The organism is Psychrobacillus psychrotolerans (assembly GCF_900115805.1).
Taxonomy (GTDB): Bacteria; Bacillota; Bacilli; order Bacillales_A; family Planococcaceae; genus Psychrobacillus; species Psychrobacillus psychrotolerans.
In genome coordinates this window covers 1-230,686 of sequence record NZ_FOXU01000001.1, presented here as the reverse complement: position 1 = coordinate 230,686, position 230,686 = coordinate 1, and the positions used below count along the sequence as shown (strand labels likewise).

Below are 230,686 nucleotides of genomic sequence, written 5' to 3'. Positions count from 1 at the left end.
CACAATAACTTAGAACAGCATAAGCGCTCGAGCTAGTTCAGCGAGTATTAGCGCAAACTTACTAATTCTCAAACAAGGCAAAGGCATGTTTCCTTTAAGGGGTCATATGCCTTTGCTTCTCTATTATGTATGAGTGTCAATGTTGTAAGGAAATCCATGTGAAAATAGGAGAGTATTCTCTTTCATAGGAAAGAAGGAGGCGACAACTACAATGAACAGTAATGTCACAACCAAACATAGAAAAAATGCTGGGTTACTATCCATCATCCCAGGTTTTGGACAATTTTATAATAAACAGTTTGTCAAAGGAATTATCTTTTTAGTATTAACAGTCGCATTCTTTAGTAGTTTTTCTCAAACGCTAAACTGGGGATTCTGGGGTCTTATTACGCTTGGAGAAATTCCAAAGCTTGATCATTCCATATTCTTATTAATCGATGGAATTATCGCCTTGTTGGTAGCAATCATAGGTCTTGGAATTTATGCTTTCAATATATATGATGCTTACCACAATGGAAAAAAACGAGATGAGGGTTTCCTATTAAATAGCGTGAGGGAGCAGTATCACAATCTTTTGGATAACGGTTTTCCTTATCTAATGATTTCCCCAGGATTTTTATTATTAATCTTCGTAGTTATTTTCCCAATAATCTTTGTAATTCTTCTCTCATTTACAAACTATGATTTATACCATTCACCACCAGCAAAACTGGTAGATTGGGTAGGAATTCAAAACTATATTGATATATTCAAATTAGACCTTTGGAGGTCTACATTCTTTGGTGTACTCGGTTGGACAATTGTTTGGACATTTGGAGCAACCACTTTGCAGGTTGTGATCGGGGTCTTTTTAGCCGTTGTTATCAATCAAAAGGATTTAAAAGGGAAAGCTTTTTTCCGCACAATATTAATCTTGCCGTGGGCAGTACCAGCATTTGTATCGATCCTAATTTTTTCAGGGATGTTCAACGAATCGTTCGGCGTTATTAATACGCAAATACTGAGTATGTTAGGAATTGATGCAATTCCATGGATGACCGAAGAATTATGGACTCGATTTGCACTGATTTTAATACAATCATGGCTTGGTTTCCCATTCATCTTCGCAATGACAACTGGGGTGCTGCAATCTATTCCAAATGAGTTATATGAGGCCGCAAATGTAGATGGAGCTTCTATCTTCCAGAAATTCAGAGGTATTACTTTACCAATGGTACTGTATGCAACCGCGCCAATTCTGATCACGCAATATACATTTAACTTTAATAATTTCAATGTCATCTTCCTATTTAACGGTGGTGGTCCGGCTTTACCAGGTCAAAATGCCGGTGGATCAGATATCTTAATCTCTTGGATTTATCAATTGACGATGACTTCTGGACAATATGGGAAAGCAGCTGCAATAACGATGCTACTATCACTTATTGTTATTACGGTAGCGTTATGGCAATTCAAACGAACTAATTCATTCAAAGAGGAGGATATGATGTAATGACTAATAAAACTGAGAAAATAATCAGATTGTCAGTTTCTTATCTTATTCTTCTAGTTGCTGTAGTCATTGTTGTTTACCCTTTATTATGGGTACTGGGATCTTCCTTTAACCCGGGACAAAGTCTATCAGGTTCAACAATGTTTCCAGAAAATCCTACACTTAAGCACTATAAGAGCTTATTTGACATAGAAAACTCTAATTACGTTTTATGGTATTTAAACTCGATGAAGATAAGTTTAATAACGATGGTATTTGCGGTATTAAGTGTCGCTTTTACTGGATATGCTTTCTCACGCTACAGATTTATCGGAAGAAAAAATGGACTTCTTACCTTTTTAGTCCTACAGATGATTCCAAACTTCGCGGCACTTATTGCCATCTTTGTACTTGCTCAGCGAACTGGACTGCTAGATACGCATGTTGGTTTAATACTTATTTATGTTGGTGGTCAAATACCAATGAATACTTGGTTAATGAAAGGCTATTTGGATACGATTCCAAAAGAACTGGATGAATCTGCACGTATGGATGGAGCGGGTCATTTACGCATTTTTTGGCAAATTATCATGCCTTTATCAAAACCAATTTTAGCAGTAGTAGCATTATTTTCATTCATCGCTCCATTTGGTGATTTCATACTTGCTCGTATTATGTTACGTAGTGAAGAGAAGTTCACAATGGGTGTAGGCCTATACGAACTAGTTTCCAAACAGTTTGGGAATGAGTTTACTACATTTGCAGCGGGGTCTGTTTTAATCGCAATCCCAATTACAATACTTTTCCTATCATTCCAAAAGTATTTTATCTCTGGTTTAACTGCTGGTGGTACGAAGGGTTAATGACTTCAAAGGAAAGAAGTTGCTTACGATGACCATGACTAAAGGTAGAGTGCTATTCATTTTATTATTTCTTGTAATTTCCGTATCAAATCCGCAGCAATCTCTAGCAAGTGAGGAGAAACGGATGCAGGATGAGGTTATATACATGATTATGGTGGACCGATTTAACAATGGAAATACGAGTAATGACAAAGACGCTAACATTAACGATCCACTTGCTTATCATGGTGGGGATTTTCAAGGAATTACCGACAAGCTAGATTATATAAAAGAAATGGGTTATACAGCAATTTGGTTAACTCCCATATTTGAAAATATGAATAACGGTTATCATGGATACTGGATTAAGGATTTCTATCAAACGAATCCCTATTTTGGTTCCATGGAAGAGTTTAAAACACTTGTAACCGAAGCGCACAAACGCGATATAAAAGTCATTTTAGATTTTGTCGTTAACCATGTTGGACCAAATCATGAGTGGCTTAATGATTCTACCAAAAATGATTGGTTTCATGAAAAAAAGTCTATTTCTAATTGGAATGATCAAGAAGAAGTTGAAAACGGTTGGTTATATGATTTACCCGATTTAGATCAAGAAAATCCAGAGGTAAGTAAGTACCTAATAGATGCAGCAAAATGGTGGATTCAAGAAACAGATATCGATGGTTACAGACTCGACACAGTTAAACATGTTCCAAAGGAGTTTTGGAAGGACTTCTCTGCTGAACTTAAAACGGTGAAAGAATCATTCTTTCTTATAGGAGAGGTTTGGCATGATAACCCTAATATAGTAGCTGGATATGAGGAAACTGGGATTGATGGTTTCATGGATTTTTCGCAAAATGAAAGTCTCCGTGCAGCTTTTGAAAAACCAAATCAGTCTCTAGGATGGTTATTTTCAAATAATGAGCGAAATAACAAATTGTTTGATCGACCAGAACTGCTAGGACAATTTATAGATAATCATGATATGCAAAGGTTCGCTAATTTAGCAATCCAAAATAACCAAGACCCGGTTACTCAGTTAAAGCTAGCGCTAACTTATATGTATACTGCTCCTGGCATTCCTATCTTCTACTATGGGACAGAAATAGCATTAGACGGAGGAAACGATCCAGACAATCGTCGAATGATGAATTTTGGAGCAGATGAAGAATTGACAACGTTTGTAAAAAAACTCGGTGCTGTTAGACAGCAGCAGTTATCTCTTACAAGGGGAGAAATGAAACTTTTAGTGGATGATGCAGGACTTACTCTTTATAAGAGAACTTACGGGGATGAAACCGTAATAGTAGCCATCAATAATACGTCAGAAGGTAAAAAGATTGCTTTAGATGAGGGTATAGAAAAAGGGAAACAGCTAAAAGGGTTATTAGCTGGTGAATTAGTTAACTCAGGTAATAATGAGGATGGGTACACGTTCAAGTTGGAAAGTGGACAGTCCGAAATATATGAGTTCGTCAATGAAAAGTCAGATAATCGTTTAGTTTTGAGCATTGTGATAGGAATAATAGTAATATTATTAGTTTTTTTGGTCCTTCGCTTCAAACGGACAAAACAATAATTTGTTATTAAATTTAATCCAAAGGTAGTCATAACTTACGAAAGAATGTGCAGCACGAAAGGAGTACTATAGACATGAACGAAAAATGGTGGAAAGAGGCAGTAAGTTATCAGGTGTATCCTAGAAGTTTCATGGATAGCAATGGTGACGGAATAGGTGATTTACGTGGAATCATTACCAAATTAGATTACTTGAAGGACTTAGGAGTAGACGTTATTTGGGTCAGTCCCTTCTATAAGTCACCTAATGCAGATAATGGATATGATATTAGCGATTATCAGGGTATTTCAAAGCAGTATGGCAATATGGATGATTTCGATGAGTTATTAGAAGAAATTCATGCAAGAGGGATGAAACTAATTCTTGATCTAGTAATCAATCATACAAGTGATGAACATCCTTGGTTTATTGAATCTCGTTCTTCTAAAGATAACCCTAAAAGGGATTGGTATATTTGGAAGGATGGTAAGGGTGATCAAGAACCGAATAACTGGGAAAGTATTTTCTCTGGAAGCGCATGGCAGCATGATGAACTTACGAACCAATATTATCTCCATCTGTTTGCCACGAAACAGCCTGACTTAAATTGGGAAAATACAGAGATGCGTCATGAACTATTTAATATGGTGAATTGGTGGCTCGACAAAGGTATCGATGGTTACCGTGTAGATGCGATCAGTCATATTAAGAAACGTGATGAGTTACCAGATATGCCAAATCCCAATGCTGAAAAATATGTTTCCTCTTTTGATATGCATACGAACCAACCAGGTATTCAAGAGTATTTAAAAGAGTTGAAAGAAGAAACTTTTGCTAAATACGATATTATGACTGTTGGTGAAGCAAATGGAGTAGGAATCGATGAGGCAGACGAGTGGGTTGGAGAAGTAAATGGAAAGTTTAATATGATCTTTCAATTTGAACATCTCGGACTATGGAATAAGGACCTAAATAACTCAGTAGATGTTATTGCTTTAAAGCAAGTTCTAACTAAATGGCAAAAAGGATTACACTCAAAAGGATGGAATGCTCTATTCCTTGAAAATCACGATCAGACACGTAGTGTTTCGAGCTGGGGAAATGACAAAGAGTACTGGAATGAAAGTGCCAAAATGCTAGCTGCCTGCTACTTCTTGATGCAAGGAACTCCATTTATCTATCAAGGCCAGGAAATTGGCATGACAAACGTTCAGTTTCCATCTATTCATGACTATGATGATATTGGCATGAAGAATTTTTATGATTTAGAAATAGCGAACGGTAAGTCGCATGAAGAGGTAATGGAGGTTATTTGGCGAAATGGCCGTGATAACTCAAGAACTCCGATGCAGTGGGATAGTACTTTAAATAGCGGATTTTCAGTAGGTGAGCCGTGGATGAAAGTCAATCCGAATTATTTAACGATTAATGTTGCAAATCAATTAGGAGATGAGAATTCTATTTATCATTTCTATAAGAAAATGATTCAAGTAAGGAAAGAAAATCCTCTATTTGTGTATGGAGAATATGATGTGATACAAGAAGAGCATCCCGATGTATACGTCTACTCACGAACAATAGGAGATCAGTTTGCGTTTGTGTTATGTAATTTTAGACAACAAATTACGGAACTTAAGTTAAAACATTTACCGAAACGTCACACAGATCTTATACTATATAATTATGAGAATGCACCGGAGCAGCTATCCGAGACTATAACTCTTAATCCATTTGAAGTAAGGGTATACTTATACAAGTAATATAACCGATGTAAGGTTAGCGAAAGAGAGAGAGGAATTTCTAATGGCGATTACAATTAAAGATGTGGCGAAGCTGGCTAAAGTTGCTCCTTCGACTGTTTCCCGGGTGATTGCTAATAGTCCCCGGATAAGCGAAGACACGAAGACACGAGTAAGGGACGCGATGGATGAACTTAAATATCATCCGAATTTTATTGCCCGTAGCCTAGCCAGTCAGTCGACTAAAGTGATAGGTCTTGTTTTACCTCACTCATCTGGCGTGTTTTTTCAAAATCCATTCTTTTCAGAGGTTATACAGGGATTAAGCGAAGGTGTACATGATAATCACTATGCATTGCAAATGACCAGTGGTAAAACAGAATTCGATTCTTATGAAGGGGTCGTACAAATGGTTCAAGGTGGCAGAGTAGATGGAATAATCCTTCTGTATTCGATGATTGACGATAAAATTATGGAGTATTTAACTAAAAGGAAATTTCCGTTTGTCGTCATTGGAAAACCTTACGACCTCGTTGATAAGATTACTCATGTGGATAACGACAATTATATGGCTGCAAAAGAGGCTACCGATTATATAATAGGGCTCGGTCATCATAAAATTGGCTTTATAGGTGGAAGTCCGAGTTTAACAGTTACATTAGATCGTCTAAATGGCTATAAAGAGGCACTTAGGGCATCTGACATAGATATAAATGAGGATTATATTATTCATGGGGACTTTCTTCGTGAAGGTGGGCAGGAAGCTGTAAAAGCACTGCTTAGAAGAACTATTCCACCAACAGCTTTACTTGTAACAGACGATTTAATGGCAGTAGGGGTAGTGAATACACTTACTGAAATGCAAATAGAAATCCCTACTGAAGTTTCTATTGTTAGCTTTAATAATGCGTTGTTTGCGGAGATGTCTAGGCCACCACTTACTTCTATTGATATTAATATAAAAGAACTTGGTTACCAGGCAGCAAGTAATTTAATCCAACTTTTAAAAAATGAAAATGACCCTGTAAAGCGAATTATAATTCCGCATACACTTGTTATCAGGCAGTCATGTGATGTTGCCCCGGATGTAGAATAATCCATTTATATACAGTACATATTCAAAAGACACTTTATAATAATATTATGTAAACTAATTATGACTAAAGGCAATATATGAAGGCTCTTCACATTTATTTGAATAACTTTTTGAAAGCCCCGAATATACTACACTATAAACATACGGACTTAGTGGTATAAAAGGGGGTATATACACCATGAAGATATCAGAAATTTATAAAAGGTATTTAAAGGGAGAAAAATTTAAGAGCATTAGTGAGTTAAATCTAAGAAGCTTGCCGATAAAACAAGCAGCGGATTTAGTAGGATCTTCGCCAATTATGCAAGAAATAGCAAAAAAACACTCGAAAAGTTTAAAACATAAAAAAAATTACCCGCTTTAAATAAAGTGGGTAATCATTAATTATTTCTTTGATAACATGTCATTCGTTTAACCAATGGCTCTGATTTACTAATGTGTATTGGTTTTACTATATCACCGGTTATAGCTTTAATATTTTTATTTTTTTGTCTTGCGCTAAATCGGCTTAAATTTCTTGTTGCACGTTTTTTAACTTCTTCGGTATTGATCGGAGTATTTACACTTACGATATTTATCAGTCCTTTCTCGATGATACATAATTTTGATCAAGAGTTTTCTAAGCTCGTATCCTCATCATTATTTGTTAAGGCGACCATATACTCAATATTTTCTAGGTTTTTACTAATAGTTTTATGGAGCAGTTCAAATAAATATTTGTCTAAAATATCAAATGAATAGGAATAACTTTCTATTACAGTAATGTACTCAGTATGATTATAAGGGAAATACAAAACAAGATAGCTTTTCTTCCATAAATTATCCTCATCGATTTTGTTGTAAACCGCAGATTCCCCAGATTCTTTCGATTCTTCTACTAACACATGCAATTTTTCAGGTGCTGGACCATTGTATATTTTATACGTAAAGACACCATTAATCGGATGATTTTTGTATCCTAATTGAGTTTCAGCTAGGAAATATTCTAGTACTTCCTTAAAATCTATAGTAGATTGAGATAAAAAATCTAGGGTCCGTCCTGATGCATCATCTCCAGTGAAGTACGCCATAAGTCTTGCTTTAGTACCGCTGATTTCAACTGTTTCTATAGCAGCCTGTTCAATATTATCTACCTCAAATTCAAGATTTAAGAACTTAAATCTTTTTAAACGCTTAAAAGCAACGGGTATAGTGAGAAATAAAAGCAACCAAATGAAAAGAAGAAAGATTCCCCGAAAAATGATTTGATTAAAATTGGATTCCACAAAGGGCTGGACAATAATCGAAAACGCCGTTCCACTTGCATTTGTTGGGCTAGTATTTTCATTTTGAAGAAAAAAAGCTTTTGGATTTTCATTCAATATATTAAAACCAATCAGTATGGATGCAATAACCATCCACGATATTATAAGCGTAATTCCCGCTGTATAAAAGTATGGAATCAAAAAGTTAAGCCATTGAAAAAATGTCCTCTTTTCCTTATTTGTATTTAGATGATTTATTTTTCTCACCTCATTGTCTCTATTAATATTAAATTATATGCAATTACATACAAAATAATAATTATATTTCAATAATAATTTAATATGAGACCATTCAGCAAAACGAAAACAGAGATGTAGTTCAATAGGAAATCTTGTTAGAAAAAATTCTATGGTTTTGTTTGAAGAGAATATGTTATATTACAAACTAGATCTATATTTAGACAGAATATTTAGTGACTTGCAAAAAACACGTTTAAATGTTTACATAATAATATTATGTAAACTAAAAGATGTGAAAAAGGAGGAAATTCATGTTTTCATACGAAATTAATGACCAAACTTGCTTAAAAATGCTCGATTTACGGGACACTGAACATTTGTTCGCATTAACTGTTCAATCGAAGGATACGTTAAGAGAATGGTTACCATTTATTGATTTTACTCGTACTTCTGAAGACACGAAGATGTTCATCCAATCGACTATGAAGCAGTTTAGTGAGAATAACGGCTTTCAAGCGGGTATTTGGTATGACGGCAATCTTGCTGGAGTAATTGGTTTCCATAAAATTGATTGGAATAACAAATCAACGAGTATTGGGTATTGGTTAGGAAATGATTATGTGGGATTAGGGTTAATGACAAAATCAGTAGAGGCTTTTGTGGATTATGCATTAGTAGAATTACAATTAAATCGTGTAGAAATTCGCGCAGCTGTAGAAAACAAAAAAAGTAGGGCTATTCCAGACAGATTAGGTTTTCAGGAAGAAGGCTGTGTAAGGCAGGCAGAGTGGCTATATGACCATTATGTGGATCATGTGGTTTATGGAATGCTCGCAAACGATTGGAAAAAGTAAAATATAACCCTGATGTAACTAAGTTAACGTTATATCAGGGTTTGAATTATTTGTATATGTAGTAATCTTGTGCGTGGACTATTTGAAATCCAATAGATTCATATAAACTTAACGCATGCATATTTTCCGTTTCGACTTCTAAGTGGAGAGAATTACCTTGAGATGCATATTTCTTAACGATAGATTGTAATACTTTTCGTCCAATTCCTTTGCCACGGAAGTGGGGAAGTATACTAAAACCGTATATCCAAGCTTCCTCGTCTTCAACCTTAACTCTTATTTTACCTACAGATTGTTCATGTGTATCGATGATATACACGCTGTTATCCATTTCTAAGTCAACTCGGTTTTCTATTTCTAAGGAACTTTCGTCATCTAATCCAAATGATTCAATATTTAACTGAACACGTAAGGGAAGGTCCTTTTGCTCAGCTTTCCGTAAGGTGAATCCAGATACTTCTTCCAGTTCTCTTGGTTCCCATTTCATTTGATGTTCTGAAAAGGAATACACTGCTTTATAGTGTTTCAAAAATGCTTTTGCCTCGTCAGAACCAGCAGGAGCGTTCAACAATATTTTATGAAAGCCCTGTATTTTTGCAACAGCCATAGCTTCTTCAAATAAATTGGAGAAATGATGTTTTCTGCGGTCCGTCGGTTTTACCATTCCGCAAACCTCAACTGTCGTACCAAAAGGATATAAACCTAAAAAAGCTATCAGTACATCGTTGTCATATAGGAAGAAGTCATAATGATTATCCGTACGTGTTTTCAGCATATCCCAATTTAACTTCAGCTGTAGTTTATCATGTAGTTCACATTCTTTTTGCAGTGCCTCGATATCTTCTAATTGTTTAGTAGTTAGCATAAGTGCTCCTTTTGTATCCATAGTATATTCTTGTCGATATAAGTGCTGTCCAAGGGCCGTGGAAAGCGAAAATCAACTTAATCCAGATATTATTACTACTGTGAAATTAACTCACTTTATTAATATATAACGAATCAGCTTAAAATAATATGTTTTTTCTGAAAAATAAGAACCGTTCATTAGAAAATTATTCTAATGAACGGTTCTTTTATCGATAAATCGTAGCGCATCACTGGGGCAATTTTGAACGACTCTTTTCCCATCTTCTCTAAGTGCTCCGTTTGGATAAATCCATGGCTTATTGTTTACATCAAAAACAGAAGGGAGGTATTTAATGCAGTTTGCAGCATGTGTACATTTTATGGGATGAAAGTATATATCTAATTCATCTCCGTAATATTTTTTATAACCTAGTTTGATTAAATCTTCTTCTGTATCTGCCATCGGGTTACCTCCAATTTGTTTACAATTCGATAATTATAGGAAGTATCATAGGTTTTCTTTTAGTTCGACTATATAATAGCTTTTCTAGAGATTTTTTTATGTTTTGTTTTAGAACACGTTGGTTTTTGTTTGTATCCCTTGTTTTCGAAATAGTAGATCGTACATTTTGGTTCACATCTTTTATAAGCTCTTCGGACTCAGGACCATAGACAAATCCGCGAGAAATTGTATCCGGTCCTGAAATAATCTTGTTATTTGCTTTGCTTAGAGTGGTAACAATAACTAACATCCCATCCTCTGAAAGCAATTTTCGATCTCGTAATATAATTTCCCCGACGTCTCCAATACCAAACCCATCGACAAATACATTTCCAGCTTCTATATTTCTCGTTTGAACAGCTTTTTCATCTACAATGTCCACGACATCCCCGTTTTGAACGATAAATATATTATTTCGTTCCACACCAACAGATTCTGCTAACAGCTGATGGTGATGGAGCATACGATATTCGCCATGAATAGGAATAAAGTATTTTGGTTTCATCAAAGTAAGCATCAGTTTGAGCTCTTCTTGGCAAGCATGACCTGATACATGCATGCCAGTAACATTACCGGAGCCGTATATAACATGAGCACCTAAAGTATATAAGTTGTCTATAATTCTTGTAATACTCTTTTCATTGCCAGGAATAGGTCCAGCTGCGAAAATAATCGTGTCCTCCGGAAGTACCTCTACATTACGGTAGCTTGAACTTGCTAAGCGAGACAAGGCCGCCATCGGTTCTCCTTGGCTCCCTGTGCATAAGATCACAACATTCTCAGGATTCATCGTATTAATTTCGTTTTGATCGATTAGCATGTCTTCGGGAATAGTTAAATACCCTCGTTCCATTGCAACAGCTACTACATTAACCATACTTCTGCCTAATAATGCAATCTTCCTATTGGTCTTAATAGCAGCATTTACTATTGTCTGTACCCTGTGCACATTGGAGGCAAAGGTAGAGATGAAAATCTTCCGTGGTGCATTTCGAAACGCTTCTTCGACTTGTGCAGCAATCTTTTGTTCGGAAGCAGTAAATCCTGGTCTTTCGGCATTCGTACTTTCTGATAGGAGCAGTAACACGCCTTTGTTACCAAGCTCGGCCATCTTATGAATATCCGGATATTGTTCATCTACAGGTGTTAAATCAAATTTAAAATCTCCAGTATGTACAATTGTTCCTTGTGAAGTATGAAATGCTACACCTAGGCAATCAGGTATACTGTGACTAACACGAAAGAAGGATGTCTTAATGGTTCCTAGTCTCAGTTTGGAGTCGGAGTCTATTAAAAATAGTTGTGTATTTCTTAATAACCCATGCTCCTTCAATTTAATTTCGATTAGACCTACCGTTAAATTGGTTGCATAAATCGGTACATTAAGTTGTTTCAGAAAGTAGGGGATACCACCAATATGATCTTCATGACCATGTGTAATGATTAACCCTCTTACTTTATCCTCATTCTCCAATAAGTAGGAAATATCCTGAATGATTAAATCTATACCTAGCAGGGTTTCATCGGGAAACTTGGAACCACAGTCGATGACCACTATATCGTCATCGGATTGAATGACATACATATTTTTCCCTATTTCATTTACTCCACCTAATGCAAAAATAGATACTTTACTGTTAGTAGTATTCATCCTTATCCTCCATTCAAAAATGCTCTTCTAAGTATTGCCTCATATCCCACTTTTATAAGGGGTTTTTTAATTTACTTAAGGCAAAGGGAAGAAGTACATAAATGGCACTGATAACAAAAAGAATGGTTGGTCGTGAACTAAAGTCACGATCAACCATTCTTTTTTAGCTCTGAACTCCGGAGGTAGGACTCGAACCTACGACCAATCGGTTAACAGCCGATTGCTCTACCACTGAGCTACTACGGAATTATAATTATCTTACAAAACTTATTATGAACAAACTTTGTTTATTATATACAACTAATTTTTTAAAAAAATATAGTTAAATAATTATTATTTAACTATTAATGCAGGGCAGTGGACTCGCTTCATCACTTTATGGCTGACGCTACCTAACACCATTTCTTGTAAAGTGTTTAAACCTCGACTGCCAAGAACTACAAGATCAACTTTTTGTTCCTTTGCATATCGAACAATTTCTGGACCAGGGGATCCTTTTAAAAAAGTAATTTTATAATTCACTTGTTCATCTTTTAGTAACTGTTCTACATTGGAAATTTTACGTTTGCGCTCTAGCAGCAAAGATTCTGCTGATTGTGCATGTAGAATATCTTGCTTTGATTTGTCAAAATCTGTGACCATCACTACTTCGACTTTAGAATTGGCTGAACACTTTGCCAGTTTAATCGCTTCTTTTGCGGCACGAACGGAGTTTTCAGAACCATCTGTTGCTAAAAGAATGTGTGGATACATAACTAGTCCTCCTTAGTGTGAAGTTGTAATTCCTAATAGTTTTTGATATAGCAGTTCACTAGCTGGATTCATCCCAATTACTGATACTGATTTTCCTTGTTCTTCTAATTTTGAAACAACTTTAACAATTGCTCCAACGGATGATTCATCCCACAAATGGCTACTCGATAAATCTATTGTAATAGTTTTTGCTGTTGTTTTTTCAATTGTTTGAACAAAATGTTGAGTAGAAGCAAAGAAAAGGGGACCTTCAATAATATATATGCCATCATGTTCCGTTATTTTCACCCTCGAGATCGAAGCAACAAAGAATAAGGCACTTAATATAACACCTACTACCACACCGATAGCTAAGTTATCCGTGTAGACAACGATTGCAACAGTCGTAATCATCACAACTGCATCTGCACGTGGTGCTTTCACGATATATTTAAATGAAGACCAATCAAATGTACCAATACATACCATAATCATTATTCCAACTAACACGGGCATTGGAATATCAATTACTAAATCTCCTAAAACTATGATTAAAAAGATTAAGAAAACCCCAGCAACCAATGTAGATAGACGACCACGTCCGCCAGACTTCACATTAATCATCGATTGACCAATCATCGCACAACCAGCCATACCACCGAAAAATCCTGTGATAAAGTTAGCGATTCCTTGTCCACGTGCTTCCCGGTTTTTATCTGATTTTGTATCCGTCATATCATCAACTATTTGTGAAGTTAACAACGATTCAAGTAAACCAACAATAGCTAGTGCTAAAGAGTAAGGCAGTATTATTTGAAGAGTTTCTAAAGAGAATGGTACGTCCGGTAAGAAAAAGCTTGGTAGACTTTGCGTTATCGTACCTAAATCTCCAATCGTTTTTAATTCAATACCAAATATAAATGTTATTGCAGTTAAAATAACGATCGCAATTAGTGGGGCAGGGACCCCTTTTATAAAGCGTGGTACTGTATAGACAATTATTAATGTAACAGCGACAAATACATATGTTAATATGCCTTCCCCTAAAATATGAGGGACCTGTGCCATAAAGATTAAAATAGCCAATGCATTAACAAAGCCAATCATGACTGAATTAGGGATAAAACGCATTAGTTTTGCTATTTTGAAAACCCCTAAGAAAATTTGAATGACTCCAGTCAAAATTGTTGCAGCCAATAAATAATTCAACCCATGATCAGCAACTAAATTAACCATAACAAGTGCCATGGCACCAGTAGCAGCAGAAATCATACCCGGTCTGCCACCGACAAAAGCGATAATGACAGCTATACTAAAGGAAGCGTAAAGACCAACCATAGGGTCCACACCAGCGATAATTGAAAAAGCAATGGCTTCTGGAATGAGTGCAAGTGCGACGACAATCCCTGATAATATGTCGCCTCGAATATTTCCAAACCACTGTTGTTGAATAGTTTGCATATAGGTTCTCCTTCGGATATAGTCAATTTATAATGTCCCAAAAACCTGTGTTTTAGGACAATCTGTCATATCATAACATGTCTTTTCCTAAATAGGAATGCTTTTGGGAATTTGGAGGAGTAAAATGAGATTCGGATACAAAAGACCATTAATAAATGATGAAGATGTTAAGTTACAGCTAGTGGATATAAAACGTGCAGAAGTCTATATAGAGCAACATCCCTATATGAAAAAAAGACATGAACTAGAAGACTTAGTCATGCAGCTCTCAAAGGGGGATCAATTGTATGTACAAAATTTCGTAGTACTTGCGGATTCTCTTACACAATTCCAAGATTTATTGAGAGTATTTGAAAGAGACGAAGTAACTGTCACATTTATCGATGAAAATCTAAATAATACAGATATTTTATCAATGAGGCTCCTAGAGTTATTAGAGTTATTGACGAATTTACAAACGAAAATTAAACGTCACCAATCCATTTTTGGGGTCCGTGAAGCCCAAAAGCAAGGGAAAATCATTGGGCGACCGAAAAAGTCAGATGATAATTTAAATAGAGCTTTTGCTATGTATGACAGCAAAGCATATACACTGCAGCAAATTAAAGAGGAAACTGGCATTAGTAAATCTACTTTATATCGCTATTTAGACCAGTTTAAATAGAAGGGTAGGGGTAAACCTATTATTTAGACTTAAAATAGTTTAAAAGGCCTTTATGAAAGAAATAGAGCATAATACGATACAAACTTTGAAAAGGTGTGAAAGATATGTGGAAAATAGTAAATGGAAAGTTAATACAAACAGTCGATGAAACGAGAACTGAATATAAAACGCGTATAAGTGCCAGTTTAATAAAAAAGCTCAAAGTAATGGCAAAAGAGTCAAATTCGCATATTGGTTATTTATTAGAAAACGGGTTTGAAAATATATTAAACGAAAGTGCATTAATGTACGACAAGAAAAACAGACCGAAAGATCGCATAGAATTTCGTACAACCTGTGATAAGGAAACACTGGAGAGTTTGCGATTGTTTGCTAAGAGTAATAAGTTAAATTTAAATGATGTAATCGAGGCAAGCGAAAGCTACATAAATATAGAGGATGTAAAAAATGCAAATTGGCGATATAGAATAGAAAAAGAGTAAAGAAGAGACATAAATGAAATTATAAAATAGGGATGTGGTCATAATATATATTATACTAAGTTACGTTTCATTATTGAAGTATACTAGTAATAGTGAGATATCAGAGAAAAATTGTTTACGACACAAATAATTTTAATACTCAACAATAACTCACTGTATAGCTTGTAGTGAATTATTAAAGATTTTTTAAGGATAATCAAAATTTGTTTTTATAATTTTCTTTCCCCGGATCTCTCCGAATTAGGTAGTATTCTTACTTCAATATTTCTGTTAATTAGGTTTTCAAATAAATCGTCAACCTCATTCAATTCTTATTGATTGATTACTTAACACACTTTACTTTTCTTGTGAAAGAAAAGTTTTTTATCTTTCCTTGTGATTCTGTTCAAACAATGATATTTTACATAAACTAATATTTCCTCCTTTAACCCTTCCCTCTTATGGGTTAGGGTATAGTAATACTGGGCTTTGTCTATGTTTTGTAGCCTGTTCAAACGCATATGCAAGTTTAATTAATGTACCTTCGCTAAATTCAGTCCCTGCGAATGTTATACCAAAAGGTTTGCCATTTTTCATATAGCCAGCTGGTATGGCAATTGATGGGTATCCCGCTTTTGCACAAATAGTTGAACCTACATAAGATGGAAAAAGGATCGCATCAAGATCGTATTTTTTTAATGCAAGGTCAATTCCCTGTTCCTGTGAATAATATAAATCTTCTATTTTCGCGACTAAATACTCCGGGTTTCTTAATGTGTTTGGGAATGATTCTCTTTGCTCCAATTTGTTCTGTCCATATTTTAGAGTCTTTTCTTCCAGACCTTTATTAAACTCTATTAACTCAGTAATTGAGTGTACTGGTACATTAGACGGGAGTTTAGAAAGGTAATTATTTAAACTGTGCTTTAGCTCGTACAAAGTTACCCCCCACTTCCAATCTCTATGGACGGAAGGGATCTCAATATCTTTACATATGGCTCCTAAGCTACTTATCAAATCAACGGAATCATTAAACAACTTGTCATCGTACTCATCCGAGTTAAGAAAATCACTAGATGCGTTATTAAAGACTCCTATTTTAGCTCCTTTTAATCCATCAGAATCTAAATGAATGGAATAGTCCTCTTCAATTTTACCCTTACTTTTAAATGTTGCCGGATCAAACCTATCTAGTCCAGTTAAAGCATTAAGTAAAATTGTAGCATCCGTAACCGTCCTTGCAAATGGGCCAGCTGTGTCTTGAGAGTATGTAAAAGGAATTATCCCTCTTCGACTAATTAAACCTACAGTCGGTTTAATACCCACCACAGAATTTTGAATCGCCGGACTTAGAATGGATGCATCTGTTTCTGTACCGACAGATAAAACAGTGAAGTTAGCAGCAACTGCAACAGCAGAACCAGAACTAGAACCACCAACAAAAAGTTCGAGATTCCCATAAGGATTTAATACTTGTCCACCCCTGGAACTATAACCGGCCCACATTTCAGTGGACATACCATTAGCCAACTCTGTCATATTTGTCTTACCTAAAATTACTGCTCCTGCATTACGCAGTTTTTCAACAAGAAATGCATCTTTGCTTGCAATATTATTCTCTAATGCAAGAGTTCCTGCACTAGTATGCATAAAATCACACGTATCAATATTATCCTTTAAAAATACCGGAATGCCGTGGAGAGGTCCTCGAGTACCTTTTCTTTTTCTTTCCTGATCTAATGCTTCAGCTATAAAAATGGCGTCTGGATTTATCTCTAGTACAGAGTTTAAGTTTGGTTCATCTTGGTCGAACTTAGCAATTCTATCTAAATAATAGATTACCAATTCCTTTGATGTTAAATCTTCGTTCTCCATGGCATTTTGAATATCTTTAATTGTTAACTCTTCTGTGCAAAACTTATTAAAAACCATAGTCACTAATACTTCCCCCGATATGTTAAAAATATTTATAAAAACTGAATATTAAGATATTAAAGAATAATACAACACATTAACTTATGTCCCACTTCAGAATAGCATAAAACCTCTACTGCAGTGTGATAGCAATGGAGGTTTTTAATTTAATTATTTTGATCTAGATATGGATAAATCTCCATCATTTCTAACCTTCCATAACCAAACTTCCAAAGGCCCTCTCTTTCCTTTGCCAAGTGTTATCCATTTAAGTTAAACCTCTCCCTCCTTACTTCAAATACAATACTCTATATGTGATGTAGTATGTGAGAAGTCCAATTATCGGTAATGCAGCAATAGTGAAAACAGAATATGGCAAAGGGTTATCCAAATATGGAATGACTAACGCAAAAAATGCTAGCACTATGAATGTGGCTATAATGATTACGGAGAATGCTGCTTTAGCAGATTTCCCTGTAATCTCAGCTTCTCTTTCATCGTCATTCAGGTTCATTTCGGGAATAACTATTTCCCTCATAAGAATTCTCCCGTTATTTCGTTTTTTCGATAGATAGTTTGTATACCAGGAATTTATCAAGGTTAAAATGACAAAAATGAAACCATACACACTAGTATTAATCTCATTTTCCTTATAATATTCGAAACTAATCTCATCATTTAAAAACATATCAGAAAGCTGAGTGTCTTTTACCTGCATAAAAGCGACCAGAGCGAATGAAATAATAAGTAATATACGTAAAACAATGGATATCGACAAGATTCTCATTATATAACCCCTTTCTTTTTACAAGCATGAAAATATATAAATGTACTAAAACAATTAGGACTTGTTCTCCTCTTTGTAGAAAATTTGTTCGATCGGTTCTTTAAATACCTCTGCAATATTCATAGCAAGCAGTAACGAAGGGGTGTAACTTCCTTTTTCTAAAGAAACAATGGTTTGTCTAGTTACGCCAGTCTTTTCCGCCAGGTCTCCTTGCGTCAAATTAAATCTGGCCCTTAATTCCTTCACCCGATTTTTTAACAAATGGCTCCCCCTCCTAACATTTAAAATTATTGTATAGTTTATTTGTCATTTTGTATAGTTTATTTTACTTTATGTTTAATTAACTTTACTTTTTTTGTTTCTCCATATGTATGGTATAGTTGCACATCGCTATATGATTACCGCTAGCAAACAAATAAAAAAAGACACCAAGATTTTTCTCGATGCCTTTCGTTGGTACTATATTCTACCTGCTTAATGAACTATTTACTTGCGGATCTTCGTCATTGCTTCTGTATTCCAATAAATCTCCTGGCTGACATTCTAACGCTTTGCAAATAGCTTCTAATGTGGATAATCGCACTGCTTTTGCTTTCCCATTTTTCAATATTGAAAGGTTGGCCATTGTGATTCCAACTCTTTCTGAGAGTTCCGTTACACTCATTTTTCTTTTTGCGAGCATCACGTCAATATTGATAATTATTGCCATATTATTCACCTCAGATTTAGACTATTAAATCATTTTCTTCTTTTATATCTATCGCTTCTTTCAAAAGTCTTTGAAGGACAGCAGCAAAAACGGCAATTACTAAGGATGCAAAAACAGGTACCATCCCGACTATTACTAAACCTGGTGCATCATCCACCTCTGCCATGATAAAAACAAATGGTAAAGCTACAGCATATAAGCCACTTATAATAATCGCATAGGTTTTAATTTTCTTTAGAGCTCTAACAGAAAAGTCCGAAAAAGCTAAGTTTTTATCAATGTAATTTAATAGTTTAAAAGATTGGTACAAAGCAAAGTAAAAAGGAATTGCGGAAATATACATTACTGTTAAAAGTCCGTACACCACATACGCTAATTCCGACCCTTTTTCTATTGCCTCCTTGGCTTCCCCAGCTATTTGGGGCAATAAAAAAATACACATTGCGAGAACGGGGATTCCCATAAGAATAACAGCTAACTTTAGAAAAATTGTTGATCCTCGTTTCATAAAAGTACCTCCTACATTTAATATACATTCATACTAGCATTAAATTTATCGTTTATCAATATATAATTATTAAAATACGTTATAAAATTATTGTAAAATAGATTTTTAGTAATTAAATTCCACTAAGCTACTTATTGTTTATTAAAAGTAAATGTAAAAAGTATAGTTTTGCCTGTTAAAGCCTATTCTATAAAGTAAGTTTAGAAATGGAAGGAGCCTTGTTTCAAAATGAAATTTCCCCTACCTTTCAGTAAAAGCAAGCACAACAAAGAGAAAGCACCCGAAGAAACAGCTGCTCCGAGAAAAGATATAGGCATGATGACACCGCTTAAGATGGATTTTGTTCAATTGATCAAAGATGCAACTCAGGATCCTTCTGATTTAATCGTGAAAGACATTCCACCTAATATTACTCTCATATATATAGACAATTTAGTAAATGATCAAGTGTTAACCGATCATGTTATCTCCAATCTCCAAAAAAAATCAGTTGATACGCCAGATTCTATAAAGGCTGCACTTTCCATACCAGAGATAAATGCATCCACTCGTTTGGACGTGATCGTAAAATCAATTGTTACTGGTTCAGTGCTTATCCATATGGAAGGGCACTCTCAAGTAATAATGGCTAATATTCCGAAACTGGAATCTCGTAGTTTGTCTACACCTGAAAACGAATCACAAGTAATTGGTGCTCAGGTCGGGTTCAATGAAAGTCTATCTACTAACATTTCCTTGATACGTCGCTATATTGTGAGTCCAGATCTTTGTAATGAAAAGTTCATAGTAGGAAGAAGGACAAATATTTCCGTTGCTCTTCTGTATATTAATGGGATTGCAAATGAACAGATGGTTAACACGTTGCGCCAAAGAATTACTGATCTCGATGTTGATTCACTACTAGATAGTGCCGTTTTATCAGAAATGATTGACGACAATTCTATGTCAGCTTTCCCACAAATGCTTCTGACGGAAAGACCAGACCGGTTTTGTGATGGTCTAATAAACGGCAAATTAGGGATAGTTGTGGACGGTAGTTCCATGGCAATTGTATGCCCACAGTCATTTATAGAATTTTTTCAAAGTCGAGAAGACCAAAACCTTAGATGGCAAATTGCTACTTTTTCACGACTTTTAAGATTTACGGCTATTCTTTTATCAGTATTTTTGACACCTATATATGTAGGGGCATTAACTTTTCATTATGAAGTAATTCCGCAGGCTTTTTTGGTTCCTCTAAGTGAATCGAGAGCACTGGTTCCTTTTCCACCTGTATTCGAGGCATTGTTACTTGAATTTATTATTGAATTGCTTAGAGAGGCTGGAGCGAGATTACCAACGAAAATTGGACAAACTATTGGTATTGTTGGTGGTATTGTAATTGGAACAGCAGCTGTTCAAGCAGGAATCACAAGTAATATTTTACTCATATTTGTTGCTTTAAGCGCTTTGGCTTCTTTTACTACTCCAAGTTATATGATGGGTAATGTTATTAGGCTAATCCGATTTCCTATTATTATACTTGCTGGCTTTTGGGGTTTTTATGGAATTATGCTAGCATTTTGTTTTATCCTCATACATCTTCTGCGCCAAACTAGTCTAGGTGCACCTTACCTATCGCCATTTTATCCTCCTAGGCTGAAAGGATTGGCAAATAGTATTATCCGATTACCTTACCCCTTAACGTCTAAGAGGCCTGAGGTAGCAAGACCCGTTGATAAAGAAAAATATAAACCTGAACCTATTAAACCTGAAAACAGCTGAACTGAAGGTGAAAAGAATGAATAATACAATTCAACTTAGCCCAAAAGATATGATTAATGCTTATTTGCTGTTTTTTGTCGTTCACAGTACTCAAATTGGCGTTGGTGTACATGGTTTTCAACGTATTGTGTATCAAGATGCCAAACATGATGCATGGATTTCGGTTCTCCTTGCAGGACTTGCCACACATATAGTCGCTTTTTGTATGATTAAGACTTTAGAAGTTTATGGCTCTAATGACCTCTATGGAATCCAGCAAGATGTTTATGGAAAATGGATTGGGAATTTTTTGAATTCCATTTATATATTGTATTGTTTTGTAGCGTTTTTTTCTGTATTGAGAAATTATATTGAAGTAATTCAAGCATGGATATTTCCTGGAATTAGTACATGGTTTCTTTCGATTACCCTACTATTAATAATAATATATGCATTTACCGGTGGACTGCGTGTGATGGTTGGTATCTCTTTTTTTAGTGTCATACTCGCTATCTGGGTTATTCCAATGTTAGTGTTTCCCCTGAAGTTCTCAACGATGGATAGTTTATTTCCTATTTTAGAAGTAAATATTATCTCCTTACTTAAAGGAGCACATTCCATGACCTTTACGATTATAGGGTTCGAAATATTAAACATAATTTATCCTTTTATTAAAGATAAGAAAAAAACGAGCAAATATACGCACTTAGCTTTGTTGTCTACCACATTTATTTATCTTTCAATCATGTTGGTATCTATTATGTACTACACGGAAGGCAAGCTCCTTAAAACTGTCTGGGCAACATTAACATTGTTTAGTTTTATCAGTTTTCCTTTTATGGAGCGATTTGAGTTTGTAGCGGTTTGTTTTTGGATGTTAATCATTTTGCCAAATCTTTGTTTATATCTATGGGCTGCATATCGCGGGATGATTCGGTTAGTAAAAGTAAGTAGCACAAAATTCGTTTGGATCTTTTCAACCCTTGCTTTCTTTGGCACTTTGATGGTGCAAACTAGACCACAGATAAATACGATGAACACTTATCTAGGTAAAGCCGCCTTTTATATTGTATTTGTTTATCCCGTTTTGTTATACCTGATTACGATGCTAAAAAAGAAATTCACATCACAAAAGGAGCAAAACAATGAAAAAATATAGATTTTATTTCATTATCCTTTTTCTTCCCAGTCTCCTTATTGGGTGTGTGGAGACAAATATATTAGATAGAGTTGGGTTGGTAACCTTAGTTGGCTATGATGTCGGAAAAGAAGAAAGGATGGCCACTACCTCCGCTGTTCGTGAAGTGAATCCAGAATTTCAAAGTAACGTAGAAGTTGTCACAACGGAGAATTCAACTAGCAAGGGCAATCGAGTAAAAACCAACCGTAAATTATCTAAAAAAGTAGTAGTAGGTCAAATGAGAGTTGTCTTATTTGGAGAAGAGTTAGCAAAGGACGATATTCATCGCTATATTGATGCACACCTTGAAAACCCAACTGTCAGTAATAGTCTTTATATGGCTGTAGCGGAGGGTGAAGTGGCACCTTTGTTGGAATATGAATATCAAAACATTGACGATATAGGACAACATATTTTTAGGCTATTGGAACAAAACATTGAACAAGAAAATATGATTTCCTCTACTCTCCATGAAGTGGGCCGAGATCTTTATTCGGAAGGAGAAGATATATTTATGCCTATCATAAAAAGAGAGGAAGAATTAGTGGAATTATCGGGAATTGCTATTTTTAAGAACGGCAAAATGGTAAGTTCATTACGACCAGAAGATACTTTTTATGTGAAACTAATTGGAGGTAATTATAAATCTGGAACATTTGAAACTATTTTGACAAAAGAGGAAATTCCAGATGATTTGATGAAAAACAAACCTGATGAAATTCCTATAGCATTCGATGCTCTTACTTCTGAGAAAGAGCTGAAATTAATTAACAAAAATACGCCAGAATTTGATTTGAATATCACAATAAAAACGCGACTAACAGAAATTTATCCTGATGTAAATATTGGAGATCCCAAAACTGTCAAGAAACTCGAAGAAGCGATTAGTAAAAACCTGTCAAGAGAGATATCTAGGGTTATTGCATACTGTCAGAGTGTGGAATCAGACATTTTTGCTTTCGGAGATAAGTATCGAAGCTCGGTAAGAAACTCTAAACTAACAAAGGAAAAATGGCATGAATTATACAAAAATATGAAAGTAAATGTTAAAGTAGACCTTACCATACTGAGAAGTGGCGTTTTTGAATGAGTGAGGACTTAATAACCTCATCTTAGTCAAACTTATAAATTAGTATTCCGATTTGTTTGCTGACCAGTCATAACAGACAAGAAATGATAAAAGAATTTTTCGTAATCTATATTAAATGCTATACGATGAGTCTTTTCCCCATTATTGTTTGAATACGGCCGAGTATCAGCGATACTTTGACCTCTTGAAGGTCCACCCAGGTCATCTACAATAATAACTGGATAAGATCCAAACATGAAAATCTCTGGATAGATCGTTGCTATTAGGGTGAGAGCATCATGGACCGGGCTCCCTTGTAGGGACGGGTCCCTTTCTTGATAGAAGCGTGTATAGTATTCCATTAATGGTTTGAAAATTTTAGTTTGCCCGAATTGTTCTATATAATCTACCATCTCAGGTGTGACAATTGCCTGCTGTGTGGCGTTTAATGGAATAATCGTTACATTATTTGCGTACGTCAGCACAATATTCACAGCCACAGGGTCTCCGTGAAAATTAGCTTCTGCAACAGTTGTGACATTTCCCGGAATCCAAAAAGCCCCACCCATAATATAAAATTCTTTCACATTTGTCATAAGGTCTCTGTAGAGTATGAACATCGTGGCAAGTGAAGTAAGTCGACCAATATTCACAATTATTAACTCATCCTTATAATTTTCAATTATTTGTACGATTTCAAGGAAGTTTTCGATAATTACAGTTTGTTCATCATCCGGAATGATTGGACCAAGTCCATGTTCTCCATGTATTTCTGGATAGAAAGTGGGCTCTTCCCCTGTTAACGGTACCTCCGCCCCGCGGATAACAGGAATTCCCCTTGGAAAATCAAATAATTTCATTAAATAATATATATTCGATACAGCATCTTCTCTAGACACATTGCCGTAATCTGCTACGATGCCTACAATTTCTATATCTTTGTTTAAACTTGCATAGATTAATGCAACCGTATCGTCGATGCCAATATCACCGAATAGAAGTACTTTTTTACTCAGGTATGTCCCTCCTTTGTTTTTCTTATTTAAGTACCTTATGTTATGGCTAATGGTACAAATGAGTCCCTATTATTTACCAATATTTATGGAAGCTAAGCAAAGGGCTAACCTGTTCTTTTCAAATGAGTAACAAATGAAATGGGATACTAAAATTTGTAAACAATAAAAAAACCACTTAGATGCAATCACTTCTAAGTGGAAGAATAGACCAGTTCCTTTCAAGGGGGATGGCCCTTTTTTCGTATGCAATTCTAAGCTGCTATTTAACACCGACACCGACCATATTACTTCTACGCTCAAGTAATACGACATCGCGCCAGATTCCATTTAATCTTCCAATTTGTTTTCTCGTACCTACTTCTTCAAAACCAAACTTTTTATGTAAATTAAGGCTAGCAATATTTTCAGGGAAGATCATGGCTTGGATTGTCCAAATTTGCTGTTGCTCACTAGAGTCAATTATATGTTGAAGCAATTTACTACCAACCCCTATTCCAGCTGCAGTTGAAGCAATATATATACTTACTTCTACAACTCCTGAAAATGCACGCATCGTAGAAATAGAGGTAAATGCTACCCACCCCACTACTGCACCATTCTGTTTGGCAACAAATCGGCAATTCGTTAGGTGATCATCATTCCATTCGTCCCATGATGGTGCTTCTGTTCTAAAGGTGGCATTCGCAGTTCTAATCCCTTCTATAAATATCTCTCTGACCGAATTCCAATCAGCGAAGGACATTTCAGTTATCACTATATCTTGGTTCATCTGTATTCCCCATTCTCCTATAAATAAAAGCACTTCCAAGATGGATTATACACCGTTGGAAATGCTTTTAAAAGAACCCGATTATACAATTTGAATACTTAGTAATAAGCCCAAATAAGCCGCTATGACGACGAATAGACTCATGATAAAGGAAAATATGGCCGGCATCTTTTTAACGAATGAGAATAGGCTCATTACAAGAAAAAGGACCGCTATACATAGTAGGAGTACTCCGTCTATACTAAATACCAATTGAACAGCTATGTCCGAAAATACAACTTCATCATGAAAGAGTATAAATAACGAAGAAAAACCTTCATTACTTATTGTTTCGTACATATTATGTGGTGGTGATTGTTGACTCATAGCCCCCGTTGCTGCAAAAATTAGGAGAAGTATGAAGAATTCTACTCTTGCCCAAGGACGAGGATCGAAATTCTCCTTTTTTAGTAATCGTTTTTTCATGAGAATTCCATTTATACAAGCATACGCAATTAGTGGAATAATAAATAGATGCTTAATCAGTAGGCTTTGACCATAGGAAACCATCCAAGTATCAGGATATGCCTCTAATGGTGTAGAGAAGCTCATCAACGATAAACCAGTTATTATTATAATACCAAAACAGTACAACGCCATGATATGAAACCACTTTAAAAAGGAAAGCCAGTTCTTCGTATTTTTGGAGAACCAAGCTACTATAAGCAATATCCCTACCCAAATGACAACAGAGGCAAAGTGAAGGAAATGCGTGATGAATCCTTTTAAGCTTTCAATAGAGTTTGCATGACTTGACCAACTTACACCCAAGATAAGTAGAAAAACGAGTATAATCCCTATAATTGAATAATATGGTGCTTTCTTTTCGTGAAAGAATTGGATATACACTCCTAAAAACACCGTTATAACGAACATGAATAACCAAGATTTCCCTACCTCGAAGGTCAATAAAATGGACTGTAAAGATTGAAATAATCCATAGTCTTCGGATAAGTAGATGACTAAGCTAATAAGCGGGACAAAAGAAAAGATCGCTATACCTAGTACAGCAAATAGTTTTACTTTTCTAGAAACAACAATAGTAGGTATTAAATCATCTGGGAATAAAGCAAGAATATAGCTCCCCATTAATATAGCGAAGCACACATATAGAAGTGCCTCGCTTATAGTGGTTAAAACAAACATCATTTTTTATTTCTCCGAGTCATCCACCAAGCAGCTAGTGCAACGATAATGACTAAGACGATAATAATTCCTACTGTTGAAATAGAGCTTTTCTCTTCTTGTTCTGTTTCCACTGTCGTATCTATTTCTTCCGTATTAGATTCTACTGGTTCTACTTCATCAAGGGGTTCAGTTGTTGGTTCAACTGCTTCAACCTCTTCAGGAGCATCTAAAACAAAATCAATAACCCCCTCTATCGGGTGACCATCTGCTCCAATTATTTTCCAATTGATTTGGTAAGCTCCGTTAGCCAAGCTTTCCGTAACATTCCCAGTTAGTAAATGGTCATTTACAGTAATGTCTTCTACTTCTATTTCTTCATCAGAGGAATTAGTTAGTGTAAAGGAGCTAGTTTCTTCAATTTTTGTTAAAAATGAAAGTGTAATGTCATTTAACTTTTCTGTAACAGTACTCCCTTGTGCCGGAGTGGAGCTTTCTAAGCCAGTGTGTGCTAGCGCGTTATTACTAAACAAAAGTACACAAGCAATTGTCATCCATAATATTTTTTTCATAATAAGCCTCCAAAATTTTGTGCATAAATATTAATGCCACTATACTTATACCATAAAGCCATGAAGAATGTGTGAAGTTTGTATTTTTCGTAATTTTGAGATATTCTATATGGGTCAAATATAATATATAGGAGAGATTTTAATGGCAAAATCCACTGCAAGACGTAAAAGAGACCACCTAATACGTAATTTAGGCAAAGATGTATCATTAGCTAGAAATGAGGTTAACTTTAGTACCCATGTGCGAATGACTAAATCAAAAAAAGAAAAATTACAGCAACAATATACAAAATATAAAAAGCATTTCACAGAAGGTATAACACCTAATGGAAATGCTTTTTATTATGACTATTTTTAGTTTGAAAAATTAACGCTTAAGCTTTAGTTATCTTCTTTTGGTTGCTTCCAAACGCGAACTAAATCGCCATCTTTTTCTGTATCAATTACAAACGAACCATTTGAATATCTATCGGATGGTCGGTATGCATTTACTAGTATCGTTTCCTGACCTTTTTCTGTTTCTATAATCAGTTGGTCATTTTTTTCCACTAATAGTACATCGAATACACGATGAGGATTCGTTTTTAACTCTCTTAACGTAAGTATACCTCGCTTAGCTCTTACACCAGCTTCGATTTCATTTAAAGCCATCTTTTTAATAGCACCTCTAGTGGTGATTAACAAGATATCTTCTTTGTTTTGTGTAGAAATCGGGTTGACACTAACAACATAATCTTCGTCTTTTAGATTAATCGCTTTAACTCCACCAGTTTTCACACCAGTGATGGGCACTTCGTCTAGAGAGAAGCGAACAGAATAACTAGCATACGTCGTGATTAACACATCGTCAGAAGGAGCAACGAGTTCTGCCATGATTAGTTCATCATTTTTCTTTAAGTTGATCGTCTTGATCGGTCTTGCGTATCGTTGTACAACATAATCGGAAAGTAATGAACGTTTAATTTGTCCATCTTTCGTGGCTGTTAAAACGCTCAAATCCAGGTCGAATGATTCGATTCCCATTACTTTGATAATTCTTTCCTGTGAATCCAGTGGTACAATACTCGAAATATGCTGACCTAGATCTTTCCAACGTATATCCGGCAATTCATGTACTGGTTGGTAAATATAGTTCCCTTTAGAAGTAAATATTAGTAGATGATTTTGCATATTGATAGGTGCTTTATACAGTAAATAATCCGAATCCTTAATCGCAAAATCCTGTCCATTGGAGGCTGTGTAGGAACGTGTACTTGTCCGTTTAATATAGCCGTCCTTCGTTACAGTTACATATACTTCCTCACTAGGAATAAGAACATCTAACGTTACCTTAATCTCTTCAATCTCATCTTCTAATACTGATTTGCGGGGCTCTGCAAATTGTTTTCTCACTGCTAAAAGTTCTTTTTTAATCACTTTTAATAGTGCAGTTTCCTTTGCCAAAATATTCTCTAACTCTTTTACTAATTTATTGAGTGTTTCTTCTTCATTTTGAAGCTCCGTAATATCTGTATTAGTTAAACGATATAGTTGCAACGAAACAATTGCTTCTGCTTGTGCTTCGGAAAATTCAAACAAAGAAATTAAATTGTTTTTCGCATCCCTTTTATCTTTTGAAGCTCTGATTGCTTTGATCACTTCATCAAGAATAGAGAGAGCTTTCATAAGGCCGGCTACTATATGTAATCGATCTTGTGCTTTTTTCAAATCAAAAATCGTTCTTCGAGTGACAACTTCTTTCTGATGGCCAATGTACGAATCTAAAAGTAATGGAAGAGTCATCATCGTCGGTCTACGATTATGAATAGCAATCATATTAAAATTATAAGCCACTTGTAGATCCGTGTTTTTTAATAAATATTGTAGAATACCATGAGCATCTACTTCTTTTTTCATTTCAATGACAATACGTAGACCTGTACGGTCAGATTCGTCTCGAACTTCTGCAATTCCTTCAAGACGTCGATCATGTCTTTGTTCATCAATTTTCTTGACTAGATTTGCTTTGTTCACTTCAAAAGGAATCTCGGTAATGACAATTTGTTGCTTTCCACCTTTTATCGTTTCAATTTCCGTCTTGGAACGAATGATAATTTTTCCTTTTCCGGTTTCATACGCTTTTTTTATACCTTCTACACCTTGAATAATCCCACCAGTCGGGAAGTCAGGACCTTTGATAACGGTCATTAACTCGTCCACAGTGGCAGCTGGATTTTCCATTCTCATCAGTACGGCATCTAGTGCTTCATGGAGTGCATGAGGTGGGATATCAGTGGCATAGCCTGCTGAAATACCTGTAGATCCATTGACGATTAAATTTGGAAATCTAGCTGGTAATACTACTGGCTCTGAATCTGAATCATCAAAGTTTGGAATATAGTCTACTGTGTTTTTATTGATATCGCGTAGAAGTTCATGGGAAATAGCAGAAAGTCGAGCTTCTGTATAACGCATTGCAGCTGGCGGATCTCCGTCCACCGAACCGTTGTTACCATGCATTTCAACGGTCATATGGCGCAGCTTCCAATCTTGACTCATACGCACCATTGCCTCATAAACGGAACTATCACCATGCGGATGATAGTTACCAATTACATTACCAACAGTTTTAGCTGATTTTCGGAATGGTTTATCGTTTGTATTGCCTTCTTGGAACATGGCAAATAGGATACGGCGTTGAACTGGTTTAAGACCATCTCTAGCATCAGGTAGTGCACGATCTTGGATGATGTATTTGCTATAACGACCAAACCTATCACCGATCACCTCTTCTAATGGCAAATTTTGATAACGTTCGGTTTGTGTCATGCTAAGTCATCCTCCGTGTGTAATCTGTCGTTTTCTAATATATTTGAGTCCTCTTCTAAGCCGAAGTTTACGTTGGCTTCTATCCATTTACGACGTGGTTCTACTTTGTCTCCCATAAGTGTGGTCACATGTCTTTCTGCACGTGCACCATCTTCTATAGTCACTCTAATAAGTGTTCTAGTTTCAGGATTCATAGTAGTATCCCATAATTGGTCAGCATTCATTTCCCCAAGACCTTTATAGCGTTGGAGTATGTACCCTTTTCCAATTCGTCCGGAAGCAGCTTCTAATTCCTTTTCTGTCCATGCATATTCAGAAACTTCTTTTTTTCCTACACCTTTATAAATTTTATAAAGCGGAGGTAAAGCGATATATATATTACCATTTTCAATTAAAGGTTTCATATAGCGATAGAAGAATGTTAATAATAGTACTTGAATATGTGCACCGTCCGTATCAGCATCCGTCATGATAACGATTTTGTCGTATGCAATATCCGCTATTTGGAATTCTGCTCCTACCCCACCACCAATAGCATGTATAATCGTTGCAATTTCAACATTTTTCATAATATCCGCGAGGTTTGCTTTTTCTGTATTTATAACTTTACCACGTAGTGGAAGGATTGCTTGGAACGTGCGATCTCTACCTTGTTTAGCAGATCCTCCTGCTGAATCTCCTTCGACTAAATATAGTTCATTTCTCGCAGCATTTCTCGATTGAGCTGGAGTTAGCTTCCCAGATAACAATTCAGATGGTTTACGTTTTTTCCCGTTACGAGCATCTTCACGAGCTTTTCTCGCGGCTTCACGAGCTTGCTGCGCACGAAGTGCTTTTCTTATTAGAGAAGAAGCTAACTCTGAGTTTTCTTCTAAAGTATATTGCAATTTCTCAGAAATAACCGAATCTACAGCGCTTCTAGCCTCGCTTGTACCCAGTTTTCCTTTCGTTTGTCCTTCGAATTGTAATATATTCTCTGGAATTCGAATAGAAATAATGGCAGATATACCTTCTCTAATATCGGAGCCTTCTAAGTTTTTGGCTTTTTCTTTTAAAAGATTGGTTTTACGAGCATATTCGTTAAAGACACGTGTTAAAGCGGCTTTAGCTCCGGTTTCATGCGTACCACCATCACGTGTACGAACGTTATTTACGAAAGACAGAATCGTTTCCGAATATCCGTCGTTAAACTGAAAAGCAAATTCAACTTCAATTTCATCTTGTATGCCTTCCATGTAAAACACAGGGTGCAAGACGTCTTTTTCCTCATTAAGATAAGAAACGAATGCTTCTATACCTGTTTCATAGAAGAATATGTCGTGTGCTTCTGTCCGCTCATCTTTTAATTCAATTTTTAATCCTTTCAACAGAAAGGCAGATTCTCTCAATCTCTCACATAAAGTTTCGTAATTGTATTTAACTACGGAGAAGATAGATTCATCCGGTAAAAAACGAACAGAAGTCCCGGTTTCTTTTGTTGTTCCAATTTGTTTTAACGATTGAACAACTTTTCCGCCATCTTCAAATCTCTGGTGGAATTTTTTACCGTCGCGATGAATTTCCACATCCACATAGCTAGATAGCGCATTTACAACAGATGCACCTACACCATGAAGACCACCACTTGTTTTATAACCACCTTGTCCAAATTTACCACCAGCATGTAAAACAGTAAAAATAACTTCGGCAGTTGGTATTCCTGTTTTATGTGTACCAGTAGGCATCCCCCGACCAAAATCACGGACAGTAATACTTTGATCCGCATGAATAGTCACGAGGATATGATTACCAAAACCGGCAAGGCTTTCATCTACTGCATTATCTACGATTTCATATACTAAATGATGCAAACCTCTTGCATCTGTTGAACCAATATACATACCCGGTCTTTTACGAACGGCTTCTAAGCCTTCTAAGACCTGAATATCATCATCACTATAACTATTTACTGCTCCAACTTTACTCAAATACTTTCCCTCCAAAACAAAACATCTGTTCTTTACTCTTCCTTTAGCCTACAAATGGATACTCATTATGTCAATTTTTTCAGTAGTTAATGCCAGAATTTAATTGTAAGGAAAGATGTATTAGATTGCAAACTCCCTTTTAAAGCATTCTAGATATTGTTACTGTATTCCTTCTTGACTTAAAGAAATGGAGAATAAAAAACTGGAGTTAGCACATCGGCTACTCCATTTGCTCCTCTTTTGACAAAGTGAAACTTCCATTGATTATAACCTAATAATACTAGTAAAACGGATTTTATGTAAGTTTAGTTCTTTTATCTTCTCAATTGTATCACGACTAAATAAAATATTTGAAAAACCTTTCTCTCAAGAGCATTGAATACTTATAAATATACATGGTACACTTAAAAAAGATAAATATAATTTTAGATTCATAACAAAGGAGTATACTATGATCATAATTCTTTTACTCTTACTCGCTTATCTAATAGGTTCACTTCCCTCTGGACTATGGGTTGGAAAGCTATTCTATAATATCGATATACGAGAGCATGGTAGTGGAAATTTAGGCGGTACAAACACATTTAGAACACTGGGAAAAAAAGCGGGCTTAGTTGTTACGATTTTGGATATTCTAAAAGGGACTGCAGCAACTCTGCTAGGTTCTTTGGCTATATTTGAAACGGTAAATGTTCATCCGTTAATCCTAGGGGTTATAGCAGTAGTAGGTCATATGTTCCCGATCTTTGCAGGATTTAAAGGTGGAAAAGCAGTAGCAACTTCTGGTGGGCTATTGCTAGGGTATAATTGGCCAATCTTTGTCATATTAGTAATAGGATTTTTTATCATTTTAAAAATGACAAAAATGGTATCTCTCACTTCCATGATTTTAGCGATAATTGCTGTAGTGTACAGTGTCATTTATTACTTTACGGTAGATAAGGACTGGCCACTTGTAGTAATTGTCCTATTGTTGGCAACATTCATATTTTATCGTCACCGTACAAATATTAAACGCATTAAAGCTGGTACCGAACCAAAAGTGTCTTGGATCTAATCTGATGAAAGTATGGTGGTACGTATGAAAATACTTATTTCTTCCGATGCAATGCATTGGTTTCACATGGAAATGGAAGCTGTAAAAGGCGATAATATTCGCTTTTTTGCACGTTACGGAGGATCAAGTCCTATTCATGAAGGCTTTTCTTTAGGAGTTACGAAGGACACGCCATTCGAGCCTGCTGTAACCTATAAAAAAGAGGATATCTTATTTTTTATAGAAGAAACGGATGAATGGTATTTTGATGGACATGATTTGTACGTAGAGCTAGATTCTACTAGGGATGAATTATCCTATGTATACAAAAAAGCGTAATCCACTTAGGATGCGCTTTTTTTTTGGAGAATTATTTAGTATTTTGTATAATCTGCATTCTATCGGAGATGATAAGGTTGATATTTAAAGACTACTTAGGGAGTTGATATAAATGACAGACCAAAATAAAAGCGCTAAGTCAGACAAAAAAGATCCTTCTACCTTTACTGCTTATGGGGACCCTATCAATGATACGCATCCTTCTCTAAATGATCAGCATACTAAAGCCACTTCTCCTATTGCAAAGAGTACTCAAAATGTTAGCAGCGGAAGGATTAATCCGGACACCAAAAAAGATGATACTTCTGCATATGGTGATCCTATAATAGATAACTCCACTTCCACCTTGGATGAGGATAAGCTAGCCAATTCCACAATTGCTAAATCGACTCAAACTAAAAACGGATTTACTTATTTAGAGTAATCCAATTATCTATATTTTTCTCTTCTTTCTAGCAACAAATAGTCCTTTGACTTGGTAATAGAGATATTGTTGTTAATAGCAAACTTTTCTAATTGGGCTGTTACATTATTGGGGGTAAACTGTACAATCCTTATATTAAATCCTTTATGCAGTTTAAGTGTTGCTCCTTTAGTCGCCCACCCATAGCGTTTAAAGACAACTTTATTTATATCGGTTGGAGACAAATTCCTTTGAAAAACTGTAAAACGAAAAATCATGGTCTGATAATTCAAGTTATCTTGGTTAATAATGAATTCAGTCTTTATAAAGAAGCTAATAACACCAAAAAGCAGGAGAAAAATAGACCAGAATATAGATACTCCAGATTCACCAATACTTAAGAAAAAAAAGAACATTCCATAGGCTAAAACCAGGAATATTGGGCTTTTTGCTGTTACTAACTTGTAAACCATTTATTACTCCTCCCCCTAATATCCAGACTTTTCATTTAATTATAACTGAATTACAAATAAAAACAGCTAGAGATTTCAATAATCTCTAGCTGTTTTTACGAATTCCTATTAAATCTCTCTAACTGCTCCAACAATCCCTCTTTTACCATGATATCCATCTCGTGTTTACCAAATAAATCAAAGTGAGGAAAAGCTTCTTTATAGTCGATCCATTCGGCCTTTAAGCCGTATTTCTTACCCCATTCAATTAGCCTGGGCACATCACTGCAGCCGACTTTGGTGACCGTGTTACAACCAGGAAATCGTTCATCAATCCAATAATGCGTTAAGAAAGCTATATTCCCCTCCAGGACATCTCGTTTCCATTCATTTAACTCATGACGTTTAATACCAAATGCCATTAAGCATTCTCCTTGGCTATTTCTACATATTTTGCATCCCATGCCGCATGAACTCGTTTCAGAGATACGGGTCGGAAGTTGTCTTTCTTCACTATTACATGCTCAGATGTTGCGTTTGAAGCAACTGTACCGTCTTCATGTATAATTTCATAACCATAGGTTGTTCGTAGCTTACTATGTTTTTCAATCCAGGTTCTAATCACTACAGTCTCCCCGTACTTCACAGGAGTTTTATAGTTTACATTCACATTTGTTACCGGCGAAAGGTATCCATCTTGCTCTAGTCCCGCATAGGAGAATCCTAAGTCTTTGATTAGTTGGGTTCTTCCTATTTCTAACCAAATAACATAATTCGCATGATATACTACACCCATTTGATCGGTTTCAGCATATCGTACTTCAATTTCTTTTTCACTTAAAAACATTTAAAGTCACCTCAGTGGTAATTATACTAAATAGCTGATAAAAATACTGTTACGCACTACTTTGTAGATAAAAATCATTACTTTCCTAATTTAATTGTATCTAATATTTTAGCTAAATCATTAATTGGCAAGAGGTTATCTGCTATATAAAACTTATTAAATTCGATTTCTGTAATTTCTGTACCAAGCACATATTCCCCTATGACTAACTCAAGCAAATCAAAAGTTACTTGGTAATAATCATCATTTTCTTCCTCAAACCCTTTAATATATAACTTTAAATAGAACGCTGTATATTCCTGATCATATGTATAGTTGAAAAAGACATCATCACGAGTGAGCATAATATCATTTACTGTTGTTCCATCTTCCCCATCATTTCGTTGCTCAAATGCGATGATTGTAAACTTTTCCATTGTGGGAGCAGCATCTACTAGCCGAATTACATCAGGAAAGTTTTTTCCAATAGATGAAGCTTTAATAGTAAATTCTCTTTTCCCATTGATCAATGCGACAGGGGTAGAAAAAGTTAGTTGATTGTTTACTTTATTTATTAATCTATATAAATCTCCGTATATTTTCTCTATGTCGTCCTCCCTTAAATTATAAAGTTTTTTCTCATGATCGATAAAGTACTGCCAAAACTTCTCAATTGGATCTTTCTTTTTAAACAAATTACCAAACATTCATAACCCCTCCTTCAGTTCTTTAAGTATAAACTAAATTTCTTACCTTGTTTAATGTGTAAAAGCACAATCGGTTGTAAGGTATTGCGTTAGATGTGAGATGAAGAATTCCCTATAAAAAGAAAAAGAGACTATATCCTAAGAAGGAATAGTCTCTTTTAAGGTAATTCTTATGCTTCTAACATTTTGTTACGTAATACCATTTGTAGGATACCACCATGACGGTAGTAGTCTACTTCTACTTCTGAATCGAAACGAGCAAGTACGTTGAATACTTTTTCAGTTCCGTCTTCAGCTTTAGCTGTAACTTGTAAAATATCACGAGGTTTAACACCTTCTGCAATATTAATACTGATTTCTTCTTTACCAGTTAAGCCTAATGACTCAACGTTTTCTCCTGGTAAGAAGTTAAGTGGTAATACACCCATCATAACTAGGTTAGAACGGTGAATACGCTCAAAGCTTTCTGTAATAACAGCTTTAATGCCTAATAGGTTTGTTCCTTTAGCAGCCCAGTCACGAGAAGATCCCATACCGTAATCTTTTCCACCAAGAACTACTAAACCAGTATTCGTTTCTTGATACTTCATAGCTGCATCATAGATAGGCATAATTTCGCCTGTTGGCCAGTAAGTTGTATATCCACCTTCTGTACCTGGAGCTACTTGGTTACGAATACGTATGTTTGCAAATGTACCACGCATCATTACTTCATGGTTACCACGACGTGAACCGTATGAGTTAAAGTCGCGTATTTCAACCCCATTTTCGCGCAAGTATTTACCTGCTGGAGTATCTTTACCAATTGCACCAGCTGGTGAAATATGGTCTGTTGTAATCGAATCCCCAAATTTAGCTACTACGCGCATTTTATCTAGTGATTGGATAGCACCAGGCTCTTTAGATAACCCTTGGAAGAATGGTGGGTTTTGAATGTATGTTGACTTGTCATTAAATGAATATAAAGATTCAGTTGACGTTTCAATAGCATTCCAAGCTTCGTTCTCATCAAATACACGTGCATATTCTTTTTGGAATAATTCACGAGTAACAACCGTTGAAAGTACTTCATTTACTTCTTCTGTTGACGGCCAGATATCAGCAAAGAATACTTCGTTGCCATCTTTGTCCGTACCGAATGAATCTTTTTCTAGATCGATATCTACAGTTCCAGCAAGTGCATAAGCAACTACCAATGGTGGTGAAGCTAAATAGTTTGCTTTCACAAGTGGATGTACACGACCTTCAAAGTTACGGTTACCAGAAAGAACAGACGTTACGAAAAGATCTTCGTCAATAATTGCTTTTTCAATTTCAGGTAATAATGGTCCTGAGTTACCGATACAAGTTGTACAACCGTATCCAACTGTATTGAATCCGATTTTGTCAAGGAACACGTTTAGACCAGAATCCTCTAAATAACCAGTTACTACTTTAGATCCTGGAGCTAGAGAAGTTTTAACGTAAGCTGGAACTGTAAGTCCTTTTTCTACTGCTTTTTTAGCAACTAAACCAGCAGCTAACATTACATATGGGTTAGATGTATTTGTACAAGAAGTGATTGCAGCAATTGCTACAGCCCCTGTTGGAATTTCTACATCACCTTCTGCAAATTTAGCAGTAGCTGTTTTGTCAAATTCTTTTTCAGATAGACCGAAACCTTGTGTACCTTGTGGAGCAACAACTGATTCACGGTAACGAACTTTCATATCTGTAAGTGGAATTAAATCTTGTGGACGTTTTGGTCCAGAAAGGTTTGCTACGATATCTCCAAGATCGATCTCTACAACGTCAGTATAAACAGGTTCTAGAGTTGGGTCAAAGAACATATCATTTGCTTTTAAGTAAGCTTCTACTACAGCAATATGCTCTTCATCACGTCCCGTTAAACGTAAATAGTTGATAGATTCTTCATCAATTGCAAAGTAACCACATGTAGCACCATATTCAGGAGCCATGTTCGCAATTGTTGCACGGTCAGCTAAAGGTAATTTAGATACACCTGGTCCAAAGAACTCAACAAATTTACCTACAACACCTTTTTGACGTAATACTTGCGTCACTTTAAGTGCTAAGTCAGTTGCAGTAGTTCCGTTTGGAAGGTCTCCAACTAATTTAACGCCGATTACTTCGGGAATTGGGAAGTATGAAGGTTGACCAAGCATTCCTGCTTCCGCTTCAATACCACCTACACCCCATCCAAGTACTCCAAGACCATTGATCATTGTTGTATGGGAGTCAGTACCTACTACTGAATCTGGGAAGGTTTCCAAAGTGCCATCAGTACCTTCGTTAACATGTACGATTGGTGCTAAGTACTCTAAGTTAACTTGGTGAACGATACCAGTTGCTGGAGGTACAGCACGGAAATTATCATATGAAGTTTGAGCCCATTTCAAGAAGTTGTAACGCTCTGCATTACGCTCAAATTCAAGATCCATATTAGCTTGTAAAGCTGATGCAGTACCGTATTTATCAACTTGTACCGAGTGATCGATTACAAGATCTACTGGAATAGCAGGGTTGATTTTGTCTGGATTTCCACCCATTTCATTCATCGCTGAACGAAGTGATGCTAAATCTACAACTACTGGTACTCCTGTGAAATCTTGAAGTACAACGCGTGAAGGTTTAAAAGGTACTTCTGCTTCTGTATTAGCATCTTTACCCCATTTTGCTAATTGGTTTACATGATCTTCTTTAATAACATAGCCATCATATTGACGTAAAACAGATTCTAATAATACTTTGATTGAATAAGGAAGGCGTGAAACTTTTGCGATGCCAGCTTCTTCTAGTGCTGCTAAACGATAGTAGTTATACTCTTTACCATTTAGAGAAAACGAAGTACGGCTATTGTGTAAATTACTTTTTGCCATTTGTATTCCTCCTAAGATCTATTGAAAAGTGTTTGTTAAGTGACTTTTCTCCACTACTAATCATACAAGAATATACTTGATAAGTAAATTAGATTAAAATTATTATAAGTCATAACTATTATTAATGACCTTTTATTTTTTCAATAGTCTTTTCTAATTGCTTTGCATGTCTTTTTTCATGTAAACCGGTAAATTCAAACCACTGTATGAGTGGAACTTGTCCAAAAATAGGGTGTTTTAATGATTTTTCTTCTAATACAGTAGAATTGTTCGATTTATAGAGAGCTAGTAGTTCCATTCTCACTTGATGTAGCTGCGATTTCATTTCTTCTGTCCTTTTATAGTCACTAGACGGAACTGTATAGGATGGAGCCTTTACTTTAACTATTCTTAATGTAGATAGCTTTATTGGTTTTTTCTTTGCTTTAGGACTTATAGGGTTTGCAAGCTCTTGTTGTATGCCTGTAATGATGGTTTTTTCCATTTTCACTAAATGATCGACGATTTCTTTAGGAGACCATGAGTCTTTATCCGGTTTTTCGTTAAATTGCTCGTTTGTTAGTGAATCGATTTGTTTGAATAAGTTCTTTCTAATTTCATTAATTTTTTCTATAAACATATAATTCCTCCACTCCCTGCGTTGTACTTTCTTTATACCCATTATAAGTGACAAACAAGCAACAATCGTCCGTTATTTTCTTTTTCCTTAAAATATGCGACAATACACTATTGAAAGGAAGTTTAAATAATGATTGAAATGAAAACCAAGAAAACAATGAATCCAATGAATGATCCATGGGAAGCATATCGAGACATGGAGCAGTTTGGAAAGCTAACTTTAAGTAATATTGAATTTACTACAACTACTTTATGTAATATGCGCTGTGCCCATTGCGCAGTAGGATATACATTACAAACGAAAGATCCCGAAGCAATTCCAATAGAACGAATCCTCCAACGTTTAGAAGAAATCCCCCACTTAAAAACGATAAGCATCACTGGTGGAGAACCTATGCTGTCTAAAAAGTCCATTAATAATTATGTCCTTCCTCTATTAAAGTATGCTCATAGTAGAGGCGTTCGAACGCAGATGAATTCAAATCTTACGCTGGAGCCTGAACGTTACTTAATGATTGCGCCTTTCTTAGATGTATTACATATTTCTCATAACTGGGGAACCGTAGATGAATTTGTCGAAACGGGATTTGCCATGATGGAGAGAAAACCTTCCTATGAACAGCGAGCTAAACTTTTTCAACGAATGATTGACAATAGTCGTATGCTTTCAGAAGCGGGAGTGATGGTTTCAGCAGAAACGATGTTGAACAAAAAAACTCTTCCCTATCTAGAGCATATACATAAACAAGTAGTAGAAGAGATGAAATGTGCACGGCACGAAATACATCCTATGTACCCATCCGACTTCGCCAGTGCGTTAACTACCTTAACTTTAGAAGAAACGCATGAAGCAATCGAACAGATTTTAGATTTCCGTGATGACAATGTGTGGATGTTATTTGGAACCTTACCATTTTATCCATGTAGCCAAAATGATAAAAGTATTCAGCTTTTAGAGAGACTGCGTCATTCAAAAAATGTTTCCACTAGAAATGATCCTGATGGTCGTTCACGGTTGAATGTAAGCATATTTACTGGCGAGGTGATTGTCACTGATTTTGGAGACGCACCAGCTTTAGGGAATATTCAAACGGATACGCTTCCTGATATTTTTGAGAAATGGCTTGCTTCGCCTCTTTCTAAATCACTTAATTGCCATTGTCCAGCTGTAAAATGCTTAGGGCCAAATATTTTAGTGAAGAATATGTATTATAAAGATGAACAGTTTATGAGTGGATCTGTTAAATAAGAAAATGCCTTGCATGTTTTTCAACATGCAAGGCATTTTTTGATAAATTTAGTTCAAACTACTATAGAGTACATTGTAAAGGGCAGCTGCAAACTGCCCTTTACATAAGTTTAATGGATGAAGAAAAAGTCAATTGTTAAGTTTAAAATTATGATTGTATGGAGAATTGCAATGACTACCCCTTGCTTGTTTAATCTTTTGTTTAATCGAATATCCATGATCTCCACTCCTTTTTTACATTATAATGCAAAACGCTGGAGAACGCAAAACATTTTGAAAATTTAAATTACTTTTTTAAAGGACTTAATTTGTAAAAATGTTGAATTTGTAACAGCGTTACATTCATCTGGATATCTTGATATCACTGACTTTTAAGGTACTTCTAACATCCAGATGCAGTATTATAAATAAAAATAATAAACTTAGGTTTATTAGTTGTGTAGGATGGATATATAAAGAGTGTGAAGCAATAATACATTCATAAGGAGATGGAAAAGATGGGATTCATTTTATACTTAATAATCGGTGGTATCATCGGTTGGTTAGCAGGACTTATTTTAGGTAAAGATATTCCAGGAGGAATTATTGGTAACATCATCGCAGGTATCATTGGTGCATGGATCGGTGGATTAATATTCCCTGACATGGGTCCAGTTATCTGGGATATGGCAATTATTCCAGCATTAATCGGTGCAATTATTTTAGTACTGATCTTAAGCTTTATTTTAAAAGCTATGCGTAAAGCGTAATAATCCAAAAAAGGAAGTACTCAATTGAGTGCTTCCTTTTTTACTGCGAAGAATATGCTGCTGCTTGGAGATTTTTTACCTGACTCTCGTACAAATGATAAAAGTGAAGAACGTCTTCCACATATTTCTCACTGTGATTATAGTTGAAAACGGCTTTTTCTATTTCCCCATCCGCCGCCCCACTTGCTGCGAGATAATTGGCAGCACTAAATATAGCATCCTCTAGATCATATGGATCTGCTTTCCCATCGTTATTAGCATCTACCCCGTACCCACCGTATTGTTCGATAATCGCTGGACTGATTTTATCTTTTTCCGGGATATCCCCCTTGCCTAGTCCCCCACAACTTGGGTGTGACCAACCAACAAACGTACATGGCATAAATTGCAAATGCCCTTCAGCGCCGGCTGGAGAAAGTAACGGATCCATTGTAGAAAATCTAGTTTCAATCCGATGATGAGCGGCTAATAAAGTCCATGGCACCCCATAATTGTCTTCTGCTTTTTTATACAACTCAATATATTCGGTAGGCACATCCAATTTTGCAGTGCTACTATTAATAATTTCCGCCCATTCTTGTACGACAGGTATTTTCACCAATTGTTGCCATCCTATAATTGCTAGTATATAGATAGTTATCGTAATAGGCAGAAGTAATACGATCATCCAACCCTTTGTTTTATAAGATATTCCTTTTTGTTTCTTCATCTATTTATTCACCTATTCTACTTATATTGCTGTAAAAGACTACTACTAACCATTTTGAAATCAACATTACTTAAAGAGCACATTCATCCAGTATTCCCAACTAACTGATTATTATATAGATTATAACAATAGCACAATATCCCTACAAACAATAGTAAAAATGCGAAGTTTGTCGATATATACAAATAAGAGATTCTTTTGTAGTATGACAATACGGAGGTGAAAAATATGTGGAAAGACTTCAAAGAGTTTGCTTTTAAAGGAAATGTACTAGATTTAGCAATTGCTGTTGTTATTGGAGCAGCATTTGGTAAGATCGTAACATCATTAGTAGAACATATAATTATGCCTACTATTGGTTTATTACTTCCTAGTGGTAAGTTTTCTTCTTTACATTATAAAGAAATTTTATACGGGAATTTCATACAATCCGTTTTTGATTTTATAGTAATTGCTTTTGCTATTTTCATGTTTATTCGATTAATATCTAAATTTAAACGTAAAGAAGATGCTGTAGCTATTACAGAAGAAGCTCCTCCCGTTGACTCGAAAGAGGTATTGTTGGAAGAGATTAGAGATTTGTTAAAAAAGCAAAATAATGCCTAAATAAAAATCAGCCTCTCCATTTGGAAAGGCTGATTTTTATTTTCCATCTTCAATTAATGTTTCCACATCAATGACAATTTCTTCTTTTGGCACATCTGTATTACCACTATAATTTTTTACGACTATCCCGTTTTGGTCGACTAAATAGAAAGAAGTTCCATGAATAACTTGGTTTGTATTCGGATCATCTCGAACTAAGGTCTTAAAAGAATCTGCTGCAAAGCCACTAATATGCTCTTGCGTATAGCCAGTTAAAAGTTCCCATTTACTTTCATCTATTACATCATAATTTGCGATATATTCTTGGAGCTTTTCGGGTGTATCCACTTCTGGGTCCACACTAAATGCTACAATTTTGTAATCCTCAATACCCTTTTCACTCAACATCGCTTGAATATCGCTCATATTGTATGTCATTGGAGGACATACAGTTTCACAATCTGTGAAAATAAATGTGGATAACCAGACTGTGCCTTTTAAATCCTCTAAAGAAACAGTTTCCCCACGCTGATTATCATAATCGAACTCGGAAACTTCCCAGTTAGTCTGTGCTTCAAAATTGCCGCTGCTACCGCAGCCAACAAGAACAATTGCCGAAATACATAATAATATAAATAACTTCTTCATTCCTGAGACCTCGCTTTTCTCTTCATACCCTCATCTTAACGAAACAATTTTATACCTTCAACTACATTGTCTTATTTATTCCAACATTTCTGTGAATAAATGCACTAATTTAACGATAACAGGACGTTTTTAATCTCCTCTAGTTTTGTTTCCACTCTATGCATCAAATAAAATGATACAAAGATGGGAAAGCCAACATCTTGAATTACACTTAGCCACTGCTCCATATTATTCACACCCATCCATTTTATTCTTTTAAAAAGACTCTCCATTTCTGGAGAGTCTTCAAAAGTTAAATAATTTCGGTTACTGTTCGGTCCACAATCTTGGCACTTTTAATAACCGCCAAAGGAGAACCATCCGATTGAAAAGCATTACTTGAAATAATTGTTTCCATACCTGTTTGCATTTCTGCTTCTGTTAGATTACTTCTCGGTTCATCTACTGTTAATGTAACATTTTTTCCGCGCGCTGTTTCGAACTGTAGTTGTAGTGTTTTACTCATTTTCTCCAGTCTCCTCTCTCATTATTAGATTACCTGCATAGTTTCTACTTTCTCAGCTCCGATGTATGGTCTTTCGGAAAAGGAACTAAGTGTTAATGCAACAGTATCCAGTTGGTCTGCTGTTACATTTGCTCGAACATTACGATAGGTTTTTGACTTTAAAATCATCTTACCTTCTTCAGTTATTCCTCCTTCAAAAATGAGTCTTAATACTGCATGTTTATACTCTAGGTTTGCCATGTCTATCCCCTCCTTTCAATTAGTAGATAGAACTTTTTTAACAGAAAGGATACATGGAGGATGAAATATTTTACGGAACAACTTATACTGAGTATTAGAGAATGAGGTGAATAGTTTGCTAGAAGGTTGGTTTTTATGGTTTATTCTTTTTTGGGTTGTCCTATTAGTGGTACTTATGGGAATTGGCGGCTTCTTTATGTTCCGCAAGTTTGGTAAGTCACTGCCTAAGCAAGACGGGAAATCAGATTTGGATTGGGAAGAATATTATGTAGATCAAACAATCCATCTTTGGAATGATGAGCAAAAGCATCTGCTCAACGAATTAGTTACACCAGTTCCAGATCTATTCAGACCTGTTGCGAAACAAAAAATAGCAGGGAAAATAGGACAGTTGGCTTTAGAAGAAAAAGCTAAATCCATTACGCAAGAGTTATTAATACGCGGATATATCATTGCAACTCCAAAGAGAGATCATAAATTTCTACGTAAAAAGCTTGCCGAGATGGATATTGATGTAACTCCTTATAACAAGTACTTTGAATTGTCTGCAGAAAAGCCTACACAATCAATTAAGAGATAACAAACCTGTAAGTGTTCTTAATGTATAGACATTACTCATATCATTAAATTAGTAGAGAAGAATACGCTCCCAATTAAGGTAGTAATAACCTAGTAAAGTTAGAGCACAAGAAAAGAAACTATTTTGAACAGTATTGTTCAAGATAGTTTCTTTTTATTAACAATAGGTTTAGGACCATTTCTTTGAGCGCTATTTCCCCACCTTCTCCTGGAGATTCAGTACGTGTTGTAGATTCAAGGAATTTTCCTGTGTCTGAATTGATTTCAGCAGCACTTGTAGAAATTTTGCCAGGAGCTATAAGGGAAATGCATTGGTACCCAAATAATGATGAGTACCAATAGTTTTTAACCGGTCAGGGACGTATGAGAGGTTATGCAGCGGATGGTACTGCTAGGACATTCGATGTAAGAGAAGGAAGCGTTGGATACATGCCCTTCTGTTTCGTCCATTATATTCAAAATACAGGAGATACACCTTATTGATAATTAGAGGTTTTTAAAGCGCCAATCTACAAAGATATTTCTCTGACACAGTGGATGGCATTAACTCCTAAAAACATCATGGAAAGTAATTTAAACATAGGGGAAGAGGTTATGAACTCTCTTCGAAAACGAAAGTGGGAAGTAGTAAGGTTTCCAGGCTATGAGTATAAAGATGATTAAGTAGTTCTTAACATCGAATCCTTCTTTGATATAGAGGGGAAACTAGCTTTATATTCTATATACTCAAAAAAGCGAGCATTCCTAAATTACAGGGTGCTCACTTTTTCGGTTTGATTTTGTATTTTTTTAAATTGCAGGTACATGGCAAGTCTCCATGGAACAATCATACCAAAAGCTAATATCCAAAACATACCACTAAGAGCACCAATTTCAATAGTTGAGCTTAATAATACTTTACTAATGATGCGTACGATCAACAAACCAAACAAAATGAATATAAATGCTTTGGATTGTTTTAAATATATTTCTCCGTCTCTTCTTTCAAATTTCGATGTCCAAATTAGAAAAATGGAGAAAAGTAATCCTGCCGCAATTGCTTCCAAAAATTCCATTAAGTTAACACGGAAATAAGGAAACACGAACATCAATGCACCAGTGGACATGAACATTGGCGGTAATAATATCTTTTTCACGCTTGCTGGTTGTTTAGCAGATTTTGCACGAACTGTTGTAACAAGAATTCCCATGCCAATGGCTACTACGGTGGAAGCAATAAGCATCATATTTGGAGATATTTTATCTAACATTTGTAATTCCCCATATCTTTTAGTTGTTTAAAGTGATTCACCCATCAGGGGTACTTCACTTTACAAGGACGGATGTGTAGAACATAAGGGTTTACCCAGGCAGTTCTCCCCTGACTCTCGATATGTGTTTTCTTTTTGTCGGGGTATTACAGCCTGTTAAACCGGCATGATGTTACTATATATCCGAAGTAACATTATGTAACACATTCACAATTCGATCTGGATCGAAAGGTTTCGTAATGAAGTCTTTTGCTCCAAGTTCCAAAGCATCAACGATTAGTTTTTGTTGTCCTAACGCGGTTACCATTACTATTTTGGCTGCAGGAAATTCCGCAATAATTTCTTTTACAGCTTCTATACCATTCATACCAGGCATTGTGACATCCATCGTTACGACATCTGGCAGAAGCTGCTTATACAGATTTACAGCTTCCTCTCCATTAGCTGCTTCGCCAACAACCTCAAACTGATGATTTTCTAGCATTCTCTTAATCGTTGTGCGCATAAATACCGCATCATCTACTACTAATACTGTTGGCATTGCATAATTCCTCCTGTTAAAATCCAGTGAAGTCTCCGAAAATTGGACTTAATATACGAATAATATACGTTAATCCATCAAAAAATAAAATCAATCCAAGTGCAATCATAATATAACCGCCAACTTTAACGATTAAATTACTATTTTTACGTATCCAGTTAAGTCGCGTTACAAAGAATGACAATACGAAAAATGGAATTGCGAACCCAAATACATAAGCAAGCATATACCACATACCAGCATCAGGATTGGATCCTGCCATTACGATAACGGCAGCTAATATGGGGCCAGTACATGGTGTCCATCCTGCAGCAAATGCCATTCCGATTAAAATAGTACCTATATAACCAGCCGGACGATTTTTAAAATGAACTTTTTTTTCTTTCATTAAAAACTCTGGCTTAAATACGCCTACAATGATTAATCCGAAGATAACAATGAATATTGCTCCAATTTGACGAAGTAAATCATCATATTGGATGAAAAATGTACCTACCAGAGATGTTGCGAACCCTATCGCAACAAAGATGATAGAAAAACCTAATAAGAAGAATAACGTATGAAGCATTCCTCTTTTTTGCATTAATTTTTTATCTGTTTTTATTTCTTCTAATGACATTCCTGTAATGTATGATAAAAATGCAGGATACAATGGTAGCGTACAAGGAGATATGAAGCTTAAAAACCCTGCACCAAATGCCAATAGAAGGTTTACGTCTGTACTCACGGCAGTCAACCTTTCCGATTTACTGTACCTATCGTATCAAATTTCCTCCTATTTGACCTCATAATTGCTTGTGACAGCTTTTTGACTCTTTTAAACAGAGAAGCTACAGTTCCTTCATAGTGACGAAAATCCATATATAATATATGGTTTTAAAGAATAGATTATAAGACTTTTTAAGTTTAGCAAATATTCCATCTTTTCGAAAGGCAGGAAAAGTAAATAATTCATAATAAGAAAAATGAGAAAAAAACTTGGTCATTAAAAGCCACCTCATTTCAATTTTTAAATGAGGTGGCTAATTTTTATATTTAAATGATGTATTCTTATTCTATAGAATTATTATGATTGAATAATATGGTCATTAACAAATGCTTTTATGAAAAATAATTCATTATTATTAGGGTCCCTTTTATTTTCTACTATAAAGCACTCTAAAGCATCTTCTAGTGAGGACGATTTTACAACTTGACTTGATCTTGTTAACTCTCTCCAATATATATCCATTTCAGTAGAATCACAGATCGATTCATGACCAAGTAAAAACATTTCAGCATTATATTTTAGAATATCTTTAATCATTGGTAATAACAATGATTGCTTGAAATGAAATAAAGAATTTGTCGTTGTACCATATGCACAATCACCTAAAAAGACAACTTTTTCATCAGGGATGTAAATGACCGTAGAGTCCTCCGAATGAGTACTTTTGATTTTTTCAAGTATGCAAACTTTATTACCCAAATCAATAGTTAATGTTTTTTCAAAGATTACATCTGGAGATTTTAGCTTAAAACTATTCCTGTTTGGCATATCAGTTTGTATAATATTCATACACATAGCACTCATTTGATTAGTATTCACATAGCTCTTGAGAGAACGATCGTCATAGGAAAAACTTTGCCATTCTTTTATGATTTCGTTTGTTTGACTATTAACAATAACAGTTGCATCAAATTCATTCATTCCTAGAAAGTGATCCCAATGTGCATGGGTAATAACAACATATTTAACTGGTGGTACATTTAGCTTCTCGATTTCTAGTAAAAAGTCTTTAGCATGCTGAGGTGAATTACCTGAATCGATTATTAAACTATAACTATCACCACATACCAATCCTAATGTTGGTCTTTCGTTATTATCTTGATTAGATAAATAATAAATAGTATTACTTAATTTATTTAACATGTTATGTCTCCTCTATTCTAGATATTAATTCCATGAAAGAGAAAATCTACACGTTTATACTAAGGTTAATAAAACATTTTAAGATTTTCTCATTTTATTTTTTTACCATTGGACCTGTACCTCCTTTTACACTACGGAAAATTATAACACAATAAAAACTGTTCTTTATGAAAATTCTGAAATTATTAGTGTGAATTGTTTTTTAGTTCTATGTTCGACGGTAATTTACAATAAAATTGACAATGTATTACCTGGAAAGATTGTGGAATCAAAAGTGCAAACACTTTTATTTTAATGAGTGGTCAACTAACCGTATCGAGCTTCTTTCAATTCTCTTAGCAATAATCCAAGCAATCAAAGCCCCACTTAGACTAGAGGCAAAAAATGCTGGAACAAAAAACAATGCGCCGAATTCTGATCCCATAAAAACTTTTGCGTAGGGAACTGCAACTAAAGACGCTAACAATCCTGTGCCAACAATTTCACCAACTACCGCCATTCCTACTCTACCTGTGATTTTATACAGAACACCTGCAAGCAGGGCTCCAATGATTCCACCAGGAATAGCTAGAAGTGAACCAGTACCTGTGAAAATCCGTATGACTGCAGTCATCAGTGCAACACCAACGGCTCCTATAGGTCCCAAAAAAACCGCAGACAACACATTTATTGCGTGTTGAATAGGATACGCTTTTGCTATGCCAGCAGGAAACCAAATAAATGCAGACCCTAATACTCCTATGGACACAAACATCGCCATTAGTACCAACTTTTGTGATTTCATCGTGCCCGCCTCTCTATTTTAAGCGGAGGTGAAAGTTTTGATATCACTTCTCTTCGCTCACTCGTTTTACAAATACAAGAAATAACCGCTACGCCTGTCGCACCTGCTTCCCAGACAACATGAACATTTGACGGTTCAATTCCGCCTATACCTATAACTGGAATGTTCGGAAAGCGCTCATGGAGTTCCCGAATAAGGGAAGTGGAAGCACCCACCTCATGTTCAGCATCTGGCTTTGTAAGAGTAGGGAACACCGAGCCTACTCCTAAATAATCTGCACCTGAGCGAATAGCATCTTTCGCTTCGTGCATGGTATGTACTGAGCGACCAAGAACCATCCCTTTGCTTGTGATGACTTCTTTCACCCCTTCCTTCCAATCTCCTTGCCCGAGGTGGATTCCGTCAGCTTGGACGGATAGTGCAAGTTCAACATCATCATTCACAATAAATGGTACACCATAGATTTTACATAGTCTTTTACACGCTTGAGCAAATGCAACTAATTCGCTACCAACTAGTGCACCTTTCCCTTTTTCGCGTAATTGGAAGTGCGTGATTCCTGCCTGTAATGCGTCCTCTAGAACCGTCAACGGTTCCTCATCCTTCACATTAGCTGTCCCCATTATGAAATAAATCGATGGTTTCTTGAACACTAATAATCCTCTCCTTTATGCCTTTTTTTCTATAGGCTCCGTGGTTAGTAGGACCATGCCCATGTCCGAGTGAGATAACGTTTTCGATTGCAGATTGAATGTATCTTTTGGAGGTCATCAATGCTTCATCAATATTATTTCTCTTACCCAATTCAGCTGTGAGGACTGCACTGAAGGTACAGCCTGTTCCGTGGGTATTTTTTGTATCGATTCGCTTTGAACTGAAACGGATACATACGCCTTTTTCGTCAACATATACGTCTTCTACATATTCGTCTTTTTTATGACCACCCTTGATAAGCACCGATTTGACACCCATCGATAAAATTCTTTCTGCAGCCTTTAAAATATCAATATCTTTTTCAATTTTTAATCCTGTTAGATGCTCAGCTTCTGGTATGTTTGGTGTGACGATACGTGCTAAAGGGAAGAGTTTCGTTTTCAAGGTATCAATCGCTTCCTCCTCTAACAAGATATGTCCACTGGTTGAAACCATCACGGGATCGACGACGATATTTTTCCACCTGTACTCTGATATTGCATTCGCGACAAGAGCGATTGTATCTGTGTTAAAGAGCATCCCAGTTTTAACTGCTGAAATAAAGAAATCCTCTCCAACAGATTGGAGCTGTTGTTGGACAGCTTTTGCTTCTACGGGATAGACACCTTGCACCCCGCAAGTGTTTTGAGCAGTGATTGCTGTAATAACACTCGTTCCAAATACATCTCGTTCTTGAAAAGATTTTATATCTGCTTGTATCCCGGCTCCTCCACCTGAGTCAGAACCTGCAATCGTTAAAACACATGGCATTGAATCAGACATCGTATCTCCATCCTCTTGCACTTAATCGATCAAGAAAAGCTTGTTGAAATGCCCCGGAAAATTCTGTTTTCTCTGCAGCCTCTTCTCCTGATGCTCCATATTCGTACAAAGCACTACTCAAAAGTTCTACATGGTTTTTTGATGTCAAGGCAAGGTGAGCTCCTAAAATACTACTCAGTAAGCAGCCTGTTCCAGTTACTGTTGTCATTCGAACGTGCCCTGCTCTTACTGTCTTCAAACAACTTCCATCCGTCACAATGTCTTCTTCTCCTGTCACAACGACTATGCACTCTTTTTGTCTAGCTAAAGCCATAGCCTCTTCTTTTCGATCAAGTTGTCCGTTCCCTGAATCTACTCCCTTGGAAGCCCATTCTTTTTTCATAAGTGACGCCAGTTCACCAGTATTACATCGTATTAAATTTATTTTGACTTCATCTAGAAGTCTATCCACCGCTTGAAGACGATATCGAGTAGCTCCCACTCCGACGGGGTCAAGCACTACAGGGATTCCTATTTGATTTGCAACTCTTCCAGCCACTAGCATACTGCTGTACGTTCGTTCATTTAAAGTGCCAATATTCAATGAGAGAATATTGGAGAGTGTGACTAGTTCTTCCACTTCTCTTTCTTCATCTCCCATAATCGGTGATGCTCCAATAGCAAGCAATCCATTGGCTTGAAAATTCGCCACGACTTTGTTTGTCATACAATGTACGATTGGTGATTTTTCACGTATAGATACATTCATCAACAACTTCCCCTTCCACATCCTAAGATTGTCTTTCTCAATCTTGATGCCGTAAATAGTGATTCCTGGTGGATCATGGACCAACTTAACTAATTCCTATTGGTAACCCCAAATGCTCACGGAGGGTATGCCCCTCATATTGCTTTCTGAAAATATTCCTTTTTTGCATTTCAGGAACAATGAGTTCAACAAAGTCCTCTAAACTACCAGGCAATGTAGGTGGCATAAGATTAAATCCGTCCGCTACACCCGCCTCAATCCAAACCTCCATCTGATCCACAATTTTCTCAGGAGTACCAATCAGCGTGAAATGTCCGCCACCTGCATTAAGGTATCCTAAGAGTTCTTTTACTGTAGGTTGAGTATCTTTAATAATTTCTAATATTGTTTCGTATCGTCCAACCGGACCCATAAATTCTTCTGCCGGAGGTAATGGAGGTACTTTTAGTTCAATGTCCCATTTAGAACAATCTTGCTGGAGAAAGAAGCTCAACTGTTTTAAAGCCGTTTCTACAGGTAATTTCTCATCTAACGCTGATTTTTTGGCAAAAGCTTCTTCATGAGTACGCCCTACATAAGTGACTAAGCCTGGGAATACTTTAATATGTCGATTACAGTCTTCGTATTGCTTAACCTGTTCATCCAACTTCTTGCGGTACTTTTTCGCTTGGTTTAAGTTCCATGACACTGAATAGACGGCATCTGCATATTTCGCAGCTAATGCAATCCCTTGTTTAGATGCCCCTGCTTGCATGGCTACTGGTTTGCCTTGAGGGCTTTTTGGCGTCGTGGATGGGCCCTTCACTTTAAAATAGGTCCCATTGTGGTCAACAGGTTGTATATTAACAGGATTGATTAACTGTTTTTCTGCTCGATTATATAGAATCTCCTTGCTGTCCCATGATAGAAATAGTTTATTCATTAAAGAAGCAAATTCTTCGGCCTTTTCATACCGTTTATCATGAGAAGGCAGTTCCGACATACTATGATTTAATGCTTCCTCGTCCCTCATTGAGGTAACGAGATTCCACCCGACACGTCCGTTTGTAATGTGATCTAGGCTTAACAGTTGTCGCGAAGCAGTGTAAGGATTCGAAAAGGTACTTGAGATTGTTGAAACTAATCCCACATAATTTGTCACTTGAGAAATAGCAGTTAAATTGACCACTGGATCTAACCAAAATGCTGGCATTTCATTTGAGGCGTTGGCAGGGAATGATTGATTGTCGGCAAAGAACACCGCATCAAAGCAACCCGTTTCAGCTAACTGTGCTAAGGATTGGTAATAAGAAATGTTCCCGATGCATTCAATGCTTGAATCAGGCATTAACCAAGCAGCCTGATGATGTCCACATCCATACAGCAATACGCCTAAGTGGATTTGTTTTCTTTGATTTCCTTTCATTAGCTACTCCTCTACCTATGTCATGAGTGACTGCTTAAATCGTCTATTTTTGTAAGACTATCTATTATAAATTAAGTTACTAGTTCATTGTCAAACCGCCATCTACTGTTAAATTCTGACCTGTAATACCATCAGCATTTTCTGAAGATAAATAAGCGACCATATTGGCTACATCTTCAGGGCTAGTTACTTTCTTCAAAGGCGTTGATTGAGCAATTAAATCGAATACTTCAGGAGTTGTAAAAGCACTGGCGTCAGTCGTTTTTAATAATCCACCTGAAACTACATTTGCTCTTATGCCGAATTGTCCCAGTTCAGCGGCGATATTTCGCGTAAAACCAATTAGTCCAGCCTTTGCTGTTGTATATTCATGATAAGGAACAACAGGGTTTTGATACAAATTGGTACCAATGCTTATAATACTTCCATTTCGTCGTTCAATAAATTGAGGTATAACACTTTGGACTACATTAAATGCGGCTTTTAAAGTGCCGTCTAGTTGTTTTTGATAATCCTCCCAAGTAAGTTCTGTAAAGGATTTCTGTTTGTTTGGATCAAATTTGAAACCTACCAATGCATTGTTGACTACAACATCTATTTGACCAAAATATTCGGTTGCTTTCTTTACCAAGGCATCGACTTCTGCCCGATTTGTGACATCTGCACAAATTGCAATTGCATTCTCTTTACCTAGTATAGAAACAAGCTCTTCAGCGGCATCTTTACTTTTATAGTAGTTAATAACCACTTTAAATCCTTGATGTGCCAATTCTTTTACAATAGCCGATCCCAAACCTCTACTACTGCCCGTTACCAATACTGTTCTTTTCATCATAACCACTCCCATACTGTTAGTTTTGCTGAAACTTAAATGATAAAGTGATAGATATAATAAAAAAACGCAACCTTCCTTTAGGAAAGTTGCGCAAATACAAATAATTGCATAGTAAAAATTAGGCATCATCAGCCTGCTATTATGTATTAGAATCTACACTTTCCTCCGCTAGTATTAACTAGTTCAGGTTCAAAGGGTTTGAGTAAATACTCATCTCAGTTAAATAACACCCCTAGTGATTATATTTAAGTTACTTTCAATGTATAGTTTTTAGAATTTTATGTCAAGTCTTGTTTGTTAGGTGTTAAGGCATCGCTAAAATAATCAAGCCATTTTTCTCACAATAACTGGGCTTGAATCTGTATAGCATATATAAAATTACTTATGAAGCTTTCGCTATTTTATATATTTAAGTACAATCTCTTCTTCTCGACTAGTCAAAAAGAAAAAATAAATTATTAAATGTAAATTTTGTTGAAATTGGAACTCATTTTATTTTCAAACGTATTTAAGTAAATAGGCATTTTGTAAAAGAAGTGTTAAAGATGGCAATACAAAGTAGGTGAATATTTGATTACAATTTACAGCAGGTAATTACTTATATTCAGTATAAATTTAAATGAACGGAGGTGGGGAAAATGGTGAAGAAGATTGCGATGGGATTCTTGTTCATGCTACTCGCTGGTTGTGCTGTAATTGGTGTTAGCACGTTGCACTTTGAAGGAGAAAGTGACCATTGGTTAGTAAAATATAAAGCAGTGGATGATGGGAAGTCACAAACAGCCAGCTACATTATTGACTTTATCGGTGAAGGGGATCCTCCGGAAACATTTGATTACATAGTTTCCACTAGCATAGCTAAGAGCGAGCAAAAAGTTACGGATGCGAGTTTTAAAGGAAAGGGCAGGCTCGAAGAAGGGAACATTCAACATGAAGTAAGGGTAGCGGAAGATGAAGTTATTGTGGCGGAATTTTCTTGGGATGGTAAAACGGAAAAAGTCGTATTAGAACTTAAATAAACGGATTACTCAATAAACGGTTGCTTTACTTCAACAAGGAGTAAAGATTTTTTCTTATTGAGCTAAAGCAGCCGTTAGTTTAAGGAAACTCTTCACAATGTTATAATTCAACGGTCTCTTTGTTCTTGAAATTTCTTAAGCCCACGAACATTGCAACAGCTATACTAATTAGTCCACTTACTAAAGCAATCCAGAATAAAATCCTTACGCCAATGGTTGGTGAATTAAAAATAAAACCACTAAGTAATAACATAATACAACTTAATAATCCCCAAAATCCTGTAGTCCATTTAGACTTACTTTTTATAAGAAGATAACCAACTACACTCAAAATATAGAATGCACTAACTATCATAATAGCGGGAAATAGTGGGTGAAATTTAGCTGCATAAACAAAATAATCAAGTTGACTAATATCACGACCATTCGTAATCTCAATGTTAAATAATTTAGTAAATGGTGTTGAATACCCCCATTCCAAAGAATTATTGGTTATTGTACTTCCTTCATACCAAGCTATAAATGTTGATACCACTAAAGTAAAGATTCCAACGATAAATTGCAACACATACTTAAACATTTTTCGTCCTCCTAGTAACCTCCATTTATTACCAAGATGCCTTACATTACTTTCTGCATTAGTTGCATAACAAATCAGACTGTTTCTCGTTAGTTTTATTTTGCTAAAGCACCTCGTTAGTTGAAGAAGGATTTTTAGATATATTTGAATCAATTGTTTTTCTAGGTTGATTTAACTGTTCATGAGGAATGAAGTACATCTTTCTTTTTCATATTAATTTGGGTCTTTTCCGATGTTTTGTGGCTTGTTCAAAGGCATAAGCAAGTTTGATTAATATACCTTCACTAAAAGCAGTACCAGCAAAAGTTATACCAAAAGGTCTTCCACTTTCCTTGTATCCAGCAGGTAGAGCAATAGATGGATATCCAGCTTTAGCAAAGATTGTCGACCCTATATATGAAGGGAAAAGAATTGCATCAAGGTCATACTTTTTCAAAGCAAAATCAATCCCAGACTGAGAAAAATATAAATCATCAAGTTTTGCATTCAAATATTCAGGATTTCTTAACGTATTAGGTAATCCCACAATTTCCTCCAACTTATTCTGTCCGTATTTCAATGCCCTATCTGCATTACTCTTGTTAAACTGAATCAGATCGGTTATAGAATGTACCGGTAAATACGAAGGGAGTTTGGAAAGATAATTTTCTAGGCTATGTTTCAACTCTGATACTAGTACCACCCTTTTCCACTCTCTATGAAAAGAAGGAATCTCGATATCTTCAGTGACCATAGCACCTTCTTGATTTAAGGTCTGTATGGCATCCTCAAATAATCCCGCATCATATTCTTCAGATCCATAAAACGCTTTAGAAGCACCTTTGAATACACCAATTTTCGCTCCCCTTAAGCCCATAGAATCCAAAAAAGTTGAATAATCCCGTTGAAGCCTTCCTATGTTTTTATGGGTAGCGGCATCAAGATTATCAACACCAACTAAAGCTCCCAATAAAATAGAAGCGTCCGTAACGGTTCTTGCCATTGGACCAGCCGTATCTTGAGAATATGTGAAAGGAATTATACCTGTTCGGCTTATCAAGCCAACCGTAGGTTTTATACCTACCACAGCGTTTGTAACCGCTGGACTTAGAATAGAAGCATCTGTTTCAGTGCCAACAGCCAATACTGTAAAATTTGCAGCAACTGCCACGGCTGAACCTGAACTGGATCCACCAACAAAAAGGTTAGCATCGCCATATGGATTTAATACTTGCCCACCTCTGGAACTATAGCCTGCCCACATTGTATTTGACATCCCATTAGCTAATTCTGTCATATTAGCCTTTCCTAAGAGTACTGCACCTGAGTTACGGAGCTTTTCAACAATGAATGCATCATGACTACTAATATGATTCTCTAATGCAAGTGTTCCTGCACTGGTATGCATTGAATCATTTGTTTCAATACTGTCTTTCAGAACAACGGGAATACCGTGCAAAGGCCCTCTAACACCAGTTGTTTTTCTTTCATAATCTAATGCTTCCGCAATGAAGATTGCGTCAGGATTTATTTCAAGAATAGAATTTATTTTCGGTCCATCTTGGTCATACTTTGCAATTCTGTAAAGATAATACATAACTAACTCTTTTGAAGTTATCTCTTCATTTTCCATAGCTACTTGAATTTCATTAATTGTTAATTCTTCTCTAAAAAAGTTATTAAACCTTATTTCCAATTTAATGCCCCTTTATTGCTCCATTTTTTATTCATAAGTAATTATTCTATATTAATTGAAATATCCCTTTTTTAACTAAACATCCTCTTCTGGTGATATAGAAAAAAGAGCTGCCTAGGCAGCTCAATGATCTTCAACTAAGCACCCGTTAATGCAATAAGGAAATTGCTACTAGTAGCTGATGTAGTGAAATTTTATTTATATTTGTTTACTATAATTTTCAAGTAAACAAATATTTAAACGCTGCTTGATTTATATGCTTCAACATATTCCTCTAAATCCAATACTTCAATAACCTTAGACCAATGTAAAGCTGTCCCTACGAAATCCCTTACATCCAATCCTTTCATTTCATATGTAGCTTCGTCATTAACAGTACCTGTAGCATCTTCAATAAAAGTGACCTGATAGCCCCTGTCATAGGCTGCTATTGCAGTAAACTGGCAACAAAACTCAGTGTTAAATCCTGTTATAAAAAGATGTTCTACACCCAGTTGCTCTAACTTTTCACTAAGTTCTGTATGAAAGAAAGCACTAGGTGTCTTCTTTTCAATTACAATGTCTGCATATTCCTTTAGAGAATGATGAAGTTCTGAGCTTGGTAATTTTTTATTGAAAGGGCTTTTTTCATCATCATCTAAATTTCTTATAAATATTACAGGTTCTTCATTTACTTTAAAGTCTTGAATAATACTTTCAATACTGTTCAGTTCTTGCTGAAAATCTTTAAATTCCACAATTACATTTTGTACATCAATTACTAATAGTGCTTTCATATCTCCACCACCTGTTTAATTTGATTCTCTTATAATAGCCAATTCAACATCAATTCCTAAATACCTGCTTATTCAACTAAACTGCGGCGTTGGTTCTATAAGAAAGACATATCAAAATAGAAATTGAACATAAAAGTCTCCTTCACTCAAACATACACTTCACTGTTTCAAGTGACGATGATTGGATATTGAGTTTTAACAATGTCTCTTTCTTTCAATTTTTGCATTTGAATTATGAGAATGATAAACCTATTTACAATCGTGAAATAGATGACTGGTTGTATGAAGAGTTTCTATCAATTAACGAATCAACATTATCATTTGAAGTCGTTTTGTCCTCAGGAGGAAATATACTTTTACACTTTCCAGATAAGTCGGTATCGATGAAAAAGTTAAAAAAAGCCTCTCAAATATCAAGAGGCTATCTATTTTAGTTAAGATTATTCAATGCTGTTTCAATTGAATGTTCCCCGTTTACTACATTAAAGGAACGATGATATGTTTGTTTATTCTCTAAGGCTGCAATAAGTGTATGTGCTACGTCTTCCCGAGTAATGGTGCTCGGCTTGGCTTCCGCCCCTACCGTAATTTTGCAAATTGCAGGTTCATTCACAAGTCCACCTGGTCGAACTATCGTGTAGTTTAAACCGCTTGCTTCGAGCATTCGGTCAGCATAGTGTTTCGCTACATAATAAGGACGCATTCCTTCGTTCCAATTTTGGCGTTTATCAGCATCATATGCACTTACCATAATATAACGCTCCACTCCTGCTTGTTTAGCAGCTTCCATCGTTTTTACTGCACCATCTAAATCGATTAATAATGTTTTATCTGGTCCTGTATGTCCACCCGAACCTGCAATAAAGATGATGGCATCTGCTCCAGTAATTACTTTTTCAAGATCTTCCACAGTGCCTTCTAAGTCCGCTACTATTGCTTGGATATTGCGATTCATAAGCTTTTCCGCTTGCTCTTTTTTTCGGACCACTGCGGTCACCGTATGAGTGTTACTTTGATGCAATTCATTTACTACATGTTGCCCAATTTGTCCGTTTGCTCCAATAACTATTACGTTCATTAGAAACGTCTCCCTTCAAAATTGTTCTCCCTCTATCCTTTCACAAGTGGAAAGTCATTACAATTAATCAGCTTTTTCCCAAACAAGAAATAAACCAGCCAAGAGTTATTACTCTTGGCTGGTTTATGTTGACGTATGAATTAGGCGATATCCTCCACTACATTATTTTGTAGTAGATACATCTTATGATACAAACCTTTTTGGTTTAGGAGCTCCTGATGGGTCCCTCGTTCAACTATTTCCCCATGATGAAGTACAAGAATTAGTTCTGCATCCTGTATAGTACTTAAACGATGGGCAATCGCAATGGTCGTCCGTCCTTTTCTCATTTTTTCTAAACTACTTTGAATTGCAACTTCCGTTTCTGTATCAATGTTCGCAGTTGCTTCATCTAGCACTAAAATCTTAGGATTAGTAGCTATCGTACGAGCAAATGCTACGAGTTGTCTTTGACCGCTTGAAAAAGTAGAGCCTCGTTCCGTTACTTTTTGTTTATAAGCATTCGGTAGTTTCTCTATAAAATTATTTGCCTGTACAAACTCCGCCGCTTCCTGTACTGCCGAATCCTTCATATCTGATGCATGAAGGCGAATATTACTTTCGATATCCCCGTAAAACAGGAACGGATCCTGCAAAACGAGCCCAACCTTATCACGCATCTCTGCTGATTTGAAGTCTTTCACAGAATGTCCATCTATTTTAATATCACCCTGCTCGAATTCATAAAAACGCATCAGTAAGTTAATAATCGAACTTTTCCCACTACCGGTATGTCCGACTAAAGCAACCGTTTGACCAGGTTCAGCCGTAAACGAAATATTCTTTAGCACATCTGTTTTTCCATCATAGGAAAAAGTAATATTTTGGAATTCAATTTTCCCTTGTTCGATTTTCGCCGTTTCTACGTTTTGTTGTTTAGGTGCTAAGTCTGTCTCATCCAATAACTTGAAAACCCTGGATGCTGCGACAATTGCCTGTTGAAAAATAGAAAGCCGCTGCATTACTTGATTGATTGGCTCGAAGAACCGATCGATATAGGTAACAAAAGCATATATAACACCGACTTCTACGATATTATTCATAGAGGTAATCCCGAAGTAGCTAAGTACCATAATAATCGCTAAGGCATAGACCAAATCAATGGCTGGACGAAGTAATAAGCTATCCAGTTTAATATTTCGTCTACCAGCTTTCCAGTGTGAATCATTGATTTCGTTAAATTCATCCTGTAGACGATCTTCCTGTCTAAATGCTTGAATCATCGTCATTCCTTGTAAGGACTCAGCTAGCTTGGCATTTAACTGACTTAATCGCTCTCTAAGATCTTGATAAACTACCGAACTATATTTTCGATAAGTTAGGATAATTATAGCTAATATTGGCAATAGAATCGTCGTAACTAGTGCTAGTTTCACATTTAATATAAACATGGCGATATATACACCAATTACTAAAAAACCACTTTGTACAAATCCAACCAACACACTAACGAACATATCCTTAATAGCTTCAGTATCATTAGTAACGCGAGATACAATACTACCCGCTGGTGTTTTGTCAAAATAGCGCATTCCTAATTTGTGAACTTTTGAAAATACATCAATTCGCATCTGCTGAATAATTTTCAGCGCTAGCTTTTGGAAAGTTAGTAGCTGAAAATAGCTGACAATTACGTTCCCAACTTGTATAAAAATATATCCAAGTGCAAGGCCTAAGAGGGGTCCAGTTGGGAAATATCTAGGGGTCAAAAAGTCATCCATATACGTCTTGATCAAATAAGGCCCAAGAATATCACCTGTCACGGTTAGTATTAGTAATAGCAATGCGATGGCTATTACTTTTTTATGTGGTTTCAAGTAGCCCAGCAAACGTTTGAAAACTACCCACTGGTCTTTACCTGTTAGCTGTGGTTGTTTGTCATTCATTATGCTTCACCCCCCTGTTCCACTAATGACTCTAACTGCTGTAGTTGGTACATTTCATAATAGATTCCTTGCAGTTCCATTAACTCTTCATGCGATCCTTTTTCTACAATTGTCCCATCATTCATCACAATGATCTGATGTGCGTGTTGAATTGCACTCAGTCGATGAGAAGTAATAATAGTAGTTTCATCGCTGCGTTTAGCCTTTAATGCTTCTAAAATCGCTTCCTCGGTTTTAGCATCGACTGCCGATAAAGAGTCATCTAAAATGAGTAACTCGGGTTCCATCATCAGTGCACGCGCAATAGATATACGTTGTTTTTGCCCGCCAGATAATGATACTCCGCGTTCACCAACAATTGTATTATAGCCATTTGTAAAATGTAAAATGTCCTCATGAATATAAGCTAATCTTGCAGCTTCCTGCACTTCTTCTATCGTGGCATTTGCATTGGCAAAAGCTATATTACCAGCAACTGTAGTAGAGAATAGGAAATGATCCTGTGGTACATAACCAATCGCTTCACGTAAACTGCGTTTTTTGTATGTGTCAATTGAAAAGTCACCATACAAAATATTCCCTGTATATCCTTCAAATTCTCGCATTAATAGCTTTAATATAGCTGTTTTCCCCGATCCCGTTTTACCGACAATACCGAGTGTCTCGCCTCGTTTAAGTGTAAAGTCTACATTATGTAATGCGCTTCGATCGTCACCTGGAAATTTGAAGTCCTCAATATGGAAATGTATATCTCCTTCGGGCTTTACATTCACTGCATCTGGAATATCATCTATTTCAATCTTTTCGTCCATTAGATTTTTAATACGGTCATAAGATGCGCGTCCTCGCTCCACAATATTGAACAGCCAACCGAACGCTAGCATTGGCCAAACGAGCAAACCAAGATAAGAAGTAAAAGCAAATAAATCCCCAATCGACATTTCATCGGCAAGTATGTATCTAGTACCAAATACTATAGATAAGAAGAAACACATCCCTACGACTAAAGAAATGGTCGGATCAAATAATGCGTCTACTTTTGCGACGCGTATATTTTTGTCTACTACTTCTTCTGATAATCGAACAAAATCCTTCGTATCTTCTTTCTCCTGCCCAAATGTTTTAATGACTTTTACACCAGAAATACTTTCCTGTGATTTGTCATTTAAGTTGGAAAAAGCTTCTTGTGCGTATCGAAACCGTTGATGTAATAGTTTACCATAATAGCTTGTTAGTATAGCCAATAGAGGCAGTGGTAACAATGCTATCAATGTTAGCTTCCAGTTTATCGTAATCGCCATTGCTGCTATTACGAACCCCCCTGTTGCTAGCGAATCTACAAGTGTCAGCACGCCTGCTCCAGCTGTCTGTTGAACTGCTGATAAGTCATTTGTAGCATGGGCCATTAAATCTCCAACACGCTTTTTCTGATAAAAGGATGGAGACATTTTCGTAAAATGACGAAACAAATTTTCTCTTAGCTGTCTTGCTAAATATATGGACGAACCGAAAATCATAATTCGCCAATAATATCGCAAAACATACATCCCAATCGACGCCAGTGCTAAAACAACTAACCATTTCACCAAAAACTCCGTAGTTAGTGTTTTTTGACTGATTTCATCTACTACATACCCTATTATTTTCGGTGGCAGCAGCTGTAGAAATGCAACGAATAGTAACATTAGAATCCCAATCAAATACTGCTTTTTTCTCTGTTTAAAAAACCATCCTAAATCTAAGAATACTTTCACTTTTCTTCCCCCACTATATGTATTAAGACTTTACCATTTTAGCAAATATTAGAACATTCCGATAGATGAATTAAAGAAATAATTCGGTTTCTGAAATATTCTTATTCGGTAACAAAAATTGAACGTTAACAATTTATTCACTTTTCTAAATTTATCGCAAAATATTTAATGTTTTCACTTAAAAACCGTATATAATAGATAAATATATTGAATTCACTAGAATAGGAGAGTTTATATTGAGCCAATCAAACCAACGTGCGTATAATTTCAATGCAGGTCCATCTGCACTTCCAGTAGAAGTGTTAGAAAAGGCACAACAAGAATTAGTCAATTTCCATGGGACAGGCATGTCTATTATGGAAATGAGTCACCGTAGTTCCACGTTTGAAGAAGTACATAATGAAGCAATTTCTCGTTTACGTAAACTTTTTGCTATTCCTGACGATTATGAAGTTCTATTCCTCCAAGGTGGAGCAAGCCTTCAATTTACTATGATTCCGATGAACTTCCTACAGCTTGAAAAAAAGGCAAGCTATGTGATGACAGGAGTTTGGTCTGAAAAAGCTTATAAAGAAGCTACACTTTTTGGTGAACCTGTTCAAACTGCCAGTACTAAAGAAGATAAATATCGGAATATCCCTTCTTTAGAAGAAATTGATTTCGGGTCAGATGACGCATATGTTCATCTAACATCCAATAATACAATCTATGGAACACAATGGTCGGAGTTCCCTGATACAGGCGAGGTTCCTTTAATAGCAGATATGTCTAGTGATATCATGTCAAAACCTATAGATATTAGTAGATTTGATCTGATTTATGCAGGAGCACAAAAGAACTTAGGCCCGTCTGGAGTAACTGTTGTTATTGCGCGTAGGGATTTTCTTGCAAAAGCCAATAAAGAAATACCAACAATTCTAAAGTACAGCACACATGTAGAAAGTAATTCCTTATATAACACACCACCAACTTTCGGCATTTATATGCTTGGCGAAGTATTAAAATGGATAGAAAAACAAGGCGGATTAGCTGCTATTGCTAAACAAAATGAGGAAAAAGCTAAACTGATTTATGATGTAATTGATAACAGTAATGGCTTCTATACAGGACATGCTTCAAAAGAAAGCCGTTCTCTCATGAACATTACATTCCGCGTAGCAGACGAGGAATTAGAAAAACAATTTTTAACTGAAGCAAAAGATGCAGGATTTGTGGGCTTAAATGGCCATCGTTCTGTAGGTGGTTGCCGTGCTTCCACTTATAACTCGGTTCCACTTGAAACATGTAAAGCTTTACAAGATTTCATGATTGCATTTCAAAATAAACATAAATAACTTTTTAAAACCCAAGGTTAATTTACCTTGGGTTTTATATGAATTACTCTTCTTTTTCTTTTCATTGATGACATTTAAGAGGGATATTTTTAACATAACTACTGAGGTTCTTCGGACGAATCTATAGACTTAAGAACGATAATTTCATTTATATCCTTTATTTCCTTTGTTTACCGCTTAGGGTGTATTAATAATTTCTATTTGAGTAAATCCAACTTAATGTAACAGACTCGGCTAATGTAAAAAAGAGCTGTATAAACAGCTCACAGTTTGACGACAAAGGTATTTTTATAAACGGTTATGAATAATAATAAATGGGTTTATTCATCCTATTAAAAGTAAGATATTGAATACTCTATTGGAACTGTTTATAAGGCAAGGTCCACCACGAAGACTCCAGTGGGAAAAGCTTGAGCTGAAGACCCCGCAGGAACGTAGTGACGAGGAGGCTGAAGCCAAGACCACGGAAAGCGAAGTGGTGGGCCTTGCCGAGTTTAATATTCAACTCTATACACCTAAGATTGAGTTTGTCTACAGTCTGAGAGCTGTATAAATAGCTCATTATGTAAAGCACTATATTATTTTCATTTTTCGATCGCCATCCTCAAGTTCGAGATGACTCCTAGTAACAATATTAATGAACAAATCATTTTCTCAAAAGGTGTTCCTAGCAATTGTTGTACAAAACCAACTGACCAGAGTACTACAAAAAGCCAACATATAACGGTAATTCCTCTTTGGTACTTCTTTAATACATTTTTACTTATAAAAAGCGTAAATCCTATTCCAATAATAGAAATAAAAATATTGATTATAGATACTGGTAACTGAGTAGTGAAGGATTCAGAACGTCCGCCATTAATCCATGTTAACGGAATAATTCCGCTTAGAATAAGAAGATGTAGTAAGATAGTCAAAGAGTAAAAAACAATCCCTAGTATTACAGCAGTTTTCAGATTAATTTCCCTCAGTTTTTCTAACGTATAATCATCTCATTTCTCCCCATTTTATAATAGGTTCTAGTTATGTACTTATTCCTATCCTTTTTGAAGTATGACACTTAACGGCTAAAATATTTTCCTGTTAACTTTCCTGCTAAGTAGTGCATTGCTCTTCAAGTTAAACATCTTCGTACACTTCTCCCACTTTAATCAGTAACTTTAAAATATGTTCTAAACAGCTCTTGTCCCTAAAATAGTATATAAAAAAGGAAAGTATCCTGTATAAGACAGAACACTTTCCTAAGATAGCTTACTTTATTTAATTATTAAAGTTAGTGCTCTATCATTTCGTGTGCAATATCATGTCCGTCCAATTCTGACGAGTAGTAAGTTGGCCAATTTGTTACTTCTTCTAGTAGAGCCGTACGGTCGTCACCCCAATATAAATGGAAGTGGTCAGATTCATTCGGACTAATGCTATGATCACTAAATTGAATATATTGAGGCAGTCCATCACTCTTTCCTACTAATTTAAATATGTATCGGACCCCTCTGTTTCCAGCTTCATATGTTAGTATTTCATATCCATCATTGATATATTGCCCGGAATACTCTGTTTCTCCTTTGTAGAAAGTAACTTTCTCCCTTTGAATTATAATTCGCTCCACATTCGTATTATAACCTTTGTCATAATATCCCTTAATCTCTTCGGTTGTCTTAGAATCGTCCAGCTCAGCTTTATATTCGAATACTTCGTCAAGTGTACCGTCTTGAAGATAGGGATAAACGGACTGCCAATCGCCTTCCCAATCCGAAAGGGAGCGATTACTTACCTGGCTATCATCGAAAAACCCATCGTAAATTTTTGTCTTTTCATCATGACCATGACCATGACTATGTTCATGATCATGGTCATGCTCTTGCTCACTAAAATCTGTTTGACTTTCTGCACTATTTACTTCTTTTTCAGTGGTGGCCCCATCTGGTTCTGAATTCTGACAACCTACCAATATTGAACTTATGACTACTACACTTAAGCCTGTTGCTAATGAAATCTTCATCTCTAAATCTCCTTTACGTAAATCGTAATGATTACTATTTAGAAGTATATACATGTCTTTTTTAAACGTCAAGTAAAAATTAACATATGGAGAATAGGACAAAATAGGTTGGGAGACTAATGTTATCTAACTAAAGCTCAGGTGGTTAAACAATATGTCATTATGTATAATAAGTTCATCAAGAAATGTCGAGAATTCCTAAGGTATTTTCAACTGCTATTAATAACAGTTGAAGAGTCTGCGAAATACGAACACTTTCACCGATTTGGAGGAGCAAACGATGAAATCTAAAATTCAGTTCTTATTATCAATGATAATCTTTGGCACAATCGGTGTGTTTGTTCGATACATTGATTTGTCTTCTAGTGAAATAGCTTTACTACGTGGTTTAATCGGCAGTTTGTTTTTAACAACTGTGATGTTCCTGATGAAAAAGAAAATTTCGTGGGCAATAGTTAAAGTAAATGCGCTTATTTTATTACTATCTAGTATTGCTTTGGGTGGAAATTGGATTTTCCTGTTCCAAGCATTCAAGCATACGACTCTTTCTAATGCGACTTTAAGTTATTATTTTGCACCAGTTATTGTTCTAATTGTTTCGCCACTTGTACTCAAGGAAAAATTATCCGTGAAGAAAATAATTTGTATTGCTGTAGCTATGCTCGGTATGTTGTTCATTGTTGGTAATGGTGGTGTGAATACATCTGGATTGAATGACTTAATTGGCATTGGTTATGGTTTAATGGCAGCTGTGTTATATGCTTCTTTAATGTTGCTAAATAAGTTTATTAAAAACATGGATGGGTTAGAAACTACTGTCCTTCAACTGGGAACAGCCACAATACTTCTCATGCCATATGTTTTCTTTACGGAGGGATTTGGAATTTTAGAAGTATCTAGTTCTTCCATTCCTTTTATATTAATCTTAGGGGTTATACACACGGGTATTGGATTCTTGTTATTCTTCTCGGGTATGCAAAAACTAAAAGGACAAAGCATCGCTGCACTAAGCTATGCAGATCCAATCACCTCATTAGTAATATCTGCGCTTATCTTGCAAGAGCAAATGGCTTTTGTGCAAATACTTGGTGGTGCATTACTTTTAGGTGCAACATTTGTTAGTGAAAATAATTCTATTAATCTCCCAAACAGATTAAAAACAACAACTAAATGATTTAACAAAACAGTAGGAATATGAGATTCCTACTGTTTATCATTTAAAACTAAGATACTACGTATATAAATTGTATTTCTATTCGTATCTTAGCCATACTAATGTATCCTTACTAAAATGGAGAATAGATGTATGAATAAGTTACAATATGTTTTAGCCGTTTGTGCTTTCGTTGTATTTTGTGTTATATGGATAACTTATGAAACACCATTCATCCAAGCTTTTGATGAGGTTGCTTTTAATACGTTATATGGCAACAGTTTTATTGCAATATTTCATTATTTAGGTGAAACCAAGTTTATTTTTGCGATTATGATACTTGTTCTAATCCTCCTTTGGATTCGAAAACAAGACTACAGGTTAATGGTTTTTGTCCTACTATCCATCGGGGTGGGATATGGTTTATATCAATTTTTAAAACGAATTATCGAACGTCCTCGACCTGAAATTGTAGATCAGTTTTCTACTTATAGTTTTCCATCCGGACATGCTTTTCATGGCTTAGTTTATTTATTAACAATCTCTTATCTAATTACGCTCATATTAATTCGAAGAAAATATCGCTCATCGTTTGAATTTCAGCCATTATATTAGCAGTGCTCATGGGATTTTCTCGAATAACAGAAGGACGTCACTTTGCTTCGGATATTGTAGCCGGGTGGCTGCTTGGCTATAGTTGGTTCATCCTTTGCGTATGGTGGTTAAACAGAGAACATCGGAATTTAAGCGAACAAACAAACAAAAAGACTTAAGTCCACTAGAACTTAAGTCTTTTTGGTATTCCTATAAAATGTTCATTAGCTAGTCTTCTTCGGCGTAAACCAAGTAATGATAAACGCTATTATAGAAATTACAAACATATAGAAATACGTGTTACTTGCCGCATTAATATAAGCAGTATTAGACTCTAACGAGACATTCACTAATTGAATCGTATAGATTGTCATTATAACAGCTGTCCCTATTGCTCCCGCGAGCTGACGAACCGTATTATTAATAGCTGATCCGTGAGAAGCTAATTCTTTTGGTAAGGCATTTAAAGCAGCGGTATTTAAAGGCATTGTGATAAATGCTAAACCAATACGCAATAAAATTGTACGAACTAAAATATATATTGTGGTTGTTTCGGGTGATAAATCAATAACCGCAAGCATCGATATCGCGATTAATCCTGTTCCTAAGATAAACAAAGGTTTTGCCCCAAATTTATCGAATAACTTCCCAGTTACTGGAGAAAGTATGGCATTAATAATTGCCCCAGGTAATAATAACAATCCTGCACCGAGTGCAGTAAACCCCCGCCCGTCCTGCAAATAAATCGGCAGCAATATTAAATCGGCATACATTAAAATGGTAATAACAATATTCACAACTGTCGTCATCGTAAACACTTTAAATTTAAAAACACTTAGATTCAATAGAGGCTCCGCAGACTTTATCTGTCGGTAACAGAACAAGATTGTTACGAGCAAACCTCCAACAATGGAAGTAAGGACGACTAAATCATCCCATCCTCGGCTACCTGCACTACTAAAGCCAAAAAGAACAAATCCAAACCCTAAAGTGGAATATATCACACTTACTATGTCGAGTTTTGCTTTGGACGTTTCCGCAACATTCACTAAATATTTACTTGCTAGAATGATGATTACTGCTACAAATGGAATCATCATGATAAATAACCATCGCCATGATAAATATTCTAAAATAACCCCTGCTAAAGTTGGTGCAATTGCTGGTGCAAAAATAATGGCAAAACCAATCTTGCCCATAACCGCGCCACGTTTTTCCGCTGGGTATAAGTATACAATTACAGTCATCATTAATGGAATGATAATCCCTGCACCTACTGCTTGAATCATTCTACCTGTTAATAGTACGCCGAAATTATTGGCACATGCTGCAACAATCGAGCCAATCAGTAAGAATAACAAAGAACTAATAAACAACTGACGAGTTGAAAATCGTTTCATTAAGTATGCTGTAATGGGCACTAACACTCCGTTTACAAGCATAAAGCCAGTTGCTAGCCATTGAATCGTCGAGGTATTTACATTAAAAACAATCATTAAATCACTAAGTGCAACATTTAAGAGTGTTTGATTTAAGGTAGAAAAGAAGGTTCCTGTAATCATAATGATAAGTAGTATTTTTTTGGTAGTACTTGAGATCTCGTTTGGCATATAAAATTCCTTCCCATATAATAAATATTATCGACAAAGTGTCTATAAAATATATTAGCAAAAACAAATTAACATCCGTATACATTCAGATCATTTCTGTCGATTAGTAGATAACTTTATACGAAAAAGGACCGATTCAAATGACTTATAAAGAAGATCCTCGTGCTATACGTACACAGGAAATGCTCAAAGAAGCCCTCTTAACACTATTACAAGAAGGTCATTCTCTACACCAAATTTCGATTCAAAAATTGACACAGCGGGCAAACTTGAACCGGACCACCTTCTATTTACATTATCAGAATATTAATGAGCTAAAAGAACATTTAACAAACGACATTTTCCAAGTACTAACAGACAAAATTGAAAATTTAACTTCCACCTTTGACCGAAATCGACAACAGCATTTACTACAGTTATTAGATTATCTTCTGGAACAAAGAAATCATATATTGGCTTTAGTACAGTTTGAACAAATTGAGAAACACTTACTTTTACTGATGAAAGATTTAATAGTTGTTAGAAGGAGTAATTCTAAGAGTATAGGTAGAAAAGTCGTTGTAGATCCAGATGTCAAAACTGCTTCTATTGTAGGTATCATTATGTGGTGGTTAAAAGATGGCCTACATTTAGATTCAACCTATATTGCCGAGCAAATTAATCTTATGTATCGCTCCTAGTTCACTACAAAAATATGCCAACACATCAATTATTCAATGTGTTGGCATTAATTATTTTTCAATTATTGAACTGTCATATTATCAAATGGAATTGATTCTCCATTTACTAGAACATCTATCATTTCGTGTTCTGGACCTGTTGTTACATAATACGTATTTTGCTTTATGACTTCATCTTTTAGATTGGTTTCATTAAACATAATATTTAACTTATCTCCTTGTGTTTCTAAATATGCTTCTACCTCTCCAGTTGAATGAAATATAATATAATAACCTTTTTCCCCATCATTAATTGATTGAAGCCTTAAACTGGAATTCACATATTCTTGTAAATCTTTAGGAACATTTTCAATTTCTTTAATACTCATTGTGGAAGAATTACATGCTGATAAAATGAAAAGCATTAAAATTCCTAAAACAACTATTTTCTTTAACATTGCTACCTCTCCCTATTAATTGGTTCCTATTTAATGTAGTCAATTAAAGTCCAGTCATATGTATGGATAAACCCTTTGTCTTTTTATTTTACTGACATTTCTAACCGGGTCTATATTTTAAGACTTGATGCAATATAAAATTCCCTCTTTTTCCTCTTTCCATTAATCATCCGAGTTATTTATATTTGCATAACTACATAGTTCGATCAAAGTCCCATCAGTTGATGCTGGATTTATATATATGAGTCTTCTTCCACGAATGTTGGTACGTAGTGTGTCCTCTAAAAAACGGACTCCCTTTTTTCTAGCGTCGAGTATGGCTTTGTCCAAATCGTTCACTCGATAAGCGATATGATGTACACCTTTTCCTCGTTGCTTTATAAATCGAGCCATTGGCGAGTTCTTGTTGGTCGGCGCAAGTAATTCAATCATTTTATCACTAGTTCTGACAACTGCGACATGGACTTCTACTCCAGGGGCATCACTCGTATATTGGTCCTCCAGTGTTCCATTTAACACATTCAGGTAAAAGGCAAGTGCGTCATCAATACTTCTTACTGCAATTCCGACATGGTCTAAAACATGTTCCAATTTAGTTCCTCCTTCATTTTAGTTTTTAATGGCACGATAAATCCTTTTGATCGTTTCCATATGCAGGGCCTCATGATAGAAACTGAATAGAAAAGTTTCTCCAAGTGTATGAAATGTAATTCCAGCTTTGTTAGTGAAAGGCTTAGGCAATCTATTCTGTAGTTTTCCGGGTAAGTAATCTTCTATTCGTTGTTTTTGTGCAATTAGTTCCTCCGAAATATGTGCTAGAGATGGTGGAGTTCCAATCCAATCAGCGGGTTTCGTACCCGCACTAAAAAATACTTCATATGCTTCCGGAAGATTCATCTTTTCGCTAGAAACACCAAATACAAGCTTTTCCTGTATGTATGCAATATGACCAAAGTTCCAACGAATATTATTCGTAAATCCTGGTGCAATAATATCTGCCAGTTCCTCGGGTATTTGTAGGATAGATTTTTCTGTTATTCCCCTTACTACTTGCATATGCTGAAAAATTGTTTGTTCCAATATTAATCCCCCTCTTTTCTCTTAACACTCCTGCTCTTAAATGTATTCTCTTTGACCACACTAAATCCCTTCCCTTTCTCCTATTAAAAGAGATTCCTCAAGTTTTTTAGAACTCTTTATTGTATTATGTATTCTTTTTTCCTATTTTCTTCTATGTAATGGTTGTGAAGCGTTTGGCTAATCGCTAACTTACATCATTCTAGGGGGAAAATAAAATGACGATTTATCTAAAGGAATATCAAACTTTTGAAAGTGTTACTGAAATGGATGGACATATTAGATCGCATCTAACGGAGCATTATTACAATTTGAATGATACGGATCGTAGAGTGTTATCCTTCCTTGCACAATATGCTTGTAAGTATCCTGGTGCTGCTCATTTAAAAGTAAAAACAGTTACACAAGTGATTAATAAATCGGATTCAACGGTTCGAAGATCGTTACGTAAGTTAGAAAGTCTTCGTATTATTGAAAGAATCTCTACCATTCGACGTGTGGCAAAAGGTTATGGCGCTAATATTTTAGTCATTTTGCCTTACGTTGACCAATCGGAAATGATCAGTCGTGAGGTATCTCAAACTCTATTAATATCAAGCACTGAAGAGCATTTCACGGAGAAAGAAACCGATTATTCTTTAAGCTCTAAAAAAGAATTATTACATAATACGTATTTTAAAGATACTGCGGATAATTCTTTACATAAAAACTCAAATACATTCTACCAACAGTTTAAATCAACTATTTTCTCCATGCTTGGAAAAGACCAAAGGACAGTAAGTCAATTGTATGGTGTCTACAGAAGTTTAACTCACCGTGTCATTAATTGCTTCCCTCAGTACAAAGATTTCTATGAAAACGTTGGATACCAGGCACTATCAATCTCCTTACATGCTTCTAAAAAGAAGAAAATTCATAATCTTGCAGGTTATTACGCAGGTATTTTTGAAAAGATCTGCCAACGAGACTTATTTGAATTCTATGAGGAATTGGAGGAATGATCTCTTGTGAAGCAAATGAAGTTACTGTTTACCACTTTAACATTGGTTTTTAATAGACATTGTTTATTACCTGTCTTATTTCTGTTTTTTTCTCTAAGAAGTGTTGAATTTGAAATTAAAAACAGCGAGTTTGCAAACGATTTATCGTTCACTTACTCGCTGTGAAATAGCTCCGAGGACTTTACAGTGCTCTTAAAATTACTCAAAAAGATTCTATTCTATTTAAGAGGGCATTCCCATAATCGCTTTAGGCTCCAGGAATTCTTCAATTCCATAATCTCCCCATTCGCGACCAATGCCGGATTGCTTAAAGCCACCAAATGGGGCCGATATGTCTGATTTACTATTATTGATTCTTATTTGTCCTGCTCGAATATTTAAAGCCACTTTTTTCAGTTCTTCTTTATCATTTCCGAATACGTAACCAGCAAGGCCATATACGGTATCGTTGGCGATTTTAATAGCTTCGTCAATATTCTTATACGTAATAACGGACATAACGGGGCCAAAAATTTCCTCCTGCGCAATAGTCATATCATTTTGCACATTCGTGAAAACAGTTATTTTGGAAAAGAAACCTCGCTCCATTCCATCGGGTTTGCCAGGTCCCCCGATAGCGATAGTGGCTCCCTCTTCCTGTCCTTTTTGGATATAGGATTGAACGGTTTCCCATTGTTCTTTGGAAACCTGCGGCCCCATAAATGTACTTTCTTCCTGTGGATCGCCAACAGGAAACTCCGTTACTAATTCTTTCATTGCTTCTATAAAATCGTCATGCATTTCATCATGTACTATCACTCGTGTTGCTGCGGAGCATACCTGTCCTGTATTTGTAGCAATTTGAGTTAATGCGGTTTTTGCTGCTTCTTTTACATCAGCATCCTTTAAAATGACTAATGGAGATTTCCCTCCAAGTTCCAATGATACATTTTTAATACCATCTGCAGCATTTTTCATCAAACTACTTCCGACTTCTCCCGAGCCAGTAAAAGATACCAAATCGACATCCGGATGAGAGGAAATTGCCTCCCCTACTATTGAACCGGAACCATTCACTAGGTTAAATACTCCTTTAGGAACACCAACTTTATCAAAAATCTCCGCTAGAATAATAGATGCAAAGGGAGTTTTAGATGCAGGCTTCACTACTAAGGTGCTCCCTGCTGCCAATGCACTAGCGAGTTTTGTAGAAATTTGATTGGTTGGAAAATTCCATGGGGTGATCAGTCCAGCTACACCAATCGCTTCCTTTTGAATATAAGAATTTTCTCTTTCCTCTATGAATTCGAAGGTTTTCAACTCTTCTGCAGCCTGCCTAAAATGTTGAAGGCCCATTTGATAATGGATTTTCTCTGATTTGGTGATTGGAGCACCAAGTTCTTCGGTTATTATTTTTATCAAATCATCTTTCCGATTTTCGTATTCGTTTGCAATATCCTCTAAAAGTTTTATCCGGTCATCCACTGATGTTTTTGAAAAGGTTGGAAACGCGTCTTTTGCAGCCTCCACAGCTCGATCTACGTCATCTTTCGTGCCGCTGCTAATCTTACCAATTACTTTCTCTGTCGCAGGGTTTACTACTTCAATTGTTTCTGAACCAGTAGAGTCCACCCATTCCCCATTGATGTATTGTTTTGTATGATTAAGCATAATAAAACTCCTTTATAAAATTGACTTATTTTATTTGTTCCCTTTTTGGCTGTTCGTAAACAAGTGGATACCAAGGATGGGGGTGACTTCTTTGGTGGAGCAGTAATTCCTATAACAAAAAATGACTCCCGAGTTGAAGTCGGAAGTCATTTTAAAGTTTTCCTTATTGTGCGGTATATCCGCCATCCACCGTTAGAACATTTCCAGTCATAAAGGAAGAATCATCTGAAGCCAAGAATAGTACTGCTTTAGCCATTTCTTCTGACTGCCCTAGACGCTGCATTGGGGTCATTGTTTTTAATACTTCTTTGCTTTCTTCCGGAATAATCGGTGTATCGATGAAACCTGGTGCCAGTGCATTTACACGAATATTTTTGGTTGCATATTCTAATGCCAGTGAGCGAGTTAAGTTAATAACTCCGCCTTTTGCCGCATTATAAGCAGCAGATCCAGGAGAACCTACCCACCCATACATAGATGCAGTGTTGACAATTGTGCCACCACCAGATTTAAGCATTTCACGAATTGCATCACGCGCAACTAAGAATACGCCGTCTAAATCGACATTCACTGTATTCCGCCATTCTGCATACTCTAACTCTTCTGTAGGAGTAACGCGACCAATTCCAGCATTATTGAAAACTATATCTACTTTACCAAAAGCGGCGATGGTTTCTTTATATATATTTTGAACTTCTTCTTCACTTGTAATATTTGCTTTAACAAATAGTGCATCGGCATTTTGAGCCTTTAGCTCTGCTTCAAACGCTTTGCCTTTTTCTTCATTTAAATCTACTAACACAACTTTTGCGCCTTCTTCAACAAAAAGTCTTGCTGTTGCAGCACCAATTCCCGATGCACCACCTGTTATAATAGCTACTTTTCCTTGTAATTTCATTAGAAAATCTCTCCCTATCTAAATAAAATTTAAATATCTAAACTTTATATCTTGAATTGAAGATATTTATATTCTAAATATAGTCTTCTTACTTCCTAAAGTCAAAGTATTAAACTACCTAAGTTTCACTTTTTATGTCCACCGAGTAATCCTGCACGTTTTCTTGCAGTTCCTGCTTCTGTATATGAAACTGCACGTAAAACGGAAGTAGAACCGTATTTACTACGTAAGGCATCCATTGTTTTTCCAAGCTTCCGTTCCTTCCATTTACTTTCTTCGAACAAGCTTAGTTGCATGGAGTATTCTGGTTCTAAATTGGTAATCGAGATGGATAATTTTCGAACAGGACGGCGATCATAAAATTCATCAAAAATTTGCTCACATACTTTATAAATCGTCATGGTGGCATTTGTCGGCTCATCAATAGAACGGGAACGATTAAATCCACCGCCAAATTCCTCTTTACTATACCCAACAGATAGATGTATGGTTCTCCCAACCATTTCCGCTTCACGTGCTCGTCTAGCTACGTCCTCACACATTTCCAAAACGACTGCCATCACTTCTTTTTTACTACGATAATCTCTAAATAATATTTGTCCCTTACCATAACTAATCTGCCCTTCAGCAAGAGGTGCTCCGAGCTCGGATAGATCTACTCCCCAAGCATGATAATACAGTTGGTTGCCCATTACACCAAACTTTTCCTCGAGTAAGGATAATGGGGTATTCGCCAATTGACCCACTTTAAAAATCCCCATATTGTTTAATGTTTTTTGAAGACGTGATCCTATCCCCCACATTTCAGTTAAAGGTGTTACTGGCCACAACTTTTTCTGAATATCTTCATATGCCCATTTAGCAAAGCCACTTTTTTTCGCCTCCAGGTCGAGTGCCAACTTAGCCATAAGCATGTTTGGTCCCATACCCACTGCACATGGCAACTGAAATTGAGCATATAATTCGTCTTGTATACGTTTTATCGTGTTTTCAATAGGTCCCCAAAGCTTTTCTGTTCCGCCAAGATCTACAAAACACTCATCGACACTATACACATGAATGGACTCATGTGGGACAAACTGATGTAAATAGCGTGTAATTTCCATCGATACTCGAACGAAAAACTCCATTTTAGGTTCAATAAGATGTATGGAAGGGTGATCTGGTATTTCAAACAAGCGAGTTCCAGTCTTCACACCAAACTGTTTTTTCATAGGTGGAGATGCAGCAAGCACGATACTTCCTTTTTGCTCCAAATTTCCGATGACTGCAATCGGTGTAGTCGTAACATCCAGGCCAGCATCTGCTGCTGCACAGCTCGCAAAAAAACTTCGTATATCAATACATATAATTTTCCGGTTTTTTAGTCCTTCATACATAATATTCACCACTCTCTTTCGGAACGTATGTTCTTTATAGTATATTACAAACAAACGTTCTTATTCAATGGTAAAAAATTGGGTAGATAGGCAAAAAAACGTTGTACTATTCGCTTTCTCCTTTTATTTCCTCGTTTAGCTCATTGATTTTTTGAATGGCATCACTGACAGTCTGAACTCCGATAACTTCTATTGGAAGATTTAATGATTCCACTACTTCATTGGCTTCTTCCAAATTTCCAAGAGGGAGAATAATATACGGGAGATTTATTTTATTTGCACTTAGAACTTTTTCTTTTACTTGACCAATTTCTATTACTTCCCCAGTTTTACTGATAGCACCTGTCACACCAATTGTTTTTGCATTTTTAACTTCCTCTTGTTCTATTAGACTGGATAATACGAGAGCCAAACCCGCACTGTTCCCATTTACATTATTTCTAGATAAAAATTCATCAATTGCTATATTACCTGTACTTAAATACGCATTTACATTCATGGACATCTGATGCACATAATCTACTTCTAAATTGATACCAATCAATTGAATAAGTGCTATAGTTTTATTCGCATAGCGATGGATATTAGTAACTTGGTTTATATCAAAAATCATGGAGTGACTGTTAAGCTCTAAAAAATCTTGTTCTTCTAAGCCTTCCTCCAGTAGTACCTCGGTCGTATTTACACCCAACACGTAGATTCCAGAGCTTTTTACTAGTTCTTCTGGTGGATGATAAGATGATACGACATACCGGTTCCCTTCCATTGAAATCAGTGGTACTTCATATATCAATAAAAGAAACGAAGCGATAAAGGAAAATAGGAAGATATGTTTTAACATGTTTGTTTTCCTAATTCCCAATAAATAAAATGGCCACAATATAACGAGCAATGCCAAAATGTTGCAAAAGAAAAAACTAGAAATATAATCGAGGAGAAACAAATAGAGCTCCGCATAGTAAACAAAAATTGTCATTATAAACGGAAGCATTTGATGCTTGTTTGTTGATTCAATTATCTTGATCACCGATCCTTCCGATACATACTCTTATACTAATTCGATTAGCTACTAAAAAAACCTTCCTATTGAATCTAAAATTTCTAGGAGTCTTACCAAAGTTAAGTGCGATGCTTACGAAACAATAGAAACCTGAAAGCTATTGCTGATTCGTTCATCGGAAATTTACATCAAATATCCAGATAACAAAGAAAAGCAAACGCCTATTTAGCTCGTTTGCTTTTTTTTTCACATCAAACGGAGTTTTCCATGCCTACCCTTAAAAGCAAAAACTAGCGTTCTATAGTTCATGCTTGTCGTTGTAGAGGACTGTATACAGTTGCTGAATATTATATCCGTACTTATTCCAACCTTGCATTACATCTTTTGAGGAGCTGGCATACCTAATAAACTTAGGCATTCCTTTAAAACTATAGATACCGAAAACGCTAATGTTAACTTAGAAGAAGTGGTTTCATCCTTAGCTAAAATTTTGGTATTCGCATAATATTTATTGAACTGGCGTGATAGTAGTAAACAAAACTTTGCTATTTGAGATGGATCAGCATAAGCAAACGCTTTTTCTACAACTCGAGGAAAATCCTCGAGTAGTTGGATAATTGGCCATGTTTCATCTCCAAGTGGTGAAAAGTTGAATTCTTCAGCCTTAAAGTTGCCTTTTTGGAGCAACGAACAGATTCTAGCATTAGTATATTGTACATAAGGTCCAGTTTCCCCTTCAAAGTGAAGCATCTGTTCTAACGAAAACTCAATATCATTCATGCGATCATTTTTTAAATCATTGAAAATAACTGCTCCTATACCAACTTGCTTGGCAATTTCCTCTTTATCCTCTAAGGTTGGATTTTTCTCATTAATATTATGCTTTGCTGTGTGAATGGCATCCGCTATTACGTCAGCCAGCAAGATGATTTTACCTTTACGGGTAGACATTTTTTTGCCGTCTTTCAGCATCATTCCAAATGGAACATGCTCTAGCTGTTTAGCCCATTCATAGCCCATTTTCTCAAGTACCAAAAATAGTTGCTTAAAGTGAAGTGTTTGTTCATTTCCTACAACATAAAACGTCTTAGTCGCTTGATATGTTTGTTGACGATAGATAGCTGCTGCTAGATCACGGGTCGCATAAAGGGTAGCCCCATCTTTCTTTGTAATCAGACTAGGGGGCATATCTTCGAGTTCTACTACAAACGCCCCGTTAGATTCCGTTAACAATCCCTTTTCTTTTAAACCGTCTACTACACTAGTCATCTTATCGTTATAAAAAGCTTCTCCAGCATAAGAATCAAAGCGAACACCCAAAAGTTCATAGATTTGTTGGAACTCCTTTAAAGATGCATCTTTGAACCAATTCCATAAGTTTAGAGCTTCTTCATCCCCTTCTTCGAGCGATTTAAAGGCTGCACGAGCTTGATCGTTTAACGAGTCATCTTTTTCTGCCATGTCATGAAAATGCACGTAAATCTTCAATAGCTCTGCAATCGGTGCTGCAAGAATTTTGTCTTGGTTTCCCCATAATTTATAAGCGACAATAAGCTTGCCAAACTGCGTGCCCCAATCTCCTAGGTGGTTAATACGAACAGCTTCGTACCCATTTTTCTCTGTAATATTCGCTAACGAGTTGCCTATTACAGTTGAACGCAAGTGCCCCATTGAAAAAGGCTTTGCTATATTTGGTGAGGAAAAATCAATGATAATTTTTTCATGCTCTTTCTTTTTACTTCCGTACTGTTGTAAATCGGTCGTAATAGCTTGTAAAACTTGGTTAGTAACCAGATCTTGATGGAGGAAAAGATTTACGTATCCTCCAGCTACACGTACGCTAGTTATTAAAGAATCCTCTAACTTCTTACTTAACTCTAACGCTATTTGCTGCGGAGCTTTACGCATTTTAGGTGCTAATGTAAAACAAGGAAATGCCATATCGCCGTGTTTTGTCTGCTTTGGTTTTTCTAATAATTGTTCCACTTGCTTCACAGTCCATTCATTTTCTAAAGCATTCGAAATGATAGTTGCAATTTGATATGTCAGGCTCATATTTTCTCCTCCAATATAAAAAGCCCTCATCTCTATATAAGAGACGAGAGCTATATTCCCGTGGTACCACTCTAGTTGCCACAAATGTGACCGCTTTTACGTTCGTAACGAGGTGTCTTCCCCGATTTTCCCTACTCGATTTCAGGACATTTCTCCGAAGTGCGCTTCATCGATCTTCTGTATTAGGCTCCCACCGTCCCTAACTCGCTTCCGCTGTTGTGCATCGATTACTCTCTTCATCAACGAATTTAACTTTATGATTTTACATATAGTACAGTATTTTCAAAATTGCGTCAACACGATCGTTCAAATTTTATAAATACTTATCATTGGTCCCGTCGATTGAATCACTCCACTCGCTTATCCAACTTACACAAATTCCTCATAAGCAACTGAAAAATTTTCACCAAAAACCAGACTATGAATATAATGAGCACAAAAGGTAAGTGTAAATTATTGGAGGTTAGCGACTTGGATAAAAATAAAAACTTTTTATTCCATGAAAATCAAAATGGTCAAAACCACCAAACAGATAGCCAAAGCGCTAAACTCGCTGTCATCGCAGGGGCAATCACTACACTTGGCGATGTTCTTGCTACGATGGCATCCGTATTAGCTATTGAAGAGGCACGGCAGGAACAAAGTGAAAATGGCAACAATGGAAATAGTAAAAATATGCAGAAACAGCTTGATTATTTAACATCTGAAATGGAAAAAATAAAAAAACATCTAAATCTGCCTAGGAGATAAAATTTAACTTAGTATTTTTAACTAGCATCTCTGCGGGTATTTTTTTGAGGGAATGGTGATCAGCTAATACAATCTATATAGTTAAACTGATCATTTCCTTTTTATTGTAAGGGATTTAGCAAATACATAACCTGTCAGTCCTAAAGATGCACTAATAACGTAGCATTTATAACTGTTTTCTTGAAAATAGTGTTCGAGTTCATTGGTTTCCTCGTATTCCCAAATCGGCCAAGCATATAATTTATAAGTGTCAAATAGTTTTCTATTCTCTACAAAAAACGATTTCAATTCTACTTCTTCTATATCGAATATAATACTTCCTGCCATTACATAACTGAAATTATGTGCTAAATAATTCCGAAAAGTAACAGTTACAGTTTCATCTACAACCGTTTGTATATCTAAAAGTAATTCATTTTCTAGAAAACTAACTGAGTAAGCAATTAAAACACCATCGTGAATAGATACCGTCATTCAAATCCCCCTATAAATGGCAACAATATCGTAAATTGTAGTGAGAGAAATACCTGTTAGCTTATGATATTTTCTATTAATTTGTTTACTGTGAAGAATTCTGTTTTTTAAATTTAAAGGTATATTTAAATAAATATACTAGCAACCGAATTAGTAAGATATAAATAAAGGTCTCGCAAAAACTTATACATAACACAAATACATAGCGTCCAAAATCTTCGGCTTCATTTACACTGAAGTCCTGCAATTGCCAATCAAAAAAAATATTGTAGTAACTCACCCAAAGAAAAATGGGTATCCATAAGCACCAATAATTCTTAGGCATACTGATCATATGACCTTTAACTAACATTGATTCACATCCATTTCTTTAGTAAATTCCCCTTTAACTCAATATAGCTAAGCTTTAAATATAGATTATTTTAGGTCTAATGCACATTCAAGAATTTCTTGATAAAGTTCATTCCAATCATGATAATATTCTATTACTTCTCTAGTATTAATCAGTATTCTTTCAGCAGACTCAAACTGTGCTTGAAAAGCATGCATTAGCTCAATGTCTATCCGGTAAAACACTTGATATCCTACCTTTGGATAGATACTACTTGTATCCCATTTTAGGTTTTCATGATGGTCCACAATAATATGACCTAAAAGAGTGGTACTTCCTGTTATATAGGCCTCTTCGTATGTCTCGCGCTTTAGACATTCTTCGGGACTCTCTTCAAGCTCAATATGGCCACCTGGAAAATCCCAGCCTCTATGATTTAACTTAACCAAAAGAAGCTTTTCTCCTTTAAAGCAGAAGCCATGAACGCTTGTTATCAAACTTCTTGGAGGAAGTTGTGAATCACGCTTCCAGGTTAATTTTACTTTTGAATCTCCCCAGCTCACATATTTAGATGTCAATTCTTCACTATCCTTTCAAAATAGTAGGGTAGCTAGCATCATTCTTTTTTATTTTTGGTATGTAACCTATCTAGGGCATGGAGTGAATGGGATTGTACTTAATACTTCCATAGCATGCGTATCGGTGGTATCGAATTCATATGTGATTCAGCTCCACACCACCTCAAAATGCCATTCCCTATCAAATGGGTTTGTTTGACCATTTCTCCAATACCTTTATAAATTCTCCTTGTCTCTTCTCCAAAACACACTATTCCACCTCTTCTGTCCCTAAAATATTCGTTACGGACTATCGTTTCACCTTCATTTTTGTTGTTAATATTTAGTAACCCGAATTACAATAAATAATTCTTTTTCTTAAAAATCCCCTTATATTATTACATTATCACTTTCTTTTTTTCATATTCTATATACATGGATGTCCTGGGGAGAGATGCATTTGATAAAAAAAAGCTTGGTTATATTAGTTGGAAGTGTTTTTATAGCATTAGGTATTAATCTATTTTTAATCCCATATAAAGTGCTAGATGGTGGAATTATCGGGATCGCACTCATTTTAAATTATCTCTGGGGTTTAAAGCCTGGATTAATGATTATATTATTTAGTATTCCGGTTTTTATTATTGCGTGGTTTAATTATCGGGAATATTTCTATAATAGTTTGCATGGGATGATTATCTCTTCTTTTTTGATAGATATTCTACAACCATTGGTAGGGTTTATATATATCGAGGCAATTTATAGCTCCATATTAGGTGGAGTTTTTGTTGGAGCAGGAATAGGTTTAATGCTACGGTTTAAGACCAGCACGGGGGGCACCGATTTAGTAGCTCAACTACTCAGTGTGAAAACGGGTGTGAATGTAGGTATACTGATTTTTATTATCGATTCGATTGTGGTGTTATGCGGTGGGCTATTATTATCTGTTGATACATTGCTTCTATCGATAATTACGATATTTTTTGTTGGTGTAACAACGAGTTTTATTACGAGGAAAGTTTCAACGATTTCATAATAAGAGCCGCTAAGGATATAATTCCTTTAGCGGCTTAATGTTATTTTATACGTAGTTCTGTTTCTTTATCAAAGAAATGTGCTTTACTCAGGTCAAATGCTAAGTCGATTGTGTCCCCTGCTGTAATATTGAAACGAGAGTCAATACGAGCGACAAAGCTTTGATTGTTCACTTGTGAATATAGAATGATTTCCGCACCCATTAGTTCCGCAACCTCCACAGATGCATTCACTTTTGTTTCCGGAGAGAAGTCTAGGAATACTTGCTCATCATTAATATCCTCTGGGCGTATACCAAGAATGATATCTTTCCCGTCATACCCACGCTCTTTAAGGATTTTCAGTCTGCCGTCAGGAACTAATAACTTTACATCATCCATGATGAAATAATTACCGATCAATTTACCATTCAAGAAGTTCATCGCTGGGGAACCGATAAATCCACCGACAAATACATTGTCTGGCTCATCATACACTTCTTTTGGCGCTCCCACTTGTTGAATGATCCCGTCCTTCATAACTACTAATCTTGTAGCCATTGTCATTGCTTCTGTTTGGTCATGGGTTACATAGATCGTAGTCGTTTGTAGACGGCTATGTAGTTTTTGGATTTCTGCACGCATTTGCACACGAAGCTTTGCATCTAAGTTAGATAACGGCTCATCCATTAAGAAAACTTCTGCATCACGAACGATTGCTCTACCAAGTGCTACACGCTGACGCTGACCACCAGAAAGAGCTTTTGGCTTACGATTCAATAGATTTTCTAATCCTAAAATCTTTGCAGCATTATCCACACGTTTTTTAATCTCATCTTTTTTAAATTTGCGAAGCTTCAACCCAAAAGCCATATTATTGTATACATCCATATGAGGGTAAAGTGCGTAGTTTTGGAATACCATTGCAATATTACGATCTTTCGGTGGCACATCATTTACGCGTTTGTCTCCAATATATAAATCACCAGAAGAAATTTCCTCTAATCCAGCAATCATACGTAATGTCGTTGATTTCCCACAACCAGATGGTCCAACTAGTACTAAGAATTCTTTATCTCTTATTTCTAAGTTGAAGTCTTCTACAGAAACTACTTTATTGTCGTATACCTTTTTAACATTTACTAATTTAAGTTCAGCCATTCTATTTCCCCCTTGAAATTGTAAGTGCTTTCATTAATAATAGAATACTATATTTCTAATTTTCAAGAAATGGGAATAGTGCACAAAGATGAACCAGATCTTTGTGTATATTTACTAACTATCATTTTCTTGCTAGCAATGCCAAGGATACAGTCATTGCATTATGAAATTGACGAATATCGATTCCCGTCTTATCAACGAAGCGATCTAATCGATATTGCAGGCTATTTCGGTGTAAATGGAGTACTTTTGCTGTTTCGGAAAGGTTCAAGTTACATTCGAAAAAAGTCTCGATCATTTTAATCGTTTCTTCATCATATATGTACTCATGTAATATAGTTTTAGAAATATCCAGTCTTAATCCTTCATCGGTCTGCTTTGTTAAGATAAAAGGTATAGCATCGACATAAGTCACTACCGATTTGTTCGTATACTGGAATACTTGGTTGGCCACATTGGTCAAGGATTTATAGTGAAGGGAAAGATCATTAACATCCTTTTTGTATGGTCCCACAAAGAAGTTAATTTTCACATAAAGGTCACTCATTAAAATATCGATTATCTGATCGTATGAAATGCTATCCTCATCCACCATTTGCTGCTCGATGATAAAACCTTCGTGTTCATTGTGCCAAAGAATGGAAACTTGCTTGTCAAAGAGCGCTTCTATGGCATCTTTAAACAAGATAGGTTCTACCTGATCTTTATTAAACGAAAAATATACGAAACGAAAAGGATTACTAGGTTTCCATTCCTTCTCTCCCTCTATTGGTTCGGTAGAGAAAATAAGTTTCCTCCACTTTCCCTCTACATCCGTTGGATTAGGGAATTTCACATTATAGGGGGATAGAAAAGCAGTTAATAATGAGATATCTTTGGAGGTTAGTTCGTCGTTACGGATACCAATTACTTCATGGTTGTCTGTTGTAAACCATTTGTAATCTATGCCTAATTCGTCGGAACTGTCCTTATATACTTGTAGTGTAGAGTAAATTTTTCTTAATTGATCGATCATTATATAAACCTTCTTTCGAAAGAATTACCTTTTTGGCAATCTACAGAAAAGTTTTGACTATTCTACTATTATTGTAGCTTATCATAAACCAACATGCTTTTAATTCTTAGGAAATACAATAAAACCTGTAGACAACTCATTTTTAGAGTGTCTACAGGTTTAGTTATGCTAGTCGTTTCTTTGCCTCTTCAATTTGTACTTTCACTTGCTCGAAACCAGTACCACCTAAAGAATTTCTTCTTCTAACAGCTGCTAGTGGTGATAGTACATCATAAATATCTGACTCTATCAAGCTACTTGCCTGTTGAAGATCTTCTAGCGGTAAATCGAGTAAGAAGTATCCACGTTGAATACATAGGAAAACTAGTTTTCCAGTTATTTCATGTGCTTCGCGGAATGGAAGTCCTTTTGCAGCTAAATAATCCGCTAGTTCCGTTGCATTGGAGAAATCCTTGTGAACAGTATCATGCAGTCGTTCTGTGTGAACTACCATTGTACGTACCATGCCTTCAAAAATTTTCAATGAACCAACGATTGTATGTACAGTATCGAACATGCCCTCTTTGTCTTCTTGCATATCTTTGTTGTATGCAAGTGGAAGACCCTTAATGACAGTTAATAACCCCATAAGATTGCCGTAAACTCTACCAGTTTTCCCACGGATTAACTCGGCCATATCTGGATTTTTCTTTTGAGGCATAATACTAGAGCCAGTTGAAAAAGAATCATCTAATTCGATAAAATTGAATTCAGCACTAGACCATAATATAATTTCTTCCGCAAAACGAGACAAATGGGCCATTAACATAGAAGAATTACTTAGAAATTCTAGGATAAAATCACGGTCACTCACAGCATCCATACTATTTTCATAAACATTTGCAAAACCAAGATATTCAGCAGCTACCTTACGATCAATTGGAAAAGTCGTCCCCGCAAGTGCACCTGCTCCAAGTGGTGAAATATCGATGCGCTTCACAGAATCTTTGAAACGATCCTTATCGCGTTCTAGCATCCAAAAATAAGCCATCAAATGGTGAGCAAATGAAATAGGTTGCGCACGCTGTAAATGCGTATATCCTGGTGCAAGGGTTTCTACATGTGTTTCTGCTTGTGTAACAAGTGTTTGTTGGAAAGTCTCGATTAACTCGATTATTTCAATTACTCTATTCTTCAAGAATAAATGCATATCAGTTGCCACTTGATCGTTACGGCTACGCCCAGTATGCAGTTTTCCACCTACTGGCCCGATTAAATCGATTAGCATTTTTTCTAAATTCAAGTGAATATCTTCATTGGCAACAGAAAACTCTAATTTGTTTTCAACTGCCAGTTTTTTGAGTTGGACGAGACCTCCTAAAATACTTTGGACATCATCACATGGTAGTATATTGCAGTCTCCTAACATTTGAACGTGTGCAATACTGCCATCTAAATCTTCATTCACTAATGTTTGATCGAATCCGATTGATGCTCCAAATTCATCGACCCATTGTTCGGCAGATTTTTGAAATCTGCCGCCCCATAGTTTAGTCATGCCTTCACCTTCTCTGCTCCCTTGTTCACCATAGCGTGAACTTTTGTTGGTAGTCCCCATAGCTCGATAAATCCTACAGCTGATGCATGATTAAACTCATCATCTTTTGTATATGTTGCTAACTTCTCATTGTATAGAGAATTTGGAGATTTACGTCCTTCTACAATTGCATGCCCTTTAAATAATTTAACACGCACTGTTCCGTTTACATATTGTTGCGTTTCTTTTAAGAATGCCTCTAAAGCAGTTCTAAGTGGTGAGAACCAAAGTCCTTCATAAATAAGTTCCGTCAACTTTTTCTCCATTACTGGTTTAAAATGAGCTAATTCTTTTACTAGAGTAATATCTTCTAATTCTTTATGCGCTAGAAGTAAGGTATGTGCGCCAGGAATTTCGTATACTTCACGTGACTTTATACCAACTAAACGGTTTTCTACATGATCTATACGACCGACACCATGTTTTCCAGCTATGTCATTTAGTTTTAAGATGAGTTCGTGTAATGGATATGCTTTTCCATCTATGGAAGTAGGAACTCCTTGTAAAAATTCAATTTCAATGACATCCGCAGTATCCGGTGCATTTTCTAGAGAAACAGTTAAATCATAGGCCTCTTCTGGTGGAGCAGCCCACGGATCTTCCAAAATGCCACATTCGTTTGCGCGACCCCATAGGTTTTGATCGATAGAAAATGGGCTGTCTAGGTTAATAGGAATTGGAATATTCTTTTCTTTTGCGTATGCAATTTCTTCTTCACGGCTCCAGCTCCACTCACGTACTGGCGCAATTACTTCTAAATCTGGATTCAATGCTTTAATAGAAACCTCGAAACGCACTTGGTCGTTTCCTTTACCTGTGCAACCATGTGCCACTGCTGTTGCTCCCGTTTGTTCCGCAATTTCTACTAATTTTTTAGAAATCAGTGGACGTGATAAAGCGGAAACTAATGGATATTTGTTTTCATACCATGTATGTGCTTGTAATGAAATTAATGCATATTCATTAGCAAATTCTTCTTTTGCATCGATCATATAACTTTCTATAGCCCCAACTTCTAATGCTTTATTTTTCACAAATGTCAGGTCTTTCCCTTCGCCAACATCCAAACAAACCGCTATAACGTCGTATCCTTCATCTTTTAACCATGTAATTGCGACTGATGTATCTAACCCGCCTGAATATGCTAAAACCACTTTTTTGTTCATTTTTATATTCCTCCATTGCATTTATATACATTGTTTTAGTATTAATATACATAATGTAACATGGAATTTGTATGAATACAACTAATAATTAATAAATATAAGTAATTATTCTTATTTTTGTATATTTATCGATTCTTCCTTTTTTTGTTTTTCTAGTTCAGAAATGAGTGTAAATTCAATCCCTCTTATAGCAAACTGGTTCTCTATCTCTCGAATAATATTTTGCAGTACGTTTAAGCGAGCATATAATTTGTCATCACCATGGACTATAAACCAAGGTGCATCTGTACAATTCGACTTATCAAACATATCTTCAGCTGCTTCTATATACTGATCAGATTTTTCCCGATTACGCCAGTCCTCGTCTGTTAGCTTCCACATTTTATAAGGATCGGTCTTGCGTTCTGTAAAACGTTTCAATTGCTCTTCCTCAGAGACATGTATCCAATGCTTAATAATAATGTAGTTATCATGCGTTAAGGTTTCTTCAAAATGATTTATTTCTTTATAAGCACGTTTCCATTCTTCTTTAGTTGCCAGTTCTTCTACTCGTTCAACTAATACTCTCCCATACCAGGAGCGATCGAAAATCCCTATTTGTCCATACTGTGGGAGTTTTCTCCAAAAGCGTTGCAAATAGTGATAACGGAGTTCATGTGGTTGAGGGGCGGAAATAGGATGAACGATGTATCCTCTAGGATCAAGACGCTGTGTTAAACGCTTAATAGCTCCCCCTTTCCCAGCAGCATCCATTCCTTCAAAAACAAGTATGAGACCAATCTTTTTCTCGAGAAGTGTCTTCTGTAAACTTAGCAAATGATATTGTAGCTTCTTTAGTTTCTTTTTGTAGTCCTTTTTAGAATGCTCAAATTGTGTCGCTTCTAAATTACTTAATGATTTTGGCAATAATATCCCTCCTTATTTACTTTTTGTATACCCAACTTTCTATTACATCCCTAAAAACTTAACTTTGTGTTTTTCAAAAATATTCCCCCTCGGTCTATATACGAAAGTCAGCATGAATAAATTCCACATAAGTATTTCCTTCTTAAAGGTAAAGCGCCCGTAGTTGAAGAAGAAAAGTGGCACTTCTTCAACAATAGCGTCCGATTGTTGTATAAAGGGTTTAAATTTTGTTAATAAGCTGTAGCTATAAACAAAAATTTAATGAAAATTATCGGATAGACGATAATAGTGATTAAAGCCAACCCCTTCCAACACCACTCTAGAGTATTTAGTAACTAATATACGAATTGAATTCCTTATTTGTTTCAATATTTATCCAATTACTATTCTCTGACTCGCGATTATTGAATAAGAGTTAAAGACGATTCTTCTACTAACCTGCCGCTTTAGTTCAATAAGAAAAATGAGCACCTAAGCACCTCGATGCTCTTCAAGTAAAGCACCCGTAGTTGAACAAGATGAAAAAGCCCTTGGGCTGATTGGTCACATAGCAAAATAAACAAAACAATGCTATGAATCTTAACCAGCCCAAAAGCTTTTATTATTCGTCACCGTATAATCAATCCATTGTAATGAAGAGCCCTATTCGGGGTTCAATTCACTTAATAATAAATCGGTATTTTTTATTTGTCTTTAAATTTCAGCGTATACAAAATAGAAACTTTATTCTACGATAAAATTCTAGGTAGTTTTATTTGAGAAATATTATTTCCTTTGTGTAGGGATTAAAAACTAACTGGATTTTTTTTGAACCTTTCATTGCAGTCATACGGTAGATTTCTTTACCAGTTTCTACTTGAGTAGAAGTTGTAGAATGACTGTCTATAACATCTACTTCCTCGTATCTTTGCTCTACTATTGCTTTTGCTTCTGCATAAGTATAACTCGGTTTGACAAATTCATATAACAAAGTGGTACACCCGATTCCAATAATGAACCAAATGATCATTTTAAAGAGTATCTCTTTATCTTTTTTTTCACCAAAAGCTAAAATCAAAATATAGCCACACGTTACTAAAAATAATGTTAGTATTGTTGGTAAAAAGTAGGAAAGGGAATTAATACGTTCGTATTCTTTCGTATCATAAAAAAAGTAGAACAGGCAGATACATGTCACTATGAAATAAAAGATAAATGCGATTAAGCTTTTCTTCTCGATTACATTTTCCCCTTTCCTTATTTTATCTTACTGTCATGGTTTCGGAACCATGGATTACCTCTTAATCCTTCAATATATCGATATTGTCGATAAGCTATATCCGCTACTGGAGAAACTCTACGACCATTATACAAATAAGCGTTTTGACAATAGAACTTAAATAACCTTTCCTTATTCAACTAAACTGTCGCGTTAGTTCAAAAAAAGCTTTACTCCTACTTGAAGTAAAGCAACCGTAAGTTTAATTGTTCAGATGTGCAGTGCCATATTCTACTAACCACTTATCAATAGCATCTTTTGAATAATAAACTTTATCAACAATTTTTATATAGGGAAGTACACTCGTGCTAGTAGGTGGTCCCCCAACAGGACCTAATTTTTTACTTTCCTCAACACTTAAACCTAAATACGATGCTAATTCTTCTTGTGTTAGTAATTTCTTTACCTCTTCTTTAACATCATTTTCTTCCTGAACAGTTTGACTTGGATAGACATCTTTGTTGGCATTAGCTACTAACCAACTGCCTATTACAATAGATATTGCTAAACTAAAAATAGAAATTGATATTAAATTATTTTTCACTTATATCCCCTCATATTTCCTTGAACATTCTGAATTCTATTTACACAAACCTACCACATTAGTTATAAAAAAGCACCACTTGAAAACTTGAAGTAAAGCACCCCTTGTGTTGAATAATTACATATATTAACTTATTCAACACAAGCGCAAAAAAACCTTTTTATTGAACTAACCTATGTACGTTACTTCAATCAGAAAACAGCTTTACTCCTTCCTGAAGTAAAGCACCCGTAGTTTAAGTGAAACACTTCACAATATTACAATTTAATAGGTGTTAACAGTCTTCGTGTGCTTGAAAATTATTAAGCACACGAAGACTGAGCGACATGTTTTATTAGTATCTTCCTTGTTGATAATATTCGGCGCCTTGGTTATCCACTAAAATACGCTCGCCTTTTCTCGTAAAGACGATGTCAAATCCATCTGCCGATAACCATAAAACTTTTCCATTATCTTTGTAGATAAGTCGAGGTTGTTGGAAATGTTTAAACACATTTTCCTTGCCAATCTCTTTTAAGTATAACTCGACGGCTGACTCTACTTTATTACGTGAACGAGAGCCACTCACAAGCAATTCTCCACCATCTATTGCCACAAACTGATTGTTATTATGACTATATCCACCGAAACCAAAAATTGCTTGCGCCTGCGCTATTTCAATATCAAAACGCTCGTATATATAAAAGGGTTGATTATAAACTGATTCATATATTTTGCCATCAACAATTTGGTAATACGTAACAACTTCGTTCCATTTTTCTCCTTCTTTATTCATCACCATAAATTTCATCCAAATGATACCGTCAAGCTCCAGTAGAAATTCTGCTGTCGAAAAATCCATACTTTCATACTTTTCAGATAACTCATCTACAGTACCTCCATATGCAGGGGATGCTACTAAATGTAGCGTTTCTGAATCCAGTGCATCAATTGCCTCGAAATACGTGTTAAAAAGTTCACCATGGTCCCCAAGTGCATTTTTTGTGGTAGCACTTAAAATCTCTGATTGGTTTGACCATAATGTAATTGCAAGAAGCAATGCAACGATTGAAACGATGCCTACCATTGCAAATATCGGAGTAGGCGTCCACTTTTTTCTCGGTTTAGCCATTTTCTGTGCAAGGTCCTTCGTCATCCAGGACTCTTCGCCAATCACTTCGTCAATACCCGTTTTCAATCGTTCCATCAAAGCCGTCCTCCTTAAGCACCAATTTAAGTTTTTTTCGCCCACGGGCAAGCCTTGTACGCACCGTAGCCGATGAACAATTTAGTAGCATACCAATTTCCTCTGACGAATAGTCTAAGTAATACGTAAGTACAATGACTTCACGATATTTCAGCGGTAATGAAAGAACGGCTTGTGCTAGTAAACGATTTTCTGATTTCGTCACGATATCTTGCTCAGGCGTTCGGCCAAATAAATGCTGAATTTTTTCGCCCATAGTCGTATTTTTATAATGCCAACTTCGCAAATAGTCGTAACTGCGATTGATCGTCATCCGATACAAATATGTACGATACGTGGCCTCTTCACGGAACAACGATTGCTTTTCAAATGCTTTTAGTAGCACATCTTGGACAATGTCTTCCGCAGCTTGCTTATTTTTCACATATGTATAAGCAAGTCTCAACAACTCATCACCATGATCATATATAAATTTTTCGAGTCGGGTCATATGGCAACTCCTTTTATTATTAAATGTTAGACGGAGCAAGAGGAATTTCTGCTTCAAAAATAAGTGAAAAGATCAAATGGGGTATACTTCGGAGATGTGGCGATATGTGAGTATTACTAAATGTGGAAGATGTATCGTAATATATGCAGTTTGATTCGAAATCTGCAATTCTACCTGTGATTCAATAACAGCTCATGTCATTTTAAATTATCTATTGGAGAATAACGTTATTTTATCAATCCTTCTGACAAGTAATTATTTGAAATTCTCATAGAACTATTATTATTAGATATTTAATTTTTTTCTCTTTCACTGATTTTTCCAATTGAACAAAACTTCCTTGTTAGTTTAAGTGAGCACTTTCACAAGCCTATATTTTTAACATAAATATCCAATAAAAATTTATATAGGGAAACCTCTTCTTCGCAGTCATTAACAATTATCAACCTCTTTCTTTAACAGAGCCTAAAAATAAAGGGATCGCAACTGCAATCCCTTTCTCACTATTCAATATTCTTATTGAAGTAAAATATTTAAGGTATTTGTACGTGCTCAAAGTGTTCGACTATAGGAAATGGCTCATAGTAAGGATGAAGTAATTTTCGCCACACTTGATATTCGGTTGATCCTCTAAAGTCTACAGTATGACTTTCTAAGGTTTCCCACCTTACTAGCAACAGATATTTCCCTTTCACCTCCATACAACGCTGTAATTCATGATTTATATACCCCTGCATAGTAGATATAATTTGAGATGCTTTGCGAAAGTCATCCTCATAGTTTTCTTCTTGTCCTGGTTTAACGTGAATCATTACAGCTTCTAATATCATGTGATCCCACCTTTTTTAATCTCATGTAATGCGTTCTATTTTCTTTAATAAACTACTTAAAGAAATTTGTGACATCGATTCTATTCGCTCATCAAAGTCCTCAAATTTCAAATTTTTCGTAACTGCATTTGGAACAATGATACAACGAATTCCTGCTTGCTTAGCCGCACTTAATCCATTTAAGGAATCTTCAAATACAACTGTTTCCTTTGAAGTTAAATCTAAATCTCTAAGTGTTTTGATGTATAATTCTGGATCTGGTTTAATATTTTTTACATCATCTTTAGTATTGATCACTTCAAAGTAATCTATTATGTTAAGTTGTTCCAAGTAGCTTTGAACCCACTGCTTTGAGGAGCTTGAAGCTAATGCTATCTTCAAGTTATATTGTTTGGCCTCCTCTAAATATTCTTTTACACCTTCTCTGAGCACTGGAGCTCTCATCATGCTTGTGTATCTTGCTGCTGCAAGCTCTTCTAACAATTCACATTCAACTGCATCACCTGCAATTTTTCGAAAGTAACTGTATAAAACATCATTTCCAGTGCCTATACATTCGGAATATCCTGCTAAATCTAAGTCTACTTGATAGCGCTCATAAAAAACCTCTCTGAATGCTTCATACCATATAGTTTCCGTATCCACTAGTAACCCATCAAAATCAAATATAACTGCTTTAATCATTTCCAATACTCCTATTCAATCAATTATTTTTTAAAAAAACTCGTAAAGTCCCCCATCAAAATAATCAAATTCTTCTTTTGATAATCTCAATAATGTATAACCTTTATAGAATGCATTTAACAATGACTTATCATATATAAAGGAGCGAATGGCAAGTGCCACATCATATCTGGGGTCGCCATAAGCTACTCCGGACAAATCTATAAACGTTTCGACAGAATTGTCTACGACTAAAACATTATCTATTGTACAATCTCCATGAATAAGCGTTTGAGGTATAGCTCTAGGTTTTTGTTCTAGGAGACTATCTAATAATTGCGGGTTTCCATCCACCTCATAGTGTTGTAAATTGTATGCAGCCTTTTTCAGTTGTATATCTAACCAACTTATCTGATGCTCCCATTCAGGTGGTAGAGAAGTTTCATGCAATTTTTTTAACTTTTCACCAAAGCTTTGAATGAGTTTCACTTGTTCCTCATTTGTTTTAACAGCTAACAATGCCTCTCTTAAAGGAACCCCTTCTTCCATACTCATGAGCAGGTAACTATTATCCTCTTCTTCCATATAATCGTAAAAAGTTGGTATAGGTAAGGAAGTATCAGTATTCAGTTCTTTCATAGCTTTCGCTTCCTCTAATAACCATGTCTTATACTGTGGTAAAGAGGAGCGTTTACAAACATATTTCCCTTGATCGGTATGAAGAAAAACTACTTCAGAAGTTGCTCCCTGCCTTGCTGGATAAGAAACATTTTGAATATTGCCGATGATTGTCTCAAATTGCTTGGGCAATGCTTTATGTATATACTCTTTCAATTTTTGCACCTCTTTTAAACTATTTCTTTTATATGGATATTCTTCATCCGCACCACATAATCCTTTTATATACAAATATTATGTAATAATTAGTTGTACATACAACTTAAAATGTCTACCCAAAAAGTTGAATTGCGACAATAATCATGTTAAAAGTTATATAAATTGTGACATTATTGTGAAATGTATGTTACATTCCGTGTTCCGACAATATTTGCAAATTCTATATTATACAATAAGCAGGTTGCTACATTACCTACTAGATATACACTCATGAAATGAAGCTAAATATACATTACGGAGGAAGAATTATTGTGAACAGTCATTTGCAACAAAAATTATTATTGCTACGAATTGAACAAAAGAAACAGGATATGTATAGAAAGGCAAAGAGTCTTGGATTTACTCATCCTATTGTTGTTACTTGCAGTCAAGAACTTGATGAACTACTAAATAGATACCAACGTAAAGTTTCTTGAATTGTATTATTTAGGTACCTAACTTAGTTATTTTTGATGCGATGAAACACACCGCAGCACGAAATGAAAAACCGATTTCTCCTTTTTAAGTGGGAAATCGGTTTTTTTTTGTTATTTTTTGGTGAAATATTTTTTCCCTACTGTTTCGACAATGGACGGTGCTAAAGCGTACAGTTTACTGGTGAAACTCATGTAAGAGGGAAGATCCACCTCTCTTACAGGTTTTTCAATTACTCGTTCAATAGAAGATACTACCTTGTCCGGAGCTAGAAGGTGTTTTCTCATGCTATTTCTATAATTACCCGTTTTATCTGCTAAATCGAGAAAGGGCGTATCTATAGGTCCAGGATTAATAGTCGTAACTACCACACCAAATTCCTTCAGTTCCATGCGGATAGCATTTGCAAATCCGATTATAGCATGTTTAGATGCCGCATACACAGATGCTTTAGGAGTTGCTACTTTACCTGCTTGAGATGCAACAAATATAAAGTGTCCACTCCCTCGAAGTTTCATCTTTTCTGCAAAGTATTTTGTTAACTTCATAGGAGCCAATACATTTACCTGCAACATTTTTTCCATTTCTCGTTCATCCATATCCAATAAATATGAAAAAGTACCAATACCAGCACAGTGAATTATGGTGTCGGGGGTCCCCACATCTTGAAAGAGCGAGTCAAATGATTGGTCAACCGTTAAGTCCGCTTCAATTGTATGAATTCCATTTTCAGCTAGATTTTTTAACACGCTGGAATTTCTTCCAGTAGCCCATACTTCATGTCCAGCTTCGTGTAGATTATTAGCTAGCATTAGTCCAACTCCACTTGTAGCACCAGTTATTAAGATTTTTTTAGCTTTGTTCATATAGCAAAATTCCTTTATCGTTTCGGTTAACAGTTATAAGTTTTTCCTCGATTAAATAATCTATTTGTCCAATCGTCTCGGAAAGCGTTAAACCCAGTTCTTTTTCATATACCTTAGGAAAAAGTTGTTTCGTCAATTCAAAAATGGTTTTTTCACCAGCACTCATCATATCTAGTACTTTAAGTGCTCGTTCTTTTTGTTTTTCGAGTCTATATGCTACAAGCTCCTGAATATTATATACTTCGTTACCATGACCGCTATATACCTTTTCGATTGGTAGCTGTTGAATTTTTTTCAGCGAGGCATTATATTGTAACATCGATTTTGGACGCTCATCATTTGCATTTAATGGTGGCTCAATTAAAGGATTAGACGAAATTTTCTCGAGAATAAGATCTCCACCTATAAGCACTTTTGTACGTTCAGACCAAAATGCTAAATGACTCTGAGCATGGCCTAACGTTTCCAGCACTTCAATATCTGGATGTCCGGGCAAAATATCTCCCTCATACAAATATGTATCAATTGAACGGCTTCCTAAGAGATTTAATGGCCTCCTCATCTTCTCGACCCATTTAAAATATTCCTCTGGAACTCCTTCTTCTTTTAAGCATTGTAGATAAAAATGATCATGATATTGTAAAAATTCTTCATCTCTCGTCATCCATACTTGGTTGTATTCATGACCTAAAATAGTTGCTTTTTCAAAAGCATCTGTCCATCCCGCATGATCCGGGTGATGATGTGTTAAAACAACCTGTTCAATATCGGCCAGTTCATAGCCTGCCTCTTTAATCCCATGTGTTAATGCTATTAATGCTTCTTCTGTTTTTGGTCCAGCGTCAATTAGGGTTAAAACATCCCCTTTAACTAAATATGCGTTTACATCCCCTACCGCAAAAGGTGTAGGAATTATTATTTTATGTATCATCAGAATTCTCCTTAATGAATAGTCATTCATTACATTGTACCTTTATTTGTACAAGTCGTCACGAAAATATGGTTGACTTTGTAAGAGAAGATGCATATAATTTCATTAATTCAGAATATAAAAGCTAAGATGAAGATTAGTACATATATGATGGAGTTAAGAGAGTGAAATGTCTGCTGAAAATTTCACCTCCCGCTCGTATATAGAACCTACTTCGGAGCTACTATGTAAACATGGTCGTACCTTCTCGATACGAAGGATTAAGTTGTGCTGAGTATTTTACAGCAAATTTAGGTGGTACCGCGGAAAACAAGTGTTTTCGTCCTTATTATATATGGGACGAGAGCGCTTTTTTATTTTGCCTATTGCGTAACATTCAAAGGAAAACAGGTTCTACAAAAGGGAGGAAATTATATGACGAAGATTGTATTTGTTGGTGCGGGGGCAATGGCAGAAGCCATTATAAATGGTTTAACAAAAAGTAATAAAATTTCACCGACATCCATTCACGTCACGAATAAATCAGATGTAAACCAACTTAACTATTTAAAACAGACGTACAATGTACAGATCTTATGTGAACAGAAAGAAGCGTTAACTAAAGCTAATATTGTTTTTTTAGCGATGAAACCAAAAGATGCCCAGGAGGCATTAACTAGTCTGGCGCCATATCTCAACAAAGATGCAACGATTATTTCAGTTATTGCTGGGATTAATATTCAAACCATTATAAATGCTTTAGGTAATAGACCAGTTGCACGAGTTATGCCTAATACTTCAGCAGCAGTTGGAATGAGTGCATCTGCTTTATGCTGGAACGAGCTTATAACGGATGAATCTAAATTACTAATAATCGATTTGTTAGAGTCTATTGGTTCGGTAAAAGTCGTAGAAGAGGACGATTTACATGTTGTCACTGCACTTTCTGGTAGTGGTCCAGCTTACTTCTATTACTTTGCTGAACAGTTTGAGTCTGCTGCTGTTCAGCATGGCTTAGATTCAGGCGATGCTCGTCAATTATTTATACAAACAATGGAAGGTGCTGCACAAATGCTCAAAAAAGGTGATGTAGAACCAAGTGAACTACGCAGAAGAGTGACAAGTCCAGGTGGAACGACAGAAGCTGGTCTGGAACAGCTAATGGAGCACAAAGTGAGTGAAGCTATATTTGCTTGTATCCATGCTGCAGAAAACAGATCTCGAGAGATCGGGAAAATATTCGAAACGTAATATACAGGTATAAAGGATGTCGATAACATGGATAATTCATATTTTGTTGGTTGGGGTACTTTAGCTTTTATCAATGCAGGTATTGCCCAAGGTAAAAATAGAAGTGGACTAAACTGGTTCATCTTGTCCTTAATAATTGGACCTATCGCTACAGTAAGTTTAGTTATAATAGAGAAAAAAAGAGATCCTAGTGAATAATTCACATTCGGATTCTCTTTTATTATTTGCATTTAGTTAATAAACCATTTACGAAACTATATTCAGCAAGGTCTTCAGCAATATAGATTGGAAAAGGATAATGTTTCACTTGAGTAAGCATATTGCTTAAGTCAGAGGACAGGAATCTTGCACTAATATGATTTACGACTAAATTTTTAGCGTACGCATTCTGACAAACCTCTGCAGCATCAACTATCGTGGAATGACCATAAAGCCTTGCAAGCTCAGCGGTTTCAATGTCGAAAGTTCCTTCATGAACGACAATGTCTGCTTTCTCACTTAACTGTATCGAGTTTTCACAATACTTTGTGTCTCCTAATATTGTGACTTTAAAACCTTCTCTTACTTCTCCTGTTACTTCCTCACTTTTGACTATAGTCCCATTGGAAAGTACTACATCATTTCCCTCTTTTAATTGTCTTAACAATGGACCTCTTGGAACTCCCAAAGCATCTGTTTTCTCTATATAAAGCTCTGGAGCAAGCGCTTTTTGTTTAACAGAATACCCATAGCAAGGCATTACATGTTCGAGTAGTTTAGCTTCTACAATAAATTGCTCGTCTTCGAAAACAGTACCCTCTTCTATTTCAATTATGGTAAGCGGATACTTTACATGCGTTTTAGATACAGCAAGCGTTACGTCAATCCAATTCTTTAACCCTGTAGGTCCATAGATTGTAAGTGGCTCGTCGCCACCCAAAAAAGAACGAGATCCAAGCAAACCAGGAAGCCCATATATATGATCTCCATGTAAATGTGTAATAAATAATTTTTCGAGTTTACGAGGTTTTAGTGTCGTATGCAAAATTTGGTGCTGAGTGGCTTCTCCACAATCGAACATCCAAAAAGTACCTCTCTCCTCTAGTAGTTTCAAAACAGTAGATGTCGTATTACGCTGTTTTGACGGCATTCCTGCTCCAGTTCCTAAAAATAATAATTGCATATTTGCTCACTTCCTTAACTATTTTGGACATATTCTAAATTATAGATTATAGATTTATTTTGTTGTGAAAACATCTTAAAATTGACCATTTTTAAGTTTTACTTGTCTACTATAAATGATTAGATTTACTTACGACTAATATTAGATGTACAGGATCATTAAGTAATTTATATAGTTAGTCTACCTCTAAATTGCATGTATGTAAAAAGCAAAACTGCAAACAATAACTAAACAACTAAAAGGGGCGTCCAAAGCTTATGAAATTAGAGACATTGATAAAGCCATTAGGCATTCACATAAGTCAAGAAGACGAGTCCGTTGAAATACAAGGCTTGGCTTTTAATTCTTCTGAAGTAGAGAAAAATTTTATATTTGTTGCGATACCGGGAGCTCAGACAGATGGACATATGTATATCGAAGATGCAATTTTAAATGGGGCATGTGTAGTCATTGGCGAAGAAAATCTTACCTCAGTTGGAGTTCCCTATATTCGAGTGCCCGATGCACGGAAAACACTCGGATTAGTAGCTCAAATCTTTTATGGTAATCCAACTCAACATAAAATTATGATTGGAATTACTGGTACAAATGGAAAAACAACTACATCCTTTATGCTTAAACATATTTTGGAATCAGTAGGAATATCATGTGCATTATTCGGTAGTGTTTCGACAATTATAAATGGAGTTGAACAGGAGTCCTACCACACAACTACGGATGCAGTTACCCTAAACAAGCTATTAGCTACTTGTCATGACCGAGTTGTCATTATGGAAGTTTCCTCCCACGGTTTGGTCCAATCTCGCGTCGAGGGTCTTCGATTTGATGTTTGTATTTTTACGAATTTAGAACATGAGCATTTAGACTATCATAAAACAATGGAATCCTATTTCGAAGCGAAGCAATCTCTATTTGAATATTTAAAACCAAACGGAATTGCTGTTATTAATTCTAATACTTCCTGGGGTGAACGTCTTTGTGCTTTCGTAAACACTTTAAACAAAGAAGTTATCAAAATAAATGGGACAAATCCCACATACATGGTGAATGACGAAGAACTGATATCCCTTGACGCTCCAATACAGTCATATTCGCTTAAGAGTCGGATGAAAGGTAAACATAACTTAGAAAATGCTTCGCTTGCTTTTTCAACTGCAATCTCGCTAAATATAGACCCGTTAAATATTGAGCGTGCGTTAGAAAGTTTTGGTGGAGTACCTGGTAGATTTGAGCTATTTGAACATCCAGCTGGGGCAACATGCATTGTAGATTATGCCCACACAACAAATGCCTTTTCTCATATCTTAGAAGCTGCTCGTTTATATAACCCCCAAAGAATTATACATATTTTTGGGTTTAGGGGAGATAGAGACGTACAAAAAAGAAAAAGTATGGTAGAAGTCTCTTTGGAGAAATCTGAAACATGTATTTTAACTTTTGATGATTTGAATGGAGTACCTTCAGAACAGATGATTCGAGATTTGAACGAATTAGATCCGATGAATAGATGTATTATTATTCCCGATCGTACTTTAGCAATACAGTATGCTTGGGAAAAAGCTCAAAATAATGACCTTATCGTAATTACCGGGAAAGGCATTGAAAATTATCAGAATAGCTTCAGCTTACCTACTGCTTCAGACATTCACACCTTGCATTATTTGAACGATTCATTGGCTATTCAAAATGAGCATTATCAATCATTATGATCATCTAAGAAGTCTTTGCTGAAACTTGTTTTAGATTCCAGTGAAGGCTTCTTTTTTACTTTCATTCCACGCTTAATACTATCTTCCCCAAACTTACCTTGCAGTTGCTCCACAAGTTTTAAAATTGGCTCTTCTTTAGCATGTTCTTCAAAGTTAAAAATAGAAAGCTGCTCTACAGATTCTCCCTTATCGTATACATTGTTTACAGTAACTCCTAGTAGACGAATAGGATCTCCATTCCAAGAAGCATTGAATAGTTCTAATGCCAATTGGTATATTTCTTGTTCCTTGTATAAGCGACTAGTTAATGTCTTACTTTTCGTTTTGTTTTTCCAATTAGCATCCCGTATATGTATTGTAATAGAACGTCCAGCTAGATTTTTGGCATCAAGTCTCGCAGCCACTTTTTTCGATAATCGTACAAATACCTTCTCCAGTTCTTCTATATTCGATTCATCATAAGGTAATGTTGTTGAATTCCCTACACTCTTCGTATCATATATAGATTCAGGATCTACTGCCCTGTTATCAATACCATTTGCACGATTTAGTAGTCGAACACCATTTTTTCCGAGTTTTTCTTTTAGTAAATTAGGATTTGCATTAGCTAAATCTCCGATCGATTTAATACCAATCGATTCTAATTTTCTAGCAGTACTCTCCCCTATTCCATGCATATCTATTACCGGTAGGGGCCATAGGATTTCATTTACCTGTCTTTTTCGCAAAACAGTTATACCCATCGGTTTTTTTATATTGGATGCAGTTTTAGCAAGAAATTTGTTAGGAGCAATTCCGATTGAACTAGGTAAATCCAGTTCACGTAATATGCGATCCTGAATAGATTTGGCAAAGCCGATTGCATCATTGTTCATATCCAATTCTGTTACATCCATATACCCTTCATCGATTGATACTGGTTCTACTAAGTGTGTGTAGGATCTTAATATCTCGAACATGGCTTTTGAAGCGATTCGGTAAATTTCAAAATTAGGAGGTAACAAAATTAGTTCTGGACATTTTCGTTTTGCCTCCCAAACGGACATTGTAGTATATACACCTTTTGCCCTTGCCTCATAGGAGCATGTAACAAGTATGCCACGTCTTTCTTTAGGATTACCAGCTATAGCAATAGCCTTTCCTTTTAAAGAGGGGTCATGTGCTTGCTCAACAGAAGCATAAAAGCTATTCATATCTAGGTGAAAGATAATTCTATGTTTTCCGGACAAGTTAGCACCCCTCCTTCCTTTTTTCTTGCATTAATGAATAAATTTCATTGCTGAACTTTAAATAAATTCTTCATTTGCTCTACACACCAGATTTAAGTATAGAAACTAATATACTCTTTAAGGAATGAAGTGTAGAGCGCCGACTTCGGCGGGAAAGCGTCCGTCCGAAACGAAAATTAGAAGTTAGAGGACTCTTCAATCCTCAAAACCCTTAAAACACTGGATTAAATTTTACACTTATACTCTCAAAAAAGGTAGCTATATAAGCTACCTCCCCGAATACAGCATGAAATTATTTAGTAACTGTTACTTCTTTTTTTACTTCTTCTACATACGTTTGAATATCATTAAAACCTTCTAAGGAGCTTACCAAAATAGAAGCATCCACGATTGTAATCATTCGATTCTCTAAGTTAGCAACTGCTGTGAAATAACGTGTTTTCGTATAATTCACCAAACCAATTTGCTTTAGATTTTCTTGCTCAATATCTAAAATCTCTTTCGCTTCTTTCACAAGAAGTCCAACCGTCATATTTTCAGTATGCATCGTAACTACTCTTGCTAGTTCCTGATCGACACCACTGCGATTATACAAAATTTGTTCAAAATCAATAATCGGCACTAGCTCTCCACGAATCTTCATCAAACCTATTAAATAATTTGGTAAGTGTGGAATCGGGTTTACCTGTTCTAACTTTTCAATGGAAACTACATGTTCTATGGATACTGCATAATCTTCATTTCCACATTGAAATACTACTACCTTTTCATTGCTCAACGAAGTCACCTCCTATTTCATTCTGCCGCTACTAGAACGATCTCTACTATTAAATCGGCTAATTTCTCTAATTCTTCAATAGGCATGCGTTCATTTGTTGTATGAATTTCTTCATAACCCACAGACAAGATAACTGTAGGAATCCCAAATCCAGCAATTACATTGGCATCACTACCGCCACCACTAGTTTTAATCTCTGCAGTTCTTCCAATTCGTTCTACTGCACGTTTAGCAACCTGTACAACTGCATGTTCTTCTTCAAAATGAAATCCTGGATACATTAATTGCGTTTCTGTCACTGCTTTACCACCAAATTTTTCAGCAGTTTCAACGAATGTTGCTACCATATGTGCAACTTGGGCATCTAGTTTTTCTTTATTGATCGAGCGAGCCTCAGAAAGTATATGCACTTCATCACAGACGATATTAGTTGCTTGTCCACCTTCAAATCGACCAATATTAGCCGTAGTTTCGGCATCTAATCTACCTAATTTCATCGCAGAAATCGCCTTAGCAGCTAAAGTAATCGCAGAAATACCTTTTTCGGGAGCGACTCCTGCATGCGCAGTTTTTCCAGTAATGGTTGTCCATAGCTTAGATTGGAATGGAGCAGCCGTTACAATTCCACCAACCGTTCCATCGCTATCTATCGCATAGCCATATTTTGCAGTTAGTAAAGAAGCATCTAATTCTTTGGCTCCTACTAATCCACTTTCTTCTCCAGCCGTAATAACGACTTGAATATCGCCGTGTTTAATAGATTGTTCTTTCAAGCGGCGAATAGCTTCAAAAAGAGCAGCGATTCCAGCTTTGTCATCAGCACCTAAAATTGTTGTGCCATCAGAATATATATAACCATCTTCTTTAATAATGGGTTTAATGCCTTTTCCAGGTACAACAGTATCCATATGGACTGTAAAGTATATTGGATCTACATTTGCATTTGAACCCTTTAATGTTGCGATTAAATTGCCAGCTCCGTGTCCTGTTTTAGAAGCAGAATCGTCTTCCACAACAGTAAATCCAAGCTGCTCTAATTTGTCTTTTAAAATTGGTGCAATTACTTCTTCATGCTTTGTTTCTGAATCTATTTGAACTAATTCTAAAAATTCCTCAACTAATCGACTCATTGAAAAGTCTCCTTTTTATAATGGAATATTACCATGTTTTTTGTTTGGTCTAGTTTCTTTTTTATTACGCATCATCTCTAAAGATTGAATAAGTTTAATACGAGTTTCTCTTGGATCAATTACGTCATCTACCATTCCCATTGAAGCGGCTACGTATGGATTCGCAAATTTCTCACGGTACTCTTCAATTTTTTCTGCACGAACTGCTTCTGGATCTTCACTTTGGGCAATTTCACGGGCGAAAATGATATTAGCAGCGCCGTTTGGTCCCATTACAGCTATCTCTGCATTTGGCCATGCGAATACCACATCTGCTCCAATTGACTTGGAATTCAACGCAACATAAGCGCCGCCGTATGCTTTTCGTAAAATAACGGTTATTTTAGGAACGGTTGCTTCAGAATAAGCAAATAAGATTTTGGCACCGTGGCGAATAATTCCACCATGTTCTTGTTTAATACCTGGGAAGAATCCAGTAACATCTTCAAATGTAATGATTGGAATATTGAAGGCATCACAAAAACGTATAAATCGAGCTGCTTTGTCCGAAGAATCTATATCTAAACCTCCAGCCATTACTTTTGGTTGGTTACAAACTAAACCAACTACCTCTCCTTTAATACGTGCAAGACCAATCACGATATTTTTAGCGAATTCTTTTTGTACTTCTAAGAAAGAACCTGTATCCACTACTTGATCAATAACTTTTCGGATATCGTATGGGCGAATAGCTTCATAAGGTACGACATCTGCTAAGTCAGGACGATTATCATCCTCTTCTGGTACATCAGCAATAGTAGGTTTTTCTTCAAAGCTTTGTGGTAAATAACTTAAAAGTAATCGAACGCTTTCTAATACTTCCTCTTCAGTTTTCCCACGGAAATGTGCATTTCCACTAATTGTGTTATGTACTTTTGAACCACCAAGATCTTCTGCAGAAATCTTCTCCCCGGTAACAGTTTCAATTACCTTCGGACCTGTGATAAACATTTGGCTCGTTTCATCCGTCATAAACACAAAGTCAGTTATAGCTGGCGAATACACTGCGCCACCAGCACATGGTCCTAAAATGACAGAGATTTGAGGAATAACTCCCGAGTAAATAGCATTACGATAAAAAATTTGACCATATCCATCCAGTGATACAACACCTTCTTGAATACGAGCACCACCAGAGTCATTTAACCCTATGAAAGGTGCTCCGTTTTTAGCTGCTAAATCCATGACGTTTGCAATTTTGAGTGCATGCATTTCTCCTAAAGCTCCGCCAAAGACAGTGAAATCTTGTGAAAACAGATAAATGGGACGACCATTTACTTTCCCATACCCAGTAACTACTCCATCACCTGGGCCCTCTTGCTTATCCATACCAAAGTCTACTGTACGATGTTTGATAAAAGGACTTAACTCTACAAATGAATCTTTATCTACTAATAATTCAATTCGTTCCCGGGCAGTCAGCTTCCCTTTTTCATGCTGTTTCTCAATACGTTCATCTCCGCCACCAAGTTCGATTTTACGTTTGCGATCATATAAATCATTGATTTTTTCATAAATATCCATATTATTTCTCTCCCCCGGTTTTATCGACTAATTCGTAAAGCACTCCACGAGATGCTTTTGGATGTATAAATGCTACCTGAGCACCATGAGCACCTGCTTTTGGAGTTTCCTGTATAAGTCGGACGCCCTTTTCTTTCAGCTCGTCCAAACGCTGTTGTATACTAGTAACTCCAAAAGCTATATGATGAATACCTTCACCCTTTTTTTCAATATACGAATGAATCGTACTTGTTTCATCGATTGGTTGAAGTAATTCTAAATGGACATTCCCGCTATCGATAAACGCTACACGAACTTTTTCTGATGGAACATCTTCAATATGTAATAGTTTTAATCCCAATGTATCTATGTAATAAGGAAGAGAGTCTTCAATACTTTTAACAGCAATCCCGATATGATCAATTTTCTCCATTTTTACACCCCTCTATTAAATAACTATAAAATAATACTATTGATATTCGTTGCAGTCCGAAGTCGAGCCCGTGTCATTATGACCCTTTTCTCGAATTGACTGCATACGGCAGAAAGTATTCCTACTTTTTAAAGTATACTCCTTTGGGGTCCCGACTTTCTCACTAGACCCACCGAAGTTGCCAACCTTCACTTCTATCAAAAAATGTGTAGTAATAAACTGATAGATTTTGCAAAATTATATTGTCACATTCCGCATGCAGATAATAACAACATTAGAACGTATTTCTATGCAAAGATTCTATCTATGAAAAAGGCTATCTACAATGAGCTGATGGAATCTCTCATGATAATGACTGTCCCTAATATTCCAATATCAAGTGATTACAGAAAATTTAAAATAACCCTTTTTCTATTGTACCTATTTCAAAAAAAAATCTCTACCTCTTGTGCATTTTTATGTTTTTGTTAAAATAAAGGTACAAGCTAAAGGAGAGAAATTATGCGCAACCAAACTTTTCGTAAAATTATTGTGTATTTAATGATTTTTGTAATGGTAATGTCTACATTACTATTCGGTCTAAGCTTCATCCTTTAATGTCAAAACCTGTTTCTATCGTGTCCAAAGGACTTTGAACAGGCGTTTGCCATTCTATTACCAAGTGAATTTTAGGGATGCTGGTTGGTTGTGACGATGTCATAACCAACCAGCATCTCTTTTTCTTGCAAAATCTTATGATGTTTACCTGTTCATCGCCATAATATATTAAAAAAGTTCAATTTATGGATCTTTGAGAAATGATAAAAACCAGCGAATGCATTTAGATGCTTCCGCTGGTTTTTATTATTTAAACTTCTTCGCAGTATTCTTCAAATAATTCTTGAAGATGTGTAATGACAGAAGTAGGTGCATGACCTTCTATTTCGTGACGACCGATTTCTGCTACAGGTTGTCCGTCTTTTAACAGAACAAATGATGGAGAAGAAGGCAAGTGATCATCTCCGAATAGATTACGCGCTTGTTGAGTAGCCAATTTGTCTTGACCAGCAAAAACAGTTACTAAATGGTCTGGACGTTTATCATAATGTACAGAGTTTGCCGCAGCAGGGCGTGCAATTCCTCCAGCACATCCACATACAGAGTTTACCATTACTAAAGTTGTTCCTTGACGAGCAAATGCTGCATCTACTGCTTCAGGTGTTTCAAGTTGCTCATAACCTGCTGCGTCCATTTCTCCACGAGCTTGTACTAGTATATCATTCATATATAAATTGAAATCCATATTCATTTATGCCACTCTCCTTTTTTTACTATGTTAATCTTATCAGATTATCCGTTTGGATTCGAGGAAAATAGATCGTCAACCGCTTGGGAAACTGTTATTTTTTCATCTCGCACTAAACTTTCTAAAGTTGCCATAGATTGCTTTTTAACAGTGGATGAAAAAAAGTCGTCGTATAATCGATCCACAATCATCGTTTTAAACCATTCAATTGTTTGTTCTTTTCTTCTATGTTGCCAAACCGACTTTTCTTTCATCACTTGCTGGAAGTGTAGTATATTTTCCCATACTACATCTAATCCAATTTTATATAGCGAAGATACTGCAAGTGCTGGAGTTTGCCAATAAGGTGAAGACGGTGCTAAAAAATGGAGAATTTGTTTGTACTCCGCAACCGTTTTTTTAGCTAGCTTTTCATTGGATCCATCTGCTTTGTGGACAATAATAGCATCCGCAAGCTCCATGATTCCTTTTTTCATCCCCTGCAATTCATCTCCGGCACCTGTAAGCGCTAATAACAAAAAGAAATCAACCATACCCCTTACTATTGTCTCACTTTGACCGACTCCAACCGTTTCCACTAAAATGACATCGTATCCAGCAGCCTCGCAGAGAAGCATTGTCTCTCGAGATTTTTTATGCACGCCACCAAGTGTCCCAGCAGTAGGCGAAGGTCTGATAAACGCATTCGGATGCTTAGCAAGCTCTTCCATTCTCGTTTTATCTCCGAGAATACTGCCTCCAGTCAAAGATGAACTAGGATCGATGGCTAATACCGCAACTTTATATCCTTGATCACAAAGCATTTTACCAAATGCCTCGATAAATGTACTTTTTCCTACTCCAGGCACCCCTGTTATTCCAATACGTATACTATTGCCAGTATACGGAAGTAAGTTTTTTAGTAATTGCTGTCCAATTTGCTGTTGATCATTTACTGTACTCTCAATATACGTTATAGCTTTAGCTAAATGCAGCCTGGAGCCACTTTGAATTTGTCGGATATATTCCTCTTCATTAATTTGAAGAGGCTTTCTTTTAGAAAACTTTTTAATAGAAGCTTTCCCCACCCCATCATGTTGCGATTTAATGCCATTCATCACATGCATAGAAGATTCGTTATTATTATCCGTTTTTGACATTAACCTTCCACTTCCTCGTAGCCAAGACGCTTGTATATCTCTTCGATCACTTTTTGTGCAGCAACCGGAATAACTGTTCCTGGTCCGAAAATAGCGGAGGCACCATTTTCACGTAGAAAAGCATAATCCTGAGCTGGAATTACACCACCAACAACAATTAGTATATCCTCTCTACCAAGCTTAGCCAATTCCTCTTTCAATGAAGGAACTAATGTCATATGACCAGCAGCTAAAGAACTTACACCAACAACGTGGACATCATTTTCGACTGCTTGCAGTGCAGTTTCTGCAGGTGTTTGAAATAGCGGGCTAATATCTACGTCAAATCCTAAATCAGCAAATGCAGTTGCAATAACCTTAGCTCCACGATCATGTCCGTCTTGACCCATTTTGGCGATTAAAATACGTGGACGACGGCCTTCATTTTCACGGAAGTCTTCTGCCATTTGTTTTACTGCATTAATCTCTTCTGCATCATTAAAGTTAGCGCTATATATACCACTCACTGAACGGATCACCGCCTTATGTCTTCCAGCCACTACTTCAATAGCATCGGATATTTCTCCAATAGTAGCACGTTCTCTAGCCGCTATAACAGCAGCTTCTAACAGATTGGTTTCCCCATTTTTTGCGGCTTCTGTTAAATCTGCTAATGCTTTTTGAACTGCTTTTTCATTACGGTTTGCTTTGACTTTGTCTAAGCGCTCCATTTGTTTTTGACGAACGACTGTATTATCTATATTTAAAATATCTATTGCATCTTCTTGTTCCAAACGATATTTGTTAACCCCAATGATTATTTCTTTCGAAGAGTCGATTTGCGCTTGTTTTTTGGCTGCTGCTTCTTCTATTTTCATCTTAGGCAAGCCTGTTTCAATCGCTTTTGCCATACCGCCTAACTCTTCAATTTCTTCTATCAAAGTCCAAGCTTTTTCCATTAATTCATTTGTTAATGTTTCAACGTAATAGGACCCGCCCCATGGATCGATTACTTTCGTCATATTCGTTTCTTCCTGGAGGAATAATTGAGTATTTCGAGCAATTCGGGCAGAGAAATCCGTTGGCAATGCTATCGCTTCATCTAGAGCATTTGTATGAAGTGACTGCGTGTGACCCATTGCAGCAGCATTAGCTTCTACTAAAGTTCTTGTCACATTATTGAATGGATCTTGTTCTGTTAAGCTCCAACCAGATGTTTGTGAGTGCGTACGAAGAGCAAGAGATTTAGGGTTTTTTGGATCAAAGCTTTGCATCATTTGTGCCCATATTCTACGAGCTGCACGCATTTTCGCTATTTCCATGAAATAATTCATGCCGATTGCCCAGAAGAACGAAAGTCTAGGTGCAAAGGCATCAATATCTATTCCAGCTTCTAGACCTGTTCGCACATATTCTAATCCATCGGCCAATGTATAGGCTAATTCTATATCCGCAGTAGCCCCAGCTTCTTGCATATGGTAGCCAGATATAGAGATAGAGTTAAACTTAGGCATTCTTTTAGCAGTATAAGCAAATATGTCCGCGATAATTTTCATCGACATTTCTGGAGTATATATATACGTATTACGCACCATATATTCTTTTAATATGTCATTTTGTATCGTCCCGGCTAACTGATCCGGAGTTACTCCTTGTTCTTCTGCAGTCACAATATAGAAAGCTAAAATTGGGAGAACTGCTCCGTTCATCGTCATCGACACAGACATTTTATCCAACGGAATCCCATCAAATAAAATTTTCATATCTTCCACCGAATCTATGGCTACTCCTGCTTTCCCAACATCCCCTGTAACACGTTCATGATCGGAGTCATAGCCGCGATGCGTTGCTAAATCGAATGCAACGGACAGGCCTTTTTGACCCATAGCCAAGTTTCTTCTATAGAAAGCGTTACTTTCTTCTGCTGTTGAAAATCCAGCATATTGGCGGACCGTCCAAGGCTTTGTCACATACATCGTCGGATAAGGTCCTCTAGTGTTTGGAGCAATCCCAGGTAAGTCATTTACATGCGGTAAGGTAGATGAATCTTCTCGATTGTATAAGGACTTTAAATGAATTCCTTCATTCGTTAAAAAGGATTCAGTTGCACTAGGTGTTGCGTTACTTTCTTTTTGTAACACCTGTTCAATAGATACTTTATCGTAATTAGGCATGGTCATTTGAATCCTCCTTTTTTGCAAGTGCTAACAGTTCAAAGCCTTTTTCAAAAAGAGATTGCCCTGCAAAAATTCTACCGTTTAATCCAGCTTCCAGCCAATCAACATACTCTTCAAACTGACCTGCAACATCTAGTGGAATCGATATATTTTCATTTAGGATAGCTGGAACTAATCCAGCTGACTGCTCATCGTTTCCAACAAAGACCCCGTAGTCTATTTCATTTTCGTCAATCCATTTTTGCATCTCAAACGGCTTTAAGTTCTCGGGTGCAACTATTGATTTCAAACCAATAGAAGTTAAATACCCACTTACGAAATCCATACGAGCTTTGTACTCTTTTAAAAGGCCATATGGAAAAATAGCAGTTTTTAAGGGATTGCTCAAAAATGCTTGTCTCAATTGTTCAAATGGTTCTGCTAATCGTTTATAGCCTGTATCATTCAGCTTGAATATTAAAGAATCATCTGGGTTAGCGTACACATTAGTCCCGATTAAAGATTTTTTGCGAGTAGCAAGTGCTTCCAACTGTTCTTCCCATTTGGACTCTGCTCTTTCTTGCAGTTTAACCGTTGCTAATTCGAATGACTTTTCTTTTATCAACTCCAAGAATAATGCCCATGCTTTTTCAACTAATTGTTTCGTCAGTGTCTCAATATAATAAGAGCCACCTGAAGCGTCCATCACTCGTTGAATATGTGTCTCTTCCTTTAATACTAACTGCATATTCCGTGCAATTCTCTTAGATGTTGGATTTGCACTTGTTAATATGTCATGTGGAAAGCTTGTTACACTGTCCGCTCCTCCAAGTACTGCCGCAAGCGTACTATTTGCTGCTCGTAAAATATTCACAGTTGCATCAAGAGCTGAGAATGATCTCAAGGAAGTTTCAGCATGGACAGGTATAGCATTAATATTCTCCTGTCCATGTGCTTCTCCAAATGCTTTCCAAAGTACTCTAAATGAACGGATTTTCGCAATTTCCATAAAGAAATTAGTGTCCACAGAAAATTGAGCGAATGCTTTTTCTGCGATTTTCTCTATACTATTTTTTTGAGTCATATAATCTGCCTGTAGTAAGACACTCACTAACTCACTAACAGCGTCTCCTCCTGCTTGGTGAATAGCTGTCCCATCCAAGTAAACTGTTCTTGTATGAGGCATATCCGTATCTCTAGATCCTTTAACAGCACCTTTGATTGTTTTGAAACTATGTATGAATGTTGGATCATGAGATATATCAAGCAGTACTGGATGTAGCTCAACCAAAGCAGATAATTCTTCCAATTGGGATTTAGTCCACTGATGATGAGCCTCTAGCTTGTAATGTATTATGTTATTTCCTTTTGCTAAGGAATCTTGTAAATCTATTAATATCTCTTCACTGGTATTCCCCGTCGCCTGCTGTGCAATGAGCCAATCAGCAGTTTGTTTAGCGCTTCGTATAGAATTTGTTTGTTGTATAGACATATTTTCCATATCGGCTAATGAATAAAGCGGTTTCAAAATAATTTCCTCTAAAGTCTTGGTAGAAAGAGATTCTAATGATTTACCCTTAAGTGATTTAACGGCAACTTGCTCCCACTCGGAAAGTGTTGCTTCTTTAAATTCCGTTTGTTTCATATCTTGTATAGTCATAAAATCGCTTTCGCTTCCCCCTCTGGTATTACTTTAACCTAATGATATTTTACCTCAGAAGAGTGTTGGATGAAAGAGCTATTGTATATCAACATTAAATACATTGTTTAAAATGCGCTAATGCTTAAATTTTTTAGACTATATTCATTATTTCGTGAATTTAAATTTAAATCACTATTTTATATGGTAAAATGGAAAAATCTTAATAGAATTGGGGAATGAGAATGGTCACATTTGATAAGCCAGAAGTAGAACAATTTTTTCAGACTTTAGCGGTGGAAAACTTCACTGTCAGTCCTGATGAAAAGCAATTAGTAATTAGTTCAAATCTGAATGGTCACTTTAATATTTGGGGAATGGATTTACCAAGCCAATTCCCGTATCCACTCACATTTAATAATCAGAGTGTAGATTTCTTAACATACGCTAAAACTGGTGAATTTATGGTGGCTGGTTTTGATACAGATGGAGATGAGAATACACAAATTTACGCCCTTTCGCCTCAAGGTGGAAAACTTATTTCACTTCGTAGTAATGAAGGCGAACGACATTTCTTCAACTACTTGACGACAGATGGAAAACGTCTTTATTATTCAACAACAACAGGAAATGCTTCCTTCCTTAATAGTCATCTATACGATATAGAAACCGGAGAAGATAAAGTTTTATTGGAGGGAACAATTGCTCCTACTTCTATAGAGGCTGTTTCTCCAGCTGAAAAAACTTTTGTTTCAAGTAAACAATTTGGAAATACATACTCTCTAGCCTATGTTCATATTGGTAATGAGACTTTCCTTATGACGCCTGAGACGAAAGAGCAGCACACAGTATCAGAAGCACTTTACACTTCAGAAACAGAAATCTACTTTTTAACAAATTATAATTCTGATTTAACCTATTTAGCGAAGTTCGACTTAGAAGCGAAGGAATTCAAGAAAGTCTTAGAAATAGAGAAAGAGGATTTTTCTAGTATCCATTTTTCTAAGAAAACAGCGAGCCTCTATCTAGTTGGATCTTATGGAGTAGAAGACCGGCTTTATGAATTCCATTTAACAAATGAGACACTTAAAGAAGTCAAAGCACCGACTAGTGTCGTAGAAAAAGTAGTCATTATGCCATCAGGTAATCTATATATCCAAGGAAGAACTTCCACAAGACCAAACAATGTCTTTGTATCGAAAGATAACGGCGAATCATGGGAAGAGTTAACTCGTTTTCGAATTCCAGGGGTTCCAGAGGAGATACTAGTAGAACCTACTATTTTAACTTACCCTTCTTTTGATGGTCTAGAAATCGAGGCCCTACTTTTCCAAGCAAAAGAAGAGTATTCCAATGGCCATGTTATTCTGTGGCCACATGGGGGTCCTCAATCCCTGGAGAGAAAATGGTTTCGTTCCATGTTCCAATTCCTTCTAAACAGAGGGTATTCCATTTTCGCACCAAACTTTCGTGGCTCTTCTAACTACGGCTTGAAGTTCATGAAAATGGTAGAAGGTGATTGGGGACATGGACCCCGCCTGGATAATTTGGAAGGATTAGAATGGTTAATAAAAGAAGGATATGTGGATAGAGATAAGATTCTCCTACTTGGTGGAAGTTATGGTGGTTATATGTCTCTTTTACTACACGGACGCCATGCCGAGTATTTCAAGGCAGTTGTAGATATATTCGGTCCTAGTAATCTATTCTCATTTGTAGATTCCGTACCTGAGTTTTGGAAATCATTTATGATTCAATGGGTAGGTGACCCAGTAAAAGACAAGGAGAAGTTCATAGAGGATTCTCCAATTACTTATTTAGATGGGATGACAAAACCTATGCTAGTTATCCAAGGAGCTAATGATCCTCGTGTTGTCCAAAAAGAATCCGACCAGATTGTCGCTGCATTGAAGGAAAAAGGCAGAGATGTGGAATATATTGTTCTACCGGATGAAGGTCATGGTTTCTCCAAAAAACAAAATGAAATATTTGTGTATAGTAAAATGTTGGAATTCTTAGATCGGTTTATTTAATCTAAATCTTCCTAAACTACGTAATACTAAAAAGCAGGATAACCATAATAATGGTTATCCTGCTTTTCTTTTGTATTCATTAACCTCGTTGTTGTTCTTTCGTTGGTCCCATAACACCCGGTACAGGAAGTCCTGCTTGACGTAGAAGGACCGTCATTTGACCACGATGATGTGTTTGATGATCAAGAAGTTTGTGTAGCAAAACTCCTCTAGTTGTTTCTCCTGCAAAGCTTTGAATCTTCTCGATCAATCTGTCATCTGTAAGATTAGTTTTCGCTTCCGTTTTAACTGCCTCGACGATTTTTTTATATGTTTCGACAATGTCTTTAACCGTTATTGCTTCTTTGTTTTTATCAACGGCTGCTTCCACATTTAATCCTACTAATCCTGCGAAAAATACGGGACTTGTCGCAAGATGCCACCCTAACCAACCAAGAGTACTATGTCCTTCAACAATCGCTTGATCTAATTTTTCATCAGTTAATGACTGGAGCACGCTTAATGTCCCCTCTGCTGCATCAGACCAATCCGTTATAAAATCATTTACCGTTCTATACAATTATATCGACTCCTATTCGTTCATACTTTCTTTTCCATTGTAAGTAGTCTTCAAGGTTAATTCAACTATAGTTATCCTCGACTATAGAAGTTATAGACATAACTTCGTTTCTAGTATGCATATGATACTTGACGGGTTCCTCTAGCGAAAGGAGTTTTACTTTGGCCGACACTACAAAAAAACATTTATACTGGTGGTTTATATTGATAATCTTCCTCTTAGGAATAGTAACTTTTGCAAATATAATAGACCATACAGAAAAGGAACAAACAGTTAAAGAAGATATTTCTGCCTTGCCATTTTATAAAAAAATGGCCAAAGAAGAGCTAAAAGAAAAAATGGTAGAAAGTCATAAAACACCAGAAGTAATTGCAGCAGCATTAATTATGCGAGATTTCGGAATAACCCCGCAAGAAAAGGAAGATGCCGTGATTTCTTCTAGATTTGAAAGTGGTGTAGTCGAAGCGATTGCATTAGAGCAAAACTTTAAGTCTGCTGAATCCTTAAAGCTGTCCATATTAAACCGTACAGTAGACTTTATGAAGGCGATGAACGCACTTGATGATGTTAGCCAAGCCACATTAATAGTACAAGCGCCCCTAACAGATCGTTACGGCAATGTGGAAAATGGTGATGTAATGGTAGTTCTAATGAGCAAAGAAACGTTAAATAAAATTAACTTTGAAAACTTTAATCCAGAGAATCTCTCTTTCGTGGCAGATAGCTACTGGGAACACCCCGCTTTATCATTACCATAATAAAAATGCCCGTACTCTGACTCAAAAAACCCATTTCAAATAGAAATGGGTTTTTTGAGTACTATAGAGTTACCGGTCACTTTTCATCAATCGTATAGCCTGTATCGATAGTCTAACGAGTAATACCGCACATAAGAACAGTCCCACATATGCTGCTGTATTCAAGTAGACTGCAAATTCTGCCTCTATAAACTGACCAATTGCAAGGAGGGCAACGGATATAATACCGAAAGTAATGCCTACCATAAGCAAGATGAAGCGAGAAAATAATTGCGTAACAAACATAGAATTACTTTTATCTGAAAAGATATCATGATGTAACGTAATTTTGCCACTTTCCACTCGCTGAATGAGATGATCTACTCTTCTTGGTATTTTACGTAAGGTAGGTAATAGTAATGCGAATTCCTCTTCCAACCGTTCTATTGTCTGCTTTGGTTGTTTAAATGGCTTTTTCCATAACGAAGCCATATATTCAGTAGAATATTCTTTCGCTTCATTAAAAATGTCAAAGTCCCTTTTTATCATGTGTAATGTTCCGTCAAGTGTGATCAGTGCTCTAAGTGCAATTCCTACCGATGGGTAGAAAGATAATCCGAATTTATGGACTACTTCAAAGAAGGCTTGTATCAATTCCTCCGTTGGAATATGAGAAATATAGGAAATCCGCAACAATAATTGCGCCATTGCATGTTCTAACTTCTCTCGCTCAACATGATCTACATCTTCCACTAGTAGTGACAGTGCATCAAAGAGAATATCCGCATCATTGTGTTGAATGCCTAATAAGAATAACTTCATGCCTTCTTGCTGAGGTTGTGCCAATCGACCCACAGCTCCAAAGTCTAAGAAAATAGGAGTTCCGTCTACATCATCTATAAAGATATTGCCTGGATGTGGATCTGCATGAAAGATTCCAGAATACAGTAATTGATCAAAAAATGAATATAAGACAGTCCTTGCAAACTGTTCTCTGTCCGCTCCAAGTGATCGAAATAACGTAACTCCATTTGCTACACTCTGTCCATGAATGTATTCAAAAACAATTAAATGATTATTGCTTAGTTCCGTGTATATATGAGGTATTCTCACTTTATACGAACTATCTTGTAAGGCAGTAGTGACTTGTATAGCATTTCGCATTTCAATCTCAAAATTAACTTCTTCTCTTAAATTCTCTGCAAATCCAATTGCAAGCTCGCGAAACCCAAGCTTTTCAGCCCATGTAGATTTGTCAGAGAACCATGAAGCAAAGTCTACTAATATATTTAAATCATCACGCATCATATCTTTTATATCAGGCCGCAAAATTTTCACTACTACTTCTTTATTGTTTTCACGAAGAATAGCTTTATGTACTTGCCCTATAGATGCTGATGCAAGAGGTGTCAAATCGAATTCAACAAACATATCCTCCATATTATATGGTAGATGAGCTGCTAAAATGGAATTGACCTGTTCATTGGTTAAAGGTTTTACATGCTGCTGAAGTAATTCGAGTTCCTTTATGAAAGCAACAGGCAATATATCTCCTCTTGTAGAAAGTACTTGCCCAAACTTCACAAAAATTCCACCAGATTGCTCCAATGTTTGTCTAAAAGCTTTTGCTAGTTCACGTTCGCTTTCTTTAAACTTCGAATATTTTATGGTCCGTGAAATACCATTTTTCATAGCAATTTGGACAACTTGTCTCATTCGCCTCTGACCACGCCACTGTTTTCGTAAACGAATCCAAATGGATTTATTACCCGATACTCTTTGCCCTTTCTCTCCAATGGCCATTGGATCAAATAATTCAAAGAAAAGATAAAGTAACATAGAGATGAGCAACATACTTCCAATCCATATGATTGTGCTGACATCCATGTATGTATAAACAAAACTCTCAGACATGAAATCTGTTCCGCGTAAATAAGCATACCAATATACAAAGGAAGTAAAGAAAACGCTTATTACTACTGCCAAAATACGTTTGATGAAATTAATCTGTGAGCCCATTAAACGTCCACTTACAAAAAAGATGAAGCTTGAGATTACTAAAACTTGAAATAATATCTTCACATAAATCACGAACAGCACATCCTTTCATTCACTTATTATCTCTTCCCTTTCTTTCATTCTATTAATCTTCAATCGCTTTCACAAATAAATTCCATATTAAATTTAAATGTATAAAGACAATAATGCTTCTAATACTACATGAATAACACTGAAATTAGGATGAGGCATGTATTATTACAAAGAAGAATTGATAAACCAAATTGTTCCAGACCAGCCAGATCCATCTGCAGCAAAGGTTTTACAAGAAATATTAGGCGGTCATTATGGTGAAATGCGAATGATGATGCAGTACTTTTTCCAAAGTTCCAACTTTAGAGGGAAAGATACGCAATTCCGCGATTTATTGCGCGGCATATTTCTAGAGGAAATTGCACATGTAGAACTTGTACAAAAAACGATCAACCAATTATTAAATGATTCCGGTGAATCGGCTGTTCCTGGCAACGCGGGTGTAGATGGGGCACCACTAAATGATGCCGTCAAACACGCCAATCCACACCACTTTATAATTGGTGCTCAAGCTTCATTGCCAGTAGATGCAGCAGGGAATCCTTGGAACGGATCATGGGTTTACAGTCACGGGAATTTAATCGGAGATTTACTCAACAATCTTGTGCTAGAATCTACGGGTGTGCTACAAAAAACGAGGATATATGAAATGAGTTCTAACAAGGCATTCCGAGAAACGCTTGCGTTCCTTATAGTACGGATAATTCCCATCAGAATGCATTTGCAAAAGCATTAGAAACGTTAGGGGTACAATGGGGCAAACTCTTCCCTGTCCCGAATTATGATATTAAAAAATACCCAGAATGCCGAAAGTATATAGATATGGGTTATCACAATTCCGCATTTAACTTCCGACTAGATCCAAATAGATTGGCTGAAATAATTCAGGGAACTACTCCTAGTCGTAATGGGGGTACTATGATGGTTACTGATCCACCTGCTGGTTTTCCAGTACCATTGATGCCCGAAATTCCAAATGAACATAGTCCGGGTCTAAGTGATATGCAAAATTAACGACGAAAAACTCAAGTAGAATTTTCACTTGAGTTTTTCGTCGTTTATAAATGGCTGCTACTCCTCTTGTATGAACTTTACTACATTATACTCACAAGTTGGACAGACCATTAAATGTGGACATATTTGATCTTTGGCTGTGTTTGGATAGCCATCCCCCATTTTTACGGTCTCCTCGTCATTATAATGACCATACGGATCTAAAAAATCAGATACTTTTCCTGAGTTCTCTAGCGGAGAATTGCATGTAGGGCAATCGATATTTAATACTTTTAATGAGTTACATAGAGGACAAACAGCCATTGTATCTCTCCTTTTTGTTTTCTTACTTAGTATCAATCTGTACAAAGAGTTTATACAGATTCATCGAGTAATAATCGAAAGGCGTAAAAGTTTAGTGCTGCAGTAATTATGGTAAAAGATTTAATACCGGTGGTAATAACAGTAAAAATATGGCACTTAAAATAAGGTATTTTGATAGTTTCTTCGGGAGTTTTTGTCTCCCTTTCCCTTTATACCAACCACTAAATTGCCACTTATTTCTATAAAGAACAAAAAATAAAACAAAAGCAGCAATAAAACCGAAACCAGCATATTTTTCTGCAGTAATTCCTATTTTCAAGTAAATTGAATTTATTACAAAGGTGATTATGCCAACTACAATAAAAAACAGAAAAATAATTCGGATTAACTCCAGTAATGTTCTCATCTTTATCTCCTGTCGTTGCTGATGATTCTTATTACACGTTAAATCTCATATCCTATTTTTTTCGTCCAATTGGTAAAACCAATTTTCAATAACTTCTCAGCCGCTTCAGCTGGACTCATTTGAAAAGAATTTTTTACCCAAATTGTTAAGTATCCAATCGTTCCATAACTGGCAAATATGGCATAATCCTGATCATCGAATACAAGTAGTAAATGAGCCGCCAATCTATTGGACAGTTTTTGAATAGCGTTCGTATCAGAGAATTCTAATTCATAAAACGAACGATATTCAAAAATATGTTCGCATAAGTGAAGAGTCATTGGTTTACCCCATTGGTTGAATTCCATTTCATAAAATGATAGAAAATGGCCATTCAAGGTGCGTCTTACATCCTCCATCAGCTCATATTTATCTGCAAAATGCAGATAAAAAGTAGAGCGAGAAAACCCAGCCTTTTGAATAATTTCTTTTACTGACAACTCTTCAAAGCTTTTCTTGTGTAACAACTGTAAAAATGCTTCAATGATCGTTTCTTTGCCTACTTTCAATTGTGACACCCCTCTGGACATTTTGAGTGAAACTGTCTTGTTACTTCATGGACGAATGCGTTTACAATAATGGTATAACAAGCATAGGAGGAAGTAAACATGACAAAAAACGTTTATGTAATTACAGGTGGTTCAGGTGGAATGGGTAAAGCAACTGCTGAACTAGTCGGTAATAAAGGAACTCTATTATTAGCAGATGTGTCGGAAGAACGATTGATCCTAACGAAAGAAGAACTGGCAGCTAAAGGTATTACTGATGTACACTATCAAACAGTTGATATCACCTCAAAAGAAAATGTTGCTCTCTTAGCCAAAAAAGCTTCCCAGTTAGGTACGTTGAAAGGTCTTGTTCACACTGCTGGTCTATCACCTACAATGGCAGATTCTAAACGCATTACAGAGGTGAATTTAGTAGGTACAGGAATTATATTAGATGCATTTCTTCCACTAGCAACTTTAGGTACTTCAGTTGTTTGTATCTCCTCTATGAGTGGACACATGGCTCCTCGACAAGGACCTTATACAGAAATCTTAAAAAATCCGTTGGCTGATAATGTAATTGAAACAATGGAACAGTTTTCCCAAGGCGACTCAGGTGCATCATATAGTCTTTCTAAATTAGGAGTGCTTCTAATTGTAGAAGACCAAGCCTGGGCTTGGGGGGAGAAAGGTGCTCGAATTACATCCATTTCACCTGGTACGATAAATACGCCTATGGGTCGCCAAGAAGCTTCCCAACAAGAGCAGATGAAAATGATGCTGGAGATTACGCCTTTACGACGTGAAGGTGAAGCATCTGAAATTGCTACAGCTGTTGAGTTCTTACTTAGCGATGCCGCTTCATACATTACAGGTATTGACTTACGCGTTGATGGTGGCACTATCGCTAATTTAAATCGCGTTCAAGGGTTAAAAAACCAAGAATAATCACAAAAATTATATTTGAAAGTAGATAGAGACTGATTTATTCTATCTACTTTTTTTGTTGTTAGAAAACTCATAAGTTTAAATCTAGTAAATAGAGGTACATATAAACTAAGCCTACAAATCTTAAATTTATACTGGAGGAAGAAAACATGAAAAGAAAAATGATTGCTTTACCATTAGCTTTATCATCTTTATTAATACTTGGTGCTTGTGGAGATGACGAGGATACGGAAATAAAGGATATTGAAGTAAATGACCCAATGTTAGAGGATGATGGAGAAAATGATACAGGCATTGAAAACGAAGCAAATAATGAGGAAGAAAAAATAGAGGACGTAGAAGAAAATGAAGAGCCAGAAACGCAGGATGAAGGGTCTGTAAACGATTCAGTTGATGATGCGAACGACTAAACATTAGCTCAACCGCCTGATGTTGTCACCAATAAAAGCACTATTCACTTTTAGTGAATAGTGCTTTTTTTAATGCTTCCAGTACCCGCCATAGACAAAAAAGAGAAACGTTTGAGCAACGTTCCCCTTCTTATTTTTTAAATAAAGCTCATAGGAAAACTACGTAAAATCTCTTAAACTTTTAATGTATTCCCATATGGTTCAAAAATCAATGTTTACATACTTTCTAATTCATTGTTCCTTTTTCAGGAATCCAAATATTCTTCTTTTAAGATAGAATAATGTACACTATCTACTAGTTGCCCTTTGATCATTTGGTTTTTACGAAGGATACCCTCACATTTCATACCTAAACGATCCAATACTTTTCCAGAAGCACTATTCTTAACCTCATGTGCTGAAAATACACGCTCTAGCCCCATTACATTAAAAGCTAAACTTAGTATTAGTTTCCCCGCTTCTGTCATGTAGCCTTTACCCCAGTAATGCCTATTTAATGTAAAGCCTAGGTCTCCACTTTTGTTCCAATCATCCACCCTAAACTCGATAGCGCCTACCATTTTGTTGCTTTCTCTCAGTACAATAGCATATTTACCGATAGGCTCTTTCACAAAATAATTTGCAATTAAATTTTTAGTTTGCTCCAAATCTTTATGGTGTTCATAAATAAAACGTGTAGTTTCTTCATCAGATGTATATTCAAACATATCTTCAGCATCATTGAGCGTAATTGGACGTAATAAGAGACGTTCACTTTCCATCTGATTGTGCTTAACTAGTAATAGGTTTAAATTATTCATGTGCTCTCTCCACTTCATTTCTCTGTTTTTCTGCTGTTATTTCTACTGGCATTTTTAATTACTTACTTCCGATTAGTCCTCATAAAAGTGACTCCCTCGTTTTATAAAGTACGGATATAGTAATCAAAAGTTTCGTTATTGATAGGGACTTTTCACGTTACCTTTTCAGTTCCTAAATTTCTTTATCGCAGTTACTAAAATGGCAATAAGAAAAACAATAATACTGTTTACTATTAGATATTGACCTAGTTGGAAACCATAAAATATTGCAAAAGCATCACGAATAATAAATACTGCTAATGCCCCACCGATTGTCCCAAACAAAACTGCTAATAACAATATTATAAAGGCAGCAAAATATAGACTTTTCTTTTTTCTGTAATATATAAACCCAATAACATTTGCAATAATGATAAAAAAGTACATAAGTATTATAAGAAAGATATCCATAGAATGCCCCTTTGACAAACAAATTTTACCGATAAAAACTAGAAATCTCTAGGAGTAAAGCACTCGAAAGACAAAGAAACAGTTAATTAATCTATTAGATAGTACATCAGTACATTCAAAAATGATAGCAGTTTCTAAGGATACAATTTACTCTTTAAAATCAATTATGATGCCATTCTCACTTGTTATATGATCTTGAAATGCCTCTGCATTATAATATTCATCTAACTCGTGTAGAATCATATGCAAGTCATCTAAAATTGGATCTCCTTTTTCTACCTCATTGTCAATAGCTTGCTCAGCTAATTGAACAGCCATTTGAAATTCCTCTATTTTTTCTTCGCCAGGCACAATTTCATTTAAATAAAATAATATACTATCTAAATATCTCTTATAGGTAGAATAATCCATACGACCTGGTAGAAATATAGCATTATCTGTAATAAGTGCAGCTCTTAGGTGAGCGACATAGAGATTGTAGTTTGAGTCGGAATAATCATAATCCTCATGCGTATTAAGTTTCTCAGGATACCAAAAATAATCAAAGTATGCACCAACTTCTAATTCTTCTTTTTCCTTCTCGTCATCTTCAGTTGCTATAACCTCCGTTGGTTCTTCTCCATTTTGATTCAAAATTAATTCACTTTCTGTATTAGAATCAGCAGCATTTTCTTTTGTACCTTCTATATTATTAGAGACAAAATTAAATCCGAAGATTAATAGTCCAACCGAAAATGCTAATGTAAGACCGTTCGCAAAATAGCTGTTTTTCTTTTTGCGTTTCTTTTCTATTTCATCGATTTTTCCTAATACTCTTTTTTTATTTTCTTCTGTAAATGTAGTGTTTATTTTTTCTTCAAAATTAAATTCTTTTAAATGTTTATCCAAGAATGATACCCCCTTCATTTATTAATTCTCTTAATTTACTTCTTGATCGAGACAAACGTGATTGTAATGTCGGTTCCTTCTCGTTTAATATGAAGCTAATCTCTTTGATAGATAATTCTTTGAAGTAATAAAGAATAACGACTTCTCTATATTTAATAGGCAATTCCATTACTTTCTCAAAGAGTCCTTCCTTGATAGTGCTTTGTAGGTACTCTTCTGGTACTTCATTTAATTTTGAGGATATTGAATTCCTAGTAATTCTCTCGATTAATTTACTTTGACGTAAACGATGACCTCTCAAATGATCTTTACACTTATTCGCAGCAATTGAGTAAATCCAGCTTTTAAGTGATGATTTACCTTTATATGTACTTAGTTTCAAATATACAGTCACAAAGACTTCTTGCGTTACATCATCTGTATCCGCTTCATTATGTAAGTAGGTATAAACAAATTTTTTAACATCGTTACCGTATGTATTCATGATAATTTCTACAGCCTTAATCGGATTAGCCTTTAGCACATCTAGGCCATCTAGTCCGTAAGAATTGAAATGAATCGGTAATATTTCCTTACTATCCAACAAAATCTCCCCTTTCCATCTCTCTATATATAAGACGATAGTAATCATGAATATATTGCGTTTTTTCAATAATTAATTAAATTCAGGAAACTAAAATATATATTCGATTAAGCGGAAGGTTGGGGAAACGAATAACCAGAAATACTTTAAAATGTAAGGCTATGCTAAAGATGAAGGTTGATTTTAATATAAATAAAAAAATGAGCTGAGTATGTTCAAAAAGCTCATTTATTTGACTAAAGCACCCATTAGTTATATAAAAACTACATCCTGAGTTCTATAATTATAAATCGAAGAAATGGAAAGAACCTAATAAACAGACAAAAGCTATTATCCATAAAGTCAAATACGTAGGTTTTTTTAGTTCTCTATCTAATGTTGGTATGGATTGAATAGCTTTGACAACAACCCCTGAAAAAATAGCTACCATAAATGCTCCTAACAACGTAGTAATGTCGATTACATATTTATCAATTAGTCTAAACAGAATAACCGCAAACGCTACTGAAGCACCAGAAAGAAAATGCTTTAAATTCATTTGAATCCCCTTTTCTCATTACAATTTACTCTTATTAATCTTCTTAAATAATTCCCCTTACAATAACTGCTTCTACAACCTTCTAAAAATACCTGCTTATTCAATTAACCTGCCGCTTTAGTTCAATAAGAAAAAGACTTTACTCCTTCTTGAAGTAAAGCACCCGTTAGTTGTCTAATAACCCGTTCAGTTCAATGGTACAAACATTCAAAATAACATTAGAATTAGCAGTATATTTATATGTAAATTATCATCGAAATTAACATATCAATTAGCTTTATTTTTGACGCATAAAATGGCTAAGTTCTCCTTGAGTGAGAACTAAGCCATAACTATTTCGATATCCGAATCTTCCATTAACGCACCCGTTAGTTTAAGTACACCCCTTCACAATCAATTGAATTTAATCTCATTACTCGGATAAACATCTGCAAACCAATTTAAGGCACTATTATGATGATTTATTATTTGTTGTGCGGTTAACTCATTAGAATCCCAGGTACTATGTGTATCTTCAACTAAAGTCACCTTATATCCCATACTAAATGCCCTTCTACACGTTGTATCTACACAAAGTTCCGTTTGAATCCCAGTAATGTAAATATGTTCAATGCACTTTTTTTTCAACTCTTCATCTAAAGATGTATTAAAAAATGAATCTGGAGTTGCTTTTTGTATTATTATATCTTCATGTTCGGGGGCAATAACAGAATGAATTTTCCACCCCTCTGTTCCCAATTCTAATGGTTTTCCAGCAGGTGCATTATGCTGGATATAAAAAACTGGTGTCTTTGTTAATCGTGCTTCTTTTAATAAATCATTTACTTTTTTTAATAATCTATCACCATTAAAGACAATATTTCCTTCTTGAAACATTCCATTTTGAACATCAATAATAAGTAACGCTTTTTTTGTCATGTTCCTCCCCCTAATACAGAACATACGTTAAGGTTTTACTCCTTCTTGAAGTAAAGCACCCGTTACTTGAATAAGCAAGTTACAAATCGCAACTGTCATCCGTATTATTCCTCTTCTTTTTATCACCAAAATACTTCCAAAGATGGTATGTCGACCAGAATAAAACTATAAATATAAGCATTGAAAATGGTACAAAGTTAGTTTTTTCAAGAATATAATCAGGGGTAAAAACAGCGAACAAGACCAAGATAATTATAGCTGTAATCAAAAGTATCCAGTAACGTTTGTCTTTATAAGTGCTAAAACTCCACATACAATCCTCCCTGTACCAACATGTGATTTTCAAACTAAAGATATCCATTTATTATACAACACACTTAAACTAACCTGCCGCTTTAGTTCAATAAGAAAAAAAGCTCTACACCTTCTTGAAGTAAAGCACTCACCCTCGATCTTAAACAATTCATATACAGCTTCGCGGTCCGTAGGTGGTTCATCTATCCAATTTAGCAGGGTTCGAATAATAGATTCTTTATCCGGGAAGTGGTGGATAAAGACTTCAGATTGCTCGTGAAGTCGTGTCGACCAAATCTGAGAACGCACCATCACCATTGAATAGTATGTTCGAATGAGTTTGCGAGCGAAACCTTGTGAAAACTTTTTAAAATCTTCGTCAGAAGCTGTTTCTAACCTTTTTAACGTCCGAGTAAGAGCCTCACAAATATCACCATTGAAGCGAATGGCTATCTCGGATGTAAGTTTATACGGACCAAATCGGTCTCTTAAATCCTCTCCGTAGACACAAACACAGAGTTCTTTAAGAAAGGCATTTTCGTAATAATTTGAGGGGGAAACCGTATAGTCGTAATATGCAACAACTATTCCAACTTCACGAACCAGAGATCGATACTTTTGAGACAGTTCTCCAGCAAGTTTCTTTAAATTCGCTAACTTAACGGAACTCAGTTTGCCATCAAACATAGCAATGAGGTCTAAATCTGATTTTAAAACAACCGCTTCACCTCTGGCTACGCTGCCGTACAAATAAACACTGTGCAATTGATCTTGAAATGAATTTCTAAGACTTTCGACAGAATCTCGAATGCAAGGCACGTAATCATTATCAATATTATCTATGCTTACATCGCTTTCAATAAATCCAGTATGGTCTAGACCATACCCAGCTCTTAAAATCGCCGTATTAATCTCCTACCTTTCCTGCATTCCTCTAATTATATAACTATGATAATGTGGACAAACAATATCTTATTGAACTAACCTGCCGCGTTAATTTAATAAGAAAAGGCTACCGTTACAGGCAGCCTCTTGTTTAACTAAAGCACCCGTTAGTTGAAGAAGAAAGATTGAGTTGTAAATGAATTACAATAGAAACATCAACAACCAAGTTATACTAAATATGATATAAGTAGCTGAAATAGTCATCCAAAATGTATTTTTAGAGGTACCAGCATTACTATCACTACTAACTTTTTTGATTAATGCTACTAAATTTAAGCAAAATACTATTGCTAAAATTGGATTTAAAAAAAATCCTGCTTGAACTAATAATTCCATATTGTCACCCCTCATTTGTAAAAGGAAATACTCAAAAACTACACTAATATTGACAAATTCGTCATTCTTCAAATAATATCCTCTAATTGAACTAAACTGCCCCTTTAGTTGAATAAGAAAATGGCTTTACTCCTTCTTGAAGTAAAGCACCCGTTAGTGAAACAAAGGGTCTTATTTATTTTCTGTTTCTAATTCCGATATTAACTTACAGAGATAGCCAACGATGTAATCTCTTGGTGTACTTTCTTCAATATCATTATTTTCCACAAGGTCATCTATCCCATTATTTATAACTGCCCATAAAGGTGTATTTTCAAATTCTTTATATGGATGCAACATAGAAAAATTACCTCCTTAATCATAGGTTTACACTCAAATTTAATTTATAATATATTTTCTTTGTTCTGCTAAAGCACCACGTCGTTAGTTGAAGAAGATAATTACTAGTCATTAAGAATCCATACATTAAAATCCTCATTTTGTTCTTGTAAATACCATCCTGATTTATCATAATAATCATTTAAATAGGAATCAGTCGGACATAATGAAATGATAGGTAAATCATTTATCGTTTTTAACATCTTTTTTAATAACCCTTGACCGCGATAAATTTCGCTAATCGCAAATTGGTATAAAGATATTTTGTTTTGAGTTTTTTTTCGGTAAAACCGAAAAGCCCCTACCACTTGCCCTTCTACTGTTGCCACTACCATTTGCTTTCTTCTTATGGATGCTTTAATTCCAAGAGGACATAAAAATTCTTCAGAATAAACCGCACTGTTATTGCTGTCTAAATTTTCGTTGAAGAACGATAAAACTTCAAGTATATGAGTTGGATTTGCTAAGGCTATCTGCATATTTCTCCCCCCTTAACGCTTTTTAAGACAAAAGAGATTTATATATTTCCCCTATAATCCCTTCCAATTGATGAACACCCAATTCTGCATTCGTCATTATAACCGCACCTTTCTCTAAATAGGGAAACGCCACCATCATACATTGAAAACCCACTCCCCAACCAAGTGAGCTAATTTCTAGTTCTTTTTCAGAGCTTTCAAGAAACACACCTAATCCAGTCCAACTTTTACCTCTTTGTGGAGTTATCATTTCTTTTGCTAAACTTTCCGAAATGCCAACCTTGCTTTCTCCTTTTACAGCATTCATTAACTCAAGAACTAATTCAGCTAAATTCAAAGAAGTTGTCCATAATCCAGAAGCCGCTGGATAAGGATATATAGGATATTTCCCATCTACTATTTCCCCGTTTTTGTTGTGACCAGAAGAAAAATTTTGTCTATCCACTTCCAACATTGTTGTATTGAAATGGCTATTTGCCATTCCTAATGGTTCAAATATTTGCTCATTTATAACTTGATAAAAAGGTTTTTCAGTAACATCTTCTATCAATTGTTGAATGATACAAAAACCTGCATCCGAATAATGGAATTCACTTACTGGTTCACACTTGACGTCAATAGGAGTTTTACAATATAGAGTTTTTCCCTCTAATAATTCAACCATCGAAGGGACACCTATTTTTGAGTTCAGTTCAGGAAAACTACCTTCAGGGTCTTTAATTCCAGATTGATGACTTAGTAAGTTCCTCAATGTCACTTTTTTATTTTTAGTAAAATCATTTTCTGGTACTTTCCACGATTTAAGATTTTCATTCACATCATCATCTAAATCAAGAAGTCCTTCCTCTACTAGCTTCATTACAAGTATTCCTGTTAAGAACTTACTAATTGAACACGCACTAAAAATAGAACCTTCATTTGCTTTTCTACTGCTTTCCACTTCTAATAAGCCGTAATTATCTGTTCCACTAATTTCACCGCCCTCAAGCAATGTAATACTTAAACCTTGCACATTGTAATGTTTCATTCGTTCATGAATGTTAATGTTTTTTAATTTCACAATTATCCCCCTTGTTAGTATTATCAAATAAATTATAACACGAATGTATGTTCTTTATATTTGTTTATAAAATAAATTTTTCTTCAACTAAAATTCAAATTTATATAAAAAACCCGTAGACAATTTTCAATTTCTAGGTAAAAATAAACCTCGTATCTTGAGCATATATTTGCTCAGAATTCGAGGTTTTACCTGTTTATCGCTATTAATTTTAAAATTAAAGATTGATTATTCCGGAAAGCGAATCTTCAACTAAACTGCCGCGTTAGTTGAATATTCGACAACCGAAATTTATTTATCACGTTATATAATCATACTTTTATTTTTTAAAAATTCGAGTATACAAAAATTTAGGAATGTATTTATTGGAATGAAAAACATCAATACACCTAAACCTAAACTACTAAATAATCCTTCTGTCTGTTTATGAAATGTTTGAACGTCTAACTTGTAAAGTAGGATTGTTGCTATTGACAGAATAAGTGTATTTATACTAAATGCAACTAACCTTGCTTGCCATTTCTTGTTCTTCATTTTCAATAACCAAATAGAAGTTAGCATAGAAGCGAGTAAAGAAAACACTAAAATAATGATAAACACTATATTCAAAACCATCCCCCTAATTTAAGTAATTGCGTACGTTAAAAGGGTATTTAATTCAGTGAAAAACGCTATATATCAATGAAAAATGGACTGTTAATTATATGTCAATTAACAGCCCACTTATGTGTTTAATCTGAGTTTTGTACCACTCAACTGAACGGGTTAGTTTTCTAAGCACAGTCTCTTTTATTACACATTATCTGCGTGATATAATTTTATAGGTAAGTTCCTACATACAGAAAGGAAGGTTAGATGTCCAAAAATAATAATGTATATATACGACCTCTTATACTCTCAGATGCTGTCGAATTACTAAGTTTAGAAAAGAGAAATCAAGCATTTTTTGAAAACTATTCTATAAATCACCCAGAAAATTACTGGACTTTAGCAACTCAGAAAGAATTAATCGAAAAATGGGAACAAAATACAAAAAAAGAAATAGAATATAGGTTCGGAATTTTTAAAATTAATGATGATATTCTTATAGGTACTATTGGTTTGTTTCAAGTTCTCCGTGGACCTCGTGAAAGTGCACTTTTAGGCTATTCCTTAGACCAAGAACATAATGGCAAAGGTTATACTACGGAAGCTACTAATTTAGTTGTTAACTATGCTTTCGAAATTCTAAAATTACATCGAATTGAAGCTGGAGTTATGCCAGATAACATTGGTTCCATTCGAGTATTAGAAAAGGCTGGTTTCCATAAAGAAGGAATAGCTAAGAAAAATGTCAAGATTAATGGTTCTTGGGAAGATCATCAGATGCTAGCTATATTAAATCCGAATGACTAACCTTGTAATTCATTCTAATTATTAGACATTCTCTATCTCCACTCATTTAAATTATGAGTGGAAGTGTTATTATTTATTACGTGAAGTCCTGCTTCAACACAGAATGTGGAAGAAAATTACGTCCTACCATGGAAGCATGCTGCGTTACTTCAATAAGAAAAAAGGCTTCACTCCTTCTTGAAGTAAAGCATCCGCTAGTTTAAGTACATTTGAAACCGACAGTTATCCAAAATAATTATTAAACCACCAAACAACAAGAAATATACCCCCTACTCCCCAAGCAGTGGTACTCCTTATCCACCAAATTACGGATTTAGCTTTTGAGGAATTTTCCTCCTTGTCCATATTTGCTTTTATAAAAGCGACCTTACTTTCCATACCTTTTTTCATAGTAACGAGAACAACTAATCCGATTAGCATGAAACCAGTAGTTATCCAGAGTAATAAGTCCACCTTCTACCCCCCCTTTTTTTATGAATTACTTTCCTTTCAATCTTCTTTATTCAACTTTTTAGATAGAAGTTTCATTTTAAATTGAATATTGTGTATAAGTTAATAAATAGAAGAATAGAAGTCATTCAGTTGTCAGCCCCCATATCTAGCTCCTGATTTTTATTTTTTCAATTATCGATAAGTTCCTTCTTCAACTAAACTGCCGCATTAGTTTAAGTGAACACTTTCACAAGCCCATATTTATTTTAACATAAATTTCCAATGCGAATTTAAATAGGGAAACCTATTCTTCGCAGTCATTAACGATTATCAACTTCTTTCTTTAACAGAGCCAATAAAAATTATAAGGTAGAAAATATATTGAAGAACTAAACTTTGATCACTGATTATTATTTCTCTTTTTGTTACTTCTATTTCCAGCTAGAAGAGTTCCATTTACAATTTTTTAAAAAAATAAATGACGGTGTAAAGAAGATAATTGTAACGTTTACAGCGATTGCGGTATCAGATACAGTTAACAGATTATTTTTTATTAATAAAAAATACACCAGGTAGCTTTTTAAACTAATGAAGGGTATGTGGAGGTACCTGGTTTTTGAAAATAAATAATTAACAAAGTAATATAAGTAATCTGTTAGTTAAAACATATTATTATAAGTTCCAAACGACAAGTTTCGTTTCAGTCATTTCATGGATTGCATATTTTAATCCTTCTTTACCCGTTCCGCTATCTTTCACACCCCCATATGGCATTTGGTCTACACGGTAAGTTGGAATATCGTTAATCATGACGCCGCCTACTTCAAACTCTCTTGAAGCTTTGAATGCTGTTTGAATATCATTTGTGAAAATCCCTGCTTGTAGACCATAATTTGAATCATTTATTGCTGCAATTCCTTCTTCTACAGAAGAAATACTGTTCACAACTACAATTGGTGCAAAAACTTCCTGGCAAGATACCTTTAGAGTAGAGTGAACATTCGTTAAAATGGTTGGCATGAAGACTCCATTTTCAATATTACCACCTGTTACGATTTTAGCACCGTCCTCCACGGCTTCTTGTATCCACCTAAGTGCACGTTCTGATTCATTGGGATTAATCATTGCAGAAATATCCGTTGTTTCTGCAAGTGGGCTTCCAATGATTAACTGCTTAGTAGCATTTGTAAATTGTTGAATAAATTCATTGAATAATTCATCCATTACATAGGTGCGTTGTAATGAAATACAAACTTGACCTTGGTTTGAAAATGCACCAATAACACATTTCGGTACAATTTGGGATAAATCTACATTTTTGTCGATAATTAAACCGGCGTTCGATCCTAGTTCAAGAGCAACTTTTTTCAAGCCGGCTTTGTTGCGAATACCAATTCCAACAGCAGGGCTACCAGTGAATGTAATCATTTTTACTTTTTCACTTGTAACCAATGTATCACCAACGGTTTTACCACTACCTGTAATAACGTTAAATGCACCTTTAGGTAAAGCTGTTTGATCAATTAATTCAGCTAAAAACAATGCTGAAAGAGGCGTTTGTGATGCAGGCTTAAGAACGATTGTATTTCCGGCTGCAATTGCAGGTCCCACTTTATGTGCTACTAAGTTTTGCGGGAAGTTAAATGGTGTAATGGCACCAATAACACCAAGTGGTTGCTCGATTGTGTAACCGAAGCGATTTGCTCCATTTTTCGCAGCATCCATCGGAATTATTTCTCCAGTTAAACGTTTTGCTTCTTCTGCCGCGAATTTATAGGTTTCAATCGTTCGATCTATTTCACCTAAAGAGAACTTTATTGGCTTTGCTGATTCTAAGGAAATAATTTCAGCTGCTTTTAATCTATTTTCAAATAACAAACTGACTAGATTTTCTAATATATCAGCTTTTTCATATGCTGTAAGACTTGCCATTACTTCTCGATTATTATAAGCAGCATCAATAGCGGATTCTACATCTTCATTGGATGCTTGAGGAATCTCAGCAATTTTCTCTTCTGAATAAGGTGAATATAAATCTTTATATAGTAAAGATTCATGCCATTCACCATTAATATATAATTTTTTTTTCACTATATCTCACACCTCTTTTATATTCACCTACGAAATAATCGTATATTTACCGAATTAGCTTACTTTTATTAAATAAAACAGGTCTTTTTATGAGCTCTTTTGTTACTAAAATAACAACATAATTCCAATTATAAATATCATTGAATGAACAATCTGAAAGAATGACTTTTCTGGTATTTTAGTATGAACCCGTTTACCAACTAATGCTCCAATATAGATAAATGGAATATATAAAGCAACTAATAGGAAATTTTGTATTGTGAGTATACCCAAGAACATGTAAAAAATAATTTTTATTGTGTCCATTATGGCTAACATGACAACAATATTTGCGGTGAACGCATTTTTACTTAATGTTCTATCGTTCATGAAGAGCACTATCAATGGAAGCCCTCCGGAATTTGCAGTGGCTCCTACAAATCCAGATGCAAATGCTCCTAAATGATATATGATTCCCCTTTTATTATGTTGACCTGCCATATTTTCTTTCTCTTTGTCATCTTCTTTTACTTTCTTTCGTGATATAAAGAGCAAGATTCCCATAGTTATAGCGATAATCCCAATACTGGGCCTTAATATTTGATCATTTACATGAGATAGTATAAAACTACCCAGCAATGTACCTGTAAGTGCCATCGGTAATAACTTTTTTATTAAATTCCACTCTATCGATTTTCTATGAGTTCTTGCTCCAGTAAAATTACTAAACCAAAGAATTGGAGCTAGTAAGGTAACAGCAGTTGAGGAAGAAACAAATAATGTTAAGATAGGGTTTAATATTATTCCGGCTCCAAATCCAAAGCCTACTTTTGCAATTCCGCTAAGTATGGCAAATAGTATCATGACCCCCACTAAGATGTCCATTTTATATTTGCTCCTTTAGCTTGTTAGTTTACATTGATCGCACATATATGGTTTTCCATTCAGTATAAAACTTAATTGCATGGTTCCCTAATTCACGGAAGCCACCAATTCCAGTAGATTTTATTCCACCAAAAGGCATTTGTGTTTCACTATAAGTAGAAGGTAAGTTAATATGGACAAGGCCTGAATCAACTTCCTCCACATACTTCATAGCTGCAGATATATCTTTTGTATACAGTGTTGAGGATAATCCGTATTCTATATCATTTGCCTGTTTTAAACACTCATCAAAGTCTGAAAACTGAATTAACGCCAAAACAGGTCCGAATATTTCCTCCTTTGCAATAGTCATATTCTGTGTTACGTTATCGAATAATTTTGGACTAATAAAATAACCATTTTTCGCCCATTCTTCCTCTAGTTCATTACCACCATAAATTAGGGTTGCGCCTTCTAACTTAGCTTGATTGATATAAGACCAAATATTTTCAAATTGTCTTTTATCAACAACCGGACCAATAATGGTTGTTTCCTCAGTTGGCGGGCCTAACTTTACGGTATCTAAAACTTCCAACATCTTTTCCCGGAAAGTAGTGTATATCGAATTATGAACAAAAATTCTACTAGTAGCTGTACATCGTTGTCCCGCATCTAATAAGCCGCCTGTAACGATGTCCTTACATGCCTGTTCAATATCAGCATCTTCCATTATGATAAATGGGTTTTTCCCTCCCATTTCTGCCTGAAAACGAATTCCTCTTGTAGATAAAAGTTTATTAATAACTTTTCCCGTTTTATTAGACCCAGTAAAAGTAACAGCTTTAATGTTCTCATTTTCAGCGAAAATATCACCCACTAATGGACCTTCTGCCTGAACCATGGATACCAGGTTTTTAGGTAACCCAGCCTCTTCAAATATGGAGACAAGCTTTTGGGAGATTAGTAAGGATTGATTTGCAGGTTTCCAAACAACACTGTTGCCTGCTATTATTGCAGGAGCAATTTTCCAAACTGGAATTGCTAGTGGAACGTTCCAAGGAGTTATAACTCCAACTGTCCCTAGTGGTTGTTGCTTCGTATAAGCTAAGATTCCTTCTTGTCTAGAGGGAATTGTTTCTCCCGTCATACGGTAACCTTCTCCAGAAAAAAAACGTAATATCGAAACAGTTCGGTGGACTTCAGCAATTCCATCTCTTAAACATTTACCTACTTCAGTTGTCAGTAATTTACCCCATTCGTCAGCTCGCATCTCCAAGAGACCAGCAATTTTTAATAATGATTCTCCTCTTACTGGTGCTGGTATTTTCTTCCACTCTTTTTGAGCCTCAACTGCTGCTAATATTTTTTCTTCGACTTCTAGTTTTTCTATCATAGTAAACTCTGCTAAGATTTCTTCAGTTGCTGGATTTAATGAGAGATAGCTCTGCTTTTCCACTATATTATTCACTTTTCTTCCTCCAAGTATTATAGATAGTTTCTTTAAAGCATTGGACTGACCCATTTAGAAAATATAAGCGACCTTTATATTCTAAGAAGAATATCAAAGATCGCTTAATTAACCGTTTTCGCATTTATGTTTTAATATCTTGCCGTCACCATTTTCTTTCTAGTATAGAACTCCACTCCGTCCATACCATTCGCATGAAGATCACCGTAGAAAGAATCTTTCCATCCAGAGAATGGGAAGAATGCCATTGGCGCTGGTACTCCAATATTAACTCCAAGCATTCCAGCGTGGATGGTTTCACGAAACTTACGCACGCTTCTAGCATCGTTTGTATAAATGCAAGCCCCGTTTGCAAATCTAGAATTATTTGCAACTTCAATAGCCTCTTCTAGTGATTTCACACGTATTACGGATAAAACAGGTGCGAAAATCTCATCTTGCCAAATTTTCATTTCTTGTGTGACATTATCAAAGATAGTCGGCCCTAGAAAGTAACCATCACCATTTGCTGCCTTATCTTCTCTTCCATCACGAATTAAACTGGCTCCATCTCGAATACCTGATTCAATATAGTCCAACGTACGCTTCTTATGTTCATCACGTATCACCGGCCCTAGGAATACGGTTTCTTCCAGCCCATTTCCGATTATCATGTTCTTTGTTGCTTCTACTAATCTTTGAATTAGTGTATCTGCAACATCTTCCTGTACCGTTACAACAGAGGCAGCCATACAGCGTTCACCTGCAGATCCAAAGGCAGCATTAGTGATTTGCGTTACGGTATCTTCAAGATCGGCATCATTTAACACGATGGAGTGATTTTTTGCACCTGCTAATGCTTGAACACGCTTCAAATTTTCCGTTCCCTTTTTGTACACGTATTCTGCCACTGGTTGTGAGCCTACGAATGAGATTGCTTTGACGAGTTTATGCACAAGTAACCCATTTACTACATCATGTGCACCATGAACAATGTTCAAAACACCTTTTGGTAATCCTGCGTCATTAAATAACTCCGCAAGACGGTTGGCTAAAAGTGGAGTGCGCTCTGATGGTTTTAAGACAAATGTGTTGCCGCATGCAATTGCAAGTGGAAACATCCAACATGGAACCATCATTGGAAAATTAAACGGGGTAATGCCGGCCGCAACTCCGATTGGATAACGATACATACCAGATTCAATATTAGTTGCTATATCTGGAAGTTGTCTCCCCATCATTAATGTTGGTGCACCAGCTGCAAATTCTACACACTCGATTCCTCGTAATACTTCGCCATGGGCTTCTTTGAAATTTTTCCCGTTTTCAATGGTAATTAATTTAGCAAGTTCATCCCAGTTGTCTACTAACAATTGTTGATATTTAAATAGAATACGAGCGCGTTTTGGTACAGCGACTTGTGACCATGTTTGAAAGGCTTCGTTTGCCACTAGTACGGCTTTGTCTACATCTTCTTTTGTAGAAATAGGTACTTCTGCGACTATTTCACCTGTTGCAGGGTTATAAACAGGCTGTGTTTTAGTTGTAGAACTTTCTACCCAATCTCCCCCGATATAGTTAGATAATACTTTAGATTTTATTAACATACTAATTCCTCTCCTTTAGATAATATTATGAAAAAAAACCAATATTTAAATGAAAGATAGGTCTAGTATGCTGCTTGACTACCTACTGTTCCTTGTTTTGCCTTATTCATGGCCTCACGATAAGGCAAAGTTGGAGCTTGCCACTCATCTGTATACACATTAATTACACTTGGACGGTTTGCTGCAAGTTCACGTTTCAAGATTGGTCCTAAATCTTCTATGTTTCTCACATTTTCTCCAACAATTCCATAACTTTCAGCAATCGTTCCAAACTCGTAACTTCCTAACTCAACAGATAGATTATTTCTATCGAAATTAAGTTGTTGTGTCCATTTAGACCATGATAAAACTGCATTATTAAAAACTACATTGATAATTGGTAAATTCAGTTGTTTTAGAGTTGCTAGTTCACCAACATTGTAACTAAATGCACCATCACCACTAATAGCCACGATACGCGATCCTGGGCGAGCCATAGCTACTCCAAGAGCAAATGGCAGAGAAGAACCTAATCCCGCAGCCCCACGCGGAAGAATGATTTGACGACCTTGTCTTTTTAATTCTAGGAAACATCCCGCCCAGCCACTTGAAAAACCAGCATCACAAGTAACAAAATCATTTTCTCCCAATTGGTCCACTATAGCTTGAACAGCTGCTTGAGGCCAAATAGGATTATTTTTACTGGAGCACTCTTCGGTGCGAGTTTGTAACCACTTTTCTTTTTCTACTTTGACTACATTTAACCATTCAGTAGAAGTTTCGAAGTTTGAACCATTCAACTCCGCTAAGATTTGTTTTAGTACTTCGCGCGCATCTCCCCATAATGCAATATCTGCTGTAATCACTCGTCCAAATTCTGCTGGGTCAATATCGATGTGAATTAAATCCTGATCTACTCTTGGCCAAGTCCAACGATAAGAGCTGTTTTGAGAGTGCTTATACCCAATTGCAAGAATTACATCTGCTTGGTCAGCGACTATTTTGGCACATGGACTTCCTAACTCTCCTAGTACTCCAAGGCATAAGTCATTAGTTTCAGCTATACTTCCTTTACCAGTCAATGTCGTAACGACTGGAATCTTATAGTTATCTGATAGTTCGGAAATTTCATTATAAGCTTGAGAAAGTTGAACACCACCGCCTGCAAGAATAATAGGTCTCTTAGCAGATCTAAGGAGACGTACTGCTTTAGCGATTTCAGATTCAGGTGCAGAACATCTGAATTTAGGGTGATTACTAGTTCCAAATAACGGTTCCAATTTTGTTGTCGCTTGGAAAACATCTTGAGGTATCTGAACAACAACTGGGCCGGGACGGCCTGAAACTGCCGTATGAATAGCAGCACTTACTACTTTAGAAAGCATTTCTATACTTGGAACATTAAATGTTTCTTTAGTAAAAGGCTTTAACATTTCAAGTTGATTTCCACCTTGGCTAATACGTCCATATTGTTGCAATAGTACAGAATTTTGTGGGTGATCACTTACAATTACTAGAATAGGCACTGAACTATTAAAAGCTTCCATTAGTCCGGATGGGAATTTAGTAGCTCCTGGACCTACAGTAGCATCACAAACACCAATTCGATTTGTTACTCGCGAAAACGAATCTGCTGCGAAACCTGCTGTAGTTTCATCCCGAATTAGAATATGAGTGATATCTTCTTTACGTTGAGATAAGGCATCATAAAATGCATTTGCCTGGCCCCCAGGCATTCCAAAAACATGAGTTACTCCATGTCTAATAAGTGTATCAACTAGAACATATCCTCCGTGACGTTGCATAACTATTCCTCCTATTATTTCGTGTTATTTTGAACAAAAATCCATTTATTTTAAATTATTATTTATATAAAACGAACGAATTAGACATTTACTAGAAATAAGCTTATAGCTTAAATAGTACTTTTGTCTGTCCCTTATTTTTAAAAGCATCAAATGCCTCTTTCCATTGATCAAGGTTATAGAAATCTTGAATAAGAGGTGAAAAATCTACTTTTCCGCTTTGTAAAATACGGATTGAATTCTCCCAATCTAGTTTCGAGTGACCGATACCTCCAGTCACTTTAATTTCCTTATAAGCAATCTTCATAAAATCAACAGTTATAGGTGTGCTTCGAGTACCAATTTGAACATACTGACCTCCTCTTCTGCACAACTGCAACCCTTGATTTACACCTCCTGCAGTACCAGAGCATTCTAGAACAATGTTCGCCCCTTGACCGTCGGTTAAGGCAAGTAACTTAGAATCGCTGTTATCCAGATCAGAAACTAAAACCAAATCAGCTCCCATTTTTTGAGCTAACTTAAGTCTCTTTTGATCTTGTTCAAGACCGACTACAACAACTGTAGCACCATAAGCTTTACAAAGAAGGACTGCCATAAGTCCAATAGGACCAGGACCAATAACAAGGACTACATCTGAAGGCTTAATAGTAATCGGGTTCAAAGCATGAACCACTACCGTAAAAGGCTCTATTAATGCTGCGGATACCAAATCAATTTCCTTAGGTAGAACATGAATTTGGTCTTTATGAACTTTTACATACTCAGCAAAAACTCCATCATGATCAAAACCTATTCTTTTTTTCCATGTACATAGACTTTCTCTTCCCATAATACATAATTCACATTTCCCACAAGACGAGACGATAGTACGAGCAACAACATTCGTTCCAATAGCTAAATCTTCTACTCCAGCACCTACAGCCTCAACTTGACCACTAAATTCATGTCCTAGGACCAATGGTTGTTTATATGAAGGATAATCACCATCATAAATCTTCATATCCGTCCCACAAATTCCTGCAAAGTGTACTTTAATAATCACTTCATTAGGGCAAGGTTCCGGTTTTAAGACTTCATGTACCAACACATCTTCAGCCTCAAGACTTTGTTTAAGTAATGCTTTCACCAATAATTCCCCCAATATATTTCCGGTAAATACCAACACAACCAATTATTAAATCATCAATCTTCCTCCATTTATGTCTATAACTACCCCAGTAAGATAACTTGATTGAGGCGTAACTAGAAATTCAACAGTATTTGCTACTTCTTCAGGCGTACCTAATCGTCTCAATGGAATATTATTTACTATTTGTTGGTTGACTTCTTTTGGAACGTCTTTGATCATAGGTGTTTCAATACGACCAGGAGCAACTGCGTTAACATAAATTCCACTTGGACCTAGTTCTCCAGCCATTTGACGTGTAAGAGAAATCAGTCCTGCTTTACTAACGGCATAATGTGCTCCAGTGATGGCACTATAGGATCTTCCTGCTTGAGAAGCAATATTTACTATATGACCACTGTTATTTTCCTTCATCAATCTTGCTGCAATCTGCGAGCAATAAAACGCTCCGTGTAAATTAATGTTTATTACCCTAAGCCATTCTTCCACATTTATATCTTCTACTGGTACTCGTCCATTTTCTCCTTTTGGAGAAATGCCTGCTCCATTTACAAGAATATCCAATCGACCAAATTTTTCTTTAATAACCTTTCCAACACTTTCAACAGCTTTTTTATCAGAGACATCCAGTTGTAATGGCAAAACTCCAAAACCTAAATCGTTTAATTGTATAGAAAGATTTTTAGCACGATCAAAATCAACATCAGTAACAACAACATTACTCCCTGATTTTGCTAAAAGGGTGCTTATTGCACTTCCAATACTCCCGGTAGCTCCAGTTATCCAGCTGACAGTATTGTTTAAATTCCCCATAAAGACTCTCCTCTTGATAACGCTAATATTTTAACGTAAACTAAAATTAAATTATCAATTTATTAGATCCATAGATTCTTTGTTGAAATCTACATAAAAAAATTAAAACAATAAATGGTCCATTAGGATATCCCCCCAGCATTATATTGTGAATATTGAAATATTGATTGACTTAAGTGTAAAAAATAGTTATCGATATGTAAAATACCAAAAAAATATGGTATCCATACAAAATACATATGTTTTATGTATCAAAATTCATCATGACCGAATGAATATAAACAGCAAAAAATCCATCCCCGAAAAGGAGATGAATTAATATTTTTTCTGAATTAAACCCAACTTTTATGGGTTTTAATAAGAAAAGTTACTTAATAACGCAATATTTAATTATTAAGTTCTTTAATTTTAGTACCATAGAATTTGCCTCGTTTTTCCTCCAAATTACAGCGGTCGGTATATAAATATCTGACTCTCCAAATTGCACAACCTTTAAACCATCAGTTAATTGGTAACAACCAGATTGGGGAGCCAATCCAATTCCTGGACCTTGTTTCACTATTTTTAAAAGTGTAGAGGCTGTTTCTGTATGACCAATAATATTAGGTTTTATATTAGCTTCCTCTAGCATCTGGATAATTTGTGCGAAGGCACTATGAGTAGTACTGCCTTGAATCAATACTAAAGGCCTTCCTTTTAAATCTTTTGGTAAAACTTTTTCTTTAATCACTAATGGATCGTCGTTACGAAGAATTACTCGAATAGGATCATTTCCTAGTATAGAATAATTAAGTTCTGAATTTTGAATAGGTAACCGTGTAATGCCCAAATGCGCTTCTCCACTCTGTACTAAAGAGATTATTGAATTAGAATGCCCTTCTTTGATTGAAAAGTGAATATTTAAGTTTTCCTCCCATATACGGGCCAGAGCTTCACTTAAAGTTGAAGAAAAAGCGGGTAAAATGGCAACTGTTATGTTCCCAATACCTAAGTTTTGTGAATCTGACAAATAGTCAATTAGTTCGTTATATTGACGAAGTAAAGGGCTAACTTTTTGCAAAAGGAGTTTTCCTTCTTCAGTAAGAAGAACTCCTTTTTTATGACGCTCAAACAGCTTTACTCCCAATTCAATCTCCATACTCTGAATTTGTTGACTAAGAGGAGGCTGAGATATATTTAATTCTGTTGCAGCCTTTGTGATGTTACCAACCCTCGCCACAGCTTCAAAATATTTAAAATTTCTAAAATCCACAAGTGTTCACCAACCCTCTATTTAATAATATCAATCTATTAATATATCAATGTATAGAAGTATGAACACACGTGAGTTATTTCTCTATCCTTAAAAATAGAGAAGGACGCGGCTCAAATGAAACTGAAACGATATAACTAAGAATTTAAAGAACCGATTGTCGAGCTATACAGATATGGTGCACCTGTAAGGGATCTTCATCGCGAATATGGAATATCTGAAGTAACTATATTTAACTGGATTAAAGCACTGGTACTTGGTTAAAGTCGTGATAGCTTAAAACCTAACAGATAATGCCGACATGCAAAATGAAAATCTCTGTTTCAAAGATATTGATATAGGTCCAATATTTTAAAATCACCATATGCGGAAGATATGGTACTAATATTAGAAATATATTGTACAAATGTAAAGGGTATGGTTAGAATAAAGCTTAAGATTCTGAATAGCGTGTATATTCATAAATTATAAAAAATATTTTCACAATGAGCAAGTTAAGTGACTAATTTGAATAGGGAAAAGTAATAGACTATTCATATTAACTCTTCGGTCGTCAACTATGATGAGGTGAAGTAGAGAATCCAACTTTATTTTAACATATTCTGTAATCGCTTATATTTAAAAAATTAAGCGCTTACATTATTGAAAAAATATTTTTAAGGGGGGGTGCTTAGACAAATTTTTAAACAAGGTACACCATATTTACAATTGCATAATCACATTTTAATTAGGAAACTTCAGTAAATTAGTATTAGTATCTGTTTGAAATATAAATATATGAGGAGATGGAATTAATGAAGAAAATGAAATGGAAACATCTACTTTTAGCAACTGGGTTGCTCTCTACTATTCTAGTAGGATGTAGTTCGAATCAAATCTCAGAAGCTAATCCAGAAGCTTCTGCTGAAAATAAACTAGATTTCCCTACAAAATCACTTAACTTAATTGTTCCTTTTGCTGCCGGTGGAAGTACCGACACAGTAGGAAGAGGGGTGGCAGAAGCAACTCAAAAGTACCTTGGGGAAACAATGATTGTTGTAAACCGTCCGGGTGCAAGTGGTACTATCGGCGTAACTGAAACATCAAAAGCACAAGCAGATGGACACACTCTAGGACTAGTAACTGGTACAACCCTTGCGATGCAACCACTTTTAAAAGAATTAGACTACACTATAGAAGATTTCGAATTTATTTCAAGTGTTGTTTATAATCCTTTACTATTGGTAGTTGATGGTAAGAGTGATATTAATTCCATTCAGGATCTAATTAGTGATTCAAAAGGCAAAACGCTTAAAGTTGGTCATCCAGGCGTGGGTACGGTAAATGATATTGCTCATGCTGCCCTCTTTAAAACAGCTGGAATTAAAGTTTCCAATGTCCCATTTAAAGCAAATAATGAGTCGATTGCTTCTATTATGGGTGGACACATTGATATTGCAGCAGTTCATCCTATGGAATCAGCAGAATATATTCAAAATGGACAGTTAAAGGTTTTAGGGATCTTTACACCTGAAAGAATTGATCTATTTCCAGAGGTTCCAACAATTGCCGAAGAATTAGATAAAGCTGGAATCGACTTTGAATTTAAAGATTATGACTTCTCTGCTTGGTATTACTTGGCTGTTCCTAAAGATACACCTGATGAGGTTGTGACATATCTAAGAGACAATATGAAAAAGGTTATAGAAGATCCTGGTTTCAAGAAAAATGCTGAAACATTAAAAATGTCAGTTCGTTCAATAGTAGGTGAAGAAATTCAGACCCAATTAAATGCTATGAAAGAAGCAAATCAAATAATGATTGATAAGTTTGATATCGGAAAAGAATAAGAAAGGGTTTGAATCAATTAATCTATTGATTCAAACTGTCATATGAAAATTAGAGCCTTTTGGATCAGTAGGTGGTGATACTTTGAGTAAAAAATTGATAACGAATATATCTAATGTCGGATTATTTTTGTTTTGTTTATTGTATTTAATTTTTTCATTCAAAATGTCTTTTGGAAGACCTGGGATGCCGGGCCCAGGGTTTGTACCTGTTACGCTTGGCGTACTAGGTACCCTTTTATCTTTAGGGGTATTGATAAAAGAGTTAATGAGTATAAAGATAGTAGAGAAATTAGAAGATTTCACGAAACAAGGAGTTTTCCGATTTGCTGGCTATGTTCTCAGTATTGTCCTATTTTTACTATTCTATAAAACTATTGGAGTTCCAATGTTATTTATATTAGTTTTTAGTCTTGCTAAGACCTCCGGTTATCGCGGTTGGGTTTATCCTATTCTATTTGCAGGTATTTTCACAACGGTTGTTTACTTCTTATTTACTTTTCTTCAAGTTCCATTCCCTTCTGGGGATTTTTAAGGGAGGGTACAGATAAAAAATGGATGCAATTACTAATTTAACAAACGGGTTTGCTTCTGCTCTCTCATTAGAAATGTTATTGGTATGCTTTATAGGGGTATTGGTCGGACAAGTTACGGGTGTTTTGCCAGGAATTGGGCCAACTGGTGCTATGGCGATTCTATTACCGTTGAGTTTCGGAATGGATCCAGGGGCAGGTCTCATTATGCTTGCAGGGATTTATTATGGATCGATGTATGGCGGTTCCATTACTTCTATCCTCGTTAATTTACCAGGTGAAGCCGCCTCTTTAGTCACAACACTGGATGGGTATCAAATGGCAAGAAAAGGTCGGGGCGGTGCAGCTTTGTCTATTGCCGCGATTGGTTCTTGGATAGCTGGTACACTCGCTATCGTAGGACTGATGTTTTTTGCACCGGTTTTAGCTAATGCAGCACTTGCGTTTGGACCACCAGAATTCTTTGGACTAGGGTTATTTGGATTGATCGTCTTAAGTAATTTAACGGGTGGCTCCTTTGGAAAATCAGTTTTAATGGTGATTATCGGATTAATGCTCAGTACGGTAGGGGTAGATTTGGTAACAGGTGATGACCGCCTTACGTTTGGAGTATTGGAACTGTCAAAAGGAATCGATTTAGTACCAGTCGTTATGGGACTATTTGGTCTGGCTGAAATTTTTTCCGTTGCTATGGCACCTTATCAAAACTCCAAAATGATTAAAGTCAAACTAAAAGAGATGTATCCGAATAAACAAGAAGCGAAAAGATCAGTATGGCCTATAATCAGAGGGACACTTGTTGGGTTTCCGATGGGATTATTGCCAGGTCCGGCTGGGTTTATGTCTACATTAATTTCCTATAAACTAGAAAAGCAACTTTCCCGTCAACCCGATGAATTTGGGAAAGGGGCAATTGAAGGAGTTGCTGGGCCAGAATCCGCCAATAATGCAGCTTCAACTAGTGCAATGATTCCATTTCTAGCATTAGGGTTTCCGTTTTCTCCTCCAACTGCATTATTACTTGGGGGATTACTAGTTCATGGAATTACCCCTGGCCCAATGTTTATTTCTCAACATGGTGATTTATTTTGGTTAGTAGTAGCAAGTATGTATATAGGTAATGTAATGCTGCTCGTTTTAAATCTTCCTCTTGTAGGAGTCTTTGCTTCTTTAACGAGAGTCCCTGTTAAAATCCTTATGCCAATTATTACAGGCATTATGTTTATCGGAGCCTACAGTATTAATAACAGCATTTTTGATTTATGGATAATGCTGGCCTTCGGAATAGCCGGGTTTATCATAAAGTATTGTGGTTATAACCCCGCACCCTTAGTGGTAGGATTGGTATTAGGAACAGTTTTTGAAGAAGGTCTTCGTCAAGGATTAATGATGACAGAAGGAAATTTCCTAATGTTCTTTGAAAGACCGATTACAGCAACTTTATTAGGTATTTCTATTGTCATTGTGATATTGAACGTTCTTAAAATAGCATTACCGTTAAAAAAGTCCTCTGCAAGCAATAAACAATAAGAGGAAGACATTACTATCAAAATAACCATAATAAAACATTTACTTGCTTGTGGTGAAACTGATTATAGAGTCTCAAGGATCTCGCTTACTACTAGGTAGTATGAGTAGGATTCAAGGGACTCTTATCTATTTATCCAATTGTAGAATTAATATTAAAGTAACCCAAGATACGAAAAGGTGGGGATTGATATGTTTGGTCGTTTCACGCTATTTGCAGATTACGAACAGATATTAGAGCGATTTGATGTAGATGTTGCCTTTGATGAGGAAAACTACTCCCCTAACTTTAGTGTAGCTCCTTCTCAATCCGTTATTTCTATTTTCAAACCACTTTAGTAATTAGTAACCTACGTAATAAAACCACATTTCTTATTGAAATAAAGCACCCGTTAGTGAAAAGTACAACTCCGCAAAAAATTCTCTATATTATACAGTCCCAATTGTTTTATCATCATTTGTTATACAGGCAAAATTGAGAATTAGTATATAGAACGGATAAACTATCAATCCTCCCGTTGCTAAAAGACCAGTAACAGGATTGGGGGTATCTCCACCATTAGTTATTGGAAATAAAGATGCGATTACATAAATTAGAAGAACAAAATAGGGTACCCAAAGAATTACTGTGAAAAAGTTCGCCTTTCGTCCACGCAACCACTTTTTTGTTAAGATAAGGATTAGTATTGTACCACCTATAATCTTAATAATAAGCGTTATGCCCGCTAGAATATTAACCGTCCTAATTTCCCAATTTGTCAGTCTACTAATTCTATACACATTTAACATAAGTTCAAGAGGAACAAATACCATAAGAGCGTACAGAATACTAACAACATTTAACTTCAAGAAATATTTCATATAATAAGCCCCCAATAATAATTAGCTCTTATTCAACTAAACTAACCTGCCGCGTTACTTCAATAAGAAAAAAGGCTTTCCTCCTTCTTGAAGTAATGCATCCGCTAGTTTAAGTACATATGAAACCGACTGTTATCCAAAATAATTATTAAACCACCAAACAACAAGAAATATACCCCCTACTCCCCAAGCAGTGCTACTCCTTATCCACCAAATTACGGATTTAGCTTTTGAGGAATTTTCCTCCTTGTCCATATTTGCTTTTATAAAAGCGACCTTACTTTCCATACCTTTTTTCATAGTAACGAGAACAACTAATCCGATTAGCATGAAACCAGTAGTTATCCAGAGTAATAAGTCCACCTTCTACCCCCCCTTTTTTTATGAATTACTTTCCTTTCAATCTTCTTTATTCAACTAACTTGCTGCTTTACTTTAATACGTTTGAAACCAATAGATGTTCCAATTTTATATAAATTTTCCATTTATAATCAGAAATAAGCTTTATCCCTTGTTGAAGTAAAGCACTCGTTAGTTGAAGAAGCATTTTTTATCCTTCAAGTAAGACTACGTAAACAATTTCTTCCTCTTCCAATTCAATAATCAAATTATAGGTATCATCATCATTGGACTCATATATTTTCGTCCCTACTGGTAATTCAGTAGCTGCACCATCTTTAAATAACCACTTATTACTGGTTTGTCTAGTGATTTCGCCGAGTTCTTCGCCTTTTATAAGTTCTAATTCTTGAACCCTCTCTATGTTGGAAGCATTCAAATAAACTAAACCATTCCATTGAAAGATATCTGCATCTTCATTTTCATTTTCATTTATTATATCGCTTGCTGTTGGATTACCCACACTTTGTGAACATCCAGTAAGAAAAAATAAGAATATTAGACTAATAGTGATAGTTCTCATAACTAACCCCTATCTGTTGTTCCGTCCTTTGATTTAACTAAACTACTATTTTAGTTCATTAATTTACTCCTTCTTGAAGTAAAGCACTAGTTAGCCCTCTATACAGTAAACAACGCAGAAATACAGAGGTTGAGAAGCGTTTTAGCAATTATGAGCTGATACATCTGTAATTAAAGCCTATTATAAACACGACTAAAATCATGTGGCAAAGTTGCTTTTTCAGTCAAATTTTCTGACTTTTCATTGACCATTAATGACTTTCTTTTTTGTTTCTTTTTTAAAATTTTTTTCGAATCTTTGGTAGCGATCCCTTCTGCTAACTTATTAAAACAATAAATTAGTAACATAAATACTAAAATAGGAGGAATAATCATCCAATATTGCTTTGTCGTAAATACTTCTCTTGAAATAGAAATCATTCCGGATAGCTCATATATTTCGGGAACTAAACGCCCAGGAGAGTCCGGATAACTTCTTGCACCCCCAACAAAAAGAGATAATATACCTAAATGAACAAACATTTGTAGAACTTGAACCACATGCTGCGTCCAGTACAATATAAGCTTATTCCATAATTGAGGGTTCAAATGCTTGATGATAATCCAAATGAGGGAGCCCCCCATCACCACCGAGCTTTGTACATATTCTTTTTTCAGTGCATCATTCATTTCATTTCCAATGAGACTAGTTGTTACCGGTAATACAATAAGGGACATGATCATTATTTGAATAAACAATCTCTCCCCAAGAGTTGTTTCCCAAGCTCCTGTAGAAGTGGTCAAGACTGGTACAAGTAAAATAAACACTAATAATGTCAAAGGTAAAAAGTGCATACCATCAGCTATAGAGTTGATTATTTTTCTGCCTTTTCTGTTTAAAAAGAAAACATAAATAACCCCAAAGATATATCCAATTACTACACGAATGGTGGCAATAATCAATGTTACGAGAATTGTATAATTAATACCAACTAGTAGCTGTTGGAATATAGAATAGCCATATGGATCTGTACCGAATATCATGCTTGAAGATGGTGGGTGTGGAGCTCTACTCACAATTTTTCCGGCTTCATTATAGACAAAATTAATCTGTTCAATATGATCATCATAAAAAAAGAAATAGCCAAAGCTAATTGCTAACAAGGATAGTAAAATGAACAGCGGAATCTTAAAGATAAAATTATTAAAAGGATTAAGCTTTACCTTGAAACTCTTTATACTTTTCATCAGGAAGATAGATTTCCATTGTTCTTTATCAAATAAAGGCACATGCATTTTTTCAAAAAGAACATTTCGCTCCGTTTCTCCCTTATTTACCATTCTTTCTCCTATTTGATAAAAAATATAAAATGGCGTGAAAATGGAAATTAATATAAAGGTTATGCCCTGTGGACTAAAATCATTGCGTAAATAGTAGAGAATACCTTGAATACCAAAAAGATATTCAATGATTAATAAGGAAGACAATGTGAGCCAGACAATTGATTTTGATTGATGGAAGATACTTTTTAATACATTCGACGTACAATGTTTAATCAAAATTTGCATTTTCGATAACCCTTTAGATTTTGCAAGATCTACATAAGGCTGCTCCATCTCATCCGCGAACAGGACTACGAAAAGTTTAAAAAATAAAATAGTCGGCACAACAGCTAAGCAGAGAATAGGTGCTGCGTAAACCTTCTCCCCACCTAAACTATAAAAAGATAAAAAACGATAGCCAGTAATTAAATAAACTTGTACAACTGCAATTTGAAAAATATATATGTATGTGATATCAGGAATGGCCGTTAAAAGTTCAGAAACACGTGACATAAGCTTTTTAAAATTTCCTTTGCTACTTGCTGTCATTACAGCAAATAGAAAGGATACGAATAGAGAAAATAATAATGCAAGAACAAGTATTGTCATAGAATAAAGATATGGCCCCTCAAAGTAACTACTTAGAGAAAATGGAATGGTTTCTATTGTTGTTAATGATAAGTTGAATGATTTGTAATTGAGATGCCATTCAGATGGGGTTATCAAAGCTGTACATACACTAATAAACTCTTTAAAAAACAGTTTAAAATTGAAAAGACTTCCTTGAGTAAAGAGAATAGGTACACAACTTAATAAAATAATCCCAAATACACCCAGGATATACTTTTGTATGGACAAAATTAAATTTTTCATAATTCCCCCTTAATTCTTTGTATAAATTTCTTTGTTTATTTTTTTACGTTAGATTTAGAGAGAAGTTTCATTTTAAATTGAATATTGTGTATTTTAATTAATTTTGAAGTTAATAAAAAGAAGCAATATTAGTCATTCAGTTGTCAGTCCCCATATCTAATTATAGAACAGATCTATTCACGCATTGATGAAGCCTCATTAACTCGATGTGAACAAACTAAATGAATTAAGAATGGAAGATGTGAATTTGGTGGGGTTATTATTGGAGAATATATTTTTAAAAAGCTAGTAAAAAAAGAAGTGTTAATAATTTGTAGTAAGCCAAAGCTCAAAGATACCGTCGAACCTTACTTAGTATACCTAGAAGAAAAGCATGATGAAAAAGAAAATAGCCACCTAACGGTGACTACTTCTTCATTAGCAAGGCTAATTTTGCTTTAGATGGTGTTTCATATTTATGAACTTTTTCTGGATTCAAGTAGTTCTGCTGTGGCACATATAATCCACCACCTAAACCATAGATAGGCGTTTGTCCTTGCTTGTGCTTGGCTGTATAAACTCGATACTCTCCACCTTTAGGCAAATCATACAGTGCAACAAGTTCTTGCCTCGTTCCTGATTCCGTTTTAACATTTACTAGTTTGAATACCGTAACATCGTTTCTCATAGTTGTAATCTTACCAATCTGACCTACTTTTAATTCTGTCTTGCCCCACATAACTTTCGGCGATGCAGCATCAGCAGTAGCAGAGTTATACATATTTTCATCGTGCTAGTAATAATCTTTGTACTTCTAATCAACCCTTACGGTACATTGATTAAAGTGGTAGGAATCTCTATTTGGTCAGTAATTATTTTATTTGATATATACAAAATTAATAAAATCAAGAAAACGAGAGCTGATTAAATTTGAACGTTTTTTTATTATGCTTTATGTGTCATTTGCAACATAAAAACTCCCATTTCCCTTCTTCAACTAACCTGCCGCGTTAGTTAAAGTATATTCTTTCACAAACTTTTAGAAGTAGGTAAAATTCATAATGCTTTTACTAAAAATCAACTTTTACCTTTAACATAGCCAAATGTAAAAAGCATGTTTGTAACATACAGATTATCCAACATTTTTAGGAATCTCCCCATTAGAAATAATAAAGACAAAAAAGAAGATAAACAGGATCGATTACCAATACCTCCTATTCTTATCTTCAATTCCTGAAATACATGTACTTTTAAGTTTCAATTTCCTCTCTCATTTTATCCAACCCTTAATTTAATAGGGAACGAGTAATTTAAATTCAAAAACAACTATTACTGCTATTAAAATTAGAAACATTTCCGATATAGTCAAAATAGATTGTTTCGGATGTTCTGTATATTTCCATTCAAAAAACGCTCTTACTATATAATCCAGTACCATAAAAACAATTAAGGGAATTAATAAAAGGGATATTAATTCTTCATAATAAAACAACAGCACAAAAGAGAGAGTGATTAAAGTAACTGCAGAAAAAATTCTTAAACCTTTATCAATTTTTCGATGTGACTTGTTTATGTAATTAAATGAAAAAAACTCCTTTTTCACTTTCTCAATTTGGAGTAGGTTCCTCAGAAAAAGCTTAACTATTGAAATAAGGACAAAAACAATTATTAAAATTAAACATAATTTTATCCAGGACACTAAAATCCTCCTATTCTATTTATCTGAGGCTTTTTTGAGGAGAGAAAGTCTTTACTCCTGCTTGAAGAAAAGGCTCCCGTAGAAAAACACGACTCACTTAATATAGGAATGCTCGCCTCTCGAGGTTAACAAGGAATAGGTAGTACAATTCCAATTTTTTACACCAGTTGTTCTTGTGCCTTTCCAACCCATTTTCCGCAATTCCTTTGCGATTAACATATTAAAAAAACCATGACCAACTAAAACTATTGATTCATGTTCATTGGCGTAATTTATTAGTTGTTGTGAAGCCATGGTTGCTCTCAATTTCGCCTTACTATAAGATTCGCATTCCTTAGAATAGCCACAAAACCATAATATCCTTAAAATTACCGCCCAGTTATTTGGCTTTAATTTCAGATTAAATAATATTGTTGGATGAGCAGGTAATTCTGTTTCTCGAAATAAAGGATCCGAAATTGTTTTGGATACTGGATTTAATAAGCATGCTGAGTCAATAGACCTTTTTAAATCACTGGTCACTACAACCTTTGCAACTGCTACTTTTTCAATAGTGATTTGAGGGAATGTTGATACTTCAGTTACACCGTTAAAGTCATACTTTTCAACCCAATTCTTAAATTCTGCAAAAGTGATTCTATCATTTTCTGTCCATAGTGATTTACCATGCCTAATTAATGAAATCTCCATAACAAACTCCTTTAATTAAACTCGTTTTCTAAACCATAACTTTTTAAAATTCTGTTCGATTACGCATTAAATATATTATGCAGTCTCCAAATATTCATTTGCTAAAAATCTTTGAATAGAACTAATCCGCTACTATTTCTTCTTCAATCAATTCCACTTCATACGTCCTTAATCTACTATAGAACCTCGATTTCGCTCTTGTATCTAGCACGCCATTTTCAGCTAAACTCCATTTATCTCCATTTATCGCGGTAAAATAATAAGTTCCATTAGCACCATATACATATACATACTCTACTTTCTCCACGTCTTCCCAAGGATAGATATGTGTCTTGTTAAACTTCTGGAGCACCATTTGATCTTCTTGAATAGCTGTGTAACTGAGCGAAGAAGCATATAAAGAAATAAGTGATACAACCAATAGGGACCCAAAAACCCCGTACATATTCTTGTTTCGTTTCCATGCGAGCAACAATAGACCCGTTAAGAGTAGTGCCAATCCAAATGCAGTGACCCAAAAATTTACCGCTGGAATGAATAGAGCAATGTTTTGCTCTTGCTCATACAAAACAGTAGATATCACCAGTGGCAAGAAAAACACCACAAACGGAGTGCAAAGTCCCACAAGCATTGCCCAAATAATAAAGATGGTGCGTGGGGGTTGTTTTTCTGTCATACTATCGCTTCCTTCCGTCTTTAATATCTATATTATTCGGTAGAAGGATGAAAAAACTAAGGGTGTTATTATTTGTCCCACGTCTCCCGACCACCCTATACAAGTAAACAATTAAACATATCAGTCAAAAGATGATTCCTTCATATCAAAGCCTTTTTGACTGCAAGGAAATGCGACATTAAAGGAATGCCCCTTCTATGAAAAAAACAACTTGATTATCCACTTACCCAACAAAACAAATGGATAAAATAGTATATCTGTTAAGTCAGCAAAGAAATCAACTCTATCCGCCTTCTTATGTCTCATTTCGTATCGGGTTGCTTCATCCTCATTTGTGAATTTCTTATCCCCTACAATAAATACTTCATTCGCTTTCTGCTCATTTTCCATTTGATTATCCCCTTATGAATGTGTATTAACTAATCTACAATAAAAGTAACTAATCTTGTTTTTGCTACATTAATTTATTCATCCCAAGTACATCCAATGTTTTCTGTTGCTGAATGTCTTTGATCAGTACAGATAGCACAAATAGCATCCCAATAATTACCGAAAAAAAGACGCTGTTAACAATGAATAATTTGGTATCAAACATTGTTTTAGCAATGGCTTCCTAAATAACAGATGAAACCAATAAATAGAGCTAAACAAAATAATACGTAAAGCGTTTCATCCCATTTACTCCTTACATCCGTTACGTTTTATACGAATCAGAAAATTTAAAGTTTCAATTTTCTGATTATTTTTCGTATTCTTTATTGAAGTTAAGTACCGGTTTTGTTGAATTAGAAATTCAAACCTTTATTATTTCGTTTTATAAAGTTCCACTAATTTTTTCCCATCGCTAGTTCCGATGATTGTAGTAAGAGGAACGAGATTAATAACCACGTTAAAATAAGAAACAAAAATAAAACTATCTAAGTAGTTTCGAAAAACCCCAAATTCATATCCCATTAACAAATCTAATACAAATGCAGATAGAAAATTAAAGATTACCCCACCCAAGAAAAAGAGTGCTTTCTGTGTTTTACTAAATTCCTCCATATTCTTAGCAACAACTCTTCCACCTACGAAATAAGCTTTCTTAATAACAAAGAACTTCTTCTTCCATAATACTTCTCCATTTCCAATCGCAAATTCACTAATTTCTCCACCAAATAACTTAACAAAAAAAGCGTGCCCTGATTCGTGTATTAGTGCAATAAAAGGAAAAATAAACAAAGCAATAATTACGAAATTTATTAAAAAGCCCATCTTTCATCTCCCTTAATAATATCTACGAAAATGGGGGTAGAACGTTTCATATTTATAACTAGCTTTTGTGAAATCATAATTTAGACTTACAATTCAGTAGCATTCTTTAAAATCTCAAAGAATTCACTATCATTTTCGATTGTATAGTATTCGTATCCATCAATTAAATTTACTAATTTTTTATCCGTATCCACCCACATTGCATATCCTGTATTAAATGTAATATTTACTCTGTAATCTATATCTAGTGAAACATCTGTTACTCTTTTAAATTTTGCGTTTTTAAAAGACTCTATTAGTTCCAGTTGCGTTTCTTCTGGAATTTCAATTGGTGTAAATAGATCCTCTTTTTCTAAATCGTAACTTTGAATATCTACAAATGGTTTTTCTGCATTTAAATCTGCATAATCTCCTAATACGTCTGATGCAGAATAAGTCCTATTAGCGTTAGCAAAGACGGTAACCCACACCATCACGAGCAATAAAACTACAATTCCAATACCAATGCTTTTGATATTGTGCGATATTAACTCCACATTGCCACCGTCCTATTTTTATTCTTGGACCAAAATTAACTTAGTCATCCAAACACAAAAATCCTTCTATTTATTTACCTAACCAAAATCCAGAAGATAAGATATTAAGGGGTAAACGCGGGTTACACGCTAAACTTTATTAGAAGGAATTACAACAGCGTTACATGCTTTTTCATAAAACTCTATCGGACCTGCCTGTCCAATAATTGCATACTCATAACCAATATCACTCATGTCTTTTAAGCAGTGATGTAGTAAAGAAAATCCTATCCCCTTAACTCTGTTTGATAATGCCACGCCCATCGGACCGAAATAACATTTTTTATTCTTATATATATCATAAGCAGCAAACCCTACAATATCTCCGTTATCATCAAAAGCAACATATACCGGTAGCTTATTTAACGAGAATGCTTCACTTATAGTTTGAGACCACTCATTCGAAAAAATTTTTCCAATAAAATGAACTAGTTCATTAATTTCCTTTTTATTCACTTTACGGATATGATGGGTGTTAATAATTGGGACTTTATAATTTGCAATATGAGTAATCATATCTCTTGAGGTAGTGCCGAGGGATAAAATTGTTTTTCTGTTATCATCTGATAGAAAACGGTCTACTGCATTAGTTGTTATTAATGCTTTAAGCAAATTACCTTCATTTACATAGATTTGGTTATATTTTTTCATATAATTTATAGCAACTTCCAATATACTTTTTACTTCTTCCGTAACTTGGACGTTGAAAAAAACACTACATGTCTGATGTTGAATAGAAGTATCCTCCATCACATCTTTCAATAAGCTCTTGTCTAAAGTGATTTTTAGAGATATCTCTCCAAGTACTCCTGTTTTCTCATCTAAACAAGCAGTAAGGAGATGAAGAGGTTGTAACACCTTTACTCTTGATGATTCGGCATAGTTTTCTGCTTTCTTCCATATCCTTAGCATTCTATTCGTAAAATTTATATTAGAATTGCTCAGTTATACCCCTCCTAACAAAATTTTTGATAATTAGACCCTTAATAATAAGTACTTCTACCTCTTTGTTAAAAAGCCTGCTTCATTACAATAAATGAAAAAGTAAAATGAAATCTATTCTACTACAATCTAGGTTTTCATAAACAAAAGCTCTCTTGCTAATCTATTTACTAAAAAGAGGGGATACAGCATATTCCTAAGCTGTATCCCCTCTTCTTATTATATTCTAAATAACTTTTCACTTTAAATTCAACACTAAATAATGAAGTAATAATTGGACCTAAGCTAGTGGTGTAAATGTTCGATTAGCAAGTTCTGCATCAAGCATAAAAATGGCATTTGAATCGTTCTTAATACGAGATATTTTGGCGATCAACGTATCGAAAGTTGCCTCTTCTTGTACTTGTTCATCGATAAACCATTTTAAGAAAGCCATGGTTGCGTGCTCACGTTCCTCGAAAGCAATATCGCTTAACTCATAAATACGACGTGTTACTTCTTTTTCGTGTTGTAATGCTTTCTCGAATGTTTCTAAAACCGAGACAAGATCATTCCCAGGATTTGAAAAGCCTTCGATTGTCGCACGGTAACCCATATCACTTAAGTAATTATAAAATTTCATAGCATGGAAGCGTTCTTCTTCTGCTTGTACTAGGAAAAAGTTAGCAAATCCATCATATGATTCGTCTGTACAGTACGCTGCCATTGCAAGATATGCATGAGCAGAATAAAATTCATAGTTCATTTGCGCATTTAATGATTTGTGCAATTTTTCAGATAACATAAAAATCCTCCTTTAAATGTACTGTCAGCTTAATAGATGCTTTCATAGCATTTATTCTGTCCTTAAACTGCTGAGACATTCATATGAAAATTATTTTTATTAGCTAATTGCTTTTAATATGAATTTTAGCACCGTATTATGTCTAGAAAATAAAGTGCTTGATGGCAACTCTTTCGTGAAACACTTCAATCTAGAAAACTCAAATTACATAAAAAATCTGTCGCTTCCTTATATGCATCGTTTCCACAAAGGGATAAGGTTAATTTTCAAAAATTTGTTATTGTAATATATCTACCCAAATTTTAATCGCAGTCCCAGCAATCAGTAATGCTAATAACCATTGTAAAATCTTAACATTCATCTTTTGACCAATTTTTGCTCCAAGTGGTGCCGCTATGAGACTAGCAATAATCATAATAAATGCTGGCCAATAATCAATTTGACCCGTGATGATTTTGCCGACGCTCCCACCAATCGCCGAGATAAAGGTGATTGCTAAACTAGTTGCAATTGTCATTCGAGTTGGTATTTTTAAAACGGTTAACATAATCGGTACAAGTAAAAATCCACCGGCTGCGCCAACAATACCCGAGCCAATACCGACAATAAGCGCCAGACTACTAGCCACTACTTTGTTAAACGAAATGACCGTTGTATCTTCAACTGTTTTACGCGGTATAAACATCATCACTGCTGCAATCACAGCAAGTATGCCATAAACGACATTGACGGCTTCTTCTGATAAAAACCCTGATCCATAACTACCAATAAAACTTCCGAGTAAAATTGCTCCACCCATGTAAATTATAATTTCTTTATGGAGCAACCCACTTTTTCGGTATGCCCAAACACCGGCAAGTGATGCAAATAATACTTGAATAGCACTAATCCCTGATACCTCGTGTGCGGTGAATGCGGCAAGTCCAAGTAGTGGTGGGATGTAAAGTAGCATGGGGTATTTAATAATCGATCCCCCAACCCCTAACATTCCTGATATAAATGAACCTACAAATCCGATTGCAAATATAACAACGATAAATGTAATGGATAAATCCATAATAACCCTCCTTTTGAAGAATGAAAACGAGTAGAAATAGCTCTACTCGTTCTAGATGCTCGCTCTTATGCTTTTTGGATGTAGAAGAATAATACTCCATCTTCTTCTTTTTGTTCAACGATTGTATGACCGCCCGATGCAGCCCATGCTGTAAAGTCATTTAATGCGCCTTTATCGGTCACAAGTACTTCTAGCACTTCACCTGAGTTAATCGTATCTATTGTTTTTTTAGTTCGAACAATTGGCATTGGACAAGCTAAGCCTTTTGCGTCTAAAGTTTTTGTTATATTCATGAGTATTTCCTCTTCTCGTAGTTTGTATTTTGTAAGATTTTTTTTACTTAGCGTACTGCACAACGGTTTGGTCCAATTTCCATTTCTGTTTGTTCTTCGTTACTTGGCGTAACTTTCCCCATATTAACGTGGCGAATTTCTTCGTACGAATTTGGCTGAGGCGGTAAGTTATCTGTCACCATTGAGCGGAATACTTCCTCATCTTCTACATTTAAGCCATGATTTTCTACGAATAGATCTCCTAAACGCTTGCCCACTGTCCCGTCTTCATTTAGCTCTTCAATAATCATGAAGTGAGCAGGTAGTACGATTAAATCCTCTGCTAATGAGCGGTAACGACTATATAACGTCTGACGTAAATCTCTTACCCAGTCATCTGCAAGACCAGCTAAGTCAGGACGCCCGATGGAATCAATGAATAAAATATCCCCTGTTAATAGGTACTTTTTGTCGATTACAAATGATGTTGATCCAATGGTATGACCAGGAGAGTAAAGCGCACCTACTTCAATTTCCGAATTGCCAAGTTTTACTGTTAAGTCATCAGTTAAAGGTGTGAAATCGAATACAACCTCTTCTGCATCCTTTGACGGTAAGTAATACGCGGCACCCGTTTGACTAGCAATATGACGACCTCCTGAAATGTGGTCAGCGTGTAGATGCGTGTCAAATACGTGCTTAATTTGGACACCCTTTTCTTCTGCGAATTTTATAAAAACATCTGTAAAACGTACAGCGTCAATAATTGCTGCTTCACCTTCGTTAACTGCCATGTAGGAAAGACAGCCTTTTCCTAAACGGACGAATTGATAAAGCTCACCGCCACCGGAAAGTTCGCCTACTTTAACTGGCTCTATATACATCGACCAAGACTTCATCCCGCCTTCTAAATAGGCCACTTCAAGACCAGCTTCTGCTAGCAGTTCTGCTACCATGATAGATGAGCCTTCCTTTGCACAAACAACCAATATCTCTATGTCTGTTGGAATTTGTGGTAAGATTTCTTCTACCCCATCTAAAAGTTCGAAATATGGAATGTTTAAGTAATTAAATTTGTGGCCTTCAATTTTCCAATCAGCAAATGCATCTGCATTTCGCACATCTAAAATAAATAATTCTTTGTTATCAATGACTTTGCGTGCTACATCAGCCGCTGTCCAAATGTTTACTGTCATTATTTTACCCCCATAGGTATATTTTTGTTATTTTTTTTGGTTCTGGAAGCGAAGAGCTACCGGAACCAATAGTTAAGAATTAGATATATGGATAGCAGCAGCAACCCGTTAAAATGTTAATGTTGGTGCTGCATCTTTTGCAAATTCCAAGAAAGTAACTGCGCCACCCACTTCGATATCTTCTACAAAATCTGCTTTTGTTAAGCCCATCACGTCCATCGTCATTTGACAAGCGATGAATTTCACACCCAACTCCTGCGCCATTTCTACTAATTGTGGGATTGCGGGAACTCCAGAATTAGCGAATCCTTCTGCAAAGTGCTCCTTGCCTGCTGGCATTTCAAGTCCGTGCATACCTTGCTTATGAATAAGGTTTAACCCTTCAAATGTGAAGAAGATCGCTACCTCTTTTTCAGAAGCTGCTGCCGCTGTTGCAATATTAAATACTTTATAGGCATCAAATAATCCACCATTTGATGCAATAATTGCTACTTTATTGGACATATTATTCTACCTCTTTCTGTAATTCGCCTTCGTACCCTGTCATCCCAGGTAAGACGTTATAAATATTGTTAAAACCTTCTTCAGCTAATTGCTTCGCTGCTAAATCGGAGCGAGTACCTGTCCGGCAAATCACATAGATTGTTTCATCTTTGTTCAATTCAGTTAAGCGTTCAGCTAATTCGCCCATTGGGATTGACTTTGCACCTGGAATATGACCAAATGTATATTCCGCAGCCTCGCGAACATCTAAGATTAATCCTTTACCATTTAAAGCCTCTTCATTTGAAATTGTATGTTCAAATGTTTTTTCAACAGCTTCGTTTACTTCAGGATTGCATTTACGAATATAGTGATAGAACACTCCATTCTCTTCATGTGAACCAATATATTGATGACCAACTGTTTTTGACCAAGCCGCTAAGTCAGCCACTGAGCCTTTATCTGTCGCTTGAATTTCTAATACTTGGCCTTCAGCTACTTCGTTCATTGCCTTTTTAGTTTTTACTATTGGCATTGGACAAGCTAAGCCTTTTGCATCTAACTGTACATCCGATTTAACCATATGAACTCTCCATCCATACCTACTAGGGTATTAATATTTTTAAAAAAATTTATCTTTACTTTACTTCGCCATTCCAAGCGAGCATTCCGCCATCCATGTTCGTTACATCAAAACCATGCGATTGTAAAAGAGCTGTTGCCTTACCACTACGTCCACCCGAACGACATACCATAATATAACCTTCTGATTTATCAAGCTCGTTCATTTTAAACTCCAACAATCCTAGCGGAATATGAATGACACCTGGAATATGTCCTGTTTCCACTTCATCCACTTCACGCACATCTATTAACTTCACCGCTTCTCCAGCCTCTATTTTCGCTTGTACTTCTTCTGGTTGAATTGTTTTCATATTTTTCTCCTCCTAATATGCACTCATGCCACCACGGATATTCGTTACTTTTGTATAGCCTAATTTTTTTAACTGTTTACAAGCCTGATTTGAACGCATACCACTTTGACAAATGACAAGAATTTCTTTATCCTTTGGTAGTTTCGAAAAGTCTGATCCAAGGGGGATATTTTTAAATTGGCGAATGTTGCGTGCTTTATATTCACCGGGTGTTCGTACATCAACAAATACTTTATCATTATCATTAATAATTGTTTTAAGCTCTGCAGTCGATATAGAGGTTACCCCTTTTGTGGGCATTATACGCCAAACAAAAAATGCGACCACAATTGCAATTAAAATAGCTATCTTCATATATGTCACCTCTTATATAAATAAATTCACGGTACCATCTTCTGCATCTGCTAAATATGCTGCAACACCTGCGTACTGAATACCATCTAATAACTCTTCTTTTTGAAGACCCAGTAAATCCATCGTCATCGTGCATGTCACAAGTTTAATATCTTGCTCTTGTGCCAATTCAACAAGCTGTGTAAGCGTTAGAGCATTATGTTTTTTCATTACATGCTTAATCACTTTTGGTCCCATGCCTAGCATCTGCATGTTTGATAAGCCTAACTTTTCCGCACCTCTTGGCATCATTTTTGCAAACATTTTTTCTAAAAATCCTTTTTGAACCGCTACTGGTTCTTGTTTACGTAGTGCATTGATACCCCAGAATGTATGGAAGATTGTCACTTCATGATCATACGCAGCTGCTCCATTTGCAATAATGTACGCTGCCATTGCCTTGTCATAATCTCCACTAAATAAAACGATAGTTGTTCTTTTCTTCTCCATATTATCCCCTTACCTGTATAGGTATTTTTTATTTGAAAAATAAAAAGTCTTATCGACTTTTTACTAGTAGATCCACTGCTTGCTTAACTATTGCATTTTTGTCTAAAGTATCTGCATTCTCTTTTGATAAACATTCCACTAAATTATCCGTGACAATGACACCTATTGTACGATCCACTGCAGAACGGACTGCACTTAGTTGTGTAATCACATCTTTACAATCTTTCTCTTCTTCCATCATACGTAATATCCCTCTAAGCTGACCTTCCATCTTTTTCATTCTTGCTGTAACCTTTGCATCGTATTCCAATATCTCACCTCATTTTAATTTATTTCTTCATCTATCTCGCATTTTACTACCCCTTAGGGTATTTGTAAATATTTTAACTTAAGTGCTTTCAAACAATACTTTTAGTTACGAGCGAAATAGATGATTGAAGCAACTGAAATCAATACTACTACCCCTATAGGTATATGTCAACGTATAAATTTTTTCAATTATTCTCTTTCAACTTCATCTTCCCTTACCATTTTATTTCTCAGGCAATAAATGGAGTTCCGGAAACTGCAACCAAATTTCATAAGAAAAGCTACCCATAAAGGTAGCTAATTGTTTCAATAAAGAACCCCCGACACCAAGTTATTGAGTATAACTTATAGGAGATAGGGACCGTTTTTTAACTTTTTTAGAGGTGAACAAGATACCTCAATAAGTAAGTTTCTTTGACAGATAATACTGTTGATTATCTTTATTAGGATGTTCTTCTATTACGCCAACTACTTCATAACCATATCTTTGATAGAAATTTGGGGCCTGAAAGCTAAATGTATCTAATTGAATGAGATTGCATCTGTTCTCTCTAGCGATTTCCTCTATATTATGTAATAACTGTCTACCATATCCTTTACCTCTAAGAGATTCATCTACCCATAAAAAATCAATATGTAAGTGATACCAAAAAATCGTTCCTGTAATGCCTCCCAAAATTTTCTCTCTTTCATCTCTAAGGATAAAGCTAATGTTTTTAACTGGGTGTTTTACTTCATCTGGTAGCTTAGAAAGATTGTGTTCAATTACCTTTTTACGAATATAATCACTGTCTTCCTGATTCCACTGCTGAGTTATTTTCATAATTTTCCTCCATATAAGTTTGTGAATCATTATTTTACAAAAACAAATATTTTGTTTGTATCATTTCATTTCATTATAATTCTTTTGAATTGTTTTAAACGTTGACGGACTAACGTTTATTGTTTATTTGCCTACAAAGTAAATAATAAAAATAAACCCATTTATTACTAATGCTGATAAAGGAATTATGACAAAAATTACGGAGATAACTAATTCTCTTCTGATTCTATTTGAATTGGCTTTAACACTACTAAATAACGAAAATACTATTAAAGCGAATATAGTTAAAGTGCTAACTAACAAGATGCTTTGATTTATTTCACCAGTTAGCCTTGCCACCAAAAAAACTGCCAATAACGCAACAATCCCCAATATAAAGGATGCCATGAACCATTTAAGGAATGTATTTATATTGCCCACCTCTACAATAATTTTCATAGATTATCTTATTTAACACAATTGCAAAAATCTGCTGCATAAGTTGAATTAATATTAAAGGCACATCAATAGTCACACTCGATTACAATAGGCGTTGAAGAAGTGAATACAGTTAAACCTAATCACGCAGTACAACTAGAGTGTCTCATCCAATTTCTGAATCTTTGAATATGAAATTAAATAAACATTGCCTAAAACGTCTATTTTGTCTTCCTTTACACGAACTGCGCAATCTTTGTTCGACGCATAAATGTTTAGTTCTTCCGAAAGGAGAGATAGTTCTTTTTGAACCAGTGCAATGTTATTTTCAAGATCAAAATGAGAAAGTATGGAGAAATTGTCAAGACCGATCCCATCGTAAACAGAGCTTGCTTCCACTTTATATCCAAAGTTTTTCGAGCATAACCATTTAGCGGACATGTTTATTGCACCAGCGCTTGCCCCCATCACAACAGCGCTGCTTTTTTTAATCGAATCTGATAAATCATATTCCATCAAAAAACCATTCTGTTTAAGAGTATCCCCACCTAACAAAAAGATGACCGATGCATTTTTAATTATCGTTTTGGCCTCTTCCTTCTGTACCCGATAATTAATTAAATGATATTCATCAAACATAATGCCAGCCTGCTCAAGCCACGAGCGTTCCGTAGAACCATCATCTTCATAAATAGATGGATTCGAGCTAATCATAGCCAATGATTTTCTATCAGTTATATCCTCCAGTAGCACCCTACTCAGATTCTCTGGAAAGAAATTGTTAAACCACCCTAAATAATAGTGAGTTTTCATAAGTACCTCCGTAGCAAGTGTAAATAATGCATATTCATTGCGTCACTTACTGTATTTTCTTATTGATTCAAATCCCCTTGATTATAAGAAGAAAAATTACTGGTAATTAGGTATGTCGTACCCCATAACTTAATAAGTTTCACTTATACTCCATTTTACTTTAAAGTTGCCTTTTACATCATCGCCTGTTACAACCATTCTATAAACTCCAGCTTTTTGAACCTCCAATTTCAACACTTCCTCACTAACCTCAGTCAATCCTACTAACTTATTTTTTCCGTTTAGCATATAAAACCCATGCCCTCCATCGTTAGTTGGGTTGAAATCATAGGACAAGGTAATAGTTTGATCTGTCTTTGCTAGAATAGGTATTTCATGTTTCCCATTAAAGTGGTCAAAAGTTGCTGTATATGAAGTTTCACTTTTCACTTCAATCCATTGTTCCTTTTCCGTAAAGTCCACATCCATTAGAATGATAATAATTAATGGCACAACGATAGAAAACACATATTTAAAGGACTGGAAACGGAAAGATAATAATGTTCCAACATAAAATATTAAAGAACATAACGCTCCGATTGTACCAGCAAATAACATAAAAGAAACATCCAGCGTTATGATAAAAAAACCATAACCTGCTAGAATATATAGTAGGATTTTCACTGTTAAACTGGTGTTTGGAACTTTAAATACCCACAAGTCAATCAATAGCGAACACAAAATGCCATAACCAAAAACGATTATCCAAAGGAACCCGCTAGAAATTCCTTCTACAAATTCGTACATATCTTTTCCAAACGAAAGTAACAGATAAATAGATATAACAAACAATAAGAACCCTGCACCAGCTAATTTTGTAATTAAATAAGAAATTGCTTTAATTAAGTTTATTTTTAGCGTCATCCCAAAATACTCCTCTAAAAACACAAGTTAAAATGACCATGAGCCCTTTAAATTAACCTGCCACGTTCGTTTAAGTGTAACTTCCCAAATTAACATAAAATAGATCACGTTACCTTCCCTTAAATGCGGACTGAATTGCCCCTATTCATTTTCTATTTTGACAACGTAGCAATTACGTTAGATTCTAACTTTTTTTAGTTTTGAAAAATCTAACTATTATTAAGACTATCCCAGTTATGAAGAAAATTAAAGCATTAGCCAAAAGGACCATTGCGATAAATGCAGCTGCGAATGCTGAACCTTCGTGTGTATCAGTGGGATCAACCACTCTGGAAATTTTTAAAAATATTGCCCCTACTGTAAACCCAATAATTGGAACAAGTAAGACCATAATGATCCCAGAAATCCATAAAGACAATTTATTGTTCTTGTGTAAATGGATAGCTGTTCCATCAAAAAGTAATATCAATAACAAAAGAATTAACCAAACTAAACCATCTCCACTCAACTTACCCCACCACTCTCCATACTACTTCAATAAAAGACTAAATTTACAACCCTTTTTGCTTTATGAATCTACCGGACTTGTTCTCCTAAACCACCATCGTCTCGTATTTCAAACTTCCCAATTTTTCCTGGTTCAGCTAGAATTGCGGTACCTTTTACTTCGTGTTGGGAAACTGCTCCAGTATTATTCGTATATTCTACCTGAGCGGTAAAGTCATAAAACTTAGGAGTGTTAATGTTCTCACTTTTTGTTACTTGTATATTACTAACTTTCATCTTGTATCTAAGATTTTCGTCAAAGCCTAAATATCCATAATGATATTTAAAAGCTATAACATTCGAAATAAGGGAATCATAAGCATTATCCGTAAAGTAAGGTCCATAAGTTTTTTTCACTAAGTCCTCGTAGGCACGCCATTCGTCTGATACCCCCGACTCTTCGACTCCATTTACTTCATTTGCTTCAGGTGTGTTGCTACCTATTTCGGTCATTTTTTTATCGATATTTTTGACAATAACCAAATATTCTTCGTTCGGAACTGTAAATTCCGATTCAAGAACAGCTTGGACTGCTATTATATTTTTGTCTTCTGAGGAAACAACCGCTTCTACTTGGGGTTCAATATTTTCTTTCAGACAGCCCGCAAACAGAAAACACATGCTTATCAAGAATAAGATGCCTCCAACTTTTTTTATTTGTTTAATAGACATATAACTCCCACCACGATTCTTCCAAAGTTAAATTTATATTCTGATGTTAAATGAAATACGTTATAGAATTAGAAAAGTTCCATTTTTCTGTCTTATTATATTTAGATAATACAGAGGCTTAAAACTAGCATTGGTATCTCAACCAATGATTTGAAATATAAAAACACCTCTTATTTCAAATCTATGCCAGATTTTCAATAAAGAGGTGCTTAAGTTGTACATTTAATTAGTATTTCCCATTTTTATACTTCATTACAGATCCCATTATCAATTAATTTCCTTTTGAGTGTCGTTAAACGCTATAAAAAAACAAGAAAAAATGCTTACTCCTACTCGAAGTAAAGCACTCATCAATGAAAATGTATTATAAAAATAACTTCACATTTTGAATAAACTCATAAATAAAATATCCTGCAAAACCAATTAATAAAGTCCCTGATACTATTGTTAACCATTTTATCATGTTTCGATTTAGTGCTTTTCGAGTGATGGATATAATGCTGAGTAATCCAATATCATGTAGCAAAATTCCACTTAAAATCCCTAACGCAACAATGAAAAAGTGACTTTCATCGTTTGCATAATTTTTTGCAAGTACTACTCCAAATACATTCACCCAAAAAACTAGATTACCTGGGGATATAGCCACAAGAAGACCATTCTTGTATGAGCTAAAAAAAGATTTTGTTACTCTCTCACCCGATAAAGTGATATCTTTATCTGCGTTTTTTATTGAATCATAACCCAAGTATAACAAAAACACAGCTCCAATAAGCCACATGGGAATTTGAATGATAGGTAGCGCCAAGATAGAAGCAAGACCTGTTGATAGCAAAATGATTAGTGTAATATCAATTGTCATACCGCCTAATCCAACTGCCCATCCGTGTATAAATCCATTTTTCAACCCTTGTTTTGTCATTTCGACAGTGATTGCACCTACAGGCATTGCGATGGCAAGCCCTACCATTACATAAGCAAAATACAAGCTCAAATAACCACAACTCTCATAAGTAAATATAGCCTCTTCTGTCCGTTTATAAGAATTATTATACAGATGAATATATATTTAATTCAAGCCCTCATTCAACTAAACTGTAAGGTTAGTTTTAAAAAATTCTAAGTAAGCTATTCATATACATTAACTATACTTTGAGAAATAATGCTTACAATTTCAGATATCGATAAAGTCCCGTCAACAATAATATCGGAATTCGGTTTTATGGTATTAAGCATCTCAAGATAACCCTGTCTGCCTTGTGAAATATAGCTATTCATATCCAGTAAAATATTCTCAACTGAACTATTCTTAAAATCTCTTGTTACTCTACGTGCCATAGCAATATCCAAAGGAGTATCAATAAACACCGTAAAATCAATTAATTTACTTGTTTTAAAGTGTTTATAGGCAAACGGAAAGTCCATTATTATATAATCTAAGGGTTCGGTAAGCAATGACTCTAAATCTGTAATTAGAGGAGCCAAGTTCCAATCATCATAATTAGATCCATTGGCCACCCATTCTATAATGCTATTAGGACCTTCGAAATTGTAATCATCAAAATAAAGCGTTTTAGAGTTTTGCAAGATTTCGTTTAAATGTGTTGTTATTGTTGTTTTTCCACCACCAGAAACCGCAGTAACAGCAATGACAAGTGGATGCTTTGCTTTCTTCATAAACTCCCCCATTTTCTAAATTTTACTATTAAACTACCTTGCTGCTTTGTTTAAGAAGAAAAAATGCTTTACTCCTTTTGGAAGTAAAGCACCAGTTTGAGCAACAAGAAATCCTACTAATCTAAACATCCGCAACCCCATGTAGTCCACAACTCTCTAGTTTTGTTATCCGTTAGAATGGACTATATAATCCTTCTGAATTTAAAAATAGCTTCTGTAATGAAAAAGCAATGCTGCAGTTGTTATAATGGTGTAAGTCACAGACGTAAGGAAAACAATATTCGGAGAAAACTCAAACTTTTTCTCTTCCATTCTTATACCTGTGGAACCTTGTATACTCATATCCAAACGTCTAGTACTAAAACCATCACCTTTAGAAGTAAAAAACCAAATTACAGCGGTAGCGGCTAAACCAATAAAACATGAATAGTCAATGAATTTTGTATGCGTAAAATATGTAATACCAAAACTCAAACCTATTAAAAATAGAATAGTAATAACACTAGTTAGTAGTTTTCGGATCAAAACGACTTATCTCCTTATATAAAATTTTATATATCTAAATATTCTTTTAATATATACGATTAAATAATTACTTGGTTTCGTAAATTTTTAGACCATCTATACTCCTTCGTGAAGTTAAGCACCCATTAGTAAAGAATCATTTATATATTAACGAAAAATCTTCGCTATTTCCGTTCCATTCTACTTTTATTACTAACTCATCGTCTACACTTATAGATGGGCTATTCGATATCGGTAAATCTTTTTGATATATTCCTTCTTTACTTAGAGAAGTATTAATCTCACTAAAATCAAATACACTGTTATCTTTTGTTTTAACAGAGTAACTAAAAGCTTCTATATTCTGCATGCCATGCCCTTTATAGTTTATTTGAATATAATATGTTTCGTCACTAGCAGTCTGATTAACAGTTACTTTGGAGGACCAATTCTCATCTTCTCCAACAAACATTATGTTATTCTTATTTGATTGGCACGCAAACAATAATAAGGTTACTAAAAATATAGCTACTAAAGTTAATTTTTTGACAAAAATCATCCCCCTCAATCACTAAGTTTTTAGCACAGTTCCCCTAGTTAGTTTGTAAGAAAAAAGGCTTTACTCCTTCTTGAAGTAAAGCCTCCCTTAGGTTATACAGAAATAACAACACAATAATTGGCATATAATTGAAGTGACAATAAGTAATTATTTCTTACCTTTTCCTTCTAAAAGTATAGGTGCTATATTTAGTAAGATAGAAACAATTGTCAAAAACCATAATGCCCTTTCCATACTAGGTACTACATCCAATAAAGCTGCCCAATCTTCCACATTTACCCACTGGGATACAAGACTGTATTCTGAACAAAGTGTTAAGGCTGTAAATGATAAGCCTATCGCCATAGCGAGCTTATAATCCTTTCCTACTGTATACATATAAAGATTTATAAGAGTTGCTACTACTGCAATAGCCCCAAATATTATCCACATAGCTTTGCTTCCCCCTTTAATTCTCTTATTTTCTACGATAAGTATTCCATCTTTAACTAAACTGCTTCGTTGGTTCAATAAGAAAAAGCTCTCCAACAGACCGCCACTCGTTCAACTAATATACTTTATAGTTGAACAAATGCTTACTTCATAGAAATTCTTACTTTTCACGATTCATCACTACGCCAGTTTGTAAATTTACAAGTAAAAAGGTAGACACAACTTCATGTTCTTCTCGATACATCCACCTATACCAATAACACCTTTCTATTGTTAGGAATAATTAAAATAAAAGCTATAATTCTATCTCCCATTTTTACCGTCTACATCAATAGACGGTTAAATTTTCTATTGGTTTCAGAACATTCCATTATTACTTAGAAATATTCCTACATAGCCATGCGGTATTCACTTGCTTATTCAACTAATCTGCCACTTTGATTCAATAAGAAGTTACGTAAAATACTATATAAATAACACCGTTCTAGTTATGAACGGTGTTATTTTTTACACTATTGATTTAATTAGCTGAGAACTCTATTACTTGATACTTCTATACCTTTAAAACATTAGTACCCGCTTCCCTAACCATTTTTGGTAGCAATTAAAATAATCTTTAGCTAAATTAGCACCGTTATTTACAGTCACTTAAATTCACCTCTAACAATTGGATACCTCAGTTCCACAACATGATTGTGCAGAATTTTGTGTTACCAAACTAACACTACATACACCAGTTTCCGGTAAATCTAGTTCTACCTTTTTAGCCGATTCAAAATCTCCAGTCAAATGGGCCACAATAGATCTAACTTGTTCATAACCAGTTGCCATCAAGAATGTTGGAGCTCGACCATAACTTTTCATTCCTACTATATAGAAGTCTTTTTCGGGTTGTCTTAATATCTCTTCCCCATGAGGTCGAACAGTACCGCAACTGTGAAGGTTTGGATCAATTAATGGAGCAAGTGCTTCGACGCTTTCTGTAGCAGTATCTATGTTTAGTCTGATTTCTCTTTCAAATGAGAAGTCTGGGCGGCTACCTGTGTTTGCAATGATTTCATCAAAGGTAGAAAGTGTTTGTTCAACACCTTCTGATTCTCCAGTGATTGCGATTCCATCTTTTGTTTTATTTAATTGATGAATAAAAAATGAGGTATAGATCTTTACTTGACCAGCATCAACTAATTGGTGAATACGACTTCCCAACTCCCCTCTTGCTTCCAGAGCATCTTTATCTTCTCCACCATAAGCATCTTCTACTGTTTTCTTTCGCATAATCCACGAAATTTCTACATCATCATCTAACTGTGATAATTCTAAAATCGTGTTTATGGCTGAATGACCTCCACCAACAACAGCAACTCTTTTACCTTTATATTTTCCCTTTTGCTCTCCTTTAATATCTGGAATACCATAATATATATGTTGTTTTAATTCCTTCTCTTCTTTAGTCCAAACATTATCAGCATTTATCGGATTTGGATGTGACCAAGTTCCCGTAGCATCTATAACTGCCCTTGCTTCCATTCTTTTTGATACTCCATTTTGTTCCAGGTATAAAACAAAGGACGATTTTTCACGATTAGCAGATTTCATTTTATCTAACCCTTTTTTACTGATGAAATCAACTTTTGTATTTAGTAATAGAAAAGGTTTTATTTCAGGTAAATTTGCTAAAGGTATCAAATAATCGTTAACTAATTCACTTCCCAATGGAAGGTCATCTAAAACAGGTGCTTTCCAAGCATGATCTTCTAGAACTTTTTTAGCTATCTTATCAATATTGTATTGCCATGGCGAGAATAACCGTACATGTCCCCAGTTCAGGATATTACTCCCAACACTATCACCTGACTCGATTAATATAAAACGTTCACCGATGTTAGCTAAATGAGCAGCCGCTGCTAAACCTACAGGACCAGCACCTATAATCGCTATTGGTAATTCCTTGTTTAAAGTTGATGCTACATCTAAATAATTTTTTGTAGCAGGTCCGCAGCATCCACCAGAGGTTACTTGTTTCAGTTCAATGTTTTTCATTCTCCATACCTCCATTAAGTTTTATTTACATGTTCTCATTAATTGTATTTTGCAAGTAATATATATTTTTAAAAGCAATACTTAAATTGCTTATATTAAAGGTGTACAACAAACACTTGATTTGGACATGGCTTGATTAAGTAATTTAATAGAACGAATAACTGTTTCTTTCTCAAATTCATTCATATGCGAAAATACTTCCTCTAAGTATTCATTCATTGATACATCAATGGTTGTAGCGACAAATTTACCTTGTACTGTAAGGGATAAAAGATATACCCTTTTGTCTGCAGCAGATGGTGTTTTCTTTACTAAATCCATTTTAATAAGTGTCTGAATTTGCCGACTAAAAGTAGTTATATCCATAGCTATCGTTTCTGCAATTTGTTGCATCGATGGTGTAATTTGCTTATCTATTTCATAAAGAATGTGACTTTGTACCAGTGATATATCCACGGTTCCAACTGAACAACAATTTTTATTAAGAAGTCCAAATCTGCGAGTAAGTACTTGAAATAGTTCACGTTTGTTTTCCATGTTTTCACCTCTATATAATATATACACCGTTTACTTGCAAAGTGCAAGAATTGACTTTAAGATTTATTAAATACTCAACTGCTTCATCTTCTCTTGCATGGTTGGCTAGAACCTACCTAGCCCCAAAAAAAATGATTCCCATCATCAGTATGATCGGAACCATTTTTATTCGAATTATTTCTACTGTCTACTAGTGAATTCCGTTCCCTCAACGAAGCAGCATGATCAGAAGGAACACTCTATCTTCCCGATTTAGCTGGTAAGAAATAGTATATTTCACTCGCCGTATTCTTTTATCATGTGGCAATCACCGGATTTTGTTTTTTGATCTCTTTTATGGATAAATGTACAGTATAATTCCCATACTCGAGAATTGTATCCAGAAAAAGATTTAATTGCTCTTGTGAGTTAACTTTTATCTTTACATGATAACAGGCTTCTCCAGATACGCGGTGAGCTTCAACTACCTCATTGCGTTCATTCATTAATTGTATAAACGAATCATGGTTTGCTGTTTTCCATTAGTTAACAAGAAAAAAAACTTTACCCCTTCTTGAAGTAAAGCTCCCGTGATTTCTAGACGGATAAAAAATCATTTATACACTTTCCATTCTTTATAACACTCAGCATAATAATTAATAATAAGAATGATAGAACATCTATGCAGCTTTTATATCTCTTTAACTAAAGCACTCCGTTTTCCTAATATGTGTTGTATAATAGTGGTAAATATACACCCGGAGGTTTTTATTTGAAAAAGTTATTAGTATTTTTCGCAACAGTATTTATACTAGCTGGATGTGGTGACGTAAGTCATGAACCTACCGCTATTGAATCTACTATTGGATCAATTATCAAAGATGAATATAAAGTATATGAAGATAAAGGTATCTTCTTAGTTAAAATATACGACAAAGATATTAATGAGGGTTCAAAAAATGCTTTGTTAAAGAAAACTAAGGAAATGTTAGCAGGCTTATCGAAATTAGATCAAGTGAAAACTGTGGAAATTAAATGGTATTCACCACCCTTTACTGACCAATCCGATAAGGAACCTTTTGAAGAAATATTAGCAGTAAGGTTTGAAGCTGATACGTTTGCAAAGGTGAATTGGGGAAATTATAAGAAGTTAGATTTAGAATCAATTGCAAACAAATATAAACAGAATGATACATTAAAAGATTAATAAAAAGGCATTGGTAAAGATAAAGGTTGGTTTAAAAATGTTCATAAAAAATGAGCTGGGAATTGTCTTACAACCATAAACGAGAACCAAGATTTAAACTCTCCAACAATTACTAATTGGTGAAGTTCGACTGTTTCCCCTTCATTTAAAGTTGCAAGATTTTTACCATTATCTAGCGCCTTTGCAAAAGAAAAATCCTCGTAAACTCTCGCAATTTTCTATTCAATAATTCCCACTAAAATCCCTCGTTCAACTAACCTGCGTACTTTTGTTCAAAAAAGTGAAGTTTATTCAACTATCGCCCCGACTGTCGATTTAATCACTATCTTTTCTAAGCATCTTGTAAACACCTACAAAAACCGGCAAACCCATTAATAATGGTAAAAGAATATTAAACCATAAAGGAGGTTTGAAAGTTATAATACTATAAATAACTATAAGACCTATAATCCAAAAAGTAATGTCAGCAATTAAATTGTGCTTTTCAGATTTAAACATTGGAACCACTACTGTATATTCTTTCTCTCACAGTATCACCCTTTCCATCTCCTGAAACATTGTTCAACAAATCGCCCACTGTTGAACCCAAGTTAAACAACACTCTTCAACTAACCTGCGTTAAATCAAGAAAAAAGTGCCACCCCAGACTTGAAGTAAAACACCCATTTTGTTCAGAAATTTACATATATTAACTTATTCAACACAATCGTTAAAATTCCTCTTCAACTAAACTGCTTCTTTTCAATCACTTACTTTAGTTCAATAAGACAAAAAGCTTTACTCCTAATATCTTTAAGTGACACATTACTCGTCCTCCTTAAACAAATCTTGAATTTTTTAAGTTTGGCTCAGTGGAATGTGACTTTCGCCCAACTTTCTGTTCTCTCACAGAGTTCACTTATTTGTTTAAAAGAAAGTTCTCCAAATACTCTTAACGTAAAAACTTTCTTATAAGGCTCTTCTAAGCGAAGTAACAATTAGGAAAATGGAAAGTCTCGCCCATTAGAATGAGTAAATCTGATGAAAATATATTTCCAAAGAAGGATGATTGTTAAGGAGTATAGAATATATATAATAATACCAAAAATGGGGGGATTAATATGAAAAGTGAAGTTTGTGTTATAAGCATTTATGTGCCCAATTTAAACAAAGCAATCGACTTTTATACCAATATTTTAGGTTTTGAATTAAGCAAACAATATAACCCTAAGCTTGCGTCACTTGTTCACGGAGAGTTACCACTTATTTTAGAAGAGAACGATAATGCAACCTATACTCAAGATATATCAGGAGTTGTATTAGGATTGCGAACTGAAGATATTTATGAAAAAGTTAAATTCTTAAAAGAGAGAGAAGTGAATTTTGTTATAGACGAACCAACTAATTGTCCTCCAGGAAAATATATTAGTTTTAGAGACCCTTTCGGAAATGTTTTAGAATATCTCCAATTTGAAAATTTGTAACAAGTATGAAAGTGTTACGGTTGTCGGGGATTTTGTAAAATTAATTTCCCCGTTACTAATTTGTGCATTATAAGAGAATTCTATAGTTTGTATTAAAAATAACTCTTCTAAAAAACCTTTATATTTTTAATTGGAGGTAACTAATATACCAAGTTTAGATAGTTACAAAAAGGAGGCTATCCTAATGAGTAAAAAAGAAATCTTGCAAAATGGAGTCAACCAAGTTTTTTACGAAGAAGAATGGTACCCACCAATATCAGAAGCGTTAAAGAATCTTACCGCTGCACAAGCATGTTGGAAACCTGATGGAATGGCCACTAATACGATTTGGGAAAATGTAAACCATTTACTAATCTTTAAAGAGCGTTTACTTTCCCGCTTACTTCAAGATGACACATTTGTTGTTCCACAAAATAATGATGACACATTTGTCCAAGGTGGACTTAATGAGGAAGAGGCTTGGCAAGAAACAATGAGTCGAACGTTTCACGTCCATGATGCCTTACAATCTTCATTAACATCCCTTCAGGAAGCACAATTAGATCAACAATGTCCTTCTCTCCCAGCTAGGCGCTCATATTTATAAAAGATACTGCTAGAATTGCTTGATTTCGCACGCAACAAAACGATTGTACATCAAATAAAACCCTGATTCCTCAGTATTAAATTGAGAAATTGGGCTTTTTATTAATCCATAATACCGTCCTTTTATTCATTTCAGTCATTGCTTCCATCGTTCCTTAATAGATTATTTATGTTTTATAGTTATCAATAGTTTCGCTCGTCAGTATTATTGACTTACCAGCGACTTTCATTCAATAAGAAAAGCTGTCTTATTCCCTTTCGATAACGTTCGTTAAACAAGATGATACAACCTCTCTAAATTCTTAAGTTCCCAATCTTTTTACATAACTCTTTAGCTCTTTCAGACAAAAAAACCTTCTGATACAAGTATTTGGCAAATTTTGACCTAAGAAATTCATCACTACAGTAGAACAAAAAAGAAGATAAAAGAGAAATAATGAAGTAAAAGTTGAATATTTCGCTACCAGAAAGTAAAGCTGGAGTTACAACAAACAAAGCAGCTAAGAATAAGTGCATAATTAATGCCAAAATTACTCTAGGAAAAGACTTTAGTTTTTTTGTAACGAAATCAGAGAAAACAGATGCTGGTACTCCATAAATTAAAAGAATTGGAAATAGATAAATACCAACTATGATTGCAAGACCTGTCTGTCCTGAGAATGAAAAACTTACCATAACCAAGACACAAGCTATTACCACGGAGATAAGCTTTCGAATAATTATGTTACTCACCCCAATCAAAATAATTAACTTTTGAATATACTGATTAGTTATTTCACCAATCGTCCTCAGAATTCCTTCTTAAACTAAACTGCTTACGTTAGCCCATTAAAAAACGGCTTTACCTCTTCTTGAAGTAAAGCCTGTTCGTTTAATAAGAAATATTTGCTTCAAGTGTAAAGTTTACACTTGCCCACTCCCCTTCACTTTTAAACAACTCATATACAGCTTTACGGTCCGTAGGCGGTTCATCTATCCAATTTAGCAGGGTTCGAATAATAGATACTTTATCTGGAAAGTTCGCGATATACACTACGTTCTCCCTTTCACAAAATAATATCAGAGTATTTTGGTCATGATCAAGTCCACTTGCTCATCATCGCCCATATAAAAAGAGTGAGCACCCGTTTGCAAAAACCCTTTTTTCTTATAGAACGCAATGGCATTTTCATTTTCTTCCCATACGCCAAGCCAGATTTTCTCTTTCTTCTGTACTTTCGCGATTTCCACTGCTTTATTGAGTAGATGCTTCCCTAACCCATGTTTTTGGAATTTCTTCTTCACATAAATACGCTCGACTTCAAGTGAGTCATCACCCATTGCTTCCGATTGGGCATCACCAGTATTAGTTTTGAGGTATCCAGCGACTTCCTGATTATAATAAACAAAAAAGAATTGTGAAGACTGATTAGTTAATTCTTGTTTTAGTTGGTTCACGTTGTATGCCCTTTCCAAATAGGCATTTAGGTGTTCAGGGGAATTATGGTCCTTAAAAGTCTCAGTAAAGGTTTCCACACTGATGGCTTGGAGGTTAAGTGAATCTTCAAGAGTACATTTCTTTATCGTCATTAAACAAGGCAACTCCTTTAGTATATTAATAGTTTCTTTTGTTTCCCTTTTTAACTAATTCCCAGTCTTTTTCGATATTTTTTCTGATTCGGTGCAAAAAATCGAATGTGGTTTCTGCTTCTTTTTCAGAAAATCCTTCTAATGCAACATGGTTGGAGTATTCATTTTCTCTTTTAATGAATGGGTAGACCGTATTCCCTTTCTTCGTTGAATATAGTTTTTTGATCTTTTTATTGTTCGCGGCACCTTTTTTCTCAATAAAGCCGTTCAACTCTAGTTTTTGGATAGCACGAGTTGCCGTAGACCGGTCCACTTTAATCATCTCTACTAACTGTTCCTGGATAATTCCAGGGTTCTCACAAATCCTCACCAGGTACAAGTACTGACCTTTTGTTAGTTCAAACTCTTTGAATTCTATGTTGCTGATGGAATCCAATGCCCTAGCAATCATGCCAATTTCACGCAAAATTTCTTTCATAAATAGCTCCTCCGTAAATATCTTTGTTGTAAATGCAATAATAAAATCTACATTCATCTTAAACTAATATTGTTGCATTTGCAATAAAGATAATGATGTAGAGCTTGATTAATGTGAAGTATATTTATTATATAATAGGGATTTTAATGTTAACTCCCAATTTCATTGACGGCACATTAGAATTTTGGAACGTCGCCATTTGATGCACTTCTAGTAGACTAACTCTAAATACGGAACTTATACTAATACACCAACTAGATGCCATACATAAACAAAAGAGCAAAAGATACACTACCTTTGCTTCATGAAAAAACCACTTTCCAATAACTTATGGAAAGTGGTTTTTAGCATCTTTGTAGCTTTGAAATAAAGTGTGATTTGTAGGGAACCATTTAGGATTGAGGCTAAAAAAATCTCTTAATTTGCACATCAATAGAATAACAAGATTATCTTTTTGTGCTTGGATTTTTAACGTATCACTTATGGCATCTCACCTGAATAGAAAGAACTAACTAGTTGCTCTTGACCCTCAATTTAACGGTAGAACATCCTATAGAAAGTATATAAAGAAATACTTCGATATTAGGATTTATTGAGGAAGATACTTGGTTCTCCATTCTATATCCTATTGACTTATTTATTAATATAAAGGAACTCGCCATTTGTTATCTGCCTCATAATAGCTAGTTGCAGTAAGAAGGTGTAAAGACATTTCTTCCGGGATGTCATCTAAACCAGTAGTTTTGAAGTAGAGCGTATGGTTGTAATCTTCCATCTCTCCTGTCGTAGTTTCACTATCAAGTCTAAAATAGCTTCCAGTATTTTCTTTCAACACCCACTTACCAAATTCCATTTCATTACTTTCTTGATTCACTGCCATTTCAATTTCAAATATAACTGGATCACTTGTATTGGCACTACTTTGTAATTCAGCCTTTTTTATTGTTACTTCTTTTCCCATATATTTAAACGTTACAGGATTCTCTTTTACTTCTTTAGGATTAAACTTAACAGAAAAATTAGTGGGAATTACTTTATAAACACCATCCAATACAAATGTGAGATTGCTGTCATTTTTATCAGGTACAAATACTTCTTTCCAGGCAGCATGCCCTATTTTACCTTTTTCGTTTGCAGAACTAATGATTATTTTATCATCCATAGGTTCGTCCTGAATATAAGGAGAAAATTTCATTATGACATTGTTTTCCTTATTTTCTATATGATATTTAATAGATGTTCCATAGGATGCAAGTTCACTGGTATCCAATCCGTACTGTTCATTTAAAGCTTTAAAATCATTCTCGATTACTAATTGTTCTGATGCTTCGTATGAAGTTTCATACAGCAAACTATTCGATGTGGGTGCAAATTTTATTTCTTTTAAATTAATTGTTACGCCATTTATCGTCTGTTTTTCTTTATTAAGATTCACACTTTTTTTGATATCTTTGTTCCCTGTTATTTCCACTGGTATTTCTAAGTCCCAGTTTCCCTGTTTGCCATTTAATTCGACCAGATGAAAGTTGATTGTTACTTTCTCTAATCCAGGTTCATCAATAAATACTTGAAAAGAATTATAATCTAATCCTCCATCCAATCTGTAACCCATTGTATAATTGTACTCACCATTAAAACCAGAAACGGAGATTTGGTTACCTTCTATTGAATGATCTATATTTGGCCTTACTACAATACCTTTTTCATCTATGACTTGTAAAGACAATGCTATTCGCGATGAATCTACAATTACGTCCTCCACTTTCAATGTAAGTTGTTGATCTGACACTTCCAAATCAACCCTTTCACCTAGCCCATCAACTGATGCCATATTTAATCCTTCATCGACCTGCTTGGTACTAAACATGCCACTTATTATCTGGGCAAAAGTAGGACTTAATGTTGCAGTTAAAACTACAGCTAACATAATACTTGCAGCCAGTAGAACGATACGTTTCCAAATCATTCTTTTTCTTCGAACATCCTTCTGTTCATAAGGTTCCAGTTGTTCCAATACAAGTGATGCAAAATGATCTGGTAATGTTGGTGATTGTAAATTAATCTTTAAAAATTCCTGTTCCTCTTTAAAAAGTTGAACAATACTCGAACAAGTAACACAAGTGTTTAGATGTATATGTATTTGAGAGTGTTCTTGCTGTGTTAGTAGGTTATCCGCGTACTGGGAAAGTTTATCGGCCTTCGGACAGTTCATAAAAATATCCTCCTTCACGATTTATTGTTTCTCTCATTTTTTTCTTTGCTCGGTGAAGTTTATTTCGAACTCCTGAAAGTGGAACTTCAACCAGTTCACTTATTTCCTCATAACTTAATTCATTCACATATCGTAATAGAATAATCAGTCTTTCATCTTCAGGAAGCGTCGAGATCAATCGTTCTAACTGTCTACTTTTTTCCTTTTTCAATAAAATTATCTCTGGATGATTAGAATCTTCAACTCTTTCTTCGTTTATTTGTACTTGTTTCAATTGGTAGCTTTTCTTTCTAAACTCATCCATACAATGGTTTATAGTCACCCGATAAATCCAACTAGAAAACGATCCCTTATGATCGAACTTTCCTAGTTGGTGATATACCTTTATGAATGCCTCTTGAACTAAGTCTTGAGCAATTTGCGGATTTTTCGTCATCCGTAAAACAGTCGCATATAGCAGGTTTTTGTATTTATCAATAATGTGAGAATACGCCTGCTTATTGCCAGTTAATACCTCTTGAATCCACTTCAACTCTTCTTCCATATGAACCTCCTTCTAAAACAATTTTAGAGATGCCTTGTTTTTCCCCTCTCCTCTTATAACGAGTTATATAGTTAAATAATTTCATTTACTGCCAATTAAATTTTATTCGACATATTGAATAGCTCGAAAAATCGTACATTTTATGTGACCGATTTTATCCTGTTATAGAACGAAACTCTATTAGTTCAATAAAAAAACTTTACCTCTTCTTGAAGTAAAGCTCTCGTTAGTACTTAGAATTTTATTATGTACCTTAAAAGATTATTGTGCTGGCTTCATATAAACTACTTCACCCTCGCTATTGTAAGCAATATACTCAGCATCAAATAATTCATCACTTTTCGTTCTAAACAATGCAAATTTCTTACCTGAATCCTTAGTAAGAAGTTTAAAATTATGAATTGTATCGTCACCTTTGACAATTTGTACGCTATCAATCTCTTTATCGAATACCCTTAGTAAAACAGCATTAAATTCTTCTTCATTGCTAAAAGGAGAACTAAAAAATGAAAGATGGATTGGTTCAGTTATTCCTTCTGGGTTAAAGGAATAGTCACTTTTTTTCTCCCAAGAAAACAACGATTTTTCTAGATACACTTCCATCTCATTACCATCAACAGTTTGGGAAAAAGCAACTGATTTATTGTCATCAATTACTTCAATATGATTTATGTTTGCAACGTTCCAATGATTATTAATTTCACCTGCTATTTGTTCCTTGTCATCTCCTCGTGGCAAGAGCCAAATCATAACGAGAACAATAACAATGAAAGCCCAAATAACGGCTTGTATATTTTTTTTAAACACCCAAATATACCCCCTATACGTTTTATACCTTCTTATCCTTTATTAACAAACTCATAAATTTTTTGGACTGAATTACTAGATAACGTATAAACCGTATGCGTGTCTTTTGAGTTCATAATTGTCCCAGAATCTTCAGTAATCCAAAGAGAATATGATTCTTCACCGATACTAAAATGATATTGTGGATCTGTCATGTTGACAATACCAGGCTTTTTCATTGAATCACTTACCGCTGTTGTGAAAATTTCTATTTCATCTATTTCGTTTAGTTCCAAGGAAGTCGCTTTAGTGCTAGTGACTGTTTCAGCACTGCCTTTATTAAGAACTTCAGTTAAATTATTTTCTTGTTTTTGGGAGCAACCAATTAACATAAGTCCAGATGCGATAAATAAAACAAATAGTTTTTTCATCCATATTCCCCCTCTGAAATTAGACTATTATTTGGAAATAAGTTACAAGTCCTTGTTGAACTAAGTACGCGTTACCTCAATATGAAGTAGTAGGATAATTTCCCGCTTTTCACCAGTCACAAATGCTCCTTTACCTTCTCTGTTAGTTGATATTAACTACTTCGATATCCCTCCAAATTTACCTGCTTTTTAACTAACCTGAGACTTTACTTGAATAAAGAGAAAGCGATGTTCTTTGGAGAATTACTTCTAATATTATGTAAGTATGAAAATAATAAAAGCTAAGGTCATTCCAATAACAGTGATTAAAGACGCAACCTTTATATAACGAATTGCACCAGCCGATATTTCAGGATCTTCTTGATACATCCACCTTTTTCCCCACAACAAACTTTCTTTCGGGTAGAAAAAACTCCAAATTAATACCCCATACAGGGGAATAATAAATATAAAACCTAAGATATCTCCCACCTTCCCCATCTCCCTAAAAAAATATTAATAATATACGATTTAATTTTTTATCGGTTTCAGAACAGCTTTGGATTAACCTGCCATTTTACCAAAGAAAAAAGCCTTATTCCTTAACTTCAGAAGTAAGATTAATGGATCTCTGGTCATTCTTTGAAAGGTATTTGTTGCTACCAGGTAGCATTTTAATCCTATTCCATGCTTTAATTGCATCCTCTCGATTTTTCTCCTTGTTTTCTGAATCCGCGAAATAGTCTCTGGTGAACTGATTGTATTCAAATTGTGAACCTATTTGTTTTTTGTAAGAAGGCTCTTTCTTGCGTTCCTCTTCTTCATTCCAAGCATTTACAACATCATTATATGTCTTTCCAATATTGTTCTTAATATAGTTTTGAATATACGTTGAAAAGTGAAACTTAGGATTAATCGCCGTTTTGAAAAAGGCTCTTACTTCTTGACTGCAACGATGATTTTCAGTAATCACAGTATCAAGACTTAAATCTGTTGCTGTTGTTTCTTTCGAAGAGCACTTTACTTTCCTCAGTGGCTTTTGTATTTTCCCTGTTTGAAGAAAAATTGCAATTCTGTCCGATATCTCAATCTTAGAACCAGAAGCACTCATCCCATTCTCTCTGCAAAATGTTTGCAACTCTTCTTTCAACCAATAGAAATTACGAAACTCTTGTACATTTATTTCTTTATTTAATAAAGGTCTCAATTACCTCATCCCCAGTTATGTTTTTATATAATATTATATAATACCATCATTTGGATTTCTGTTTTTTAAAGTATCTCTAGATATTCGCAATATACCATGAGATAACCAGAGCAAAAGGAGCCAGAACTCTTGCATTACCGAGCGACGGTAGTTAATTAGAAAAAGGAGCTACCTCTGCACCGGCAGGCAACCACTTGTTAAATAAGCACGTTAGTTTAAGTGTAGACTTTCACAATATTGCAGAACACTAATCATCATATGTCCTTTTTTTGAACAGTCAATAATGTCGGAGCTGGAGAAAAGGGAAAGAATTTTAACATTTCTACTGAAAAATAGTCAGTAGTATCTACTTCAGCTTCAATATATTTTACTCCTTTTTCAAAGGCATAATTTATTTGGGATGCTGTTAAAATTAACATATTTCGAACATCTGTTTTCTTCCTACATCCTCTCCATCCAAATTCAAATTGAATGGGGGTATTCGAATAATGTAACAAGGAATAAGCCTGTATCTCATTATTCTTTAAAATAACAAAACTTCCACTTTTAATTGTATCCTCATTAAAAATTAGCTCTTCCCATTTCTGAAAGCTGTGAACTCCAACAGGATTAACTGAATGAGCTATCTCATAGTTTTCTCTTACAAGGTTTATCAATTTGAATTTTAGTTCTTTGTGATTATCTATACTATCAAAGTCTTGTATGCTGATATCTTGTTCATTAACATCAGGGAAGACTTGTTGGAAATCCATCTTTGAGGTTCTTAACAAAGGCATATATGTCCTTCTAACTTCTAAGAAACCAACTTCTTCATAGAATGTTTTTAGTCCATACGAAGATTCCCAAATAGAAGTTTGTAGTGGTAATTGAATATTTTTAAAGTTGTATAAAGCTTCGATTAAAACAGCTTCAATTTCATTTCCAGTATGTTGTTTTGTAACCATTGAAAAGTATGTACAAGATGGATGAAATGCAGATTTCCAAGCAGTTATTAAACCTACCAACTTTTTATCCTCGTAAGCTTCATATGTACAAATGTTATTCTTGATGTGTACACCTCTTAAAAAATAGCGATAAGTGAAATCATCATCCCACACCCATTTTGATAATATATCTTTGATAAACTCGATATTCACAGAATTATTACGTTTTATAGCATAGTCACTTCTCAACATTTCCATCACCTCAATATAGTAATTCTACATTGTTCTTCCACTAACCTGCCCCTCTAGTGGAATAAGGGAAAAAGCTTAATTCCTTCTTGAGGTAAAGAACCCCTTAGTGTAAGAAGATAGATTTTCATTCTAATATTGTGTATAATACAAGTTAATTGCATACATTAAATGTTTTCTAGGGTTCCGCAACTATCTATGTTGGTCTGGTCCGAGAGAAAACTCACAGCTATGCTGTGTCACGGAAGGATAAAAGCCTGGGAGAAACTGTTTTCATACAGTTATCTCTCGGGCTTTTTTTGTTTTTATAGAATATAAAAGGAGGGGTTATTTAAATGAATACAAACTGGGTTAAAGTAGTACTCGCTGCTTTCTTCGAAGTTTTTTGGGTTATTGGATTAAAACATGCAGATGACTTTTGGACTTGGACTGGAACTGTTATTGCTATTATCGTTAGTTTTTATTTAATGATTATGGCTGGCAAAAAACTGCCTGTTGGGACTGTCTATGCGGTTTTTGTAGGACTAGGTACAGCCGGAACAGTTTTTTCGGACATCGTATTTTTTGGTGAACCATTTAAAATAGCAAAAGTTATTTTAATTTTAGTTTTATTGGGAGGGGTAATTGGTTTGAAATTAGTTACTAAAGACATCGATAAAGAAGGAGTTGAATCTTAATGGCGTGGGTTTCTTTGGTTGTTGCAGGCTTATTTGAAATGTTTGGTGTTGGTATGATAAATAAATTGCACAATGACCGTAATTGGCAATCATTAGTTCTATTAATTCTCGCGTTTGGGGCTAGTTTTATGTTTCTTGCTTATTCAATGAAAACACTTCCTATGGGAACAGCTTATGCAATTTGGACAGGAATTGGTGCTTCTGGTGGGGCAATTTTAGGTATGCTATTATATGGGGAATCAAAAGATTGGAGAAGACTAGTTTTTATAGGGATGGTCTTAGGTGCTGCAATTGGTCTAAAAATCGTCTCATAAATGAGCTTATAGATTGTCATATGAAGAAGATAATTTGTTTTAAAACAAGCAAATTATCTTCTTTATTTTTATTTTTATTGAACTAAACTACTGCTTTAGAATTGCTTTTTTAACAATTCTGCTTCTCCTTCTTGAAGTAAAGCACACGTTAGCACAATAAGAAAAGACCAAAGAATGGTCCTTTCTTATGGAAATATTCTATCGACCTATCACTCGCTTACATTTTTTATAACTGCCATTTCCTTACCGAACCTATCACCATTATCAATAAATCCCAAACTCGAGTATAAATTATGTGCTCCTAAGTTTTCAGGGTGATAGCCTACAACAATTTTTTGGGGATTCGGTAATTTAGCCATTTCTGAAATCATTAATTTGGTTGCAGCTTTACCGATACCCTTGCCTTGGTATTCCTCATCCACCATTATTCTATAAACCCAATAGCCACCAAGTTCTTCTTGAACTGAATTGTACATCAAAAAACCAACTATTTTATCTTCAACATAAATAGCATATGGCTTTAATGTAGGCTCAAACTTTGACTGAGCAATTGATATAGCATTGGGCTCCATGTATTCTTTTTGTTCTGTTGATACCTCTAATTCGCAACATTCGTACCAGTTTTCTGCATTTAATTCTACGATTTTCACATTTTCAATACTCATAATTTTCCCCTTTCAAAATTTGGGGAAACGCTAAACAACTTTGTTAAGTAGTCGTTATCCCCTTGTAATCATTAATAATATAAATTCTTTTATTCGTCATAATGAACGCCTCCTCTAACAACTATTGACTAAAAATCACATCAATTAATTTTCAGACTTTTTAATTATACTATTTTCACCCACTTAATTCCCTCTTAAAATAATTTAACTTTCGTATTCAACTAACCTGTGGCTTTAGTTTAAATGTAACATTTCACAAGGCATATCTGAGATCAATTTAATATTTTGTACATAAAAATAGACCTTCGAAAGGAAGGGCATATTTTGCTAAAGCACCCGTTAGTTGAACAACTTCTATTTCTTTAATGGCATAAATAAGGAAGGATTTAACTCAACACTTTCAATTACAATAGCAGTTAATCCTTTATCTGATTTCGTTTCATGCCATTCATCTTTTTCCCAAAATACAGCATCTCCAGACTGAACTTTAATATATTCTTCTTTATCATTACGAACATACCCTTCTCCAGCTATTACTACCAAAAGTTGAGGAACTGCTGCTTGATGGTACCCTATTATGCCATTTTCTTCTAAGTTCATACACACTATATTAGTTGCTTTATCTGTTTGAATTACACGAGACATAATAAAATCTGAATTAAATTTTGAAATCCTCTTACCACTATCTTTACTGATTTTATAAAAATCCATTATGTACCCCCAAAGAATTAGTATATATAACACTTATTCAACCATGTTGAACGATAATCCTGTAATTGTTATTAAACTAACCTACCCCTTAGTTCAAAAAGAAAAAAGGCTTTACTCCTTCTTGAAGTAAAGCACCCGTTAGTGGAATAAGAAAAGTGAAGCTTATTCAACAATCGCGCCCGATTGCGGAAGATTGGATTTCTGTGTCCCAAAATGCTCCAAAGTCTAGCTTTTTATTACATTTGAAACTGAAGAAATTTTCTGTGTTCTAAAGCGTAGTTTGGTAACTTTCTTTCCAAAAATTTTGCTCCCTAATTTTACACTCCAATAAAAAAGCAATTTCCTTATTCAAGGATAGCGCCTATTAATTGAAGAAGTTATTTAATTAGAAATCTTTATGCCATTCATCATCTAAAATGACACCTTTTTCATCAATATAACTCATAGCAAACGAACCGTGTTTTAATTTATCTTCGCTTTTTAAAGAAGCAATTAATTCATTTAGGATTTTTTCGTCATCATCGCTCTTTTTACGAGGAACAGTAATAAAGATGAGTGGTGCAACCTCAGACTCTTTATAACTTTTAGGTTTTAGAGAATCGATATCTGATTCTAGACCGATATTATCAGTGACAAAGAAAACGAAGAAATCCGTTGTTTCACCAAAACTTTCTTCAATAAATGGACGTATTTCACTTTTTAAGTCTTCTTCCGATTCGCCTATTATCTGATCGATTTTCTCGAACGCTTGATATAAATTAGTCCCTTTTTCTCCTAGTGTGACAATAATTTCACGACAAGACTCTGGGTTAATCGAACGGACAATGTATTGCTGTTGTTCCAATTTAGCTAAAAGTTGACTTATAGCTCCTGGTGTAACTTTCATTTCACTCGCCAATTCATTAACTGATAATTTTGAATGTCTATGTAGATGCTCTAGTACCAATGCTTGCTTAGGTGGTATGTTATAATCGATGATTTCTTCGTAATGATGAAGTAAAACATAATTAATTTCATCTAGTTTTGTGAGAATGGATTTCATCTTATTTATTTCCATATTAACGGCACCCCTTTATTTTAAATCTAAAAATTTTATATAACTAAAGTATTTAGACTGATTATACAGACATCCTTTTGCAAATACAAAATAAATATAACAATAAATGGTTAAAAATCGTTATCTTGTTCCAGTAAATGGCCCGATTGTGGAACACAAGTTAAATAATACTCTTCAACTAACCTGCCGCGTTAGTTTAAGTGAAATTCTTCACAAATTTATATTAAACATAAATATCCAAGTAGTCTAAAAAACACTCTAAATTCTATTTATTTATAGGAAAACCACAGTGATAAGCTTACTTCAACAATTCAATTTATTTGGCCACTCTTTCATAGGTTAATTTTTGCGCAAATAAAAAAGCATATAATAGAAAGTAGATCTTCAAAAAGAGTAAGTGATCAAAGCAGAGGATTACACCTCCTTTTTTTCTACACTCTTACTTTTTATGTAAAACAAAAGATATACGAGTAAATAGACAAAACCAAGCATATTAGCCCTCACAAATGTTGATTGTGAGGGCTTATCGTTTTATCTTTAAAAGGATGGTATATTAGCAAATGTTAAAAGCTCGTTTAGGTTAATTAAATTTCCAATTATATTAGATACTCATTTATTTCAATTTTCATTTGCTCACACATTATCTATTGAGTTCGACTGTAATTGGCTCTAATAATTCTCGCATATCTGATGTTATTTCACCTGATTGTGAAACATAACAAATTTCAGCCGTTAATGTAATTGTAGTTACATCCTCTGATAAATTATATAACGCAAAGCTCCAATCAAAGCCATGTCCATCCTCAGAAATAGCACCACCATTGTCATGAATTTCATACTCATTGCCATGATTATCGATCGCTTTTACGAAATGAATTGATGATAGTGGTTGCTTTTTCATAATAGCTGGGTCGATGTTATATTCATAATGTATAACTGTTGATAAATCAGTATAGTTTACTTTATTAATTTGAATTTTCGCTTTATCATTAGTTGAAGTTATTTTTAAATGTTCTAATTTACCAGGAAGTGTATCCATTGTAAAGGCAAATGACCAATCTCCTTCAAAAGTTTCATTTGTATCGGGATTTGTAATTTTTTCAGGCTGCCATTTAATTTTCAATACGTCCAAGTGTTTATTAAATGTAGGTGTCATTTTTATTATACCTGTGTAAAGACCGTCAGCAGATTTCTCTAATGATGAAGCCCCTGTTGCAGCAGTAGCCCCCTTTATATCGAACATTGTATCAGTTAAAGGCTGTTCCCCTAAATCTTTGTCGGAATGGATGGCATACGCCACCATTAAAGTAGTACCATCGTAAACAGCATTTTCAATCATGATATCGATACCATTACTCGATTCGACTTGGTTAATAATCGTCGCCAACGCCACATAGTTTTTTGGCACAAAATTAGGGTCGATTTTTTCTAAAATATTTTCAACAAAAGGTAACTGACTCGCAATTGTTGGCAATGCATACAAGCTTCCTGAAAGCGCTACTAAACTAACAACTGCAGCTGTAACAAATTTCTTCCACGTACGATTGGGGGCTTTTTTTGTACGTGCATTTTTACGGATTTTCTGCTTTTGTATGTCTGTTAGTGGCTTTTCCTCAATTGTATCAACATCTATTTCCACAAATCTTTTCATCTCTTCATTCATATGAATTGCTCCTTTAATTTTATTTTTTGAGCAAGCTTCTTTCGACCACGTGATAAACGATTATCGATAGCAGTTACAGACAAATGTAAAGTTTTTGCTATTTCGCTACTTGGTAAATTTAAAAAATATTTCATTATGAAAATGTCACGGTCTATTTCTGGCAATCTACTAATGGCCGCTAGTAGCTCATCTCTTTGTTCCTTTTGTATATATGTCCTTTGCATATCAGGTGTTGATTGCTCCAAAAGTACTTGCTCGTCTGTTTGTTCACGTGTCTTTTGCTTTTCTAACGCGCGATAGTAGTCAATAGCCTTATATTTCGTAATCATGCCAACCCACTTTTTAAAAGCTATTGCGTCACCATCGAATTGATGAGCACGCTGCCAAATGAGTAAAAAGGTATCATTTACGCATTCATCGACGGCTTGATGGCTAACATGTCCCAAAATATGATAGGATATACCGTGGACTAAGCCTCCGTAATGTTCCATTATATATTCGAGTGCATCTTCTTTTTGTTTTTTTAGTCGACTAATATAATTTCTCTCTGTACATTTCATATGCTCGCTCCTTCACTTCATTCGAAAAGCTTTTCACTAACTATAACGAAGCCACCAACAATTTTCTCGCATAAAAAAATCGATGTAAACGAAAATTTACATCGATGTGGTAGTATATAATTTGATATTGATTTTGATTTCTCGTCGACCTTAAAAAATAGACTTTCCTTATTGTCAGTTCTATAGGGTCTTACTACCTTTAATCTGAGCAGGCTCTTTATGTTGTCCTATTATAACAGTGTTTTATCATGATACTAGGTACTAAAACTTATTTAAGTTTTAATGTTATTTGTCTATTTTTGAAAAAACCAAATTGATTATTTCGGAAAGTGAATATTTTACTAACTCACTCGTTAGTTGAATAGTAAAGTTCTATTCAAACAATGGAGTTTTTGGGTCTATTCCATAACAATGAACAAGCATAGAGTGTAATTGTCCTCTGTGATGATAAATGTGAGCTACAATCTCTAACAACCATTCATATCGTGAATATGTAACGCCCCAATAAGAACTAATTTCCTCATGAAGCTCGACTTCTGTATACTTCATAAATTTATCTTCTAAAAATTGGTGATTGTTTATCAACGCTTCTTTCATCTCATCTAGACTTTTTTATGAAATACTTGCATAAAATTGATTCATCATGTCTTGGGATGCGCCGTCCGATATAAGTGAATCAGCTACACAAATAATAGCTATGTGTTCTAAAAGTTCTCCTATGGAATGCTTACTGGGTGTAGGTCTTTTTTGTAAGTCATTTTCTTCTAACTTTTCTATCATCTCAATAATTGTAGTTACAGCGACTTTAATTTGATGTAATGCACTCTTACAATATTTATTCATCTAATCCTCCTCTACATCCTTCTATTAAAATAACCTGTGACTTTTATTCAATAAGAAAAAAACATTACTCCTTCTTGAGGTAAAGCAACCATTTGAAAAAAATGTAGAAACTGGTTAGCTATTTAATTTACAGATCTATTAAGTGCTTCTTTATTTCTAAATTTCCTAATAAAGAAAAGTGTAAAAGTAAGAATTACACCCACAACTATTCCGATTACGCTTAAATTTATTCCTGTACCAGTTGTAATACCATCTGCACGAAAAGAACCATTAGCATAAATAGAACCGATAATGATGACAAATCCAATCCATTCAAAAATCTTATTTTTCGCCATTTCAAATCTCCCCTTTATATTCAATTTGTAAAATAATTCAAATTTTTCAAATAGCTGTATTTCCTTATTCAACTAACCAGCCACGTTGTTCAATAAGAAAAGTGCTTTTCCTTTATGAAGTACAGCCCCGTTAGTTGAATAAGCACCGTCTCTTTTATTACACATTATGGTCGAATAAAAATTTGGAAAATTATTAGTTTGGAATACGTAAATATGATAATTTATCTGAAGTTGGTGTTTTTGAGTGTTTAAATCAGAAGTAGTACGCTTTCTTCAAGAAATCGAATTTGATACTTTTACTTTTTTACTTTGTTCGTATATCTCATAAATACTAATAAGAATAACAATCCATAAGACTGGATTATTTAAAGATATTCCTACTTGTGAAATACCCCCGAGAACTGTAAATGCAACAACTAACAGAAACAAATACAACATTGAAACCAATTGCCAAAGTAGAATTAATCTTGAGTTATCTTTTTGAAACCTGTTAGATAAAATACTGAAAATAACTATGATTATCAACAGTGCAACAACAAGTGATTTTGGCAAGTAAATGAAGTCAATTAAATCAGGAAAGAAATCATAAGCTAACAAACTGGTCATTGAAAGTAGCATAAGTACAATAATAAATACATTAACTTTCTTCATTTGGTAACACTTCCTTTAGTCTATATACGTATGAATAGCGTGAGTAGTTTCGCATTATTCTGTTTTTTCTTATTAAACTATCCTGCGGCGATACTTCAATAAGAAAAGTGCTTTACCTCTTCTTGAAGTAAAGCACCCCTTAGCCATCCATGTTGCACAAAACTAGCACTACACCACAGAGAATTAAAATGAGAAAAATGAGTATAGGATACTACGGTTGACGAAGAAGTTCGATCAACTATATGTCATCGAGCCCATCCGTTAGTCTGACTCCGACGCCCACGGTGCATCACAGACTGTCGCACTCTATATGAGTAGGCACCCAATAAATTTTTAGAGGTAACTAATTATTATGTCGTTTGTTAAATTCAATCGTAATGAACTCCGGCAAATAGCTAGGAGTACATCCTTTTGCTACTATTTCATCTTTGTAAAGACCCGTTCTCTCACCAAGTTTAATACAACGTGCACGATTCTTTTCATCATAAACGCCTATCCAGCCTGCGGTAAAATTCATAGCCCATTGAACTTCCGGTTCTTCCTGCGTAATATTAGCTTCTAATGCAGATAGCAAGTCTGCGGTGTTATCAGGAGGTGTTTGTCCAGTCCATCTTAATCGCCCTTGATAATACCAGAAAGTTCGCCTTTGAAGAGCAGAAGGACTATTTTCCCATGACTCCATCAATACAATATTCTTCTTGTCTTTGGTGAGCTGATTAGCCATTAACCAATCCATTAAGTTATTTCGCTCAACTAAACTGTGAGTCTGCATATCCTTATCAAGCTTATTTAGCACATCTTGTGAAAGAAGTTTTTTGTCCATAATTAAGATTGCTAATAGTCTAGGCAAAAACTCTTCGGTTGACCAAAGTTCCATAGCTAGTTCGTGATCTTTTTTAATGTCCTTCGCAATTTTTCGTAAGTCTCCTAGCTTTGTTTTACTATTGATCTGAGGTAGAATGTTTTCTGCTTTTGAAGAGCGTTTTATTTCTGTATCTTTTTTTTCATCCATTTTATATACCTCCTTTATTTAAACACTGTTTCCTAATATGATATCAAGAACTTAATTTCGTTAGTTGAATAATGCATATTTGACTCCATATCAATATACATAATATGTTCTGCTAAACTCAGCATATCTAAATATCAATTGCCACTATCAAAATTAATAGTATTACTTTTCAAAAATGAATGTCTTTTTATGTTTATTCATACATGCCCCTATAGCCTGCTTCGTTAATATAAAAAAAAGCTTTACTCCTTCTTGAAGTAAAGCACCCGTTATTAAGAAGGAAATTGTACTTTATTCTGCCAATCTACTAATATTCTGTATCTCTAGATTTATCTTACGTATTTGCTTGTCAATTTCATCAATTTGAAGGTCATTGGTAACTTGTTTTCTTTTTTCCACTAGCTCAACTCGTAATCTTTGCAAAAAAACCACTCTCCCTAACAACCCCATCTCTTACCCACCTTGACATAGAATTTGTCCATATCTTTGTATTCTAGAAGTCGAGAGGATACTCCTTCTTGAAGTAAAGCATCCGTTAGTTGATGAAGAGTTAATTCACTTCTAAATGAAGGCATAGAATCATCACCATAATCTCTGTTGCTAGCCTTATCGTGGAATTTCGACTGTAATTTGAGCTTCTTGATTTAGCGTCATTTTTGGAATATTAATTGTTTTAATAATTATTTCCCCATTGTCTTTTGTATCGTTAATATACATTTTATATTTATTTTTACCAATCGCTTTAGGATAACCTCCTTCTTCAATTAAATAATTACCGTCACTATCTTCCACCCATAAATGATTCATCTCAAAATTTGTACCGAACGGGAATGAACTTGTCGATTCAAAGTAAACTGCAGTTAGTTCGTTTTCTTCTTCCATTCTCGTCACCACTATATCTCCCATCTCACCTTGTGAAATTGTTAAGGGCAAACGATTTTGTTCCAATATTTCTGTATTCTCCTTCCTTTCAGTGACTTCCGGCACAAAGAAAGGACTAATTGTAAGATCACTTACTTCCTCACTAAGCGGTTCGTACACGTATTTGCGAAGCATACCTTTCTCATCACCTGAACCTGATTGACTTATCACGGGTAGAGAATTTCCATTTTGGTCTAACAAGAATAATTCTAATCTTTCGTTTTGATGATTATATAAAGCTTCGGGAGTTCCTTTAAAAAATATGTGCAAACTTATAGCTGAATCTGTACTCTCGAATTTTTTCACTTCAAAGGAAAGGTCATCTAATTCAGCCCGTTGCCCTATCCCTAAATTCACAGGATGATTATCGGTTTGTAATACATGTGTTTCAAACTGCCAATCACCTATGGTCTCACCTATTCTTATTATGGATACGTTTAAATTAAACTCTTTTGGTAAGGACTCTGTTGGATACATTTGGATAAGTCCAGCAAATTGTCCGTTTGCTAAATACTCACCATTCATACTTGTTGGAGCGTTGATTTCTTCACCGTTTACTTCAATACGGTGTGTAATAATCGATTCAGCTTTATCCTGTACAAATGAAAACGCAAGGCGTGTACCATCATATAACACTTCCTGAACCTTTAATGAAACTCCATTGCTAGTTATCGTTTCGTTTAACAAAACTGCATTTTCATCATGGATAGCAACTCGTAAACCCTTATCACCAACTGATGTAAAAATGGAATCAAGTAAAGGTACCCTTGCAAGCACACCAGCCATAGTAGGAGAAAGAAATCCTAAGCTAATCAGTAAACCAAATGCCACAGCGCATGACATCACGAGTATCCCTATTTTTTTCCTTTTAGGCATAATTTGTTTTTGGCTTGTATTTAACCCTTCTTCAATGGCTGCGTCTAGCTTTTGTTTAGGTACTGGAATCGAATCAATTGATTTTTTAATATCCTTGTCCATTTACTTGTCCTCCCTGATAAAACTGTTTCAGCTTTTGAACTGCCCGATGTAAATTCGATTTCACTGTTCCTTCAGGACAATTTAGACAAACTGCTATTTGTTGCACAGGTAAATCCCTGTAATAACGAAGAATAATGACCGTCTTATATTTATCTTCTAACTGTTCTATTGCATGTAATAAATCCAGTTTTTCTTCAATTTTCACATTCGGAAACTGTCTCTCCGGTATCTCTTCGTCAAGTCGGATTATTTTGGATGATTTTCTTAAAAACTCCAACGCTGTATTGATAAGAACCCTCGTAAGCCATGTACTGAAATACCTTTCCTCTTTTACAGTCTTTATACTGGCATACGCTTTAGTGATTGTTTCTTGAACGATATCTAAAGCATCATTCTCGTTCTTAACATATAAATATGCCATTTTATAAAGCTTTTCTTTATCACTTTCTACTAATTGAAGAAATGCTTTTTTATCCCCTTTCTGAGCCTTTATAAATGTGTTTTGCAAAAGCAATGACTTCCCTCCGTTCTCTTCTTACAAACGTTAGATGAATGAGATGACCTTTTCGTTGCAATTCGAGTATAACTTATATGAATTTTTTTAGAAAAAAATTGAAAAAAGATTATTCAACATAAAAACGTCTCTACTGTTGGTAGAGACGCACTCTTTTTTTATAACTATGCTTAGCCTATTTCCGTGCAAGAGGTTCGATTCCTTCTTCAACTAAACTGCTGCTTTAGTTCAATTAGAAAAAAGTCTTTACTCCTTCTTGAAGTAAAGCACCTCGTTAAGTGGAAGAAGTTACTTTAGAATATTCCACTTTTCTTTGTATTCATCATAAGCCCCTGTCCAATGGTAAGGTTGAACTTCTGATAATGATTTAAAAGTTAGTTCTTGACCAGGCAGTGTAACTGCAACTCTTACATTTGGGCCCCAATAAAACAACCTTTCTTGACATATCCCGCAGGGAGAAAGGACTTTGAATTTAGATTTCTCGTCGTCGCGGACAACACAAAGTGAGTGTGTCACCTTTTTATTCAATTTATGAGCTTCTAAGATAGCACCAGTTTCCATACATACTACAGTTGAATCATTTATAACATCGGGAGCTACACTGGTATGTATAGACCCATCTTCTAAAGCAATCGCCGCAGCTCCACCCCAACCAACGGGGTATCTCTTTTCTATAAGTTCAATAACTGATTCATATAATTTTTGTTCGATTTTCAATCAAATTCCTCCCAATAGTCTAAATAAAATTTATTTATTAAAAACACCACAATGTCTGATTCAACATATAATTCCTTATTACTGCTTCTTAGCTCGATTAGAAAGTGCTTTACTCATTCATAAAGTAAATCACCCCTTAGTTGAGATTTTTTTCTAACTCTAATTATAACCTTTGAGCACTAAAATTAGATTAACTTTTTGAAAAAATCAGTTTTTTACTTCAATAAGAAAAGTGCTTCACTTCTTAATGAAGTAAGCACCTCGTTAGTTGAATAATCCTTACATTGTTTGTGGATCGCTTTTACCAAGCTAAATCGTCAGCATGACCGACCTGAATTTTAAATGCCTTCAAGTCCAAGTTGGATTTTATAATCATATCTTGATAAATCTTCATTACTCCAGCTTTTTTTTGTTCCATAACCACTTCGTTTTCAGGAATTATAATAATAAGGTTAATATCATCTTTGGAATTAATCATTCCTGCTGTTTGATAACTATATCCCACTTTTCTCAATTCTTCTCCGACTTTGGTGAAGAATCCTCCCTCTTTTTGGAGCGATTCGAGAAAGACCTCTAATTCTTTTTGCTCTACTTGGGATAAGTGCGAAATAGGGATTTTATCTTCTTTTTTTGTTCCTTCTGCCTGAGCATAAATAAAAAATATTACTAATAAGAGGGAACCAAAGACGACTGCACTAAGCTTTCTTTTTTTCACACTATGTCTCCTTTTTTAAAGGTATGAGTGTATAAACTGGAAAATAACCGTTTAACTATCCTGCTGCTTGAGTTAATAAGAAAAGGTGCTTTACTCCTTATTGAAGTAAAGCACCAGTTAGGTGAATAACAATAGAGTCATTTATTAAACAATAACGCCCGTTTGCATGGTATTAAAGCGAATAGAGCTCAATTATTTTGTCTATGGATAATTTACTCGGATCACTCATATCTACAAAATAAGGCAACTGCCATCTTTGAGTTTTCAACGCTTGCTCACTAGTCGGTTTATCCTAACTAGAATAAACTCTTATTGCCATTTTCCCCATTGTTGAACTGGACCTCAGAATATTATGTTTGAAAAGTATTTCTTTTGGAAAAATAAATTGTCCAAACTTACTATCATCTTGAAAAGTAGTTATAACTAATAAATCAGGTGTTTCTTCATATGTAAATGGTTGGTTTATATTATTTTCGTCTTTTTCCCAAAATGCCACAAACTGCCCTACTTTAGTGGGGGTTATATTTGCAACTCTGAAACGAACTGTTTTCGAAGATAACCGAAATGTACCAGCACCATACTTAGAATTTTGCTTTTCTTCCTGAACAGATTTTACAGTTAAGTCATTTGGCTCGTATATCATTTTATTTACATAACTTAATGCTGTATAAAAATCATTCATTATTCCACCCCTCCAATTTCTAATAATCGAACCCGATTGTTGAATACAGGTTAAACAACACTCTTAAACTAACCTGCCGCTTAGTTCATCAAGAAAAAGGCTCTACTCCCTTGAACTAAATCACCCGTTAGTAGAAGAAGGGATGCCAATATTAACTAATTTACTTTTTTCCCTTTGGCATTCAATATTTTAATTTCATAAGAGTCAATATTAGATATAGAATTTAGTTCCTTAGAATGTAGGATTTCATTCACTTTAGCTTCAATTTCCATTGCTAACTCATGGGCATCTTTATCTGAACCTTTTATGGAAGTTTGAATGGTAATTGATTTTTCATACTCATTTTGATACTCAGTATTTATATTTTCGAATAGGTCGTTGTGTTTAAGACCTTCCATTAGACTCAATGCTATATGTGAGAGTTCTTTGTTTATATTTTCAGTTTCTACGGTAACAAAAGATAAATCCATTCTTTCTACAACAACTGTATAGTCCTTTAATGTGGAAGATTTAATTACATTTTTTGCAATAGACTCAATATCCTTTTTTACTGAATTAAAATATTCTTCATTCTCTTTAACTTGTACCCTCAATTTTATCTCCGAATTTGAACTTACACCAAATTCCAACTCATCATACTTCTCATGGATTTTTTCAGTTACCTCGCTCAATGTAGAAAAATGTAGCTCATTTTCTTTAGTAGATAAAGGTTCTGGTTCCTTATTGTCAATAGCAGTATCAACTTCTGATTGTTTATTTAACAGGTTAAATGAACCTATTCCCACTATAAGTATTCCAGTAATAATCAATCTCCTTTTTAACATATTATCCCTCCTTTTAAGAAGGTATGTCATAAACCAACTAAAAAGTCCCCCCAAAAACACAATGTACTTCTTGAAGTAAAGCACCCTTTAGTTGAAGAAGAAATATACCTATATTCTTTAATTCATTTTCATAAAATGAAATAGAGGCATAAGTTAAAAAAGATGCTCTTAGATAGCATCTTTTTCATAATATTAGTAAGATACAGGATAAGCATCCACAAGACAGTCAATCCGTAACCTTTCACTTTTCCTTACTATTGTTAAATTAACACTGTAATGGACAGTTTTTTCATTCAATGTTTTTTCAAATGATTTATATCCTTCGATTTCTTCTCCATCGATCTCCACTATAATATCTTCAGGTTTAAGTCCAGCAGTTGCAGCTACCGAACCTTCCTTCACCTGTAAAACTCTTGTACCTCTCTCCCCTTCGTTTGTTGTGTGAGCAATACCTATCCATGCTTTCCAGAACTTTGTACGATTATCGGTACCAGTTTCATAGACACTCTTTAGATTTTCTAAGAATTGACTTGTGCCAAACAACATATTTTCCTTTTTATATTGATTCATTTCACCAATAAAGGTAGCCTGATACTCAATACTCACTTGAATTCCATTTTTAACTTTTTCTAATGAAGTAATGGTAGTAAAATCGCCCTCAAGGCTCTGAAGTACAAAACGTTTCATTGTATCTATTTCTGTAAAAACACCCTCAGATGTTGCCTCCCATCCATGATTCATATATCCTTTTCCACCTATACGAAAATCTATCTCAGCATTTTTTGTATACCAACGATTTAAATGCTCAGGCTTAGTCAATGCATCCCAAACTTGCTTCAAAGGGGCGTTAACAATAATTTCTCTCTTTATAGAATCCTTAATCCAGTTCATCTTGAAATTCTCCTTTTTCTACATAGTTTTTTAGACTTACGAGCTGATTATCAAGTAGTTCTCCGATGTACTGATGCACCTCATTGTAGGCAATTTGGAGAACCTCAGGATTTAATGAATAGATACGATACTTCCCATCCCAGCTCTCTGAAATAATTTTTTCCTCCAATAAAATATTCAAATGCTTCTTTATTGCTGGTTGAGAAATATCAAATGCTTTGACTAACTCTTTTTGGGTTTTGTTTCCATGTTTAAGCATACTTAATATACCTCGCCGCGTTGAATCACCTAATGCTCGATAAACATCTGGCATTATCATCCCCTCACCTTTCACATATAACCAATTAGTTATATGTATTCTAGAAAAAAGGGCAGCTTAAGCTACCCGATGATCTTTAATTGAAGCACCCGTTATTTGATTAAAAAATAATGGTTTTCTTGAAATTATTTATTAGACTCTTTTAGCAATGCTAATTTAGACTTTGAGGGTGTTTCATAATTAACGGTCTTTTGAAGATAAACATTACTACCATCACTTCTATGGCTGCTAAGATATGCCCATAAATTGTTGCCCAAATCTAAATGAGTTGCGTAAGTTTCTACTTTAATTCCGTAAACTCTAAATACTTCACCTTTTTTAACAACTCTAGCTGGACGAAATTCACCATTTTCATATTTAGATATGGTAAATCCTGATTTTAACATCGTCACCCTACCTATTTGTCCTGTTTTAAGCTCCATGTTATCCCACATAATTTTTGTAGGCGTAGGCATTGCAGCTTCTGTTTTTATAAAAAAAGTAGGAAAGGCTAAGACTATCAATAAGACTGAAAGAATTATCTTTTTCATAAGACCACTCCTTTTTTTCCTAATTATACCATAACATTATTATTAAATCATTTATCTACTTGTATCGTACCCCAATACTGCCTAATACTAATAAGTGAAATAAGAAAAAAGAGCTTGTTCAACCTAATAGAAATAATGTGGACGAAAAGAACACCATCGGTTAATAGATAACATTCTTTTCTTATTCAACTAGATAACGAATAGCGAAATATTATTTCTACACCCCTATTATTCAAAAAGTGATAGCCCTTGTTTAACTAAGCACAGCACCATTTGGTTATATAAGCACTTGTTGACCATCATTTAAATATTCATTCTCTTGTGGAAGTCAGATCATATTCAAATTGACCTCCAACATCTTCATACCCTTTTGCCCTGAATAATAATTTACCATTACTATCAGTCCCAGTTATTTCTATAATAACTACTACCTTACTTGGTTTATTAGATGCTACATAAGCTAGGCTATCAACTTGTTTCTCAAATTTATTAATATGATATTGAAAATATAAACTTCGGTCATTTCCAGTCCCATTTATGTGGCGACTATATATACAAGTAGTTTCTTCCGGTTCTAATTTGTCAATATCCCCTAAATCCTGAAGAACATTATAATTGCTATAAAATGAAAAAAAGAAGTTTAAATCTGTTATTTCTTGTTTACTAGAATTGTAAACCTCAATTGTCACACCATTATCGTAATGAAAAAACTCACCTTGCCCGACCCTTATTATAAAGTAGTAAAATCCGAGCAAAATCAGAAAAAAAGTAGTAATGCCGATAATTGTGTATTTAACTATTTTTTTCACCAAGACACCTTTATTCTTACTTTTATTCCACTTATTAAATGTTGATAAAAATCCTCCTAATGCAAGGAAAACGAACCCAATTAATTTTAGTATGCTTAGGGTGAGTAAAAGTCCCAAGTGTATAAATAGAGCACCAAGTACAATAAAACCTGTTGTAAAAATAAATCGGTGTGATCTGAAATCATTTATTGCTGTCTTTTTATCATTAGAATTCATTTTTAGATACTTTCTAACAATCATGACAGTAGGTATACCCCACAAAATTATAAAAGAGATAAGAGAATAAGTATCCACTTTCAATATCCATACCTCCTGTCTACAGCTTTTATTCATATTATCCTTATTCAACTAAACTTCCGCGTTAGTTCAAGTGTAACATTTACGGGGCAGTTCAAAATGATGGTCTTGCTTAACTAAGCACCCGTTAATTGAATAAGGATGTATTAATAATGTGTTCCATTAGTTTGGTTTCTTCATTTAGTAATCGTGAAAGAAATAATAATTGAGGAAATGGTTGTAAGATTAAATTCATATCTAACTCTGTTTTTAGTATAGAAACTCCATCCAGATTATGATAATCACTTAAAGATATTTTATTTTGGCAGATAAGTCGTACATTCTCTGGGGAAAGCAATAATAATCCTTTTGATTCAGAGGATGGAGTTGGCAGAGTTAATGTATTAGATAGATACATTATTGTATAAGAAGATTCTTCATTGCCCTTAATTAGAATAGGTACAATGGGTTCATTTATATTAACTTTAGTCGGTTCCTCGTTCCACTCACTAAGGTAAAATGTTATATTGGGATTAATGGGAGCAATTTCTACTTGAGCTTCTTCAAAAACCTCACGTTTCGCTGTTTCCAAAGCTGTTTCATTACCTTCTCTATGCCCTCCTAATCTAACCACTCCAAGTTTGTCACCTTCTTTTGTTGGACCAACTTGAAATATAAATAATCCTTTATATAAAACATATGCACCAGAAGTTCGTGCATTATTAGGAATTATCATAGTTAACCTCCTTGTTCCTTATTTTCTACTTCAACTAAAGCACCCGTTCTTGAATTATATTTCTTCAAAATATTGTTTACTATCTAATTCTTCATGGTTAGTTTCTTCAATAATTTCTTCAGTACCACCTGTTTTAACTATCTTAACTTTCACGTCTTTAACTGGACTAATAGCAAACCAATATCGTTTTTCATCTTCAACGTCAATTATTGTTGCTCTTTCATCTCCAGCATATACTTCAGCAATTGAATAATCATTTATTGCACCAGAGTAAATATAAGGTTCATCATTCATAGAAGACCATTTGACAGGTGAATCCCATTTGGATCCTCTTGTTTGTTTCCATTCCCATTGATTATCCTCTTTCTCGAAGTATGCTATAAATATCTTTTCCTCTTGATTCTTATGCTCTTTGAACACAGCGATTGCATCGTCTTCATGAACGATATTAAACTGTTTCTCAACAAGTGAATACGAATAATTTTCTTCATCTAAATGCATTTCTAACATTTTTTGTTGAAAATAATCTTCAAATGTTTGTTCGTCTGAACACCCGACTAAAAAAACTATGAAAAATAAAAATCCTATACATATATTTCTTTTCAGGTGTATCTCCCCCTAGTAGTTAATTTCCCCACTCTTCTTCTGAACTCCTTCTTAAACTAAACTGCTGCTTTAGTTCAATAAGGTTGATAGCACTTGAACATTTTTATTAATATAATTTTTTAGATTAAAAAGTTCCTTTTTCTCAAATTCATAGAGTTCTTTCCCATCCGCATAACTATTAATTACTTTTTGAATTGTAAATCCCAGTTCTTTCGGAAAAGATGATAGCCCCCAGTTACCAGCTTCTTGCTTTGATGAAATAACTCCTTCTTTAAGGTACCAATACACTCTTATTAAGTTTAATGCACAATAAACGGGGTCTTCTTCAATATTCTCAATACATTCTTGGTAGTCACCCATTATGGAAGATATATAATGCGAACGTGGAACAGAGGAAAATACTTCATCGATAGTAGGTCCTTCTAATCTAAACCCCCGATGATTTAATATAGTAATATGTGCAGCTAAATCCGCGTCATCTCTTACATCTCCGTTTAAATGATGATATGTATCTTTTGATAAATCATCTTGATACTTACCTCTCCAAAATTCACTATAATGAAAATCGAAAGGGCATGGATGTGTCCAATTTTTCAGTTGTTCCATATTCACGAAGCTTATTTCTACGGGAAATGGCTTATTGGAGAAACTTAATAATAACTCAGCTAACTTTCTTTTAATTCCAACAGTCATTGTTTTATTCGTTATTATCAAAACATCAATATCACTACTTTTAGAATTAAATCCCCCCATCGCCAAAGAACCGTGTAAATAAAAACCAATAAAATCCTCTTTTAAAATTTCTTTAGTTTTATATAAGAGATTATTAACAAAATCTTTTATTTCTAATGAACTTGTTTCCCAACTGCTATCCATAATATATCCTCCATTATTTTTTTGATTTCCTACCTGAGCTAATCAGTCGCATTAGTTCAATAAGAAAAAAGGCTTTACTCCTTCTTGAAGTAAAGCACCCGTTAGTGTATGTACAACCCTTTACAATCTCATTCTTACATAAACTCCTTTAACCGTTTATTTATCGAATGAGCCTTCATCTTTAGAAAGAAATAAGCCTTCCATTAAATCTTGTGCTAATTGATTCAAATATCTACCTGTGTACCGTTTTCAAAAGCTCTTCTGGGTAGTGCTTACTCAAAAAGAAAATAATTAAGTAACAGTAATACTATTGCTACCCCAGTAAAAGCATAATAGGCTATTTTCGTTTTACTCATTTTTGTTCTTTCCGCTTTCATTTCACTAACACCTCATTTTCAATAGTTCTCCCATTTTTGTAATTATATTTTTCACAACCTGGATATAAGAAAAAAGGCTTTACTCCTTCTTGAAGTAAAGCACCCGTTAGTTGAATTAGAATACTAATCCAGAATTCATTTATTCTCTTATTAATTCCTCTAAAATACTAAAAAACCCTTTATCATCTTCAAATAAATATTCTTCGTATGAACCACCACTATTATCTCTAACTGCTATACTTTTACCGGTAATATCCATAAACATATAATAACCTCTGTTCAAAGTGATTTTCATCGAGTAATCGTTATCGGAAGATAATGATTCGTCTTTTTTAAATTTCGATTTTTCAAAAGCCTTTATCAATTTTTTCTGAGTTGTATCTGTTAACTCAATCGGAACGAGTTTTCCATCATCCACTTCAATAACAATCTTTGTCAACTCTACAGATTGTTCTTCTACACTAAAATCAACATCTTCTAAAACATCTGCCGCAGTATAAAACTTTTCAGAATTAAAAAAGTACAAACCTATTCCGAGAATAATAACTATAATAATACCAATAACAGTTTTCTTATTTTTCATTTCCTCACCCCAATACCAATATCCAATTCTATAATTCTATACCTCCTCAACAAACCTGCCGCTTTAGTTTAATAAGAAAAAAGGCTTTACTCCTTCTTGAAGTAAAGCACCCGTTAGTTGAGTTATTACAAACTAATTTCTTCACCAATACTTATAGCACGAAAAGGATTTCTTTCCTTTGATTTTAACGATTCAATAAAGTCTGAAGTTAAGTCCTCTTTGTTAATAATTATTCTTGTAGAACCAGATACTCCACCGTTTAAAAAAATGGGTTCAATAGATTCTGGATTCTTAAGTCGTTGATAAAAAAAACTGTCTAAAACAATAGTTGCATAACTAAAATCGCCTGTATTGATAGTGAATTGATAGTTAACTTCAATAATAAGTTCCTCATTGTTTTCCTCAATCTCATAGGTGAAACTTTTTACTTCTGCACTCTTATTAGAAAATAAAATCCACACTAAGCACAATAAAAAAATAACAGATATAATGAAAATTATTACTTTTCTTTTCAAAAATTCACCCCCATTTTATTTTATTAAACTGCCGCTTTAGTTTAATAAGAAAAAAGGCTTTACTGCTTCTTGAAGTCCATTAACTCTATTATTTTATCCATTTTCTTTTCTATTTCATTAAGTTGATGGTTTTTTGCCTGTTGATTCAGGAGTAATCTCCTTATAAATAAGGTGAACGATACTACAAATAAAACGATAAGCCCCAATATTATAACCTGATAAATCATATCTCCCACATTAAACATTAAAACATCCCCTTGTATAGAAATGGTCAAGCACAACTTTACATTACCTCTCGCATTCCATATTTCCATCAATTTACCATTTTTCATTGATAATTAGACTCTTTATTAGTCATTCCTTATTGAACTAACCTTCCGCGTTAGTGGAATAAGATATCACTTACTTTGTACATGTACCTATGTAGTCCTGGTTGAGAGAAATGCGAAACCCAATTAGCTTTTATGACTTCACCATCTATATCAATTAGGACTTCCTTATTGTCTAATACATCGTTAGGTATTTTAGTAATTAACTCAATTAAGTTTACCTCTTCATTATCAAGGTCATCATAATAACTTTCTCTCTTATATTTAAGTATTTTTACTGATTTGTTATTGACTTTAATACTATAATGCTTATTCATTTTTCTATGTCTATCCATATAACCTCCGAGACAAAAAATTTTCTCTTATTCAACTAACCTGCTGCTTTAGTTTAAGAAGAAAGAGGCTTTACTCCTTCTTGAAGTAAAGCACCCGTTAGTTCAACAAGAAAAGTAGCTACTTTAATTATTTTTAGTGAAATTCACCCATTGCTCAGTAGGTCCTGTGTTATCTATTATGAATAAACTACCGTCTTTCTTATAAAGAAAAATTTCATTCCCAGATTCAGCACCATCTCCTAGTGCTGTTAAGGTGTTTGTTGAGACAATTTGACTCATATCCACTTCATCTTTTGGAATAATCCTGTTAAAAACATACTTCTCACCACCATAATTTATCCATTGCGGTGGAAGAGGTTCACCGATTATGGGCTCTTCAGTGGTTTCTTTCGCTAATGAATTGTTACTAACAGCTGATGAATCGTTGGTGCAACCCGATAAGAAAGCAATAGCTATTAATGAAAAGAAAAAGTATTTTATTCTAATACGCTTTTCCCCCCTTTTCAGAATAAGTCGTTAATTTCCAATTAAAGTTTCATTTATGGTTATTAAACTAACCTGCCGCGTTAGTTCAATAAGAAAAAGGGCTGCTAATCATCCTGATGATCGCCACTCGGATTTCGTCCAGAGTTCCGATTTGGAGCACTCTTCCTTGAGAAATCCATTACCATGCTCTGTATGAAAGGTTCCATCCAATTTCCTCGAGGAAATCTTCGAACGGAGGAAGTTTTTTCTTTATTTGCCGACTTGGCAGAAGTATCTCTTTCCGGAATTGTCTAAATAGGATTGAATCAATTTCAGGGAATTTTTGTTCCAACCCGATCTTACTCTTTTTATCAATAGCGTCCAAACAACCAACGATATATGCCGTCATTACTGGGAACTCTTGCTGAACGGTTTTATAATTCGAATAAAAGGAGCTGATGTAGCCATTGAGTTCGAAATGAGGTTCGCTCGGATCGTAGTCACCTGAGTACTTCCGTTCATGCTGTGGCATGAACGAACTGGCGCTCTCAGTCTCCCATATACCGACCATAATTGCGAAAGCAGCGACTGCCGCTCGTCGGGTTTCATCGTCTAGGTCCGTAAAATGCAGGTCATAGTGTTCAAACTCGAATACCCACGCTCCGTGGAAATACGTCGGTTCAAAAACCTTCAAAACTGCCTCCACTTTTTCTACAATGCTCTTCTCGTCCTCTAAAGCCTTGTTTCCACTGTTAACCCATGTGATAGGACTTTTCATGATATTCTGAACATCCAGATTGCTTCCAAGATAACTAATCACCCGGTGGTTCAAGAAGATTTCCTGATCTACCGCGGCATCCAGAATAGCGTGTGTCATCCAACGCATTGCCTCTCCTGGCTTCCCCAGGTCATACATGGTAAATGCGTAGAAGATTTTAAGAAGACCTACATCCCCAAACCGCATCATCCCTGTCATTAAAACATTTTCGGATTCCATGAGCCGGCCATGCAGCCGGTATAGCGAACCCAGCTGGGTATAGGCATTTACTGCTTCCTTATCTGACAGGCCGAGTTCGAGTGCTCGACCGTAAAAAGGGATCGCTTCCTCTTCTTGTGCCAAAACATCGAAGCTGCACGCGCACTCATAATGTAGTATCGCATGATCCGGGTGCTGTAAAACAAGTTCAATGAGAAGCTTGTTTGACCCAAATAAATCTCCGTCCCGGCGCATCTCCAAAGCAGCTTTCAGCGATTCTTCCATTTCACTCAATCCCTTCATTGTAGTTGAAAAGTTCTGTATATACTCCGCAATTTCCACTGTAATCTGAGAGCAGTTGAGATCTTCATCATATTTATTCATTCTAAAAATTTACATATATTTACTAATTCCACATTAACCCTAAAAAACCCTTCTAATTCTACTGATTCGTTGCTTTTATGGAAATAGAAAAAAGCTTTACTTCTTATGAAGTAAAGCACCCGTTAGTGAAAAGCGCCTCTACATTCCTTTTATTCCATTAGACTCAAAAATCCTATTGTTAAAACCATTGACCCAATAGAAATTAGGCACACAATTACAAATTGATTAAAAGTAATCTTTTTTAATTTACCTTTTCTTTTCTGACTGTATAAAACCATAGTAAATACAATAACCCACGTTACCATTAGCATATAAAATGAAACTAATATTTGATTTCACCACCACAACCTAAATTTTTCCTGAATCTTTAGCCATCTATAACTTTATATAATTTACCATAGTGGTTTTACACAAGTCTAGTTGAGGATGCAATAGAAGGTGCTTGTTTAACTAAAGCACCCGTAGTTGAATAAGGAATTTGATAATTTAACTATAATATTCCTTCAGATTCCCATTATCCCACTCTTCGAAAAGATAGTGTGGATCCAAACGCTTGTTTATTGTAGCAACAGTCATAATCACTTCTTTTGCCTTTTTTTCATCAACCGAAAATAGATGAATTGCTGAGATATATCTCACATAAATATTAGGGTGTTGTAGCAAATGATATAAGGATTCTACACCCTTAGGGTGCTTCTTGAGGAGTTTGAAATTCTTGTACTGTTTATCATATAGCTTATTTGTTTTTCTAGGATTAACTACAACTTCATATGCTGATACCCCATAAAGAATTGCCGAATCAATACAATTTTCCATAATCTCTTCTAATTTCATATTCCACCTCTTAGTTATTTATATACCATTATATTTCTACATCATTATTCAACTAACCTGCGGCGTTAGTTCAATAAGAAAAAAGAGTTGCCTAAGCAACCCATGATTTTCACTAAAGCACCTCGTTAGTGAAATAAGCACTTTATCTTTTGTTAAACTTTATGGTCGAATAGAGAAGAAACTCACTGTGTTCACTAAAAGTTATCGATATGAAACTTTTATAACTCTCTTTCGTAAATAAATAGTTAACAACTTCGATGGAGGTAACCTACATGAGAGATATTTTTAAAGGAATACTAGCAGTAATCATAGCCTTAGCTTTATGGGATGGAATTAAATACATATGGAATCTTCTTTTTTAAACACCGAAAAAACAACCTATCTTTGGTTGTTTTTTTCTGTTTTATAAATGTTATAAGAAAAAAGCATTACTCCTTCTTTAAGTAAAGCACCCGTCCAACAAAAAGACTTCATTCTGATGTCATGTATCTGAATAAGCTGATTCCTTTTTTGTATCTTGGACTTTTTGGGTACTAAGGACAAAACTAAGAACTGCTGCAATGCTACAAACATACGGAAGGAAAGAGTATCCCCATTTAGAAATGACAAAACCACCAATCATTGAGCCAAGGGTAATACCAATATACAAAGCGGTATTATTCCACGCCATGACAATTCCTCGTTCGTTTGAATATTCAACCGCTAATCTTGCTTGATATGAACTAAATCCTGCATACCCAACTAAAGCCCATAAGAACAAGAAGAAATAGATCCAATCACCTGATGTGAAGAATATACCTAAACAAACAAATATTAGAGTCAAGAACATGAGCGTAACTTTCGATATATTCCTTTCTCCAAATCTATCTGTTAATTGTCCACTTATAAGACTTCCTAAAACAGCTCCGATACCATAAAAAGTTATAGCTAATGCGATTTCTGTTGATGAGAATCTATTTTCAGAATAAAGAGAAGCTCCTAAGTAAACATAAAGAGCATACATTGAAATCGCCCAAAAGGTTGTAACACTTACCGAACCAAGTATTCTTAGCAAATTTCCTTCTAATAGATTCCTTGTTAAATAGATTTTAGGAACATATTTCCAGGTGTTGAAATTTACTACTGCCAATATAGCTCCTATAACAGCCATTATAACAAATACTGAACGCCAACCGAGAAAATGCTCTAATAACATACCGAATGGAGCTCCTGCCCAAAGAGCTGTTAAGTGTCCTGAAACAACAATCGAAAGCCATGTCCCTGTCCGATTTGGTGGTGCAGTATCTACAATGATTGCGTAAATCAAAGGAGTAATTGAAGCAACGGATAAACCAGCTAAAATACGACTAACAATTAACCAAAAAAATGAAGGAGCAAAAGCAGTTAGTATGTTAGAAATGACGAACAACAATAAGCCAAATGTAATTAATAGTCTCCGTCCATTTTTATCTGAAAGCCATCCAAAGAAAGGAGCGAAAAAAGCATATGTGACTGCAAAAACTGTTACCATCCATCCAGTCATCGCTGAACTAACATTATAAGCTTCCGAAATGAACGGTAGTAAAGGAGATACTACAAATAAGTCAATACCCATTAAAAACAATGTTATCCAACCAACACTTAAACCTACCTTCCCACTAAACTCCATTGCATCCCCCATTTATAATTATTGTTACATGTATATTCTTTAAAGCTATAAAAAGGACCTCTTGTTCAACTAAACTGCGGCGTTAGTTCAATAAGAAAAAAAGGCTTTACTCCTTCTTGAAGTATAGCACCCACGTTAGTGCAAAAGCCTCCATCTATTATTGGAAACCAGTTATTAAAATACCTATGATAAAAATAAAACCCGAAATGAAATATATGTATGACATAATTTTGTTGTTTGTTTGTAACTGGAAACCTCCAAACAGCAATAATGCAAACCCAAATACTAAAGTAGCAATATTGTAATTAAAAAATACGATTACAATTGAAATAATTGTAAGAAAAAGTCCAGCTAGCCTCATAGATTCACCCCAAAATTCAAATTACTTTCCAATTTATTTAATACCAATTCAAAAAAACATTTCTAATAAATTGTTGATGTACTATGCTGTCACCTTACTTTACTACGTTTGAAACGAATAAAAGTTCTATTTTTAATAAATTTCCCATACAAAATTATTAAAATTCTATTTTTCCTTATTGAAGTATAGTAACCGTTAGTTGAAGAAGGACCTTCTCATTTATTAAACATTATCTACGAACTATGCGTTACCACTAATCACACTAGTTAATAATTACCACACAAAATTCTTATAAAAATAGTATTATCCATGTGGTACAATATTTCTAAAGGAGGGATATCCTTGAGAAATATTCTAAGTCTTGTTATTACAATTCTGGTTATAGTTATACTACTTAAAATAATAGGCGTATTATAAACCGTCCATTATCCTCATTTAAATAAAAAGTCAGTTCTTTTCCAGGTTTCGCTTCTATATGTTAGGTATCATGCTAGATTGCTTCATTTTGGTATACCTATCACTGGAGTCCTGGAAAAATAAATTGATTCTGTCTTGATAATAACTAGTCCTCTTTTTATTTACTGCATATCATGGTTTCCTATTTCCTCGTCTTACTCAGCAACCTCGTTCCATTCATCACAATGAATAGCTCCTTTACTACATAGTTTGTGTCATGTGCGACATAAAAAACCCTTTTCTTCTTCAACTAAACTGCTGCGTTAGTTTAAGTGTAACATTTCACATGTACATAAAAATAGATCATCATTTTTTGATGGTCCTGTTTAACTAAAGCACCCGCTAGTTGAACAAAGAGGTCTATACTATTCCTCATTGGTAAAACTTACCCACCGTTCGACTGGTCCATCTATACTGATTACAAATAAACTACCATCTTTCTTATTGAGATAAATATCTTGATTATGTTGTACACCATCGCCTAATTTTGTTTTAGAACCTGTCACTTCAACCATTGACATACCAATCTCATGAATTTTTTGTCGTTGTACCATCCTCGCATTCACTAAACACATTTTTTCCTCCATAAAAAAAAGCCCAGCTTAAAACTGGACTACATTGTATAATATCTATCCTTCTATTTCTTTTAATCTATTGAATTATTACTTATTAAGTAATGCTAACTTAGCCTTAGAAGGTGTTTCGTACTCCAAAGGACCGTACATATGGACAAACAATCCGCCGCCTAAGCCGTATTCTCCTCCGAAAATATCTTTACGGAATGAATAGACACGGTACTCACCACCCGCTGGTAACACTTTTCCTCTAGAGCCATCTACCTTAAATGTTCCCATATCTCCGTAAAGTGTTACTTTACCAATCTGCCCTGCTTTAAGTTCCGTTTTACCCCACATTACTTTTGTGGATGAAGCTTCTGAAGTGATGCTGAACGTAAACATCGCTACTAAAGTAAATGCAATCGCTATTAACATATTTTTTTTCATTTTCTTACCTCTTTCCCCAATTAATAAATTAATTATAATATAAAATAACTCTCTTTTATTAACTATTTCGATTCATTTCATATATACCTTCTTATTCAACTAACCTGCCGCTTTAGTTCAATAAGAAAAAAGGCTTTACTCCTTCTTGAAGTAAAGCACCCGTCACTTTAAGTGAAATTCTTCACAATGTCCCTTGCTTCAACTTTGGCATAAATACAAGTATCAGTCAGTTTACTTCCATCTGCTGATAAATCCTCATTCTTTAAAATCCCTTCTAATTCAAATCCTAATTTTTCGGGGATAGAACGACTCTTTAGGTTTGTGGATTCACATCTAATTTCAACTCTCTTAAAGCTAATATGAATTAAACCTAATTCACATAATCCTTTTACCGCTTCTAACATATATCCGTTACCTCTAAATCTTGTGTTAATCCAATAACCTATATGACTTTTTGGGATGTCCCAGTTTAAACCTTCGAAACTTGTTACTCCTATAAAATCATTAGTGTCTTTATGGAAAATCAGGAAACGTAAACTATCTCTTTTGAAAAAGTTAATATATGCTTCTCTCAAATTCACTTCTGTTTCCTCCACAGTAGGGAGTGTCTGTGCAAAAGGCAACCAAGCCTTTAATTCATTAAAAGAATCTTGAATTGCATCATTAACAATAGTACCGTCCCCTGATTGCCTAGGTGCTCGTAATAATAACCTTTCTGTCTCTATTTGTAATGGTATATCTAATAATAATGGATTCACCAAACCCCCCCCTTGCCTCAGCTTATTTATTATATCCTTTTAAACTCTACTGCTCCCTAAACGAGGTTTTTACCTTACTTTTATTTGGCAACGTTAACAATGTTTTTAATATTTTTTTGCATAATAAACCATATTTAAAAAGACAGTAGAAATATATAATGCCATGAATAGTGATAATACTTGAAAGGCAGCAAGGTTAAGCGACGATGTAGGGTTGAAAATAATCATTAAAATAACGGCAAAACTAATACCCCAAAAATAACTAATATATACTGCACGTTCACGGATTTTTTGAGCCCGCTCATCTTTTGCAGAAAAGTGGGGTGCTAAATATGCTAAACAGAACGCCATAATCGTTAAAGCAATTACCATTAATGCTTCTGGAAACTTACCTGAAAAAATATAAGCACCATTAATTAGAAGTGCATTTATTAGCATAATGAAACCTAGAATTACAAAAATTGCTCTATTGTGTTTCATTGATGGTCCTCCTCATAAATAAAAATATCTTCAATATGACAATTAAATAAACGAGCTAACTTAAATGCTAATGTGATTGAAGGATTATTACGTCCTTTTTCCAAAGATATTATGGTTTGCCTAGAGACATTACGGCTATAGTTGAATAAAAAAAGAGCTGTATTATCCAACTCTATATTTCACTAAAGCACCCGTTAGTTTAATTCATTGGTATAAGTTATGCTATTCAATTAACTTCTCTTTTTAAAAAATAACAAAATGACATTCCATATCAATCCAATAACAATGCATGTTATTGAAATGAAAAATGTAAGCCAATAAAAGCCTCCTGTTGGAACGGTGAACTCTGCCAAAATAAATAATATGATTCCAAAAAACAAATACATGTGTGGCAATACAAATCTATTCATTGTTCTTTCCCCTTCCTGATTAACTAGAATATTCTAATTCAACTAACCTGCCGCGTTAGTTCAATAAGCTTATAGAGCTAACATCAATAGGGGCAGACACATCATCATTATTTTGACTAGTAATATTCATAGATTTTACTTTTAATAAGTCATCCTCTTTAATTTCTTCGGAGCGGATACCAATTTGCTGAGAAATTTCATTGAGAAGTGAAGAAGGAATTTTTGTGTATTCTACTGTTTCAACTTCTTCCTGAATGTCATTTTGTGAGTGATCTTTATTCTGTTTGGAAACATCAATTTCAATTTGACATCCCACTAATACTAAAAACAGGAAAAATACTAAGTAACTTTTTTTCATCAATAACCCACTCTTCAGTTTTTTAAAAAATATGGTTTTTTATCGTTCCGATACAGACATCAAAAATTAAAGATCCAGAATATATGGTGCATCCGATATTTAGTATTTTACTTATATATCTCCTAAAAAAATAAATTTGAATGTACCATCTTTATCAAAATGCATCGTTATTAAAGTTCTTTCCTCTGTCTCAAGATTATCAATATAATAACTGATTTCTGTGGCTTCAGAGTGTTTATTAAAGGATGAAATAAACATAGGATGCCTAGCTAAATCAATTCGAAATGGAATATTTGATTCTGGTACTCCAAAATCTATTGCGTTATCTTTTACTTCAAACTCGACATTATATTCTTTCTTTAACTCTTCAAATTTACTGTTTGCAATTAAACGCATAATAACCCTGGACTTGTTATCAGCTTGCTGTAAAAAAACGCTATAATCTGTTTTAACTTGTTGTAATTCTTCTTCTAACTTCTGGATTTCCTTTTTTTGAGTTTCTATCTTGTTCTCTTGATCATTAACGATTTGGTTCATTTCATCTTCATTTGAACAGCCCATAGCAAATAACAGAAGAAAAATAATTATTCCTAATTTTTTCACCTTACCACGACCTTCCAAAGCTACGATTTTCCACTCTAAATCACATCAGTCTACTTGCAAGAAGCCTTTTTATTTTCATTTATCGTTCTCTAAAAATGTCCGTGACTTTTGTAATGTCAATGATGAACTAAAGCAGTTAACTAAACTGCGGCTTCACTTGAATACGTTTGAAACAAAAAGAGGTTCCAATTTTCTGAAATTCCACCTAATAACAAGCACAAATCATTTTTCTTCTTAGACTAAACTGCCGCGTTAGTTCAATAAAAAAAGCTACCATAACAGGCAGCCACTTGTTTAACTAAAGCACCCGTTAGTTGAAGAAAAATAGATGCTTAATTTAAATACAGTTCACTATTTACTGCTGAGGATTTTTTTCAAATAACACCCTAAATAGTATGAACCATACATTAGTAAAAAGGCCACTACGCTTGCTGTCCACATTTGAACATATAATCCTCCACCAATGATGAAGCTAGAAATATTAGTCAACGGTAAGTAATAAAATTGGGTAGCCAATCCAATCATATTAGGCCAAAATTGTTCTAACACCATATCTTGATACGTTAATAATAAGAGGGCGATTACAGCAGGTGTATGGATAAAGAGCGCCGAATGATATGGTGTTTTTTCAAACTTACAAGTTATAAATCCAACGAATACCCAAAAAACAAGAAATGTAATTCCTATTAATTTAAATGGTAATATACTATTTGGATTTTGCATCAACCAAGAATTCATGAGAAAACCTAACACAAAAGGAATAATTCCTATTAATAACAAAATCATTTTTTTCATGATATCAACCTCCTTATTTAAATATCAAAAACTCCTAATTTACACTTTTATATAACAAAGTAAATATTTAACCTTATTCAAGTAAACTGCCGCACTAGTTTAAGTGAAATGTTTCACAATCTCCTCTAACAAATGTTTTTGATTACCTATTTATAGGTCTTACTAAATTCAATTTCATTGTATTTTGATACATTAGTTTAATAAGTTCAACAAAAAGAACGTTAATCCCTTTAATCCAGAATCAACGCTCTTATTTAGTTCACCCGTTCTCTCGAATCCTTTTTTAGGGCTCCACTCGTTCAAAAAAGGGAAGTGCAACAATATCACTCACTTAATCCGTGATGCAAATGAAACCAAACAGCCAATTGACAGTCAATACCTTCAATTGGCTACAATATAGGGGTGCTTATTCCTGTCTCAAAACGATAGTAAGTGTTTATATCCATTCAAGTTCATCTCCTAATATCAACACAGTCTATCTATATATCATCTCCACCTTCAGTTAATTTCCATATCAGAATAACCTGAAGGTATGTATAAAACCTTTTTCTTAATTTCAACATCAACAACTGTTGCAAAAAACTCAATGAATTTATCCATATTTTTTGAAGGGGTAATCACAGGATTAATAACCATTCCATAATATATTGCGAATATCTCCTAAAAAAGTCGTTTTAAAAGTATATTTCAAAAATACCCCTTATGCGAAACCTTAGGGTTATTAATCATTTATACGAATTGGTTCTATCCTTTGCTCCAACTTGTCCGTTCCCTTAGTTCCATCTATGACATTATCTACCGCTTTTCTCGCATCCTGAGCTTCCTCTAGTGCGTTACTTCCTTTTACGGCAAGTTTACCACCTATACTAGCAATACCTACAACCCGAATATAGCAGTAAGAGAAAGTCCCGCATTTAGCATTTAACATATCCCCTCTTGCCATTTAGATTAGGCCATTTGCTTTGTCTGCTACTTCCCAACAAAGGGTTTAGATAAATGTTTAGGAGAGCCCTTTATACTGCTCAATATCTCGGACTACATTTTGCACGGCTCGTTGCCAAAATTCTGGTTGAGAAAGATCGATTTGGAAATGGTTTTTTACCAATTGTTCCAGTGGCAGTCTTCCCGTTTCACTCAAGAAGCTCTTAAATTTCCAGTTGAAATGTTCATCTTCTTTCGCTCGTTCCAAAAGACCGATACTAAATAAAAACCCGAACGAATAGGGATAATTGTAAAACGGAATCGTTGCCTGGTAAAATTGCACGTATTTCGTCCAGACATAAGGCTCATATTCACGTAAACTGCTTCCATACGCTTTTTCCTGACATATAAGTGAAAGTTCTTCTATCTGTCGAACATCCAAAGGGCTTTCTTTTCGATATTGATAAAACTCATTTTCAAATAAGTAGGCTCCTCTGATTGACATCAGGTAATTCAGGCTGCGTTCAATCTTCGGTCCCAGAATCGCTTTTTTGACCGAGGCTTCATTTGCCTTTTGAAGCATATGATTGGTGAACACTGTCTCAAAAAAGATGGAAGATGTTTCCGCCATTGTCATTTCCAATAGATCATCTGTGAACCGTAGCGAAGGGGTATCGTGCATCTGTTTAAAGTGCCATGCATGTCCCAATTCATGTGCAAGCCTTCTGGCACTATCTATGGTGTTGTCATAACTTAATGAAATCCGTGATTCCCCTTCCTGAATAAAAGGCGCACAAAATCCACCGGATGATTTTGTTTTGCGTGGCTCTGCATCTATCCATCCTTTTGTAAGAGCTTCTTTCACGAACTCGCTCATATTGCTGTCAATAGTAGCAAGTGAATTGATGATTTCATCAGCAGCCTGTGAGTACGTTACCGAAAAAGAAACATTTTGAGATGAAGTCATCAACTCATGCCATGACATTTTTTCAGTTTCGACTTCCTTCTTATTAAAATAACTTGAAAGCCCTTTCATATTGTTATCCACTGCATACCACATGGCATCATGTGTTTGACTTGTTATGCCATTGAATTTGAGGGATTCATCAAGGTAATCTATCTTCTTGAGTTTGTTTTCATGAAGTCTAATCCCGACCATTTGGTTATAAATTGAAGCAAAGATATTCGATTGTGCTTCCAAGGTTCTATTCAGTTCAGTAAACACATGTAGCCTTTCATTCTGCTCTGGATGTACCAAAGCTTGTTCCATCGCTTCGGCAAAAGAGATTTCTTTCTTTACGTGGGCATGACCAATTTCTACTTTTAAGTTGTTCCGGACTTGACTATAAAGGTCTTCAAGACCGCTTAGGGTTTCCCTAGAAAAGTTTGAAATCATCTTTTCCTGCTTACTATTCTTTTTACGATTGTTTACTAATTCTGCAAGTAAATTCATCTGTTTGGTATTATTTATCCACTGTGTAAGTTGTGTTTCATTCATTTCGTTGACTCGTTCTTCTAAGTTAGTAACAATAGAATAAACTTGTGATTTTAAGGTTGAGATAATTCCGATGACAGAGGTTAATTGGGAAGGCTCAATATCTTCAGTAGTCAAGCAGTAATAAAAAGATTCGGCTGATTCAATATGACTGATCAATTGCGAAAGTTTTAGGACTTCACTATCCCTTAAAACAGCTAAATTTGACTCCTTCTCGATTTCAAGTAACTTTTCCTTAACCATGCCCATCTGATTTTTAAATTTTTTTACGTCTGTTTCATATTGAAGTGAACTTAAATTCCAGCGAGTGATTAAACTAGATGTCTCCATATCCCTTCCACCCCATGTCTATATTATAATAAAAACTATTGCCTTATCAGATTACCATAAAATTCCGAAATATATTATTTAACTATTGACAATTTTAGCACTCTATTACGTGTGTATGAATAAAACAAATTACATTTAAAAACTTTGGATTAAATAGAGCTTTATCTCGTCTCCAAAATGTGGCAAGAGACTATCTAGCTCCCAATCTTCATCTACGAATGATTTGTATTTATCGGCGTTCGCTACTCCAATAAAATTTGTATCACCAAAACTCATACAAAACCTCATTTTCACTTCCCTTTGTCCAATATTTTTTTAAAATCATACCATTTTTTGAATAGAGCTCTTTGTACGGTGGGTAATAAGAAGAAAAGCAGTTAAAACCTGTTGCTACGAGTTTTCTGAAGAGCATTTAATTTCTTTATGTATTACAATCCTCTCGATTGTATACTTAAAAACTTCTGCGTTAGTATTTCTCAATTTTTATTGTTATATCTTCTTCGTTAATTGTTACGTTTTCTGTTTCAGAAACTTTCTTTATAGAATCTTCAACTATTTGTTGAATCAACGTATCATCAACTTTTACATCCTTCAGGAAACCTACTGATACAGAAAGTTCTTTAAGATTTCCTTCTAACATCATTGAATCCGCCTCAATTGCTGTTTGTTCTGCAATAGATATGGTTATTTCATCTTTTAATTCTGAAAGAAATATATTTTCTGATGATAAAATTTCCTCATTTTCCACATTTTTTGAATCATCTAAAACTTCCACTTCCGTCTCTCCATTACACCCAACTAATAAAATTGAACTAAATACAACTCCTGAAATTATAACTTGTTTAATCATTTCTAAATTCCCCTTTCAAAAACAAAATGCATAATCCACAACAATTCTCCATACGTCAGTTTGACAGTATATACTGGGAAAAGTTTAAAATTTAAACATTAACTACCCCTTTATTACACAAAAAGAAAAAGGCTTTAATCCTTCTTTGATAAAGCACCTTGTTAGTTGAATAAGCGCTATTAATTAGATACACTTTTTATTTTCCTCACTAACTTCTTGATTGCAATATTCATCATAGATCAGTTTCATTGCATCAATGATTATTTCATCTGCTAATTTCTCTTTATTTCGGTTTGGTAAATCCTTGGCCCCCAAAACAAATAATAATGGATTTTTAGAAAACTCACCCATTATCCCAATATCAACTACAACATTATCTAATCCACCAGTCATATGATTTAAGAATTGTCTTGGTATACCTTCTATATCACCTCGTTGCCTAACTAAACCATTAATAACTGGAGTCCATAGATCAGGATTAGTTTTGTACCCTTGATATATTAATCGTAATAGTTCAAACATCTCACTCAATTCACCATTGTTTTCTAAGGCACTGGGATTTCTAGTAATATTGATGTTTTTAAAATAGGATTTTACTTTTTGGTTAATCATCTCCCATCCACCGCTAAATTGAACAATTCTATCGGCGACAAAGCTATCATGACAGGCTACCATCACTTCTACCGCATCTCGGAGTGCCAAGTTTTCTCTATTTTGAAAATGAGGATACACTACCTGACTCTAATTCGATTATTTTTTCAAGAACTTTCTCCATTTCTGAACCCCACTTACAATCTTTTTCATTTTATTATTAGCCCTGTAAACTTGTTGTTCAACTAAGTTACAGGCAACCACTTGTTTAACTAAGCATCCATTAGTTAAATTAGCTTACATTTCTTTCCTAGAGAACCTATTATACTAATAATTCTGTTATCTTCCCATCTAGATTTTTAATCGCCAACATCGAATTATCCTGAATGATGCCTGTATCTACAAAACCAAATGAATCGTATAATCTTTTAGCTATGACATTATCTGTATGATAAAAGAGGTTTACATATTCTGCTTCCCCATATGGCATAGTTTCAATATCCATCAACATTTTTTCAAAAGCAAGCTTGCCATATCCTTTTCCTTGATGACTTTTATCAATCATATTATGCCAAATAAAATAACTCTTCTTACCATAAAAAACTTCATTTTCAAATGATTCATGATCCATCGTATCGTAAATAAACATCAAAAATCCAACTATGGTTTCATCAGCATAAATGGCTAGTGGAGTCGCTGGTATACCGTCTTCGTTCAACATATGAGCGTCTGCAAAGCATCTGAGGTTGGTAGTTTCTAATACAAATTCTTTCTGTTTTTCTCCAACTTCAAGTGCTATCACTTCATCTATGTTATCCCCGGTTATCTTTCGTAATTCAATCATTTTTTTATCTCCTCTCCTACGCGTTCAAGATCTCTTTCTCTTCAAAATTACTCATTTAATTAATCATTCGGCATCCTACTTAGGAATACCTGCTAGTTAAACTAATCTGCCCCTTTAATTCAATCAGAAAAAAGGCTTTACTCCTTCTTGAAGTAAAGCACTCCTTAGTTGAAAAAGGACTTACTCATTGCCGAAACTTCACCCATAATTCAATAAGAGCCTGTTACTCATGATATAAAGGATTAATCTACTTCTTTCCACACACGGATAACTATTTTGACGGCAAGATAGAAAAGTAGCAAACCTATTATATTTTCTATTTCATACTCTCCCGTAATTGCTGACAGTATCCACCACGAACCAATTAAAACAAATAGAAACAAAAAAAATGATTTCAATATATTCGGCTCCCTTTGATTGTACAATTTTACTTATTCTTGTTGAACTAACCTGCCGCGTTAGTTCAATAAAAAAAGCTACCATAACAGGCAGCCACTTGTTTAACTAAAGCACCCGTTAGTGAAAAAGTAGGAACTCTATTCTTGATTAAAGTGCCACAGCTTTTCTAAAGGAATATCGGAGTCTTTGAAACCGTATTTAGTTAACATAATTCGGTCTATCGCTTTTTCAGGGTTTTCTTGATACATCTTTATAATAACTTCACAATGTGCCAATGCTAAATGTTCTGTAAGCATTCGTGCAAATTCACCGAGTTTTTCTCTATGTTCATCTTTAACAGATTCATCAGAGAAATATACAGCTGAGACAAAGTTTGCACGTTGGTCATCATCTTCATAAATTAGCTCTGGCATTTCAAAATCTTCAAATGTTGCAGGTCGAAATTCATCTAATATGACTAAAGTATATTGTTGGTCCCTAATTCGAACATCCCACACTTCAAAGTCTCTTAATCTAATTTTACGTTCAAAATAATCAATCAAACTTATATGTCCCCTTTCAAATTTACATTTTCTTATTGAAGTAAAGCTACCCGTTAGTTTAAGTAGATTGTTGCTAAGAAACATTAATATCCAAAAGTTTCGCCTTCATTTAATTTCAAAATACGATTGTTAATCGAAACTTCATTATTGCTTTTCCATTCAACATTTACGTTTTCAGTTCTTTTTTCATAATAAATTCTCTTTTTAAACCAAAGTGGTCCATTCAATTCTCCTCTTACCCCAAATGTTCCCGCTGCTCCCGCATCCCAACGATAGAAATCTATGGTATAGCTATTATTTAGAGAACTCACCGTCTTTATAAGTTCATTTGATCCAAATGAAGAAAAAAAGAGTGTAAACAATAGTGCTAAAAAAAGTGCGATAGATAACAACGACGACAAGGTTACCGTTAACCAACTTCTTGTTTTTGTCCGCCAGCTTCTCTTATTTTTAAGACCTTTAATGCCTAAAATAAAGGCTAGTACACTAATTATAAAGAGAATGTAATTTGGTGGTGAAATTAACCAAGTGTTTTTAATATTGGAATATAATGAATAGAATGCTACTCCTAAACAAATAAGTATTAAATAAAATGCCCACAAGTTGTATCGTTTTTCCAGATTACTCATACTATCCCACCCCTCTAGTACATAACGTTCATTTCATTAGAAAAGTTTCGCAACATTCTTATTAAACTAAACTGCTGCGTTAGTTTAAGTGAAATGTTTCACAATCTCCTCTAACAAATGTTTTTGATTACCTATTTATAGGTCTTACTAAAATCAATTTCATTGTATTTTGATCCATTAGTTTAATAAGTTCAACAAAAAGAACGTTAATCCCTTTAATCAGAATCAACGTTCCTATTTATTGTTCATTCTCTCCAAACTCTTTTTAGTTCCACTCGTTCAAAAAACAGCTTTCTCTTCCTTTATTTCTCCTTTTTGGTCCATTTTCCGTCGTTTTTGCGTTAATCCTTCTTGTAGTAAATCCACCGTAGTTTAAAAACCTCTCTACTCTACATAAATAAAATTGCACTGACCTAAATGGAACAGAGCAACAATATCAGTCACGTAATCAATGATTCAAATGAAACCAAAGAGCCAATCACTGATTCAATACCGTAAAATGGCTAAATATAGGGGTTTTATTCCTGTCTCAAAAAGGGTAATCAGTGCCGGTGCCTAAATGATGCCATTCTAACTAAAACCACCACTACAAGGTGGGGGCACTACTTCGACACCAGTCGGGACCATCAAAAGAATAGTTAACAAATAAAAATCCCTGTCATATCAACTACTAAAGATGATACCGACAAGGATTTCCCTATTTTTAATGGTTGAGGTTTAGTGAGATTTAGACTTCAGCTGGTGGTGATGTAACACAAACGTGCTTCATATCCACCTTTAAGTACATTAATATTGATATATCAGCATTTGGGATGTTCAGCACCCAAATCAGCAAATCAATTCGCATACTAATTTTAGGAACAACATAAATTTATGTGGCATTGTTGAAACTAGTGCTAAAAGAGGAGCGAAATGGATAATTAATGTATTAACTTATTTCTTTAAGGGAAATAGGAAATTTATGTTAAAATATATTTGTAGTTCGAGAAAACAGCCATCCATAATTTGAAGTTAAGTAGTTATTTAATGGGTGATTTTAACATCTAAAGTTTAATGTGAGGTGAAGCATCGTTATGAAAATTACAAAAGGAGTTTTCATTGGTTTTATTTTTGGCTTTATATTCTCGCTTTTTATATCTTTGGTATTTATGATGTTTGCACAGGCAATGGCTGGTGGAATTATGTCTTTAACAGGCGAGAGTTGGTTATATTATGCAACAGTTGTTCCATTTATAGTAACCTTTATGATATTGGGAGCATACTTCGCCAAAAGAGAAACTGTTTCAAACAAAAAACTTTGGTTAATAAGTCTGCTATCTGCTTTTTTTGTAACTTTATACAGTGGAACAATTGGCGCTTTGTTCGGAGAATGGGTTGTAAGGGGAGGAAGTTTTATTACTCCTATTGAGGGTGGATATACAAGCGTGAATTTTGAGGGTACTTGGTTTTGGGGGTTAGTATATGCATTCGTTTTACTTCCATTAACCACACCAGTAGCACGATTGTTAATCCAAAGCTTCTTAGAATTGCTCAAAAAAATGAAGCTTAATTAATAGTTTGTCAGTTATATTCTGTTTTTTATTGTACTGACGAAGGCTTTAGATGAAAAAAGGTAGTAAATATACGAAAAACGCTCAGATATAACTTCTGAGCGTTTTTGCTTTCTATTTATATTGCTAATTTACTGTTAATGGGCTTGTTATTTAGATTGCTTTTAGGTTTTTTCTCCCCATCAACCGAACCCGTTACTTGTATCTAACTGTCTTTTATTGTGTTGTACTTTTTTTATCATTACATACAAAACAGTTACGAAAAATGGTACAGATAGAATATAACTACTGACGATTGGAAATGTTAAATATGTAGAAATACCATATTCTCCCCATTCCAATGCTACCCTTCCTATTAGACCAGCACTATTTATAAGTAATACAGAAATAAATACTTTAATCCATTTTTGATAAAGCCCGATATAAATGCTACTAACATAGAAGCACACAATTATATATATAGAAAAAAAATACAGTGAAAAACCTTCTGTCATTGGGATGACTAATGGAAAGAAAGCTGCACCAAATGCAAATAGCACGACGGAATTAAACAGGAGAAAATGTGTTTTATTCTTCTGAATTTGTTCGTAGACCTCTTTAGTAATCATATTTCTACCTCCCTTTTAATAATAATTCTGTCTCTGAACTTGGAATAATCTGCGCTATAACAAATACTTCCGTATTTCCCCAAAAACACCTACTTATAGTTCAATAAGAAAAAAGGCTCTACTCCTTCTTGAAGTAAAGTGCCCGTTAGAGATGTAATTACTTGTTAGGGTTTAATATAGGTGTATTTTTCTCCCAATCTCCGCCACCAATTTGTTCCCAGTATTCGCCTGTTTGTTTATCAAAAATTCTAAAATAGTCAGTAACTATCATTATATGTTCGTAACGGTTTTCGTTTTGTACTTTTTCATTTTGACTTTCAACAATTTCACTATTATTAGTCTTCAAAGCCTCAGATATGAACCAAGAACTAATAACAATACATATACCTAAAAAGATAATCGAAAATGCCTGTAAACTCTTATTCATTCAACTTTTCCCCCTTTAGACCTTCTATATTTCACCTCAAATATCTAGTCCTTTCTTAAACTAAACTGCTGCGTTCCTTTAATACGATTGAAACGATTAGAGGTTCCATTTTATAGCGAATTTCTGTTATTCTATAGTTTTCAATAGCTTCATCACCAGGATATCTTGATAAATACCAATGGAAATAATTTATTACCTCGATTGAAACTAATTCACCCCTACAACTTTTCTTCTATATGATTTAATTGTTCCTTTTACTTTTAAAAAAACCCCAAACGATTAATCGATTTATGATGAAAATCGAGGTAATTCCGAAAATCAGAATGGTCCAGATAATATCAATTATATTTAATCTTGAATGCAAATGAATATCTTCCTTCTACATGTCCTAATTTTAGAAAATACTAAAAAACTAAAATACTCAGCAGCCTGGTTCATAAGAATATAAATAAAAAGTGTTCCAACGTTAGCAATAGTTGGGACACTTTTATTTAGTATATTATTATTCAGTTGCCTCTTCATGAGAGCGTTTATTTCCCTTATAGATAAAATATAAGGCAATAATCATAAACAGTAAAGCTAACAAACGTTTCATATCAAGTGTAATGATTAAACTGTTAAACCAACCAAAATGGTCAATTACAACCCCAATCATTAGTTGTCCTGTGATAACAGTAATACTGGTTGCAATAACTCCTATTTTTTGAACTGCAAAGACATTAAACAAAAGAAATAATACTCCTAAAAATACCGCACTTAATTGCCAAACAGGTGCTTTGAAGATGGCAAATATATCTCCTTGTCCAAAGAAGAGAATAAGGATAGCTAAAAACATAGAACCAGTTAAAAAGGTTAGGAAAGTTGTTTCAATTGTTCCTGCTTTCCGGCTAAATGTACCATTTATAGCTGATTGTGCACTCAATGTAATCCCACCAAGTAAAGTAAAAAGAATCATAAATATACTCAATTTTTAAGCCTCCTAGTTAACTAAAATAAGCGCGATAACCATTGATATCACAGCAAATATTTTTTCCTTATTAATTTTGGCTTTCTTACTTCCGAGCCAACCATAATGCTCAATAACCATACTCATTAATAATTGACCTAGAATAACGGCAACCATCGTTATTCCAACTCCAACAAACGGAACACTAATGACAATAGCTGTTAAATATACGACTCCTAATGCACCACCTAGTAGAGTCCATTTTGGCGCTTCAACTACATGTGAAATTTTACCTTTACCAAAAAATATCCATAGTAGACCAAGAATAATCGAACCCATAAAAAAATTATAAAAACTGGTTTCTAGCTTCCCTATGTTTTTACCTAGCTCAGCATAAATAGCACCTTCAAAGCTAAGGGCTACTCCTGCAAATAACGCAAATATATATGCAATATAACGCATATTTTAACTCCTCCGAACGTTTCGTTGTATTTAGATATCTAGAATTATCGATATTAAAAAGAAAAAAATAACGAAAATCAGATTAACTTAGATTTCCGTTCTAAAATATTCAGCTAACTGACGAATGCCTTCTTCGTCTCTTCTATAATAAGTCCACTGACCATAACGAACAGATTCCAGCAAACCTACTTTCTGCATTAAGTTTAAGTAGTGAGATACCGTAGATTGAGAAACTTTGGCTTTTTCTTGTATGTCCCCTACACATACTCCGCCTTTAAAGCTAACCTCCTTTGGTATGTGAGCGCCTTGTTTAGGGAAATGCTTCTCTGGTTCTTTTAACCACTGTAAAATATTGAGACGTGTTTCGTTAGATAAAGCTTTAAATACATCAATATAATCCATAAGAAATAGTATATCGACTTTTCTCGATATGTCAAATCACTATCCAAAAATAAAAATAGGAAAATTTAGCATGGAAATACTGATCCAAGCTTATTTTCCTATATTATAACTCTTATTAACTTTAACGTACTGTTTGTATTTCTCAGTTATTATAAATCTGTTTTTTCTACATTTCTAATAGATAGCCAACCTATAATTATTCCTAACAAAGCTAGTGAAATGGAAACTGTCATGACTGAAGAGAATGTGAAGTTATTACTTACCGAACTTGTCAATGTCACTAAAAATATGGAAGAGACTATTGTGGCTGATGAAGATTTTCGCAACATCCCAATTAGTAATGGGATAAGACTTAAGCCTGCAGCAGCGAAAGCGATGAAAAAGCTTTTCCACACGCTATTAATGAGCTCTTGTATACTAATATCTCCTGGCAAAATATCAAAAGTGACATCCATTATATAGACAAGTCCATTCAAAAATAGTGTCGAAAACAATACGGTCATAAAGGTAAACACCATTACAATTATTAGTTTTGCGGACATAATTTTCTTTCTGCTAATAGGATACGTAAACATTAAGTCGATTGATTTATTTTTGTATTCATCAATTACTAACTTTGCAAGGATTACCGATGCGAAAATGATGAAAGTTGCACTTACAACTGCAGAAATAATAGTTGAAGCCATTTCAAAATTTTCAAAAGGTATTTCTTCTTCGACCTTATTCAAAAAATAAACCATACCGATAAATATAACGAACCCCAGATTAGCTCCGAGCACACCTTTCCAATATTTTATCAATTTGAACTTCTTTATCTCCAAGTTAATAAGTTTAATCATGGGTTACGCCTCCATTGATCAGCTTTAAAAAATAGTCTTCTAACGTATTGTCTTTTTTGTTAATAGATTCTACTAATACACCACTTAACACGAGTTTTTTGGCTATTTCACCTGGGTGTATTTCTAAGTTGTAAATACGTATTGTGGAATCATCTAGTACTTTGAAGTTAGAAATACTCAGATTTTCATTGATTACAAATGCAGCCTTTTTAACATCATTAGTTTTTAGCTCAATATACTCGGTATTTTGAAGTCTAATCTGATCCATTGATACTTCCTCTATAAGCTTTCCATTTTTAATCACCCCTATTGTATTGGCAATCTGCTCAATCTCCCCTAGGATGTGACTGGATATTAACAATGTCATTCCATAATCCTTACTTAACATTTGAAAAAGGTTTCGAAATTCCTTAATACCTTCCGGATCTAGTCCATTTATAGGCTCATCTAAAATTAGAATTTCAGGTTTCGTTACAATAGCTCGAGCTACTCCAAGTCGCTGCTTCATACCTAACGAAAAATCCTTTACGGCCTTTCCTTCATACTCTTTCAACTTCACTAAATCTAAAGCCGACTTAATGGCATTTTTGTTATAGTAGCCCATATATTCACAGTGTAGCTCTAAATTTTCAACGGCTGTTAACTGATCATAAAAAATAGGATACTCAATAATACTTCCCATTCGTTTTAGTATCTCATAAGATGATGATGTCAATTTTTCATCAAAAATGACTACCTCGCCACTAGTTGGTTTGATCAAATTCATAATCATTCGCATGATGCTCGTTTTACCAGCACCGTTGGGACCTAAGAAGCCATAAATTTCTCCCTTTTTTACATGCAGATTCACATTGGAAACGACTGCTTTGCCTTGAAAATCTTTTGTTAGATGATTTGTTTGAATAATATAGGTCATGTTTCCCCTCCTTCTCTTATTTTCTATTGTAAACATGGAAAATCTCTTTTTTCTTACTCGTTTCTTACAAAAATCTTAAGTTGCTATGTACGGATTCAAACAACCTATTAAAAAGACAATCGTTTTAATTGGATAGTAAAGGTTGTCTGTTGAAATGGGATACTTTTTACAGATATAGTTCCGTTCATTTGTTCCACTAATCTTTTTGTAATCGTCAATCCTATTCCACTACCCTGATAGAGTTTATTTCTAGAATCCTCCATTGTATAAAGCCTTTCAAAGACACGATCTTTATCGTGCTCGCTAATCCCTTTTCCTTTATCAGAGACTTCTATGTATGCACAATCATCTAAACTTGTAAGTTTAAGACCTATCATCTTACCTTCTGCTCCGTAATTAATCGAATTTGAAATTAAGTTATTAAGTATACGTTCAATCGCTTCTATATTTCCCCAGACATACGTTGACTCTTCAGGGATTTGAACAGACACTTCGAATTCTTTTGTGGTAAGTATTTCATAGTATTCTAGTATTACTTTCCGACAAACCTCATTTAAATCAATTTTGGAGTTTTCATAGTTACTGTCCTCAGATTCAATTTTAACAAGTTCAAAAAAACGAGAAATTAAATCGAGTACTTCCACTGTTTTCAAATTAATTGTTTGGAGTAAGGAATTCATTTTTACAGGACTAATTGTTTTATCATTTAATATAATTTCTATATAACCAAGAATAACTGTTAGAGGAGTTTTTAAATCATGAGAAACGTTTGAGAGCATCTTTCTCATCGATCTTTCTACCCCATGAAAATCCGCGACTGTTTTCTGATTATGTTCTAATAGGCTATTTATTTGTATTAATAGAGATTGGATCTGTTTATCACTCGTGTATAGCATCAGTTTTTCATCGGTTTTGTCAGAAGTAATTTTTTGTAGCTTCTTTTCCATGTAAATGATGTCATTCTTCTTTTTTGAGCGACTTCGCAGGAAGTATATATTAAAAAATATAGAAATTGCTAATAATATTAGTATTAAATAAGTCATGTTACCTCCCCTAATTTATAACCAATCCCCCATAATGTCTTGATATATTTGGGCTTAGAAGGTTCATCTTCAATTTTTTCTCTAAGGCGTCTTATATGTACATTGATAATATTTTCATCACCGTAATAGTCATCTTGCCAAACTAGGCTATAAACTTGAGCTTTAGTAAAAACTTGGTTAGGTTTGCTTATAAACAGTTTTAAAATACTAAACTCTTTTAAAGTTAGCTTTAAATCGACATTATTTTTTTTCACAGAAAAGTTATTCATATCAACGGTCAAATCGCCAATTGTAATTATTTCATTGCTAGATTCATTATTTAGATCAGTAATTTTCGTATAGTGAGCTTGTCTTCTAATAATCGCATTGACCCTTGCAACTAACTCAATGATGGAAAACGGTTTTGATATATAATCATCTGCACCAAATCCAAGTCCGAGTGCTTTGTCTACATCCTCGCCCTTTGCAGACATGATTAGAATGGGAACCATACTCTTCGTTCTAATGATTTTCAAACATTCCATTCCATCTATTTTAGGGAGCATCAGATCAAGTATAATTAGAACAAAGTTGTGCGAATCTGATACTTTTAATGCTTCTTCTCCATCAAAAACTGCAGTTACGTTGTAGCCTTGTTTTGTTAAAGTCTCATTAATCATATTGCTGATATAATGATCGTCCTCTACTATCAAAATATTATTATTCAAAAAATACCATCCCCATCGTATATATTTTTTACTATTTACAGAATACCAAATATCGAGTAAATTACTTCCCTTATAGAACAAGAACTACATTAATTATTACATAAAATGCTGTTGCACTTAATAGTACAAATACTAGCTGCAAACGACCGAATGCTTTTATGGTACTTTCATTTTTCATCTTCCCAACTAAATGAGCAACTTTTAAATGGAATGGAATAAAATATAAGGAAAAAAATAAACCTACTGAAATCGATATACAAACAATATGAATGAAAACAGGAATATTAAACTTAGAAAGTATATTCCCAATTACAAAAACAGGAATTCCTACCCAAAATCCCAATGTGACCACCAACAAAGCTATAGATATGATTAGTAACATAAAGTTTTTCTTTATAATAAGTCTGAATGCTTTATTATACGTTGTCATTATTAATCCCTCCCACCGTATACTTTCTAAGTCCATAACTTAAGGGGAACTCTTCCTCAATAAATAAGCGTATTAGAGTTGTCTTCTCTAATACGCACGATTACATTATTTAATCATTATAGATAATATTCTACAAATTATTTCATATTCCTTTAACCTCTAATAAATAGCTGAAAAACTGCCATTAAATTCAAAAAAATTATTCATTGTTTACCCTTATTCCAATTATAAGGTTTTTTCGACCACTCATAAATCATTAAAATCAGAAAAATAATAATACAAATCATAATATTATCTATCCATCTAATTTCACCATTTACAACTAATTGCCAAAGAGTAGATACTACAAAATACATTAAAGAGTATTCAATACTTTTCTTAAACATAAAGCCACCGCCTATTAGTCTTTTCTTGAGTCTCCTTCTTGAGCTGAAATCTCAACAGCCCTTTTTAATTTCCCCTTGTTCTTTGCGAGTCCTTCTATATATCTACTTAGATTATCGATAATGAAAAAGATTGTTGCGTAAACAAACGAGATAAGTATAGCAATAAACAAAACTCCTGTAGCTGTTAAAGAAAAAACGAAAGCACAAAGTATGGCACATCCTAAATGTATTAAATAAGACAAACCAATATTTTTACTAAAGTTAATTGAGTCGAATGCTAATGAAGAAAGTATACCCACCACGAAAAGTATCGGTACTGTAATAATGCTCACAGACAATCCTATAACAAAATAAGATTCAGAAGAATAATCGAAAAAGAGCGGCACAATGAAATAGCAAATTACCGAAGTAAAAAATGCAGCAAATAATTTTCGGTCAAGCATATTCACACCACTCACTTTCTACTCTTTTCCTTTAAAAAAGATAATCCAAAGGGTTTTCGATCTTAAAAGCTTCACTTTCTTCCAGGAACTTTGTAATGATAGAGCTATGAGAACTACCAACAATCAATAGTATCCTATCGTCTTCTGAACTTACTAATCTAGTTAAATTAGAATAAATAATTAAGTTTCGTTTGTACCACCAACTCAACCATTCCATACCAATATAATTATCGAAGTCTCCTATACGTGACATATTTAAATATACCTTATGTAATTGATTTAACCAGGTAGGTTCATTGAGTTCTCTATAATAATCCAAGACACTTTTATTAGTCGTAAATTCCGGAAAATATAACCCTTCAAATATTTCCTTGTAAAGTTCGGGTTGGTTTTCATTTAACCACTTCTCCATTTCAACATAACTCAGATCAGCTTTACCCATCCAATCTACTGCATAGAGCTGTTCATGCGCAAATCTTGTAGCTATGCGAAAGCCCACTTGGTATATCTCGTTCATCTCTAGGTTATAATTCCCAAATCTGTACTGTTTATATTTAATATTTAAACTATCGTTCATATCGGCTACCATTTCAACTGCTATTTTAGTTGGTTTGAACTTCACTACTTGATTGATTAGTTCTTCCATTTCCTCTTGTCGTTTATGTGAATGTAGTTCTTCGTATTCACTCATATGAAAAGTTCCAAGCACTAAAACACTTGGCTTATTCTCTTTCACTAATACCACTCCTTTTTGGTTAGGATATTACTTATTAATGTATGTAAAGCAAACTAATCGTTTTTGGGTAAGTTATAAGGTACTGCCATCTCTATAATTTTTTTAATATGGTCTTCATTTTCTTCGATATTAACTTGATTACTTAGATATTTATTTAGTCGAAGGATTTCTGGAACCATACTAACCATTGTTTTCATAATTTGATCCGGATAACGCCCACAATCCCAGTTTTCTAAAAGAGCTAACTGTTTTTCATTTAATTTACTTCTTTTCCCCTCTATTTTTGACCAAACACCGTATGCACTATCTAAATGTTCCTCCATCTCCAAATACCATCCATAAACAACTAGCCATCGTACTCTATCTAAATTAGATAAAGCGTAATATATTTCTCCCCTCATTACCGATCTGTATATTTCATGTATGAAAGCAAGAAGTTTTCCTCTCCACAAAATAACTTCGTCAGATGACGGTTTATATACCTCGTATGATGATTCCTTGATGGTTTTGTTAATAATATTATTTGGATCATAGAGAACTTTATATCCTTTTAACCAGATGGAAGCTACAACTTCTGCAGGCGAATGATACCAGCTATCTACTTTTATAAAGGAATCATAATGAGTAACTACTACCGGCGAAGAAGGATTAAAGTCTTCATAAAACAGCACTTCCCCCCATTTTTTTGCTCTATGACGTTTATCCTTTATATAATCGGCTTTCCTCTCAGGGGTAACTATTATATGTATATCAATATCGGAATAATTATCATAGTTTCGCCTAGCCAAAGAACCCGCTAGATAAATAGCCAGCACATTAGTATCTGATATTAAATCTTTTAAAGCATTTGCCATGAGGCTATCACGATGTCTTGGCAATGATAAATCTCTAGCTAAATGTCTACTTATAAATTCCATCACTAATAAACAGCTCCTATTCCCCTATAAAATATTCAATATATTTAATATTATAAAAATTCATAAAAACAAAAAAATATTATTCAAATAAGCAGCTACTTTGGTTGAACAGAGCCGAGAAATGTATTAATAGCTCAATATGTAGACAATAAATCATTTCCTTTTAGGTTTTCACAACTCTAAATTTATTATGTATTATTCTCATATTTAGCGAAATATGGTATTAATAATGAGCATGCAAAACTAATGCAAATACCTATTAAAACATTTATATATTCATTTTCAGAGGGCGACAAAATTAGACCGAAAATTGGTATTGGAAGTACCATAAAAGATGCTAGAAATCTTGAGGAAAAAGATATCGTATGAGCAGTCCCACATTGTTCACATTGAATTGGCTTGTAAAACCACATGATAGATTTGTAAATTTTGCCCCATTTAAACGGAAAGTTGCAGTTATTACACTTTTGCATAATATAATTCCTTTCTATTATCAACCTATTTTACTCTAGAGTTCCTTAATCAACTTCTTTCTTTTGGTTATCACGGTAAAAATCACGCCTTATCCATCAAAAAATCAGAATTCAATTACATATTACTTATTTCAACACACTTTCAATAATACCTCTTTTAAATGAGCTAATTCATTAGTCCCTTAAGAGTTAGCCATATTCAAACAATATGGGTGTTATACAGTAAAATCATCTATGATTTCAACCACTTCTATTTCTCCGTCTATTAAGAGTTCTGGTAACTCATTGTTCATATTTCCCCTCCAATATTCTCTTTGAACTGCCCCGTAAATGTTAGACACCAACTAACATTTACGGGGTGTTTTTATGTCTAAATATACATTAGAAGTTAAATTACAAGCCGTAAAACGCTATTTAACTGGAAATGAAAGCTATCAAACTATTGCAGAAAGCATTGGCGTAGCTAAATCTCAAGTCATTACTTGGGTGAAATTATTTGAAGTACAGGGTGAAAAAGGGTT

266 protein-coding genes, 1 tRNA gene, 8 pseudogenes, 2 riboswitches and 2 other annotated features (1 of these 279 cut by a window edge) are annotated in these 230,686 nt (G+C 34.9%); of the genes and pseudogenes, 56 read left to right on the top strand and 219 right to left on the bottom strand.

Annotation, left to right across the window (positions count from 1 at the left end; all coding sequences use genetic code 11):
* From BM260_RS01340 to BM260_RS01310, 7 genes are all read left to right on the top strand, one after another.
* Positions 1-8 carry the final stretch of an extracellular solute-binding protein gene (locus tag BM260_RS01340; protein WP_093534250.1) on the top strand. The gene continues 1,297 nt to the left of window position 1, outside the view, so the window shows 8 of its 1,305 coding nt (coding positions 1,298-1,305); the start codon falls outside the window, past its left edge; the stop codon is at positions 6-8.
* A 203-nt stretch (positions 9-211) separates the two neighbouring features.
* A complete protein-coding gene (locus BM260_RS01335) occupies positions 212-1,492 on the top strand; it encodes a carbohydrate ABC transporter permease (RefSeq protein WP_093534248.1) in 1,281 nt (426 codons plus the stop codon).
* Positions 1,492-2,334: a sugar ABC transporter permease gene (locus BM260_RS01330; RefSeq protein WP_093534246.1), complete on the top strand. Its 843-nt coding sequence runs from the start codon at positions 1,492-1,494 to the stop codon at positions 2,332-2,334. Before BM260_RS01335 ends, BM260_RS01330 begins: the two co-directional genes overlap by 1 nt.
* 34 nt (positions 2,335-2,368) lie before the next feature.
* On the top strand, positions 2,369-3,898 hold the full coding sequence (locus tag BM260_RS01325; protein WP_093535654.1) for an alpha-amylase family glycosyl hydrolase: 1,530 nt from the start codon (positions 2,369-2,371) through the stop codon (positions 3,896-3,898).
* 74 nt (positions 3,899-3,972) lie between these two features.
* Positions 3,973-5,637 carry a glycoside hydrolase family 13 protein gene (locus tag BM260_RS01320; protein WP_093534244.1) on the top strand — a complete coding sequence of 555 codons (1,665 nt, stop codon included), beginning with the start codon at positions 3,973-3,975 and terminating at the stop codon, positions 5,635-5,637.
* 43 nt (positions 5,638-5,680) lie between these two features.
* On the top strand, positions 5,681-6,712 hold the full coding sequence (locus BM260_RS01315) for a LacI family DNA-binding transcriptional regulator (protein ID WP_093534242.1): 1,032 nt from the start codon (positions 5,681-5,683) through the stop codon (positions 6,710-6,712).
* 178 nt (positions 6,713-6,890) lie between these two features.
* A complete protein-coding gene (locus BM260_RS01310; RefSeq protein ID WP_093534240.1) occupies positions 6,891-7,076 on the top strand; it encodes a hypothetical protein in 186 nt (61 codons plus the stop codon).
* A gap of 244 nt (positions 7,077-7,320) precedes the next feature.
* Here the strand turns inward: BM260_RS01310 and BM260_RS01305 are convergent, their stop codons facing one another.
* Positions 7,321-8,073, bottom strand: coding sequence for a hypothetical protein (locus BM260_RS01305; protein ID WP_139219886.1), 753 nt, complete (start codon positions 8,071-8,073; stop codon positions 7,321-7,323).
* 434 nt (positions 8,074-8,507) lie between these two features.
* Between BM260_RS01305 and BM260_RS01300 the strand changes: the two genes are divergently transcribed.
* Positions 8,508-9,050, top strand: coding sequence for a GNAT family N-acetyltransferase (locus tag BM260_RS01300; RefSeq protein ID WP_093534236.1), 543 nt, complete (start codon positions 8,508-8,510; stop codon positions 9,048-9,050).
* 46 nt (positions 9,051-9,096) lie between these two features.
* On the opposite strand, the gene BM260_RS01295 is transcribed toward BM260_RS01300, so the two are convergent.
* The 6 genes from BM260_RS01295 to BM260_RS01270 all read right to left on the bottom strand — a co-directional run bounded on the left by BM260_RS01295 (position 9,097) and on the right by BM260_RS01270 (position 14,242).
* The gene (locus tag BM260_RS01295; RefSeq protein ID WP_245762601.1) at positions 9,097-9,936 is read right to left on the bottom strand and encodes a GNAT family N-acetyltransferase; all 840 of its coding nucleotides are present in this window, start codon (positions 9,934-9,936) and stop codon (positions 9,097-9,099) included.
* A gap of 171 nt (positions 9,937-10,107) precedes the next feature.
* Complete coding sequence (locus BM260_RS01290; RefSeq protein ID WP_093534234.1) at positions 10,108-10,359, bottom strand: (4Fe-4S)-binding protein; 252 nt, start codon at positions 10,357-10,359, stop codon at positions 10,108-10,110.
* A 19-nt stretch (positions 10,360-10,378) separates the two neighbouring features.
* Entirely contained in the window at positions 10,379-12,049 is a 1,671-nt protein-coding gene (locus tag BM260_RS01285) for a ribonuclease J (RefSeq protein WP_093534232.1), read from the bottom strand.
* 174 nt (positions 12,050-12,223) lie between these two features.
* Positions 12,224-12,295, bottom strand: a tRNA-Asn gene (locus tag BM260_RS01280).
* Positions 12,296-12,382: 87 nt separating this feature from the next.
* Complete coding sequence (locus BM260_RS01275; RefSeq protein WP_093534230.1) at positions 12,383-12,802, bottom strand: universal stress protein; 420 nt, start codon at positions 12,800-12,802, stop codon at positions 12,383-12,385.
* A 12-nt stretch (positions 12,803-12,814) separates the two neighbouring features.
* Positions 12,815-14,242, bottom strand: a complete 1,428-nt coding sequence (locus BM260_RS01270; RefSeq protein ID WP_093534228.1) for a SulP family inorganic anion transporter — start codon at positions 14,240-14,242, stop codon at positions 12,815-12,817.
* A gap of 124 nt (positions 14,243-14,366) precedes the next feature.
* Between BM260_RS01270 and BM260_RS01265 the strand changes: the two genes are divergently transcribed.
* Positions 14,367-14,906: a helix-turn-helix domain-containing protein gene (locus BM260_RS01265; protein ID WP_175496151.1), complete on the top strand. Its 540-nt coding sequence runs from the start codon at positions 14,367-14,369 to the stop codon at positions 14,904-14,906.
* A 104-nt stretch (positions 14,907-15,010) separates the two neighbouring features.
* Positions 15,011-15,388 (top strand): rRNA methyltransferase, encoded by a 378-nt coding sequence (locus tag BM260_RS01260; protein WP_093534224.1) that lies wholly within the window; start codon positions 15,011-15,013, stop codon positions 15,386-15,388.
* A gap of 438 nt (positions 15,389-15,826) precedes the next feature.
* Here BM260_RS01260 and BM260_RS01255 read toward each other — a convergent pair whose 3' ends face one another.
* From BM260_RS01255 to BM260_RS01235, 5 genes are all read right to left on the bottom strand, one after another.
* Positions 15,827-17,299, bottom strand: coding sequence for an amidase family protein (locus tag BM260_RS01255; RefSeq protein WP_093535650.1), 1,473 nt, complete (start codon positions 17,297-17,299; stop codon positions 15,827-15,829).
* A gap of 271 nt (positions 17,300-17,570) precedes the next feature.
* Entirely contained in the window at positions 17,571-18,068 is a 498-nt protein-coding gene (locus tag BM260_RS01250; protein ID WP_093534222.1) for a hypothetical protein, read from the bottom strand.
* 54 nt (positions 18,069-18,122) lie between these two features.
* The gene (locus BM260_RS01245) at positions 18,123-18,329 is read right to left on the bottom strand and encodes a helix-turn-helix transcriptional regulator (RefSeq protein ID WP_093534220.1); all 207 of its coding nucleotides are present in this window, start codon (positions 18,327-18,329) and stop codon (positions 18,123-18,125) included.
* A gap of 205 nt (positions 18,330-18,534) precedes the next feature.
* A complete protein-coding gene (locus tag BM260_RS01240; RefSeq protein WP_093534218.1) occupies positions 18,535-18,777 on the bottom strand; it encodes a helix-turn-helix domain-containing protein in 243 nt (80 codons plus the stop codon).
* A 16-nt stretch (positions 18,778-18,793) separates the two neighbouring features.
* Entirely contained in the window at positions 18,794-19,285 is a 492-nt protein-coding gene (locus BM260_RS01235) for a DUF2975 domain-containing protein (RefSeq protein ID WP_093534216.1), read from the bottom strand.
* A gap of 228 nt (positions 19,286-19,513) precedes the next feature.
* Between BM260_RS01235 and BM260_RS01230 the strand changes: the two genes are divergently transcribed.
* Genes BM260_RS01230 through BM260_RS01220 form a run of 3 tightly spaced genes read left to right on the top strand, consistent with a single transcriptional unit; the run spans position 19,514 to position 23,298 of the window.
* Entirely contained in the window at positions 19,514-21,049 is a 1,536-nt protein-coding gene (locus BM260_RS01230) for a spore germination protein (RefSeq protein WP_093534214.1), read from the top strand.
* Between the two features lie 16 nt (positions 21,050-21,065).
* Positions 21,066-22,187 carry a GerAB/ArcD/ProY family transporter gene (locus tag BM260_RS01225; protein ID WP_093535648.1) on the top strand — a complete coding sequence of 374 codons (1,122 nt, stop codon included), beginning with the start codon at positions 21,066-21,068 and terminating at the stop codon, positions 22,185-22,187.
* Positions 22,174-23,298 carry a Ger(x)C family spore germination protein gene (locus BM260_RS01220; protein ID WP_093534212.1) on the top strand — a complete coding sequence of 375 codons (1,125 nt, stop codon included), beginning with the start codon at positions 22,174-22,176 and terminating at the stop codon, positions 23,296-23,298. Before BM260_RS01225 ends, BM260_RS01220 begins: the two co-directional genes overlap by 14 nt.
* A gap of 32 nt (positions 23,299-23,330) precedes the next feature.
* On the opposite strand, the gene BM260_RS01215 is transcribed toward BM260_RS01220, so the two are convergent.
* The 4 genes from BM260_RS01215 to BM260_RS01200 all read right to left on the bottom strand — a co-directional run bounded on the left by BM260_RS01215 (position 23,331) and on the right by BM260_RS01200 (position 26,798).
* On the bottom strand, positions 23,331-24,293 hold the full coding sequence (locus BM260_RS01215; protein WP_093534210.1) for a nucleoside hydrolase: 963 nt from the start codon (positions 24,291-24,293) through the stop codon (positions 23,331-23,333).
* Between the two features lie 259 nt (positions 24,294-24,552).
* Complete coding sequence (locus tag BM260_RS01210) at positions 24,553-25,062, bottom strand: GNAT family N-acetyltransferase (protein ID WP_093534208.1); 510 nt, start codon at positions 25,060-25,062, stop codon at positions 24,553-24,555.
* An 81-nt stretch (positions 25,063-25,143) separates the two neighbouring features.
* Positions 25,144-26,250, bottom strand: coding sequence for a copper resistance D family protein (locus BM260_RS01205; protein WP_093534206.1), 1,107 nt, complete (start codon positions 26,248-26,250; stop codon positions 25,144-25,146).
* Positions 26,247-26,798, bottom strand: coding sequence for a copper resistance CopC family protein (locus BM260_RS01200; RefSeq protein WP_093534204.1), 552 nt, complete (start codon positions 26,796-26,798; stop codon positions 26,247-26,249). Before BM260_RS01200 ends, BM260_RS01205 begins: the two co-directional genes overlap by 4 nt.
* A 142-nt stretch (positions 26,799-26,940) precedes the next feature.
* Between BM260_RS01200 and BM260_RS01195 the strand changes: the two genes are divergently transcribed.
* Complete coding sequence (locus tag BM260_RS01195) at positions 26,941-27,156, top strand: hypothetical protein (RefSeq protein WP_093534202.1); 216 nt, start codon at positions 26,941-26,943, stop codon at positions 27,154-27,156.
* A 23-nt stretch (positions 27,157-27,179) separates the two neighbouring features.
* Here the strand turns inward: BM260_RS01195 and parC are convergent, their stop codons facing one another.
* Entirely contained in the window at positions 27,180-29,606 is a 2,427-nt protein-coding gene (parC, locus tag BM260_RS01190; RefSeq protein ID WP_093534200.1) for a DNA topoisomerase IV subunit A, read from the bottom strand.
* Complete coding sequence (parE, locus tag BM260_RS01185; RefSeq protein WP_093534198.1) at positions 29,603-31,573, bottom strand: DNA topoisomerase IV subunit B; 1,971 nt, start codon at positions 31,571-31,573, stop codon at positions 29,603-29,605. Before parE ends, parC begins: the two co-directional genes overlap by 4 nt.
* Before the next feature lie 451 nt (positions 31,574-32,024).
* On the opposite strand from parE, the gene plsY reads away from it, so the two are divergent.
* The 3 genes from plsY (at position 32,025) to BM260_RS01170 (ending at position 33,372) form a co-directional block, all read left to right on the top strand.
* The gene (plsY, locus tag BM260_RS01180) at positions 32,025-32,630 is read left to right on the top strand and encodes a glycerol-3-phosphate 1-O-acyltransferase PlsY (RefSeq protein ID WP_093534196.1); all 606 of its coding nucleotides are present in this window, start codon (positions 32,025-32,027) and stop codon (positions 32,628-32,630) included.
* Positions 32,631-32,654: 24 nt separating this feature from the next.
* Positions 32,655-32,948, top strand: a complete 294-nt coding sequence (locus BM260_RS01175) for a HesB/YadR/YfhF family protein (RefSeq protein WP_093534194.1) — start codon at positions 32,655-32,657, stop codon at positions 32,946-32,948.
* Positions 32,949-33,060: 112 nt separating this feature from the next.
* On the top strand, positions 33,061-33,372 hold the full coding sequence (locus BM260_RS01170) for a hypothetical protein (protein ID WP_093534192.1): 312 nt from the start codon (positions 33,061-33,063) through the stop codon (positions 33,370-33,372).
* A gap of 5 nt (positions 33,373-33,377) precedes the next feature.
* Here BM260_RS01170 and BM260_RS01165 read toward each other — a convergent pair whose 3' ends face one another.
* From BM260_RS01165 to BM260_RS01140, 6 genes are all read right to left on the bottom strand, one after another.
* Positions 33,378-33,824, bottom strand: coding sequence for a hypothetical protein (locus tag BM260_RS01165; RefSeq protein WP_093534190.1), 447 nt, complete (start codon positions 33,822-33,824; stop codon positions 33,378-33,380).
* A gap of 95 nt (positions 33,825-33,919) precedes the next feature.
* Positions 33,920-34,225 (bottom strand): hypothetical protein, encoded by a 306-nt coding sequence (locus BM260_RS01160; protein ID WP_093534188.1) that lies wholly within the window; start codon positions 34,223-34,225, stop codon positions 33,920-33,922.
* Positions 34,225-34,650, bottom strand: a complete 426-nt coding sequence (locus tag BM260_RS01155; protein ID WP_093534186.1) for an acyl-CoA thioesterase — start codon at positions 34,648-34,650, stop codon at positions 34,225-34,227. Before BM260_RS01155 ends, BM260_RS01160 begins: the two co-directional genes overlap by 1 nt.
* A 77-nt stretch (positions 34,651-34,727) precedes the next feature.
* Entirely contained in the window at positions 34,728-35,336 is a 609-nt protein-coding gene (locus tag BM260_RS01150; protein ID WP_093534184.1) for a hypothetical protein, read from the bottom strand.
* 170 nt (positions 35,337-35,506) lie between these two features.
* Positions 35,507-38,215, bottom strand: coding sequence for an aconitate hydratase AcnA (gene acnA, locus BM260_RS01145; protein ID WP_093534182.1), 2,709 nt, complete (start codon positions 38,213-38,215; stop codon positions 35,507-35,509).
* Between the two features lie 121 nt (positions 38,216-38,336).
* Positions 38,337-38,834 carry a DinB family protein gene (locus BM260_RS01140; protein ID WP_093534180.1) on the bottom strand — a complete coding sequence of 166 codons (498 nt, stop codon included), beginning with the start codon at positions 38,832-38,834 and terminating at the stop codon, positions 38,337-38,339.
* A 129-nt stretch (positions 38,835-38,963) separates the two neighbouring features.
* On the opposite strand from BM260_RS01140, the gene yfkAB reads away from it, so the two are divergent.
* Together yfkAB and BM260_RS01130 are read left to right on the top strand one after the other, a co-directional pair.
* Positions 38,964-40,082, top strand: coding sequence for a radical SAM/CxCxxxxC motif protein YfkAB (gene yfkAB, locus BM260_RS01135; RefSeq protein WP_407691693.1), 1,119 nt, complete (start codon positions 38,964-38,966; stop codon positions 40,080-40,082).
* Positions 40,083-40,579: 497 nt separating this feature from the next.
* Positions 40,580-40,831: a GlsB/YeaQ/YmgE family stress response membrane protein gene (locus BM260_RS01130; RefSeq protein WP_093534178.1), complete on the top strand. Its 252-nt coding sequence runs from the start codon at positions 40,580-40,582 to the stop codon at positions 40,829-40,831.
* A 40-nt stretch (positions 40,832-40,871) separates the two neighbouring features.
* On the opposite strand, the gene BM260_RS01125 is transcribed toward BM260_RS01130, so the two are convergent.
* Positions 40,872-41,540 carry a lytic transglycosylase domain-containing protein gene (locus tag BM260_RS01125; RefSeq protein ID WP_093534176.1) on the bottom strand — a complete coding sequence of 223 codons (669 nt, stop codon included), beginning with the start codon at positions 41,538-41,540 and terminating at the stop codon, positions 40,872-40,874.
* 228 nt (positions 41,541-41,768) lie between these two features.
* Between BM260_RS01125 and mscL the strand changes: the two genes are divergently transcribed.
* Positions 41,769-42,146, top strand: a complete 378-nt coding sequence (mscL, locus tag BM260_RS01120; protein WP_093534174.1) for a large conductance mechanosensitive channel protein MscL — start codon at positions 41,769-41,771, stop codon at positions 42,144-42,146.
* A 36-nt stretch (positions 42,147-42,182) separates the two neighbouring features.
* Here the strand turns inward: mscL and BM260_RS01115 are convergent, their stop codons facing one another.
* The 4 genes from BM260_RS01115 to BM260_RS01100 all read right to left on the bottom strand — a co-directional run bounded on the left by BM260_RS01115 (position 42,183) and on the right by BM260_RS01100 (position 43,518).
* The gene (locus BM260_RS01115; protein ID WP_093534172.1) at positions 42,183-42,773 is read right to left on the bottom strand and encodes an SCO family protein; all 591 of its coding nucleotides are present in this window, start codon (positions 42,771-42,773) and stop codon (positions 42,183-42,185) included.
* A gap of 104 nt (positions 42,774-42,877) precedes the next feature.
* Positions 42,878-43,000, bottom strand: a complete 123-nt coding sequence (locus BM260_RS01110) for a YvrJ family protein (RefSeq protein WP_093535645.1) — start codon at positions 42,998-43,000, stop codon at positions 42,878-42,880.
* A 65-nt stretch (positions 43,001-43,065) separates the two neighbouring features.
* The gene (locus BM260_RS01105; protein WP_093534170.1) at positions 43,066-43,278 is read right to left on the bottom strand and encodes a DUF2922 domain-containing protein; all 213 of its coding nucleotides are present in this window, start codon (positions 43,276-43,278) and stop codon (positions 43,066-43,068) included.
* Positions 43,279-43,302: 24 nt separating this feature from the next.
* Positions 43,303-43,518: a DUF1659 domain-containing protein gene (locus BM260_RS01100; protein ID WP_093534168.1), complete on the bottom strand. Its 216-nt coding sequence runs from the start codon at positions 43,516-43,518 to the stop codon at positions 43,303-43,305.
* Positions 43,519-43,633: 115 nt separating this feature from the next.
* Between BM260_RS01100 and BM260_RS01095 the strand changes: the two genes are divergently transcribed.
* Both BM260_RS01095 and BM260_RS18150 read left to right on the top strand, forming a co-directional pair.
* Positions 43,634-44,098 (top strand): DUF2621 family protein, encoded by a 465-nt coding sequence (locus BM260_RS01095; protein ID WP_093534166.1) that lies wholly within the window; start codon positions 43,634-43,636, stop codon positions 44,096-44,098.
* Between the two features lie 203 nt (positions 44,099-44,301).
* Positions 44,302-44,760: pseudogene (locus tag BM260_RS18150) on the top strand (cupin domain-containing protein); the annotation flags it as partial.
* A gap of 86 nt (positions 44,761-44,846) precedes the next feature.
* Here the strand turns inward: BM260_RS18150 and BM260_RS01090 are convergent.
* The 10 genes from BM260_RS01090 to BM260_RS01045 all read right to left on the bottom strand — a co-directional run bounded on the left by BM260_RS01090 (position 44,847) and on the right by BM260_RS01045 (position 53,045).
* The gene (locus tag BM260_RS01090; RefSeq protein WP_093534164.1) at positions 44,847-45,347 is read right to left on the bottom strand and encodes a CcdC family protein; all 501 of its coding nucleotides are present in this window, start codon (positions 45,345-45,347) and stop codon (positions 44,847-44,849) included.
* Between the two features lie 175 nt (positions 45,348-45,522).
* Positions 45,523-45,888 carry a response regulator gene (locus BM260_RS01085; RefSeq protein WP_093534162.1) on the bottom strand — a complete coding sequence of 122 codons (366 nt, stop codon included), beginning with the start codon at positions 45,886-45,888 and terminating at the stop codon, positions 45,523-45,525.
* A gap of 16 nt (positions 45,889-45,904) precedes the next feature.
* Positions 45,905-46,615 (bottom strand): cytochrome c biogenesis CcdA family protein, encoded by a 711-nt coding sequence (locus BM260_RS01080; protein ID WP_093534160.1) that lies wholly within the window; start codon positions 46,613-46,615, stop codon positions 45,905-45,907.
* Between the two features lie 339 nt (positions 46,616-46,954).
* Positions 46,955-47,800 carry an MBL fold metallo-hydrolase gene (locus tag BM260_RS01075; RefSeq protein WP_093534158.1) on the bottom strand — a complete coding sequence of 282 codons (846 nt, stop codon included), beginning with the start codon at positions 47,798-47,800 and terminating at the stop codon, positions 46,955-46,957.
* 286 nt (positions 47,801-48,086) lie between these two features.
* Entirely contained in the window at positions 48,087-48,584 is a 498-nt protein-coding gene (gene thiW, locus BM260_RS01070) for an energy coupling factor transporter S component ThiW (RefSeq protein ID WP_093534156.1), read from the bottom strand.
* Positions 48,581-49,237 carry a thiamine phosphate synthase gene (gene thiE, locus BM260_RS01065; RefSeq protein ID WP_245762600.1) on the bottom strand — a complete coding sequence of 219 codons (657 nt, stop codon included), beginning with the start codon at positions 49,235-49,237 and terminating at the stop codon, positions 48,581-48,583. The genes thiW and thiE overlap by 4 nt, the downstream gene beginning before the upstream one ends.
* On the bottom strand, positions 49,194-50,060 hold the full coding sequence (gene thiD, locus BM260_RS01060) for a bifunctional hydroxymethylpyrimidine kinase/phosphomethylpyrimidine kinase (RefSeq protein ID WP_245762599.1): 867 nt from the start codon (positions 50,058-50,060) through the stop codon (positions 49,194-49,196). Before thiD ends, thiE begins: the two co-directional genes overlap by 44 nt.
* Entirely contained in the window at positions 50,053-50,808 is a 756-nt protein-coding gene (gene thiM / locus BM260_RS01055) for a hydroxyethylthiazole kinase (protein ID WP_175496150.1), read from the bottom strand. Before thiM ends, thiD begins: the two co-directional genes overlap by 8 nt.
* A gap of 85 nt (positions 50,809-50,893) precedes the next feature.
* Positions 50,894-52,213, bottom strand: coding sequence for an LLM class flavin-dependent oxidoreductase (locus BM260_RS01050; protein ID WP_093534154.1), 1,320 nt, complete (start codon positions 52,211-52,213; stop codon positions 50,894-50,896).
* 79 nt (positions 52,214-52,292) lie between these two features.
* Complete coding sequence (locus BM260_RS01045; RefSeq protein ID WP_093534151.1) at positions 52,293-53,045, bottom strand: 3-oxoacyl-ACP reductase; 753 nt, start codon at positions 53,043-53,045, stop codon at positions 52,293-52,295.
* Between the two features lie 146 nt (positions 53,046-53,191).
* Positions 53,192-53,292, bottom strand: a riboswitch (TPP riboswitch).
* A 394-nt stretch (positions 53,293-53,686) separates the two neighbouring features.
* Here BM260_RS01045 and BM260_RS01040 point away from each other — a divergent pair.
* Complete coding sequence (locus tag BM260_RS01040; protein ID WP_093534149.1) at positions 53,687-54,067, top strand: hypothetical protein; 381 nt, start codon at positions 53,687-53,689, stop codon at positions 54,065-54,067.
* 100 nt (positions 54,068-54,167) lie between these two features.
* Here BM260_RS01040 and BM260_RS01035 read toward each other — a convergent pair whose 3' ends face one another.
* The 3 genes from BM260_RS01035 to BM260_RS01025 all read right to left on the bottom strand — a co-directional run bounded on the left by BM260_RS01035 (position 54,168) and on the right by BM260_RS01025 (position 57,098).
* Positions 54,168-54,647, bottom strand: a complete 480-nt coding sequence (locus BM260_RS01035; protein WP_093534147.1) for a YjdJ family protein — start codon at positions 54,645-54,647, stop codon at positions 54,168-54,170.
* Positions 54,648-54,855: 208 nt separating this feature from the next.
* On the bottom strand, positions 54,856-56,322 hold the full coding sequence (locus tag BM260_RS01030; RefSeq protein ID WP_093534145.1) for an amidase family protein: 1,467 nt from the start codon (positions 56,320-56,322) through the stop codon (positions 54,856-54,858).
* A 236-nt stretch (positions 56,323-56,558) separates the two neighbouring features.
* Positions 56,559-57,098, bottom strand: coding sequence for a cysteine hydrolase family protein (locus BM260_RS01025; protein WP_093534143.1), 540 nt, complete (start codon positions 57,096-57,098; stop codon positions 56,559-56,561).
* Between the two features lie 227 nt (positions 57,099-57,325).
* Between BM260_RS01025 and BM260_RS18305 the strand changes: the two genes are divergently transcribed.
* A complete protein-coding gene (locus tag BM260_RS18305) occupies positions 57,326-57,532 on the top strand; it encodes a hypothetical protein (RefSeq protein ID WP_175496149.1) in 207 nt (68 codons plus the stop codon).
* On the opposite strand, the gene BM260_RS01020 is transcribed toward BM260_RS18305, so the two are convergent.
* The 3 genes from BM260_RS01020 to BM260_RS01010 all read right to left on the bottom strand — a co-directional run bounded on the left by BM260_RS01020 (position 57,529) and on the right by BM260_RS01010 (position 61,855).
* Entirely contained in the window at positions 57,529-58,176 is a 648-nt protein-coding gene (locus BM260_RS01020; RefSeq protein WP_093534141.1) for an SDR family oxidoreductase, read from the bottom strand. The genes BM260_RS18305 and BM260_RS01020 overlap by 4 nt on opposite strands.
* Before the next feature lie 140 nt (positions 58,177-58,316).
* Entirely contained in the window at positions 58,317-60,101 is a 1,785-nt protein-coding gene (locus BM260_RS01015; protein ID WP_093534139.1) for an ABC transporter ATP-binding protein, read from the bottom strand.
* Entirely contained in the window at positions 60,101-61,855 is a 1,755-nt protein-coding gene (locus BM260_RS01010) for an ABC transporter ATP-binding protein (protein ID WP_093534137.1), read from the bottom strand. The genes BM260_RS01015 and BM260_RS01010 overlap by 1 nt, the downstream gene beginning before the upstream one ends.
* Before the next feature lie 236 nt (positions 61,856-62,091).
* Here BM260_RS01010 and serC point away from each other — a divergent pair, with 236 nt between their 5' ends.
* The gene (serC, locus tag BM260_RS01005; RefSeq protein ID WP_093534135.1) at positions 62,092-63,189 is read left to right on the top strand and encodes a 3-phosphoserine/phosphohydroxythreonine transaminase; all 1,098 of its coding nucleotides are present in this window, start codon (positions 62,092-62,094) and stop codon (positions 63,187-63,189) included.
* Between the two features lie 584 nt (positions 63,190-63,773).
* Here serC and BM260_RS00995 read toward each other — a convergent pair.
* Together BM260_RS00995 and BM260_RS00990 are read right to left on the bottom strand one after the other, a co-directional pair.
* Complete coding sequence (locus BM260_RS00995) at positions 63,774-64,106, bottom strand: hypothetical protein (RefSeq protein ID WP_093534131.1); 333 nt, start codon at positions 64,104-64,106, stop codon at positions 63,774-63,776.
* A 356-nt stretch (positions 64,107-64,462) separates the two neighbouring features.
* The gene (locus BM260_RS00990; RefSeq protein WP_093534129.1) at positions 64,463-65,191 is read right to left on the bottom strand and encodes a ZinT family metal-binding protein; all 729 of its coding nucleotides are present in this window, start codon (positions 65,189-65,191) and stop codon (positions 64,463-64,465) included.
* A 280-nt stretch (positions 65,192-65,471) separates the two neighbouring features.
* Here BM260_RS00990 and BM260_RS00985 point away from each other — a divergent pair, with 280 nt between their 5' ends.
* From BM260_RS00985 to BM260_RS18900, 3 genes are all read left to right on the top strand, one after another.
* On the top strand, positions 65,472-66,365 hold the full coding sequence (locus BM260_RS00985) for a DMT family transporter (protein ID WP_093534127.1): 894 nt from the start codon (positions 65,472-65,474) through the stop codon (positions 66,363-66,365).
* A gap of 132 nt (positions 66,366-66,497) precedes the next feature.
* Entirely contained in the window at positions 66,498-66,959 is a 462-nt protein-coding gene (locus BM260_RS00980) for a phosphatase PAP2 family protein (protein WP_093534125.1), read from the top strand.
* Between the two features lie 8 nt (positions 66,960-66,967).
* The gene (locus tag BM260_RS18900) at positions 66,968-67,117 is read left to right on the top strand and encodes a phosphatase PAP2 family protein (protein WP_093534123.1); all 150 of its coding nucleotides are present in this window, start codon (positions 66,968-66,970) and stop codon (positions 67,115-67,117) included.
* Positions 67,118-67,162: 45 nt separating this feature from the next.
* Here BM260_RS18900 and BM260_RS00970 read toward each other — a convergent pair whose 3' ends face one another.
* On the bottom strand, positions 67,163-68,548 hold the full coding sequence (locus tag BM260_RS00970) for a DHA2 family efflux MFS transporter permease subunit (protein ID WP_093534121.1): 1,386 nt from the start codon (positions 68,546-68,548) through the stop codon (positions 67,163-67,165).
* 140 nt (positions 68,549-68,688) lie between these two features.
* On the opposite strand from BM260_RS00970, the gene BM260_RS00965 reads away from it, so the two are divergent.
* Complete coding sequence (locus tag BM260_RS00965) at positions 68,689-69,228, top strand: TetR/AcrR family transcriptional regulator (RefSeq protein ID WP_093534119.1); 540 nt, start codon at positions 68,689-68,691, stop codon at positions 69,226-69,228.
* Positions 69,229-69,290: 62 nt separating this feature from the next.
* Here BM260_RS00965 and BM260_RS00960 read toward each other — a convergent pair whose 3' ends face one another.
* The 3 genes from BM260_RS00960 to BM260_RS00950 all read right to left on the bottom strand — a co-directional run bounded on the left by BM260_RS00960 (position 69,291) and on the right by BM260_RS00950 (position 70,745).
* Positions 69,291-69,665 (bottom strand): hypothetical protein, encoded by a 375-nt coding sequence (locus BM260_RS00960; protein WP_093534117.1) that lies wholly within the window; start codon positions 69,663-69,665, stop codon positions 69,291-69,293.
* Between the two features lie 162 nt (positions 69,666-69,827).
* Positions 69,828-70,256: a VOC family protein gene (locus BM260_RS00955; RefSeq protein WP_093534115.1), complete on the bottom strand. Its 429-nt coding sequence runs from the start codon at positions 70,254-70,256 to the stop codon at positions 69,828-69,830.
* 18 nt (positions 70,257-70,274) lie between these two features.
* Positions 70,275-70,745 carry a DinB family protein gene (locus BM260_RS00950; RefSeq protein ID WP_093534113.1) on the bottom strand — a complete coding sequence of 157 codons (471 nt, stop codon included), beginning with the start codon at positions 70,743-70,745 and terminating at the stop codon, positions 70,275-70,277.
* Between the two features lie 215 nt (positions 70,746-70,960).
* On the opposite strand from BM260_RS00950, the gene BM260_RS00945 reads away from it, so the two are divergent.
* Positions 70,961-71,743 carry a helix-turn-helix domain-containing protein gene (locus BM260_RS00945; protein WP_093534111.1) on the top strand — a complete coding sequence of 261 codons (783 nt, stop codon included), beginning with the start codon at positions 70,961-70,963 and terminating at the stop codon, positions 71,741-71,743.
* 222 nt (positions 71,744-71,965) lie between these two features.
* Here BM260_RS00945 and BM260_RS00940 read toward each other — a convergent pair whose 3' ends face one another.
* From BM260_RS00940 to argS, 5 genes are all read right to left on the bottom strand, one after another.
* Positions 71,966-73,393: an aldehyde dehydrogenase family protein gene (locus BM260_RS00940; protein WP_093534109.1), complete on the bottom strand. Its 1,428-nt coding sequence runs from the start codon at positions 73,391-73,393 to the stop codon at positions 71,966-71,968.
* Positions 73,394-73,556: 163 nt separating this feature from the next.
* Positions 73,557-74,291, bottom strand: coding sequence for an SDR family NAD(P)-dependent oxidoreductase (locus BM260_RS00935; protein WP_093534107.1), 735 nt, complete (start codon positions 74,289-74,291; stop codon positions 73,557-73,559).
* A 125-nt stretch (positions 74,292-74,416) separates the two neighbouring features.
* Entirely contained in the window at positions 74,417-75,670 is a 1,254-nt protein-coding gene (locus BM260_RS00930; protein WP_093534105.1) for a Y-family DNA polymerase, read from the bottom strand.
* 106 nt (positions 75,671-75,776) lie between these two features.
* On the bottom strand, positions 75,777-76,511 hold the full coding sequence (locus BM260_RS00925; RefSeq protein WP_175496148.1) for a S16 family serine protease: 735 nt from the start codon (positions 76,509-76,511) through the stop codon (positions 75,777-75,779).
* A 534-nt stretch (positions 76,512-77,045) separates the two neighbouring features.
* Positions 77,046-78,725 carry an arginine--tRNA ligase gene (gene argS, locus BM260_RS00920; RefSeq protein ID WP_093534101.1) on the bottom strand — a complete coding sequence of 560 codons (1,680 nt, stop codon included), beginning with the start codon at positions 78,723-78,725 and terminating at the stop codon, positions 77,046-77,048.
* 36 nt (positions 78,726-78,761) lie between these two features.
* Positions 78,762-78,977: a binding site (T-box leader), on the bottom strand.
* 219 nt (positions 78,978-79,196) lie between these two features.
* On the opposite strand from argS, the gene BM260_RS00915 reads away from it, so the two are divergent.
* Positions 79,197-79,475: a hypothetical protein gene (locus BM260_RS00915; RefSeq protein WP_093534099.1), complete on the top strand. Its 279-nt coding sequence runs from the start codon at positions 79,197-79,199 to the stop codon at positions 79,473-79,475.
* A 90-nt stretch (positions 79,476-79,565) separates the two neighbouring features.
* Here BM260_RS00915 and BM260_RS00910 read toward each other — a convergent pair whose 3' ends face one another.
* Both BM260_RS00910 and BM260_RS00900 read right to left on the bottom strand, forming a co-directional pair.
* Positions 79,566-79,949, bottom strand: a complete 384-nt coding sequence (locus BM260_RS00910; RefSeq protein ID WP_093534097.1) for a hypothetical protein — start codon at positions 79,947-79,949, stop codon at positions 79,566-79,568.
* A 417-nt stretch (positions 79,950-80,366) separates the two neighbouring features.
* Complete coding sequence (locus BM260_RS00900; protein ID WP_093534093.1) at positions 80,367-80,858, bottom strand: NUDIX hydrolase; 492 nt, start codon at positions 80,856-80,858, stop codon at positions 80,367-80,369.
* A gap of 433 nt (positions 80,859-81,291) precedes the next feature.
* On the opposite strand from BM260_RS00900, the gene BM260_RS00895 reads away from it, so the two are divergent.
* A complete protein-coding gene (locus tag BM260_RS00895) occupies positions 81,292-81,873 on the top strand; it encodes a YitT family protein (protein WP_093534091.1) in 582 nt (193 codons plus the stop codon).
* A gap of 40 nt (positions 81,874-81,913) precedes the next feature.
* Here BM260_RS00895 and BM260_RS00890 read toward each other — a convergent pair whose 3' ends face one another.
* The 12 genes from BM260_RS00890 to BM260_RS00835 form a co-directional block, all read right to left on the bottom strand.
* Complete coding sequence (locus tag BM260_RS00890) at positions 81,914-83,011, bottom strand: ABC transporter ATP-binding protein (protein WP_093534089.1); 1,098 nt, start codon at positions 83,009-83,011, stop codon at positions 81,914-81,916.
* 121 nt (positions 83,012-83,132) lie between these two features.
* Positions 83,133-84,026: a PucR family transcriptional regulator gene (locus tag BM260_RS00885; RefSeq protein ID WP_093534087.1), complete on the bottom strand. Its 894-nt coding sequence runs from the start codon at positions 84,024-84,026 to the stop codon at positions 83,133-83,135.
* A gap of 163 nt (positions 84,027-84,189) precedes the next feature.
* Positions 84,190-85,563 carry an argininosuccinate lyase gene (gene argH, locus BM260_RS00880; RefSeq protein WP_093534085.1) on the bottom strand — a complete coding sequence of 458 codons (1,374 nt, stop codon included), beginning with the start codon at positions 85,561-85,563 and terminating at the stop codon, positions 84,190-84,192.
* Complete coding sequence (locus tag BM260_RS00875; RefSeq protein WP_093534083.1) at positions 85,560-86,768, bottom strand: argininosuccinate synthase; 1,209 nt, start codon at positions 86,766-86,768, stop codon at positions 85,560-85,562. The genes argH and BM260_RS00875 overlap by 4 nt, the downstream gene beginning before the upstream one ends.
* A 111-nt stretch (positions 86,769-86,879) precedes the next feature.
* Positions 86,880-87,674 carry a polyphosphate kinase 2 family protein gene (locus tag BM260_RS00870; protein WP_093534081.1) on the bottom strand — a complete coding sequence of 265 codons (795 nt, stop codon included), beginning with the start codon at positions 87,672-87,674 and terminating at the stop codon, positions 86,880-86,882.
* 751 nt (positions 87,675-88,425) lie between these two features.
* Positions 88,426-88,851, bottom strand: coding sequence for a hypothetical protein (locus BM260_RS00865; protein ID WP_139219885.1), 426 nt, complete (start codon positions 88,849-88,851; stop codon positions 88,426-88,428).
* 283 nt (positions 88,852-89,134) lie between these two features.
* Positions 89,135-89,476 (bottom strand): MerR family transcriptional regulator, encoded by a 342-nt coding sequence (locus BM260_RS00860; RefSeq protein WP_093534077.1) that lies wholly within the window; start codon positions 89,474-89,476, stop codon positions 89,135-89,137.
* Between the two features lie 334 nt (positions 89,477-89,810).
* The gene (locus BM260_RS00855) at positions 89,811-90,662 is read right to left on the bottom strand and encodes a hypothetical protein (protein ID WP_093534075.1); all 852 of its coding nucleotides are present in this window, start codon (positions 90,660-90,662) and stop codon (positions 89,811-89,813) included.
* The gene (locus BM260_RS00850) at positions 90,637-91,152 is read right to left on the bottom strand and encodes a sigma-70 family RNA polymerase sigma factor (protein ID WP_093534073.1); all 516 of its coding nucleotides are present in this window, start codon (positions 91,150-91,152) and stop codon (positions 90,637-90,639) included. Before BM260_RS00850 ends, BM260_RS00855 begins: the two co-directional genes overlap by 26 nt.
* A gap of 533 nt (positions 91,153-91,685) precedes the next feature.
* Positions 91,686-91,982 (bottom strand): antibiotic biosynthesis monooxygenase family protein, encoded by a 297-nt coding sequence (locus BM260_RS00845; protein ID WP_093534071.1) that lies wholly within the window; start codon positions 91,980-91,982, stop codon positions 91,686-91,688.
* A 21-nt stretch (positions 91,983-92,003) separates the two neighbouring features.
* On the bottom strand, positions 92,004-92,666 hold the full coding sequence (locus tag BM260_RS00840; RefSeq protein ID WP_093534069.1) for an HAD family hydrolase: 663 nt from the start codon (positions 92,664-92,666) through the stop codon (positions 92,004-92,006).
* A gap of 30 nt (positions 92,667-92,696) precedes the next feature.
* Positions 92,697-93,479, bottom strand: coding sequence for an aminoglycoside phosphotransferase family protein (locus BM260_RS00835; protein WP_175496147.1), 783 nt, complete (start codon positions 93,477-93,479; stop codon positions 92,697-92,699).
* A 278-nt stretch (positions 93,480-93,757) separates the two neighbouring features.
* Between BM260_RS00835 and BM260_RS00830 the strand changes: the two genes are divergently transcribed.
* The gene (locus BM260_RS00830; protein ID WP_175496146.1) at positions 93,758-93,958 is read left to right on the top strand and encodes an aspartyl-phosphate phosphatase Spo0E family protein; all 201 of its coding nucleotides are present in this window, start codon (positions 93,758-93,760) and stop codon (positions 93,956-93,958) included.
* A gap of 111 nt (positions 93,959-94,069) precedes the next feature.
* Here BM260_RS00830 and BM260_RS00825 read toward each other — a convergent pair whose 3' ends face one another.
* Both BM260_RS00825 and BM260_RS00820 read right to left on the bottom strand, forming a co-directional pair.
* Entirely contained in the window at positions 94,070-94,822 is a 753-nt protein-coding gene (locus tag BM260_RS00825) for an SDR family NAD(P)-dependent oxidoreductase (protein ID WP_093534065.1), read from the bottom strand.
* The gene (locus tag BM260_RS00820) at positions 94,809-95,753 is read right to left on the bottom strand and encodes an MBL fold metallo-hydrolase (RefSeq protein ID WP_175496145.1); all 945 of its coding nucleotides are present in this window, start codon (positions 95,751-95,753) and stop codon (positions 94,809-94,811) included. Before BM260_RS00820 ends, BM260_RS00825 begins: the two co-directional genes overlap by 14 nt.
* A gap of 117 nt (positions 95,754-95,870) precedes the next feature.
* Positions 95,871-96,083, top strand: a binding site (T-box leader).
* Positions 96,084-96,167: 84 nt separating this feature from the next.
* Between BM260_RS00820 and proC the strand changes: the two genes are divergently transcribed.
* Positions 96,168-96,983, top strand: a complete 816-nt coding sequence (gene proC / locus BM260_RS00815) for a pyrroline-5-carboxylate reductase (RefSeq protein ID WP_093534063.1) — start codon at positions 96,168-96,170, stop codon at positions 96,981-96,983.
* 27 nt (positions 96,984-97,010) lie between these two features.
* Positions 97,011-97,181: a hypothetical protein gene (locus tag BM260_RS18300; RefSeq protein WP_175496144.1), complete on the top strand. Its 171-nt coding sequence runs from the start codon at positions 97,011-97,013 to the stop codon at positions 97,179-97,181.
* 22 nt (positions 97,182-97,203) lie between these two features.
* Here BM260_RS18300 and rnz read toward each other — a convergent pair whose 3' ends face one another.
* Complete coding sequence (gene rnz / locus BM260_RS00810) at positions 97,204-98,145, bottom strand: ribonuclease Z (RefSeq protein WP_093534061.1); 942 nt, start codon at positions 98,143-98,145, stop codon at positions 97,204-97,206.
* A gap of 257 nt (positions 98,146-98,402) precedes the next feature.
* Here rnz and BM260_RS00805 point away from each other — a divergent pair, with 257 nt between their 5' ends.
* Positions 98,403-99,854, top strand: coding sequence for a UDP-N-acetylmuramoyl-L-alanyl-D-glutamate--2,6-diaminopimelate ligase (locus tag BM260_RS00805; RefSeq protein ID WP_093534059.1), 1,452 nt, complete (start codon positions 98,403-98,405; stop codon positions 99,852-99,854).
* On the opposite strand, the gene BM260_RS00800 is transcribed toward BM260_RS00805, so the two are convergent.
* From BM260_RS00800 to mce, 5 genes are all read right to left on the bottom strand, one after another.
* The gene (locus BM260_RS00800; RefSeq protein WP_093534057.1) at positions 99,842-101,083 is read right to left on the bottom strand and encodes a DNA polymerase IV; all 1,242 of its coding nucleotides are present in this window, start codon (positions 101,081-101,083) and stop codon (positions 99,842-99,844) included. The two genes, BM260_RS00805 and BM260_RS00800, sit on opposite strands and share 13 nt — an antisense overlap.
* Before the next feature lie 292 nt (positions 101,084-101,375).
* Positions 101,376-101,861, bottom strand: coding sequence for a chemotaxis protein CheW (locus tag BM260_RS00795; RefSeq protein WP_093534055.1), 486 nt, complete (start codon positions 101,859-101,861; stop codon positions 101,376-101,378).
* Between the two features lie 17 nt (positions 101,862-101,878).
* Positions 101,879-102,991, bottom strand: a complete 1,113-nt coding sequence (locus BM260_RS00790) for a M20/M25/M40 family metallo-hydrolase (RefSeq protein WP_093534053.1) — start codon at positions 102,989-102,991, stop codon at positions 101,879-101,881.
* Positions 102,992-103,006: 15 nt separating this feature from the next.
* Entirely contained in the window at positions 103,007-104,554 is a 1,548-nt protein-coding gene (locus BM260_RS00785) for an acyl-CoA carboxylase subunit beta (RefSeq protein ID WP_093534051.1), read from the bottom strand.
* A 1-nt stretch (position 104,555) separates the two neighbouring features.
* Positions 104,556-104,966: a methylmalonyl-CoA epimerase gene (mce, locus tag BM260_RS00780; RefSeq protein ID WP_093534049.1), complete on the bottom strand. Its 411-nt coding sequence runs from the start codon at positions 104,964-104,966 to the stop codon at positions 104,556-104,558.
* 501 nt (positions 104,967-105,467) lie between these two features.
* Between mce and prli42 the strand changes: the two genes are divergently transcribed.
* On the top strand, positions 105,468-105,563 hold the full coding sequence (prli42, locus tag BM260_RS18295) for a stressosome-associated protein Prli42 (protein WP_175496143.1): 96 nt from the start codon (positions 105,468-105,470) through the stop codon (positions 105,561-105,563).
* A gap of 250 nt (positions 105,564-105,813) precedes the next feature.
* On the opposite strand, the gene BM260_RS00775 is transcribed toward prli42, so the two are convergent.
* Genes BM260_RS00775 through BM260_RS00760 form a run of 4 tightly spaced genes read right to left on the bottom strand, consistent with a single transcriptional unit; the run spans position 105,814 to position 111,185 of the window.
* Complete coding sequence (locus BM260_RS00775) at positions 105,814-106,254, bottom strand: BrxA/BrxB family bacilliredoxin (RefSeq protein ID WP_093534047.1); 441 nt, start codon at positions 106,252-106,254, stop codon at positions 105,814-105,816.
* 41 nt (positions 106,255-106,295) lie between these two features.
* Entirely contained in the window at positions 106,296-107,390 is a 1,095-nt protein-coding gene (gene meaB, locus BM260_RS00770) for a methylmalonyl Co-A mutase-associated GTPase MeaB (protein WP_093534045.1), read from the bottom strand.
* On the bottom strand, positions 107,390-109,543 hold the full coding sequence (gene scpA, locus BM260_RS00765) for a methylmalonyl-CoA mutase (protein ID WP_407691699.1): 2,154 nt from the start codon (positions 109,541-109,543) through the stop codon (positions 107,390-107,392). Before scpA ends, meaB begins: the two co-directional genes overlap by 1 nt.
* A complete protein-coding gene (locus BM260_RS00760; RefSeq protein ID WP_093534041.1) occupies positions 109,536-111,185 on the bottom strand; it encodes a methylmalonyl-CoA mutase family protein in 1,650 nt (549 codons plus the stop codon). Before BM260_RS00760 ends, scpA begins: the two co-directional genes overlap by 8 nt.
* Positions 111,186-111,409: 224 nt before the next feature.
* On the opposite strand from BM260_RS00760, the gene BM260_RS00755 reads away from it, so the two are divergent.
* Positions 111,410-113,197 carry a S9 family peptidase gene (locus tag BM260_RS00755; protein WP_093534039.1) on the top strand — a complete coding sequence of 596 codons (1,788 nt, stop codon included), beginning with the start codon at positions 111,410-111,412 and terminating at the stop codon, positions 113,195-113,197.
* A gap of 79 nt (positions 113,198-113,276) precedes the next feature.
* On the opposite strand, the gene BM260_RS00750 is transcribed toward BM260_RS00755, so the two are convergent.
* Positions 113,277-113,756 (bottom strand): DinB family protein, encoded by a 480-nt coding sequence (locus BM260_RS00750; RefSeq protein ID WP_093534037.1) that lies wholly within the window; start codon positions 113,754-113,756, stop codon positions 113,277-113,279.
* 161 nt (positions 113,757-113,917) lie between these two features.
* Between BM260_RS00750 and BM260_RS00745 the strand changes: the two genes are divergently transcribed.
* A complete protein-coding gene (locus BM260_RS00745; protein ID WP_093534035.1) occupies positions 113,918-114,514 on the top strand; it encodes a hypothetical protein in 597 nt (198 codons plus the stop codon).
* Positions 114,515-114,583: 69 nt separating this feature from the next.
* Here the strand turns inward: BM260_RS00745 and BM260_RS00740 are convergent, their stop codons facing one another.
* Positions 114,584-116,584, bottom strand: a complete 2,001-nt coding sequence (locus BM260_RS00740) for an ABC1 kinase family protein (RefSeq protein WP_093534033.1) — start codon at positions 116,582-116,584, stop codon at positions 114,584-114,586.
* A gap of 157 nt (positions 116,585-116,741) precedes the next feature.
* Here BM260_RS00740 and BM260_RS00735 point away from each other — a divergent pair.
* Positions 116,742-117,598, top strand: a pseudogene (locus BM260_RS00735) (manganese catalase family protein).
* 57 nt (positions 117,599-117,655) lie between these two features.
* Here BM260_RS00735 and BM260_RS00730 read toward each other — a convergent pair.
* From BM260_RS00730 to BM260_RS00720, 3 genes are all read right to left on the bottom strand, one after another.
* Positions 117,656-117,901, bottom strand: coding sequence for a hypothetical protein (locus tag BM260_RS00730; RefSeq protein ID WP_093534031.1), 246 nt, complete (start codon positions 117,899-117,901; stop codon positions 117,656-117,658).
* Positions 117,902-118,007: 106 nt separating this feature from the next.
* Complete coding sequence (locus BM260_RS00725; protein ID WP_093534029.1) at positions 118,008-118,307, bottom strand: hypothetical protein; 300 nt, start codon at positions 118,305-118,307, stop codon at positions 118,008-118,010.
* 38 nt (positions 118,308-118,345) lie between these two features.
* Complete coding sequence (locus tag BM260_RS00720; RefSeq protein ID WP_175496142.1) at positions 118,346-118,855, bottom strand: TetR family transcriptional regulator; 510 nt, start codon at positions 118,853-118,855, stop codon at positions 118,346-118,348.
* Positions 118,856-118,954: 99 nt separating this feature from the next.
* On the opposite strand from BM260_RS00720, the gene BM260_RS00715 reads away from it, so the two are divergent.
* The gene (locus BM260_RS00715) at positions 118,955-119,782 is read left to right on the top strand and encodes an SDR family oxidoreductase (protein ID WP_093534025.1); all 828 of its coding nucleotides are present in this window, start codon (positions 118,955-118,957) and stop codon (positions 119,780-119,782) included.
* Between the two features lie 149 nt (positions 119,783-119,931).
* Positions 119,932-120,192 (top strand): hypothetical protein, encoded by a 261-nt coding sequence (locus tag BM260_RS00710; protein ID WP_093534023.1) that lies wholly within the window; start codon positions 119,932-119,934, stop codon positions 120,190-120,192.
* A gap of 245 nt (positions 120,193-120,437) precedes the next feature.
* On the opposite strand, the gene BM260_RS00705 is transcribed toward BM260_RS00710, so the two are convergent.
* From BM260_RS00705 to BM260_RS00650, 12 genes are all read right to left on the bottom strand, one after another.
* Positions 120,438-120,992: a GNAT family N-acetyltransferase gene (locus BM260_RS00705; protein WP_093534022.1), complete on the bottom strand. Its 555-nt coding sequence runs from the start codon at positions 120,990-120,992 to the stop codon at positions 120,438-120,440.
* A gap of 165 nt (positions 120,993-121,157) precedes the next feature.
* Positions 121,158-121,442: a 3-isopropylmalate dehydrogenase gene (locus BM260_RS00700; RefSeq protein ID WP_093534020.1), complete on the bottom strand. Its 285-nt coding sequence runs from the start codon at positions 121,440-121,442 to the stop codon at positions 121,158-121,160.
* Between the two features lie 147 nt (positions 121,443-121,589).
* Positions 121,590-122,330, bottom strand: coding sequence for a hypothetical protein (locus tag BM260_RS00695; RefSeq protein WP_093534018.1), 741 nt, complete (start codon positions 122,328-122,330; stop codon positions 121,590-121,592).
* On the bottom strand, positions 122,323-122,982 hold the full coding sequence (locus BM260_RS00690; RefSeq protein WP_245762598.1) for a sigma-70 family RNA polymerase sigma factor: 660 nt from the start codon (positions 122,980-122,982) through the stop codon (positions 122,323-122,325). The genes BM260_RS00695 and BM260_RS00690 overlap by 8 nt, the downstream gene beginning before the upstream one ends.
* 214 nt (positions 122,983-123,196) lie before the next feature.
* Entirely contained in the window at positions 123,197-123,451 is a 255-nt protein-coding gene (locus tag BM260_RS00685; protein ID WP_093534014.1) for a hypothetical protein, read from the bottom strand.
* A gap of 393 nt (positions 123,452-123,844) precedes the next feature.
* Positions 123,845-124,369, bottom strand: coding sequence for a cysteine hydrolase family protein (locus BM260_RS00680; RefSeq protein WP_093534012.1), 525 nt, complete (start codon positions 124,367-124,369; stop codon positions 123,845-123,847).
* 342 nt (positions 124,370-124,711) lie between these two features.
* Positions 124,712-125,482 (bottom strand): nucleotidyltransferase domain-containing protein, encoded by a 771-nt coding sequence (locus BM260_RS00670; RefSeq protein WP_245762597.1) that lies wholly within the window; start codon positions 125,480-125,482, stop codon positions 124,712-124,714.
* Positions 125,483-125,749: 267 nt separating this feature from the next.
* Positions 125,750-125,944, bottom strand: coding sequence for a hypothetical protein (locus tag BM260_RS00665; protein WP_093536839.1), 195 nt, complete (start codon positions 125,942-125,944; stop codon positions 125,750-125,752).
* 171 nt (positions 125,945-126,115) lie between these two features.
* Complete coding sequence (locus tag BM260_RS18290; RefSeq protein ID WP_175496141.1) at positions 126,116-126,283, bottom strand: hypothetical protein; 168 nt, start codon at positions 126,281-126,283, stop codon at positions 126,116-126,118.
* Between the two features lie 104 nt (positions 126,284-126,387).
* On the bottom strand, positions 126,388-126,801 hold the full coding sequence (locus BM260_RS00660) for a GNAT family N-acetyltransferase (protein ID WP_093534008.1): 414 nt from the start codon (positions 126,799-126,801) through the stop codon (positions 126,388-126,390).
* A 22-nt stretch (positions 126,802-126,823) separates the two neighbouring features.
* On the bottom strand, positions 126,824-127,861 hold the full coding sequence (locus BM260_RS00655) for a serine hydrolase domain-containing protein (protein WP_093534006.1): 1,038 nt from the start codon (positions 127,859-127,861) through the stop codon (positions 126,824-126,826).
* 303 nt (positions 127,862-128,164) lie between these two features.
* Entirely contained in the window at positions 128,165-128,470 is a 306-nt protein-coding gene (locus BM260_RS00650; RefSeq protein ID WP_093534004.1) for a hypothetical protein, read from the bottom strand.
* Positions 128,471-128,716: 246 nt separating this feature from the next.
* On the opposite strand from BM260_RS00650, the gene BM260_RS00645 reads away from it, so the two are divergent.
* Positions 128,717-129,256 carry a GNAT family N-acetyltransferase gene (locus BM260_RS00645; protein WP_093534002.1) on the top strand — a complete coding sequence of 180 codons (540 nt, stop codon included), beginning with the start codon at positions 128,717-128,719 and terminating at the stop codon, positions 129,254-129,256.
* 222 nt (positions 129,257-129,478) lie between these two features.
* Here BM260_RS00645 and BM260_RS00640 read toward each other — a convergent pair whose 3' ends face one another.
* The 9 genes from BM260_RS00640 to BM260_RS00600 form a co-directional block, all read right to left on the bottom strand.
* Positions 129,479-129,709, bottom strand: a complete 231-nt coding sequence (locus BM260_RS00640; protein ID WP_093534000.1) for a hypothetical protein — start codon at positions 129,707-129,709, stop codon at positions 129,479-129,481.
* A gap of 651 nt (positions 129,710-130,360) precedes the next feature.
* Positions 130,361-131,779: an aldehyde dehydrogenase family protein gene (locus BM260_RS00635; RefSeq protein WP_093533998.1), complete on the bottom strand. Its 1,419-nt coding sequence runs from the start codon at positions 131,777-131,779 to the stop codon at positions 130,361-130,363.
* Positions 131,780-131,884: 105 nt separating this feature from the next.
* Positions 131,885-132,643 carry a sulfite exporter TauE/SafE family protein gene (locus BM260_RS00630; RefSeq protein WP_093533996.1) on the bottom strand — a complete coding sequence of 253 codons (759 nt, stop codon included), beginning with the start codon at positions 132,641-132,643 and terminating at the stop codon, positions 131,885-131,887.
* Positions 132,644-132,671: 28 nt separating this feature from the next.
* Positions 132,672-134,090 (bottom strand): aldehyde dehydrogenase family protein, encoded by a 1,419-nt coding sequence (locus tag BM260_RS00625; protein ID WP_175496140.1) that lies wholly within the window; start codon positions 134,088-134,090, stop codon positions 132,672-132,674.
* A gap of 131 nt (positions 134,091-134,221) precedes the next feature.
* Positions 134,222-135,676, bottom strand: a complete 1,455-nt coding sequence (locus BM260_RS00620; RefSeq protein WP_093533992.1) for a CoA-acylating methylmalonate-semialdehyde dehydrogenase — start codon at positions 135,674-135,676, stop codon at positions 134,222-134,224.
* A gap of 62 nt (positions 135,677-135,738) precedes the next feature.
* The gene (locus BM260_RS00615) at positions 135,739-137,460 is read right to left on the bottom strand and encodes a thiamine pyrophosphate-binding protein (RefSeq protein WP_093533990.1); all 1,722 of its coding nucleotides are present in this window, start codon (positions 137,458-137,460) and stop codon (positions 135,739-135,741) included.
* Between the two features lie 103 nt (positions 137,461-137,563).
* The gene (locus BM260_RS00610; protein ID WP_217646091.1) at positions 137,564-138,604 is read right to left on the bottom strand and encodes a zinc-dependent alcohol dehydrogenase; all 1,041 of its coding nucleotides are present in this window, start codon (positions 138,602-138,604) and stop codon (positions 137,564-137,566) included.
* Positions 138,605-138,637: 33 nt separating this feature from the next.
* The gene (locus BM260_RS00605; RefSeq protein WP_093533986.1) at positions 138,638-139,402 is read right to left on the bottom strand and encodes an SDR family NAD(P)-dependent oxidoreductase; all 765 of its coding nucleotides are present in this window, start codon (positions 139,400-139,402) and stop codon (positions 138,638-138,640) included.
* 367 nt (positions 139,403-139,769) lie between these two features.
* Positions 139,770-140,654 (bottom strand): LysR family transcriptional regulator, encoded by an 885-nt coding sequence (locus BM260_RS00600; RefSeq protein ID WP_093533984.1) that lies wholly within the window; start codon positions 140,652-140,654, stop codon positions 139,770-139,772.
* A gap of 153 nt (positions 140,655-140,807) precedes the next feature.
* Here BM260_RS00600 and BM260_RS18895 point away from each other — a divergent pair.
* The 5 genes and pseudogenes from BM260_RS18895 to BM260_RS18140 form a co-directional block, all read left to right on the top strand.
* Positions 140,808-140,918, top strand: a pseudogene (locus BM260_RS18895) (hypothetical protein); the annotation flags it as partial.
* A 530-nt stretch (positions 140,919-141,448) separates the two neighbouring features.
* Positions 141,449-142,483, top strand: coding sequence for a tripartite tricarboxylate transporter substrate binding protein (locus tag BM260_RS00595; protein WP_175496138.1), 1,035 nt, complete (start codon positions 141,449-141,451; stop codon positions 142,481-142,483).
* 82 nt (positions 142,484-142,565) lie between these two features.
* Entirely contained in the window at positions 142,566-143,015 is a 450-nt protein-coding gene (locus tag BM260_RS00590; protein ID WP_093533980.1) for a tripartite tricarboxylate transporter TctB family protein, read from the top strand.
* A 19-nt stretch (positions 143,016-143,034) separates the two neighbouring features.
* The gene (locus BM260_RS00585) at positions 143,035-144,543 is read left to right on the top strand and encodes a tripartite tricarboxylate transporter permease (protein WP_093533978.1); all 1,509 of its coding nucleotides are present in this window, start codon (positions 143,035-143,037) and stop codon (positions 144,541-144,543) included.
* 189 nt (positions 144,544-144,732) lie between these two features.
* Positions 144,733-144,879, top strand: coding sequence for an SOS response-associated peptidase (locus BM260_RS18140; RefSeq protein WP_139219883.1), 147 nt, complete (start codon positions 144,733-144,735; stop codon positions 144,877-144,879).
* Positions 144,880-144,969: 90 nt separating this feature from the next.
* On the opposite strand, the gene BM260_RS00580 is transcribed toward BM260_RS18140, so the two are convergent.
* The 37 genes and pseudogenes from BM260_RS00580 to BM260_RS18575 all read right to left on the bottom strand — a co-directional run.
* On the bottom strand, positions 144,970-145,401 hold the full coding sequence (locus BM260_RS00580; RefSeq protein WP_093533976.1) for a hypothetical protein: 432 nt from the start codon (positions 145,399-145,401) through the stop codon (positions 144,970-144,972).
* Between the two features lie 132 nt (positions 145,402-145,533).
* Complete coding sequence (locus tag BM260_RS00575) at positions 145,534-145,764, bottom strand: hypothetical protein (protein ID WP_093533974.1); 231 nt, start codon at positions 145,762-145,764, stop codon at positions 145,534-145,536.
* A gap of 187 nt (positions 145,765-145,951) precedes the next feature.
* On the bottom strand, positions 145,952-146,323 hold the full coding sequence (locus BM260_RS00570) for a putative periplasmic lipoprotein (RefSeq protein ID WP_093533972.1): 372 nt from the start codon (positions 146,321-146,323) through the stop codon (positions 145,952-145,954).
* Positions 146,324-146,493: 170 nt separating this feature from the next.
* Complete coding sequence (locus tag BM260_RS00565; RefSeq protein WP_093533970.1) at positions 146,494-148,497, bottom strand: ABC transporter permease subunit; 2,004 nt, start codon at positions 148,495-148,497, stop codon at positions 146,494-146,496.
* 406 nt (positions 148,498-148,903) lie between these two features.
* Complete coding sequence (locus BM260_RS00560; RefSeq protein WP_093533968.1) at positions 148,904-149,257, bottom strand: hypothetical protein; 354 nt, start codon at positions 149,255-149,257, stop codon at positions 148,904-148,906.
* A 510-nt stretch (positions 149,258-149,767) separates the two neighbouring features.
* Complete coding sequence (locus tag BM260_RS00555; RefSeq protein ID WP_093533966.1) at positions 149,768-150,175, bottom strand: DUF4181 domain-containing protein; 408 nt, start codon at positions 150,173-150,175, stop codon at positions 149,768-149,770.
* A gap of 93 nt (positions 150,176-150,268) precedes the next feature.
* Complete coding sequence (locus tag BM260_RS00550) at positions 150,269-150,865, bottom strand: histidine phosphatase family protein (RefSeq protein WP_093533964.1); 597 nt, start codon at positions 150,863-150,865, stop codon at positions 150,269-150,271.
* A gap of 121 nt (positions 150,866-150,986) precedes the next feature.
* Complete coding sequence (locus BM260_RS00545; protein ID WP_093533962.1) at positions 150,987-151,541, bottom strand: LPXTG cell wall anchor domain-containing protein; 555 nt, start codon at positions 151,539-151,541, stop codon at positions 150,987-150,989.
* Positions 151,542-151,736: 195 nt separating this feature from the next.
* Complete coding sequence (locus BM260_RS00540) at positions 151,737-151,931, bottom strand: hypothetical protein (RefSeq protein WP_093533960.1); 195 nt, start codon at positions 151,929-151,931, stop codon at positions 151,737-151,739.
* 64 nt (positions 151,932-151,995) lie between these two features.
* On the bottom strand, positions 151,996-152,136 hold the full coding sequence (locus BM260_RS18285) for a hypothetical protein (RefSeq protein ID WP_175496137.1): 141 nt from the start codon (positions 152,134-152,136) through the stop codon (positions 151,996-151,998).
* A 209-nt stretch (positions 152,137-152,345) separates the two neighbouring features.
* The gene (locus BM260_RS00535) at positions 152,346-152,795 is read right to left on the bottom strand and encodes a site-2 protease family protein (RefSeq protein WP_093533958.1); all 450 of its coding nucleotides are present in this window, start codon (positions 152,793-152,795) and stop codon (positions 152,346-152,348) included.
* 86 nt (positions 152,796-152,881) lie between these two features.
* Complete coding sequence (locus tag BM260_RS00530) at positions 152,882-153,331, bottom strand: hypothetical protein (RefSeq protein ID WP_093533956.1); 450 nt, start codon at positions 153,329-153,331, stop codon at positions 152,882-152,884.
* 129 nt (positions 153,332-153,460) lie between these two features.
* Positions 153,461-154,282 (bottom strand): GNAT family N-acetyltransferase, encoded by an 822-nt coding sequence (locus tag BM260_RS00525; protein ID WP_093533954.1) that lies wholly within the window; start codon positions 154,280-154,282, stop codon positions 153,461-153,463.
* Positions 154,283-154,592: 310 nt separating this feature from the next.
* On the bottom strand, positions 154,593-155,096 hold the full coding sequence (locus BM260_RS00520; RefSeq protein WP_093533952.1) for a ferritin: 504 nt from the start codon (positions 155,094-155,096) through the stop codon (positions 154,593-154,595).
* A 277-nt stretch (positions 155,097-155,373) separates the two neighbouring features.
* A complete protein-coding gene (locus BM260_RS00515) occupies positions 155,374-156,153 on the bottom strand; it encodes a sulfite exporter TauE/SafE family protein (protein WP_093533950.1) in 780 nt (259 codons plus the stop codon).
* Positions 156,154-156,218: 65 nt separating this feature from the next.
* Positions 156,219-156,446 (bottom strand): sulfurtransferase TusA family protein, encoded by a 228-nt coding sequence (locus BM260_RS00510; protein WP_093533948.1) that lies wholly within the window; start codon positions 156,444-156,446, stop codon positions 156,219-156,221.
* 47 nt (positions 156,447-156,493) lie between these two features.
* A complete protein-coding gene (locus BM260_RS00505) occupies positions 156,494-157,621 on the bottom strand; it encodes an MBL fold metallo-hydrolase (RefSeq protein ID WP_093533946.1) in 1,128 nt (375 codons plus the stop codon).
* A 108-nt stretch (positions 157,622-157,729) separates the two neighbouring features.
* Positions 157,730-158,125: a DsrE/DsrF/DrsH-like family protein gene (locus BM260_RS00500; RefSeq protein WP_093533944.1), complete on the bottom strand. Its 396-nt coding sequence runs from the start codon at positions 158,123-158,125 to the stop codon at positions 157,730-157,732.
* 1 nt (position 158,126) lies between these two features.
* Positions 158,127-158,687 (bottom strand): sulfurtransferase TusA family protein, encoded by a 561-nt coding sequence (locus BM260_RS00495; RefSeq protein ID WP_093533942.1) that lies wholly within the window; start codon positions 158,685-158,687, stop codon positions 158,127-158,129.
* Positions 158,688-158,742: 55 nt separating this feature from the next.
* On the bottom strand, positions 158,743-159,039 hold the full coding sequence (locus BM260_RS00490; protein WP_093533940.1) for a rhodanese-like domain-containing protein: 297 nt from the start codon (positions 159,037-159,039) through the stop codon (positions 158,743-158,745).
* A gap of 12 nt (positions 159,040-159,051) precedes the next feature.
* Positions 159,052-159,393, bottom strand: coding sequence for a rhodanese-like domain-containing protein (locus tag BM260_RS00485; protein WP_093533938.1), 342 nt, complete (start codon positions 159,391-159,393; stop codon positions 159,052-159,054).
* 12 nt (positions 159,394-159,405) lie between these two features.
* On the bottom strand, positions 159,406-159,882 hold the full coding sequence (locus BM260_RS00480; protein ID WP_093533936.1) for a DsrE/DsrF/DrsH-like family protein: 477 nt from the start codon (positions 159,880-159,882) through the stop codon (positions 159,406-159,408).
* A gap of 49 nt (positions 159,883-159,931) precedes the next feature.
* Positions 159,932-160,192: a metal-sensitive transcriptional regulator gene (locus BM260_RS00475; protein WP_093533934.1), complete on the bottom strand. Its 261-nt coding sequence runs from the start codon at positions 160,190-160,192 to the stop codon at positions 159,932-159,934.
* A 396-nt stretch (positions 160,193-160,588) separates the two neighbouring features.
* On the bottom strand, positions 160,589-161,014 hold the full coding sequence (locus tag BM260_RS00470) for a GNAT family N-acetyltransferase (RefSeq protein WP_093533932.1): 426 nt from the start codon (positions 161,012-161,014) through the stop codon (positions 160,589-160,591).
* A 123-nt stretch (positions 161,015-161,137) separates the two neighbouring features.
* Positions 161,138-161,401, bottom strand: coding sequence for a hypothetical protein (locus BM260_RS00465; protein ID WP_093533930.1), 264 nt, complete (start codon positions 161,399-161,401; stop codon positions 161,138-161,140).
* Positions 161,402-161,587: 186 nt separating this feature from the next.
* Positions 161,588-162,244, bottom strand: a complete 657-nt coding sequence (locus tag BM260_RS00460) for a Type 1 glutamine amidotransferase-like domain-containing protein (RefSeq protein WP_093533928.1) — start codon at positions 162,242-162,244, stop codon at positions 161,588-161,590.
* Between the two features lie 129 nt (positions 162,245-162,373).
* Positions 162,374-163,147, bottom strand: a complete 774-nt coding sequence (locus BM260_RS00455) for a hypothetical protein (RefSeq protein WP_093533926.1) — start codon at positions 163,145-163,147, stop codon at positions 162,374-162,376.
* Between the two features lie 184 nt (positions 163,148-163,331).
* The gene (locus BM260_RS00450) at positions 163,332-163,655 is read right to left on the bottom strand and encodes a hypothetical protein (protein WP_093533924.1); all 324 of its coding nucleotides are present in this window, start codon (positions 163,653-163,655) and stop codon (positions 163,332-163,334) included.
* A 68-nt stretch (positions 163,656-163,723) separates the two neighbouring features.
* Positions 163,724-164,365, bottom strand: coding sequence for a hypothetical protein (locus BM260_RS00445; protein WP_093533922.1), 642 nt, complete (start codon positions 164,363-164,365; stop codon positions 163,724-163,726).
* Positions 164,366-164,729: 364 nt separating this feature from the next.
* Positions 164,730-165,359, bottom strand: a complete 630-nt coding sequence (locus BM260_RS00440) for a LysE family transporter (protein WP_093533920.1) — start codon at positions 165,357-165,359, stop codon at positions 164,730-164,732.
* Positions 165,360-165,493: 134 nt separating this feature from the next.
* Complete coding sequence (locus BM260_RS00435) at positions 165,494-166,042, bottom strand: nucleoside/nucleotide kinase family protein (protein ID WP_093533918.1); 549 nt, start codon at positions 166,040-166,042, stop codon at positions 165,494-165,496.
* Positions 166,043-166,243: 201 nt separating this feature from the next.
* Positions 166,244-166,567 (bottom strand): hypothetical protein, encoded by a 324-nt coding sequence (locus BM260_RS00430; protein WP_093533916.1) that lies wholly within the window; start codon positions 166,565-166,567, stop codon positions 166,244-166,246.
* 136 nt (positions 166,568-166,703) lie between these two features.
* Positions 166,704-167,105 (bottom strand): hypothetical protein, encoded by a 402-nt coding sequence (locus BM260_RS00425; RefSeq protein WP_093533914.1) that lies wholly within the window; start codon positions 167,103-167,105, stop codon positions 166,704-166,706.
* A 147-nt stretch (positions 167,106-167,252) separates the two neighbouring features.
* Positions 167,253-167,537 carry a hypothetical protein gene (locus BM260_RS00420; protein ID WP_093535633.1) on the bottom strand — a complete coding sequence of 95 codons (285 nt, stop codon included), beginning with the start codon at positions 167,535-167,537 and terminating at the stop codon, positions 167,253-167,255.
* Positions 167,538-168,197: 660 nt separating this feature from the next.
* On the bottom strand, positions 168,198-169,577 hold the full coding sequence (locus BM260_RS00415) for an NAD(P)-binding domain-containing protein (RefSeq protein ID WP_093533912.1): 1,380 nt from the start codon (positions 169,575-169,577) through the stop codon (positions 168,198-168,200).
* Between the two features lie 90 nt (positions 169,578-169,667).
* A complete protein-coding gene (locus BM260_RS00410) occupies positions 169,668-170,114 on the bottom strand; it encodes a MarR family winged helix-turn-helix transcriptional regulator (RefSeq protein ID WP_093533910.1) in 447 nt (148 codons plus the stop codon).
* Between the two features lie 296 nt (positions 170,115-170,410).
* Positions 170,411-170,611 (bottom strand): annotated as a pseudogene (locus BM260_RS18575) (Lrp/AsnC ligand binding domain-containing protein); the annotation flags it as partial.
* 254 nt (positions 170,612-170,865) lie between these two features.
* Here BM260_RS18575 and BM260_RS00400 point away from each other — a divergent pair.
* Complete coding sequence (locus BM260_RS00400; protein ID WP_093533908.1) at positions 170,866-171,300, top strand: hypothetical protein; 435 nt, start codon at positions 170,866-170,868, stop codon at positions 171,298-171,300.
* Between the two features lie 315 nt (positions 171,301-171,615).
* On the opposite strand, the gene BM260_RS18280 is transcribed toward BM260_RS00400, so the two are convergent.
* Both BM260_RS18280 and BM260_RS00390 read right to left on the bottom strand, forming a co-directional pair.
* A complete protein-coding gene (locus BM260_RS18280; RefSeq protein ID WP_093533906.1) occupies positions 171,616-171,798 on the bottom strand; it encodes a hypothetical protein in 183 nt (60 codons plus the stop codon).
* A 350-nt stretch (positions 171,799-172,148) separates the two neighbouring features.
* Positions 172,149-172,277, bottom strand: coding sequence for a sigma factor-like helix-turn-helix DNA-binding protein (locus BM260_RS00390; RefSeq protein WP_093533904.1), 129 nt, complete (start codon positions 172,275-172,277; stop codon positions 172,149-172,151).
* Between the two features lie 123 nt (positions 172,278-172,400).
* Here BM260_RS00390 and BM260_RS00385 point away from each other — a divergent pair, with 123 nt between their 5' ends.
* The 3 genes and pseudogenes from BM260_RS00385 to BM260_RS18275 all read left to right on the top strand — a co-directional run bounded on the left by BM260_RS00385 (position 172,401) and on the right by BM260_RS18275 (position 173,946).
* Positions 172,401-172,763, top strand: a complete 363-nt coding sequence (locus tag BM260_RS00385) for a VOC family protein (protein ID WP_093533902.1) — start codon at positions 172,401-172,403, stop codon at positions 172,761-172,763.
* Between the two features lie 184 nt (positions 172,764-172,947).
* Positions 172,948-173,346, top strand: a pseudogene (locus tag BM260_RS00380) (DinB family protein); the annotation flags it as partial.
* Between the two features lie 450 nt (positions 173,347-173,796).
* Positions 173,797-173,946, top strand: coding sequence for a hypothetical protein (locus tag BM260_RS18275; RefSeq protein ID WP_175496136.1), 150 nt, complete (start codon positions 173,797-173,799; stop codon positions 173,944-173,946).
* A 273-nt stretch (positions 173,947-174,219) separates the two neighbouring features.
* Here BM260_RS18275 and BM260_RS18270 read toward each other — a convergent pair whose 3' ends face one another.
* The 10 genes from BM260_RS18270 to BM260_RS00330 all read right to left on the bottom strand — a co-directional run bounded on the left by BM260_RS18270 (position 174,220) and on the right by BM260_RS00330 (position 181,735).
* On the bottom strand, positions 174,220-174,381 hold the full coding sequence (locus BM260_RS18270; protein ID WP_175496135.1) for a hypothetical protein: 162 nt from the start codon (positions 174,379-174,381) through the stop codon (positions 174,220-174,222).
* Positions 174,382-174,407: 26 nt separating this feature from the next.
* Positions 174,408-174,917 (bottom strand): GNAT family N-acetyltransferase, encoded by a 510-nt coding sequence (locus tag BM260_RS00370; RefSeq protein ID WP_093533896.1) that lies wholly within the window; start codon positions 174,915-174,917, stop codon positions 174,408-174,410.
* Between the two features lie 25 nt (positions 174,918-174,942).
* Positions 174,943-175,395 carry a MarR family winged helix-turn-helix transcriptional regulator gene (locus BM260_RS00365; RefSeq protein ID WP_093533894.1) on the bottom strand — a complete coding sequence of 151 codons (453 nt, stop codon included), beginning with the start codon at positions 175,393-175,395 and terminating at the stop codon, positions 174,943-174,945.
* A 640-nt stretch (positions 175,396-176,035) separates the two neighbouring features.
* On the bottom strand, positions 176,036-177,607 hold the full coding sequence (locus BM260_RS00360; RefSeq protein WP_093533892.1) for a DUF4179 domain-containing protein: 1,572 nt from the start codon (positions 177,605-177,607) through the stop codon (positions 176,036-176,038).
* On the bottom strand, positions 177,585-178,151 hold the full coding sequence (locus tag BM260_RS00355) for an RNA polymerase sigma factor (protein ID WP_093533890.1): 567 nt from the start codon (positions 178,149-178,151) through the stop codon (positions 177,585-177,587). Before BM260_RS00355 ends, BM260_RS00360 begins: the two co-directional genes overlap by 23 nt.
* A gap of 261 nt (positions 178,152-178,412) precedes the next feature.
* Positions 178,413-178,958, bottom strand: coding sequence for a hypothetical protein (locus tag BM260_RS00350; protein ID WP_093533888.1), 546 nt, complete (start codon positions 178,956-178,958; stop codon positions 178,413-178,415).
* A gap of 32 nt (positions 178,959-178,990) precedes the next feature.
* Complete coding sequence (locus BM260_RS00345; protein ID WP_093533886.1) at positions 178,991-179,368, bottom strand: hypothetical protein; 378 nt, start codon at positions 179,366-179,368, stop codon at positions 178,991-178,993.
* Positions 179,369-179,623: 255 nt separating this feature from the next.
* Entirely contained in the window at positions 179,624-179,839 is a 216-nt protein-coding gene (locus tag BM260_RS00340) for a hypothetical protein (RefSeq protein WP_407691692.1), read from the bottom strand.
* 103 nt (positions 179,840-179,942) lie between these two features.
* Positions 179,943-180,554 carry a DUF6434 domain-containing protein gene (locus BM260_RS00335; RefSeq protein WP_093533882.1) on the bottom strand — a complete coding sequence of 204 codons (612 nt, stop codon included), beginning with the start codon at positions 180,552-180,554 and terminating at the stop codon, positions 179,943-179,945.
* A gap of 254 nt (positions 180,555-180,808) precedes the next feature.
* The gene (locus BM260_RS00330) at positions 180,809-181,735 is read right to left on the bottom strand and encodes a GNAT family acetyltransferase (RefSeq protein WP_139219880.1); all 927 of its coding nucleotides are present in this window, start codon (positions 181,733-181,735) and stop codon (positions 180,809-180,811) included.
* Positions 181,736-181,893: 158 nt separating this feature from the next.
* A riboswitch (guanidine-I (ykkC/yxkD leader) is annotated at positions 181,894-181,992 on the top strand.
* A 69-nt stretch (positions 181,993-182,061) separates the two neighbouring features.
* On the opposite strand from BM260_RS00330, the gene BM260_RS00325 reads away from it, so the two are divergent.
* Complete coding sequence (locus tag BM260_RS00325) at positions 182,062-182,403, top strand: DMT family transporter (RefSeq protein WP_093533878.1); 342 nt, start codon at positions 182,062-182,064, stop codon at positions 182,401-182,403.
* On the top strand, positions 182,403-182,717 hold the full coding sequence (locus BM260_RS00320; RefSeq protein ID WP_093533876.1) for a DMT family transporter: 315 nt from the start codon (positions 182,403-182,405) through the stop codon (positions 182,715-182,717). The genes BM260_RS00325 and BM260_RS00320 overlap by 1 nt, the downstream gene beginning before the upstream one ends.
* 209 nt (positions 182,718-182,926) lie before the next feature.
* On the opposite strand, the gene BM260_RS00315 is transcribed toward BM260_RS00320, so the two are convergent.
* The 47 genes and pseudogenes from BM260_RS00315 to BM260_RS00090 all read right to left on the bottom strand — a co-directional run bounded on the left by BM260_RS00315 (position 182,927) and on the right by BM260_RS00090 (position 218,880).
* On the bottom strand, positions 182,927-183,382 hold the full coding sequence (locus BM260_RS00315) for a GNAT family N-acetyltransferase (protein WP_093533874.1): 456 nt from the start codon (positions 183,380-183,382) through the stop codon (positions 182,927-182,929).
* 354 nt (positions 183,383-183,736) lie between these two features.
* Positions 183,737-184,093 (bottom strand): cupin domain-containing protein, encoded by a 357-nt coding sequence (locus BM260_RS00310; RefSeq protein WP_093533872.1) that lies wholly within the window; start codon positions 184,091-184,093, stop codon positions 183,737-183,739.
* A gap of 385 nt (positions 184,094-184,478) precedes the next feature.
* Entirely contained in the window at positions 184,479-185,150 is a 672-nt protein-coding gene (locus tag BM260_RS00305; protein ID WP_093533870.1) for a MarR family winged helix-turn-helix transcriptional regulator, read from the bottom strand.
* 640 nt (positions 185,151-185,790) lie between these two features.
* On the bottom strand, positions 185,791-186,813 hold the full coding sequence (locus tag BM260_RS00300; protein ID WP_093533868.1) for a DUF4179 domain-containing protein: 1,023 nt from the start codon (positions 186,811-186,813) through the stop codon (positions 185,791-185,793).
* Entirely contained in the window at positions 186,810-187,373 is a 564-nt protein-coding gene (locus BM260_RS00295; protein WP_093533866.1) for a sigma-70 family RNA polymerase sigma factor, read from the bottom strand. Before BM260_RS00295 ends, BM260_RS00300 begins: the two co-directional genes overlap by 4 nt.
* 372 nt (positions 187,374-187,745) lie before the next feature.
* Positions 187,746-188,216 (bottom strand): annotated as a pseudogene (locus BM260_RS18890) (DinB family protein).
* Positions 188,217-188,338: 122 nt separating this feature from the next.
* A complete protein-coding gene (locus BM260_RS00285; RefSeq protein ID WP_093533863.1) occupies positions 188,339-188,551 on the bottom strand; it encodes a DUF3149 domain-containing protein in 213 nt (70 codons plus the stop codon).
* 273 nt (positions 188,552-188,824) lie between these two features.
* Positions 188,825-189,202 (bottom strand): hypothetical protein, encoded by a 378-nt coding sequence (locus BM260_RS00280; RefSeq protein WP_093533861.1) that lies wholly within the window; start codon positions 189,200-189,202, stop codon positions 188,825-188,827.
* Between the two features lie 343 nt (positions 189,203-189,545).
* A complete protein-coding gene (locus BM260_RS00275; protein WP_093533859.1) occupies positions 189,546-190,214 on the bottom strand; it encodes a DNA alkylation repair protein in 669 nt (222 codons plus the stop codon).
* A 291-nt stretch (positions 190,215-190,505) separates the two neighbouring features.
* Positions 190,506-190,637, bottom strand: coding sequence for a hypothetical protein (locus BM260_RS18730; protein WP_281249734.1), 132 nt, complete (start codon positions 190,635-190,637; stop codon positions 190,506-190,508).
* A 183-nt stretch (positions 190,638-190,820) separates the two neighbouring features.
* Positions 190,821-192,113 (bottom strand): DUF4179 domain-containing protein, encoded by a 1,293-nt coding sequence (locus BM260_RS00270; RefSeq protein ID WP_093533858.1) that lies wholly within the window; start codon positions 192,111-192,113, stop codon positions 190,821-190,823.
* Positions 192,097-192,627 (bottom strand): sigma-70 family RNA polymerase sigma factor, encoded by a 531-nt coding sequence (locus tag BM260_RS00265; RefSeq protein WP_093533857.1) that lies wholly within the window; start codon positions 192,625-192,627, stop codon positions 192,097-192,099. Before BM260_RS00265 ends, BM260_RS00270 begins: the two co-directional genes overlap by 17 nt.
* Before the next feature lie 288 nt (positions 192,628-192,915).
* Positions 192,916-193,344 carry a cytidine deaminase gene (locus BM260_RS00260; protein ID WP_093533855.1) on the bottom strand — a complete coding sequence of 143 codons (429 nt, stop codon included), beginning with the start codon at positions 193,342-193,344 and terminating at the stop codon, positions 192,916-192,918.
* 301 nt (positions 193,345-193,645) lie between these two features.
* Positions 193,646-194,059 (bottom strand): hypothetical protein, encoded by a 414-nt coding sequence (locus BM260_RS00255; RefSeq protein ID WP_093533853.1) that lies wholly within the window; start codon positions 194,057-194,059, stop codon positions 193,646-193,648.
* A gap of 172 nt (positions 194,060-194,231) precedes the next feature.
* Positions 194,232-194,741: pseudogene (locus BM260_RS00250) on the bottom strand (MepB family protein).
* A gap of 155 nt (positions 194,742-194,896) precedes the next feature.
* Positions 194,897-195,565, bottom strand: a complete 669-nt coding sequence (locus BM260_RS00245) for a DUF4030 domain-containing protein (protein ID WP_093533851.1) — start codon at positions 195,563-195,565, stop codon at positions 194,897-194,899.
* A 192-nt stretch (positions 195,566-195,757) separates the two neighbouring features.
* The gene (locus BM260_RS00240; RefSeq protein ID WP_093533849.1) at positions 195,758-196,456 is read right to left on the bottom strand and encodes an SRPBCC domain-containing protein; all 699 of its coding nucleotides are present in this window, start codon (positions 196,454-196,456) and stop codon (positions 195,758-195,760) included.
* Positions 196,443-196,769 carry an ArsR/SmtB family transcription factor gene (locus BM260_RS00235; RefSeq protein ID WP_175496133.1) on the bottom strand — a complete coding sequence of 109 codons (327 nt, stop codon included), beginning with the start codon at positions 196,767-196,769 and terminating at the stop codon, positions 196,443-196,445. The genes BM260_RS00240 and BM260_RS00235 overlap by 14 nt, the downstream gene beginning before the upstream one ends.
* 131 nt (positions 196,770-196,900) lie before the next feature.
* A complete protein-coding gene (locus BM260_RS00230) occupies positions 196,901-197,305 on the bottom strand; it encodes a hypothetical protein (RefSeq protein ID WP_093533845.1) in 405 nt (134 codons plus the stop codon).
* A 311-nt stretch (positions 197,306-197,616) separates the two neighbouring features.
* A complete protein-coding gene (locus tag BM260_RS00225) occupies positions 197,617-198,414 on the bottom strand; it encodes a hypothetical protein (protein WP_093533843.1) in 798 nt (265 codons plus the stop codon).
* A 124-nt stretch (positions 198,415-198,538) separates the two neighbouring features.
* Positions 198,539-199,126, bottom strand: a complete 588-nt coding sequence (locus tag BM260_RS00220; RefSeq protein ID WP_093533841.1) for an NUDIX hydrolase — start codon at positions 199,124-199,126, stop codon at positions 198,539-198,541.
* Between the two features lie 54 nt (positions 199,127-199,180).
* Positions 199,181-199,636, bottom strand: coding sequence for a hypothetical protein (locus BM260_RS00215; RefSeq protein ID WP_245762595.1), 456 nt, complete (start codon positions 199,634-199,636; stop codon positions 199,181-199,183).
* 165 nt (positions 199,637-199,801) lie between these two features.
* Entirely contained in the window at positions 199,802-200,608 is an 807-nt protein-coding gene (locus tag BM260_RS00210; protein ID WP_093533837.1) for an aminoglycoside adenylyltransferase domain-containing protein, read from the bottom strand.
* A 516-nt stretch (positions 200,609-201,124) separates the two neighbouring features.
* A complete protein-coding gene (locus tag BM260_RS00205) occupies positions 201,125-201,568 on the bottom strand; it encodes a hypothetical protein (RefSeq protein WP_093533835.1) in 444 nt (147 codons plus the stop codon).
* A gap of 125 nt (positions 201,569-201,693) precedes the next feature.
* Positions 201,694-202,083: a hypothetical protein gene (locus tag BM260_RS00200; protein ID WP_093533833.1), complete on the bottom strand. Its 390-nt coding sequence runs from the start codon at positions 202,081-202,083 to the stop codon at positions 201,694-201,696.
* A 59-nt stretch (positions 202,084-202,142) separates the two neighbouring features.
* Positions 202,143-202,415, bottom strand: a complete 273-nt coding sequence (locus tag BM260_RS18570) for a DUF4083 domain-containing protein (RefSeq protein ID WP_245762594.1) — start codon at positions 202,413-202,415, stop codon at positions 202,143-202,145.
* A gap of 455 nt (positions 202,416-202,870) precedes the next feature.
* The gene (locus BM260_RS18265) at positions 202,871-203,026 is read right to left on the bottom strand and encodes a hypothetical protein (RefSeq protein WP_175496132.1); all 156 of its coding nucleotides are present in this window, start codon (positions 203,024-203,026) and stop codon (positions 202,871-202,873) included.
* Between the two features lie 385 nt (positions 203,027-203,411).
* The gene (locus BM260_RS00185) at positions 203,412-204,572 is read right to left on the bottom strand and encodes a tetratricopeptide repeat protein (protein WP_093533829.1); all 1,161 of its coding nucleotides are present in this window, start codon (positions 204,570-204,572) and stop codon (positions 203,412-203,414) included.
* A 486-nt stretch (positions 204,573-205,058) separates the two neighbouring features.
* A complete protein-coding gene (locus BM260_RS00180; RefSeq protein ID WP_093533827.1) occupies positions 205,059-205,406 on the bottom strand; it encodes a DUF2019 domain-containing protein in 348 nt (115 codons plus the stop codon).
* Positions 205,407-205,887: 481 nt separating this feature from the next.
* Positions 205,888-207,066: an MFS transporter gene (locus BM260_RS00175; protein ID WP_245762593.1), complete on the bottom strand. Its 1,179-nt coding sequence runs from the start codon at positions 207,064-207,066 to the stop codon at positions 205,888-205,890.
* A 1,170-nt stretch (positions 207,067-208,236) separates the two neighbouring features.
* A complete protein-coding gene (locus tag BM260_RS00165; RefSeq protein WP_139219878.1) occupies positions 208,237-208,425 on the bottom strand; it encodes a hypothetical protein in 189 nt (62 codons plus the stop codon).
* Positions 208,426-208,533: 108 nt separating this feature from the next.
* Positions 208,534-208,875: a hypothetical protein gene (locus BM260_RS00160; protein WP_093533819.1), complete on the bottom strand. Its 342-nt coding sequence runs from the start codon at positions 208,873-208,875 to the stop codon at positions 208,534-208,536.
* Between the two features lie 167 nt (positions 208,876-209,042).
* On the bottom strand, positions 209,043-209,633 hold the full coding sequence (locus BM260_RS00155) for a GNAT family N-acetyltransferase (RefSeq protein ID WP_093533817.1): 591 nt from the start codon (positions 209,631-209,633) through the stop codon (positions 209,043-209,045).
* A gap of 105 nt (positions 209,634-209,738) precedes the next feature.
* Positions 209,739-210,113 carry a hypothetical protein gene (locus BM260_RS00150; RefSeq protein ID WP_093533815.1) on the bottom strand — a complete coding sequence of 125 codons (375 nt, stop codon included), beginning with the start codon at positions 210,111-210,113 and terminating at the stop codon, positions 209,739-209,741.
* Positions 210,110-210,289, bottom strand: coding sequence for a helix-turn-helix transcriptional regulator (locus tag BM260_RS00145; protein ID WP_093533813.1), 180 nt, complete (start codon positions 210,287-210,289; stop codon positions 210,110-210,112). The genes BM260_RS00150 and BM260_RS00145 overlap by 4 nt, the downstream gene beginning before the upstream one ends.
* 289 nt (positions 210,290-210,578) lie before the next feature.
* Positions 210,579-210,881 carry a hypothetical protein gene (locus BM260_RS00135; RefSeq protein ID WP_093533809.1) on the bottom strand — a complete coding sequence of 101 codons (303 nt, stop codon included), beginning with the start codon at positions 210,879-210,881 and terminating at the stop codon, positions 210,579-210,581.
* A gap of 111 nt (positions 210,882-210,992) precedes the next feature.
* Complete coding sequence (locus BM260_RS00130) at positions 210,993-211,502, bottom strand: hypothetical protein (RefSeq protein ID WP_093533807.1); 510 nt, start codon at positions 211,500-211,502, stop codon at positions 210,993-210,995.
* 333 nt (positions 211,503-211,835) lie between these two features.
* A complete protein-coding gene (locus tag BM260_RS00125; protein ID WP_093533805.1) occupies positions 211,836-212,279 on the bottom strand; it encodes a hypothetical protein in 444 nt (147 codons plus the stop codon).
* 721 nt (positions 212,280-213,000) lie between these two features.
* Positions 213,001-213,222 (bottom strand): hypothetical protein, encoded by a 222-nt coding sequence (locus tag BM260_RS00120; RefSeq protein WP_139219877.1) that lies wholly within the window; start codon positions 213,220-213,222, stop codon positions 213,001-213,003.
* 57 nt (positions 213,223-213,279) lie between these two features.
* Positions 213,280-215,025, bottom strand: coding sequence for a M3 family metallopeptidase (locus BM260_RS00115; RefSeq protein WP_093533801.1), 1,746 nt, complete (start codon positions 215,023-215,025; stop codon positions 213,280-213,282).
* Positions 215,026-215,160: 135 nt separating this feature from the next.
* Positions 215,161-215,301, bottom strand: coding sequence for a hypothetical protein (locus BM260_RS18260; protein ID WP_175496128.1), 141 nt, complete (start codon positions 215,299-215,301; stop codon positions 215,161-215,163).
* A gap of 190 nt (positions 215,302-215,491) precedes the next feature.
* On the bottom strand, positions 215,492-215,875 hold the full coding sequence (locus BM260_RS00110; protein WP_245762592.1) for a topoisomerase: 384 nt from the start codon (positions 215,873-215,875) through the stop codon (positions 215,492-215,494).
* A 183-nt stretch (positions 215,876-216,058) separates the two neighbouring features.
* On the bottom strand, positions 216,059-216,607 hold the full coding sequence (locus BM260_RS00105) for a serine hydrolase (RefSeq protein ID WP_093533799.1): 549 nt from the start codon (positions 216,605-216,607) through the stop codon (positions 216,059-216,061).
* Positions 216,608-216,788: 181 nt separating this feature from the next.
* Complete coding sequence (locus BM260_RS00100; RefSeq protein WP_093533797.1) at positions 216,789-217,310, bottom strand: GNAT family N-acetyltransferase; 522 nt, start codon at positions 217,308-217,310, stop codon at positions 216,789-216,791.
* A 242-nt stretch (positions 217,311-217,552) separates the two neighbouring features.
* Positions 217,553-217,708, bottom strand: coding sequence for a hypothetical protein (locus BM260_RS18255; protein ID WP_175496130.1), 156 nt, complete (start codon positions 217,706-217,708; stop codon positions 217,553-217,555).
* Positions 217,709-217,846: 138 nt separating this feature from the next.
* Positions 217,847-218,251, bottom strand: a complete 405-nt coding sequence (locus tag BM260_RS00095; protein ID WP_093533795.1) for a hypothetical protein — start codon at positions 218,249-218,251, stop codon at positions 217,847-217,849.
* Positions 218,252-218,334: 83 nt separating this feature from the next.
* The gene (locus BM260_RS00090) at positions 218,335-218,880 is read right to left on the bottom strand and encodes a DUF5412 family protein (RefSeq protein WP_245762591.1); all 546 of its coding nucleotides are present in this window, start codon (positions 218,878-218,880) and stop codon (positions 218,335-218,337) included.
* Positions 218,881-219,953: 1,073 nt separating this feature from the next.
* Between BM260_RS00090 and BM260_RS00085 the strand changes: the two genes are divergently transcribed.
* The gene (locus BM260_RS00085; RefSeq protein ID WP_093533793.1) at positions 219,954-220,433 is read left to right on the top strand and encodes a hypothetical protein; all 480 of its coding nucleotides are present in this window, start codon (positions 219,954-219,956) and stop codon (positions 220,431-220,433) included.
* 179 nt (positions 220,434-220,612) lie between these two features.
* Here BM260_RS00085 and BM260_RS00080 read toward each other — a convergent pair whose 3' ends face one another.
* The 15 genes and pseudogenes from BM260_RS00080 to BM260_RS18135 all read right to left on the bottom strand — a co-directional run.
* Positions 220,613-221,038, bottom strand: coding sequence for a hypothetical protein (locus tag BM260_RS00080; protein WP_093533791.1), 426 nt, complete (start codon positions 221,036-221,038; stop codon positions 220,613-220,615).
* Positions 221,039-221,195: 157 nt separating this feature from the next.
* Positions 221,196-221,465 (bottom strand): hypothetical protein, encoded by a 270-nt coding sequence (locus BM260_RS00075; protein WP_093533789.1) that lies wholly within the window; start codon positions 221,463-221,465, stop codon positions 221,196-221,198.
* Between the two features lie 502 nt (positions 221,466-221,967).
* Complete coding sequence (locus BM260_RS00070; RefSeq protein ID WP_093533787.1) at positions 221,968-222,432, bottom strand: DMT family transporter; 465 nt, start codon at positions 222,430-222,432, stop codon at positions 221,968-221,970.
* 12 nt (positions 222,433-222,444) lie between these two features.
* Positions 222,445-222,873 (bottom strand): DMT family transporter, encoded by a 429-nt coding sequence (locus BM260_RS00065; RefSeq protein ID WP_093533785.1) that lies wholly within the window; start codon positions 222,871-222,873, stop codon positions 222,445-222,447.
* An 87-nt stretch (positions 222,874-222,960) separates the two neighbouring features.
* Positions 222,961-223,275 (bottom strand): ArsR/SmtB family transcription factor, encoded by a 315-nt coding sequence (locus BM260_RS00060; RefSeq protein ID WP_093533782.1) that lies wholly within the window; start codon positions 223,273-223,275, stop codon positions 222,961-222,963.
* A 149-nt stretch (positions 223,276-223,424) separates the two neighbouring features.
* Complete coding sequence (locus tag BM260_RS00055; protein ID WP_093533780.1) at positions 223,425-224,114, bottom strand: ABC transporter permease; 690 nt, start codon at positions 224,112-224,114, stop codon at positions 223,425-223,427.
* Positions 224,107-225,030 carry an ABC transporter ATP-binding protein gene (locus tag BM260_RS00050; protein ID WP_093533778.1) on the bottom strand — a complete coding sequence of 308 codons (924 nt, stop codon included), beginning with the start codon at positions 225,028-225,030 and terminating at the stop codon, positions 224,107-224,109. The genes BM260_RS00055 and BM260_RS00050 overlap by 8 nt, the downstream gene beginning before the upstream one ends.
* A gap of 107 nt (positions 225,031-225,137) precedes the next feature.
* Positions 225,138-226,073, bottom strand: coding sequence for a sensor histidine kinase (locus BM260_RS00045; RefSeq protein ID WP_093533776.1), 936 nt, complete (start codon positions 226,071-226,073; stop codon positions 225,138-225,140).
* On the bottom strand, positions 226,070-226,780 hold the full coding sequence (locus BM260_RS00040) for a response regulator transcription factor (RefSeq protein WP_093533774.1): 711 nt from the start codon (positions 226,778-226,780) through the stop codon (positions 226,070-226,072). Before BM260_RS00040 ends, BM260_RS00045 begins: the two co-directional genes overlap by 4 nt.
* A gap of 70 nt (positions 226,781-226,850) precedes the next feature.
* Entirely contained in the window at positions 226,851-227,210 is a 360-nt protein-coding gene (locus BM260_RS00035; RefSeq protein WP_093533772.1) for a hypothetical protein, read from the bottom strand.
* A gap of 400 nt (positions 227,211-227,610) precedes the next feature.
* The gene (locus BM260_RS00025) at positions 227,611-228,054 is read right to left on the bottom strand and encodes a hypothetical protein (protein ID WP_093533768.1); all 444 of its coding nucleotides are present in this window, start codon (positions 228,052-228,054) and stop codon (positions 227,611-227,613) included.
* A gap of 16 nt (positions 228,055-228,070) precedes the next feature.
* Positions 228,071-228,775, bottom strand: a complete 705-nt coding sequence (locus BM260_RS00020) for a DUF5694 domain-containing protein (RefSeq protein WP_175496129.1) — start codon at positions 228,773-228,775, stop codon at positions 228,071-228,073.
* A 53-nt stretch (positions 228,776-228,828) separates the two neighbouring features.
* On the bottom strand, positions 228,829-229,692 hold the full coding sequence (locus BM260_RS00015; RefSeq protein WP_093535623.1) for a nucleotidyltransferase domain-containing protein: 864 nt from the start codon (positions 229,690-229,692) through the stop codon (positions 228,829-228,831).
* Between the two features lie 188 nt (positions 229,693-229,880).
* Positions 229,881-230,165 (bottom strand): TIGR04104 family putative zinc finger protein, encoded by a 285-nt coding sequence (locus BM260_RS18885; RefSeq protein ID WP_093533766.1) that lies wholly within the window; start codon positions 230,163-230,165, stop codon positions 229,881-229,883.
* Between the two features lie 215 nt (positions 230,166-230,380).
* Positions 230,381-230,479 (bottom strand): annotated as a pseudogene (locus BM260_RS18135) (DUF2441 domain-containing protein); the annotation flags it as partial.
* Between the two features lie 52 nt (positions 230,480-230,531).
* Between BM260_RS18135 and BM260_RS18880 the strand changes: the two are divergent.
* On the top strand, positions 230,532-230,686 hold a 155-nt coding region (locus BM260_RS18880), incomplete at its 3' end, for a transposase (protein ID WP_139219875.1).

Coding starts and splice junctions, on each gene's coding strand:
- BM260_RS01250 (WP_093534222.1), bottom strand. CDS start 18,068: ATGAGAATCTTGTCGATATCCATTGTTTTACGTATATTACTTATTATT.
- thiW (WP_093534156.1), bottom strand. CDS start 48,584: ATGAAATCACAAAAGTTGGTACTAATGGCGATGTTTGTGTCCATAGGA.
- BM260_RS00060 (WP_093533782.1), bottom strand. CDS start 223,275: ATGGATTATATTGATGTATTTAAAGCTTTATCTAACGAAACACGTCTC.
- BM260_RS00410 (WP_093533910.1), bottom strand. CDS start 170,114: ATGGAAAACAAACGTGAACTATTTCAAGTACTTACTCGCAGATTTGGA.
- BM260_RS00515 (WP_093533950.1), bottom strand. CDS start 156,153: ATGGATTTATCCATTACATTTATCGTTGTTATATTTGCAATCGGATTT.
- BM260_RS01285 (WP_093534232.1), bottom strand. CDS start 12,049: ATGAATACTACTAACAGTAAAGTATCTATTTTTGCATTAGGTGGAGTA.
- BM260_RS00960 (WP_093534117.1), bottom strand. CDS start 69,665: ATGTTAAAGAAAATAGTTGTTTTAGGAATTTTAATGCTTTTCATTTTA.
- BM260_RS00730 (WP_093534031.1), bottom strand. CDS start 117,901: ATGGCTGTTTGTCCTCTATGTAACTCATTAAAAGTATTAAATATCGAT.
- BM260_RS00505 (WP_093533946.1), bottom strand. CDS start 157,621: ATGACAGTAAACATTTGGACAGCGGCTGATGTAGCACGCAAAGTCATT.
- BM260_RS00725 (WP_093534029.1), bottom strand. CDS start 118,307: ATGAGAACATTACTGGAGTTAATCCGAATTATTTTTCTGTTTTTTATT.
- BM260_RS00660 (WP_093534008.1), bottom strand. CDS start 126,801: ATGCAGATAGCCTTAGCAAATCCAACTCATATACTTGAAGTTTTATCG.
- thiD (WP_245762599.1), bottom strand. CDS start 50,060: ATGTCTGATTCAATGCCATGTGTTTTAACGATTGCAGGTTCTGACTCA.
- BM260_RS00645 (WP_093534002.1), top strand. CDS start 128,717: ATGTCCAAAAATAATAATGTATATATACGACCTCTTATACTCTCAGAT.
- BM260_RS00435 (WP_093533918.1), bottom strand. CDS start 166,042: ATGAAGAAAGCAAAGCATCCACTTGTCATTGCTGTTACTGCGGTTTCT.
- BM260_RS00825 (WP_093534065.1), bottom strand. CDS start 94,822: ATGAACAAAGCTAAAAAAATCTTAATAACTGGTGCTACAAGTGGAGTT.
- BM260_RS00235 (WP_175496133.1), bottom strand. CDS start 196,769: ATGCCAGATGTTTATCGAGCATTAGGTGATTCAACGCGGCGAGGTATA.
- BM260_RS00805 (WP_093534059.1), top strand. CDS start 98,403: ATGAAATTAGAGACATTGATAAAGCCATTAGGCATTCACATAAGTCAA.
- thiM (WP_175496150.1), bottom strand. CDS start 50,808: ATGAATGTATCTATACGTGAAAAATCACCAATCGTACATTGTATGACA.
- BM260_RS01125 (WP_093534176.1), bottom strand. CDS start 41,540: ATGAAGAAACAAAAAGGAATATCTTATAAAACAAAGGGTTGGATGATC.
- BM260_RS00890 (WP_093534089.1), bottom strand. CDS start 83,011: ATGGCTGAACTTAAATTAGTAAATGTTAAAAAGGTATACGACAATAAA.
- parC (WP_093534200.1), bottom strand. CDS start 29,606: ATGACACAAACCGAACGTTATCAAAATTTGCCATTAGAAGAGGTGATC.
- BM260_RS00370 (WP_093533896.1), bottom strand. CDS start 174,917: ATGACGATAAAGAAATGTACTCTTGAAGATTCACTTAACCTCCAAGCC.
- BM260_RS00055 (WP_093533780.1), bottom strand. CDS start 224,114: ATGATTAAACTTATTAACTTGGAGATAAAGAAGTTCAAATTGATAAAA.
- BM260_RS01320 (WP_093534244.1), top strand. CDS start 3,973: ATGAACGAAAAATGGTGGAAAGAGGCAGTAAGTTATCAGGTGTATCCT.
- BM260_RS00665 (WP_093536839.1), bottom strand. CDS start 125,944: ATGGAATTATTAGTTCAAGCAGGATTTTTTTTAAATCCAATTTTAGCA.
- BM260_RS00990 (WP_093534129.1), bottom strand. CDS start 65,191: ATGAAGATTTCATTAGCAACAGGCTTAAGTGTAGTAGTCATAAGTTCA.
- BM260_RS18900 (WP_093534123.1), top strand. CDS start 66,968: ATGGGATTTTCTCGAATAACAGAAGGACGTCACTTTGCTTCGGATATT.
- BM260_RS00355 (WP_093533890.1), bottom strand. CDS start 178,151: ATGGAAGAAGAGTTGAAGTGGATTCAAGAGGTATTAACTGGCAATAAG.
- BM260_RS01015 (WP_093534139.1), bottom strand. CDS start 60,101: ATGAATGACAAACAACCACAGCTAACAGGTAAAGACCAGTGGGTAGTT.
- BM260_RS01090 (WP_093534164.1), bottom strand. CDS start 45,347: ATGTTAGATAAAATATCTCCAAATATGATGCTTATTGCTTCCACCGTA.
- BM260_RS01140 (WP_093534180.1), bottom strand. CDS start 38,834: ATGTTTATAGAAAAAATTAATGAAATTAGAAAGAACTTATTCAAACAA.
- BM260_RS01045 (WP_093534151.1), bottom strand. CDS start 53,045: ATGAAAAGAACAGTATTGGTAACGGGCAGTAGTAGAGGTTTGGGATCG.
- BM260_RS00385 (WP_093533902.1), top strand. CDS start 172,401: ATGAAAAGTGAAGTTTGTGTTATAAGCATTTATGTGCCCAATTTAAAC.
- BM260_RS00510 (WP_093533948.1), bottom strand. CDS start 156,446: ATGAATATAACAAAAACTTTAGACGCAAAAGGCTTAGCTTGTCCAATG.
- BM260_RS00980 (WP_093534125.1), top strand. CDS start 66,498: ATGAATAAGTTACAATATGTTTTAGCCGTTTGTGCTTTCGTTGTATTT.
- BM260_RS00535 (WP_093533958.1), bottom strand. CDS start 152,795: ATGGGCTTTTTAATAAATTTCGTAATTATTGCTTTGTTTATTTTTCCT.
- BM260_RS00560 (WP_093533968.1), bottom strand. CDS start 149,257: ATGTATAACTCTGCTACTGCTGATGCTGCATCGCCGAAAGTTATGTGG.
- BM260_RS01170 (WP_093534192.1), top strand. CDS start 33,061: ATGACAGACCAAAATAAAAGCGCTAAGTCAGACAAAAAAGATCCTTCT.
- rnz (WP_093534061.1), bottom strand. CDS start 98,145: ATGCAATTATTATTTTTAGGAACTGGAGCAGGAATGCCGTCAAAACAG.
- BM260_RS01160 (WP_093534188.1), bottom strand. CDS start 34,225: ATGGCATTTGGTATTAAACGTCATGAGTTAAATGAATGGAAACGAGAT.
- BM260_RS18570 (WP_245762594.1), bottom strand. CDS start 202,415: ATGAAAAATGGTAAATTGATGGAAATATGGAATGCGAGAGGTAATGTA.
- BM260_RS00110 (WP_245762592.1), bottom strand. CDS start 215,875: ATGATTAAACAAGTTATAATTTCAGGAGTTGTATTTAGTTCAATTTTA.
- mscL (WP_093534174.1), top strand. CDS start 41,769: ATGTGGAAAGACTTCAAAGAGTTTGCTTTTAAAGGAAATGTACTAGAT.
- BM260_RS01155 (WP_093534186.1), bottom strand. CDS start 34,650: ATGTTTTTAAGTGAAAAAGAAATTGAAGTACGATATGCTGAAACCGAT.
- BM260_RS01075 (WP_093534158.1), bottom strand. CDS start 47,800: ATGTTAAATAAATTAAGTAATACTATTTATTATTTATCTAATCAAGAT.
- BM260_RS00550 (WP_093533964.1), bottom strand. CDS start 150,865: ATGGAGATTTCATTAATTAGGCATGGTAAATCACTATGGACAGAAAAT.
- BM260_RS18280 (WP_093533906.1), bottom strand. CDS start 171,798: ATGTTTAAATCTGAAAAGCACAATTTAATTGCTGACATTACTTTTTGG.
- BM260_RS01325 (WP_093535654.1), top strand. CDS start 2,369: ATGACTAAAGGTAGAGTGCTATTCATTTTATTATTTCTTGTAATTTCC.
- BM260_RS00125 (WP_093533805.1), bottom strand. CDS start 212,279: ATGAAAAAAATGATTTTGTTATTAATAGGAATTATTCCTTTTGTGTTA.
- BM260_RS00420 (WP_093535633.1), bottom strand. CDS start 167,537: ATGTGGATAATATTTGGGGCTATTGCAGTAGTAGCAACTCTTATAAAT.
- BM260_RS00465 (WP_093533930.1), bottom strand. CDS start 161,401: ATGGCATCCTTTATATTGGGGATTGTTGCGTTATTGGCAGTTTTTTTG.
- BM260_RS00160 (WP_093533819.1), bottom strand. CDS start 208,875: ATGAAAAAAAATATGTTAATAGCGATTGCATTTACTTTAGTAGCGATG.
- BM260_RS18885 (WP_093533766.1), bottom strand. CDS start 230,165: ATGCAAAAGTGTAATAACTGCAACTTTCCGTTTAAATGGGGCAAAATT.
- BM260_RS00360 (WP_093533892.1), bottom strand. CDS start 177,607: ATGAACTGTCCGAAGGCCGATAAACTTTCCCAGTACGCGGATAACCTA.
- argH (WP_093534085.1), bottom strand. CDS start 85,563: ATGACTAAACTATGGGGCGGCAGATTTCAAAAATCTGCCGAACAATGG.
- BM260_RS01205 (WP_093534206.1), bottom strand. CDS start 26,250: ATGATGTTTGTTTTAACCACTATAAGCGAGGCACTTCTATATGTGTGC.
- BM260_RS01230 (WP_093534214.1), top strand. CDS start 19,514: ATGAAATTTCCCCTACCTTTCAGTAAAAGCAAGCACAACAAAGAGAAA.
- BM260_RS00295 (WP_093533866.1), bottom strand. CDS start 187,373: ATGAAATGTACAGAGAGAAATTATATTAGTCGACTAAAAAAACAAAAA.
- BM260_RS00970 (WP_093534121.1), bottom strand. CDS start 68,548: ATGCCAAACGAGATCTCAAGTACTACCAAAAAAATACTACTTATCATT.
- BM260_RS18140 (WP_139219883.1), top strand. CDS start 144,733: ATGTTTGGTCGTTTCACGCTATTTGCAGATTACGAACAGATATTAGAG.
- BM260_RS00415 (WP_093533912.1), bottom strand. CDS start 169,577: ATGAAAAACATTGAACTGAAACAAGTAACCTCTGGTGGATGCTGCGGA.
- BM260_RS00230 (WP_093533845.1), bottom strand. CDS start 197,305: ATGAAAAAGATAATTCTTTCAGTCTTATTGATAGTCTTAGCCTTTCCT.
- prli42 (WP_175496143.1), top strand. CDS start 105,468: ATGCGCAACCAAACTTTTCGTAAAATTATTGTGTATTTAATGATTTTT.
- BM260_RS01300 (WP_093534236.1), top strand. CDS start 8,508: ATGTTTTCATACGAAATTAATGACCAAACTTGCTTAAAAATGCTCGAT.
- BM260_RS00565 (WP_093533970.1), bottom strand. CDS start 148,497: ATGAAAAATTTAATTTTGTCCATACAAAAGTATATCCTGGGTGTATTT.
- BM260_RS00215 (WP_245762595.1), bottom strand. CDS start 199,636: ATGTTAGAAATGCATTTAGATGAAGAAAATTATTCGTATTCACTTGTT.
- BM260_RS00135 (WP_093533809.1), bottom strand. CDS start 210,881: ATGAAAAAAAGTTACTTAGTATTTTTCCTGTTTTTAGTATTAGTGGGA.
- plsY (WP_093534196.1), top strand. CDS start 32,025: ATGATCATAATTCTTTTACTCTTACTCGCTTATCTAATAGGTTCACTT.
- BM260_RS00075 (WP_093533789.1), bottom strand. CDS start 221,465: ATGAATAAGAGTTTACAGGCATTTTCGATTATCTTTTTAGGTATATGT.
- BM260_RS00320 (WP_093533876.1), top strand. CDS start 182,403: ATGGCGTGGGTTTCTTTGGTTGTTGCAGGCTTATTTGAAATGTTTGGT.
- BM260_RS18265 (WP_175496132.1), bottom strand. CDS start 203,026: ATGAGTCAAATTGTCTCAACAAACACCTTAACAGCACTAGGAGATGGT.
- argS (WP_093534101.1), bottom strand. CDS start 78,725: ATGAGCCTGACATATCAAATTGCAACTATCATTTCGAATGCTTTAGAA.
- BM260_RS00065 (WP_093533785.1), bottom strand. CDS start 222,873: ATGCGTTATATTGCATATATATTTGCGTTATTTGCAGGAGTAGCCCTT.
- BM260_RS00715 (WP_093534025.1), top strand. CDS start 118,955: ATGACAAAAAACGTTTATGTAATTACAGGTGGTTCAGGTGGAATGGGT.
- BM260_RS00630 (WP_093533996.1), bottom strand. CDS start 132,643: ATGGACATCTTAGTGGGGGTCATGATACTATTTGCCATACTTAGCGGA.
- BM260_RS00700 (WP_093534020.1), bottom strand. CDS start 121,442: ATGGATATCTTTCTTATAATACTTATGTACTTTTTTATCATTATTGCA.
- BM260_RS00480 (WP_093533936.1), bottom strand. CDS start 159,882: ATGGAGAAGAAAAGAACAACTATCGTTTTATTTAGTGGAGATTATGAC.
- BM260_RS00605 (WP_093533986.1), bottom strand. CDS start 139,402: ATGGGGAATTTAAACAATACTGTCAGCTGGATAACTGGAGCTACCGGG.
- BM260_RS01200 (WP_093534204.1), bottom strand. CDS start 26,798: ATGAAAAAAATATTATGGATGACAATTGCTTGTGTACTTTTGTTTAGT.
- BM260_RS18260 (WP_175496128.1), bottom strand. CDS start 215,301: ATGAGTTTTGGTGATACAAATTTTATTGGAGTAGCGAACGCCGATAAA.
- BM260_RS01195 (WP_093534202.1), top strand. CDS start 26,941: ATGGCAAAATCCACTGCAAGACGTAAAAGAGACCACCTAATACGTAAT.
- BM260_RS01335 (WP_093534248.1), top strand. CDS start 212: ATGAACAGTAATGTCACAACCAAACATAGAAAAAATGCTGGGTTACTA.
- BM260_RS00875 (WP_093534083.1), bottom strand. CDS start 86,768: ATGAACAAAAAAGTGGTTTTAGCATATTCAGGCGGGTTAGATACATCA.
- BM260_RS00570 (WP_093533972.1), bottom strand. CDS start 146,323: ATGAGAACTATCACTATTAGTCTAATATTCTTATTTTTTCTTACTGGA.
- BM260_RS00595 (WP_175496138.1), top strand. CDS start 141,449: ATGAAGAAAATGAAATGGAAACATCTACTTTTAGCAACTGGGTTGCTC.
- BM260_RS00240 (WP_093533849.1), bottom strand. CDS start 196,456: ATGAACTGGATTAAGGATTCTATAAAGAGAGAAATTATTGTTAACGCC.
- BM260_RS00885 (WP_093534087.1), bottom strand. CDS start 84,026: ATGATCGATCAATTAAGAAAAATTTACTCTACACTACAAGTATATAAG.
- BM260_RS01175 (WP_093534194.1), top strand. CDS start 32,655: ATGAAAATACTTATTTCTTCCGATGCAATGCATTGGTTTCACATGGAA.
- BM260_RS01130 (WP_093534178.1), top strand. CDS start 40,580: ATGGGATTCATTTTATACTTAATAATCGGTGGTATCATCGGTTGGTTA.
- BM260_RS01100 (WP_093534168.1), bottom strand. CDS start 43,518: ATGGCAAACCTAGAGTATAAACATGCAGTATTAAGACTCATTTTTGAA.
- BM260_RS01040 (WP_093534149.1), top strand. CDS start 53,687: ATGGTGAAGAAGATTGCGATGGGATTCTTGTTCATGCTACTCGCTGGT.
- BM260_RS00490 (WP_093533940.1), bottom strand. CDS start 159,039: ATGAAAACAATTCAACCAGAAGAAGTACAAGCGAAAATAGAGGCTGGA.
- BM260_RS00305 (WP_093533870.1), bottom strand. CDS start 185,150: ATGGAAATAAATAAGATGAAATCCATTCTCACAAAACTAGATGAAATT.
- BM260_RS00820 (WP_175496145.1), bottom strand. CDS start 95,753: ATGATACATAAAATAATAATTCCTACACCTTTTGCGGTAGGGGATGTA.
- BM260_RS00050 (WP_093533778.1), bottom strand. CDS start 225,030: ATGACCTATATTATTCAAACAAATCATCTAACAAAAGATTTTCAAGGC.
- BM260_RS00680 (WP_093534012.1), bottom strand. CDS start 124,369: ATGACAAAAAAAGCGTTACTTATTATTGATGTTCAAAATGGAATGTTT.
- BM260_RS01330 (WP_093534246.1), top strand. CDS start 1,492: ATGACTAATAAAACTGAGAAAATAATCAGATTGTCAGTTTCTTATCTT.
- BM260_RS00830 (WP_175496146.1), top strand. CDS start 93,758: ATGAAGCTAAATATACATTACGGAGGAAGAATTATTGTGAACAGTCAT.
- yfkAB (WP_407691693.1), top strand. CDS start 38,964: ATGATTGAAATGAAAACCAAGAAAACAATGAATCCAATGAATGATCCA.
- BM260_RS00945 (WP_093534111.1), top strand. CDS start 70,961: ATGACGATTTATCTAAAGGAATATCAAACTTTTGAAAGTGTTACTGAA.
- BM260_RS01210 (WP_093534208.1), bottom strand. CDS start 25,062: ATGAACCAAGATATAGTGATAACTGAAATGTCCTTCGCTGATTGGAAT.
- BM260_RS00365 (WP_093533894.1), bottom strand. CDS start 175,395: ATGAAAGAAATTTTGCGTGAAATTGGCATGATTGCTAGGGCATTGGAT.
- BM260_RS00620 (WP_093533992.1), bottom strand. CDS start 135,676: ATGTTAATAAAATCTAAAGTATTATCTAACTATATCGGGGGAGATTGG.
- BM260_RS00985 (WP_093534127.1), top strand. CDS start 65,472: ATGAAATCTAAAATTCAGTTCTTATTATCAATGATAATCTTTGGCACA.
- scpA (WP_407691699.1), bottom strand. CDS start 109,543: ATGCCTAATTACGATAAAGTATCTATTGAACAGGTGTTACAAAAAGAA.
- BM260_RS00855 (WP_093534075.1), bottom strand. CDS start 90,662: ATGGAACGATTGAAAACGGGTATTGACGAAGTGATTGGCGAAGAGTCC.
- BM260_RS00580 (WP_093533976.1), bottom strand. CDS start 145,401: ATGAAATATTTCTTGAAGTTAAATGTTGTTAGTATTCTGTACGCTCTT.
- BM260_RS01240 (WP_093534218.1), bottom strand. CDS start 18,777: ATGGCAATAATTATCAATATTGACGTGATGCTCGCAAAAAGAAAAATG.
- BM260_RS01270 (WP_093534228.1), bottom strand. CDS start 14,242: ATGCAAACTATTCAACAACAGTGGTTTGGAAATATTCGAGGCGACATA.
- BM260_RS00445 (WP_093533922.1), bottom strand. CDS start 164,365: ATGTCTATTAAACAAATAAAAAAAGTTGGAGGCATCTTATTCTTGATA.
- BM260_RS01035 (WP_093534147.1), bottom strand. CDS start 54,647: ATGTTTAAGTATGTGTTGCAATTTATCGTTGGAATCTTTACTTTAGTG.
- BM260_RS01050 (WP_093534154.1), bottom strand. CDS start 52,213: ATGAAAGGAAATCAAAGAAAACAAATCCACTTAGGCGTATTGCTGTAT.
- BM260_RS00285 (WP_093533863.1), bottom strand. CDS start 188,551: ATGGCGAAAAATAAGATTTTTGAATGGATTGGATTTGTCATCATTATC.
- BM260_RS00705 (WP_093534022.1), bottom strand. CDS start 120,992: ATGAATAATTTAAACCTATTACTAGTTAAGCACAATCAGATGGAAAGT.
- BM260_RS00850 (WP_093534073.1), bottom strand. CDS start 91,152: ATGACCCGACTCGAAAAATTTATATATGATCATGGTGATGAGTTGTTG.
- BM260_RS00775 (WP_093534047.1), bottom strand. CDS start 106,254: ATGAATATGGATTTCAATTTATATATGAATGATATACTAGTACAAGCT.
- BM260_RS00685 (WP_093534014.1), bottom strand. CDS start 123,451: ATGAATTTAAAGCATTTTCTTTCTGGTGCTTCAGTAGCGTTTGCGGTT.
- BM260_RS00315 (WP_093533874.1), bottom strand. CDS start 183,382: ATGAGTATTGAAAATGTGAAAATCGTAGAATTAAATGCAGAAAACTGG.
- BM260_RS00185 (WP_093533829.1), bottom strand. CDS start 204,572: ATGAATAAATATGATGAAGATCTCAACTGCTCTCAGATTACAGTGGAA.
- BM260_RS00045 (WP_093533776.1), bottom strand. CDS start 226,073: ATGACTTATTTAATACTAATATTATTAGCAATTTCTATATTTTTTAAT.
- BM260_RS01315 (WP_093534242.1), top strand. CDS start 5,681: ATGGCGATTACAATTAAAGATGTGGCGAAGCTGGCTAAAGTTGCTCCT.
- BM260_RS00210 (WP_093533837.1), bottom strand. CDS start 200,608: ATGGATAGCAGTTGGGAAACAAGTTCATTAGAAATAAAAGATTTTGTT.
- BM260_RS00165 (WP_139219878.1), bottom strand. CDS start 208,425: ATGGTACAACGACAAAAAATTCATGAGATTGGTATGTCAATGGTTGAA.
- BM260_RS00935 (WP_093534107.1), bottom strand. CDS start 74,291: ATGAAATTACAAGGAAAAGTAGCTATTATAACAGGTGGTGCATCGGGA.
- BM260_RS00495 (WP_093533942.1), bottom strand. CDS start 158,687: ATGGTTAAATCGGATGTACAGTTAGATGCAAAAGGCTTAGCTTGTCCA.
- BM260_RS00100 (WP_093533797.1), bottom strand. CDS start 217,310: ATGATTGAATTACGAAAGATAACCGGGGATAACATAGATGAAGTGATA.
- BM260_RS00330 (WP_139219880.1), bottom strand. CDS start 181,735: ATGGAAATGTTGAGAAGTGACTATGCTATAAAACGTAATAATTCTGTG.
- BM260_RS00205 (WP_093533835.1), bottom strand. CDS start 201,568: ATGAAAAATAAGAAAACTGTTATTGGTATTATTATAGTTATTATTCTC.
- BM260_RS00280 (WP_093533861.1), bottom strand. CDS start 189,202: ATGAAGAAAGTTAATGTATTTATTATTGTACTTATGCTACTTTCAATG.
- BM260_RS00270 (WP_093533858.1), bottom strand. CDS start 192,113: ATGGACAAGGATATTAAAAAATCAATTGATTCGATTCCAGTACCTAAA.
- BM260_RS00425 (WP_093533914.1), bottom strand. CDS start 167,105: ATGATTTTTGTCAAAAAATTAACTTTAGTAGCTATATTTTTAGTAACC.
- BM260_RS01260 (WP_093534224.1), top strand. CDS start 15,011: ATGTGGAAAATAGTAAATGGAAAGTTAATACAAACAGTCGATGAAACG.
- BM260_RS00080 (WP_093533791.1), bottom strand. CDS start 221,038: ATGATTACTAAAGAGGTCTACGAACAAATTCAGAAGAATAAAACACAT.
- BM260_RS01165 (WP_093534190.1), bottom strand. CDS start 33,824: ATGGTTTACAAGTTAGTAACAGCAAAAAGCCCAATATTCCTGGTTTTA.
- BM260_RS00790 (WP_093534053.1), bottom strand. CDS start 102,991: ATGAGTCGATTAGTTGAGGAATTTTTAGAATTAGTTCAAATAGATTCA.
- BM260_RS00520 (WP_093533952.1), bottom strand. CDS start 155,096: ATGTTATCTGAAAAATTGCACAAATCATTAAATGCGCAAATGAACTAT.
- BM260_RS00485 (WP_093533938.1), bottom strand. CDS start 159,393: ATGAAGATAGCTATTTTAATTGCAATTGTGGTCGCATTTTTTGTTTGG.
- BM260_RS00120 (WP_139219877.1), bottom strand. CDS start 213,222: ATGGCAAGAGGGGATATGTTAAATGCTAAATGCGGGACTTTCTCTTAC.
- BM260_RS01025 (WP_093534143.1), bottom strand. CDS start 57,098: ATGAAAGCACTATTAGTAATTGATGTACAAAATGTAATTGTGGAATTT.
- BM260_RS01105 (WP_093534170.1), bottom strand. CDS start 43,278: ATGAGTAAAACACTACAACTACAGTTCGAAACAGCGCGCGGAAAAAAT.
- BM260_RS00035 (WP_093533772.1), bottom strand. CDS start 227,210: ATGACAACGTATAATAAAGCATTCAGACTTATTATAAAGAAAAACTTT.
- BM260_RS00925 (WP_175496148.1), bottom strand. CDS start 76,511: ATGTTAAAACATATCTTCCTATTTTCCTTTATCGCTTCGTTTCTTTTA.
- BM260_RS01220 (WP_093534212.1), top strand. CDS start 22,174: ATGAAAAAATATAGATTTTATTTCATTATCCTTTTTCTTCCCAGTCTC.
- BM260_RS00180 (WP_093533827.1), bottom strand. CDS start 205,406: ATGAAATTAGAAGAGATTATGGAAAATTGTATTGATTCGGCAATTCTT.
- BM260_RS00300 (WP_093533868.1), bottom strand. CDS start 186,813: ATGAATGAAGAGATGAAAAGATTTGTGGAAATAGATGTTGATACAATT.
- BM260_RS00525 (WP_093533954.1), bottom strand. CDS start 154,282: ATGCTAAGGATATGGAAGAAAGCAGAAAACTATGCCGAATCATCAAGA.
- BM260_RS00965 (WP_093534119.1), top strand. CDS start 68,689: ATGACTTATAAAGAAGATCCTCGTGCTATACGTACACAGGAAATGCTC.
- BM260_RS01110 (WP_093535645.1), bottom strand. CDS start 43,000: ATGGAGCAGTGGCTAAGTGTAATTCAAGATGTTGGCTTTCCCATCTTT.
- BM260_RS01085 (WP_093534162.1), bottom strand. CDS start 45,888: ATGCCAACAGTATTAGTAGTAGATGATGCGGTATTTATGCGCACAACG.
- BM260_RS00940 (WP_093534109.1), bottom strand. CDS start 73,393: ATGCTTAATCATACAAAACAATACATCAATGGGGAATGGGTGGACTCT.
- BM260_RS00615 (WP_093533990.1), bottom strand. CDS start 137,460: ATGCAACGTCACGGAGGATATGTTCTAGTTGATACACTTATTAGACAT.
- BM260_RS00585 (WP_093533978.1), top strand. CDS start 143,035: ATGGATGCAATTACTAATTTAACAAACGGGTTTGCTTCTGCTCTCTCA.
- BM260_RS01020 (WP_093534141.1), bottom strand. CDS start 58,176: ATGAACGTAATAGTTATTGGAGCAAACGGACAAATTGGGCAACATGTA.
- meaB (WP_093534045.1), bottom strand. CDS start 107,390: ATGTCAAAAACGGATAATAATAACGAATCTTCTATGCATGTGATGAAT.
- BM260_RS00310 (WP_093533872.1), bottom strand. CDS start 184,093: ATGGATTTTTATAAAATCAGTAAAGATAGTGGTAAGAGGATTTCAAAA.
- BM260_RS00220 (WP_093533841.1), bottom strand. CDS start 199,126: ATGATAATTCCTAATAATGCACGAACTTCTGGTGCATATGTTTTATAT.
- BM260_RS18285 (WP_175496137.1), bottom strand. CDS start 152,136: ATGTTTGATACCAAATTATTCATTGTTAACAGCGTCTTTTTTTCGGTA.
- BM260_RS18290 (WP_175496141.1), bottom strand. CDS start 126,283: ATGTTGCATCCATATAAAGAATTTGAAAATACACCTTTATGGGCAGTT.
- BM260_RS00150 (WP_093533815.1), bottom strand. CDS start 210,113: ATGAAACACAATAGAGCAATTTTTGTAATTCTAGGTTTCATTATGCTA.
- BM260_RS00325 (WP_093533878.1), top strand. CDS start 182,062: ATGAATACAAACTGGGTTAAAGTAGTACTCGCTGCTTTCTTCGAAGTT.
- BM260_RS01150 (WP_093534184.1), bottom strand. CDS start 35,336: ATGTTTGGTAATTTGTTTAAAAAGAAAGATCCAATTGAGAAGTTTTGG.
- BM260_RS00910 (WP_093534097.1), bottom strand. CDS start 79,949: ATGACGGTATCTATTCACGATGGTGTTTTAATTGCTTACTCAGTTAGT.
- BM260_RS00115 (WP_093533801.1), bottom strand. CDS start 215,025: ATGGAGACATCTAGTTTAATCACTCGCTGGAATTTAAGTTCACTTCAA.
- BM260_RS00785 (WP_093534051.1), bottom strand. CDS start 104,554: ATGGATATTTATGAAAAAATCAATGATTTATATGATCGCAAACGTAAA.
- BM260_RS01265 (WP_175496151.1), top strand. CDS start 14,367: ATGAGATTCGGATACAAAAGACCATTAATAAATGATGAAGATGTTAAG.
- BM260_RS00930 (WP_093534105.1), bottom strand. CDS start 75,670: ATGTATGAAGGACTAAAAAACCGGAAAATTATATGTATTGATATACGA.
- BM260_RS00500 (WP_093533944.1), bottom strand. CDS start 158,125: ATGTCCAATAAAGTAGCAATTATTGCATCAAATGGTGGATTATTTGAT.
- BM260_RS00085 (WP_093533793.1), top strand. CDS start 219,954: ATGAAAATTACAAAAGGAGTTTTCATTGGTTTTATTTTTGGCTTTATA.
- mce (WP_093534049.1), bottom strand. CDS start 104,966: ATGGAGAAAATTGATCATATCGGGATTGCTGTTAAAAGTATTGAAGAC.
- BM260_RS00470 (WP_093533932.1), bottom strand. CDS start 161,014: ATGAAAATAACTCAGCAGTGGAATCAGGAAGACAGTGATTATATTCGT.
- BM260_RS00760 (WP_093534041.1), bottom strand. CDS start 111,185: ATGACTATACAAGATATGAAACAAACGGAATTTAAAGAAGCAACACTT.
- BM260_RS01235 (WP_093534216.1), bottom strand. CDS start 19,285: ATGAAACGAGGATCAACAATTTTTCTAAAGTTAGCTGTTATTCTTATG.
- BM260_RS01275 (WP_093534230.1), bottom strand. CDS start 12,802: ATGTATCCACACATTCTTTTAGCAACAGATGGTTCTGAAAACTCCGTT.
- BM260_RS01290 (WP_093534234.1), bottom strand. CDS start 10,359: ATGGCAGATACAGAAGAAGATTTAATCAAACTAGGTTATAAAAAATAT.
- BM260_RS01295 (WP_245762601.1), bottom strand. CDS start 9,936: ATGGATACAAAAGGAGCACTTATGCTAACTACTAAACAATTAGAAGAT.
- BM260_RS00455 (WP_093533926.1), bottom strand. CDS start 163,147: ATGACGCTAAAAATAAACTTAATTAAAGCAATTTCTTATTTAATTACA.
- BM260_RS01225 (WP_093535648.1), top strand. CDS start 21,066: ATGAATAATACAATTCAACTTAGCCCAAAAGATATGATTAATGCTTAT.
- BM260_RS00840 (WP_093534069.1), bottom strand. CDS start 92,666: ATGATTAAAGCAGTTATATTTGATTTTGATGGGTTACTAGTGGATACG.
- BM260_RS00345 (WP_093533886.1), bottom strand. CDS start 179,368: ATGAAAAAACTATTTGTTTTATTTATCGCATCTGGACTTATGTTAATT.
- BM260_RS00460 (WP_093533928.1), bottom strand. CDS start 162,244: ATGAAAACTCACTATTATTTAGGGTGGTTTAACAATTTCTTTCCAGAG.
- BM260_RS18300 (WP_175496144.1), top strand. CDS start 97,011: ATGGATAATTCATATTTTGTTGGTTGGGGTACTTTAGCTTTTATCAAT.
- BM260_RS00275 (WP_093533859.1), bottom strand. CDS start 190,214: ATGGATGAAAAAAAAGATACAGAAATAAAACGCTCTTCAAAAGCAGAA.
- BM260_RS00090 (WP_245762591.1), bottom strand. CDS start 218,880: ATGAGTAATCTGGAAAAACGATACAACTTGTGGGCATTTTATTTAATA.
- BM260_RS00545 (WP_093533962.1), bottom strand. CDS start 151,541: ATGACAGAAAAACAACCCCCACGCACCATCTTTATTATTTGGGCAATG.
- BM260_RS00175 (WP_245762593.1), bottom strand. CDS start 207,066: ATGGGGGATGCAATGGAGTTTAGTGGGAAGGTAGGTTTAAGTGTTGGT.
- BM260_RS00895 (WP_093534091.1), top strand. CDS start 81,292: ATGCATTTGATAAAAAAAAGCTTGGTTATATTAGTTGGAAGTGTTTTT.
- acnA (WP_093534182.1), bottom strand. CDS start 38,215: ATGGCAAAAAGTAATTTACACAATAGCCGTACTTCGTTTTCTCTAAAT.
- BM260_RS00015 (WP_093535623.1), bottom strand. CDS start 229,692: ATGGAATTTATAAGTAGACATTTAGCTAGAGATTTATCATTGCCAAGA.
- BM260_RS00540 (WP_093533960.1), bottom strand. CDS start 151,931: ATGGAAAATGAGCAGAAAGCGAATGAAGTATTTATTGTAGGGGATAAG.
- BM260_RS00755 (WP_093534039.1), top strand. CDS start 111,410: ATGGTCACATTTGATAAGCCAGAAGTAGAACAATTTTTTCAGACTTTA.
- BM260_RS01115 (WP_093534172.1), bottom strand. CDS start 42,773: ATGAAGAAGTTATTTATATTATTATGTATTTCGGCAATTGTTCTTGTT.
- BM260_RS01310 (WP_093534240.1), top strand. CDS start 6,891: ATGAAGATATCAGAAATTTATAAAAGGTATTTAAAGGGAGAAAAATTT.
- proC (WP_093534063.1), top strand. CDS start 96,168: ATGACGAAGATTGTATTTGTTGGTGCGGGGGCAATGGCAGAAGCCATT.
- BM260_RS00245 (WP_093533851.1), bottom strand. CDS start 195,565: ATGTTAAAAAGGAGATTGATTATTACTGGAATACTTATAGTGGGAATA.
- BM260_RS00845 (WP_093534071.1), bottom strand. CDS start 91,982: ATGATATTAGAAGCTGTAATGATTCACGTTAAACCAGGACAAGAAGAA.
- BM260_RS00710 (WP_093534023.1), top strand. CDS start 119,932: ATGAAAAGAAAAATGATTGCTTTACCATTAGCTTTATCATCTTTATTA.
- BM260_RS01255 (WP_093535650.1), bottom strand. CDS start 17,299: ATGGTTTTTAATAAGTTTTGCACAGAAGAGTTAACAATTAAAGATATT.